Origin of the sequence: Janthinobacterium sp. PSPC1-1 (assembly GCF_049897625.1) — a bacterium.
Taxonomy (GTDB): domain Bacteria; phylum Pseudomonadota; class Gammaproteobacteria; order Burkholderiales; family Burkholderiaceae_D; genus Janthinobacterium; species Janthinobacterium tructae.
Genome location: NZ_JAFCWP010000003.1, coordinates 229464 through 454949, shown reverse-complemented (window position 1 = coordinate 454949; position 225486 = coordinate 229464). Strand labels below are relative to the sequence as shown.

The 225486-nt window shown below is 60.8% G+C and carries 213 protein-coding genes, 2 tRNA genes and 4 pseudogenes (2 of these 219 running past the window's edge); 117 read left to right on the top strand and 102 right to left on the bottom strand.

Annotated features, from left to right (window positions below; genetic code table 11):
- Window positions 1-1061 carry the 3' portion of a GDP-mannose 4,6-dehydratase gene (gmd, locus tag ACP7EG_RS13155; RefSeq protein ID WP_426087941.1) on the top strand. 58 nt of this gene lie to the left of the window's left edge, so the window shows 1061 of its 1119 coding nt (coding positions 59-1119); its start codon lies off the left edge, out of view; the stop codon is at window positions 1059-1061.
- A gap of 1 nt (window position 1062) precedes the next feature.
- Window positions 1063-2037: a GDP-L-fucose synthase gene (gene fcl / locus ACP7EG_RS13150; RefSeq protein ID WP_426087940.1), complete on the top strand. Its 975-nt coding sequence runs from the start codon at window positions 1063-1065 to the stop codon at window positions 2035-2037.
- A 389-nt stretch (window positions 2038-2426) separates the two neighbouring features.
- On the opposite strand, the gene ACP7EG_RS13145 is transcribed toward fcl, so the two are convergent.
- From ACP7EG_RS13145 to ACP7EG_RS13095, 11 genes are all read right to left on the bottom strand, one after another.
- On the bottom strand, window positions 2427-3305 hold the full coding sequence (locus ACP7EG_RS13145; RefSeq protein WP_426087939.1) for a glycosyltransferase: 879 nt from the start codon (window positions 3303-3305) through the stop codon (window positions 2427-2429).
- Entirely contained in the window at window positions 3295-4536 is a 1242-nt protein-coding gene (locus tag ACP7EG_RS13140; protein ID WP_426087938.1) for a hypothetical protein, read from the bottom strand. The genes ACP7EG_RS13145 and ACP7EG_RS13140 overlap by 11 nt, the downstream gene beginning before the upstream one ends.
- Window positions 4537-4576: 40 nt before the next feature.
- On the bottom strand, window positions 4577-5884 hold the full coding sequence (locus tag ACP7EG_RS13135; protein ID WP_426087937.1) for an IS66 family transposase: 1308 nt from the start codon (window positions 5882-5884) through the stop codon (window positions 4577-4579).
- A gap of 73 nt (window positions 5885-5957) precedes the next feature.
- On the bottom strand, window positions 5958-6830 hold the full coding sequence (rfbD, locus tag ACP7EG_RS13130) for a dTDP-4-dehydrorhamnose reductase (RefSeq protein ID WP_426087936.1): 873 nt from the start codon (window positions 6828-6830) through the stop codon (window positions 5958-5960).
- A gap of 40 nt (window positions 6831-6870) precedes the next feature.
- Window positions 6871-7416: a dTDP-4-dehydrorhamnose 3,5-epimerase gene (gene rfbC / locus ACP7EG_RS13125; protein WP_426087935.1), complete on the bottom strand. Its 546-nt coding sequence runs from the start codon at window positions 7414-7416 to the stop codon at window positions 6871-6873.
- Window positions 7417-7439: 23 nt separating this feature from the next.
- Complete coding sequence (gene rfbA, locus ACP7EG_RS13120) at window positions 7440-8333, bottom strand: glucose-1-phosphate thymidylyltransferase RfbA (RefSeq protein ID WP_426087934.1); 894 nt, start codon at window positions 8331-8333, stop codon at window positions 7440-7442.
- Entirely contained in the window at window positions 8333-9412 is a 1080-nt protein-coding gene (gene rfbB / locus ACP7EG_RS13115) for a dTDP-glucose 4,6-dehydratase (protein ID WP_426087933.1), read from the bottom strand. The genes rfbA and rfbB overlap by 1 nt, the downstream gene beginning before the upstream one ends.
- Before the next feature lie 54 nt (window positions 9413-9466).
- Entirely contained in the window at window positions 9467-10930 is a 1464-nt protein-coding gene (gene wbaP / locus ACP7EG_RS13110; protein ID WP_426087932.1) for an undecaprenyl-phosphate galactose phosphotransferase WbaP, read from the bottom strand.
- Between the two features lie 77 nt (window positions 10931-11007).
- A complete protein-coding gene (locus ACP7EG_RS13105) occupies window positions 11008-12426 on the bottom strand; it encodes a mannose-1-phosphate guanylyltransferase/mannose-6-phosphate isomerase (protein ID WP_426087931.1) in 1419 nt (472 codons plus the stop codon).
- Between the two features lie 272 nt (window positions 12427-12698).
- Window positions 12699-13055 (bottom strand): diacylglycerol kinase, encoded by a 357-nt coding sequence (locus tag ACP7EG_RS13100; protein ID WP_426087930.1) that lies wholly within the window; start codon window positions 13053-13055, stop codon window positions 12699-12701.
- 308 nt (window positions 13056-13363) lie between these two features.
- The gene (locus ACP7EG_RS13095; protein WP_282408321.1) at window positions 13364-13627 is read right to left on the bottom strand and encodes a hypothetical protein; all 264 of its coding nucleotides are present in this window, start codon (window positions 13625-13627) and stop codon (window positions 13364-13366) included.
- Window positions 13628-13782: 155 nt separating this feature from the next.
- Here ACP7EG_RS13095 and ACP7EG_RS13090 point away from each other — a divergent pair, with 155 nt between their 5' ends.
- The 4 genes from ACP7EG_RS13090 (at window position 13783) to galE (ending at window position 15938) form a co-directional block, all read left to right on the top strand.
- Window positions 13783-13935, top strand: coding sequence for a hypothetical protein (locus ACP7EG_RS13090; protein WP_426087929.1), 153 nt, complete (start codon window positions 13783-13785; stop codon window positions 13933-13935).
- Window positions 13926-13999 (top strand) — tRNA-Gly (locus tag ACP7EG_RS13085). The genes ACP7EG_RS13090 and ACP7EG_RS13085 overlap by 10 nt, the downstream gene beginning before the upstream one ends.
- Before the next feature lie 92 nt (window positions 14000-14091).
- Entirely contained in the window at window positions 14092-14772 is a 681-nt protein-coding gene (gene trmB / locus ACP7EG_RS13080; RefSeq protein ID WP_426088061.1) for a tRNA (guanosine(46)-N7)-methyltransferase TrmB, read from the top strand.
- A 146-nt stretch (window positions 14773-14918) separates the two neighbouring features.
- On the top strand, window positions 14919-15938 hold the full coding sequence (gene galE, locus ACP7EG_RS13075; protein ID WP_426087928.1) for a UDP-glucose 4-epimerase GalE: 1020 nt from the start codon (window positions 14919-14921) through the stop codon (window positions 15936-15938).
- Window positions 15939-16033: 95 nt separating this feature from the next.
- Here the strand turns inward: galE and ACP7EG_RS13070 are convergent, their stop codons facing one another.
- The 7 genes from ACP7EG_RS13070 to ACP7EG_RS13040 form a co-directional block, all read right to left on the bottom strand.
- On the bottom strand, window positions 16034-17320 hold the full coding sequence (locus ACP7EG_RS13070) for a Glu/Leu/Phe/Val family dehydrogenase (RefSeq protein WP_071075270.1): 1287 nt from the start codon (window positions 17318-17320) through the stop codon (window positions 16034-16036).
- Window positions 17321-17469: 149 nt separating this feature from the next.
- Window positions 17470-18450 (bottom strand): LysR family transcriptional regulator, encoded by a 981-nt coding sequence (locus ACP7EG_RS13065; RefSeq protein ID WP_426087927.1) that lies wholly within the window; start codon window positions 18448-18450, stop codon window positions 17470-17472.
- A gap of 44 nt (window positions 18451-18494) precedes the next feature.
- On the bottom strand, window positions 18495-18977 hold the full coding sequence (locus ACP7EG_RS13060) for a hypothetical protein (RefSeq protein WP_426087926.1): 483 nt from the start codon (window positions 18975-18977) through the stop codon (window positions 18495-18497).
- Window positions 18977-20800: a DNA helicase RecQ gene (gene recQ, locus ACP7EG_RS13055; RefSeq protein ID WP_426087925.1), complete on the bottom strand. Its 1824-nt coding sequence runs from the start codon at window positions 20798-20800 to the stop codon at window positions 18977-18979. Before recQ ends, ACP7EG_RS13060 begins: the two co-directional genes overlap by 1 nt.
- A 6-nt stretch (window positions 20801-20806) precedes the next feature.
- On the bottom strand, window positions 20807-21652 hold the full coding sequence (locus tag ACP7EG_RS13050) for an undecaprenyl-diphosphate phosphatase (RefSeq protein WP_426087924.1): 846 nt from the start codon (window positions 21650-21652) through the stop codon (window positions 20807-20809).
- Window positions 21653-21808: 156 nt separating this feature from the next.
- Window positions 21809-22957 (bottom strand): MFS transporter, encoded by a 1149-nt coding sequence (locus ACP7EG_RS13045; RefSeq protein WP_426087923.1) that lies wholly within the window; start codon window positions 22955-22957, stop codon window positions 21809-21811.
- Window positions 22958-22990: 33 nt separating this feature from the next.
- Window positions 22991-23761: a DeoR/GlpR family DNA-binding transcription regulator gene (locus ACP7EG_RS13040; RefSeq protein WP_426087922.1), complete on the bottom strand. Its 771-nt coding sequence runs from the start codon at window positions 23759-23761 to the stop codon at window positions 22991-22993.
- 125 nt (window positions 23762-23886) lie between these two features.
- Here ACP7EG_RS13040 and ACP7EG_RS13035 point away from each other — a divergent pair, with 125 nt between their 5' ends.
- Window positions 23887-24156, top strand: a complete 270-nt coding sequence (locus ACP7EG_RS13035) for a hypothetical protein (protein ID WP_426087921.1) — start codon at window positions 23887-23889, stop codon at window positions 24154-24156.
- A 14-nt stretch (window positions 24157-24170) separates the two neighbouring features.
- Here the strand turns inward: ACP7EG_RS13035 and ACP7EG_RS13030 are convergent, their stop codons facing one another.
- Both ACP7EG_RS13030 and ACP7EG_RS13025 read right to left on the bottom strand, forming a co-directional pair.
- Window positions 24171-24446, bottom strand: coding sequence for a YkgJ family cysteine cluster protein (locus tag ACP7EG_RS13030; protein WP_426087920.1), 276 nt, complete (start codon window positions 24444-24446; stop codon window positions 24171-24173).
- A 70-nt stretch (window positions 24447-24516) separates the two neighbouring features.
- Window positions 24517-25386 carry a head GIN domain-containing protein gene (locus tag ACP7EG_RS13025; RefSeq protein WP_426087919.1) on the bottom strand — a complete coding sequence of 290 codons (870 nt, stop codon included), beginning with the start codon at window positions 25384-25386 and terminating at the stop codon, window positions 24517-24519.
- Between the two features lie 574 nt (window positions 25387-25960).
- Between ACP7EG_RS13025 and ACP7EG_RS13020 the strand changes: the two genes are divergently transcribed.
- Together ACP7EG_RS13020 and ACP7EG_RS13015 are read left to right on the top strand one after the other, a co-directional pair.
- Entirely contained in the window at window positions 25961-26266 is a 306-nt protein-coding gene (locus ACP7EG_RS13020; protein WP_426087918.1) for a cyclic-phosphate processing receiver domain-containing protein, read from the top strand.
- Window positions 26267-26316: 50 nt separating this feature from the next.
- On the top strand, window positions 26317-26637 hold the full coding sequence (locus ACP7EG_RS13015) for a hypothetical protein (protein ID WP_426087917.1): 321 nt from the start codon (window positions 26317-26319) through the stop codon (window positions 26635-26637).
- 92 nt (window positions 26638-26729) lie between these two features.
- Here ACP7EG_RS13015 and ACP7EG_RS13010 read toward each other — a convergent pair whose 3' ends face one another.
- From ACP7EG_RS13010 to ACP7EG_RS12980, 7 genes and pseudogenes are all read right to left on the bottom strand, one after another.
- Window positions 26730-27218, bottom strand: a complete 489-nt coding sequence (locus tag ACP7EG_RS13010; RefSeq protein ID WP_426087916.1) for a hypothetical protein — start codon at window positions 27216-27218, stop codon at window positions 26730-26732.
- Window positions 27219-27370: 152 nt separating this feature from the next.
- A complete protein-coding gene (locus ACP7EG_RS13005; protein WP_426088068.1) occupies window positions 27371-28504 on the bottom strand; it encodes a hypothetical protein in 1134 nt (377 codons plus the stop codon).
- A 207-nt stretch (window positions 28505-28711) separates the two neighbouring features.
- Window positions 28712-29095: pseudogene (locus ACP7EG_RS13000) on the bottom strand (TniQ family protein); the annotation flags it as partial.
- 11 nt (window positions 29096-29106) lie between these two features.
- Window positions 29107-30063 (bottom strand): TniB family NTP-binding protein, encoded by a 957-nt coding sequence (locus ACP7EG_RS12995; protein WP_426087915.1) that lies wholly within the window; start codon window positions 30061-30063, stop codon window positions 29107-29109.
- A 3-nt stretch (window positions 30064-30066) separates the two neighbouring features.
- Window positions 30067-31974 carry a transposase gene (locus ACP7EG_RS12990; RefSeq protein ID WP_426087914.1) on the bottom strand — a complete coding sequence of 636 codons (1908 nt, stop codon included), beginning with the start codon at window positions 31972-31974 and terminating at the stop codon, window positions 30067-30069.
- The gene (locus ACP7EG_RS12985; RefSeq protein WP_426087913.1) at window positions 31965-32681 is read right to left on the bottom strand and encodes a hypothetical protein; all 717 of its coding nucleotides are present in this window, start codon (window positions 32679-32681) and stop codon (window positions 31965-31967) included. Before ACP7EG_RS12985 ends, ACP7EG_RS12990 begins: the two co-directional genes overlap by 10 nt.
- Window positions 32682-32877: 196 nt before the next feature.
- Window positions 32878-33123, bottom strand: a complete 246-nt coding sequence (locus tag ACP7EG_RS12980) for a DNA-binding protein (RefSeq protein WP_426087912.1) — start codon at window positions 33121-33123, stop codon at window positions 32878-32880.
- Window positions 33124-34077: 954 nt separating this feature from the next.
- Here ACP7EG_RS12980 and ACP7EG_RS12975 point away from each other — a divergent pair.
- The 19 genes and pseudogenes from ACP7EG_RS12975 to ACP7EG_RS12885 all read left to right on the top strand — a co-directional run.
- Window positions 34078-34377, top strand: a pseudogene (locus ACP7EG_RS12975) (sigma factor-like helix-turn-helix DNA-binding protein); the annotation flags it as partial.
- A gap of 1728 nt (window positions 34378-36105) precedes the next feature.
- Window positions 36106-38037, top strand: a complete 1932-nt coding sequence (locus ACP7EG_RS12970; protein ID WP_426087911.1) for a DEAD/DEAH box helicase family protein — start codon at window positions 36106-36108, stop codon at window positions 38035-38037.
- A gap of 3 nt (window positions 38038-38040) precedes the next feature.
- Entirely contained in the window at window positions 38041-38238 is a 198-nt protein-coding gene (locus ACP7EG_RS12965; protein ID WP_426087910.1) for a CxC ATPase DNA modification system associated small protein, read from the top strand.
- Between the two features lie 47 nt (window positions 38239-38285).
- A complete protein-coding gene (locus ACP7EG_RS12960) occupies window positions 38286-40205 on the top strand; it encodes a hypothetical protein (RefSeq protein WP_426087909.1) in 1920 nt (639 codons plus the stop codon).
- A gap of 9 nt (window positions 40206-40214) precedes the next feature.
- Window positions 40215-40706, top strand: coding sequence for a hypothetical protein (locus tag ACP7EG_RS12955; RefSeq protein WP_426087908.1), 492 nt, complete (start codon window positions 40215-40217; stop codon window positions 40704-40706).
- 488 nt (window positions 40707-41194) lie between these two features.
- A pseudogene (locus ACP7EG_RS12950) lies at window positions 41195-41753 on the top strand (IS66 family transposase); the annotation flags it as partial.
- 193 nt (window positions 41754-41946) lie between these two features.
- Entirely contained in the window at window positions 41947-43053 is a 1107-nt protein-coding gene (dndB, locus tag ACP7EG_RS12945) for a DNA sulfur modification protein DndB (RefSeq protein ID WP_426087907.1), read from the top strand.
- Between the two features lie 4 nt (window positions 43054-43057).
- Window positions 43058-44536 (top strand): DNA phosphorothioation system sulfurtransferase DndC, encoded by a 1479-nt coding sequence (dndC, locus tag ACP7EG_RS12940; RefSeq protein WP_426087906.1) that lies wholly within the window; start codon window positions 43058-43060, stop codon window positions 44534-44536.
- Complete coding sequence (gene dndD / locus ACP7EG_RS12935; RefSeq protein WP_426088060.1) at window positions 44526-46550, top strand: DNA sulfur modification protein DndD; 2025 nt, start codon at window positions 44526-44528, stop codon at window positions 46548-46550. The genes dndC and dndD overlap by 11 nt, the downstream gene beginning before the upstream one ends.
- The gene (locus ACP7EG_RS12930) at window positions 46540-46929 is read left to right on the top strand and encodes a DndE family protein (protein ID WP_426087905.1); all 390 of its coding nucleotides are present in this window, start codon (window positions 46540-46542) and stop codon (window positions 46927-46929) included. The genes dndD and ACP7EG_RS12930 overlap by 11 nt, the downstream gene beginning before the upstream one ends.
- Window positions 46930-47201: 272 nt before the next feature.
- Window positions 47202-47333 (top strand): annotated as a pseudogene (locus ACP7EG_RS12925) (hypothetical protein); the annotation flags it as partial.
- Between the two features lie 13 nt (window positions 47334-47346).
- Window positions 47347-47904, top strand: a complete 558-nt coding sequence (locus ACP7EG_RS12920; RefSeq protein WP_426088067.1) for a hypothetical protein — start codon at window positions 47347-47349, stop codon at window positions 47902-47904.
- A gap of 227 nt (window positions 47905-48131) precedes the next feature.
- Window positions 48132-48677, top strand: coding sequence for a hypothetical protein (locus ACP7EG_RS12915; RefSeq protein WP_426087904.1), 546 nt, complete (start codon window positions 48132-48134; stop codon window positions 48675-48677).
- Window positions 48678-48688: 11 nt separating this feature from the next.
- A complete protein-coding gene (locus ACP7EG_RS12910; RefSeq protein ID WP_426087903.1) occupies window positions 48689-49906 on the top strand; it encodes a DNA phosphorothioation-associated DGQHR protein 1 in 1218 nt (405 codons plus the stop codon).
- Window positions 49907-49936: 30 nt separating this feature from the next.
- On the top strand, window positions 49937-50845 hold the full coding sequence (locus ACP7EG_RS12905) for a phosphorothioated DNA-binding restriction endonuclease (RefSeq protein WP_426087902.1): 909 nt from the start codon (window positions 49937-49939) through the stop codon (window positions 50843-50845).
- 220 nt (window positions 50846-51065) lie between these two features.
- On the top strand, window positions 51066-51716 hold the full coding sequence (locus tag ACP7EG_RS12900) for a TetR/AcrR family transcriptional regulator (RefSeq protein WP_426087901.1): 651 nt from the start codon (window positions 51066-51068) through the stop codon (window positions 51714-51716).
- Window positions 51717-51885: 169 nt separating this feature from the next.
- The gene (locus tag ACP7EG_RS12895; RefSeq protein WP_096238041.1) at window positions 51886-52536 is read left to right on the top strand and encodes a protein-L-isoaspartate O-methyltransferase family protein; all 651 of its coding nucleotides are present in this window, start codon (window positions 51886-51888) and stop codon (window positions 52534-52536) included.
- 13 nt (window positions 52537-52549) lie between these two features.
- On the top strand, window positions 52550-52873 hold the full coding sequence (locus ACP7EG_RS12890; protein ID WP_034788759.1) for a rhodanese-like domain-containing protein: 324 nt from the start codon (window positions 52550-52552) through the stop codon (window positions 52871-52873).
- 141 nt (window positions 52874-53014) lie between these two features.
- Window positions 53015-54355 (top strand): TolC family outer membrane protein, encoded by a 1341-nt coding sequence (locus tag ACP7EG_RS12885; protein ID WP_426087900.1) that lies wholly within the window; start codon window positions 53015-53017, stop codon window positions 54353-54355.
- A 69-nt stretch (window positions 54356-54424) separates the two neighbouring features.
- Here the strand turns inward: ACP7EG_RS12885 and ACP7EG_RS12880 are convergent, their stop codons facing one another.
- Window positions 54425-54925 carry a DMT family transporter gene (locus tag ACP7EG_RS12880; RefSeq protein ID WP_426087899.1) on the bottom strand — a complete coding sequence of 167 codons (501 nt, stop codon included), beginning with the start codon at window positions 54923-54925 and terminating at the stop codon, window positions 54425-54427.
- 58 nt (window positions 54926-54983) lie between these two features.
- On the opposite strand from ACP7EG_RS12880, the gene ACP7EG_RS12875 reads away from it, so the two are divergent.
- Complete coding sequence (locus ACP7EG_RS12875) at window positions 54984-55889, top strand: LysR substrate-binding domain-containing protein (protein WP_426087898.1); 906 nt, start codon at window positions 54984-54986, stop codon at window positions 55887-55889.
- A 4-nt stretch (window positions 55890-55893) separates the two neighbouring features.
- On the opposite strand, the gene gloA is transcribed toward ACP7EG_RS12875, so the two are convergent.
- The 4 genes from gloA to ACP7EG_RS12855 form a co-directional block, all read right to left on the bottom strand.
- Window positions 55894-56301 carry a lactoylglutathione lyase gene (gene gloA, locus ACP7EG_RS12870; RefSeq protein ID WP_010401713.1) on the bottom strand — a complete coding sequence of 136 codons (408 nt, stop codon included), beginning with the start codon at window positions 56299-56301 and terminating at the stop codon, window positions 55894-55896.
- Window positions 56302-56425: 124 nt separating this feature from the next.
- Window positions 56426-56848 (bottom strand): OsmC family protein, encoded by a 423-nt coding sequence (locus tag ACP7EG_RS12865; protein ID WP_102121290.1) that lies wholly within the window; start codon window positions 56846-56848, stop codon window positions 56426-56428.
- 89 nt (window positions 56849-56937) lie between these two features.
- Window positions 56938-58248, bottom strand: coding sequence for a PQQ-dependent sugar dehydrogenase (locus tag ACP7EG_RS12860; RefSeq protein ID WP_426087897.1), 1311 nt, complete (start codon window positions 58246-58248; stop codon window positions 56938-56940).
- Between the two features lie 39 nt (window positions 58249-58287).
- A complete protein-coding gene (locus tag ACP7EG_RS12855) occupies window positions 58288-58554 on the bottom strand; it encodes a hypothetical protein (RefSeq protein ID WP_096238034.1) in 267 nt (88 codons plus the stop codon).
- Between the two features lie 256 nt (window positions 58555-58810).
- Here ACP7EG_RS12855 and ACP7EG_RS12850 point away from each other — a divergent pair, with 256 nt between their 5' ends.
- The 7 genes from ACP7EG_RS12850 to can all read left to right on the top strand — a co-directional run bounded on the left by ACP7EG_RS12850 (window position 58811) and on the right by can (window position 67803).
- Window positions 58811-59782, top strand: a complete 972-nt coding sequence (locus ACP7EG_RS12850) for an NAD kinase (protein WP_243420365.1) — start codon at window positions 58811-58813, stop codon at window positions 59780-59782.
- A 47-nt stretch (window positions 59783-59829) separates the two neighbouring features.
- On the top strand, window positions 59830-61497 hold the full coding sequence (gene recN / locus ACP7EG_RS12845; RefSeq protein ID WP_426087896.1) for a DNA repair protein RecN: 1668 nt from the start codon (window positions 59830-59832) through the stop codon (window positions 61495-61497).
- A 196-nt stretch (window positions 61498-61693) separates the two neighbouring features.
- The gene (gene hemH, locus ACP7EG_RS12840; RefSeq protein ID WP_426087895.1) at window positions 61694-62803 is read left to right on the top strand and encodes a ferrochelatase; all 1110 of its coding nucleotides are present in this window, start codon (window positions 61694-61696) and stop codon (window positions 62801-62803) included.
- Between the two features lie 343 nt (window positions 62804-63146).
- Window positions 63147-63668, top strand: a complete 522-nt coding sequence (grpE, locus tag ACP7EG_RS12835) for a nucleotide exchange factor GrpE (RefSeq protein ID WP_071075290.1) — start codon at window positions 63147-63149, stop codon at window positions 63666-63668.
- 91 nt (window positions 63669-63759) lie between these two features.
- The gene (gene dnaK / locus ACP7EG_RS12830) at window positions 63760-65703 is read left to right on the top strand and encodes a molecular chaperone DnaK (protein ID WP_071075291.1); all 1944 of its coding nucleotides are present in this window, start codon (window positions 63760-63762) and stop codon (window positions 65701-65703) included.
- 160 nt (window positions 65704-65863) lie between these two features.
- Window positions 65864-66997, top strand: a complete 1134-nt coding sequence (dnaJ, locus tag ACP7EG_RS12825) for a molecular chaperone DnaJ (RefSeq protein WP_071075292.1) — start codon at window positions 65864-65866, stop codon at window positions 66995-66997.
- A gap of 134 nt (window positions 66998-67131) precedes the next feature.
- Window positions 67132-67803 (top strand): carbonate dehydratase, encoded by a 672-nt coding sequence (gene can / locus ACP7EG_RS12820; protein WP_426087894.1) that lies wholly within the window; start codon window positions 67132-67134, stop codon window positions 67801-67803.
- A gap of 18 nt (window positions 67804-67821) precedes the next feature.
- Here the strand turns inward: can and ACP7EG_RS12815 are convergent, their stop codons facing one another.
- Window positions 67822-68307, bottom strand: a complete 486-nt coding sequence (locus ACP7EG_RS12815) for a tetratricopeptide repeat protein (RefSeq protein ID WP_426087893.1) — start codon at window positions 68305-68307, stop codon at window positions 67822-67824.
- A 211-nt stretch (window positions 68308-68518) separates the two neighbouring features.
- Between ACP7EG_RS12815 and ACP7EG_RS12810 the strand changes: the two genes are divergently transcribed.
- From ACP7EG_RS12810 to ACP7EG_RS12795, 4 genes are read left to right on the top strand one after another with little or no spacing between them, the layout of a single operon-like run.
- Window positions 68519-69403 (top strand): TauD/TfdA dioxygenase family protein, encoded by an 885-nt coding sequence (locus ACP7EG_RS12810; protein WP_426087892.1) that lies wholly within the window; start codon window positions 68519-68521, stop codon window positions 69401-69403.
- 33 nt (window positions 69404-69436) lie between these two features.
- On the top strand, window positions 69437-70450 hold the full coding sequence (locus ACP7EG_RS12805; RefSeq protein ID WP_426087891.1) for an ABC transporter substrate-binding protein: 1014 nt from the start codon (window positions 69437-69439) through the stop codon (window positions 70448-70450).
- 1 nt (window position 70451) lies between these two features.
- Window positions 70452-71297, top strand: coding sequence for an ABC transporter ATP-binding protein (locus ACP7EG_RS12800; RefSeq protein ID WP_426087890.1), 846 nt, complete (start codon window positions 70452-70454; stop codon window positions 71295-71297).
- A complete protein-coding gene (locus ACP7EG_RS12795) occupies window positions 71294-72166 on the top strand; it encodes an ABC transporter permease (RefSeq protein WP_426087889.1) in 873 nt (290 codons plus the stop codon). Before ACP7EG_RS12800 ends, ACP7EG_RS12795 begins: the two co-directional genes overlap by 4 nt.
- On the opposite strand, the gene ACP7EG_RS12790 is transcribed toward ACP7EG_RS12795, so the two are convergent.
- Window positions 72167-73054, bottom strand: a complete 888-nt coding sequence (locus ACP7EG_RS12790) for an HTH-type transcriptional regulator ArgP (RefSeq protein ID WP_046684421.1) — start codon at window positions 73052-73054, stop codon at window positions 72167-72169.
- Between the two features lie 144 nt (window positions 73055-73198).
- Between ACP7EG_RS12790 and ACP7EG_RS12785 the strand changes: the two genes are divergently transcribed.
- The 5 genes from ACP7EG_RS12785 to ACP7EG_RS12765 all read left to right on the top strand — a co-directional run bounded on the left by ACP7EG_RS12785 (window position 73199) and on the right by ACP7EG_RS12765 (window position 79673).
- Window positions 73199-75628 carry a penicillin-binding protein 1A gene (locus ACP7EG_RS12785; RefSeq protein WP_426087888.1) on the top strand — a complete coding sequence of 810 codons (2430 nt, stop codon included), beginning with the start codon at window positions 73199-73201 and terminating at the stop codon, window positions 75626-75628.
- 4 nt (window positions 75629-75632) lie between these two features.
- On the top strand, window positions 75633-76256 hold the full coding sequence (locus tag ACP7EG_RS12780) for a trimeric intracellular cation channel family protein (RefSeq protein WP_289946411.1): 624 nt from the start codon (window positions 75633-75635) through the stop codon (window positions 76254-76256).
- Window positions 76257-76352: 96 nt separating this feature from the next.
- Complete coding sequence (locus ACP7EG_RS12775) at window positions 76353-78263, top strand: beta-propeller domain-containing protein (RefSeq protein WP_426087887.1); 1911 nt, start codon at window positions 76353-76355, stop codon at window positions 78261-78263.
- A gap of 49 nt (window positions 78264-78312) precedes the next feature.
- Window positions 78313-78870, top strand: coding sequence for a sigma-70 family RNA polymerase sigma factor (locus tag ACP7EG_RS12770; RefSeq protein ID WP_426087886.1), 558 nt, complete (start codon window positions 78313-78315; stop codon window positions 78868-78870).
- Window positions 78867-79673 (top strand): hypothetical protein, encoded by an 807-nt coding sequence (locus ACP7EG_RS12765; protein WP_426087885.1) that lies wholly within the window; start codon window positions 78867-78869, stop codon window positions 79671-79673. Before ACP7EG_RS12770 ends, ACP7EG_RS12765 begins: the two co-directional genes overlap by 4 nt.
- Window positions 79674-79677: 4 nt before the next feature.
- Here ACP7EG_RS12765 and ACP7EG_RS12760 read toward each other — a convergent pair whose 3' ends face one another.
- Window positions 79678-80823, bottom strand: a complete 1146-nt coding sequence (locus ACP7EG_RS12760; RefSeq protein ID WP_426087884.1) for an MFS transporter — start codon at window positions 80821-80823, stop codon at window positions 79678-79680.
- A 285-nt stretch (window positions 80824-81108) separates the two neighbouring features.
- Between ACP7EG_RS12760 and ACP7EG_RS12755 the strand changes: the two genes are divergently transcribed.
- From ACP7EG_RS12755 to ACP7EG_RS12715, 9 genes are all read left to right on the top strand, one after another.
- Window positions 81109-81885 (top strand): gamma-glutamyl-gamma-aminobutyrate hydrolase family protein, encoded by a 777-nt coding sequence (locus ACP7EG_RS12755; RefSeq protein ID WP_426087883.1) that lies wholly within the window; start codon window positions 81109-81111, stop codon window positions 81883-81885.
- Window positions 81886-81946: 61 nt separating this feature from the next.
- Window positions 81947-83317 carry a glutamine synthetase family protein gene (locus ACP7EG_RS12750; protein ID WP_071075305.1) on the top strand — a complete coding sequence of 457 codons (1371 nt, stop codon included), beginning with the start codon at window positions 81947-81949 and terminating at the stop codon, window positions 83315-83317.
- Window positions 83318-83328: 11 nt separating this feature from the next.
- A complete protein-coding gene (locus tag ACP7EG_RS12745; RefSeq protein WP_426087882.1) occupies window positions 83329-84789 on the top strand; it encodes an aspartate aminotransferase family protein in 1461 nt (486 codons plus the stop codon).
- Window positions 84790-85001: 212 nt separating this feature from the next.
- Entirely contained in the window at window positions 85002-86150 is a 1149-nt protein-coding gene (locus tag ACP7EG_RS12740; protein WP_426087881.1) for an ABC transporter ATP-binding protein, read from the top strand.
- A 7-nt stretch (window positions 86151-86157) separates the two neighbouring features.
- Window positions 86158-87087 carry an ABC transporter permease subunit gene (locus tag ACP7EG_RS12735; RefSeq protein WP_426087880.1) on the top strand — a complete coding sequence of 310 codons (930 nt, stop codon included), beginning with the start codon at window positions 86158-86160 and terminating at the stop codon, window positions 87085-87087.
- Window positions 87084-87935, top strand: coding sequence for an ABC transporter permease subunit (locus ACP7EG_RS12730; RefSeq protein ID WP_426087879.1), 852 nt, complete (start codon window positions 87084-87086; stop codon window positions 87933-87935). Before ACP7EG_RS12735 ends, ACP7EG_RS12730 begins: the two co-directional genes overlap by 4 nt.
- A gap of 30 nt (window positions 87936-87965) precedes the next feature.
- A complete protein-coding gene (locus ACP7EG_RS12725; RefSeq protein ID WP_426087878.1) occupies window positions 87966-89456 on the top strand; it encodes an aldehyde dehydrogenase in 1491 nt (496 codons plus the stop codon).
- Between the two features lie 174 nt (window positions 89457-89630).
- The gene (locus ACP7EG_RS12720; protein ID WP_426087877.1) at window positions 89631-90923 is read left to right on the top strand and encodes a type II toxin-antitoxin system HipA family toxin; all 1293 of its coding nucleotides are present in this window, start codon (window positions 89631-89633) and stop codon (window positions 90921-90923) included.
- A gap of 1 nt (window position 90924) precedes the next feature.
- The gene (locus ACP7EG_RS12715) at window positions 90925-91257 is read left to right on the top strand and encodes a helix-turn-helix transcriptional regulator (protein WP_426087876.1); all 333 of its coding nucleotides are present in this window, start codon (window positions 90925-90927) and stop codon (window positions 91255-91257) included.
- 14 nt (window positions 91258-91271) lie between these two features.
- Here the strand turns inward: ACP7EG_RS12715 and panB are convergent, their stop codons facing one another.
- From panB to ACP7EG_RS12685, 6 genes are all read right to left on the bottom strand, one after another.
- A complete protein-coding gene (gene panB / locus ACP7EG_RS12710; protein ID WP_426087875.1) occupies window positions 91272-92147 on the bottom strand; it encodes a 3-methyl-2-oxobutanoate hydroxymethyltransferase in 876 nt (291 codons plus the stop codon).
- 108 nt (window positions 92148-92255) lie between these two features.
- Window positions 92256-92732 (bottom strand): 2-amino-4-hydroxy-6-hydroxymethyldihydropteridine diphosphokinase, encoded by a 477-nt coding sequence (folK, locus tag ACP7EG_RS12705; protein ID WP_426087874.1) that lies wholly within the window; start codon window positions 92730-92732, stop codon window positions 92256-92258.
- Window positions 92732-94105: a polynucleotide adenylyltransferase PcnB gene (gene pcnB / locus ACP7EG_RS12700; RefSeq protein WP_426087873.1), complete on the bottom strand. Its 1374-nt coding sequence runs from the start codon at window positions 94103-94105 to the stop codon at window positions 92732-92734. Before pcnB ends, folK begins: the two co-directional genes overlap by 1 nt.
- Window positions 94098-94769, bottom strand: coding sequence for an HAD family hydrolase (locus tag ACP7EG_RS12695; RefSeq protein ID WP_219891674.1), 672 nt, complete (start codon window positions 94767-94769; stop codon window positions 94098-94100). Before ACP7EG_RS12695 ends, pcnB begins: the two co-directional genes overlap by 8 nt.
- Window positions 94769-95437 carry a DnaA regulatory inactivator Hda gene (hda, locus tag ACP7EG_RS12690; protein ID WP_034788687.1) on the bottom strand — a complete coding sequence of 223 codons (669 nt, stop codon included), beginning with the start codon at window positions 95435-95437 and terminating at the stop codon, window positions 94769-94771. Before hda ends, ACP7EG_RS12695 begins: the two co-directional genes overlap by 1 nt.
- 76 nt (window positions 95438-95513) lie before the next feature.
- A complete protein-coding gene (locus ACP7EG_RS12685) occupies window positions 95514-96596 on the bottom strand; it encodes an AI-2E family transporter (protein WP_096238013.1) in 1083 nt (360 codons plus the stop codon).
- 188 nt (window positions 96597-96784) lie between these two features.
- On the opposite strand from ACP7EG_RS12685, the gene purM reads away from it, so the two are divergent.
- On the top strand, window positions 96785-97828 hold the full coding sequence (purM, locus tag ACP7EG_RS12680) for a phosphoribosylformylglycinamidine cyclo-ligase (protein WP_034788683.1): 1044 nt from the start codon (window positions 96785-96787) through the stop codon (window positions 97826-97828).
- 185 nt (window positions 97829-98013) lie between these two features.
- Here purM and ACP7EG_RS12675 read toward each other — a convergent pair whose 3' ends face one another.
- Together ACP7EG_RS12675 and ACP7EG_RS12670 are read right to left on the bottom strand one after the other, a co-directional pair.
- On the bottom strand, window positions 98014-99345 hold the full coding sequence (locus ACP7EG_RS12675) for an MFS transporter (protein ID WP_426087872.1): 1332 nt from the start codon (window positions 99343-99345) through the stop codon (window positions 98014-98016).
- 127 nt (window positions 99346-99472) lie between these two features.
- Entirely contained in the window at window positions 99473-101089 is a 1617-nt protein-coding gene (locus ACP7EG_RS12670) for a GMC family oxidoreductase (RefSeq protein WP_426087871.1), read from the bottom strand.
- 163 nt (window positions 101090-101252) lie between these two features.
- Here ACP7EG_RS12670 and ACP7EG_RS12665 point away from each other — a divergent pair, with 163 nt between their 5' ends.
- A complete protein-coding gene (locus ACP7EG_RS12665; protein WP_426087870.1) occupies window positions 101253-102098 on the top strand; it encodes an IclR family transcriptional regulator in 846 nt (281 codons plus the stop codon).
- Here the strand turns inward: ACP7EG_RS12665 and ACP7EG_RS12660 are convergent.
- The 6 genes from ACP7EG_RS12660 to ACP7EG_RS12635 form a co-directional block, all read right to left on the bottom strand.
- Window positions 102095-103321, bottom strand: coding sequence for a 6-phosphofructokinase (locus tag ACP7EG_RS12660; protein ID WP_426087869.1), 1227 nt, complete (start codon window positions 103319-103321; stop codon window positions 102095-102097). The genes ACP7EG_RS12665 and ACP7EG_RS12660 overlap by 4 nt on opposite strands.
- A 227-nt stretch (window positions 103322-103548) precedes the next feature.
- On the bottom strand, window positions 103549-105591 hold the full coding sequence (locus ACP7EG_RS12655) for a prolyl oligopeptidase family serine peptidase (RefSeq protein ID WP_426087868.1): 2043 nt from the start codon (window positions 105589-105591) through the stop codon (window positions 103549-103551).
- A 109-nt stretch (window positions 105592-105700) separates the two neighbouring features.
- A complete protein-coding gene (locus tag ACP7EG_RS12650; RefSeq protein ID WP_426087867.1) occupies window positions 105701-107749 on the bottom strand; it encodes a sodium:solute symporter family protein in 2049 nt (682 codons plus the stop codon).
- Window positions 107746-108060 carry a DUF4212 domain-containing protein gene (locus ACP7EG_RS12645; RefSeq protein ID WP_426087866.1) on the bottom strand — a complete coding sequence of 105 codons (315 nt, stop codon included), beginning with the start codon at window positions 108058-108060 and terminating at the stop codon, window positions 107746-107748. The genes ACP7EG_RS12650 and ACP7EG_RS12645 overlap by 4 nt, the downstream gene beginning before the upstream one ends.
- Window positions 108053-109591: a sensor histidine kinase N-terminal domain-containing protein gene (locus ACP7EG_RS12640; RefSeq protein ID WP_426087865.1), complete on the bottom strand. Its 1539-nt coding sequence runs from the start codon at window positions 109589-109591 to the stop codon at window positions 108053-108055. The genes ACP7EG_RS12645 and ACP7EG_RS12640 overlap by 8 nt, the downstream gene beginning before the upstream one ends.
- Window positions 109588-110322 (bottom strand): response regulator, encoded by a 735-nt coding sequence (locus ACP7EG_RS12635; RefSeq protein WP_071075323.1) that lies wholly within the window; start codon window positions 110320-110322, stop codon window positions 109588-109590. Before ACP7EG_RS12635 ends, ACP7EG_RS12640 begins: the two co-directional genes overlap by 4 nt.
- 249 nt (window positions 110323-110571) lie before the next feature.
- Between ACP7EG_RS12635 and recA the strand changes: the two genes are divergently transcribed.
- From recA to ACP7EG_RS12600, 7 genes are all read left to right on the top strand, one after another.
- Window positions 110572-111672, top strand: a complete 1101-nt coding sequence (gene recA, locus ACP7EG_RS12630; protein ID WP_096238005.1) for a recombinase RecA — start codon at window positions 110572-110574, stop codon at window positions 111670-111672.
- 227 nt (window positions 111673-111899) lie between these two features.
- Window positions 111900-112355, top strand: coding sequence for a recombination regulator RecX (gene recX / locus ACP7EG_RS12625; protein ID WP_099761990.1), 456 nt, complete (start codon window positions 111900-111902; stop codon window positions 112353-112355).
- Between the two features lie 95 nt (window positions 112356-112450).
- A complete protein-coding gene (locus ACP7EG_RS12620; protein WP_426087864.1) occupies window positions 112451-113989 on the top strand; it encodes a class I SAM-dependent methyltransferase in 1539 nt (512 codons plus the stop codon).
- A 139-nt stretch (window positions 113990-114128) separates the two neighbouring features.
- Window positions 114129-114839, top strand: a complete 711-nt coding sequence (locus ACP7EG_RS12615) for a DUF2889 domain-containing protein (RefSeq protein ID WP_426087863.1) — start codon at window positions 114129-114131, stop codon at window positions 114837-114839.
- A gap of 75 nt (window positions 114840-114914) precedes the next feature.
- Window positions 114915-116084, top strand: coding sequence for an ADP-forming succinate--CoA ligase subunit beta (sucC, locus tag ACP7EG_RS12610; protein WP_426087862.1), 1170 nt, complete (start codon window positions 114915-114917; stop codon window positions 116082-116084).
- 13 nt (window positions 116085-116097) lie between these two features.
- Window positions 116098-116979 (top strand): succinate--CoA ligase subunit alpha, encoded by an 882-nt coding sequence (sucD, locus tag ACP7EG_RS12605; RefSeq protein ID WP_065306949.1) that lies wholly within the window; start codon window positions 116098-116100, stop codon window positions 116977-116979.
- Between the two features lie 213 nt (window positions 116980-117192).
- Window positions 117193-117657, top strand: coding sequence for a pilin (locus tag ACP7EG_RS12600; RefSeq protein WP_426087861.1), 465 nt, complete (start codon window positions 117193-117195; stop codon window positions 117655-117657).
- A 21-nt stretch (window positions 117658-117678) separates the two neighbouring features.
- Here the strand turns inward: ACP7EG_RS12600 and ACP7EG_RS12595 are convergent, their stop codons facing one another.
- Window positions 117679-118401 carry a flagellar brake protein gene (locus tag ACP7EG_RS12595; RefSeq protein WP_071075331.1) on the bottom strand — a complete coding sequence of 241 codons (723 nt, stop codon included), beginning with the start codon at window positions 118399-118401 and terminating at the stop codon, window positions 117679-117681.
- 163 nt (window positions 118402-118564) lie between these two features.
- On the opposite strand from ACP7EG_RS12595, the gene ACP7EG_RS12590 reads away from it, so the two are divergent.
- Window positions 118565-118945 (top strand): DUF6713 family protein, encoded by a 381-nt coding sequence (locus ACP7EG_RS12590; protein ID WP_426087860.1) that lies wholly within the window; start codon window positions 118565-118567, stop codon window positions 118943-118945.
- On the opposite strand, the gene moaC is transcribed toward ACP7EG_RS12590, so the two are convergent.
- On the bottom strand, window positions 118946-119452 hold the full coding sequence (gene moaC, locus ACP7EG_RS12585) for a cyclic pyranopterin monophosphate synthase MoaC (RefSeq protein ID WP_035822511.1): 507 nt from the start codon (window positions 119450-119452) through the stop codon (window positions 118946-118948).
- A 152-nt stretch (window positions 119453-119604) separates the two neighbouring features.
- Between moaC and ACP7EG_RS12580 the strand changes: the two genes are divergently transcribed.
- Window positions 119605-121194, top strand: a complete 1590-nt coding sequence (locus ACP7EG_RS12580; protein ID WP_426087859.1) for a M48 family metalloprotease — start codon at window positions 119605-119607, stop codon at window positions 121192-121194.
- On the opposite strand, the gene ACP7EG_RS12575 is transcribed toward ACP7EG_RS12580, so the two are convergent.
- The 4 genes from ACP7EG_RS12575 to ACP7EG_RS12560 are packed head-to-tail and all read right to left on the bottom strand — an operon-like array spanning window position 121191 to window position 123483.
- Window positions 121191-121787 carry a DUF2946 family protein gene (locus tag ACP7EG_RS12575; RefSeq protein ID WP_426087858.1) on the bottom strand — a complete coding sequence of 199 codons (597 nt, stop codon included), beginning with the start codon at window positions 121785-121787 and terminating at the stop codon, window positions 121191-121193. The two genes, ACP7EG_RS12580 and ACP7EG_RS12575, sit on opposite strands and share 4 nt — an antisense overlap.
- Window positions 121780-122805, bottom strand: coding sequence for a YheT family hydrolase (locus tag ACP7EG_RS12570; RefSeq protein WP_426087857.1), 1026 nt, complete (start codon window positions 122803-122805; stop codon window positions 121780-121782). Before ACP7EG_RS12570 ends, ACP7EG_RS12575 begins: the two co-directional genes overlap by 8 nt.
- Window positions 122805-123230 carry a YybH family protein gene (locus tag ACP7EG_RS12565; protein WP_426087856.1) on the bottom strand — a complete coding sequence of 142 codons (426 nt, stop codon included), beginning with the start codon at window positions 123228-123230 and terminating at the stop codon, window positions 122805-122807. The genes ACP7EG_RS12570 and ACP7EG_RS12565 overlap by 1 nt, the downstream gene beginning before the upstream one ends.
- A gap of 58 nt (window positions 123231-123288) precedes the next feature.
- Window positions 123289-123483, bottom strand: a complete 195-nt coding sequence (locus ACP7EG_RS12560; protein WP_070220739.1) for a zinc-finger domain-containing protein — start codon at window positions 123481-123483, stop codon at window positions 123289-123291.
- 259 nt (window positions 123484-123742) lie between these two features.
- On the opposite strand from ACP7EG_RS12560, the gene ACP7EG_RS12555 reads away from it, so the two are divergent.
- The 11 genes from ACP7EG_RS12555 to ACP7EG_RS12505 all read left to right on the top strand — a co-directional run bounded on the left by ACP7EG_RS12555 (window position 123743) and on the right by ACP7EG_RS12505 (window position 135117).
- Window positions 123743-124489, top strand: a complete 747-nt coding sequence (locus tag ACP7EG_RS12555) for an AzlC family ABC transporter permease (RefSeq protein ID WP_426087855.1) — start codon at window positions 123743-123745, stop codon at window positions 124487-124489.
- Entirely contained in the window at window positions 124482-124832 is a 351-nt protein-coding gene (locus tag ACP7EG_RS12550; protein WP_141170850.1) for an AzlD domain-containing protein, read from the top strand. Before ACP7EG_RS12555 ends, ACP7EG_RS12550 begins: the two co-directional genes overlap by 8 nt.
- A 77-nt stretch (window positions 124833-124909) precedes the next feature.
- Window positions 124910-126121: a phosphoglycerate kinase gene (locus ACP7EG_RS12545; protein WP_096237992.1), complete on the top strand. Its 1212-nt coding sequence runs from the start codon at window positions 124910-124912 to the stop codon at window positions 126119-126121.
- A 113-nt stretch (window positions 126122-126234) separates the two neighbouring features.
- A complete protein-coding gene (gene pyk, locus ACP7EG_RS12540; protein WP_289946342.1) occupies window positions 126235-127683 on the top strand; it encodes a pyruvate kinase in 1449 nt (482 codons plus the stop codon).
- Window positions 127684-127870: 187 nt separating this feature from the next.
- On the top strand, window positions 127871-128935 hold the full coding sequence (fba, locus tag ACP7EG_RS12535; RefSeq protein WP_071075342.1) for a class II fructose-bisphosphate aldolase: 1065 nt from the start codon (window positions 127871-127873) through the stop codon (window positions 128933-128935).
- Window positions 128936-129043: 108 nt separating this feature from the next.
- A complete protein-coding gene (locus tag ACP7EG_RS12530) occupies window positions 129044-129937 on the top strand; it encodes a phosphoribosylaminoimidazolesuccinocarboxamide synthase (protein ID WP_426087854.1) in 894 nt (297 codons plus the stop codon).
- Window position 129938: 1 nt separating this feature from the next.
- Window positions 129939-130445: a 5-(carboxyamino)imidazole ribonucleotide mutase gene (purE, locus tag ACP7EG_RS12525; protein ID WP_099762004.1), complete on the top strand. Its 507-nt coding sequence runs from the start codon at window positions 129939-129941 to the stop codon at window positions 130443-130445.
- Between the two features lie 15 nt (window positions 130446-130460).
- Complete coding sequence (locus ACP7EG_RS12520) at window positions 130461-131657, top strand: 5-(carboxyamino)imidazole ribonucleotide synthase (RefSeq protein ID WP_426087853.1); 1197 nt, start codon at window positions 130461-130463, stop codon at window positions 131655-131657.
- Window positions 131654-132673: an L-threonylcarbamoyladenylate synthase gene (locus ACP7EG_RS12515; protein ID WP_426087852.1), complete on the top strand. Its 1020-nt coding sequence runs from the start codon at window positions 131654-131656 to the stop codon at window positions 132671-132673. Before ACP7EG_RS12520 ends, ACP7EG_RS12515 begins: the two co-directional genes overlap by 4 nt.
- 242 nt (window positions 132674-132915) lie before the next feature.
- The gene (locus ACP7EG_RS12510) at window positions 132916-134331 is read left to right on the top strand and encodes an SGNH/GDSL hydrolase family protein (protein WP_426087851.1); all 1416 of its coding nucleotides are present in this window, start codon (window positions 132916-132918) and stop codon (window positions 134329-134331) included.
- A 99-nt stretch (window positions 134332-134430) separates the two neighbouring features.
- A complete protein-coding gene (locus ACP7EG_RS12505) occupies window positions 134431-135117 on the top strand; it encodes an OmpW/AlkL family protein (protein WP_426087850.1) in 687 nt (228 codons plus the stop codon).
- 39 nt (window positions 135118-135156) lie between these two features.
- Here ACP7EG_RS12505 and ACP7EG_RS12500 read toward each other — a convergent pair whose 3' ends face one another.
- The gene (locus ACP7EG_RS12500; protein WP_096237985.1) at window positions 135157-135663 is read right to left on the bottom strand and encodes a flavin reductase family protein; all 507 of its coding nucleotides are present in this window, start codon (window positions 135661-135663) and stop codon (window positions 135157-135159) included.
- Between the two features lie 176 nt (window positions 135664-135839).
- Between ACP7EG_RS12500 and msrA the strand changes: the two genes are divergently transcribed.
- On the top strand, window positions 135840-136373 hold the full coding sequence (msrA, locus tag ACP7EG_RS12495) for a peptide-methionine (S)-S-oxide reductase MsrA (RefSeq protein ID WP_426087849.1): 534 nt from the start codon (window positions 135840-135842) through the stop codon (window positions 136371-136373).
- Window positions 136374-136400: 27 nt separating this feature from the next.
- Here the strand turns inward: msrA and ACP7EG_RS12490 are convergent, their stop codons facing one another.
- Both ACP7EG_RS12490 and pdxH read right to left on the bottom strand, forming a co-directional pair.
- Complete coding sequence (locus ACP7EG_RS12490) at window positions 136401-137636, bottom strand: class I SAM-dependent methyltransferase (RefSeq protein ID WP_426087848.1); 1236 nt, start codon at window positions 137634-137636, stop codon at window positions 136401-136403.
- 127 nt (window positions 137637-137763) lie between these two features.
- A complete protein-coding gene (gene pdxH, locus ACP7EG_RS12485) occupies window positions 137764-138972 on the bottom strand; it encodes a pyridoxamine 5'-phosphate oxidase (protein ID WP_426087847.1) in 1209 nt (402 codons plus the stop codon).
- Window positions 138973-139084: 112 nt separating this feature from the next.
- Here pdxH and ACP7EG_RS12480 point away from each other — a divergent pair, with 112 nt between their 5' ends.
- From ACP7EG_RS12480 to cysK, 3 genes are all read left to right on the top strand, one after another.
- Window positions 139085-139930 (top strand): tRNA threonylcarbamoyladenosine dehydratase, encoded by an 846-nt coding sequence (locus ACP7EG_RS12480; RefSeq protein WP_071075352.1) that lies wholly within the window; start codon window positions 139085-139087, stop codon window positions 139928-139930.
- Between the two features lie 172 nt (window positions 139931-140102).
- Window positions 140103-140567: an FKBP-type peptidyl-prolyl cis-trans isomerase gene (locus ACP7EG_RS12475; protein WP_426087846.1), complete on the top strand. Its 465-nt coding sequence runs from the start codon at window positions 140103-140105 to the stop codon at window positions 140565-140567.
- Between the two features lie 84 nt (window positions 140568-140651).
- On the top strand, window positions 140652-141584 hold the full coding sequence (cysK, locus tag ACP7EG_RS12470) for a cysteine synthase A (protein WP_096237982.1): 933 nt from the start codon (window positions 140652-140654) through the stop codon (window positions 141582-141584).
- Here cysK and ACP7EG_RS12465 read toward each other — a convergent pair.
- Window positions 141545-142837 (bottom strand): SGNH/GDSL hydrolase family protein, encoded by a 1293-nt coding sequence (locus ACP7EG_RS12465; RefSeq protein ID WP_426087845.1) that lies wholly within the window; start codon window positions 142835-142837, stop codon window positions 141545-141547. The genes cysK and ACP7EG_RS12465 overlap by 40 nt on opposite strands.
- 99 nt (window positions 142838-142936) lie before the next feature.
- Here ACP7EG_RS12465 and ACP7EG_RS12460 point away from each other — a divergent pair, with 99 nt between their 5' ends.
- Complete coding sequence (locus ACP7EG_RS12460; protein WP_426087844.1) at window positions 142937-143842, top strand: LysR family transcriptional regulator; 906 nt, start codon at window positions 142937-142939, stop codon at window positions 143840-143842.
- A gap of 100 nt (window positions 143843-143942) precedes the next feature.
- Window positions 143943-144344 carry a DUF2809 domain-containing protein gene (locus tag ACP7EG_RS12455; RefSeq protein WP_282408387.1) on the top strand — a complete coding sequence of 134 codons (402 nt, stop codon included), beginning with the start codon at window positions 143943-143945 and terminating at the stop codon, window positions 144342-144344.
- 2 nt (window positions 144345-144346) lie between these two features.
- Here the strand turns inward: ACP7EG_RS12455 and ACP7EG_RS12450 are convergent, their stop codons facing one another.
- The 3 genes from ACP7EG_RS12450 to ACP7EG_RS12440 all read right to left on the bottom strand — a co-directional run bounded on the left by ACP7EG_RS12450 (window position 144347) and on the right by ACP7EG_RS12440 (window position 148345).
- Entirely contained in the window at window positions 144347-147175 is a 2829-nt protein-coding gene (locus ACP7EG_RS12450; protein ID WP_426087843.1) for a M16 family metallopeptidase, read from the bottom strand.
- Window positions 147176-147253: 78 nt separating this feature from the next.
- On the bottom strand, window positions 147254-147616 hold the full coding sequence (locus ACP7EG_RS12445) for a hypothetical protein (RefSeq protein ID WP_426087842.1): 363 nt from the start codon (window positions 147614-147616) through the stop codon (window positions 147254-147256).
- Window positions 147617-148345, bottom strand: a complete 729-nt coding sequence (locus ACP7EG_RS12440; protein ID WP_071075359.1) for a hypothetical protein — start codon at window positions 148343-148345, stop codon at window positions 147617-147619.
- 213 nt (window positions 148346-148558) lie between these two features.
- On the opposite strand from ACP7EG_RS12440, the gene ACP7EG_RS12435 reads away from it, so the two are divergent.
- A complete protein-coding gene (locus ACP7EG_RS12435; RefSeq protein WP_426087841.1) occupies window positions 148559-150331 on the top strand; it encodes a diguanylate cyclase in 1773 nt (590 codons plus the stop codon).
- On the opposite strand, the gene ACP7EG_RS12430 is transcribed toward ACP7EG_RS12435, so the two are convergent.
- Entirely contained in the window at window positions 150321-150803 is a 483-nt protein-coding gene (locus tag ACP7EG_RS12430) for a CinA family protein (RefSeq protein ID WP_426087840.1), read from the bottom strand. The two genes, ACP7EG_RS12435 and ACP7EG_RS12430, sit on opposite strands and share 11 nt — an antisense overlap.
- Window positions 150804-151026: 223 nt before the next feature.
- Here ACP7EG_RS12430 and ACP7EG_RS12425 point away from each other — a divergent pair, with 223 nt between their 5' ends.
- The 3 genes from ACP7EG_RS12425 to ACP7EG_RS12415 are packed head-to-tail and all read left to right on the top strand — an operon-like array spanning window position 151027 to window position 156250.
- Window positions 151027-151644, top strand: coding sequence for a YfiR family protein (locus tag ACP7EG_RS12425; protein WP_157751294.1), 618 nt, complete (start codon window positions 151027-151029; stop codon window positions 151642-151644).
- Window positions 151645-151646: 2 nt separating this feature from the next.
- Complete coding sequence (locus ACP7EG_RS12420; protein WP_426087839.1) at window positions 151647-153677, top strand: ATP-binding protein; 2031 nt, start codon at window positions 151647-151649, stop codon at window positions 153675-153677.
- Window positions 153674-156250, top strand: coding sequence for an EAL domain-containing protein (locus ACP7EG_RS12415; RefSeq protein WP_426087838.1), 2577 nt, complete (start codon window positions 153674-153676; stop codon window positions 156248-156250). Before ACP7EG_RS12420 ends, ACP7EG_RS12415 begins: the two co-directional genes overlap by 4 nt.
- A gap of 7 nt (window positions 156251-156257) precedes the next feature.
- Here ACP7EG_RS12415 and thiL read toward each other — a convergent pair whose 3' ends face one another.
- A complete protein-coding gene (gene thiL / locus ACP7EG_RS12410; protein ID WP_426087837.1) occupies window positions 156258-157238 on the bottom strand; it encodes a thiamine-phosphate kinase in 981 nt (326 codons plus the stop codon).
- A gap of 89 nt (window positions 157239-157327) precedes the next feature.
- Here thiL and ACP7EG_RS12405 point away from each other — a divergent pair, with 89 nt between their 5' ends.
- Window positions 157328-157933, top strand: coding sequence for a hypothetical protein (locus ACP7EG_RS12405; RefSeq protein WP_426087836.1), 606 nt, complete (start codon window positions 157328-157330; stop codon window positions 157931-157933).
- 169 nt (window positions 157934-158102) lie between these two features.
- Here ACP7EG_RS12405 and ACP7EG_RS12400 read toward each other — a convergent pair whose 3' ends face one another.
- Complete coding sequence (locus ACP7EG_RS12400; protein WP_426087835.1) at window positions 158103-158624, bottom strand: MarR family winged helix-turn-helix transcriptional regulator; 522 nt, start codon at window positions 158622-158624, stop codon at window positions 158103-158105.
- Window positions 158625-158744: 120 nt separating this feature from the next.
- Here ACP7EG_RS12400 and ACP7EG_RS12395 point away from each other — a divergent pair, with 120 nt between their 5' ends.
- The 4 genes from ACP7EG_RS12395 to ACP7EG_RS12380 all read left to right on the top strand — a co-directional run bounded on the left by ACP7EG_RS12395 (window position 158745) and on the right by ACP7EG_RS12380 (window position 163435).
- Window positions 158745-159938 (top strand): MFS transporter, encoded by a 1194-nt coding sequence (locus ACP7EG_RS12395; RefSeq protein WP_426087834.1) that lies wholly within the window; start codon window positions 158745-158747, stop codon window positions 159936-159938.
- Between the two features lie 40 nt (window positions 159939-159978).
- Entirely contained in the window at window positions 159979-160572 is a 594-nt protein-coding gene (locus ACP7EG_RS12390) for an SMI1/KNR4 family protein (RefSeq protein WP_426087833.1), read from the top strand.
- Window positions 160556-160924 (top strand): hypothetical protein, encoded by a 369-nt coding sequence (locus tag ACP7EG_RS12385; RefSeq protein ID WP_426087832.1) that lies wholly within the window; start codon window positions 160556-160558, stop codon window positions 160922-160924. The genes ACP7EG_RS12390 and ACP7EG_RS12385 overlap by 17 nt, the downstream gene beginning before the upstream one ends.
- A 192-nt stretch (window positions 160925-161116) precedes the next feature.
- A complete protein-coding gene (locus ACP7EG_RS12380) occupies window positions 161117-163435 on the top strand; it encodes an NADP-dependent malic enzyme (RefSeq protein ID WP_096237968.1) in 2319 nt (772 codons plus the stop codon).
- Between the two features lie 60 nt (window positions 163436-163495).
- Here ACP7EG_RS12380 and ACP7EG_RS12375 read toward each other — a convergent pair whose 3' ends face one another.
- From ACP7EG_RS12375 to ACP7EG_RS12360, 4 genes are all read right to left on the bottom strand, one after another.
- Complete coding sequence (locus tag ACP7EG_RS12375; RefSeq protein WP_426087831.1) at window positions 163496-164332, bottom strand: universal stress protein; 837 nt, start codon at window positions 164330-164332, stop codon at window positions 163496-163498.
- Window positions 164333-164642: 310 nt separating this feature from the next.
- On the bottom strand, window positions 164643-165143 hold the full coding sequence (locus ACP7EG_RS12370; protein ID WP_426087830.1) for a hypothetical protein: 501 nt from the start codon (window positions 165141-165143) through the stop codon (window positions 164643-164645).
- A 63-nt stretch (window positions 165144-165206) separates the two neighbouring features.
- Complete coding sequence (locus ACP7EG_RS12365) at window positions 165207-165953, bottom strand: M56 family metallopeptidase (protein ID WP_426087829.1); 747 nt, start codon at window positions 165951-165953, stop codon at window positions 165207-165209.
- Window positions 165953-166369 (bottom strand): GNAT family N-acetyltransferase, encoded by a 417-nt coding sequence (locus tag ACP7EG_RS12360; protein WP_426087828.1) that lies wholly within the window; start codon window positions 166367-166369, stop codon window positions 165953-165955. Before ACP7EG_RS12360 ends, ACP7EG_RS12365 begins: the two co-directional genes overlap by 1 nt.
- Before the next feature lie 147 nt (window positions 166370-166516).
- On the opposite strand from ACP7EG_RS12360, the gene ACP7EG_RS12355 reads away from it, so the two are divergent.
- From ACP7EG_RS12355 to ACP7EG_RS12345, 3 genes are all read left to right on the top strand, one after another.
- Window positions 166517-166909 (top strand): Imm10 family immunity protein, encoded by a 393-nt coding sequence (locus ACP7EG_RS12355; protein WP_426087827.1) that lies wholly within the window; start codon window positions 166517-166519, stop codon window positions 166907-166909.
- 69 nt (window positions 166910-166978) lie between these two features.
- Complete coding sequence (locus ACP7EG_RS12350) at window positions 166979-167557, top strand: NnrU family protein (protein WP_426087826.1); 579 nt, start codon at window positions 166979-166981, stop codon at window positions 167555-167557.
- 376 nt (window positions 167558-167933) lie between these two features.
- Window positions 167934-168176, top strand: a complete 243-nt coding sequence (locus ACP7EG_RS12345) for a hypothetical protein (protein WP_426087825.1) — start codon at window positions 167934-167936, stop codon at window positions 168174-168176.
- Window positions 168177-168390: 214 nt separating this feature from the next.
- Here ACP7EG_RS12345 and ACP7EG_RS12340 read toward each other — a convergent pair.
- Window positions 168391-168477: transfer RNA gene (locus ACP7EG_RS12340), tRNA-Leu, on the bottom strand.
- Between the two features lie 172 nt (window positions 168478-168649).
- Here ACP7EG_RS12340 and ACP7EG_RS12335 point away from each other — a divergent pair.
- Window positions 168650-169414, top strand: a complete 765-nt coding sequence (locus tag ACP7EG_RS12335; RefSeq protein ID WP_426087824.1) for an SDR family oxidoreductase — start codon at window positions 168650-168652, stop codon at window positions 169412-169414.
- Window positions 169415-169493: 79 nt separating this feature from the next.
- Here the strand turns inward: ACP7EG_RS12335 and ACP7EG_RS12330 are convergent, their stop codons facing one another.
- The gene (locus ACP7EG_RS12330; RefSeq protein WP_426087823.1) at window positions 169494-170810 is read right to left on the bottom strand and encodes an enoyl ACP reductase FabMG family protein; all 1317 of its coding nucleotides are present in this window, start codon (window positions 170808-170810) and stop codon (window positions 169494-169496) included.
- 263 nt (window positions 170811-171073) lie between these two features.
- Window positions 171074-173437, bottom strand: coding sequence for a DNA polymerase II (locus tag ACP7EG_RS12325; protein ID WP_426087822.1), 2364 nt, complete (start codon window positions 173435-173437; stop codon window positions 171074-171076).
- A 133-nt stretch (window positions 173438-173570) separates the two neighbouring features.
- On the opposite strand from ACP7EG_RS12325, the gene ACP7EG_RS12320 reads away from it, so the two are divergent.
- Window positions 173571-175250 (top strand): AMP-binding protein, encoded by a 1680-nt coding sequence (locus tag ACP7EG_RS12320; RefSeq protein ID WP_426087821.1) that lies wholly within the window; start codon window positions 173571-173573, stop codon window positions 175248-175250.
- A gap of 77 nt (window positions 175251-175327) precedes the next feature.
- Here the strand turns inward: ACP7EG_RS12320 and ACP7EG_RS12315 are convergent, their stop codons facing one another.
- From ACP7EG_RS12315 to hutC, 8 genes are all read right to left on the bottom strand, one after another.
- Window positions 175328-176308: a choice-of-anchor A family protein gene (locus ACP7EG_RS12315; protein ID WP_426087820.1), complete on the bottom strand. Its 981-nt coding sequence runs from the start codon at window positions 176306-176308 to the stop codon at window positions 175328-175330.
- 194 nt (window positions 176309-176502) lie between these two features.
- Entirely contained in the window at window positions 176503-178227 is a 1725-nt protein-coding gene (locus tag ACP7EG_RS12310) for an ArnT family glycosyltransferase (protein ID WP_426087819.1), read from the bottom strand.
- 153 nt (window positions 178228-178380) lie between these two features.
- Window positions 178381-178650, bottom strand: coding sequence for a type B 50S ribosomal protein L31 (locus ACP7EG_RS12305; protein ID WP_010401544.1), 270 nt, complete (start codon window positions 178648-178650; stop codon window positions 178381-178383).
- A gap of 301 nt (window positions 178651-178951) precedes the next feature.
- On the bottom strand, window positions 178952-180214 hold the full coding sequence (gene rho / locus ACP7EG_RS12300; RefSeq protein WP_034746249.1) for a transcription termination factor Rho: 1263 nt from the start codon (window positions 180212-180214) through the stop codon (window positions 178952-178954).
- Window positions 180215-180369: 155 nt separating this feature from the next.
- Entirely contained in the window at window positions 180370-180696 is a 327-nt protein-coding gene (gene trxA / locus ACP7EG_RS12295) for a thioredoxin TrxA (protein WP_100874563.1), read from the bottom strand.
- Between the two features lie 302 nt (window positions 180697-180998).
- The gene (locus ACP7EG_RS12290; RefSeq protein ID WP_071075391.1) at window positions 180999-181457 is read right to left on the bottom strand and encodes a response regulator; all 459 of its coding nucleotides are present in this window, start codon (window positions 181455-181457) and stop codon (window positions 180999-181001) included.
- 73 nt (window positions 181458-181530) lie between these two features.
- The gene (locus tag ACP7EG_RS12285) at window positions 181531-184854 is read right to left on the bottom strand and encodes a PAS domain S-box protein (protein WP_426087818.1); all 3324 of its coding nucleotides are present in this window, start codon (window positions 184852-184854) and stop codon (window positions 181531-181533) included.
- A 330-nt stretch (window positions 184855-185184) separates the two neighbouring features.
- Window positions 185185-185904, bottom strand: coding sequence for a histidine utilization repressor (gene hutC, locus ACP7EG_RS12280; RefSeq protein WP_289946234.1), 720 nt, complete (start codon window positions 185902-185904; stop codon window positions 185185-185187).
- Window positions 185905-186245: 341 nt separating this feature from the next.
- Between hutC and ada the strand changes: the two genes are divergently transcribed.
- From ada to ACP7EG_RS12265, 3 genes are all read left to right on the top strand, one after another.
- Window positions 186246-187301 (top strand): bifunctional DNA-binding transcriptional regulator/O6-methylguanine-DNA methyltransferase Ada, encoded by a 1056-nt coding sequence (ada, locus tag ACP7EG_RS12275; RefSeq protein WP_426087817.1) that lies wholly within the window; start codon window positions 186246-186248, stop codon window positions 187299-187301.
- A complete protein-coding gene (locus ACP7EG_RS12270) occupies window positions 187298-187987 on the top strand; it encodes a 2OG-Fe(II) oxygenase (RefSeq protein ID WP_426087816.1) in 690 nt (229 codons plus the stop codon). The genes ada and ACP7EG_RS12270 overlap by 4 nt, the downstream gene beginning before the upstream one ends.
- A gap of 74 nt (window positions 187988-188061) precedes the next feature.
- The gene (locus ACP7EG_RS12265) at window positions 188062-189738 is read left to right on the top strand and encodes a mechanosensitive ion channel family protein (RefSeq protein ID WP_426087815.1); all 1677 of its coding nucleotides are present in this window, start codon (window positions 188062-188064) and stop codon (window positions 189736-189738) included.
- A gap of 42 nt (window positions 189739-189780) precedes the next feature.
- On the opposite strand, the gene ACP7EG_RS12260 is transcribed toward ACP7EG_RS12265, so the two are convergent.
- The 9 genes from ACP7EG_RS12260 to ACP7EG_RS12220 all read right to left on the bottom strand — a co-directional run bounded on the left by ACP7EG_RS12260 (window position 189781) and on the right by ACP7EG_RS12220 (window position 194378).
- Window positions 189781-190284 carry a hypothetical protein gene (locus tag ACP7EG_RS12260; RefSeq protein WP_426087814.1) on the bottom strand — a complete coding sequence of 168 codons (504 nt, stop codon included), beginning with the start codon at window positions 190282-190284 and terminating at the stop codon, window positions 189781-189783.
- 13 nt (window positions 190285-190297) lie between these two features.
- Complete coding sequence (locus ACP7EG_RS12255; RefSeq protein WP_426087813.1) at window positions 190298-190807, bottom strand: hypothetical protein; 510 nt, start codon at window positions 190805-190807, stop codon at window positions 190298-190300.
- Between the two features lie 7 nt (window positions 190808-190814).
- Entirely contained in the window at window positions 190815-191270 is a 456-nt protein-coding gene (locus tag ACP7EG_RS12250) for a hypothetical protein (protein ID WP_426087812.1), read from the bottom strand.
- Between the two features lie 47 nt (window positions 191271-191317).
- Complete coding sequence (locus ACP7EG_RS12245; protein ID WP_426087811.1) at window positions 191318-191833, bottom strand: hypothetical protein; 516 nt, start codon at window positions 191831-191833, stop codon at window positions 191318-191320.
- A 206-nt stretch (window positions 191834-192039) separates the two neighbouring features.
- Window positions 192040-192282, bottom strand: a complete 243-nt coding sequence (locus ACP7EG_RS12240; RefSeq protein ID WP_426087810.1) for a hypothetical protein — start codon at window positions 192280-192282, stop codon at window positions 192040-192042.
- Between the two features lie 64 nt (window positions 192283-192346).
- Complete coding sequence (locus ACP7EG_RS12235; protein ID WP_426087809.1) at window positions 192347-192844, bottom strand: hypothetical protein; 498 nt, start codon at window positions 192842-192844, stop codon at window positions 192347-192349.
- A 13-nt stretch (window positions 192845-192857) separates the two neighbouring features.
- Window positions 192858-193430, bottom strand: a complete 573-nt coding sequence (locus ACP7EG_RS12230; protein ID WP_426087808.1) for a hypothetical protein — start codon at window positions 193428-193430, stop codon at window positions 192858-192860.
- Window positions 193431-193469: 39 nt separating this feature from the next.
- Window positions 193470-194126 (bottom strand): hypothetical protein, encoded by a 657-nt coding sequence (locus tag ACP7EG_RS12225; RefSeq protein ID WP_426087807.1) that lies wholly within the window; start codon window positions 194124-194126, stop codon window positions 193470-193472.
- A 24-nt stretch (window positions 194127-194150) separates the two neighbouring features.
- Window positions 194151-194378 (bottom strand): hypothetical protein, encoded by a 228-nt coding sequence (locus tag ACP7EG_RS12220; protein WP_426087806.1) that lies wholly within the window; start codon window positions 194376-194378, stop codon window positions 194151-194153.
- A gap of 118 nt (window positions 194379-194496) precedes the next feature.
- Between ACP7EG_RS12220 and ACP7EG_RS12215 the strand changes: the two genes are divergently transcribed.
- The 9 genes from ACP7EG_RS12215 (at window position 194497) to ACP7EG_RS12175 (ending at window position 205794) form a co-directional block, all read left to right on the top strand.
- A complete protein-coding gene (locus ACP7EG_RS12215) occupies window positions 194497-195111 on the top strand; it encodes a GNAT family N-acetyltransferase (RefSeq protein ID WP_426087805.1) in 615 nt (204 codons plus the stop codon).
- Window positions 195112-195184: 73 nt separating this feature from the next.
- Window positions 195185-196858: an amidohydrolase gene (locus ACP7EG_RS12210; protein ID WP_426087804.1), complete on the top strand. Its 1674-nt coding sequence runs from the start codon at window positions 195185-195187 to the stop codon at window positions 196856-196858.
- Between the two features lie 126 nt (window positions 196859-196984).
- The gene (hutU, locus tag ACP7EG_RS12205) at window positions 196985-198688 is read left to right on the top strand and encodes a urocanate hydratase (RefSeq protein ID WP_426053671.1); all 1704 of its coding nucleotides are present in this window, start codon (window positions 196985-196987) and stop codon (window positions 198686-198688) included.
- Window positions 198689-198707: 19 nt separating this feature from the next.
- Window positions 198708-200267 (top strand): histidine ammonia-lyase, encoded by a 1560-nt coding sequence (gene hutH / locus ACP7EG_RS12200; RefSeq protein WP_426087803.1) that lies wholly within the window; start codon window positions 198708-198710, stop codon window positions 200265-200267.
- A gap of 20 nt (window positions 200268-200287) precedes the next feature.
- Entirely contained in the window at window positions 200288-201091 is an 804-nt protein-coding gene (gene hutG, locus ACP7EG_RS12195; RefSeq protein WP_426087802.1) for an N-formylglutamate deformylase, read from the top strand.
- Window positions 201076-202452, top strand: coding sequence for a formimidoylglutamate deiminase (locus tag ACP7EG_RS12190; RefSeq protein ID WP_426087801.1), 1377 nt, complete (start codon window positions 201076-201078; stop codon window positions 202450-202452). Before hutG ends, ACP7EG_RS12190 begins: the two co-directional genes overlap by 16 nt.
- Complete coding sequence (locus ACP7EG_RS12185) at window positions 202452-203027, top strand: HutD/Ves family protein (protein ID WP_426087800.1); 576 nt, start codon at window positions 202452-202454, stop codon at window positions 203025-203027. The genes ACP7EG_RS12190 and ACP7EG_RS12185 overlap by 1 nt, the downstream gene beginning before the upstream one ends.
- 13 nt (window positions 203028-203040) lie before the next feature.
- Complete coding sequence (hutI, locus tag ACP7EG_RS12180; protein ID WP_426087799.1) at window positions 203041-204267, top strand: imidazolonepropionase; 1227 nt, start codon at window positions 203041-203043, stop codon at window positions 204265-204267.
- An 81-nt stretch (window positions 204268-204348) separates the two neighbouring features.
- The gene (locus ACP7EG_RS12175; protein WP_426087798.1) at window positions 204349-205794 is read left to right on the top strand and encodes a glycine betaine ABC transporter substrate-binding protein; all 1446 of its coding nucleotides are present in this window, start codon (window positions 204349-204351) and stop codon (window positions 205792-205794) included.
- Window positions 205795-205799: 5 nt separating this feature from the next.
- On the opposite strand, the gene ACP7EG_RS12170 is transcribed toward ACP7EG_RS12175, so the two are convergent.
- On the bottom strand, window positions 205800-205979 hold the full coding sequence (locus ACP7EG_RS12170; protein ID WP_034746290.1) for a hypothetical protein: 180 nt from the start codon (window positions 205977-205979) through the stop codon (window positions 205800-205802).
- 226 nt (window positions 205980-206205) lie between these two features.
- On the opposite strand from ACP7EG_RS12170, the gene ACP7EG_RS12165 reads away from it, so the two are divergent.
- Window positions 206206-206343: a hypothetical protein gene (locus ACP7EG_RS12165; RefSeq protein ID WP_157751284.1), complete on the top strand. Its 138-nt coding sequence runs from the start codon at window positions 206206-206208 to the stop codon at window positions 206341-206343.
- Window positions 206344-206654: 311 nt separating this feature from the next.
- Here the strand turns inward: ACP7EG_RS12165 and ACP7EG_RS12160 are convergent, their stop codons facing one another.
- The 4 genes from ACP7EG_RS12160 to ACP7EG_RS12145 all read right to left on the bottom strand — a co-directional run bounded on the left by ACP7EG_RS12160 (window position 206655) and on the right by ACP7EG_RS12145 (window position 209452).
- Entirely contained in the window at window positions 206655-207161 is a 507-nt protein-coding gene (locus ACP7EG_RS12160; RefSeq protein ID WP_141170797.1) for a GNAT family N-acetyltransferase, read from the bottom strand.
- Window positions 207158-208102, bottom strand: coding sequence for a DMT family transporter (locus ACP7EG_RS12155; RefSeq protein ID WP_426087797.1), 945 nt, complete (start codon window positions 208100-208102; stop codon window positions 207158-207160). Before ACP7EG_RS12155 ends, ACP7EG_RS12160 begins: the two co-directional genes overlap by 4 nt.
- 321 nt (window positions 208103-208423) lie before the next feature.
- Window positions 208424-208873: a glycine zipper 2TM domain-containing protein gene (locus ACP7EG_RS12150; protein ID WP_282407835.1), complete on the bottom strand. Its 450-nt coding sequence runs from the start codon at window positions 208871-208873 to the stop codon at window positions 208424-208426.
- A gap of 150 nt (window positions 208874-209023) precedes the next feature.
- Entirely contained in the window at window positions 209024-209452 is a 429-nt protein-coding gene (locus tag ACP7EG_RS12145; RefSeq protein ID WP_426087796.1) for a DUF962 domain-containing protein, read from the bottom strand.
- A 95-nt stretch (window positions 209453-209547) separates the two neighbouring features.
- On the opposite strand from ACP7EG_RS12145, the gene ACP7EG_RS12140 reads away from it, so the two are divergent.
- Entirely contained in the window at window positions 209548-210069 is a 522-nt protein-coding gene (locus tag ACP7EG_RS12140; RefSeq protein WP_426087795.1) for a DNA-deoxyinosine glycosylase, read from the top strand.
- A gap of 9 nt (window positions 210070-210078) precedes the next feature.
- Here the strand turns inward: ACP7EG_RS12140 and ACP7EG_RS12135 are convergent, their stop codons facing one another.
- The 3 genes from ACP7EG_RS12135 to ACP7EG_RS12125 all read right to left on the bottom strand — a co-directional run bounded on the left by ACP7EG_RS12135 (window position 210079) and on the right by ACP7EG_RS12125 (window position 213021).
- The gene (locus ACP7EG_RS12135; protein WP_426087794.1) at window positions 210079-210741 is read right to left on the bottom strand and encodes a hypothetical protein; all 663 of its coding nucleotides are present in this window, start codon (window positions 210739-210741) and stop codon (window positions 210079-210081) included.
- Window positions 210742-210840: 99 nt separating this feature from the next.
- Window positions 210841-212049 carry a hypothetical protein gene (locus ACP7EG_RS12130; protein ID WP_426087793.1) on the bottom strand — a complete coding sequence of 403 codons (1209 nt, stop codon included), beginning with the start codon at window positions 212047-212049 and terminating at the stop codon, window positions 210841-210843.
- A gap of 105 nt (window positions 212050-212154) precedes the next feature.
- On the bottom strand, window positions 212155-213021 hold the full coding sequence (locus ACP7EG_RS12125) for an HDOD domain-containing protein (RefSeq protein WP_426087792.1): 867 nt from the start codon (window positions 213019-213021) through the stop codon (window positions 212155-212157).
- Between the two features lie 290 nt (window positions 213022-213311).
- Here ACP7EG_RS12125 and ACP7EG_RS12120 point away from each other — a divergent pair, with 290 nt between their 5' ends.
- The gene (locus tag ACP7EG_RS12120) at window positions 213312-213890 is read left to right on the top strand and encodes a DNA-3-methyladenine glycosylase (RefSeq protein WP_426087791.1); all 579 of its coding nucleotides are present in this window, start codon (window positions 213312-213314) and stop codon (window positions 213888-213890) included.
- On the opposite strand, the gene ACP7EG_RS12115 is transcribed toward ACP7EG_RS12120, so the two are convergent.
- Complete coding sequence (locus ACP7EG_RS12115) at window positions 213887-215581, bottom strand: methyl-accepting chemotaxis protein (protein WP_426087790.1); 1695 nt, start codon at window positions 215579-215581, stop codon at window positions 213887-213889. The genes ACP7EG_RS12120 and ACP7EG_RS12115 overlap by 4 nt on opposite strands.
- A gap of 68 nt (window positions 215582-215649) precedes the next feature.
- Entirely contained in the window at window positions 215650-216108 is a 459-nt protein-coding gene (locus ACP7EG_RS12110; RefSeq protein WP_071075415.1) for a cache domain-containing protein, read from the bottom strand.
- Between the two features lie 284 nt (window positions 216109-216392).
- Here ACP7EG_RS12110 and ACP7EG_RS12105 point away from each other — a divergent pair, with 284 nt between their 5' ends.
- From ACP7EG_RS12105 to ACP7EG_RS12085, 5 genes are all read left to right on the top strand, one after another.
- On the top strand, window positions 216393-217757 hold the full coding sequence (locus tag ACP7EG_RS12105; protein WP_426087789.1) for a KamA family radical SAM protein: 1365 nt from the start codon (window positions 216393-216395) through the stop codon (window positions 217755-217757).
- 2 nt (window positions 217758-217759) lie between these two features.
- Window positions 217760-219106, top strand: coding sequence for an MFS transporter (locus ACP7EG_RS12100; RefSeq protein WP_426087788.1), 1347 nt, complete (start codon window positions 217760-217762; stop codon window positions 219104-219106).
- A complete protein-coding gene (locus ACP7EG_RS12095; RefSeq protein ID WP_096237933.1) occupies window positions 219051-219899 on the top strand; it encodes a fumarylacetoacetate hydrolase family protein in 849 nt (282 codons plus the stop codon). The genes ACP7EG_RS12100 and ACP7EG_RS12095 overlap by 56 nt, the downstream gene beginning before the upstream one ends.
- Window positions 219899-220465, top strand: coding sequence for a carboxymuconolactone decarboxylase family protein (locus ACP7EG_RS12090; RefSeq protein WP_426087787.1), 567 nt, complete (start codon window positions 219899-219901; stop codon window positions 220463-220465). Before ACP7EG_RS12095 ends, ACP7EG_RS12090 begins: the two co-directional genes overlap by 1 nt.
- A 95-nt stretch (window positions 220466-220560) precedes the next feature.
- The gene (locus ACP7EG_RS12085) at window positions 220561-222120 is read left to right on the top strand and encodes a trypsin-like peptidase domain-containing protein (protein WP_426087786.1); all 1560 of its coding nucleotides are present in this window, start codon (window positions 220561-220563) and stop codon (window positions 222118-222120) included.
- Between the two features lie 56 nt (window positions 222121-222176).
- Here the strand turns inward: ACP7EG_RS12085 and ACP7EG_RS12080 are convergent, their stop codons facing one another.
- The 3 genes from ACP7EG_RS12080 to yjgA form a co-directional block, all read right to left on the bottom strand.
- Complete coding sequence (locus ACP7EG_RS12080; protein WP_426087785.1) at window positions 222177-222845, bottom strand: alpha/beta hydrolase; 669 nt, start codon at window positions 222843-222845, stop codon at window positions 222177-222179.
- Window positions 222842-223471 carry a molybdopterin adenylyltransferase gene (gene mog / locus ACP7EG_RS12075; RefSeq protein WP_282407823.1) on the bottom strand — a complete coding sequence of 210 codons (630 nt, stop codon included), beginning with the start codon at window positions 223469-223471 and terminating at the stop codon, window positions 222842-222844. The genes ACP7EG_RS12080 and mog overlap by 4 nt, the downstream gene beginning before the upstream one ends.
- A gap of 90 nt (window positions 223472-223561) precedes the next feature.
- A complete protein-coding gene (yjgA, locus tag ACP7EG_RS12070) occupies window positions 223562-224161 on the bottom strand; it encodes a ribosome biogenesis factor YjgA (RefSeq protein WP_116745632.1) in 600 nt (199 codons plus the stop codon).
- Between the two features lie 92 nt (window positions 224162-224253).
- Here yjgA and pmbA point away from each other — a divergent pair, with 92 nt between their 5' ends.
- Window positions 224254-225486: the 5' portion of a metalloprotease PmbA gene (gene pmbA, locus ACP7EG_RS12065; protein WP_116745631.1), read on the top strand. 120 nt of this gene lie beyond the right edge of the window; 1233 of the gene's 1353 nt are visible here — the first part of the coding sequence; the start codon lies at window positions 224254-224256; its stop codon lies off the right edge, out of view.

The following is a 225486-nucleotide window of genomic DNA, read 5'->3' as shown; positions in this document are numbered from 1 at the left end:
TCCTGCTTGAAAAAGGCTATGAAGTACATGGCATCAAGCGGCGTGCATCGCAATTCAATACGCAGCGTATTGATCATATTTATCAGGATCCGCATGTTGAAAATTCCCGCTTCAAGCTGCACTACGGCGACCTGTCGGATTCGTCCAACCTGACGCGCATCCTGCAGGAAGTTCAGCCCGATGAAGTCTATAACCTTGGTGCACAAAGCCATGTGGCGGTCAGCTTCGAGTCGCCTGAATATACGGCCGATGTCGACGGCATGGGCACCCTGCGTCTGTTGGAAGCCATTCGTTTGCTGGGCCTGGAAAAGAAAACGCGTTTCTATCAGGCTTCGACGTCGGAATTGTATGGTCTGGTGCAGGAAACACCGCAACGCGAAACCACGCCTTTTTATCCACGCAGTCCGTATGCCGTAGCAAAAATGTATGCATACTGGATCACCGTGAACTACCGTGAAGCGTACGGTATGTATGCTTGCAACGGCATCTTGTTCAATCATGAGTCGCCGCGTCGTGGCGAAACCTTCGTGACGCGCAAGATCACCCGCGGCATGAGCAATATCGCGCAAGGGTTGGAAAAAGTGTTATTCATGGGCAATATGGACGCGCTGCGTGATTGGGGTCATGCCAAGGATTATGTACGCATGCAATGGATGATGTTGCAACAAGACAAAGCGGAAGACTTCGTTATTGCCACCGGCGTTCAGTACAGCGTTCGTGAATTTATTCAATGGTCCGCCACCGAACTAGGTATCACCATTGAATTCAAGGGGCAGGGCGTTGACGAAATAGGGTTCGTCTCAAAAATTGAAGGAGACAATGCCCCGGCTGTCAAAGTGGGCGATGTGATCGTCAAAATTGATCCGCGTTATTTCCGTCCTACCGAAGTCGAAACCTTGTTGGGCGATCCGACCAAGGCCAAGGAGACACTGGGTTGGGTGCCGGAAATCACCGCGCAAGAAATGTGTGCCGAAATGGTCCAGCACGATCTGATTGCGGCCAAGCGCCATGCATTGCTGAAGACACACGGCCATGACGTGTCGATCTCGGTGGAGCGTTAATATGAGTGATATTCAGATCAAGAACATTTTCGTCGCCGGGCATCGCGGCATGGTCGGCGATGCTATCGTGCGTGGTTTGCAGAAGGACGCGAGCAATCGAATTTTTACAGCCACGCGCAGCGAACTTGATTTAACCAATCAATCGGCTGTAGCCAAATTCTTTGAGGAGAACAAGTTCGATCAGGTTTACCTGGCCGCCGCCAAGGTTGGAGGCATTCATGCCAATAATACCTATCCGGCCGACTTCATCTACGAAAACTTGATCATTCAATCGAATGTTATTAATGCTGCCCATGTGAATGGCGTACAGCAGTTACTGTTTTTAGGATCGTCTTGCATCTATCCCAAAAATGCCATTCAGCCCATGCCGGAAAGCGCTTTGCTATCCGGCGAATTGGAGCCGACGAATGAGCCGTATGCGATCGCGAAAATTGCTGGTATTAAATTGTGTGAAAGCTATAACCGCCAGTATGGTCGTGATTACCGCTCGATCATGCCGACCAATTTGTACGGTCAAAACGATAATTTCCACTCGGAAAATAGTCATGTTATTCCAGCGCTGTTGCGTCGTTTTCACGAAGCGACAGTCGCTGCCGATGAGGAGGTGGTGGTATGGGGAAGTGGTACGCCGATGCGGGAATTCCTCCATGTCGATGATATGGCTGCGGCCAGTATTCATGTCATGAATCTGGACGGCGCCGCGTTGAAAGCCCTGACGCTGCCCATGCAAAGTCATATCAATGTCGGCACCGGCATCGATTGCACAATCCGCGAACTGGCGGAAACCATTGCGCGCGTCACCGGTTATCAGGGCCGCGTAGTATTTGACGCAAGCAAGCCAGATGGCACGCCACGCAAACTGCTTGATGTCAGCCGCTTGAGCAGCTTGGGTTGGAAAGCATCGATCAGCCTGGAGGCGGGTTTGCGCGAGACGTACAAATGGTACGTCGCTAACATTTTACAAGCGCGAACCTGAGTTTGTTTTTACGTCAGAAAGCGCCAGGATCTTTCGTTTGGAACACGTACGTGTGCGCAGGCGACAACGACCAGTTTGGGCGCTCTACACATGCGAAACGGCTACCGGCAGGTGTTCAATATAGTTTGAATGACTAAACAACGATACCGGCAGTTCGGCAAACTGACCGATTCGGAAATGAATGGCGCCTCTTGATCGTCAGACTGATGATCAAGAGGCGCCGGCATGGCCCACTGGCAGTGTCGCAAGACATTGATGTAGCAACGCCCTGAAATCCATGCGGCCGATTCCGGTGCTCAATGCCGCCAGCACGATTCGTGTTGCCAGTATCTCTCGATCAGTGAGGACTCGCAGTTATCTGGCGGCGATCATACTGCAGGTGGGCCGATTTATTTCAATACTGCTTCTTTTTCTTCCGCGATCTTTTTCTCAAACTCCGAACGGATCTTATTATTGGCTTCTTTTACGCCATCGCCGGAAAGGTTGTTTTCCCATTCCCAGATTCGCAACCAGATGCCAATTTCCATATGCCAGCGATAAAATGAATGCAGGAAACCAAGCATGCCAAAACGCCAACTTCCAAACCGTATGTAGCTGTTCAGGAACTGCTTGTTTGAATGTATGATCATTTTCAGCCACGAAAAGCGCGTCCCGGCGTCGTATTTTTGCTTTGCCAGCACGTCATTGTAGTTGGCATGGGTGCGCTCGGTGCGGGCGCAATCGTAGTCCCTGAACTGATAAAAATGGCAGGTTTCTTCGGTCACCAAGTTCAATACTCTGTCCGGAGCACAGACCATGCGTCCGCGATCATGAACTTGATTGCCACTGTAGTCGACCGCTCCTTTTTTATAGAAGCGTAATTCTCCAGGAAAACCTTTGCGCGGTTGGCCGCTGATCGGAATCGGCTCTCCTGCGGTAATGCTGACTCGGAACGCACGTACCACGTCATGGGTGTTGCTTTTGGCGACGTCCGCATACCGGTGTAGGAGTGCCAACGGGATGAATTCACTGACGGATGCGATCAACAAGTAATCGGTGTCAATGGCCGCCTCTACCTTGTCCATCACCTCCGGAGTTTCAATGAACCCAGGATTCTTGATGCTTTTGTAGCGATGTCCAGCCGTCGTCAAACGCTCGCGCATGTCATCGGTACTGCAATTATCAATGACTATGATCGGAAATAAATCTTTGAAATTTTCGATGCATCGTAAAATACGCGCCGATTCATTGAACGCGAAAATACATACTGTAATGTTATTATTTAACACAAAGCCGCCTTTTGATGAAAATATTATGAGAGGCTATGATGCTCAGGATAGTGAGCTGGCCGGAAATTAATGCCGCAGCAATGAGCACTGGCAGCGATGCCGCTGGCACGGGACAGATCAGGATCAGCGCCGTAATAATGATGCCGCCTAAGGTGGCAATTGGTATGATCCAGAGCGGCTGGCCGGTGGCATTGCGATGATTGGTATGAATCCCGATCAGAGTATTACCACCTTCGACCAATACTCCGACTGGTACCAAAAATACGTAGGGCATCAAATCGAGATGATTCGTGAAATGAAGAAAGACCCAACCGGCAGGCAGCGATGCCAGCGCCAGACCGATGATGCTGGCCACCGCAATCTTGAAATAGCGCGACGTTGCAGCGCCACGACTTGCATACTGTTTTGGGATCCATATCTGGCCTAGAATCGCCAGGCATGCGTTTGCGGCGGTACTGCCCAATGAACTCAGGAAGGAAACGGCGCCGATCAAGTCGGGGCGCTGGAAGGCATAATTGACATATGGACGATATCCCTGTAACTGCATCCAGTTCATCAGGCCGGAAGAACCGATAGGAATGATGTTCTTTATCAGCTTTTTATAGCCGAAGAAATAGATACGGTTATCGCGTGTCATGTATCGATAAATCAGCCCGATGCCCATTGTCGCGGCCAGCAGCGCACCGATTGCATTGGCGGCAATGATGCTTTCGCCATTGTGAAAGCCGGCTTTGACCACGGCGATTGTTATCGACAGTCGCATTAGCTGTTCAAATAAATTCACCAGCGCCGATTTTGTGGCCATGCCTGAGAGTTGCAACAGGTTGCGCATCAGCGCGGACAGGAACGTCATGCTGGCAAGCGATGCGCAAGCGATGCCGACGATGAGGCCGGTACCGCTGGTCGCATACATATACACCGTGCCAAATGCTAATACCAGCAAAAACCCCGGTATCAGTATCAAGGAGAAATATTTAAAAAGCTCCGGCAGATTGATTGATTTTTTTTCCGATAAATCATGCAATACTCTTTGCAGATGGTAATCCGCTCCGACGAAAATCAGCGCATTGGCCAGATAAGATAACGTGACGTAAAGATAGTACAGTCCAACCTGCTCGAGTGGTAGTTCACGCACCACAACAATGCTGATGGTGAGAGCCAGACCGGTGGCCACCATACGCATCAGTATTAATTTAAGCAGCTTGGTTTTTGCAAGAAGTTTATTGATCACTCGATTTGTCGCTTTTGTTTTAAAGATTATTTTTGACTGTTCAGAGGCTAAGTGGCGGTCTGGATAGGATTGCCGGCAAAGGCGCGTTGCAGGACGGCGAGCATGCTGTGTCCTTGCTTGCGCAGCGTGTCGAGACAGGAGCGGATGACGCAGAAGTGCTTGGCGCCGGCGACGGTGCGGAAACCTCCCGAGATCTTTTGCTTGACCTGGGGTATGCGTGCGGCGCGCTCGCCAACGTTGTTGGTGAACGGCACGGCCGGGGCGCTGATGAAGCGCTGGCCCGGCGATTGCGTGGTTTCAGGATGCAGCGCTTCGCCTTTCCGCACCAACGCGTCGTACACGGCGCGGAAGGCGGCCAGATCGTCGGCATCGAGCGTGCGTTGTTGGCGCCGAGCAGCAATTGCATCATCGACGCGGGCCATTGCTGACTGGTAAGTTCTTTCACATAGCCCAGTTCGCGCAACCGGTGGGCGTTGCACAAGACGTGGATGGAATCGCCGGGCCGCCAGTACGGTGCCCAGCAATCGTGCACGCCGTACCATGTGAGCGTGTCGCTGGCGGTGATGTGCAGCCAGTGCAGTTTGCCGACCACCCGCAGGCCCGACTCGTCGGCGTTGAGCACCGGCGCGGCGCACAGTTGCTTGGCGATCTGGTCCGCCGTCGTTTGCAGGGCCTCGCTCGCCTCGGTCACCCACACCAGCAATGTGGCAGGCGAAACCTTGAGGCCGTACACATCAACGATCAGCTCGGCGGCGCGGGTGTGCGGCAGCATTTGACCCTGGGTCAAATGCACCACCAGCGCGCGCACGTTGCGGCCGTATTGCACCAGTTCTGTCACGCCGCTGGGAACGCTGCTCACGTGGATCTGGCCGCAGCCGCAGCCCCAGGTCACGGCCAGCGTGCGGTGTTCGACGACATCGAACGCGTTCGCCGGCACGTCGATGACTTGGTGCCGCTCGGCTACTTCGGCCTGTGCCAGCTGCAGAATGCTGTGGCAGAGCGTGCACTGGTGCGGCAACGGATGGTCGATTGTTTCGGTCGATTCGTCCGCCCGCTGGAGCGTGTTACCCTTGTGCCCAGACTGGGTACCGGGCTTGTTGCCGGACGGCTCGCGCAGCGAATTGGTCTTGTGCAAGCCATCGGATGACGGCGGCTGGCTAGAGTTGCGGCTGCTCTTTGTGACCTTCGATTCCAGCGCTTCCAGCTGTTGCAATAGTATCAACACAACGCCCTCAAGCTCGCCGCGCGTGAGGGCGGAGAGTTCGGGAAGGGGGCGTTTTTTTTGCCATAGCCAGCATGATGAGCCAGCCTGAAAAAGTTGACAACTGTTTTTATGAAAAACGCTCATGCTGAACAGTTACAATTATTAATTTATTGATAGAAAAAATGGCCGTCACATGAGTGACAGCCATTGTTGTTGCTTAACCCATACAAAGTTTTAAGGCTTCGTGCCATTGCGGTAAACTGCAGAATGTGTTGATGAGGCGTTGTGACGACATCACGGAATTAGTCGGCCGTTTGGCTGGCACCGGGTAATCCTGCGCCAATATCGGTTTGAGCTTTGGCTTCTTCGTGACCGATGGATCAGCCATGATGGCCTCGGTGAATCCAAGCCAGGTGGTGTTGCTCTGTGCCGTCAAATGATACAGGCCAGCCCGCTCGGCCCACCATGCTTGCTGATCTGCCGCCACCAGGCTTTGCGCCACGATATGCGCTGTGGTATCGGCAATGGTACGGCTCCACGTCGGTGCGCCGAACTGATCGGATACGATACTTAGTTCTTCGCGCTCCTTTGCCAGGCGCAGCATGGTCAACAGAAAGTTCTTGCCATGCGTGCTATAGACCCAGCTGGTGCGCAAGATCAGGTGGGGAATGCCGGCGGCCTGGATCGCCTGTTCGCCGGCCAGCTTGCTGCTACCGTACACATTGATCGGGCAGGTTGGATCGGTTTCGACGTAGGGACCATCTTTCGAGCCATCAAACACGTAGTCGGTGCTGTAATGGATCATCGCTGCACCCAGTTTTTTGGCTTCTTCCGCCATCACGCCCGGTGCTTCGCCGTTGATGCGCAGTGCCAGTTCAGGCTCGCTCTCTGCCTTGTCAACAGCGGTGTAGGCGGCCGGATTAACGATCAGCGTCGGCTTGATGCGGCGAATTACATCGCGTACCTGGTCCAGGTCGGCCAGGTCCATCTGGCTGCGGTCTAGCGCGATGATCTCTCCCAGACCTTGCAGGCTGCGTTCCAGTTCGTAGCCGACCTGGCCGTTTTTTCCTGTAATTAAGATACGGCTCATATTTGTTTCCATGAAGGGTGGATCGGCGGTGTTGCAGTGCTCAGGCGAAGACGTCGGCATTGGCCAGCAATGTGCCGACTTTGTCCTTGCCCGACAGTAGTGGTTCGCCGTCCAGCGGCCAGTCGATGCCGATCGCCGGGTCATTCCACAGGATGCTGCGCTCGAATTCCGGCGCCCAGTAGTCGGTGGTCTTGTACAGGAACTCTGCGCTGTCGCTGGTTACCACGAAGCCGTGGGCGAAACCTTCAGGTATCCATAACTGGCGTTTGTTGGCAGCCGACAGTACTATGCCAACCCAGTGGCCGAAGGTTGGCGCGCTTTTGCGCAGGTCGACGACGACGTCGAATACTTCCCCAGCGGTGACGCGCACCAGCTTGCCTTGTGGCTGCTGGATCTGATAATGTAAGCCGCGCAACACGCCCTTGGCGGACTTGGAGTGGTTGTCCTGCACGAAGTCGCGCGTGACGCCAGTCAGTTCGGCAAAGCGTTTCTGGTTAAAACTCTCATAGAAAAAACCGCGATCATCGCCAAAGACCGTAGGCTCGATGATCAGGACGTCCGGAATTGCTGTGGTTTGAATTTGCATGGTATGGATGAGCCGATCAGGCCTTAATATATTTTTTCTTCGAGCAGGCGCAGCAGGTATTGGCCATACGCGTTTTTCTTCAACGGCTGGGCTAGTTGTTCCAGTTTGGCGGCATCGATATACCCTTTACGGTAGGCGATTTCCTCCGGGCAGGCAACTTTCAAACCCTGGCGTTTTTCGATGGTGGCGATGAATTGGCCCGCTTCCAGCAAGGACTCATGCGTGCCGGTATCGAGCCAGGCCATGCCGCGGCCCATCAGTTCGACGTTCAGCTGGCCTCGTTCCAGATAAATGCGGTTGACGTCGGTGATTTCCAGTTCGCCGCGCGGTGATGGTGCGATGCCGGTGGCGATGTCGCATACCTGGCTATCGTAGAAATACAGACCGGTGACGGCGTAGTTCGATTTTGGCTTGAGCGGTTTTTCTTCGATGCTGACGGCGCGCCGTTGCGCATCGAAATCGACGACGCCATAGCGTTCCGGATCGGTGACATGGTAGGCGAAGACGGTGGAGCCGCTAGTGCGTGCAGATGCTTCCCGCAGTTGCGATTCGAAGTCGTTGCCGTAATAGATGTTGTCACCCAGGATCAGCGCCGATGGCGCGTCGCCGACGAATTCGCGGCCAATGATGAAGGCTTGCGCCAGGCCGTCGGGCGTGGGCTGCACGGCGTAGCTGAGCTTGATGCCCCATTGGCTGCCATCACCGAGCAACTCCTGGAAACGCGGCGTGTCTTGTGGCGTGGAGATGATCAGGATGTCGCGTATGCCGGCCAGCATCAGGGTGGTCAGCGGATAGTAAATCATCGGCTTGTCATACACCGGCAGCAGCTGCTTCGATACGGCCATGGTGACAGGATACAGGCGCGTGCCTGAACCACCGGCCAGGATGATGCCTTTGCGTTCGATCACTGCGCTCATCAGATTGCTTCCTTTGCCGTATCGCGTGCCGCATAGTTTTGTTCTACCCACTTCAAGTAGTCACCCGACTGCACGTCGCGTACCCAGGCCTGGTTGTCCAGGTACCACTGGACGGTCTTGCGTATGCCCGTGGCGAAGGTTTCTGCCGGCTTCCAGCCCAGTTCGCGCTCGATCTTGCGCGCGTCGATGGCATAGCGGCGGTCATGGCCGGGGCGATCCTGCACATACGTGATTTGTTCGCGATAGCTGCCAGAAGCCTTCGGATCGAGCGTATCGAGGATGTCGCACAGGGTATGCACAACTTCCAGATTGGCCATTTCATTCCAGCCGCCTACGTTGTAGACCTCGCCCAGACGTCCCGCTTCCAGCACGCGACGAATCGCCGAGCAATGGTCGCCCACATACAGCCAGTCGCGCACTTGCATGCCGTCGCCATAGATAGGCAATGGCTTGCCGGCACGGGCGTTGCTGATGATGAGGGGAATCAGTTTTTCCGGGAAATGGAAAGAGCCATAGTTGTTTGAGCAGTTTGTCGTCAGCACCGGCATGCCATACGTATGGAAATAGGCGCGTACCAGATGGTCGGAGGCTGCTTTCGATGCCGAATAGGGGCTGTTCGGCGCATACGGCGTCGTTTCCGTGAATGGCGGATCTTGCGGACCCAGGGTGCCATAGACTTCATCGGTCGAGACGTGCAGGAAACGGAAACCATCCTTGGCCTCGCCCGTCAGGCCGGACCAATAGGCACGCGCGGCTTCGAGCAAGCTGAAAGTGCCATTGACGTTGGTCGAAATGAATTCACCTGGGCTATGAATCGAGCGGTCGACATGGCTTTCCGCCGCAAAATGCACGATGGCGCGCGGCTGGTGTTCTGCCAACAGGCGGGAGACGTGAGCGGTATCGCAAATATCGCCGCGTACAAAGATATGCCGTGGATCTTGTTCCAGACTGGCCAGATTACTGAGATTGCCTGCGTAAGTCAGTTTATCGAGGTTGATGACGGGCTCATCATTGAGCGCTAGCCAATCGCGTACAAAATTTGAACCGATGAAGCCGGCGCCGCCGGTCACTAAAATCATGCACTTATCCTTTTCTTGCCTGGGAAATTATTTAACTTTTAGACTGCATTTTTGTTAATACGCGCCATCTTTTTTGAAGATGACTTTGACCGTTTTCAGCAAAATGACGATGTCATTGAACAGCGACCAGTTCTTGACATACCAGGCGTCGAGATAGACGCGCGTATCGTAGCTGACATCGTTCCTGCCGCTCACTTGCCAGAGTCCCGTCACCCCCGGTTTCGCTTCCAGATAGTAGTCTAGCTGTGTGCCATAGCGTTCCAGTTCGGCATCGACCACCGGGCGTGGGCCTACCAGGCTCATTTCGCCTTTCAGCACGTTCCATAGCTGTGGCAGTTCATCCAGGCTGGTCTTGCGCAAGAAGTGGCCGATCGAGGTAATGCGCGGGTCGTTTTTCAGTTTGAAATCCCGGTCCCATTCGGCACGGGCGACCGGGTCGCGTTCCAGTAACTCTTTCAACAACACATCGGCATTCACGGCCATGGTGCGAAATTTATAGCAGAGGAAATGCTTGCCATTCTGGCCGACGCGTTTGTGGCCATAGAAGATGGGGCGGCCAGAGGCCATGACCTTGGCGACGATCCACAGCAGGATGGGAGCGCCGACGATCATCACGGCGATCGACATCGTCAGGTCAAAGCAGCGCTTGATCAGTTGTAAACCTGGCCGTGCCAGGTTGTTGCGCATGGTCAGCAGCAACACCTCATGTGTAAAGAAATGGTTGACCTCCATGCCATACAGGGGCAGGCCGCGTACGGCAGGTACCACTTGCATATTGGCAACGCAACGGCTGACTTGCTGGATCATGCCCTGATAGGCGTCAATGCCACCTTGCTCCAGGGCGACAACCGTATGCGGATTGCCCAGCAGCTTGAGCGTTTGCTCCGGGTGCTCGCCCAGCGGGATGCAGGGTACCGCTTGCTTGCTGCGGTTCACATAATGCTGTTCCAGGCGGCCCTGGCCTTCCGGTATCAGGAAGGCAATCAGGCGATAGCCCATCAACGCTTCCTCATCGAAGGCACGCGCTGTTTGCAAGGCATTGTCGCCCCATCCGATGATGACCATGGGGCGTATCCAGCCGCCCGCTTTCATCAGCAGGTACTTGACGATGCCGCGCAGCAGCAAGACAAAGCATGGCACCAGCAGCCAGGTGGCCAATAGTGCCTCGCGCGAGGAGTCACGCTTGTCGAGGAAGACCAGGGCTGCGTCGATCAGACCCATGACCATGGCGACCTTCAGCAGTTCCTTGATTTCATTCGAGTATGGACGACGTTTGGCATGGTGGCCCTTCAGCTTGAAGATCGCCAGAGTGACCAGGCATAGCAGGCTGTAGCTGAGTAGGCGCGAATTATCCAGCCCGAAGCTGTTCAAGTCGCTGGTATTGAGGGTCCATTTGCCAGCGAGCCAGAATGCCATGAGCAGGGCAAGTGTATCGGCAAAGGTGAGAAAGTATTTTTCTGCCCTGCTGCCGCAATACCATTTCACTTCTTGTACAAAGATGCCTTCGATTGGTTTCATGATGACTGGCTAAACCTTATAAACTTCAGTGTGAATTTTTGCGACGCCGCATGTACGGAGATTGTGTATGTGTTCGATCAGGCGCGGCCGTAGCGGTCCTCAAAGCGGACGATATCGTCTTCCCCAAGGTAGCTACCAGATTGAATTTCAATCAATTCCAGCGGTAGCTTGCCTGGGTTGGCCAGCGAATGCACCACGCCCAGGGGAATATAGGTGGATTGATTCTCCGTCAGCAGATATTCCTTGTCGCCATTGGTGATCTGGGCGGTACCGGATACCACAATCCAGTGTTCGGCGCGGTGGTGATGCATTTGCAACGATAGTTTGGCGCCAGGCTTGACTGTGATCCGCTTGACCTGGAAGCGCTCGCCGTTGCCGATGGAATCGTACGATCCCCATGGCCGGAATACTTCGCGGTGCATGGTGGCTTCAGCGCGGTCCTTGGCAATCAACTGCGCCACCAGGGTCTTGGTATGTTGCGCCTGATCCGCATCCATGACCAGCACGGCATCCGCCGTTTCCACGATGACGGTATTGCGCATGCCGATGGCGGTCACCAGGCGGCTATTCCCATGCACCAGGCAATCATTGCAATCTTGCATCAACACATCGCCTTGGGCGCTATTGTTGTTGGCGTCTTTTTTTGCCACGTCGAAGACGGCGGCCCATGAGCCGATATCGTTCCAGCCGGCATCGAGCGCGATGGTGGCCGCATGGCTGGTGCGCTCCATGACCGCGTAATCGACGGCGATATCGGGACTGGCGGCGTAGGCATCGTGGTCCAGGCGGACGAAATCGAGGTCGCTTTTCGCCTTGGCCAGCGCTTCCCGGCACGCCGCGACGACGGCAGGCTGAAAGCGTTCAAGTTCTTCCAGGTAACGGCTGGCGCGGAATACAAACATTCCACTGTTCCAGAAATAGTCGCCGCTGGCAATATATTGTTCAGCCAGCGCCAGGGCAGGCTTCTCGACGAATTCGACAATACGCTGGACCTGGCCAGCTGCGCCACCCTCGGCGCGGATATAGCCGTAACCTGTCTCCGGTCCTGTCGGGGTAATGCCGAAGGTGAGCAAGTTGCCTTGTTCTGCAGCATCGCGCGCCAGGTTGATGGCGCGGTGGAACGCAGGGGTATCCAGGATGACATGGTCGGAAGGCAATACGAGCAGGATGGGGTCGTCGCCGTTTTGCATGGCTTGCAGCGCTGCTGTGGCAATGGCCGGCGCCGTATTGCGGCGCATCGGTTCGAGCACCATGCGGGCATTGTTCAGGCCTATCTCACGCAACTGTTCCGCGACAATGAAACGCGATGATTCATTGCATACAAGCAAAGCCGGCGCCAAGGCCTCAATACCAGTCAGCCGTTGCAGCGTCTGCTGCAACATGCTGGTCTCGCCGGACAAACGCAAGAACTGTTTAGGATAGCCTTCGCGCGACAGGGGCCACAAGCGTGTGCCGGAACCACCGCAAAGAATCACTGGTACAAGGGGAATGTTCATCTACGCATCAATTCAAAATTAAAACAGCTTCGCTAAAGGGGAGCTGAGTCGTTAGCCGCTCGAAAATAAGCGATTATTGTTTTACGCACTGTCATGCAAGCCACAAGGCGTGCTGAAAATCAGTATTGGTAAAGATTAAATATTTCAAAAAGGCATTATTTTAATGAATTATAGGAATCTATGTATTTATTCTCGCCGCCTCGAATGTTGACGTGAACAGGGAGGTGCCTTGGCGACCCATGCATTGTAATTTGCTTGGCAGCTATAGCTACTCAACTGGAAAGCGTTTCCAGCAAAAAAGCAACAAAAATGCAGGCGGCACTGATACTGAGAATGAACACAGCCCCTGCGGCACAGTCCTTGGCGATCTTGATGCTGGGGTGCAGGCCAGGATGCAGGTGGTCAATCAAGTGTTCAAGCGCCGTATTGAACAGTTCAGCTGCCAGCACCAAGCCACAGTTGAGTAGCAGCAGCGCCCACCAGATCATTGCGGGCTTGCTCCAGGCGAGCACGATCACGACCATGAGGGCGGCAAGGCATTGCAGCCGGAAGCTCGATTCCATGCGGAAGGCGGCGCTCAAGCCTTGCAGGGCAAATCCCATGCGTTTATGGAAAGGCTGGTTTTTCATTAACTTTATAGGATAACCGGGGAATCTCATGTTCCTGACGGCCAGGTGCTTTTTCTGAAAACAGATGCGTATCGCTCGCACATGGAGAGAACTAGGCATCAGGTATAGGAAAAGCTGGCGTAAACAGCGTGCGCGTCATTGCAGAAAAATAAAAAGCCCGTTTTCAAGAAAATGAAAAAGGGCTTTTATCGAGGAAGTGGCGCTTCGTATGGCAAGGCCAGCTTCTCGTGAGACCAAGCCAGCGTTGTTCGGCTTGACGTCAGCCCGCTGGCTTGGCCTTGTCTGTCTCAGCCAAAGGCATCAACAGATTACTTGGCGTGGCTTGATGGGGTGTGCGCGGTGGTCGAATCCGAGCTTGCTGCACCGGCCACAACGGCAACTGCTGCGCCGATGGCGATCAGGGCGCTCGTGCTCAGGCCGGCAACGGTGCCGCCAACAGCAGCGCCGGTAGCACCAGCAGCTGGTGCCGCTGCTGCTGGAACAGGTGCGCCACCAACTGGTGCCGTCGTTTGAGCCATGGCTTGTGCGGAAGCGAAGCACAGGATTGCCGAAGCGATCAGAATTTTCTTCATGGGATATCCTTTTAGGTTGAACAGCGGGAATGCTAAACTGTCACGCGATTGTAGCAACATTTCTCTTGCGAGTCTGTGTCGCACCGCTCACGGCGACAATATTTTATTTTATTTTAGCCGTATACCACGCCATTTACCGTGCAAGGCTAGCCTTGATGTTGTTCTATATCAACAAAAATACTGACATGCCGATGCGGATGAATTATTTTTTATTAGTTGCGGCAAGAATTCCTGATGAGTTCGAAAGCGATCCACAAGTTTGCCAAGTCCTTGCCATCCCGCGTAAAATGCAGGCTTCGCGGGTGTAGCTCAATGGTAGAGCAGAAGCTTCCCAAGCTTACGACGAGGGTTCGATTCCCTTCACCCGCTCCATTTTTCGCTGGCGCCTGGTTTTATGCGGCGCGGCCACTTATTTCTTCATTCCCATGTCTTCTGATACCCCAGCAAACGGCCCGGCGCGGCCGATGATGTACGATCCGACCGAACACCGCATCCGCAGCTTCGTGACCCGCGCGGGACGGCTGTCTGTCGCGCAGGCGCGCGCGCTTGAGACCTTGGGGCCGCAGTTCTTGTTGCCTTTCGCCAAGGAACCGCTGGACTTCGAACAGGTGTTCGGTCGCAAGGCGCCGCTCATCCTGGAAATCGGTTTTGGCATGGGGGCGACGACCGCGCATATTGCCAAGGCCATGCCGGAGAAGGATTTTATCGGCGTCGAAGTGCATACGCCTGGTGTCGGCAGTCTGTTGAAACTGATCGGCGAAGAGTCGCTGACGAATCTGCGCCTGTTGCAGCACGATGCCGTGGAAGTGCTGACGCACATGATTCCTGCCAATTCGCTGGCCGGCATCCACGTTTTCTTCCCCGATCCATGGCACAAGGCGCGCCACAACAAGCGCCGCCTGATCCAGTCGCCGTTCGTCAAGCAGCTGACCGATCGCCTGGCACCGGGCGGCTATCTGCATTGCGCCACCGATTGGGAAGATTACGCGGTGCAAATGCTGGAAGTGCTGGGCGCCGAGCCGCAGTTGCACAATAGTGCCGATGGCTATGCGCCGCAGCCGGCGTATCGTCCTCTGACCAAGTTTGAAAACCGTGGCTTGAAGCTGGGCCATGGCGTGTGGGATCTGGTCTTCATCAAGAACTAAACCTGGCGGTTTGCCCACCGGTACCGTTTGCACGAGAACAAGCCTGCTGCGGCGACGCCGCAGGCTTTTTTCATGCGCGCCAGCGTGCGCTCTAGGCACGGTGGGGGAATTACGTTAGCCTTATCTTTTTTGTATTGATTGATATTATGTCCAAGAAAATACTCGTCACCGGCGCATCCGGTTTCATCGGCTCGCATACGTGCGTCGAATTGCTCGCTGCCGGCTTTGATGTGGTCGCGGTGGATAATCTGTGCAATAGCGCGCGTGAAGCCATGGCGCGCGTGGAGCGCATCTCTGGCAAAAGCGTGCCCTTCTATGTAGCGGACGTGCGCGACCGCGTGGCCATGAGCGCCGTCTTGCGCGAGCATGCCATCGATGCGGTGATCCATTTCGCGGGCTTGAAGGCGGTGGGCGAATCCGTGGCGCAGCCGCTGATGTATATGGATAACAATGTGACGGGCACCGTGGCGCTGCTGGAAGTGTTGGCGGCGGCGAACGTGAAGCGTTTTGTGTTCAGCTCGTCGGCCACCGTGTACGGCGACCCGGAAGCCTTGCCGATCCTGGAATCGTCGCGCCTGTCCGTGACCAATCCCTACGGCCGCTCCAAGCTGATGGTCGAGCAGATCCTGGCCGATGTCGTGCATGCCGACGCTGAATGGCAAGTCGGTGTGCTGCGCTATTTCAACCCTGTGGGCGCGCATGCCAGCGGCTTGATCGGTGAAGATCCGGCCGGCATTCCGAACAATCTGATGCCCTTCATCGCCCAGGTGGCAGTGGGTCGCCGCGAGCGCCTGGCCGTCTTCGGCAACGACTACGCTACGCCCGATGGCACGGGCGTGCGCGACTACATCCACGTGGTCGACCTGGCGCTGGGCCATGTGGCGGCGTTGCACCGCCTGTTTTCCAGCGAGGGCGGCTTTACCGTCAACCTGGGCACGGGCCACGGCTACAGCGTGCTCGATACCGTACGTGCCTTCGAAGCGGCCAGCGGCCGCTCTGTGCCGTACGACATCGTGCCGCGCCGCCCCGGCGACATCGCCAGCTGCTACGCCTCGGCCGACAAGGCGAAGCAATTGCTGGGCTGGCAGGCGCAGAAAAACATCGACGACATGTGCACCGACCACTGGCGCTGGCAGCACCAGAATCCGCAAGGTTATTCAGCCTGACGCAAGGCCGGCGCGCATAAAAAATCCCGCTCACACGCAAGTGTGGCGGGATTTTTTTTAGAGCGCCATCAACCCAATGGCGTCAAAAGCAGCTATTAAGGATACAAGCCGCGCACTTCACGCGCTTGTAGGACGCGCGTGCATGCCAGGATGAAGGTGGCGGTACGCATCGACACTTTCTTCTCTTGCGACACTTGCCATACCGCGTCGAACGCTTCGCGCATGATGCGGGTCAGGCGGCTGTTGATTTCTTCTTCGGTCCAGAAGAAGCTCGAGAAGTTCTGTGCCCACTCGAAGTAGCTGACGGTCACGCCGCCGGCGTTGGCCAGCACGTCCGGCACGATCAATACGCCGCGGTCGGTCAGGATGTCGTCCGCTGCCGGCAGGGTCGGGCCATTGGCGCCTTCCAGGATGATCTTGGCGCGGATGACTTGTGCGCGCTCAGCCGTGATCTGCTGTTCCAGCGCGGCCGGGATCAGGATGTCGCAATCGATGCCCCAGAAATCTTCGCGTGGCACGAATGCCTCGGCGCCCGGGAAGCCTTCGACGCTGCCCACTTCGGCCACGTGTGCCAGCAATTGCGGGATGTTCAAGCCGCCGGCATGCACCACGGTGGTCTTGTGGTCTTGTACCGCGACGATTTTCGAACCGGCTTCCGCGAACATGCGTGCGGCGACGCCGCCCACGTTGCCGAAACCTTGCACGATGACTTTCGCGCCTTCGAGCGACATGCCGACCTTGGCGGCCGCATCGCAACCGACGACGAACACGCCGCGGCCCGTCGCATCGCGGCGACCCAGGCTGCCACCCAGCGAGATTGGTTTGCCCGTCACCACGCCGGTCGACATATTGCCGCCGATCATGGCATAGCTGTCCATCATCCAAGCCATGACTTGTTCATTCGTGTTGACGTCCGGCGCCGGGATATCCTTGTTCGGTCCGATGATCATGCTGATCTCGCTCGTGTAGCGGCGCGTCAGGCGTTGCAGTTCATTGCGCGACAGGGTCTTCGGATCGACACGGATACCGCCTTTGGCGCCGCCGTATGGCACGTTGACGGCTGCATTCTTGACCGTCATCCAGGCCGACAGCGCCATCACTTCCGACAGGGTCACGTCCTGGTGGAAGCGCACGCCGCCCTTGCCTGGGCCGCGCGACAGATTGTGCTGCACGCGGTAGCCTTCGTAGTGGGCAATGCTGCCGTCATCGCGCTCGATAGGCACGTCGACCGTCAGGATGCGCTTAGGACGCTTCAGCGTTTCCACCCAGCGCGACAGGTTGCCCAGGTACGGCGTAACGCGGTCGATCTGCTCGAGGTAGACGCCCCATGGGCCCAAGTCTTCAGGATTGAGGTAGGAAGGAAGTGCGTGCTTGCTGGTCATGCTTGATAAGCTCCTGGACAATACGAATACGTTAGAGGCACAGCCGAGATGCAGCTGCGCGCAGCGGAACCGCATCGTAGGCGATAGCCTCATGCCCCGGCCAATGCTTTGTGCGCATCCGGTTATGCATTTATTGCATAGTTAGGAGGTCAGGATGGAATTGCGGTGACAGCTGCGCGCCGGCGTTTTTTTCCGCCGCGCGCGGCGTTTTCCTGCGCCTGCACCAGGTACTGCCACAGGCTTTCGACGATCTGCTTGCCGGGACGCAGGCTTGACGGGCGTTCGCGGTACAAACGGATTTCCAGCTCGATTTCCCAGCCTGGCGCACCGCCGTCGGCGCGCGCCAGGTGCTTGTATTTGACGTCGCGCATGACGGCCGATTCGGGCAGGAAGGCGATGCCGCGCCCTTCCAGCGCCATCATTTTGAGGCCTTCTGCCATGTCCGTTTCGTAGCAGGTTTCCAGGAACAGGGGCGCCTTGGCGTCGGCCACCAGCAGTTCCACCATGCGTCCCAGGTAGGCATTGCTGGTGTAGGAGAGGAAGGGCAGCGGCTCTTTGGCGCTGCCGGGCAGGACGAAGTCCGGTACCTTGTCCTGGCCGCAGCGCGCATACGCGCGCACGGTTTCGCGGCCCATCACCAGCATGTCGTAGCGGCCCGGGTCCAGCTGCACCGGCTGGCGCGGATGGTGATAGCACAGCAGCAGGTCGCAGCCGCCATCGACCAGCTGCAGCACGGCGTCGTGCACGTTCAGGGCCATCAAACGGCTGTTGATCGGTGCAAAACCCTCTTCCAGCGCCGTCAGCCACTTCGGCATGAAGGTCAGCGACAGGGTATGCGGCACGGCGAAGTCGACGCTCGTTTGCGTGGCCGCCCGCTTGCCGCGCAACAGGGCGCGCACGCCGTTGATCTGCCCCAGCATTTCCAGCGCCTGCTCGTAAAACACGGCGCCGGCCGGCGTCAGGCGCGTAGGGTAGGAGGTGCGGTCGACGAGGTCGATGCCGAGCCAGTTTTCCAGCGACTGGATGCGCCGCGAGAAGGCCGGCTGGGTGACGTGGCGCAGGGCCGCGGAACGGCTGAAATTATGCGTTTCAGCGAGCGAGATGAAGTCTTCCAGCCATTTGGTTTCCATCGCGGCAGCATTCCGTTATCAAGGGCAGGGGCAAAGTAAAGTGGTCAGGGCGTATCGGGCGATGCCGCCGGCTGGTACAGCGCAGCCGGCAGGCCGAAGAAGGACGGCGGGCCAAGCGTCGTGCCATCGAGCGAGCCGCCCGCGTTCAGGCCCTTGTTGATGGCCGACAGCAGGGAGCTGCGGTCGGCCAGGTTTTGCATCAGCGCGCGCGGGCCGTTGTGGAAGGTGTGCTGGGCAATGTCCAGGGCGACGACAAAGATCGGTTCGCGGCGCAAGGGGAACTCCACCCACTCGCCATCCTCGTCCTGGGCGCAGAAGGTGTCGGGCAAGGTCATGTTTTCGGCGCCGGGAAGGTGCGACGCCAGCACCAGGCCGAAGGCTTCCGGCACCACGTCGGCCAGGCGGCGCACGGTGAGGTCATCCTGCACCAGGGCACGTACTTGCGCCTCCACCGCGTCGTCGGCATCGGGCTGGGCGCCAAGGATTTTCACGGCCTGATAGATCAGGTCGGACGGGAGTGCTTCCATCAAATCATCTCCAGGATCATGGCGACGATTTCGTCGCCGTACGAGGCCAGTTTTTTCTCGCCCACGCCGCTCACGCCGCGCATCTGTTCCAGCGAGGTAGGCTTGGCCTTGGCGATTTCGCGCAGGGTGGCGTCGACGAAGATGACGTAGGCCGGCACATTGTGCGTGCGCGCCGTCTCCACGCGCCACCAGCGCAGCTTGTCGAAGATCGCCTGCTCGCTGGTGGACAGATCCGTTTCGACATAGCCTTTCGCCACGCTGGTGCCGCGCTTGCTGGTTTTCACCGGTTTCTGGTACTGGCGCAGCTGCACCTTCTGGCCGCCCTTGAGCACGGGACGCGAGGCGTCCGTCAGTTTCAGCGAGCTGTATTGTTCATGGTCGACCGAGACGAGGCCCAGTGCGATGGCCTGGCGCAGGATCGACTTCCATTCCGCCTCGCCCAGGTCCGAGCCGATGCCGAAGACGGATAGCGAGTCGTGGTGCCAGGTCTTGATGCGTTCGGACTCCACGCCGCGCAGCACGTCGATCACGTGGCCGCCGGCGAAGCGCTGGTCGACGCGGTAGATGGCCGACAGCAGTTTTTGCACGGGCACGGTGCCATCGAACGACACGGGCGGCACCAGGCAAGTGTCGCAATTGCCGCACGGCGAAGCCGGTTCGCCGAAGTATTCGAGCAAGCGCATGCGGCGGCAGCTGAGCGTTTCGCACAGGCCCAGCATGGCGTCGAGTTTCACGCCCAGCACGCGCTTGAAGGTGTCGTCCGCTTCCGATTCGTCGATCATGCGCCGCTGCAGCACCACGTCCTGCAAGCCGTACGCCATCCAGGCATTGGCGGCCATGCCGTCGCGGCCCGCGCGCCCCGTTTCCTGGTAATAGCCCTCGATGCTTTTTGGCAGATCCAGATGCGCCACGAAGCGCACGTCGGGCTTGTCGATGCCCATGCCGAAGGCGATGGTGGCGACCATGACGATGTTTTCCTCGCGCAGAAAACGGGCCTGGTTGGCGCTGCGCTTGGCGTATTCCATGCCGGCGTGATACGGCAGGGCGCGGATGCCGCTCTGGTTCAAAAATTCCGCCGTCTCTTCTACCTTCTTGCGCGACAGGCAGTAAACGATGCCGCAGTCGCCCGTGTGTTCCGTGTTGATGAAGTCGAGCAGCTGCTTGCGGCCATTCGCCTTTTCCACGATCTGGTAGCGGATGTTGGGGCGGTCGAAGGACGAGACGAACTGGCGCGCGTCATCGAGCTGCAAACGCATGGCGATTTCGGCGCGCGTCTGCGGGTCGGCCGTGGCGGTGAGCGCGATACGCGGCACGTCCGGGAACTGCTCGTGCAGCACCGACAGCTTGATGTATTCGGGACGGAAGTCGTGGCCCCACTGGGCCACGCAATGCGCCTCGTCGATGGCGAACAGGGAGATCTTCGAGGCCTGGAACAGGTCCAGGCAACGCTGCGTCATCAGGCGCTCGGGCGCCACGTAGACGACGTCGATGCCGCCCGTGCGCACCAGGCGCTCGATGCGGCTCGCCTCTTCGTAGGTTTGCGTGGAATTGAGGAAGGCGGCGCGCACGCCGACTTCCTCCAGCGCGTCCACCTGGTCCTGCATCAGCGCGATCAGCGGCGAAACGACGACGCCCACGCCATCGCGCAGCAGCGCGGGAATTTGATAACACAGAGATTTGCCGCCGCCCGTGGGCATCAGCACCAGCGCATCGCCGCCATGGCTGACGTGGTCGACGATATCGGCTTGCTGGCCGCGGAAGGCCGGATAGCCGAAAACGGTCTGCAGCAGGTGCAGCGCGCGCTGGTTAAGATCTTGATTCATAGTGCCTTATTCTGCCCAAACAACCCAGCCGTAGTGGGCGCTGGCCAGGACCAGCAAGCCAAACACAATGCGGTACCAGGCAAAAAACGTGAAGTCGTGCGAGCTGATGTAACGCAGCAGCCAGCGCACGCACAGGAAGGCGGAAATGAAGGCGGCCACGGTGCCCAGGCCGAACAGGGGCACGTCGGTGGCCGACAGGATGTCGCGCGCTTTGTACAGAGAATAGGCGGTGGCGGCCAGCAGCGTGGGGATGGCCAGGAAGAACGAGAATTCGGTAGCCGTCTTGCGCGACAGGCCCAGCAGCATGCCGCCGATGATGGTCGAGCCGGAACGGCTGGTGCCGGGAATCAGTGCAAACGCCTGCGCGCAGCCCACTTTCAAGGCGTCGAGCGCGGTCATTTCATCGACCGAGTTGACGCGCACGGTGACAGGATTGGTGCGCGCGCGGCGCTCCACCAGCAGGATGATGATGCCGCCGATGATGAAGGCCATGGCCACGGGCACGGGCTTGAACAGCGCATGCTTGATCATCTTGCCAATCGCCAGTCCGATGACGGCCAGCGGGATGAAGGCGATGGCCACGTTCAGCACGAACTTGCGCGATTTGACCTCGGTGCTGAAGGTGGACAGCACACTGCCGATGCGCTGGCGGTATTCCCAGCACACGGCCAGGATGGCGCCGGCCTGGATGGCGATCTCAAAGACATCCATGACTTCTTTCGAGACATCCTTGGTAAAGTCGAGCAGGCTGCCGGCCAGGATCAGATGTCCCGTGGACGAAATCGGCAAGAATTCGGTAAAACCTTCGACCAGCCCCATGATGATGGCTTTTAACGCAAGAATGAGATCCATAGATATATAAACGGGTATAAGTGACAGGATGGGGGGAGTGCGTGGCGCCAGCAATGCGCGCGGGGTCGAAGCTTACCACGACCGAGGCTTGCGGACCTTATTTGGGCGCTGGCGGGCAGTGCTTTTTTAGCGCCGTCCGCCAGGCAAGAGGGAGGATCAGGATGCCTGTTTTCCCGGCGCCACCAGGCGCGCGCTGGCCGCCACCAGCAGCAGGGCGGCGCCCAGCATGGCGAAGGCGATATTCAGGCTGGTGGCGTGGGCGACAAAACCGATGACGGCCGGACCGGCCAGGATGCCGGCATAGCCGATGGTGGTGATGGCCGCCACCGCCAGGCTGGCCGGCATGGCGCGCTGGTTGCCGGCCGCCGTAAACAGGATGGGCACGATGTTCGCCGCACCCAGGCCGATCAGCACGAAGCCGGCCATGGCCAGGCTCGCGTGCGGCGCCAGCACGGCCAGGAAGAAGCCGGCCGCCGCGCACAAGCCGCCAAAAGTAAGCACCCGCTTGCCGCCAAAGCGGCTGACCACCTTGTCACCGGTGAAGCGGCCCAAGGTCATGGCGATGGCGAAGGCGGCGTAGCCGAGGCCACCCTTGGCTTCTTCCACGCCGCGCGTGGTGGTGAGGAACAGGGCGCTCCAGTCGAGAATCGCGCCTTCGGCCAGGAAGACGATAAAGCACAGCAAGCCGATGAAAATGACGGCGCCATGCGGCATGACGAACAGCGGCGTCTTTTCGCCCGAGGCGGACGCCGTCGGCAGCAGATGGCCTTGCGCCGCGCCCAGCACGCCACACAGCAGCAGCATCACCACCACGCAGGACCAGGCCGGCGTCAGGCCCAGCCACAGCAGCAGGGCCATGCAGGCCGCACCGGCAAAGCCGCCCACGCTGAACAGCGCATGAAAGCCCGACATCATGGCGCCGCCGTTGGCTTTTTCGATGATCACGGCCTGGATGTTGATGGCCACGTCGAAGGTGCCCATGGCCGCGCCGAACACCAGCAGCACCAGGCCCAGTTGCAGCGGCGTGGCGGCCAGCGCCAGGCCGGGCAGGATGGCGATCAACAACAGGCCGGCGCCGACGATGACCTTGCGGCAGCCGAAGCGGCTTGACAGCATGCCCGTAAATGGCATGGCGCACAGCGAGCCGGCGCCCAGGCACAGCAGCAAGATGCCGAGGGTGGCCTCATCGAGGCCCAGACGCGACTTGGCGTAGGGAACCAGCGGTGCCCAGGCGGCCATGCCGAGGCCGGCGGCGAAGAAAACCAGGCGCGTGGCGCGTTGTTGCAGGGTGCCGGTGAGATGCATGGGAAAGCTTTTCAAGAGTCGGGATGGATAAAATCAGGCGCGGGCGCGCAGCACTTGCACGCCCAGCCGTTGAAAGGCGGCCACATGGGCCGCATCGGCATCGGCTTCCAGCACCAGGTGCTGCAGCAAGCCCGTGGCCAGCACGCCGAAGGGGGCGGCCGTGCCCAGCTTGTCGCTGGTGACGGCGACCACGACGGCCTTGCTGGCGCCGGCGATGCTGCGCTTGAATTCGGCCTCGTCATAATTAAAGGCCGTTACGCCCGCGTCCGCATCGGCGCCGCAGGCACCGAGGAAGCACAGGTCGGGATGCATGCGTTCGACGGTGCGCAGCGCCTGCGGGCCCAGGCTGGCACCCGCGCGGCGGTCGACCCTGCCGCCAGCCATGATCAGCTCGATTTCCGGGCGTTCCATCAGGGCCATGGCAATCGAGGGGGCGTTGGTGATGACAGTGAGCGCCAACTCTGGCAAGGCGCTGGCGATGGCCAGGTTGGTCGATCCCGCATCGAGGAACAGCACCTGGCCCGCGCGCACGAGCGATACGGCGGCCTGCGCCAGGCGCGCCTTGCGTTCCGGCGCTTCCTGCTTGCGCTGCGTCAGGGTGCCGCCATCGGGCGCCAGCGGCAGGGCGCCGCCATACACGCGCTGGCACAGGCCGGCCGCCGCCATCTCGCGCAGGTCGCGCCGTATCGTATCTTCCGACACGTCGAGCTGGCGCGCCAGGTCCAGCGCCAGCACGCGGCCGTCGGCGTGCAATTGTTGCTGGATCAGCGCATGGCGTTGTTTGAGAAGCAGGGTGGCGGACATGGGTATATTTCTAAAACGTGCATGAATGCGCATAAATATACGCAAACGTGCAAATTGAGTCAAGGTGACTTTTGTGCGCGTGCTGGTATTGCCGTAGGGATATGAAGTGCGTACAGTTGGGAAAAATGGAACAAACAAAGGAAACCATGTTCTCCCGTAAATTGTTAATGGCAACCTTGCTGGGCCGAGTGATGCGCCGCAGTGGGTGGGGTGTCCTGGGCATGCTGATCGTTTTTAATGCACTGCATTGGAAGCGCCACGGCACGCTGGACTGGAGCGATGCGCGCGCTTCCCTGCTCGTGCTGCTGGCCTATCTGGTGGTTTTCCTGCTGATGGAATACAAGCGCCTGCGTGACGAAGAGCGGGCCGCGGTGCGGACAAGCGCTGCAGACTAAAGCGTTGCTGGTGTTCAGGGCGCCGTCAGCCGTTCCAGCTCGGCCAGCCAGCGCACGGCATGTTCGCGGCTGCTGCCGCACATGTCTTCGGACGGCTGCAAGCCGCCGCAAAAGGCGGGCCGCTCCGGCTGGCCAAAGATCTTGCAGCGGTTGTCGTCGGCCAGCTGCACGCAGCGCACGCCCGCAGGTTTGCCGTCCGGCATGCCGGGAATCGGGCTGGTGATGGACGGTGCGGTGCAGCAGGCGCCGCAGGATGGGCGGCATGCCAGGGAAACGGCGGGGGACGGCATGGCGGTGAATGAAAAGGGACAGGGGCCGACAGTATAGCAAGCCGGCCCGCGTGCTTCGCCAGGAGCGCGTTTAGCGCACGATGCTGACGCGCTTGCCCGACAGGGTGCGGCGGGCCGGATCGCCATGCACGGTGATGCGGCCGGAACCGCTGGCGCGGGCATTGACTTCATTCTGGACGGTGACGTCGATGTCGCCGGAACCGTTGCTCGCCAGATAGGCAACGTCGCTGCGCAGGGCGGCCAGGTTGATATCGCCCGAGCCATTCACTTTGGCGTCGAGGCGCTGCACGGTGCCGCTGGCGCTGATGCTGCCCGAGCCGTTGACGGCAATGTTGATGCGTTCGCCGCGCAAGTTGCCCAGCTGGATGCTGCCCGAATTGTTCTGCACCGCGTCCGTGTTGCCGCTGGCGAGGGCCGCCGCGTTGATGCTGCCCGAGCCATTGTTGGCCACGTCGAAGCGTCCCACCGTGCCCGACAGTTCGCTTTTCATCGAACCGCGCTGCTCCAGGCTGAAATCGTCGCCATTGAGGCCGTTGACCACCAGGCGGCCCGAGCCGGAAATGTTGATCTTCTTCAATTGCGGCGTCGTATAGATGACGTGGATGCCATTGCTGCTGCGAATGTTCGCATCGCTCCAGATGCGCAGGGTATTGCCGCTCACTTCACTATGGATGCGCGGCTGCAAATTGCTGTCCGCCTCGATCACCAGCGATGTTGCCGGGCCGACGCGCACGTCAATTTTCATATCGATGCGCTTCATGCTGTCGATGTCGAGCGTGTTGATATTGCTGACCTGGCGCACGTCGCGGCTCACTTGCTCGTTGCCCTGGATGGTATTGCCACCCGTGTCGGCATAGCGCACTTCGCCATCGTTGGGGTTGATGACGATGGCGCAACCGCCGAGGGCAACGGCACAGCACAGGGCCAGCAAGGTACGCATGGTGTTTCCTTTATGATTGTTGTAGTTCAGGACAAGAAAAAAGCCGGCTGCCGCGCTGCGGCTGCCGTGCTGTCGATGACAAGATAGCAAAGCGCCTATCTTTACTGAACGCAAATGCGATGAACTGCGCAAAACGGGGGCTGAAACGCATTCTGGTTCACCCGGCGCCGTAGGTCCGGCGCCAGAGGAGGTGTCGCCAGCGCCGGCACGGAGCGTACAATACCCGTGTTCGGTGTGCCCGGCGTCGCGTTGGACGACACATCCCTTTGCACCAGCGAATCATGCAAATCAACTACTTAGAACTCTAAACGACACATCGCTTTGCACGGGACGACACAACAGCTTGCACTATGCACGGCAAGCGACATATCCCCTTGCACTGACGTAATCTGGGGCCTGATTGGCCTGCATCCGACGCGATCTCGAGCCGAGCCGAGCCGAGCCGAGCCGGTGACTGGCGCATAGATTTCTGGCGCAAATGGTGGAGACAGTTCGCCGCTTCGGCGCCAACAAATGGGGCTCATCAGGTATCATCACCACGGGTGCGCGTGCCACTATCTCCGGAGTATAAGAAATGAGGGTCTACCTCGACGATGAGCGAAATACGCCTGAAGGGTGGACGCGAGTGTACTGGCCTGATGAGGCAGTATCACTATTGACCTCCGGTGCGGTTGTCGAGATCAGCCTCGACCATGATCTTGGCGATGACGAACGAGGCACGGGGTATGACGTTATCTTGTGGATTGAGGAAGCGGTCGCGTTGCGCGGCCTTAATCCTCCAATTATCTTCATTCATTCGGCCAACAGTTCAGCACGTCAGAAGATGGAAGCTGGAATCGCTGCGATCCAGCGGATGGTTATAGAGCGAAAAGTCAGTTGACTGTCAGAAACGGCCCTTAAGGCGGTCGCGGTAGGACGAAAGGAGCGAGGATGGCAATCGATCAAAAGATACGTTCACTGTTCTGCGGCATACCCGCTGGCATACAGTTTCAAGAGGTTGGCGAAATGACTGTGCTGCCTCTTTCTGCTGTTCCCTACGAGTTTGAACGCACTATCGAAAATTGGATACTTGCCTTGCCTGCGGAGTTGTATGCTGATGTGCTGTATGTCGTGGATGGTGTGCCAGAGGCGCTAACACATGCTGGCTGGTGCGCTTTCGTATCGTGGATATTGCAAAGTCTCAATGAGGCGCAATCCGCAAGTAACTTCAGACACACAGTAACTCAATGTAGTCTCAAATCGTTTCGTTAAGCTTTTTTGACGGAGTCTTTAATGCTTCATTAAAGACAAGGTACGCTCAGCTTTACTCTACACATTGAAGATGAAGCTGTGCTCCTCAGACATTAGGCGTACTGACTCTTTCTGCCGTCTTGCCAAGCAAGCCACCCATGGCGGTGCGCACGCGCATCGTGTAAAGCATGGTGCCATGGACCGTAGCGTTCATGGTATCTGACTACGGCATGATGAAATTCCGATGAGTCGATATGCCCACGTAAATCGTAACGGCCGGTCAGGTTCGACGGACGTAGTCCATCCATCGCGGCAACGAGTAGCTTCCAGTCCGTGATGCTGTCGCACGCAATAGTAACGCTACGAGGCAGCGTTAAAAACCATGATGCCACCTGTGTGCCTAGCTTGGATCGTTCCATAGCCTGGCCAGTCTTGCCAAGCAGCGGCAGCACGGTGGAGTGGACAAACGGATTACACCACTCCACCCGAAAATCTGAGCGCTCCAGATACAACTCATTCTGGCCGTCCTCGCCCACCATGCCAATGCTGATGAGGTCGCAGTTCACTGGATCGGTATATTCAGTGTCAAGGAAAATTAGCATTTAGTCCTCACATGTAATATGCAGCATGTCGCACTTTTCTTTGCCACTCGTCATCATTGTGCAGTATTCGGTACATCACGGACGCCATAGTTTGACACGCTCCGCTTACGGGAGCGCTCTAGTCGTCCGCCTGTGTATTACATGCGGATGCACTAGCCCCACCCCTGGTCATCGGGTAAATTTATTCCCATTTCCCGCACGAGCTTCGAGACTCCATCTTTCCCGTAGTCACGGGTAAGTTGCCGCACTGCGGTTCGTTCGTATACGACGCATCCCGGTCGCGCTACGACTGGAATCGCTTTAATGATTTTCAGGCTAACTGCTGTCTGAACGTGTTCGAAGCGAATCCCGAGTGCTACGGCTGTTTGAGCCGTGCTCATCCAGTTGGTTCTGAGCCTTTCAACGAGCTCAAGGTCCGCCATGGACACAAACTGCCACAGATGAAGGTGGTTAATGCGAACGATACCGCAGCGTGCCCAACTTCCCTTCAGCCAGGTCGCGCTCCGCCCCAGCAAGTTTGCTGCGGCCGCAAGGGGCAACTGGTCGGGGCGTTGGAGCTCCAGTTGAAGAGCCGCTAGCGATTTTTTGCTGACACATGGTTCGCTGCCGCGATGCTCAACCTGGCGTAACCAGCCATGCTTAACGAGTTTTGAGATCTCTCTTTCACTTACCGCTAGTAGCTCGGCCGTCGACGCAAACGAAATTCCATTTCCGGGGAGGGGCGGGTCGGATTGTCGGCCCCGATTTCCCCCGCCTTCACGCAAGGACCGTCTAGCACCAGCACGTACACTCAAAGAGGATTTCTGCACTTTAAGTTTGGCTTTTGGCCCCTGTTTGTCAGTGCGCATTTTTGCGATTTGGAACTTCTCATCTCCCCAGAAAAGTGCTGCTTCGATCTTTTCTGTGGCAATCCTCTGCATCCGCCCGCCTACCGATGGCCAGGGGATCACCCCGAGCTTGATGGCCTGCGCAAGATGGGACATGCTTATGTTAAGGATTTTTGCGACTGCATTTTTGCTGAGGAACTGAAAGTGCGCGTCTCCTGTGCCGCGTACTGAGCTAGGGACTATTTTTTCAAGTACTTGCTTCGCGAAATCGACCAAGTAGGGTGCTCCGAGCAAGAATGGCACAAGCTGTATTCGTGGGTTAACGCGTGCGCGCCGGAATTCTACCTTACGAACCACGCTCTCGACTGCTGCTGCGTTATTCGTCACGAAAAGTACAGCGAGTTCGAGCCGACCATGTTCGTCCCACGGATTATCCCCAGATCCGTCAAACTCGACCAAGGCCGTCCAAAAATTCAGTACTATTCTGACGTTATTATCGTTTTTTTCATTTAGCCAACTTTCTACTAGCCTTTGCGCGCTAACGTCTATGGCGGGTGCTTGGAGCGAAGACAACGCGGTTCGACAATTATCGCATCGGGTTAGCTGCGGTCTACCAATATGGAGTCTTCCCCCGCACCTGCTGCATCCCCTTAGCAAAAGACATTGGTGCCGAGTGCAAGCTGACAAGGGGCGTAAAAGCCAATGTTGACGCCAGTATTCCGACTCCCCCAGGCATGCAGGGCAAAAGGTGTTCAGCGGTTCTCGACGGTAGCAAATATCTGGCATCTCGATGCTCTGATGATACCGCGCCGCCCGACGTGACGTTCCCACCCGTGGTGGCGATAGAGCGGCGGCTGCTTCGTCAAGCCCTAGCGCCAAGACTAGACGTTTAAAGCGCTCGCTATCAAGCAAGCATGCGATGAGCGTAAGCTCGTTCACGTCTATATTAGATCCCTTCAGAAGCTGGTAGACGTTGGCGCATCGATTTGCGGCTGCTGCCCGTAAAAGAATGCTGCCCGCGCTTTCGTCCACAAATGGGATCGGGCGCATCAGCATTTGCGTTACCACGAGGCACTCCTGAGTGAGCCTTCCAGCGCAGCGGGTGACATCCGGAACGGATTGTCTTTAGTAATAGATGCTTCGAACGTAATACCTGCGTCCCATGCATCGGCAAAGTCTTCCAACTCCAAACAGCTTTTTCCACTGCTCAGTCCTTGCAAAGCCGCCTCTTTGAGGAGAGACATGATGAACGCCGGAATTCCCCCAGTGGCAGCGTAGATCTGCTTCGTCGCTAGCAAATTATTCATCGCCGGAACACTTTTTAGCTCAAGACGAGATGCTGTCTGTTTTAAGACCTCAGCCAAGAACGGGACGAGCGTGCCTGGAAAGCTTTGATCTCCTGGCATTAAAGGCCGTAGATGGAAGTGCATTGGAAAACGTCGGGTTAGTTGACTGTCGGCAGATAAATACGGCGCAAAATCTGGAAGCCCAACCAAGCAAAATGAGATTTTCGTTTTATTGATCATCCATTTTACCCAATTGCACACGTCTAAGTTGACCTTTGTAGAGCGTGTACCAATTTTGAACAAGTTCTGCGTTTCGTCGAGAAAAACTAGAGTGGTCTCTGCATCGGATAGAAGCATACATAGACGTTCTGTCATGTGTGCAGCAGATGATCCATTATTAGGAGAGGCCGCGCCCATATCTCGCAACATGCTCGCAGCGACGCTTTTGACGGTGGCTGGGGAAGGAATCTCCGAATAGAATGCAGGCACTATGGTTTTCTCGATTTTCCCTACGATTTTTTTCGTTGTCTTCATATGCTTCATAATTGCATGGCAGACAGTTGATTTTCCCATTCCTCCATTGGCGAGGAGCAGACTCCCGACGGGTTCGCTGTAGGCTGCCGACTTGAGTACGCATTCGGAGATACCTCTGACTGCTTCGCTAAAACCAGTGTGGGGAATGACCAGCTTATCTAAAATGGATACGCGTTCGATTAATTGTGTTCTATTCATCGATTACTCCAGGTCAAACGCGTCTAGTGGTATAGGATTTTCCCAGGTTCCTTGGTCACGGTCGCCCGGACGTTTGGCGGTGTATTTCGGTGGGAACGGTCCGCAAGGTGGCGTGTCCTTGTCAGGAATTTCGTCAGCCTCCAACGGTTTATCTTTAGGGCGTTTGCGGGTGCCGCTGGCCTTCAACCGTCGTGGTTCAGTTTTGCTAAGTTGGTCCGCCTTTATTTGCTCCAATAGGCGCCAGCGCGCTTCGATATTTGCGTTAGGTCCCAGCTTTTCGCGATCGGCATTTGACATCTGTTTCTTCATCTCGATGCACTTTTGATGTTCGTAAAAAGTTAGATCAAGTGTGTAGGCTGGCTCTGTAGAGTCAGCTTGTATGTAAGTGCCGCGTTTTTCAGGGTGCTCAACGAAGATATAATGAAAATTCAATTCATCCACTAATATTCTTACAGCGGTCTTTCCCTGGGCCTCAAGCGTTGCAAGCGCATGCGAGTAGAAAAAAAGGTGCTGAAACTGCACTCGACCACGTTGAATGGTACGGTGGTATGGCCGTCTTGCAAGCACATTGGCATCTGCATCTGATAACGATGCGGGCATCATTACCGCCGCTTGCTCTTCCCACGCAAGGATGGGTGCGCGGCCCGACTGTGAATGCGGCTTTTGGTGGTACACGGTGTTGACCCAGGTGTGGATATAGAGCGTCACGTTTTCCAAGGTGTAGCAAGCGTTCTTGCTTGAGTCATAATCCCCTTTCTTCTGTGGATTCGAGAAAGTAGTTCCCTCCAATAGTTGAATTAATCCATAGGTTAGTGTTCGAAAAAATGACTCAATGTGAGCCTTCCCATTTGGGTCGCGTGACTGGGCTGGCGAAATCGTAATTGCTAGCGCCTCACAAACTTGGATAAACGCCGAATTCGCAAATTCGACTCCATTGTCTGGGATGATCATCACACATATGCCGCCTGGAAGGCCTTTGCCAGGCCTTGTTAACATGTCTTTCAACGCTGCCAATGCCGTCGTAGCGCTGGGCGGCAGAAAACTGATGTAAATGCCTATTATTGCCCGAGAGTTGATGTCTTGAATGCAAGTAAGATACGGCCGACCGCGTCGCTTCCCGGTTTTTGGGTCGATCACGATCAGATCAAGAAGATGTGTATCCATCTGTACCAACATCAGTATCCTCTCCACACTTAGCGATCGTCCTGCTGCCCTAGCTAATTTGTTTGCAGCAAGTGCACCGTTTTGTGCCTTCGCTACAATGTACGGATCGAGCTTGCGGAGACGGCGTTGAATCGTGCGTATAGTCGGGATCCGCATGCAATGCGATGTGCCAAGTAATTCTAAACCCACCGCCTTCCCGACTACCTGACAGTGCACAACGTCACCCCCTCGCCGCTCACGAGTGAGGTACTGCTCACGTATCGCGTCGCCTACCAACTGTTCGATCTCAACTCCAAACCGTTCCGTTGAATTCCCGCTCGGTGGTTGCGGTATTAGGCCGTTAAAGCCTGCTTTTCTAAAATTGCATATCCAATAGGCTACCGTCCTCGTCGAAGGTGGCGCCGGATCTGAAATTTCCTTGGCCACTAAACCGATGATCTCGGCGAGCGGGCCGCGTGCTGTGGGTCGTATCAGTGTTCGTAACGCCGCTTCCACATATCTGTGCTTCCGCATGACGCCGGGGCCGCCGTACTCGGAAAGGCCGGTAGAAGTACCGTCAGTCGAAGTAATCTTGCCGGACTTTTGTAAATCGATAAAACGATCAAAATTTATTTGGTGTACATGTCCACCAGCGGTAGCTGCATAGCGCACACTGCCGTGGGCAACGAAACTGACCTCAAAACGAGCGCCGTGCAATTCGAAGCGCATTCCGACTGTGGGGTTAAATACTTTCGCCATCACATCCATGTTGGCCTCCCTAGCTCAGCGATGCCTGGTGTCCATCGACCATGGAATTGCAGATAGCTGACTAGGTCCATAGGAAGCTCGTTTGCGTGGAGCCAAGCCCTAGCGCGCACGGGGTCACTCGTTCTCTGCTCTTTCAAAAGCGTGTGCGCAAGATCGATTTGACCAACGGAATATTGTTGACGATGCCCCTGAGAGTACAGGTACAGCAGTGCGGCCACTTCGGACTCGCTCGGTAAATCCAGCGCATCGACAACGGCAAACTCAATTTCCATGTCCCAAAGCTGAAGCTTCGCGCTGCTGAATCTGTCATGGTCGCGCTGCTGCAGGTGAAGTTTCGAGGGCTTCACTTCATGAATCAGATATCTGCCATGGACAGTCTTGATTAAAAAATCAGGAATTGTCGCCTGACCGCTCGCAAGAATGATTTCCACGGCTTGCGTTCGGTACTGGCTAACTAATGGGTTAGCCTCAAGGACAAGGCCATAGGCTAGTTCAAGCCTGCTTTCCATCGGAATCGAGCCGTTGTTTTTCCGACTGGGAAAGAGGGAAGTGCGTCGTCCGCGACCGCCTTGATGTATGCGGCGCTGACCGTGCCGAACGTTAGCAACGTCCGGCGGTTTTGCAAAAGCAGCTTCTATTTGATCTAACAGATGCCACAAATCGACCGGCGCTTCCGGCATTGGTAAAGGCTTCAATATTTTGCTCATACGTCTCCGAAGTACATGTTTTGTCTCGTACGCGCTCGTTTGCCAATTTAGGCTAAACATTTCGTAGGCGCGACTTGACTCCAGGCTGCATTCGGAAGACACTACAGGTTCCAACCTTGTTGACGTGTCTTCTGATACTGCAACCGCTGACGGCTCCCGAGAGGGGGCCGTTTGCGTATTTAATTGTGTTTGACTGCTACGGGTCGTTTTCCTCCTCTGTCGCCAACGTACGGTTCATCAGTACCAGCTCCTGCTCCATCAACCCCTTCTTCAGTCCAAGCGCAACTGCGATCCTGTGACTTTGCCCACGGGTTGGCACGCCCTTAGCTTGCAATACCCGATACACCAACGTTGGGTTGAAGCCGTTGAAGCGCGACCACGCCGCGACCGATATCCCGCGATCTTGGAATTCCTTCAACACTTCGAGAGGGGTGCGGATCATTGAGCACAGTCGCCTACTAATCAAAACAATCACCTTACCTGAACAACTATATCCGCGCAACAGATTGATTTTATTCAGTTTTTATCGTTATGCGTTTCTTTCGATTTGTCAGAAAAATGATTTTTTGATCCCAATTTTCATCAGATAGGGTACCTTGAGTCCGATCACTTCGCTCGCGCTAGGCCTGCGCCGTAGGCGACCGACAACGCCGCCCGATACTTGAGACTGCACGCCGAGGCGATAAGACGCGCGGCCTCCTCTCGACTGCGTATTCCGATCAAAACCAACCAGTCATTCCGGTTCAAAACCATCCAGGCATTCTCGTGCAATGCCGGCCGGTGATTCCGATCCCATTAGGCCATTGGTTTGGTTTGGATCCGGAACACCAAACGTTATCAAGTGAATTGGGGATGATGGTTTTTAAATGACCGGTTGAGTCCGGACCCCGTTGCGGGCGTTCGCTCCGCGCCGCCCAGGCAGATATCGGTGCCGAGCACAGAAGGTTGAACTGGTTGCGTTACCGTTCGGGCAGAAGTTCACATCTTTGGGAAGTTTGGCTGCAGCGGAGCGACATAAATTTTTTTAAACCAATACTCAATGTCTTGAATTGGAGGTAAAGTGATGGTCGCAGCCAGCGGGACATCGCACTCCTTTGTCAGGAAGTTCCAGCAGCGGAGCCATTAACTTACGAGTCATATAATCGGATTGAACGGAGCATCGGTGCAAGAGCTAGATTTTCAATGCACACCAAGCCGTCCTTCAGGACAGTCGTCACCTCAACATGAGCTCGTCCAGCTCGCTTTTTCTCATGGTGCATCCACGCGCCTTCGGAACTCACTGCTCGCGGGGCAAAACGAGGGCGCATTAGACGATATCACCGTCGAGGCGGTATTAAAAGGAGCCCCCACTGCGATTGCCACTTTAAAGCGACTGTCAAACTTTGGTGCAAAATCGATGCATGAGCTGGCTTTGCTTGTTCGCATTGCTTCTCGGTCGCCCTCCCGCGTTGAGAGTGTCAATGATGCGGCAATACCGGATCTTTCTCCATCGCGTAATAGTGGCCAGGGTGAAATAGCTATCGCTTCTGCGCTCGACGCGCTCGAACATGTGGATGCGAGATCGAGACAAGTTATAGAAGAGAGATTGGGGCTTCGCGGCGACGAGCAGCAAACCTTAGCTGAAGTCGGCATCACCTTAGACCTCACCCGCGAACGTGTTCGCCAGATTGAGGCGAAGGTTCTAAAACGACTTCGCAGAATGTTTGAACATACTTTTTCCAGGATGCTCAAAGATGCGCAGTCCTCCACGCTCGCCAGGTTGGCAACAAATTCGGTCATACCGGACACGGATGAGGGGGGGCTCTTCACGTCACTGTCGCCGGAGGTCCGCCTTATGGTACGAACTTTGTACAAGAATTCAAGAACATGGCTTGACACGGTTGCGACCAGGATTGAAAACGGGTGGCTGTTAGATGGACTTCCGATAGAGTCGTATGTGGAAGCAAAAGCGTTTTTAGCAAACAGATTAAACGAAATAAAGTTGCCCTGCCAACTGACCAATGTACTCCGTGCGGAGTGTAATTTTGCTAACGCAATGGTGGAGGTTATCCGACTGGAACGGAGCCTTAAGGTTGTAGATGGATATGTGGTACCTCGCAGATCAACGAGACGACCTCGACGAGCCGTTCGCATTCATAAAATAATGCTGAGGCGAGAATTTGCCGATCCAATCAGCCTTATTGAACTTAGAGACGCTTATCTAAAGGCACATCTGGACGATCAATGCGGAGCGCGAGATTTGACGATCGTTTTGTCGACGAACCCGCAGTTGTTCTTGAACCAGTACGAGATGGGATGGCTGCCGTTCGGAGCCCTGCAAGCGAGTTCATTATCGACAATGTTACCAGTAGGTCAGGAGGAATCAGCATCTGATGAAATTGCAGCGGATGAAAACGAAACCGCCGAAGACGATGTCGACACGCTCCGCAGCACGCTTTCTCAAATCTTACTGACTCACGGCCCACAGAGCTTTAATGATCTACGTCGCATTTTTGTCGCACAAGTTGGAGGAAAGTATTCGAAGGCTAGTGTCGGCCCCATCTTAATTTTTCACGATGAATTCGTTCGCATTGGGCCTGGAATCTACGCGCACCGAAGACATCTCCAAGACTCGAAATTGCTAAGTGATGCTACTTCTAGGCTCCTGCTCAACAAGTCACAGTGTGAAGTATTCTGCCGCTCGATCTGGGCTGGTGAATCTCCGCTATCCTACTTGTTGTGGACGCCACTCGTTCAAGTTAAGTGGGCGGAATGGTGCTACGACTCAAACGACGAGAAATTGCTAGCATCGTTGCTGGCTGTCTGCGTGATTGATGATTGGCCGGTTAAGGCGGGCGATAAATCTAGGTGGTTGCGTCTTCAAGAGCGCCTTGCTTTCTATACGTTAGAGGAACCGCCTCTCACCCTAACGGAGCGCCTGCCGAGTTTTCGAGAGTTTCTTGCTGTGGCAGCTCATGCGGTCAGGACGGGGCGCGTAAGCTGGCTGAGTGCAAATCGAGTCAACGGTTACAGAGTTGAAGATCGACATGCGGTATCACTGTTAGCCCTGCTGGTGGCCGCAAGAATAATTGAGCCAGCCATGCATTGGCAGCATCAACACCAGGCGAAAGAGAATGCCGAGATCGTTCTCCGTCCCTTTTTGACTTCCGCTGAACACCAGCCCCCCACTAAGTGGCCGATGACATTGGTTCGTTCGATGCGAACTGGATACGACTCGATGTTAGAACCGGGTTGGACCTCGGGTGAATCCACGTGTGAACTGCTCGATGCCATCCAACAGGATGCGTTGCGTGATGAAGAAGTCGATACAGTTGTTCTAACTGAAAGTGGGAAGTACGAACAACTGAAGAGGCAACTTAAGAATGAAATAATTTTCGACAATCTGCGTCTGCGGTTGGCAATGAGACACAAGGAGTAAGGAATCGTGAACGCTGAACTTAAGGATCGTATCCAGGGCCTGAGGAATATATATCGCACGGGAACCAGCAATCTAGCACACGATTTTTTCGAGCCTTGCTTGGCAACGTGCTCACAATATCGACGTGCTGCAGGTTTTTTCTCGAGCTCTGCACTTAAGACTTGGGCACAAGGTTTGCCACGGCTCTTAAGGGACGATGTATCGGTCAAGCTGCTCATCTCGCCGAAACTAAGCGAGCAGGATGCACGAGCTATGGAAAGCGCTGTCGCCGATGAAACTCGTCTCCGTATCTTGCAACGAGCTGCTGATGGCCTTATTTCTGAGGCGGTTCGATTTGCTAATGATCCCGAGGATCAACAACTCCAGCTTAAGTTGTTTTGTTGGATGATCGCGACTGGGCACTTGGAAATCCGCTTTGGAATTCCCAAGCACATAGAAGACCCAGGAATGTTCCATGATAAATGTGGAGTCTTCGATTTTCCGGACGGCCGTCGTGTGGGCTTCACAGGTTCTGCAAACGAAACAATCTCGGGCCATCACAGAAATTTCGAGAGAGTCCACGTCTTTCGCAGCTGGATCGATTCCGATGCAGAACGATTGGAGGCTACCATTGAAGACTTCGAAATAATGTGGAACCAGCGTGATGACGACCTCCTTGTCATCCCACTCTCGAAGGACTCGTTGGCGTTGATCAAGGCAAATGCGGCAACTGAACGCAGTCCTCCGCCAAGCGGCGTCCCTGCCGAAGCGGACCCTCACCAATGGCGTCATCAGGATGAAGCGCTTACTGCATTCGTGACCCACGGATCAGGTGTTCTGGAGATGGCAACCGGCACTGGGAAAACACGGACGGCTCTGAAGATCCTATCCCACCTGATCGACACCAAGGCCGTTGATTGTGCAATCGTGTGCACTGTTGGAAATGATCTGTTGGGTCAATGGCATAAGGAGATTTTGGCTTGGCGGAGAGCGCGAGGAATGCGTTGGCGCCTATACAGACATTTCCATAGTTTCCACGACATTGAGCTTTTTGGGGCTGATCCCAAAGAAAGCTTGATTGTCGTTTCACGCCAGCAGTTAGCAAGCCTTTTCAGGCGCCTCTCGCCCGCAGTGCGTGCACGGTGCATGATCATCCATGACGAAGTACATGGTCTCGGCTCTCAATCGAATTTGGCGGCGTTGCGCGGTGAACATGCGAATTTCCCGCATAGGCTTGGACTAAGTGCGACGCCTGAGCGTGAATACGATGGCGAGGGAACAAATTTCATTCTCGACGAATTGGGCCCCGTCATTTTTCGCTTCGGATTGGAGGACGCAATTGACCGAGGGATTCTCTGTGAGATGGACTACGTACCATTGCCGTACGAGTTGTCGGATGAGGATCGGAAGCGGTTGCAAGGTGTTCATGCCCGTAAGGCGGCAGCGTCGCAGAACGGAACGCCTATGTCTGACGAGGAATTCTACAATGCCTTGGCGACCGTCTACAAGACAGCGGAATATAAGCCACTTGTGTTCCAGCATTACTTGGCAGACAATCCACGGACATTGGAACGGTCTATTATTTTTGTCGATAACAAAGAGTACGGCGACAGAGTCTTGCAAATAATTGCACCGCACACCCATTTATATCGAACGTACTATGCGGCGGACGATCCAACAGATTTAAAAAAGTTTGCCCTTGGGAGTATAGACTGCCTGCTAACTTGTCACAGAATCTCGCAGGGGATAGACATTCGCAGTTTGACTACGGTGGTTTTGTTCGCGTCGTCTAGGTCGAGACTGGAAACGATCCAGCGTATTGGCCGCTGCCTAAGGTCGGATCCGAGCGAACCCGGCAAGCGAGCACTAGTCATAGATTTTGTGTTGGAAGGGTATCGTGCTGACGCTGAACGGAGTGCTTGGCTAACGTCGTTAGGACAGATAAGAAAGGGTGAATAAGAAATGGCCGCAGATCTTGAAGTTGTAAACGCATTGAAACAAGCTGTAGAAGAGCAGAATCAGCCGGCCGGTCTCGAAAAGGCGTTAGTCGCTTGGCTTAATGAGATGAGCCAGAACGAGCTAGACCAAGGAGATCACCGACGGCACCTTGAATCCGTAAAACATGCCGTGCAGTTGCAGCCCGGAGACAGCGAAAAATGAAACTAACCATGTTGGGATGGGAAAGCATTGGATTGCGGTGCCCGGACATGTCTATCGATCTTACAAAGAATGGTAAGGTACCGAAGGTATCGCTCGTGCAGATGCCTAATGGCACAGGGAAAACGACAACGCTCGATTTGATCATGGCTTCCTTGACTGGCAAGGCGGAAGAGTGGCTGAGCTCACAAGTGCGTCGTTTTCGTCGCGCTGGTGAGTTGAACGACAGTGGGAAGTTCATCTTACGATTGTTGATCGATGACGACCCGCTGACGTTTGAAATGTCGTTCGACTTTTTAGACGATCAAGTCACTTACCGAACCACTTTCAGGTCGAGTGGCGGCATCAAATCCGGGTGGGCACCTCCTCCTGACGTCAAGCGATTTCTAAAGGATAAGTTCGTTAGATTGTTCATATTTGATGGTGAACTTGCCCAAAGCCTGTTGGATGGTAGCAAAAGCAAAGCGGCAGATGCCATTGATACACTCTGCCAGCTGGAGCATCTTGACGAAATTCTAAAAGTTACGGAAGCGGACTGGCAGCAGGCGACTCGGAATACGGGCGCGAAGACTGCGTTAGGGCTGACACTTTGGCAGTCGAAAGAGAAGCGTCTAGCCACGCGGCTTGGCGAAGTTAAGGAGACCAGGAATACTTTCTTGAATGATTCAGAGCGGCTTTCCTCGTTGATCGAGAATCTGAACGCTCAGCTCAGTGACAACCTTAAGTACAACAAGACGACTCAAGCCCGTAAAGACGAGCTTGAAGAGCTCGTGCGAACTGCTGAGGCAGCGATTACTTCAAAGACTAAGAGTCTTCTACTGTTGATTCGTCAGCCCCATTTCCTTTCGCCGCAGTTCGCCGGTGGACTGGCCACACTGAAAGATCAATTTGATCGTGTACGGCTTCCCGAGAGCACTTCGAAGCAATTCTTTGTAGAGCTCGCTGATGAACCAATTTGTATCTGCGGGCGCCCGATCGGCACGCACGAGCAGGCATCCATCCTGGAGAAGGCGAAGCACTATTTGGCGAATGAGTTGTATAGTTTTATCAATAATCTAAAAAGCGATATAAAGCAGTTTGTGGTCGACGAACCTTCCGGGCACGAGGCGTGCGTTGATGTGGCGATTGAGGAACTTCGCGAATTTCGACGGGAACTAAGTGACTTGAAAACTGAATATGAAGAGATACTTCTAGATTCCATCGCGAGTTCAGGTGACGCATCAAAGCAGCTGGCAATAGAGTTGGAAGCGCGCAAACGTGAATTGGCCGACATCGTACAATTCTTGGAGAAAATTGACGAGCATCCGGAAGGCGACATCTATGAAGAGAGTTGGTCGATCCGTGGTCTGGAGAGTGAGCTAAAAAAGATACGTAGCCAAATTGCTCAAATCACTGGCACAGTGGAACTTAAGGCTCGGCGAGATTGTATATTTGCGATTGTTGAGAAGACCAAGGGCCTAGCTCGGCAAAGGCTGCGCGACGCTGTGCGCGATGACTGCAACGTCCGTTTGGGTAAGGTACTTTCTGGAGATCCACTTCGTATCGAAAGCATTCGAAATTCCTTATCGCTACACGACCAAGATGGGGCCAGCGTCGGTCAGACGCTTGCTGTTGGTTACACCTTCTTGAGCACGTTACTCCATCGAGGCGCACATAAATTCCCATTGGTTGTTGATAGCCCTTCAGGGCCTCTCGACGATCACGTGCGTAAGCAAGTTGGGAAGATGATCCCCAGCTTATGCGAACAGTTCGTTGCGTTCACGATTTCGACAGAGAGAGAGCATTTTTTGCCGGCGCTTGAGACAGCCGTAGGCGATTCGATTGTGTATCTAACAGTATTCCGGGCCGGCGCGGGAACGCAGCAAATGTTGGACGTCTTGCCTGGTGACGCCATACGAAGCTCCGACGGTGTTGTAGTGCCTGGACGAGATTACTTCACGAAGTTTGTGATCCCTGAAGAACAAGAATAGGAGACCTAGATGACGTTTCATCGTAGACCTGAGATGGATGTGTGGTTTGCTTACCTGCAGAGGGATGCTTCGTTGGAGATCTTGTTCGACAACTACTATTTGTGCCTGATGATTGGTTTTGCTAGCCTGAGAGACGATCCGTTGACGGGAGGCGTCGAAATGGTGCGTCGATTCCCTTCCCAATATTTTACTGTGGGGAAACTCGTTGTGGGTTTGTTGCTTATTGCGGAGACCGAGAAGCTGGGTAAAAAGCTAACCAATAAAGGGGATGTCGAGTTTTTGGTCAATCAATATCTTGACCCCAGTGATGCTAACAGCCTGAACGAAGACGGTTTCGATAGGTTAAATCGATACGCCAATGGCGGATTCAACTATTTGGTAGAGACCCACAATGACAGGCCGCATCATGCCGACGCGTTTTTGGCGTGGTACTCCAAAGAGCTTCGTTCATTGACGAGCACTAACGAGCTTTGGGCTGCACAGTCGACGAAGATTCTGTAAAAGCATTCCTTCAGCCCGGTGCTATTTTTGTTCGCAGAGCGCCGGGTGCATCACCCACAAAATTGCTTAAGTTTCTGATTTTATTGAGTTACCTGGTTTTAGGTAAAATTAGGTAATAGGCCGTTTTTCCCTGCGCCTGTCCTGTTATCAACGCCATGCTGGTCCAGCTGACCGTCAAAAGCTCTCTCACAGTCGCTGCCCCAGCACCTTCAGGGTAAGCGTAAAGCCAGCGCCGTCTTGAGCCGGGTGTTGATTTGCTAGATGATGGCTTCACACCGCTGGGAAGCGGCGTGTTGTTTAGGCTGATGGGAGCTGCGCGGCGCAGTTCTAGGGCAGGAAGTCGTCAACTCGGTTGAGTATGGGCCGAGTTTCCACGACACCGGCGACGTTTACAATGTCATCGCGGGTTGCCATGCGATACCAGCGTGTCGTTGCCGCGTCTGTTCGATCATTTCCGCTGCGCTGGTCTTGTCCTGATGGTTGGCGATGCCTGCTGGGCGCACGCCCGACGTAAGTTCTACGATCTGAGTGCGGCGCAACCGACGGCGCTGACCACCGAAGCCCTGCGACGTATTGCTGAACTGTACGTGATCGAAGCCGAGCTCCGTGGCAAGCCTCCAGACGAACTAAGGCAGGCTCGGCAAGCACATGCGGGCCTTTGCTTGATGAGCTGGAACACTGGCTGCGCACCACGCGCGATACGTTGTCCCGGAAGTCCGATACGGTGGCCGGATCCTGTCCGCGATTAAGCTGTGGTCGGCGCTGCTGCGTTACTGCGACGAGGGCATCATCGAGATCGACAACTCGGCCGCCGAGCGGGCGCTGCGCGGTGTCTCCATCGGTCGGCGCAACTACCTGTTCGCCGGTGCCGACAGCGGCGGCGAGCGTGCCGCCGCGATCTACTCGCTGATCGGCGCGGCCAAGCTCAACGGTGTTGACCCCGAGGCCTGGCTGCGCCATGCGCTGACCCACATCGCCGATCACCCGGTCAACCGGGTCAACGACTTCTTGCCTTGGAACTGCGCCGCGCCGATTCCCTCGGCTTAAAACCCGCCGCTTCCCAGCGGTGTGATGCCATCATCTAGCAATTCCAAGCAGGGTTCAAGACGGTGCTGGATTTACGCTTACGATACACTCGTTGATCGGAACGGCCAAGCTGATGGAAGAGCGTTTATGGAAAGTATTGGCAGAGATAATTTGGAAGTGATAAAATGACTTCCATTTGTCATGGAAGTCAAAATTGGACATCCCAGAGCTCTTCCACAGTTTTCCAGCTGTTCAGGGCACGCAGGCGGGGAAGACTTTCTTCATCGCAATGTGTCCACTTAAGCTGATCCCACGACTTTTTGTCTTTGACGAGGAAGAAGTGCCGCCTGAAATGAGGGCACAGCGTACCTTAAATCTTGCTCGCGTCCCGGTGATCGCCAAGTATCTGGTTAGCAACCCGAACGCTTACATTCTCTCTGCTCTCACGGCTTCAGTCGGTTCGAAGGTGAATTTTCTCCCTTATGGGACGACACAATCGACACTCGGGCTCCTGCAGATTCCAATGGGTGCCCAGATTTTGATCAACGACGGCCAACATCGTAGAGCTGCTATAGAGGCAGCCATTAAGGCGGCTCCTGAGCTTGGCCAAGACAACGTCCCGGTCCTCTTTTTCGTAGATGAAGGTTTAGTTCGCAGCCAGCAGATGTTTGCCGATCTGAATCAGTACGCGGTTCGTCCGGATACATCTCTGGCGATACTCTACGATCATCGGAGTCCAGAGTACGAGCTTGCCCGATATCTGGCGCGCGAGTGCAACGCTTTCAAGTCTCTTACCGAATTAGAACAATCGAAGATCTCGAATCGCTCCACCAAACTTTTCACTCTTAGCGGCATCAAGCACGCAAACAGAGCACTCCTAGGGAAAAAGCCGAAAGAAGGTTTCTCGGCAGAAGAGCGAATCCTTGCAAAGGAGTTTTGGGATGCGATCGCGGATCAAATTCCGGACTGGACGAGAGCCAGGACTAAAGACGTTGTGACTTCGGATTTGCGGTTGAAGTACGTGCATGCCCATGGTGTCGCCCTCCATGCGCTGGGTATTGCAGGGGCAGCGTTGCTAGCATCGCGTCCAAAGACCTGGAAGACCTCAGTTAGAGCGTTGCGCCAACTTGACTGGGCCCGATCCAACGCGGAGCTGTGGGAAGGGCGTGCAATGCTACACGGGCGCATAAGTAAGGCTACTAGCAATATTCGGCTAACTGCCAATTTGCTGAAACTGCATTTTGGCCTAAAGCTCAATGCAGAGGAGCAGCTGCTCGAAACAAATAGTGGGCTTAAGTCCCCGCAACAAGTCGGAGAATAAAGGAATGGAACATCTGCAACTTTCGCGCGAAGATATTTTAGAGATTTATCAAGCAGACGCGCGTCCTTGGGTAATCGGGTACAGCGGCGGTAAGGATTCAACCGCTGTCGTCCGCTTAGTATTTGAAGCACTATCATCGCTTCCATCAGAAAAGCGAACAAAGCCAGTTTTTGTTGTGTCTTCCGATACGCTTGTGGAGACGCCAATGGTCGTCACCATCATCGGTGACTCCCTCGACAAGATGGGCAGAGCCGCATTAGAGCTTGGTTTGCCGATAAACGTGGCACCTCCGGTAACACCAAAGTCTGACGACACCTTTTGGGTCAATTTGATTGGCCGTGGGTATCCTGCGCCGACGCGGCAGTTCCGCTGGTGTACGGAGCGGATGAAAATCGACCCAGTGAGTGAATTCATTCGAACAAAAGTAGAAGCATATGGTGAAGTAGTAGTCGTTCTCGGCTCGCGCTCTGAGGAAAGTGCATCGCGTGCTCAAGTGATGAAGAAACACCGCATCGAAAATTCTCGGCTGTCGCGTCACACTAGCTTGCTGAACGCCTATGTGTTCACTCCGATTGATCTGTGGAGTGCTGATGACGTTTGGGAGTACTTATTTTCCGGCCCAGCACCTTGGGGCGGCGATCATCAAGCCTTGTTCGACCTATACAAAGGATCTAACGCCGGCGAATGTCCTCTGGTAATTGATACAACAACGCCGTCGTGTGGTAACTCTCGATTTGGCTGCTGGGTGTGCACAGTGGTGACGCAAGATCGCGCGATGGACGGGCTAATCGAAACCGGGCATACGTGGATGATTCCGCTAAAGCAGCTTAGGGATCAGCTCTACGAGACGACCAAACCTGAAAACAAGGCCCAATTCCGAAACATACGCAGACGCGATGGCAGTATTACCGTTATGACCAACAAAACGAGTGGCGAAGACAAGCACGTGCTCGGGCCGTACAAGCTCGACTATCGGAAGCAGCTACTTCAACAGCTCTTAGAAAGCCAACGACGCATAGATGCGGAGAATCCGGGGGTGCCGTTCGCACTGATCACGAAGCCTGAGCTGGAAGCGATCCGAGTGCAGTGGAGAACAGACCCTAACGAGCCTGACTGGGAGGATAGCATCCCTCGGTTATATCAAGAGATCATGGGCGTTGCGCTGGACTGGGAAATTAATGATGACTTCATTTTTTCCGGTGAGGAGGCAACGTTAGTTGCAGAGCTATGTGCAAAACATGGGCTAGCAAAAGAGCTCTTCATGAAGTTGATCGAGTTAGAACTTTCGTTTGAAGGATTTACCCGCCGCTCGAAACTCCAAGATAAATTGCGAGACTTAATTTCTCGTGATTGGGGTCCCGAAATGGAAGCAATTTCTCGGCAGCAGGGGCGACGTTCTGTGTCACGCAACCTCGAAGAGCAGGAGTGCGCTTTGCACAAACGATACGCAGACTTGGGAAAGGTAATTGCAGATGCAGCTTGAAAGATTAACGATATCTGATTTCGGGTTATTTAGCGGTCGACAGGTGTTCGATTTGACACCGAGAGTGCGCGACGGCGTAAAGTGCCCAATCGTCCTATTTGGTGGCCTTAATGGTTCCGGTAAGACGACTTTTCTCACAGCTGTTAGGTTTGCGCTTTATGGTCGCGGTTCGGTCGAAGCGGGGGCAACTCAAAAACAGTATGAAGCGTTATTGGATGATCTAATTCATCGGCCGCGTAACTCATTGGTTCGGGCCACAAACGCTTCCATTTCGCTTGAATTTACGTACGCTCGACTGGGAAAACGTGTTTCTTATCGCGTGCTGCGCAGTTGGGAGGCGCGGGCTCAGGGCGTTGAAGAGAGTCTGAGTGTTTTTCAGGGCAACGAGGTAGATGAAGTGCTTGGAGGCGAGCAAGCGCAGGCTTTTCTTAATCAGCTTATTCCTGCTGGCATATCGCAGTTTTTCTTCTTCGACGGTGAGAAGATTGCCGCCCTCGCACGTGACGATTCGGATGTGGTCCTCGCGGACGCCATCCGGCGCCTTCTTGGGCTTGATCTGGCTGACAGGTTGGGTGGCGACTTAAATGTATTCCTTCGTCAAAAGCGCGCCAACAATGCAAATCAAGATGCGCAGGCGAAAGTCGCGGCAATTGAAGTGCAGTTGTCGTCCTTGGAGGCCGAGTCTCAAGTCGACATGAAACACCTCGAATTTGAACTGGAGCCTGCACTTGATAAAGCGAAGCAGGACTACGAACAGCGCAAGGCCGAGCTTATGGATAGGGGCGGTGCGTGGGCAGTAAATCGCGGGGAGCTTGAGGCTCGGGTTGATCGTTTGCGTTTGGATCGGCTAGAACTAGAGGATCAGTTGCGCGACCAACTTTCCGGTATCGCAATTTTCACGTTGGCACCAAAGCTTTGTTCCAAGGTCGTCGTAGCACTTAAAGAGTCGCAAGTCCTTTCTGAACAGCGGACACTTGCAAAGGTTGTGCTGAAGGAAGCCAGCGTATTGAAAGCGCGGCTCGCCACAATGGAAAAGCTCAAAGGTGAGCAACGCATAATCGCTACCTGCATTGATTCCTGGGCGGCGGAGCTTACTACTGTGCCAGAAGTTAGTTCTGAGATTGACTACAGACTGTCGGATGCCGAAGCGCGTAACGCGATCGTCTCGCTTTCCATCACTGCGCCATCCGCGCAGCGCGAACTTGCAGGTACATTTGCTGTTTTGAGGAACGTCGTGCGTGATGAGGATGCAATCCTAGAGCAGCTGGCACATGCACCCTCAGAGGAATCAATTCGAGATGCGTTTGATTCCTTGACCTTGGCCGCATCTGAGGTGGCGCTGTATCAAGAAACGCGTAAGAACTTCATTACGGAAATGCGCCGAAAAATTTGGATGCAAATTGATCTTACTCGGCAATTGAAAAAGCTTATTTCTCAAGTGGACAACATCAGTGTTAATAGCAGGAGCGAGGATATTGCGGAATCACTGCAAGATATGATTTCCGAATACAAAGGAGCTTCTTCAGAGGAGAAGTGCAAAAGCCTTCGCAAGCACTTCCTTACTGCCTTTTCACGTCTCGCTCGGAAGGGCGACGTGGTCCATGATGCGCAAATCAACTCAACCGACTATAAGGTTACATTGCTCGACCGCGACGGTCGTGAAATTCCGAAAAAGCGACTGTCAGCAGGAGAGAAACAGATTTACGCGATCGCCATGTTAGAGGCTCTTGCCAAGGCCTCCGGGCGCCATTTGCCGATTATCATCGACACGCCCTTGGGGCGCCTGGATAGCAAGCATCGACAAAAGTTAGTGGAGTCTTATTTCCCAGTGGCAAGCCATCAGGTGATCATTCTCTCGACGGATACCGAAATCGACAGGTCTTTTTATGATGGCCTTCAACCTCATCTCTCCCATGGGTATCACCTTTCGTTCGATGAAGCGGTAGGTGCAACCACGGCACGCGAGGGATATTTCTGGAAACGTTCAAACGATGGGAGTGCATATGCTGCCTAAGCGACTTCGAATTTCTCAGCAAGCCACTGAGACTCTAAAGCTTCTCAAAGCTCGTACTGGTTTGACGCCAAATATTGTTTGCAGAATCTCTCTGATTCTCTCGTTGGAGAACGGACCTGCAGGTGGCTTACGTTCTACCGAACAAGTTGGAAGCGAGTTCAATTCCTCAACACTCTTTGGCGAGTATGAAGTCATGTTCGATACGTTGATACTCGATGTACACGGCTTCTTGGGTATGAAAGAGAAGACCGATGTAATCGTCAGCCATATCGATGACGGACTCGCGCAGTTGAGGAAGTCAAAAAATTTGAAGGAGCTGATTGAGCACTGCGGATCGGGGCAAAGCATTGTTACCGAAACCGAGGAGCTGTACGCATAGGCATGGGCTCGTGGGGCTGGACAAGGAAAATCCTGAATGGCAGTCCACCGTCGGCTACAATCTACACAAATTACCGAAGGACGGTCACTGGACACTTGCGCAGCTGTCGACGCTACAGGTGGGTTAAATCGTTTACACAAATAAGAGGTACAGACTTGGCTAAACTCGATTCCATTGGCCGTGAGTTCATGGCCATAGCTATTCAATAGATGTAACTTTCATCTGGCCGAGGGCCAAAGGTCGGAGCGGTTTTCGTTAAGGATGGACGTGTGATGGCGAAAGGACATCGTCAAATAAATCTCCACGCTGAGCGGGATGCCATCCAGAAGGGAATTTCGTCTAACCATGGCATAAAACGCTCGACGATCTACAGCACTCTTGAGCCCTGCGTGAACCTGGGAGGTCAGCGACATTCATGTGCTGACCTTATTCTCGAAATTGGAATCACATCAACCGTCATCGGTCGATACGACATCAATCCACGCATTTATCGCGAGGGATGGAAAAAAACTCCGAGATGGCGGTGTGAGACTCAGAGACTTTGACGCTGATCTCCGCGAGCAAATTGCCCTGATAAACATGGAGTTTACCGACCATTTTGTATCCGGTGTCGGACCCACCGGCGGTGCCGAATTTGATTACTTATTGAACGGAGGAAACTTCGAGATCCAGTTCTCTGAGGAGGACGAGAGAAGTATTGTCATGCGCTGGTCGTCACGCAGCGAAAGTTCAGTTCACGCGTATGCCAATCGACCGGCCATCGTTGCCTTGGTTAAGCATGCCGCAGAGTTCTCGGAAATCGATGATCTCACTGCGTTTGACTTTAACTACAACGCTCCGATCAAGATTGGCGAGATTGCAGTCTTCACGAACAAGTCCTGTGCCGTTTTAGTGAAAGTGATAGAAGTCCATGGTGGCCCAGAGCGCGGCGCTAATCACACATCGGTCAAGATCAAGTTCGAGGTACGATCGTAGCGTGAGACTTAACGCGTTGAAAATTGCATGCAACGCGCTGCAATCGTGGCGAAGTTTCTGTCCGCAAAAAGTATGGTCCGCTCGGTTTGTAGCAGTTCGAGCATATTTTTTTCCATTTCGGGATTTGCACTTGGCGCACTTCAGAGTCGAAGAAATTTACAATGTAAACCCCTCGCCCTATAAAAGAGCCTGTAGTATGTGGGAAATCAAAAAAATTGGGGGCGAGAGTGGACGAAGCAGAGCGAATATCATTACGATTGCACTGGCCGGCATTAATGAGAGAACTGGGAGCTCGAACGGCACGGCCCATCTATCACCCAAGTTTTGTAATTTTCTTCTTAGTGGTGATTGTTGGCGTCGTTCCAACGGGATTTTGGATCGAGCTGTATTCGTATTGCACATCAGCCAAATCGGACTCTAAACTGCTGCGTGCGTCGATTATCTCAGTCGTTCCTGCCTTCGTGGCAGCGACATCGATGCAGTTAATTTGGGCTGAAAGTGCGCGGAAACTGAGGGCCGTAGCAATATTAGTCCTGTCAGTCTGTATGTTGGGCCTAGTATTCTGCGGCAGCGCAGGGATAGTGCCAGAAGCTGGTATTTCCCTCGGTATTGTTTCAGCAGTTCTCGCATTTTGGCTATGGTGGGTAGCCAATGCCAATCAAGTGGAGTTTCTGGATGAACCTTCTCCCACCTCATTCAACAATCCCGTTGGCGGAGATGTCGATAGTTCCATTCCCTTAGCGGGTAATCTTGATGGGTTCGTAACTGAATGAGGGTCGACCAGATGTTAAAGTTCCCTGTCAAAGTACCTGCTTTAAGAGTTGAGCAGCCACTTGGCGTCTATTATGTTGCCGTATTATCAGCAAATATCTTACTGGAGGTTGCCTACAGCGATGCGTTGAGCGCAAGCTTGCGCCCCAGTGGATCAAGCTATGAGCTTACGGGAACTCAGCGGCTGCCTCAACCAAAGCGAATTCAGCCTATAACGGATTACATAAACCGCATCGACTCAGCATTTCCTAATTCGATTATTTTAGCGGCCAATTTTCGGAAGGAAGACGGCCTTATCGAAGATGAAGATTGGGCGGAAGATGAGTCCACGACTGCGTCTGCCAGCCATCAAAGGTGGACTATAGATGAAGACGACAACGGCGGTTGTCATACTCTGACAATTCCGAGCTCTGAAAAGCTCGCGGCCATCATTGATGGGCAACACAGGTTATTCGCCTTTGCGCATGCAGATACTGATCGCCTAAAAATGGACTTGATCTGTTCAGTGTTTCTGGATTTACCTAAGCCGTTTCAAGCGCAGTTGTTTGCCACCATAAACTCTACTCAGAAACCCGTTGACAAAAGCCTGACATACGAGTTGTTTGGTTACAACTTGGAAGAAGAGTCTGAGATGTACTGGAGTCCCGATAAGTTGGCGGTATTTCTGACGCGTAAGCTGGGGACAGACGAAGGTTCGCCACTGAAAGGTAGAATCGTTATCGCTCCTAAACGAGATCGGGCACTCGAAAAACTAAGCGAAGGCAAAGGCTGGAAAGTCTCAACCGCAGTAATTGTTGAGGGAATAATGCGCTTATTTACGAGTAATCCAAAAAAGGACAGCACCAACCTGCTTGCAGTTGAACGGAAAAAGAGGATCCAGATCGCTGAGTATCGGAAGGACAAATCCCCGCTGAGAAGTGCCTATCTCAATAGCGAGGACGCTGTTATCTACCAGATGACGTTGAACTACTTGAAGGCTTGTCAGAGCACCTTTTGGAACAATCTGCAACCGGGTTCGTTTATTGCCAAGACAGTTGGTGTTCAAGCGCTGTTTGATATCTTGCGTCTCAACTCCACAAGGATTTACAAGGGCCGTGATATACGCGTCGTATACTTTGAGGAGATGTTGAAGCCAGCCGGCGGGATAAATTTCTCATCAGATGAATTTCGCAATGCATCCGGCTCAGGTCGAACAAAGATACGGCAGGCAATTGAGGCAGCCATCGCGTAATGATCGCTTGCGAATTTTAAGAAGTCATATATGCTCTCGACGCTACCTGTTGCCCTAACCCGGACGGCCTTTGTCGAACTGGTGAGAAACCTGAACGTTTACGAAAAATCTGGTAACCGTGCTGTACATAAACCTCTCCTGACGCTGTTAGCCTTAGCTCATGTTCAAGCAGGGAAGGGGCCGAAGCTACTTTTTCCTGAAATCGAATCAAAGTTGCATGACCTTATTAAGGAGTTTGGAAACACATCGGTTACCAGCGCAGGCACGGCACACTATCCGTTCTGGTACCTTCAGAATGATGGGTATTGGGAGGTTGAGCGCGCAGACGTGTTACCATCCCGGAAAGGAAAGGGCGAACCGGGGTTGAAAACAATGCGAGTGAGTGGGGCTCGCGCCGGGTTCACTCGACAGGCCTATGCGTTGCTGATTGAGCAGCCGGACCTTATTCAAGATCTCGCGAACGTGTTGCTTGATGCGTTCCCTGACACTCTCCGTCTTGATGTGATCCTCGCGGTTGGACTCGACGGCGATTTTATTGTCCCTGCTTCCAAGCGGTGCGGGAAATTTCGCGACAAGGTTTTGCGGGCTTACTCGTACGCTTGCGTGGTGTGTGGCTTTGACGGACGCATGTGGAAGAATTCGGTTGGCCTGGAAGCTGCACACATACGATGGGTGCATTTTGGAGGGCCCAACCACGTCTCAAATGGGCTTTGCCTTTGTTCCCTTCACCATAAAATCTTTGACCTTGGAGTTTTGACGATTGATTCACAGTCGTGGCAGCTTGTGATCAGTGGCGCTCTAAACGGTCTGGGGCCAGGTGTTAAAGCACTCCACGACCTCCATGGATCCAAGATCCGCACGCCTCCGATGGAAGGAGACTTGCCTTTGGCGGCTCATCTCGAATGGCACAGGAAGCAAGTGTTTCGATCGGGGGCGTAGCGGCGCGAGCTGCGGTCTACACTTCGACCGGGGGCATCGTCGCTATCGCGCTGCCCACGCGGCGGCTCGTGCAAGCTGTTGTGTCGTTGCGTGCAAGCGGATGTGTCGCCCGTGCAAAGGGATGTGTCGTCCAACGCGTCGTGCCAGTGGCCTGCGCTTGACCTTGGCGGTAGACAGGTCTACTATTAATGACTCAAAAGTAAGTTACTTGGAAAGATACATGCAAGCCCCGATTGATACCAAGCCCCGCTGGGAGCGGCGCAAGGATGCCCGCCCGCAGGAATTGCTCGCCGCCGCCCTCGACCTGTTTGTCGAACGGGGGTTCGCATCGACGCGCCTGGAGGATGTGGCCAAGCGGGCCGGCGTGTCGAAAGGCACCCTGTACCTGTACTTTGAGAATAAACAAGAGCTGTTCAAGGCCGTGGTGCGCGACAATATCGTGCAGTCGATCGGCGAGGCGGAAGACAGCATGGCCGCCTCGGACAGCAGCAGCGCCGAGTTGTTGCGCAAGGTGATGATGCAGTGGTGGGAAGAATTCGGCGCCACCAAACTGGCCGGTTTGACCAAGCTGATGCTGGCCGAAGCGAACAATTTCCCGGAACTGGCGCAGTTTTACAACGAAGAAGTCGTCACGCGCGGCAATGGGCTGATCGTCAGCCTGCTGGAACGGGGCATGCAGCGCGGCGAATTCCGCCAGGTCGATGCCGTGCTGGTCAGCACCATCCTCAGCGCACCCGTCACCATGCTCATGATGTGGACGCACTCCTTCCTGCCATGCGAGGTCAAGAATATCGATCCGCTCGCCTACATGGATGCGTTTATCGACATGAGCTTGCGCAGCCTGCAGGTGGAGGCGCCCGGAAAAAGCTGATGCGCCGGGCCTGGCTACAACCGTTCAGTTGCCCCTATCCAAGGTTCGCCCCCCCAAATCTGCAGATCGTCGCAAATTTCCTCCATTCCCCGCCTTTATGGTTAACATGTGCTTTCAGCCAGTTCAACGATAAAATGGCGGATTATTACTTCACTTACCGAGTCCAAAGATGAATATCGAACAAGCCCGCTTCAATATGATCGAACAGCAGATCCGTCCATGGGACGTACTGGATCTCGACGTGCTGGAGCTGTTGAACGTGGTCAAGCGTGAAGATTTCGTGCCGGCCGCCTATAAAAACCTGGCCTTCGTCGATACGGAAATTCCACTGGGCGGAGGCGAATGCATGTTGACGCCAAAGCTGGAAGCGCGCATTTTGCAAGACGTAGCCGTCAAAAAGCATGAAAATGTGCTGGAAATCGGCACCGGTAGCGGCTATATGGCTGCTTTGCTGGCACACAAGGCGCGTCATGTGACGAGCGTGGAAATCGTTCCCCAATTGAAAACCTTGGCCGAGCAGAACCTGGCCGCCAACGGCGTGACGAACGTGACCGTGGAACTGGGCGACGGCGCCCAGGGCTGGAGCAAGGGCGCACCGTACGACGTGATCGTCGTCTCCGGCGCCCTGGCCGTGTTGCCGGAAGCACTGTTGCAACAAGTCAAAGTCGGCGGCCGCATCCTGGCCATCATCGGCGAAGCGCCGATCATGTCGGCGCACCTGATCACGCGCAGCTCGGACAAGGCTTACGACACGCGCAAGCTGTTTGAAACCAATGTCACGCCGCTGCAAGCGGTGGCACCGTCGCATTTCCAGTTCTGAGGCGACCGATTCGATGGAGCATTTGAGTGCACCGCAGCTGGCCGCCTGGCTGGCTGACCCTTCCCGCCCGCGCCCGTTTTTGCTGGACGTACGGGAGCAGTGGGAGTTCGACCTGTGCCACCTCGACGGTGCCACCCTGATGCAGATGAACTCGATTCCTGCGCGCATCGATGACCTCGATGAAGATGCCGAGATCGTCTGCATCTGTCATCACGGCATGCGCAGCATGCAGGTGGCGGCCTTCCTGGAGCGCAATGGTTTTGGCAAGATCAGTAATTTGACGGGCGGCGTGCATGCCTGGGCGCTGCAAGTCGACAGCGCAATGCCTAAATACTAAGTCATTTTGTAGTAGATGCACCCAGGCATGTTTTCCTGCATGCCTGCGGAGGCCTGTACCCCGCTCATCCGGCGGGTGCAAGGCAAGCGGTAGCAGATTTTTGATTCCATCAACTTTTGACGACTCCAACGGAGAAATGCAATGCGGAAACCCCTTATCGCCGTGCTGATGACCAGCGCCTTTGTCTCGATGACATGCTCGCTGCAAGCGCAGGCGGCCGATCTCATCCAGGTGTACCAGCAGGCGCTGGCCAATGACGCGCAGTACGCCAGCGCGCGCGCGGCCCTGTCGGCCGGGATGGAGCGGGTTCCGCAAGGGCTGGCAGGCTTGCTGCCGCAAATTTCCGCCTCGGGTAGCAATACGCGCGGCAATCAGGAGCAAATCGTCCAGAACAATGGCGGCAACAAGATCACTTCGCCATCCGTGAACGTGCGCACGAACAGCTACAACCTGACCCTGGCACAGCCGCTGTTCCGCTGGGACCGTTGGGAAACCTATCAGCAAAGCAAGCTGGCGCAAGCGATTGCCGAAGCGCAATTTGCACAAGTGCAGCAAGACCTGATCACGCGCGTGGCGCAGGCGTATTTCGATGTGCTCAGCGCGCAGGACAACCTGGGCGCCACGCAGGCGCAAAAGGTCGCCACGACGGAGCAGCTGGCATCGGCCAAGCGCAATTTCGAAGTCGGCACGCAAACGATCACCGACACGCACGAAGCGCAAGCGGCCTACGACCTGGTGGTGGCGCAGGAATTTGCCGCCATCAATGACCTGGCCAACAAACGCAGCGCCTTGCAAACCATCATCGGCGAAGCGCCGACCACCTTGGCGCCGATGCGCACGGGCGTGGTCATCAGCGCGCCGGAACCGGCTGCCGTCGAACCGTGGGTGTCATCCGCCGAAGAGCAGAACTATGGCGTCGTCACGGCCCAGTTCAATGTGGAATCGGCCAAACGCGACATCGGCCGCAACCGCGCCGGCCACTACCCGACGCTGGACCTGATCGCCAACGCTGGCCATACCTATTCCTCGGGTGGCGGCAATGGCAACGGCAACAACAATAATGCCATCGGCGTGCAGTGGAGCATCCCGATCTTCAGCGGCTTTGCCGTCACCAGCAAGGTGCGCGAATCGATCGCGCTGGAAAACAAGGCCCGCAACGACCTGGAAACGGCACGCCGCACGGCATCGCAGGGCGCGCGCCAGGCTTTCCTTGGCGTCAACAGCGGCCTGGCGCAAGTCAAGGCGCTGGAAGCGGCGGAAGTGTCGAGCAAATCGGCGCTGGAGTCGAACCAGCTCGGTTATCAAGTGGGCGTACGCATCAATATCGACGTCTTGAATGCACAGAAACAATTGTTCTCCACGCAAAAAGACCTGTCGAAAGCCCGTTACGACACCATCATGAACGGCTTGCGCCTGAAGGCGGCGGCCGGCACCCTGAAGGAAACGGATTTGATGCCCGTCAACGCCTTGCTGGACAAGTAAGCGGGATCTTGCTCTGAATGAAAACCAGCACCGGCAACGGCGCTGGTTTTTTTTCGCCCTGGCACCCGCTTATACAGCGCGGCTGTTGGCGACTTGGGTGAGGATGACGCCCGCTACCACCAGGCCCGCGCCGGCCCAGTGCAGCGGAGAAATATGCTTGACGGCAAAGCCCAGCAAGCCGTAGCGGTCGATGGCCAGCGCGGCCAGCATTTGCCCGCCGATGACGGCCGCCATGAAGGGGCCGGACCCCATGCGCGGCGCCAGCATCAGCGCGGCCGTAATATAAAACACGCCGGCCGCGCCGCCCAGCCAGGACCAGCCGGGTCCCCGCATGGCGAGCTGGACATCGGGCGCCGGCACCCGCCAGAGCAGCATCACCAGCGAGGCGAGTACGGCGCTGACGGCCAGCGAGGCGAGGGTGGCCCACAGCGGGTGGCCCAGGTTGCGGCCCAGTGCGGCATTCGCGCCCGCCTGAAAGGGGACGACGGCGCCGGCCAGCATGGCCAGCGGGGCAAGTACGGTAATCCATCCATGCATGTGCGACTCCCACAGTTGAGTTGATGGCGTCATCGTATTATGCTGTGATGATTAAATCCAATTCGTAATTTGCCATTCAACTATGCATCAAATGAATAATCTGCGCGCCGTCGATTTGAACTTGCTGGTCATCCTGGAAGCGCTGCTCAGCGAGCGCCATCTGTCGCGCGCGGCCGAACGCTTGCATATGAGTCAGCCTGCCGTCAGCCATGCGCTGGCCCGCCTGCGCCATCTGCTCGACGATCCACTGCTGTTGCGCGGCAAGGGCTGCTTTCAGCCGACGGCGCGCGCACTGGAATTGGCACGGCCGCTGGCCGAAGCGCTGCAAAGCGTGCGTTCCGTGCTGGGCGGCGCCGTTTTCGAGGCTGCCACGGCGCAGCGCGTGTTTCGCCTGGCCATGTCGGATTACGGCGCGGCGTTGCTCTTGCCCGCTTTGCTGCGCCGCTTGCGCGTGGAAGCGCCCGGCATCGATCTGGCCATCAGCTACGCCAGCCGCCCGGCCGTGATCGCTGGCGTGCAGGATGGCGAGATCGACCTGGCGCTGGGCGTGTTCCCGCAACTGCCTGAGCAATTACACAGGGAAACCTTATTCGAGGAAACGTTCGCGTGCGCGCTGGACCCGGCCAGCCTGGCGCCGGGCGAAACATTGAGTTTGGACACCTATCTGGCGCGCCCGCACGTGCTGGTGGCATCCGGCGAGGGCGGCATGGCGGCCGAAGTCGACGCAGCGCTGGCCCAGCTGGGCCAGACGCGCCGCATCGCCGTGCGCGTGCCGTACTGGACGGTCGCAGCGGATGTTGTGATGGGGACGGACATGATTTTGACGGTGGCGCGGCGCGCCTTGCGCGGCAGCGCGGCGCAAGGGCTGGCGCAGCATTCTGCGCCGTTTGCCATCGCGCCGTTTGCGTTTGAAACGATACGGCACCGCCGCACGGACGGTGATGCGGGCATCGCCTGGCTGCGCGCGGCCGTTGCACAGGCCGCCGGGCCAGGTTGAGCAATTACAGGCCGCCGCCCTGGCCGTCGAACTTGCGCTCGATCAATTCGATCTTGTAGCCATCCGGATCGGTGATGAAGGCGATGACCGTGTTGCCGCCTTTCACGGGGCCCGGTTCGCGCGTGACGTTGCCGCCATTCGCGCGTGCCGCATCGCAGGCGGCGACGATGTCGTCGGCCGAGATGGCGATGTGGCCATACGCCGTGCCCAGCTCGTAGCTGGTGGTGCCATAGTTATACGTCAGTTCGAGTTCCGCGTGGTCGGGGTTCGAGCCATAGCCGACGAAGGCCAGCGTGTACTGGTATTCGGGATTGTCGCTGGTGCGCAGCAACTTCATGCCCAGGACCTTGGTGTAAAAATCGATGGAGCGCTGCAGGTCGCCGACCCGTAACATGGTGTGCAAAATACGCATCGTAAATCCTTGATGGTGATAGGGGAATGGCAGGATTTTATGCGTTTTATGGCTTTCTTGCCGAAACCGCCCCGGCCGCCCTGGTGCAGGACAGCCGCAGACGGTGACCTTGGTGCCTCTGGATTTACTCCAGACGGGCGTCCAGCGTGATTTCCGTGGCCAGCAATTTGGACACGGGGCAGCCGAGCTTGGCGCGCAGGGCCGCATCCTGGAACGCTGCGTCGGTGGCGCCGGGAATGCTGGCCACCAGGGTCAGGTGGACGGCCGTGATGGCATAGCTGCCATCGATTTTTTCCAGGCTGACATCGGCCGTGGTTTTCAGGGCCGTGGCACGCAAGCCCGCCTCGCCCAGCTGGCCGGACAGGGCCATGGTGAAGCAGGCGGCATGGGCGGCGCCGATCAATTCTTCCGGATTGCTGCCGGGACCGTCTTCGAAGCGCGTGTTGAAGCCATATGCCACATTATCGAGCGCGCCGCTTTGGGTCGAAATAAACCCTTTGCCATCTTTAAGGCCGCCACTCCAGACGGCTGATCCTGTTTTTTTCATGATGTACTCCTTGCGTGGTTCGAAGGTCCATCATGCGCGCCCTGCCTTTGCGCTTCCGTTCGTTGCGTCACACTGTGGCAGATGGAGGTTCAACGGGCCGGCGTCACGCGCCAGATGACATTGCCCACGTCGTCCGCCACCAGCAGCGCGCCCGCCTTGTCGACGGCCACGCCGACGGGGCGCCCCTGCGCCTTGCCGTTCTCGTCCAGGAAGCCGCTGACGACATCCTGTGGCGGGCCGCTGGGCACGCCATTCGCGAAGGGCACATGGATGACTTTGTAGCCGCTGAAGGGCTTGCGGTTCCATGAGCCGTGCTGGCCGATGAAGGCGCCGCCCCGGTAGCGTTCGGGTAGCAATGTGCCGTCATAGAATGCCAGTCCCAGCGAGGCCGTGTGCGCGCCCAGCGCATAGTCGGGCGCAATGGCTGTGGCCACCAGTTCGGGGCGCGGCGGCTTGACCCGCGCATCGACGTGCTGGCCGAAATAACTGTAGGGCCAGCCATAGAAGGCACCTTCCTTGACCGAGGTCATGTAGTCCGGCACCAGGTCGTTGCCCAGCTCGTCGCGCTCATTGACGGCTGTCCACAAGGCGCCCGTTTTGGGTTGCCAGGCCATGCCATTCGGATTGCGCAAGCCGGTGGCATACACGCGTGCCTTGCCCGTGGCGCGCGTGAATTGCCAGATGGCGGCGCGGCCATCTTCGGCCGCCATGCCGTTCTCGCCCACATTGCTGTTCGAGCCGACGGAAACATATAAAAATTTGCCGTCGGCGCTGGCGATGACGTTCTTGGTCCAGTGGTGATTGATGGGCCCGCCCGGCAAATCCATTACCTTCACGCCCGGCGCCGTGATGGCCGTCTGGCCTTCCTTGTAGGGAAAGCGCAGCAGCGCATCCGAGTTGGCGATGTACAGCTCCTTGCCCACCAGGGCCATGCCGAATGGCGAGTTCAGCCCTTGCAGGAACACGCTGCGCGATTGCGCCACGCCATTCGCGTCAAAGCCGCGCAGCAGGGTGATGCGGTTGGCGCTGGGCGTGGCGGCACCCGCCTTTTTCATTTGCATCTGCATGATGGCACCCTTGATGCCTTTGCTGTCATCGGGCTTGGGCGGGGCATTCGTTTCCGCCACCAGCACGTCGCCATTTGGCAGCACGTACAACCAGCGCGGATGGTCGAGGTCGCGCGCATACGCCTGGATGGCCAGGCCGGACGCGACCACGGGGCGCTGCGCGGCCGTCCAGCGCTGCACGGGCGCCACGTTGACGGTGGGAATGAATTGCTTGTCTGGCGCGGGCAGGGCGGGTTGCGGGCCAAAGCCCACGGGCATGGCGGGCGCCTGGGCATGGGCGAACGTAGTGCTGCAGGCGGCGGCCAGCAGGAATGAACAGACGTAGCGGTGCATGGCGTACTCCGGAACAATAGCATTGCGTGAGGATGCGATTCAGCGCGCCTTCTTTGGTTCCAGTTGCGCATCGGGGCGGGCTTGCTGCGGCGCAGCCGGCTTGACCTTTTCCACGCCGGGCTGGGCGTGGCGGTCCGTGTCGACCAGGCCGCGTTCCAGGTCACTGGCCGCCTGTTGCATGATTTTGCGCGGGCGCACGTCTTGCGCATCGGGCGATTCGTCACGCTCGTGCGGCAGGCGGTCGACGCCGTCATTCTGGACCTTTTCATCGGTATTGATCTTGCGTTCGCTATGCTGGCTAACCATATGGCCTCCTGACAGTAAAGTACCACCAGTGTCCTGCCGCGCCAGGCCGCCTGCAAGCGGATTTGTCCGTGCTGGGAGCGCTGGCGCACGCATGGGCGATTCTTTTTCTGCGCTACACTGCGTGCAACACCAAGAACGCCCCTTGCAGGCACACGACAGGCACACTATACTGTGCATATATACAGTATCATGCGATGACGGCGTGCGACGCGACAGCCTGGGGCAGTTTGCCACCGAATTCACTACCGAGATTCTTATGCCCGTCGATACACACGCCGAACAACGTGCCGAACAGCCAGCCGCGACCTTGCCAGCCCCGGGCGAGCGCTTCAACCTGGGCGCCAAGACCATCGCCCTGGTCGTGCGCCAGAATACGGATGGCATTGCCGAACCCGTCAAAAGCATCGTCGATTTCCTGCAAGTGCTGGGCCACACGGTGGTCTTCGAGGCGGAGACGGCCGTGCATCTGAACCTGGCGTTTCCCGGTGTGCGCGCCATGTCGCCGGCCGAGATCGGCGCCGCCGCCGATTGCGCCATCGTCATGGGTGGCGACGGCACCATGCTGGGCATTGCGCGCCAACTGGCGCCATTCGACGTTCCCTTGATCGGTATCAATCAGGGGCGCCTGGGCTTCATGACGGATATCCCGCTCGAGCGCATGCTGCCCGTGCTGGCGCAAATTCTCGGTGGCCGCTTCAAGGCCGAACGCCGCACCTTGCTCGAAGGCAGTGTGCTGCGCGACGGCGAGTCGATTCACGTGGGCATGGCGGTCAATGATGTCGTCGTCTCGCGCGGCGCCGGCGCCGGCATGGCCGAATTGCGCGTCGAAGTCGACGGCCACTTCATGTACAACCAGCGCTCAGACGGCTTGATCATTTCCACGCCCACGGGCTCGACCGCGTACTCGCTGTCGGCCGGCGGCCCCTTGCTGCATCCGACTCTGGGCGGCATCGTGCTCGTGCCGATTGCCCCGCATGCGCTGTCGAACCGCCCCATCGTCTTGCCCGACTCCAGCCAGATCGTGGTGGAAATCGTGCGCGGGCGCGATATCAGCGTCAATTTCGACATGCAGACCTTTGCCAGCCTGGTGCAGCAAGACCGCATCCTCATCCGCCGTTCGCCGCACACGATTACCTTCCTGCATCCGGAAGGGTGGAGTTACTACAACACCCTGCGTGAAAAATTGCACTGGAATGAGTACCCGTCGGGCGAGGGCAAACTCAGCTAACATTTTCTCCACGCTAACCCGCGGTGCGCCGCCTAACCACAGAAGCCATGCTCCATACACTGTCCATTCGCGATTTTGTCATTGTCGATACCATTGAACTGGAATTTTCCGCCGGCTTCAGCGTGCTGACGGGTGAGACGGGCGCCGGCAAGTCCATCCTCATCGATGCGCTGACTCTGGCGCTGGGCGGGCGCGGCGATGCCAGCGTGGTGCGCGAAGGCGCGGCCAAGGCCGACATCACGGCTGATTTTTCCGTCAGCGAGGTGGCGCAGGCCTGGCTGGTGGCGCATGAGTTTGACAACGACGATGGCGGCGCCCTGCTGCGCCGCGTGATCGACAATGCGGGCCGCTCGAAGGCGTATATCAACGGCATTCCCGCCACGGCCGCGCAGTTGCGCGAACTGGGCGACATGCTGGTCGATATCCACGGCCAGCACGCGCACCAGTCGCTGCTGAAAAGCGAGGCGCAGCGCGCCCTGCTCGACGGCCAGGCGACGGCGCGCGAAGCGGGCGTGGAGCAGGATGCGCGGCAGGTGGCGGCGCTGCACAAGCGCTGGCGCGCCCTCGTGCGCCAGCGCGAAGAATTCGAAACGAATGCTGCCAACGTGCTGTACGAGCGCGAACGCCTGGAATGGCAAGTGGGCGAACTGGAAAAACTGGCCGCCAAGCCCGGCGAGTGGACGGACATCACGAACGAGCACAGCCGCCTGTCGCACGCAGCCAGCCTGCTGGAAGGGGCGCAGGAAGCCCTGTCCCTCATTTCCGAGTCGGAAGACCATCCGATCGTGTCGCAACTGTCGGCCCTGAATCAGAAGCTGGGCAAGCTGGTGTCCGTCGACGCGGAATTGCAGCCGATCGTCGACCTGATCGAATCGTCGCGCATCCAGCTGCAGGAATCCGTGTACGCGCTGAACAATTATCTGGACCGCGTGGAACTGGACCCGGAGCGCCTGCACCAGCTCGACGCGCGCATGGAAGCCATGCATAGCACGGCCCGCAAATTTCGCGTCACACCAGAAGAACTACCCGAGGAACACGCCAAGCTGTCGGAAAAGCTGCAGCACCTGGCGGACGCTTCCGATATCGACGGCTTGCTGCGCCAGGAAGCGAAGATTGAGGCCGAATACCGCAGCGTTGCCGAGCGCTTGTCCGACACGCGCCGCGCCGCCGCCCTGGAGCTGGGGCACGCCGTCACGCGCGCCATGCAGGAACTGAGCATGACGGGCGGCAGCTTCGAGATCGCCCTGCACCCGTGCGCACCGGCCGCCCACGGGCTCGAGCAAGTGGAATTTCTCGTTGCCGGCCATGCGGGCACGGCGCCCCGTTCGCTGGCCAAAGTGGCGTCCGGCGGCGAACTGGCGCGCATCGCGCTGGCCATTTCCGTCATTACCTCGCACGCTACCACCACGCCGACCCTGATCTTCGACGAAGTCGACAGCGGCATCGGCGGCGCCGTCGCCGAAGTCGTGGGTCGCCTGCTGAAACGCCTGGGACAGGGACGGCAAGTACTGTGCGTGACCCATTTGCCGCAAGTGGCCAGCCAGGCGAACCAGCATTTTCAGGTGGCAAAAAGTACCCTGGACAATGGCAAGACGGCGTCGCGCATCGACATGCTCGATGCCAAGGCCCGCGTGGAAGAAGTGGCGCGCATGCTGGGCGGCCTGGAAATCACGGCCACCACGCGCAAGCACGCACGCGAATTGCTGGCGATTTGATTCGTGGCTGGGGGCAGACCGGGGTCAGACCCGCCGGGTCTGACCCCAGCCTTTGCTTGTGGGCTAATTGTCGAGAGCCATCATTCCCCCCAGCCTTTGCTATGGGTGAATTGCATCAACATCCATCTTTCCCGATGTTGACGCAATGTAACTATAATGGTTGGGCTAATCCATCCAACGCCTTCGAAGAGCTTTCATGTCATTTCAAACAGAACCGCCGTACACGCATGGCAGTATCGACCGCAGCGCCGTGGTGCTGGTCAACCTGGGCACGCCCGATGCGCCGACCTCGTCGGCCGTGCGGCGCTACCTGAAGCAATTTTTGTCCGACCCGCGCGTGGTGGAGATTCCCCGCCTGGTCTGGTGGTTCATTTTGAACCTGATCATCTTGCCGTTCCGTTCCGGCCAATCGGCCAAGAAATATGCGTCGATCTGGACGCGCGAGGGCTCGCCCCTGAAAGTGCATACGCAAAAGCAAGCCAAGTTGCTGGCCGGCGCGCTGGCCGAGCGTGGCCACGATGGCGTGACGGTGGCCATGGCCATGCGTTACGGCTCGCCCTCCCTGCCCGAAGTGCTGGCAAAGCTGAAAAGCGAAGGCTGCGAGCGCATCGCCATCTTGCCTGCGTATCCGCAATACTCGGGCACGACGACGGGTTCCATCTACGACGCCGTGTTTGCCCATTACGCCACGGTGCGCAATGTGCCGGAATTGCGTTTTATTAAGCAGTATCACGAGCACGACACGTATATCGACGCCCTGCGCGATTCCGTACTGAACCATTGGGAAGCGCATGGTCGTCCGGAAAAACTGGTGATGAGTTTTCATGGCGTACCCAAGCGTACCTTGCTGCTGGGCGACCCCTACCACTGCCAATGCCTGAAAACGGCGCGCTTGCTGGCGGAAAAGTTAAAGTTAAGTAAAGAGCAATACGTGGTGACCTTCCAGTCGCGCTTTGGCAAGGCCGAATGGCTGCAGCCGTACACGGCACCTACCCTGGTGGCGCTGGCGCAACAGGGCGTCAAGCGCGTCGACCTGCTGTGTCCGGGCTTTACCAGCGATTGCCTGGAAACGCTGGAAGAGATCGCCATGGAAGCCAAGCATGATTTCGAAACGGCCGGCGGCCAGCAGTTTCATTACATCGCTTGCCTGAACGAAACGCCAGCCTGGATCGCGGGCATGGCGGAAATTGCCGAACAACACATGATCGGCTGGCCGACGATGAAGACGGCGCCGCAGCGCGAGGCGGACAGGAAAGCGGGCGAGCAGGCGCGCGAGGCGGCGCTGGCGCTGGGCGCGGCGAATTAAGGATAGTAAATTTTTGACAATCAAGGGCCGCGCTTGCGCGGCTTTGTCATGTCTGGCGCGACAAAAGTACTATCCAGATAGCAACGTCGCCAGTGGCGACGGCGGCGGCGCGGCTGGTAGAATGCCCGCTTTACGGTGGGAAGCCTGGAAAATCAAGGGGGCGCGCACGGATCGCTGGCCGAAATGGGTCGCGTTTTGTAAATAGCTGTAACATGGATCGATGTAAATCTGGTTTTGCCATGCATACCCCTTGAAACAATAGGATATAGCCCCATCTGCCCGTTAGTGTTGTAAAGATAGTTAGACTAACTCATTTAAGTCATTGATTGTAGGAGCTTTTCAGATGCAAGATCAGGAAAACCAAGCTGTACCTAATCCGCAAGCGGACGCCGCGGCTCCCGCAGAGCCTACTTTGGAAGAGCAGCTGGCGAGTACCGAAGCGCGTCTTGCAGAGATGCACGATGCCTTCATGCGCGCCAAGGCTGATGGTGAAAATATTCGCCGCCGTGCGCAGGAAGATGTTGCTAAAGCGCATAAATTCGCAGTGGAAAGCTTTGCCGAAGCCATGGTGCCGGTGAAAGACAGCCTGGAAACGGCGCTGACGGTGGAAGCACCGACCATCGAATCGCTGAAAGAAGGCGTCGAGATGACCCTGAAGCAATTGAATGCCGCGTTCGAGCGCAACCGCCTGGTGGAAGTGTTGCCGGTGCAGGGTGAAAAGCTCGATCCGATGAAACACCAGGCCGTTGCCGTGGTGCCAGCGGAGCAGGAAGCCAATACCATCGTGTCAGTCCTGCAAAAGGGCTATATGATTGCGGACCGCCTGCTGCGTCCAGCCATTGTAACGACCGCGCAAGCAAAATAATCAGAGTGCGGCATCAAGCAAGCCTTGAAACCATGCCGCTTTGCCACATATAAGAACCATCTGAAATCTAGCAAATAAAAGGAAAAAAATCATGGGTAGAATTATCGGTATCGATCTGGGAACCACGAATTCCTGCGTTTCCATCATGGAAAACGGTCAACCAAAGGTAATCGAAAACGCTGAAGGCGCACGCACGACGCCGTCGATTATTGCTTATCAAGAAGATGGCGAAATTCTCGTCGGCGCGCCGGCGAAACGCCAGGCCGTGACCAATCCGAAAAACACGCTGTACGCAGTCAAGCGTCTGATCGGTCGCAAGTTCGACGAAAAAGAAGTACAAAAAGACATCGCGCTGATGCCGTATCAAATCATGAAAGCCGACAACGGCGATGCATGGATCGGCGTACGCGACAAAAAACTGGCGCCGCCGCAAATTTCCGCTGAAGTGCTGCGCAAGATGAAGAAAACGGCAGAAGACTACCTCGGTGAAGAAGTTACCGAAGCCGTCATCACCGTGCCTGCTTATTTCAACGACTCGCAGCGTCAAGCCACCAAGGATGCCGGCCGTATCGCTGGTCTGGACGTCAAGCGCATCATCAACGAGCCAACCGCGGCAGCGCTGGCGTTCGGCTTGGACAAGACCGAAAAAGGCGACCGTAAAATCGCCGTGTATGACTTGGGTGGCGGTACGTTCGACGTGTCGATCATCGAAATCGCAGATGTTGATGGCGAAAAGCAATTTGAAGTGCTGTCGACCAACGGCGACACCTTCCTGGGTGGCGAAGACTTCGACCAGCGCATCATCGATTACATCATCGACGAGTTCAAGAAGATCAACGGCATCGATCTGAAAAAAGATCCGATCGCTCTGCAGCGCATCAAGGCTTCGGCCGAGCGCGCGAAGATCGAATTGTCGTCGTCGCAACAAACCGAGATCAACGAGCCGTACATCGCCATGGCCAATGGCGCACCGGTCCACCTGAACCTGAAGATGACCCGCGCCAAGCTGGAGTCGCTGGTGGAAGAACTGATCATCGCGACGATGGAACCATGCCGCATCGCCATCAAAGATGCTGGCGTGAAAGTGTCGGACATCGATGACATCATCCTGGTCGGCGGCATGACGCGTATGCCGAAGGTACAGGAAAAAGTGAAGGAATTCTTCGGCAAAGATCCACGCAAAGACGTGAATCCGGACGAAGCCGTGGCAGTGGGCGCAGCGATTCAAGGTTCGGTCCTGTCGGGCGAACGCAAAGACTTGCTGTTGCTGGACGTCACCCCTCTGTCCCTGGGTATCGAAACCCTGGGCGGCGTGATGACCAAGATGATCCACAAAAACACGACGATTCCGACCAAGTTCAGCCAGGTATTCTCGACGGCCGACGACAATCAGCCTGCGGTGACCATCAAGGTCTTCCAGGGTGAGCGCGAAATCGCCGCCGGCAACAAAGGCCTGGGTGAATTCAATCTGGAAGGCATCCCGCCATCGTCGCGCGGTACGCCACAGATCGAAGTGACCTTCGACATCGACGCCAACGGCATCTTGCATGTCGGCGCGAAAGACAAGGCCACCGGCAAGGAAAACAAGATCACGATCAAGGCCAATTCCGGCTTGACCGAGGCTGAAATCCAGAAGATGGTGAAAGACGCCGAGTTGAACGCGGAAGAAGACAAGAAGGTCAAAGAATTGGCCGAGTCGCGCAACCAGGCCGATGCTCTGGTACACTCGACCCGGAAATCCTTGACCGAATACGGCGACAAGCTCGATGCGGGCGAGAAAGAGAAGATCGAAGCGGCGATCACCGACCTGGAAGCAAGCATCAAGGCGGGCGACAAGGCTGAGATCGACACCAAGGTGGCTGCACTGTCGAGCGCATCGCAGAAACTGGGCGAAAAAATGTATGCCGACATGCAAGCGCAGCAAGCTGCCGGCGGCGCGGAAGGTGCACAGCAAGCTGCTGGCGCATCGGACGCAGGCGCCAAGCAAGACGACGTTGTTGACGCTGACTTCAAAGAAGTCAAAGACAGCAAGTAATGTCTTGCGCTCCCATGAACTGGGGGCAGCCGGGCTGAACGCTACATCGCGGGATTAGCCGCGAAGACCGGCCGAGCCGAGTCGTTGCCCAGTGCAGCACTCGACTCGGCTTTTTCGTGTAATTTTTACATCAGTAGATAGACTGCAAGGTGCCGACAACATGGCAAAGCGTGATTTTTACGAGACACTCGGTGTCGCAAAAAATGCTTCGGAAGAAGAGATCAAAAAGTCTTACCGTAAACTGGCGATGAAATACCATCCGGACCGCAATCCGGACAGTAAGGAATCGGAAGAAAAGTTTAAGGAAGTCAAAGAAGCCTACGAGATGCTGACCAATCCGGAAAAGCGCGAAGCGTATGACCGTTATGGTCACGCTGGCGTGGATCCGAATATGGGCGGCGGTGGCGGCTTCGGTGGCGGTGCTGGCGGCTTTGCCGACAGCTTCGGCGATATCTTCGGCGACATCTTTGGCGGTGGCGGAGGACGCAGCCGCAATGCGGGGCCACAGGTGTACCGTGGCGCCGACTTGCGCTACAACCTGGAAATTACACTGGAGCAAGCTGCGCACGGCTTCGACACGACCATCCGCGTGCCGAGCTGGGACAAATGCGACACGTGCCACGGCAGCGGCGCCAAGCCGGGCACGTCGCCAACCACCTGCGGTACTTGCGGTGGCCACGGCCAGGTGCGCATGCAGCAAGGTTTCTTCAGCATCCAGCAAACGTGCCCGAAATGTCATGGCAGCGGCAAGGTCATCACCGACCCCTGCACGCCATGCGGCGGCGCTGGTCGCATCAAGCGCAACAAGACGCTGGAAGTCAAGATACCAGTCGGTATCGACAACGGCATGCGTATCCGTTCGTCCGGCAACGGCGAACCGGGCACGAATGGCGGTCCGTCGGGCGACCTGTATGTGGAAATCCACATCAAGCCGCACGCCGTGTTCCAGCGCGAAGGCGACGACCTGCATTGCGAAATGCCGATCTCGTTCACCAAGGCGGCCCTGGGCGGCGAAATCGAAGTGCCAACCCTGAACGGCAAAGTGTCGTTCACGATTCCTGAGGGCACCCAGTCGGGCAAGACCTTCCGCCTGAAAGGCAAGGGAATCAAGGGCGTGCGCTCCGGTTACGCGGGCGACCTGTTCTGCCACGTGGCGATCGAAACACCGGTGAAACTGACGGAAAAACAGAAAGACCTGCTGCGCGACTTTGAAAAGTCGACCACCGAGGGCGGTGCCAAGCACAGTCCGCAAAGCAAGACCTGGAAAGACAAGGTCAAGGACTTTTTTGAGTAAGCACACGTAATACCATGCGCCGGGATGCTCACACATCCCGGCGTTTTTTTCACTACGACTGAGCAATGTGCGCACATCGCCGGCCTATGGGCGCGATCTGCCGCCCTCAGTCGTACTTACACAATGGGAGCGATATGACCGAACCGAAAAATGGCATGGCCCTGGCGGAACTGCTGCAGCGTAACCGCCGCTGGGCCGACTCGATGGTGGCGAAAGACCCGAACTTCTTCAAGAACCTGGAAGCGCAAACGTCGCCCGAATACCTGTGGATCGGCTGTTCCGACAGCCGCGTGCCCGCCAACGAACTGCTGGGCATGGCGCCTGGCGACGTGTTTGTGCACCGCAATATTGCCAACGTGGTCGTGCATTCCGACCTGAACTGCCTGTCCGTCCTGCAATTTGCCGTGGACGTGCTGAAAGTCAAACATGTCATCATCGTCGGCCATTACGGCTGCAAAGGCGTGCATGCGGCCATGACGGGCACGCGCATCGGCCTGGTCGACAACTGGTTGCGCCACGTGCAGGACGTGGGCCAGAAGCATGAACGCTACCTGGGCGACGTGCTGACCAGTCGCCAGCGCGGCGACCGCCTGTGCGAACTGAACGTGGTGGAACAGGTCCTGAACGTCTGCCAGACCACCATCGTGCAAGATGCGTGGGAACGGGGCCAGGAACTCAGCGTCCATGGCTGGGTCTACGGCTTGAAGGATGGCTTGCTGAACGATCTGGAAGTGACGGTCACGGCCGGCCACGAGCTGGCGCCGCGCATGGCGACCCGCCTGGCCCGCTACGAAGCAATAGCGTAAGCAGCGCTGGCGCCGCGCCTATGGCGTGGCGCCTTCCAGGCGGCTCAGGTAATCGGCCGCCTCCCGCACGCCCTCCTGCGCCGCCTGGCGCAGCCAGGTCTTGGCCTGGGGAATGTCCTGCGGCGTGCCCCGGCCTTCGGCCAGCGCCACGCCATAGTGATAGCGCGCCAGCCGCGCGTAGGCCGCATCATCGTTCGTATGCGCACCGCGCCGCATCAGCGCCGTTGCCTGCACCAGGTCCTTCGGCACGCCGATGCCCGTTTCATACAACTGGGCCAGCCAAATCATCGAATACACATCGTTCCAGCGCCGGATGCAGTCTTCAAAGATGGCGACGGCGGCCGCATGGTCGCCCGTCTTGTCGGCCGCATAGCCATACAAACATTTGATGCGCTTGTCGCTGTGCACATAGGCTTTGTAGCTGAGATCGCCTTCATCCTGGCTCTCCTGGGCATGGACGGCAACAGGGAGCAGCAAGGCGAGCAGCAGGGCGTAGGTGGGCATGGCTTTCCTGGGCAATGATTGAAGATTGGTAGATAAGCAAGTTGCGTGCTAGCGCCATTCCCGGGCAAAGCCGGTGCTGCTGCGCCATTGCGTGACAGCGCCTGTTGCAGCGTGGCGCAACGCGCCGCGCATATTCATATAGTAAATGCTTCGTTTGCAAGCAAGGCTGACCGGCATACAGTGGACTTCCCCTGACTCTTGGCGAATTCCCATGTCGGCCGTCCTGAAACCCGCGCAGTCCACCAGCCATTTCCGTATCGAGACGTTCGATGCACCGCTCGGCGCGCAAGTGCTGGGGCTGGACCTGGCGCAGCCACTGTCGCTGGGCGACTTCCAGCGCCTGCACCACGCCCACCTCGACCATCACGTGCTGGTGTTCCGCGACCAGCGCATCACGCCGCAGCAGCAAGTCGATTTCAGCCGCCGCTTCGGTCCGTTGCAAATCCACGTGCTGCGCCAGTTCCAGCTACCCACGCAGCCGGAAGTGCTGATCATCTCGAACATCGTCGAGGATGGCCAGCCCATCGGCCTGGGCGATGCGGGCCATTTCTGGCATTCCGATTTGTCGTACAAGGAAGTGCCCAGCCTCGGTTCCATGTTGCACGCGCAAGAGTTGCCGGACGAGGGCGGCGATACCGTGTTTGCGAACATGCACCTGGCCTGGGAAAGCTTGCCGGCCGCGCTGCGCCACGCCGTGCGCGGCGCCCGTGCCGAACACAGTTACCTGAGCCAGTATGAGGAATTACGCCGCCGCAATCCCTGGCGCCCCGCACTGACGCAGGCGCAGATCGATGAAGTCAAACCTGTCACCCATCCTGTCGTGCGCGTGCATCCGGAAACGGGACGGCGCGCCCTGTTTGTCAGCGAACATTTCACCACGCGTATCGTCGGCTTGCCCGAGGATGAAAGCCGCGCCCTGCTCGACGAATTGTTCGTGCACAGCGTGCGCCCCGAGCATTTATATGTGCACCGCTGGCAGCCGCACGACCTGGTGTTCTGGGACAACCGCTCCCTGATGCACCTGGCGACGGGTTGCCCTCCCGACCAGCGCCGCAAACTCTATCGCACCACGATTGAAGGCGATGCGCCGTACTGATTTTTTCCTGTAAGCCTGACCCAAGGAGTGTCCATGTTGCCGATCTTTACCTTTTCCCGCCGCCTGCTCGCCACCATTGCCGTGCTGTGCATGGCCATGCCCATGGCCCGGGCCGAAGGCCAGATCCGCATCGCGGGCCAGCATGGCATCACCTTCTTGCTGCTCAATATTGCGCAAGAACAAAAGCTGATCGAAAAGCATGCCAAGCAGCAGGGCGTCGATGTGAAAGTCGAGTGGATCACCCTGTCCGGCGGCCCTGCCATCAATGACGCCTTGTTGTCGGGCAATATCGACATTGCCGGCGCCGGCCTGGGGCCGCTGTTGACCATCTGGGACCGCACGAAAGGTCGGCAGAATGTGCGCGGCGTGGCTTCGCTCGGCAATTTCCCCTACTATTTGATCAGCAATAATCCGAAGGTGAAAACCCTGGCGGACTTGACGGACAAGGACCGTATCGCCTTGCCGGCTGTGTCCGTCTCCGTGCAGGCGCGCATCCTGCAAATGGCCGTGGCAAAACAGTGGGGCGACAAGGAATTTGCCCGCCTGGATAAAATCACGCAAACCCTGCCGCACCCGGATGCGGCCGCCGCCATCATCGCCGGCGGCACGGAGTTGAGCGGCCACTTCGGCAATTCACCGTTCCAGGAACAGGAACTGGCGCAAAACCCGAACGCCCACATCCTCCTCAATTCCTACGATGTACAAGGCGGGCCCAGCTCGTCGACCCTGCTGTATGCGACAGAAAAATACCGCAAGGACAATCCCAAGACTTACCGCGCCTTCATCGCCGCCCTGGCGGAAGCGGCGCAGTATGCGAGCAGCAACCCGCAAGGCGCGGCCGACATCTATATCAAGGTCAACAAGAGCAAGGTGGACCGCAATCTGCTGCTGAAAATCTTTGCCAACCCGCAAGTGCAATTCAAGATCGCGCCGCAAAACACCTATGGCCTGGCGCAATTCCTGCACCGCGTGAGCGCCATCCGCAATCTGCCCGACAGCTGGCGCGATTATTTTTTTGACGACCCTGCCATCACGCAAGGAGGCTGACATGCACGCACCCGCCTTTCACCTGGTACGTCCTCCGGTTGCGCTACAGCCCTTGCTCAGCGTCAAGAATGTCAGCCTGGAATACCGCACGGAGCAGCGCACCGTGCGCGCCACGCACGACGTCAGTTTCGACGTGTTCCGCGGCGACCGTTTCGTCTTGCTGGGGCCATCGGGCTGCGGCAAGTCGTCATTGCTGAAAGCCGTGGCCGGCTTCATCGCGCCGCGCACTGGCAGCATCGCCATGCAGGGCCAGCCGATTCATCAACCCGGGCCGGACCGTGTCGTCGTGTTCCAGGAATTCGACCAGTTGCCGCCGTGGAAAACGGTGCTGGAAAACGTCATGTTCCCCTTGCTGGCCAGCAAGCGTCTCGACAAGCAGGCGGCCCGCGAGCGCGCCCATCACTGGATCGCCAAGGTGGGCCTGGCCGGCTTCGAGGATGCCCACCCGCATACCTTGTCGGGCGGCATGAAGCAGCGCGTGGCCATCGCGCGCGCCCTGGCCATGCAGCCGGAAGTGCTGCTGATGGACGAGCCGTTCGCCGCGCTCGACGCCTTGACGCGGCGCAAGATGCAGGAAGAGCTGAGCCGATTGTGGGAAGAGTTGCGCTTTACCCTCGTCTTTGTCACGCATTCGATCGAGGAAGCCTTGGTCGTGGGCAACCGCATCCTGCTGCTGTCGCCCCATCCGGGCAGGGTGCGCGCCGAACTCAACAGCCACCAATTCGGCTTGCACAGCGCGGGCAGTGCGGAATTCCAGGCCGCCAGCAGCCGCATCCACGGCTTGCTGTTCGATGAAGAAACGACGGCTGCCCCGCAGGCAGCCAGCGCGCAGCGGGAGGCCGTATGAACGTGTTGCTGGAGCCGCCCATTCGCCAGGAATTCGTGTATGCGGCACCGCCGCCGGCCGGCGTCACCGTCGAGCAGCCACTGTCGCGCTGGCAGCGCTGGAGCCAGCACGCGCTGTGGCGCAAGGCCTTGATTTTGCTCAGCCTGGCCCTGCTGTGGGAAGGCGCGGCGCGCTGGACAAACAACGATTTACTCTTGCCCAGTTTTCTGCAGACGGCGCAGGCGTTTATCGGCGGCATCGCCAGCGGAGAATTGCTGACGCGCACGGCCGCCTCCCTGATCGTCTTGCTGCAAGGCTATGCGGTGGGCGTGCTGGCCGCCTTCGTGCTGACCTTGCTTGCCGTGTCCAGCCGCATCGGACGCGACCTGCTGGAAACCCTGACGGCCATGTTGAATCCCTTGCCGGCGATTGCCCTGCTGCCGCTGGCCCTGCTGTGGTTCGGCCTGGGCCGCGCCAGTTTGATCTTTGTCATCGTCCATTCCGTGATGTGGCCGCTGGCCCTGAACACCTATGCGGGCTTCCAGGGCGTGCCGGAAACCCTGCGCATGGCGGGCCGCAATTACGGGCTGAACGGCTTGCGCCTGGTGCTGCACATCCTCGTGCCGGGCGCCTTGCCGTCCATCGTCTCGGGCTTGAAAATCGGCTGGGCGTTTGCCTGGCGCACGCTGATCGCGGCCGAACTGGTCTTCGGCACGACATCGGGACAGGGCGGCCTGGGCTGGTACATTTTCCAGAACCGCAATGAGCTGTACACGGACAAGGTGTTCGCCGGCCTGGCGGCCGTCATCGTGATTGGCTTGCTGGTGGAAAACATCGGCTTTCGCACCCTGGAACGGGTGACACTCAAGCGCTGGGGCATGCAGCGATAATCATTTCAACATGCTGCGCGCCGCCGCGATGATTTGCCGCGACAGCTGCTCCATGCGCGGCGACTGCACCTTCCACGTGTGCCAGTACAGGGCCACGTCGGCCGGGGTCTTGGGCGTGAGCATTTCCACCAGCTCGCCATCCGTATTCGCCTTGAGCAGCAACTCCGGCACCATGCCGTAGCCGAGGCCATAGCGGATGGCGTTGAAGTGCGAGGTGGCACCGGGTACGTAATGGCAGGGGTAGGCGCCTTCCGGCAGTCCCAGCGCCTCTTGCAGGAACGATGACTGCAGGGTGTCCTTGCGCGTGTAGGCGACCACGGGCGCCGTGCGCGCCGCCTTGCGCGTCAGGCCGTGCGCGAACCACTGCTGGCGGAACGCGGGTGTGGCCACCAGCCAGTAGCGCATCACGCCCAGCGGCTCGGCCGTGCAGCCGCGCATGGGCTTGGCTTCCGTGCTGATGCAGCCAATCGCCATGCCCGTTTCCAGCAAGGTGTAGGTATGGTCCTGGTCTTCCACCGTCAGGTCCAGCAGCACGCGCTCGCGTATCAGCACTTCCGACAGGGCGGGGAAGAACCAGGTACCCATCGAATCGGCGTTCAGCGCCAGCACCAGGGTCAGCGGGGCGTCCTGCTGCACCGCCAGCTCCGCCTGCAAGTCCGCTTCCAGCAGCTTGGCGCGTTTCAGGTACTGCATCAGGCGCTGGCCCATGCGCGTGGCGCGCGCGGGACGGCTGCGCACGATCAAGGCATTGCCCAGCTGGCTTTCCAGTGCCCGCACCCTCTGGGAAATGGCCGGGGATGTCAGGTGCAGCCGCAGCGCCGCCTGCTCGAAGCTGCCCGTTTCGACGACGGCGCGGAACGCTTCCGTGTGTTTGGGATTCAGATCCATGGTGCGCGCCTAACATAAGAAAAATTTATCAATACTAAATAATACTTACTTTTCATAAGGATAGGTGTGTTGCAGTGCACAATGTCTCTTTGATGGAGTGCCGCGCGCCAGCGCGCGGCCTCCTGGCAGCAAGGAAATACCACCATGGAAGCACAAGCGAACGACAGCACCACCCGCAAGCCGCCATCAAAGCTGGCGCGCAATCTGAAATTCGGCCTGGGACTGACCCTGGGTCTGGGCTTGTCTGCAGCCCTGGCGGGCGGCTGGTGGCTGCGCCAGGCCTGGCAGGACTTGCCGGCCGTCGAGCACCTGGCCCAGTACAAGCCCGCGCTGCCGCTGCGCATTTTCTCCAGCGAAGGCGAGCTGCTGGCCGAATACGGCGAAGAGCGCCGCGAATTCCTGCCGCTGAAGGAGATCCCGCTGCGCATGCGCCAGGCTTTGCTGGCCATCGAGGATGCGCGCTTTTATGAACACGGCGCCGTCGACTTTTATGGCTTGACGCGCGCCACCCTGGCCAACATCGTCACGGGCCACCACGTACAGGGCGCCAGCACCATCACCATGCAGGTGGCGCGCGACTTTTTCCTGTCGCGCGAAAAGACCGTGCAGCGCAAGCTGACGGAGATGCTGCTCGCCTACAAGCTGGAACAGCATTACGGCAAGGACAAGCTGCTGGAACTGTACATGAACCAGATTTACCTGGGCGAGCGCTCCTACGGCTTTTCCGCCGCCTCGAACATTTATTTCGACAAACCGCTGGCGGAAGTGAGCATCGCCGAAGCGGCCATGCTGGCCGGCTTGCCGAAAGCGCCGTCGGCCTACAATCCCGTCGCCAATCCGCAGCGCGCCACCGTGCGCCAGCATTACATCCTGCAGCGCATGCGCGAGCTGGGCTACATCACGCCAGCCGAATACGATGCGGCCGTGGCGGAAAAACTGGCCCTGAACAAGGACCGCAACAGCTCCGTGCACGCGGCCGCGTATGCGGTCGAGGAAGCGCGTCAATTGATCTTGCAAAGCTATCCAGAAGGCGCCTACAGCATGGGTCTGGACGTGACGACCACCATCCGCATGGCGCCGCAAATCGCGGCCGACAAGTCGCTGCGCGATGGGCTATTAAACGCGCAGGCGCGGCGCGGCTACCGTGGCCCGGAAGCGCGCCTGGCCCCCTCCGCAGATAGCGTGGCGCGCCAGCTGGCCGCCTATCCGGATAGCGGTGAATTGCGCGCCGCGCTGGTGCGCAAGGTCGAGACGGGCGGCAAGCGCCAGCTGACGGCGCAGCTGCGCAATGGCGACGACATCGTGTTGACGGCATCGGATGCGCGCCTGGGCGGCAAGCTGCAGTGGGATGGCAAGCGCGCCATCGTCGAGGGCAGCGTGATCCGCGTGGTGCACGACGCGGCGAAAAAGCGCTGGCTGGTGAGCCAGCTGCCCGAGATGGAAGGTGCGCTCATTTCCGTCGAGGCGCACAGCGGCGAAATCGTCGCCATGGCCGGCGGCTTCGATTTTTACCGCAACCACTACAACCACGCCATGCAGGCCTACCGCCAGCCTGGCTCCAGTTTCAAGCCCTTCGTGTATTCGGCGGCGCTGGAAAAGGGATATTTTCCCGGTACGGCCGTGGACGATACGCAGCGTTTGCTGCTGCCGCAGGAAACGGGCGCACGGCAGTGGCGTCCGCGCAATTACGGCAACAACTATGAAGGTTTCATCAGCGTGCGGCGTGGCCTCGTGCGCTCGAAAAACCTGGTGGCCGTGAGCCTGATGCAGGCGGCCGGTCCCGGCTACGTGCAGCACTACGCCACGCGCTTCGGCTTCGAGGGCGCGCGCAATCCCGTCTCCCTGCCGCTGGCGCTGGGCGCGGGCGCCGTCACGCCGCTGCAGCTGGCGCAATCGTATGCGGTGTTCGCCAACGGCGGCATGCAGATGCCGCCGAAACTGATCAAGGAAGTGCGCAGCCGCAGCGGCGCGGTGCTGTTCAGCGATGCGGCGCCACGCGCCAAGGGCGAGCCGGCACGCGGCACGCAAGTCATCTCCACGCGCAATGCCTACGTCATGGACAGCATGCTGCGCGACGTCGTCAAGAGCGGCACGGGACGCGGCGCGCTGGCGCTGGGGCGCGGTGACGCGGCCGGCAAGACGGGCACGTCGAACAACGCCTATGACGCCTGGTTCGCCGGCTACTCCTCGGGCCTGGTGTCCGTCGTCTGGCTCGGCTACGACCAGCCCAAGAGCCTGGGCAATGCCACGGGGGGGACTTTGGCGCTGCCCGTCTGGCGCGACTACATGCAGGTGGCCGTGCAGGGCCGGCGCGAGCAGGTGCTGGCCGAGCCGCCCGGCTTGGCGCTGCTTGATGGCGATTACGTGTATGCCGAATACCTGGCCGGCGACTGTCTGAAAAATAACTTTGCCTTTATCCACAGCAGCGTCAGCTGCGGCAGCGGTGGTGCGGACACGCGCATGGCACACGGTGACGCTGGCAATGGCGGCTCCAGCACGGGCACGAATGAAGCGCGCGCCCTGAGCGAAGCGCGCGAACGCGAACAAATTCTCAAATCATTTTCGGAAGAGTAAGAGCATGCTGCTATATACGATTTACCTGGTGGCGATTGTCGCCGAAGCGATGTCCGGCGCCATCATGGGCATGCGGCGCGGCATGGATTTGTTCGGCATCTGCATGATCGGCACCGTCACGGCGCTCGGCGGCGGCACCGTGCGCGACGTGCTGCTGGGGCACTATCCGCTGGGCTGGATCGCGCATCCCGAGTACCTGCTGTTTACCATCGGCGCGGCCGTCGTCACGGCCTTTGTCGCGCGCTACCTGCACCATCTGCGCGCCATCTTTTTGCTGGTCGACGGCCTGGGCCTGGTGGCGTTTTGCGTGATCGGCTGCGACATCGCCATGTCGGCCAAGATGCACCCGGCCATCGTCGTGCTGGCGGGGATGATCACGGGCGTCTTCGGCGGCCTGTTGCGCGATATCCTGTGCAACCAGATTCCCCTCGTGCTGCAGCGCGAAGTGTATGCCACCGTGGCCCTGTTTACGGGCGCCCTGTATGTCGGCTTGCTGCACTTCAAGGTCGACAGCTCCGTGGCGCAGCTGTCGTCCATCGGTGCCGGTTTCCTGTTCCGTTTCCTGGCCCTGCACTTCGAGTGGCGCCTGCCGAATTTCAACGGCGACCGCATACGCGGGTTTGAGTAGGTCAGCCGCCGCGTGAATATTTTCACGCGCCTTTAACCCCTTTTTCTGCGCCGCTGCGTTTCATGTTGGACACCCCAGCCAACCGGAGAAGAAGCGATGCCCAGCGTCCTCAAGATCACATTGATACTGTCCCTGCTGCTGTCGGCAGGCAGCCATGCCGCCGACACGGCGCCAAGGAAAACCCTGGCGCCGTTCGCCAGTGAGCAGGCCTTGAGCAGCTACCTGCAGCAGTTGCAGGCGCGCCAGGCGGCACTGCTAAGGGAGCAGCAAATACAGCAGCAGAAACTGCAGCGCGCCACGGCGCAGTATTCGGCGCAGTCCATGTCGGCGGCGCCGGCCCCTCCCGCGCCGGTGCTGGCCAGGGCTGCCCCCGCGCCATCAGCAGAAGCTGCGGAATCCGTCACCAATGTGCAGACGGCGGGCGTGGACGAAGGCGGCATCGTCAAGCTGCATGGCAAGCACCTGGTGATGCTCAGGCGCGGCAAGCTGTTCACCGTGCAGGTGGGAGGCAATGCCTTGCAGCCGGTGTCCTCGCTCGATGCGTACGCGCCGGGCAGCGACCCATCGGGCAGCTGGTATGACGAGATGCTGATCGATGGCGATACGCTGGTGGTGATCGGCTACAGCTACAGCCGTGGCGGCACGGAGATCGGCCTGTTCGATATCGATGCGGACGGCAAGCTGGCCTACCGCGCCACGTATCATTTGCGCTCCAACGATTATTATTCCTCGCGCAATTACGCCAGCCGCCTGATCGGCAGCAAACTGGTGTTCTATTCGCCCTTGTCGCTGAACTTGCGCCGGGGCGACCCGTTTGGCGGCTTTCCCGCGCTGCGCCGCTGGCGCCCTGACGCCGTGCCATCCGACTTCAAGCGCATCGCCCCGGCCACGCGCATCTACCGTACCGATGAAGAGCTCGACCCGGGCTTTGGTCTGACCCTGCACACGGTTACCGTGTGCGACCTGGCGCAGCGCGACATGCGTTGCGAAGCGACCGCCGTGATGGGGCCGCAGGGCCGCGTATTTTATGTGTCGGGCGAATCCGTTTTCGTGTGGACCACGCGCCGGGGCAGCGACTCGGGCGTGTTCCGCATTCCCCTCGATGGTTCGGCGCCCAGCGCCCTGAAGGTGGCGGGCGCTCCCGTCGACCAATTCTCGTTCCTGGAAAGCCTTGACGGCCACTTGAACGTGCTGCTGCGCGCCGAGGGCCAGGGCGACGCCATGTGGGATGGCACGCGCGGGCGCGGCGACATGGCCCTGCTGCGCGTGCCATTGACGTCGTTTTCCGATGGCCGCGACAGTGCGCCCGCCAGCAGCTACAAGCCGCTGCCCGGTGGTGGCGGTTACGGTCTGCAGAACCGCTATGTGGGGCCGTATCTGTTGTACGGCCATCCCGGCAATGGCGGCCGGCGGCAGGCGGACCAGGCCTGGCCGCGCCAGCCCCTGTATGCCGTGCGCTGGGCCGATGCGGGCAGCGTGCAAGCCTTGTCCCTGCCGCACGGCGTGGAGCGCATCGAGGCGCTGGGCAATGATGCCGTGGTGATCGGCGCGCAGGGCAAGGATCTGCACTTCAGCAGCATCCGCCTGGGGGCGCAGGCGGCGATTGCCACGCGCTACATCCGCGCCGATGCGGCGCAGGGCGAGTCGCGCAGCCACGGCTTTTTCTACAAGCCGCACACGGCCAGCGATGGTGTGATCGGCCTGCCCATCCTGGGCGCGGACGAGCGGCCAGGATCAAGCCGGCCGGCCGCTTCCGTCCTGTACCTGCGCAACAGTGGTTTGACATTGACGGAACTCGGTGCGCTGGCGGCGCGTCCCGGTCCAGCAAAGGACGATGGCTGCCGCGCGTCCTGCGTGGACTGGTATGGCAATGCGCGCCCCTTGTTCCTGCAGGGACGGGTCTTCGCCCTGCTCGGCTATGAAGTGGTGGAAGGGGTGCTCAAGGAGGGACAGATCCGTGAAGTACGCCGCATCAGCTATGCGCCCATTGCGTCCACTGTACGCTGAAGGCGTAGGGAAATTGTCGCTGCCGCGCAGTTCGGCTACACTGCTTCGCATGCCTGACACATTAATCACTGCCACGGATGAAGAACTGATGCTGCGCTACAGCGCCGGCGACCTGCCGTCGTTTCGCGAATTGTACCGGCGCCATAGCCAGGGCCTGTACCGCTTCGTGGCATGGCGTTCGCCGCGCCGCGCGTGGGTCGACGAGATCGTGCAGGATGCGTGGGCCAGCCTGCATGCGGCGCGCACGGGCTACCAGCCGCAGGCGGCGTTTCGCACCTATCTGTACCAGATCGCGCGCAACCGCCTGATCGATATCCTGCGCCAGCGGGAAGGGCAGGAGCAGGGGGAAGCAGGCGAGCTGGCCGACGAGGGTGCATCGCCGCCGCAGTCGTTGGAGCAGAAACAGCAGCATGCGCTGCTGCATGCTGCCATCGCGGCGCTGCCCGTGGAACAAAAGGAAGCACTGGTGCTGCAGCAGTTCAGCGGCATGAGCATCCAGGATATCGCCGTGGTGACGGGGGCGGAAGCGGAAACCGTCAAGAGCCGGCTGCGCTACGCCATGCAGAAGTTGCGCGCGGGCTTGGACAGCGCGGGAGGACAGGCATGAATACGCACGATCAAGATCACGACGAACCGAATGACGAGGAATTGAAGGCGCTGCTGGCCAGTCTGCCGCAGCCCGCGCCTTCCAGCGCGCTCGATGCCGCCATTCTGGCCGACGCGGAAAAAGCCTTGCACCAGCCGGCGGCGGCCAACGACAGCGCCGATGGCGTGCTGCGCACCTTGCCCGTCAAGAAGGCGCCCGACTACCTGCAGCGCTGGCGCATTCCGCTGGGACTGGCGGCGGCCGTGCTGCTGACGGTCAACTTGATCGGCGTCGACTGGTTCGGCTCGAAGCCGGCGCAATTTCCCGTGGTCGGGGAACCGGTCACGCAGGAGGTGATGCAGGCAGCCGCACCGGTCATTGCACCGGCCGCTGCACCTGCGACTGAGTTTGCGCCACTACCGCCAGCACCGCGCGCCATGGCCAAGGCGGCACCGAGGCCGCTGGCGCAAGCCGAGCCGGCGCCAGCATCCGTGTCCGTACCCGCGCCAGCGCCACCGGCCCCGCCACCTCCTCCGGCAATGCGGGAGGCGATGGAGCAGCAAGCGGCCATGCAGGCCGAATTTAGCCTGCAGCGCCAGGCACCGGTGCAGCGCGCGCTGGCCATGCCCGCTCCCATCGCGGCAAAGTCGGCGCCGCTGCCGCCGCCGGCAAAGCTTGACGCTTCCGTGTGGCTGGTGAAGATCGACGCCTTGTTAAAAGCGGGCGAAGCGGCGCTGGCGCAGGAGGAATGGGCCGCGTTCCGGCAGGCGTATCCCGACTATCCGGTGGCCGAGGAGCTGCGGCAGCGGCTGGAAAAAAAGTAGCGCGTTACACAATCCCCTTCCTGCGTTCCCACACGGCGCTGCCCACGAAAATGGCGCAGCACACCCACATCACGGCCGGCAGGGCATTCACGCCGACCGATTGCATCAGCACGCCCGTCAGCAGGGGACCACCGCCACTGGTCACGCCCCAGGTGGCGTTGACGATGGCGCTGGCGCTGGTCAGCGACAGGCCCGTGAAGCGCTCGCCGCAGGCCACCAGCGCCAGCATGTAGATGCCGCCCGCCGCAGCGCCCAGCAACAGCAGCAAGGTCCACCACAGCCACGGCGTGCCGACGGCGAACGGCAGCAGCGGCAGCAGCAGGCACACGGCCACGCCGCAGGCCGCGTGCACTTTGGCACGGCCGAAGCGGTCGGCCATCCATCCGAGCGCGAATTGCAAGCCCGTGTCGCCCACCAGCACCACGGTGGCCGACAGCAGGGCCAGGTCCGTGCTGATGCCGTGCTCCATCGCATACAGCGGCAGGAGGCTCAAGGCCAGGGTGTCGAACAGGGCAAAGAAGGCGGCGCCCAGCACGATCATCGGCATGCGCGGCAGGATCAAGGTCCACTTCACGCCCTGTTCTTCCGGTTCGCGTGCTGGACCACTGTTCGAGATCAGCATCAGCCCCGGTACGGCCAGCAAAAACAGCAGGCCGCAGGCGGCGAAGCTCCAGCTGATTTTGTCGTTGAACAGGGCCACGAGGGCTGGGCCGATCAGCTGGAAGAAGGTAAAGCTGGTGGTGTACATGGCCACCACGCGTCCGCGCGAATTGTCGGGCGCCAGGCGGTTGACCCACGCCTCGCCGATGGTAAACAGTACGCCCATGGCGCCGCCGAACAGGAAGCGCAGCACGCTCCACGCCAGCAGGTGGTCGGTGAACTGCATGGCGATCGTCGCCAGCGACGCCACCCACACGGCGCCCAGCATGGTGGCGCGCGCGCCGAAGCGCCCCACCCAGCGCGAGACGAATGGCGAGGCGGCCAGGATGCCGAGCGCGCTGACGGCCGTGATCATGCCGATGATGTCCGTGCCCACGCCGCGCTGGTGCAGGGTCAAGGCGGTGAGCGGCATGGTGGCGCCCAGGCCAAGGCCGACCACGCCGATGCTGACCACGAGGGCGAAGAAGTCACGCCATGGCATGTGCTTCATGATTGCCCCCGCAGGGTGAAAAAGGAATGTCGGCAGGCTGGAAAACGGTATGGGTGCATGGGAAAGTAAGGGGACTTTGCCGGTGGCGCTGGTGTTTGGCGCTGGACGGGCATATGATGATTTTAATAAAAGCTGTATCGCAAAGTCGTAGTGTAGGCGATGTGTGCCGCCGCTGGCCACGCCCATCAGTGTGGTCGCCTCCACCGGCTCTGCTGTACAGTGTAGCGAGCGGCAGCGCTGTCATGGCGCTGTCATTGGATCGTCACGCCAGCGAGGTAGCACTCTATGCGCCGTCCCATCGTTCTCGTTCCCGCCTGCCAGCGCCAGCTTGGCAGCCACGTTTGGCACATGGCGCAGGACAAATACCTGCACGCCGTGCTGCACGGCGCCGGCTGCATGCCGCTGCTGTTGCCCGCGCTGGGCCTGGACGCCGACCTGGAAGCGGCGCTGCGGATCGCCGATGGCGTCATGCTGACCGGTTCCGCCTCGAACGTCGACGCTCGCCTGTATGGCGAAGCAATTCTCCACCCCGACCTGCCGCAAGACCCCGCGCGCGACGCCACTACCTTGCCCCTGATCCGCGCCGCGCTGGCGCGCCAACTGCCTTTGCTCGCCATCTGCCGCGGCTTCCAGGAAGTCAATGTGGCCCTGGGCGGCAGCCTGCACCAGGCTGTGCATGCGCTGCCGGGCATGATGGAGCATCGGGAGAACGTGCTCGATCCCCTGGCGCGCCAGTACGCGCCCGCGCACCGCATCAAGTTGATGCCGGACGGCCTGCTGTCACGGCTGCTGGGCGGCGAGAGCGAAATGATGGTCAATTCCCTGCATGGCCAGGGCATCGCCCGGCTGGCCGATGGCTTGCTGGTGGATGCCCTGGCCGACGACGGCCTGGTGGAAGCCTATACGGTGGCCAGCGCCGCCGGTTTTACGCTGGCCGTGCAATGGCACCCGGAATGGCAGGTGGAAGACAATCCGCAGTCGATGCGCCTGTTCGGCGCCTTTGGCCAGGCGTGCCGCGATTACCAGGAACAGCAGCACAGAAAGAATGACAGGACAGGATGACAGCACGGGTGCGCCGCACCAGCAGCATGCGGCGCCTGATCAAGACCAGCGAGAGGGAAACATGGCAATACGCGAAAATTTCACCTATACGGATATGGATTTGTGGCTTAATGAAAAGCGCGTCACGGAAATCGAATGCCTGGTACCCGACTTGACGGGTGTGGCGCGCGGGAAGATCCTGCCGCGTGGGAAATTCACCCAGGAGCGCGGCATGCGCATCCCGGAAGCGGTGCTGGGCATGACCGTGACGGGCAATTACCCGGTCGACGATGGCGGCTATGACCGCGCCATTTCCAGCACCGACCGCGACATGATCTTGAAGGCCGATCCCACCACCATCACCATGGTGCCGTGGGCTACCGATCCCACCGCGCAAGTCATCCACGACTGCTATTTTTCCGATGGCGCGCTGGTCGATTTTGCTCCAAGATCTGTGCTGCGGCGCGTGCTGAAACTGTATGCGGACAAGGGCTGGAAGCCCGTGGTGGCGCCGGAGCTGGAGTTCTACCTGACGGCGAAAAACACGGATCCCGACTTGCCGCTGAAGCCGCCCATCGGCCGCAGCGGCCGGGCCGAGACCAGCCGCCAGGTGTACAGCATCGACGCCGTCAACGAGTTCGATCCCCTGTTCGAGGATATCTACGATTACTGCGAACTGATGAACCTGGACGTCGACACTTTGATCCATGAGATCGGCGCGGGGCAGATGGAAATCAACTTCCTGCACGGCGACCCGCTGGGCCTGGCCGACAAGGTCTTCTTCTTCAAGCGCACCCTGCGTGAAGCGGCTTTGAAGCACGATATGTACGCCACCTTCATGGCCAAACCCATGGCCGGCGAACCAGGGTCCGCCATGCATGTGCACCAGAGCGTCGTCGACGCGAAGACGGGCTTGAATATCTTCAGCAACGACGACGGTTCGGCCGCGCCCATCTTCAAGCATTACATCGCGGGGCTGCAGCGCTACATGCCGTCGGCCATGGCCATCGTCGCGCCCTACGTGAATTCCTACCGCCGCATCGTGCGCCATACGGCCGCGCCCATCAACATCCAGTGGGGACTGGACAACCGCACCGTGGGTTTCCGCGTGCCCGAATCGGGCGTGCAGGACCGCCGCGTGGAAAACCGCATCATCGGCGCCGACGCGAACCCGTACCTGGCGCTGGCCGTCACCCTGGCCTGCGGCTATCTGGGCATGACGGAGCAGCTGGAAGCGACGCCGATGATGGTGGGCAGCGCCTACGACATGAAGTTCGAGCTGCCGCAAGGCTTGCCCGAAGCCCTGCAGCTGTTGCGTGCGGAAGACAAGCTGCGCACGGTGCTGGGCGAGCGCTTCATCGACGTGTATGCGGCCATCAAGGACCTGGAGCACCAGGAATTCATGACGGTCATCAGTCCGTGGGAGCGCGAACACCTGTTATTACACGTTTAAAAGGAACACGCATGAGCACAACCAACAATCCGCTGGCGCCGAGCGCCGCTTTTGTCTCCTCCTTGGCGCAGAAAAACGCGGCGCCGCAGGTGTACGATACAAACGCCATCCAGAAAATGGATACGGCCCATTACCTGCACCCGTTCACCGATTTCCAGGACCTGGCATCGAAAGGCGCCAGGGTGATCGCGCGCGGCGATGGCGTCTACCTGTGGGATAGCCAGGGCAAGAAAATCGTCGACGGCATGTCGGGCCTGTGGTGCGTCAACGTGGGCTATGGACGCACTTCGATCTCGCAAGCCGTGTACCGGCAAATGGAGACGCTGCCGTTCTATAACAGCTTCTTTGGCACGACCAACGTGCCGGCCGCGCAACTGGCCGCCAAGCTGGCGCAAATATCGCCGCCGCAGTTCCAGCACGTGTTCTTCACCAGCTCCGGCTCGGAAGGCAACGACACGAACCTGCGCATGGTGCGCCGCTACTGGGACATCCTCGGCTACCAGGAGCGCCACACCATCATCAGCCGCCACAATGCGTATCACGGCAGCACGGTGGCGGGAGCGTCCCTGGGCGGAATGGATGGCATGCATGCGCAGGGCGGCTTGCCGATACCCGGTATCGCGCATATCGGCCAGCCGAATTACCTGGAATCGGGCCACGGCTTGAGTCCCGAGGAATTCGGTATCAAAGCGGCCGGCTGGCTGGAAGACAAAATCCTCGAGATCGGCGCCGACAAGGTGGCCGCCTTCATCGGCGAGCCGGTGCAGGGCGCGGGCGGCGTCATCATCCCTCCAAGTACCTACTGGCCCGAGATCCAGCGCATCTGCGACAAGTACGGCATTTTGCTGATCGCCGATGAAGTCATCTGCGGCTTCGGCCGCCTGGGGCGCTGGTTCGGCTCCGAACTGTTCGGCATCAAGCCCGACCTGATCACGTTTGCCAAGGGCGTCACCTCGGGCTACGTGCCGTTGGGCGGTGTGCTGGTGGGGGACAGGGTGGCCAAGGTGCTGATCGAGCAGGGCGGCGAATTCACGCACGGCTTTACCTATTCCGGCCATCCCGTGGCTTGTGCGGCGGCACTGGAAAACATCCGCATCATCGAGGAAGAGCAGCTGGTGGCGAAGGTGGCCGACGATACAGGGCCGTACCTGAAACAGTGCTTCGCCAGCCTGGGCGAACATCCGCTGGTCGGCTACGCGGACAGCTGCGGCCTGGTGGCGGGCCTGAACCTGGTGCGCAAGAAGGGCGCCACCGTGCACGAGAACGAGCTGTTCGACGAGGACCAGGGCGTGGGCATGCTCTGCCGTGGCCACATGTTCGACAATGGCGTCATCATGCGCGCCGTGGGCGAGCGCATGATCGTCGCCCCGCCGCTGGTCATGACGCGCGCGCAGATCGATGAGATGGTGGGCCTGATACGCGTGTGCCTGGACAAGACGTATGACGAGGTGAAGGCGAAGGGCTGGGTGTAGGTTCTGGCTGAACCCAAACGCAAGGGCTGGGGTCGTACCCTCAGGGTACGACCCCGGGGTTTGCTCTGGGGTTGGTGTCAGTTTTTCACCCAAATAGACGCTAACGCAAGTTTTTTTGGACCAGAATCGCGGCAGTTCCGCTAAACTTCCATCTTGGCCGCTACTACAGCGGCCAGTTTTTCATTTGACACCCTCTTACCCAAAGCACCCACATGACGATAGCAACACCAGCCGCGTCGGCCAGCGACGCCCCAGCGCCTTTCTTGCTGATTGATCAGCTGGTCAAGGAATTCGATGGCGTGCGCGCCGTCAATGATATTTCCGTGACGATCAACCAGGGCGAGATTTTCGCCTTGCTCGGTAGTTCAGGTTGCGGCAAGTCGACCCTGCTGCGCATGCTGGCTGGCTTCGAGACGCCGACCTCGGGCAGAATCGCCTTGGCGGGCAACAGCATCGTCAATGTGCCGCCGCACCAGCGGCCCATCAACATGATGTTCCAGTCGTACGCGCTGTTCCCGCACCTGTCCGTGTGGGACAACATCGCCTTCGGCCTGCGCCGCGACGGCTTGCCGAAAGCGGAAGTGGCGGCGCGGGTCGAACAGATGCTGGCGCTGGTGCAGCTGGGGCAGTATGCGAAGCGCAAGCCGCACCAGCTGTCGGGCGGGCAGCAGCAGCGCGTGGCGCTGGCGCGCAGCCTGGCCAAGCGGCCGCAGTTGCTGCTGCTCGACGAGCCGCTGGGTGCGCTGGATAAAAAACTGCGCGAACGCACGCAGATGGAACTGGTCAACATCATCGAGCAGGTGGGCGTCACCTGCGTGATGGTCACGCACGACCAGGATGAAGCGATGAGCATGGCCACGCGCATCGCCGTCATGAGCGAAGGGCGCATCCTGCAGGTGGGTGCACCCGGCGAAATCTACGAGACGCCGAACTGCCGTTTCGTCGCCGACTTTATCGGCAGCGTGAACCTGTTCGACGGCCGTATCACGGAAGATGAACCCGATCACGTGGTGATCGCCACGCCCGATGGCGAGCACTATGTTTCGCACGGCATCACGGGCAATCTGGGCATGGATGTTTCGGTGGCCGTGCGCCCCGAAAAAATCGGCATCCAGATCGCGCCACCCGCTCTGGAGGAGCGCGCGTCGCCGGCCGAACACGGCTACAACTGTGCCCAGGGCGTGATCGTCGCCATGGCGTATTTTGGCAATGAAACCAGCTACCATGTGCGCCTCGACAGCGGCACGGTGGTGAAAGTCTCGCGTACCAACGCGGCCCGCCACGACGCCGCGCGCCTCGAACGCGAACAGCGCGTGTGGGTCTGGTGGGATGGCGCCGATATCGTCGTGCTGACCAGCTGAGGCCATCATGACTTTCCTCCTGCAATCGCTGCGCAGCCTGCTCACCTTGCGCTGGCTCACCGGGCGCAACGCCGTCATCGCCGTGCCGGCGCTGTTCCTCACGGCGGCTTTTTTGGTGCCTTTCCTGATCGTGCTGCGCATCAGCCTGTCCGACATGGACACGGCGGGCAGCCCGTTCGGCGGCTTGCTGTCGTACGTCGATGGCATCGTCGTGCTGAAGGTGAAAATTGCCAACTACCTGTTCATCGCCGCCGATGAACTGTACCTGCTCACCTACCTCAGTTCCATCAAGTACGCGGCCATCACCACGGCCATCTGTCTGTTCATCGGCTACCCGTTCGCCTACTTCATGGCGCGCGCCAAACCGTCGATCCGGCCCGTGCTGATGCTGCTGGTGATGCTGCCGTTCTGGACCTCCTTCCTGCTGCGCGTGTATGCGTGGAAGGGCATCCTGGCCAACCACGGCTTGCTCAACGATCTGCTGATCGCCCTGGGCGTCGTGCAGGAACCGCTGCACATGATGAATACCTCATTCTCGCTGGTGGTCGGCATGGTGTACGCCTACCTGCCGTTCATGATCCTGCCCCTGTATGCGAATCTGGTGAAAATGGACGTGCGCTACCTGGAAGCGGCGGCCGACCTGGGCGCCACGCCCTTGCAGGCGTTCTGGCGCATCACGGTGCCGCTGTCGAAATCGGGCATCATCGCCGGCGCCATGCTGGTGTTCATCCCGTCCGTGGGCGAATACGTGATTCCCGAACTGCTGGGCGGCCCGGAAACGCTGATGATTGGCCGCGTGCTGTGGGATGAGTATTTCACGAATAACGACTGGGCCATGGCTTCGTCGGTGACGGTGCTGGTGGTCTTGCTGATCCTCGTGCCGATGGCCATTTTTAACAAATACAAGACGGACCAGGACGCGGAGGAGCGCACATGAACGGACGTACCTTTTTACAGCGCTGGTTCGGGCGCGGCTGGCTCGGGCTCGGCTATCTGTTCCTCTACCTGCCCATCTTCGTGCTGATTGTCTTTTCGTTCAACAGCTCGCGCCAGGACATGGTGTGGAGCGGCTTTTCGCTGCGCTGGTACAGCGAGTTGATGAGCGATACGCAGATCATCTCGGGTTTCGGTTTGTCGCTGAAGATCGCCTTCATGTCGGCCACCTCTTCCGTCATTCTCGGTACCTTCGCCGCCTTTGCGCTGACCAATTACCAGCGCTTCCGCGGCCGCACCTTGTTCTCGTCCATGGTCAGCGCGCCTTTGGTGATGCCGGAAGTGATCATCGGCCTGTCCTTGCTGCTGATGCTGGTGTCCATGCAAAAGGTCTTTGGCTTTCCCGAGCGGGGCGTGCTGACGATGTGGTTCGGTCACACCCTGTTGGGCATGGCGTATGCGGCCGTGGTGGTGCAGTCGCGCCTGCAGGAGATGAGTAAATCGTTGGCCGAGGCGGCGATGGACTTGGGCTGCCGCGCGCACCAGGTATTCTTCCTCGTGACCCTGCCGAACATCACGCAGGCGCTGGCGTCGGCCTGGCTGCTGACGTTCACCCTGTCGCTGGACGACGTGGTGTTGTCAGCCTTTTTGTCCGGCCCCGGTTCGACGACGATGCCGCTGGTGATCTTCTCGCGCGCGCGCCTGGGGCTCGATCCGCGTGTGAATGCCATCGCCGCGCTGACGATTCTGGTGGTGACGCTCGCCGTGATCGTGTACGCCGTGATGCTGGCGCGCGCCGACCGGCAGCGCCGCAAGCAACTGTCTGCGGCCTATTTGGCAGACCAGGAGTAAGCTGCTCTTACACTGACACAGGAGATGACCATGACGGAAAACACCAGCTGGCATGCACGGGCCGCAGCGCTCGCGATCGATGGACGCGCCTTCATCAACGGCGAGCGGGTCCCGGCCAGGTCCGGCCAGACTTTCGACAATCTGTCGCCCATCGACGGGCGCCTGCTGGGGCAGGTGGCCCGCTGCGATGGCGCCGACGTGGACGCGGCCGTGCAGGCCTCCCGCGCCGCCTTCGATGAGCGCCGCTGGGCAGGCAAGTCGCCCGCGCAGCGCAAGCGGATATTGATCAAGTTCGCCGACCTGGTGCAGCAATACGGTCCCGAACTGGCCCTGCTGGAAACGCTGGACATGGGCAAACCGATCAAGTACAGCCAGAGCGTGGACGTGGGCGCCACGGCCAATTGCCTGCGCTGGTATGGCGAGGCGATCGACAAGGTCTACGATGAAATCGCCCCGACCCCTGCCAACAGCCTGGCCCTGATCACGCGCGAACCGGTCGGTGTCGTCGCCGCCATCGTGCCGTGGAATTACCCGATGATCATGGCGGCCTGGAAGATCGCGCCGGCCCTCGCGGCCGGCAACAGCGTGATATTGAAACCGTCTGAAAAATCGCCGCTGACGGCGCTGCGCCTGGCCGACATCGCGCTCGAAGCGGGCGTGCCGGCCGGTGTCTTCAACGTGCTGCCAGGTTACGGTAATGAGGCCGGCGCCGCGCTGGCGCTGCACATGGATGTCGATTGCATCGGCTTTACGGGTTCCACGCGCACGGGCAAGTTGATCGTGCAGATGGCGGGCCAGTCGAACCTGAAGCGGGCGTGGACGGAACTGGGCGGCAAGTCCGCCAACATCGTCTGCGCCGATTGCCCGGACCTGGACAAGGCCGTGGCAGCGGCCGTCGGTTCCATCTTCTTCAACCAGGGCGAAAGCTGCAATGCACCCTCGCGCCTGTTCGTGGAAGAATCGATCAAGGAAGAATTTATCGCCAAGGCGCTGGCCATGCTGCCCCGCTTCCAGCCTGGCGATCCGCTCGACGACGCCACCGTCATGGGCGCGATTGTCGACGCCACGCAAATGCAAACGGTGATGGGCTATATCGCGGCGGGCAAGAACGAAGGCGCACAACTGCTCGGTGGCGGCGAGGCCGTGCGCCTTGATACGGGGGGCTATTACGTGCAGCCGACCGTGTTTGGCGGCGTGGAGGCCGGCATGACGATCGCGCGCGAAGAGATCTTCGGCCCCGTGCTGTCCGTGCTGGGCTTTACGGATATCGCCGAAGCCATCAAACAGGCCAACGCCACGCCGTACGGCTTGCAGGCGGCCGTGTGGACCTCCGACATCACCAAGGCGATCCAGACGGCGCGTGCCCTGCGTGCGGGCACCGTGCACGTCAACCAGTACGACGGCGACGACATCACCGTGCCGTTCGGCGGCTACAAGCAGTCGGGCAACGGGCGCGACAAGTCATTGCACGCCCTGGACAAGTACACGGAGCTGAAGACGACGTGGATACAAGTGGGGTAATTACTATAAGGGTACTTAAAAGGGCTAATTAAGGGTGTTGCCGGCTTAAAATAGTTCTTTTAGGGCCTATTGAATTTTTCATGGCGCTGCACTTGCTAAAATTTGGATCGTATAAGTGCTAATTTAAGGATAAACTGAACACAATTAGCTACTATAAGATCCAGTGGAGCCGCCATGCAATGCCATTTTCAAATTTTTCATGATGATGCGTGGCACGATTGCGCATCGCTGACTTTGCTTGAGCCTGCAGGCGGCAATCCACGCACCGCTGCCCTGTTCGAGTATGACCTCGATTATGCCTTCTTCAAGCTTGAGAGTGGACCTGTCTCGCTGCGTTTTCCCGTCACGGCAGAGATGCAGAAGCTGGCGCAATGGCCAGCCTTTATCTTTGACCTGATTCCCCAGGGGAGCGGACGGACATATCTGCTTGGGCAGCTGCAACTGGCCGATGGTCCGGCTGCCGATTTTCCGCTGATGTGCGCCGGCGCATTCAATCCCGTCGGGCGCGTGCGCATCGCCGAGGCCGTGCAGTACTACGCACAACATATGAATCGCCACGACAAGGGCAAGCCGCTGAGCGGCTTTTCACTGGACGAGATCATAGGTCGCGGCGATGCCTTCAATGAGCGCATGCTGATGCATGGCATGCTGGCCGCCGGCAGTCTGGGGGTGCAAGGAGCGGCGCCGAAATATCTGCTGACCACCGACCATGCCGGTCTCTGGCATGCCGATGGCGCCCTGGCGGACGAGTACGCGGCTGCCCATTTCATCGTCAAGCGTCCGCGCGGAAAGACCGCCAGCGACGCCAAGGTATTGCGGAATGAAGCCGCATACATGACTGTGGCACGCGCGGTGGGCTTGCGCACCGAAGGCCGGCTGCGCTACCAGGACGATACCTTGTTCATTCCCCGTTTTGACCGCTGCATCCGGGATGGAAAAGTGCTGCGGCTGCATCAGGAAAGTGCCGCTTCGCTGGCAGGTATTGTTGGCTTTGAAGCCACGCCCAGCCAGTTCGACCTATTGCAGGCGCTGCGCGCCGTCGTCAGCGACAAGACTGCGGAAACCATCGAATTTCTCAAACGCGATATCTTGAACCTGGCCATGCGCAATACCGATAATCACGCACGCAATACGGCGGTGCAGCAAGTTGGTGCCGAGGTGCGCCTCACGCCGCTGTTCGATTTTGCGCCGATGTACCTGGATCCGGATGGCATACCACGCGCGGCGCGCTGGTATCACCCGGATACCAAAAACGAGCTGCATGACTGGACGACGATACTGGCTACGATCGGCATGCCGGACGTGGAGCGCCAGCAGATCCGCCTCGCGCTATACGGATTTTCCCGGCACCTGGTTGCGCTGGAACAGCATATGCAGGAGGCAGGCGTGGATGATGACATCATTGCTTTCATCCGGCCACATATCGCCGGGCAGATCGAACAGCTCAAGGCATTGGGAGAGCACTGACATGGCGCGTACGAAAAAGACCGTTGACAAGGAAGAGTTGCGGCAGCGCAGGGCAGTGCTTTACGAAGCCATTGAAGCAGGCGCCGTCACGCTACAGCACGCCGTCAAGGAAATGCGCGCCATCTCGCGCATGACGCAGGCAGAGTTTGCGACGCACCGGGGCGTGAGCACCAAGGTCATCAAGGAGATCGAGAGCGGCAAGGGCAATCCGACCATCCAGACACTGAACCGTATCGGGCAATTCTTTGGCCTGGAGGTGGCGTTTGTACGCACAGAAACGCTGCGCGAAAAAAAAATCGCCCCGACGAGTGCCGGGGCGATATCGCCTCAATAGGCTAGATCAGAAGATCAGAAGCAGTGTTCCAGCGCCGGGAAGCTGCCATCCTTGACGGCTTTGACGTAGCCGGTGACGGCGTCGTCGATGCTGGCCGCGCCTTCCATGAAGTTGCGCACGAAGCGCGCCTTGCGGCCTGGGAACACGCCCAGCATGTCGTGCATGACGAGCACCTGGCCCGAGCAGTCGGGACCGGCGCCGATGCCGATGGTGGGGATCGTCAGCATGTCGGTCACTTCCTTGCCCAGCTGCGACGGCATGGCTTCCATCAGCACGATGGCGGCGCCCGCGTTTTGCAGCGCCAGCGCGTCGTTCTTCAGCTCTGCGGCGCTTTCCGTGCTCTTGCCCTGCACCTTGTAGCCGCCCAGCTGGTGCACCGATTGCGGCGTCAGGCCGATGTGGGCGCAGATGGGGATGCCGCGCTGCGTGAGGAAACGGACGGTCTCGGCCAGCCAGGCGCCGCCTTCGATCTTGATCATGTGCGCGCCAGCCTGCATCAGGATGACGGCGTTGGCATACGCTGTTTCGGGCGTGCCGTACGCGCCGAACGGCAGGTCGGACATGATCATGGCCGACTTGGCGCCGCGCGCCACGGAAGCCGTGTGGTAAGCCAGTTCGGCCACGGTGACGGGCAGGGTGGAGTTGTGGCCGTTGCAGACCATGCCGAGCGAATCGCCGATCAGCAGGATCTCTACGCCGCAGCGGTCCATCAGCGACGCGAAGCTGGCGTCATAGCAGGTCAGCATGGTGATCTTTTCGCGGGCGGCGCGCAGCGTGGCCAGGGTGTGGATGGTCACGGCCTTGTTGGCGACAGGCTTGGATGGCGCCGGCGCCGGTGTGGCGGCCTTGTCTTTTGCGGCCAGATCTGTTCCTTGCAAATAAGCGGACATAGGTATTCTCTAGAGTGAAAGGGGGGTGATGCTATTGCGACGCCGCTAGTGTAGTACTTTATATGGCGGCGTGCAGGGGCGGCATTGTAGAGCAATGCCGCGTGGCGCTCAGAGCTGGCTGATGGCCTGGTCAGCGACGCTTGCCAGGTAGTCCTGCGCCGCCCCGAGGCCGGGCACGACGACGGCGGGCGCCAGTTCGAGCAGCGGCACCAGCACGAAGGCGCGCTCGGTGATGCGTGGATGCGGCACCGTCAGGCTCGCGCTGGTGATCTGTTCATCGCCGTACAGCAGCAAGTCCAGGTCCAGCGTGCGCGGGGCGTTGCGGTAAGGCCGTTCGCGCCCGTGCGCCGCCTCGATGGCGTGCAACGCCAGCAGCAGCTCTTCGGCCGGCAGGGTGGTCGTGATGCGCGCCACGGCGTTGATGTAGTCGTCACCGCTGGAATCGATGGGCGCCGTGCGGTAGCTGGACGAGGCGTCCAGCAAGCTGGCGCCGGGCAGGCGCGCCAGGCGCGCAATCGCATCCTGTACATTCGCGCGCGCGTCGCCCAGGTTGGCACCGATGCCGATGTAAGCAATGACGACCATTATTCGTCGCTGCTGCTGCCGGTGGTCGAGCCGCCTGTACTCGTCTTGCTGCGCGTGCTGCGGCGTGGCGGACGCTTCTTCTTGACGGCGCCCGGCGCGGCATTCGCGCTGACGAGCAGCGCTTCGCGCGTTTCCTCGTCGCCCTCATAAAAGGCGGTCCACCACTCGCCGATCTCCATGTCGATCTCGCCCGAGGCGCAGCGCAGCAGCAGGAAGTCGTAGCCGGCGCGGAAGCGCAGGTGTTCCAGCAGTTTATGCGGCGCCTTGCCGACGCGGCGCTCGAAACGGGGCTGCATCGACCAGATGTCGCGCATGTCCGAGCCGATCTTGCGCTGCAGGGCCAGTTTTTCCGTTTGCGAGTCGAGCACGTCGTCGGCCGCCAGGTGCAGCGCGGGAATCGTCGACTCGCCGGCGGCGCGGTAGGCCGTCCATTTTTCCAGCACCTGGTGCCACAGCAGCGAGGCAAACAGGAAGCCTGGCGAGACGGTCTTGCCGGCGGCGATGCGTTGATCCGTGGCGTCCAGTGCCAGGGTGACGAATTTCGCGCCCAGCGGCTGCTCCAGCACCACGTCGAGCAGCGGCAGCAAGCCATGATGCAAGCCTTCCTTACGCAGTTGCTGCAGGCAGGCCAGCGCGTGGCCGCTCATCAGGAGTTTCAGCATCTCGTCGAACACGCGCGGCGCGGGCACATTGTTGATCAGCGGCGCCATGATGGGAATCGGCGCGGCCGTATGCGGCTCGATGGTGAATTTCAGCTTGGCGGCGAAGCGCACCACGCGCAGCATGCGCACCGGGTCTTCGCGGTAGCGTTCTTCGGGCTTGCCGATCATGCGCAAGGTCTTGGCGCGGATATCTTCCACGCCGCCGTGGTAATCGAGCACTTCCTGCGTTGCCGGGTTGTAGTACATGGCGTTGATGGTGAAGTCGCGGCGCAGCGCATCTTCGTGCTGCAAGCCGAAGGTATTGTCGCGCAGGACGCGGCCATGTTCATCCTTGGGTGCGGAGTCGGCGCCGGCGCCGCGGAAGGTCGTCACTTCCAGCAAATCCTGGCCGAACATCACGTGCACGATCTGGAAGCGCTTGCCGATGATGAAGGCGCGGCGGAACAATCGCTTGACCTGTTCCGGCGTGGCGTTGGTGGCAATGTCGAAGTCCTTGGGTTTGACGCCCAGCAGCAGGTCGCGCACGGCGCCGCCGACGACAAAGGCCTCAAAACCGGCTTCCTGCAGGCTGCTGGTGACGCGGATGGCATTCGACGACACCAGTTTCGGGTCGATTCCGTGTTGCGCGGGACCGAGCACGATGGGTGCTGTGGTGTCGCGCGCTGCCTCTTTTTTAACGCCGAGGATCTTGCGGATGAATTTTTTAATCATTGAATAAGTGGAGTGATGGCCAGCCGTGGAGGGATGCGTGTGCGCTCAAAGCGGTGTTGGGATTGGTCGCGACAGGGTGGGTCACGACCGATAGCAAGGGGATGTCATTGTGTGAATCGCTGTAAAAATAGCTGCGCTCGAACTGGCCCAGTTCCTTGCCCATCTTTTCCAGCCAGGCGTGGGTGTGGGTCAGCTTGCCCGCGCCCAGGGTCGGCGTGCCCAGCAGCTTGCCCGTGACGTTGCCTGCAGCGTCATATTCGGGCATGGCGGCCAGCAGATGCTCGACGCCCAGCGCATCGGCGATGGGCTTGGTGATGAAATGGTTGGTGGCCGTGACGATGGCCAGCAAATCGCCCGCATCCTGGTGCTGCTTGAGCAGGGCCACGACTTCGGGGCGGATGGACGGCAAGACCACTTCGGCCATGAATTGCCGGTGCAGCGCTTCCAGGCGTTCGCGCGGAAACTGCGCCAGGGTGCCCAGCGAGAATTCCAGGTATTCCACCGGATCCAGGGTGCCGGCCTGGTACTGCGCGAAAAATTCGTCATTGCGACGGGTGAATTCGGCGGCGTCCACGGCACCGATGCGTACCAGGAATTCGCCCCACTCGTGATCCGAGTCGATGGGCAGCAGGGTGTGGTCGAGGTCAAACAGGGCCAGATTCATCATTCTTTCGCTTCCGCCTGCAGCAACTCGCGCAACAATGGCAAGGTGATCGGGCGTTGGGTTTCAAGGGAGTAGAGGTCGAGAGAGTCCAGCATCGTCGACAGCGAACGCATGTCGCGCCGGAAATGGGACAGCAGATAGGGTAACACGCCCGGCGACAAGGTCAAGCCGCGGGTGGTGGCCGCCTGGGTCAGGGCGGCGATTTTTTCATCGTCGGTCAAGCCGTGGATCTGATAGATCAGGCCCCAGCCCATGCGCGTGCGCAAGTCTTCGCGCACGGGCAGCACGGCTGGCGGCACGGCGCCGCTGCACACCATGTAGGCCTTGTTGGCGCGGATTTCATTGAACAGGGCAAAGGCGTCGATCTGCGCCAGCGGCGACAGCTTTTCGCAGTCGTCGAGCAGGTACAGGTCGACGTCGGGCGAATACACGAATTCGGACTCGATCGAGAACGGCGAAATGTAGCGCGCGCGCTCGGTGCTGGCCAGGGCCTTGAGCAGATGGCTCTTGCCGGCGGCCAGTTCGCCCCACAGGTAGGCAAAATGTTCGCGCGACGTGCGCGCGGCGAACTGGCGCATCAGCTGCGCCACTTCGGCATTCTGTCCCACCTCGAAGGTATCGAGGCTGTGCGCCTGGTCTGTGCCTAAATCGAGCACCAGTTGTTTCATGGCGTACGCCTTGTCCTGTTTTTCATTACTGCATGTGCATCGTGGTATTGCCAGGTTGATATGATATCCGCTTTTACTAGGTATTATAGAAGCTGCTGGAGAGGTAGTGGCGTCTTAGATGCTTAAAAGCGACCATCAGGACGGCAGAAGCGGGTAAAGCGAGCAAAACGCCGACGAAACCGAACAGTTGTCCGAAAGCCAATAAAGCGAAAATGACGGCCAGCGGGTTCAGGCCGATGCGCTCGCCCACCAGGCGTGGCGTGAGGAAAAAGCCTTCGATGACCTGGCCGCAGCCGTAGATGACGGCGACGGCGATCACGCCGCTCCAGTCGGCAAACTGCAGCAGGGCGGCGATCAGGGCCAGCATCAGTCCCAGGCCGAAGCCCAGGTAGGGGATGAACACCAGCAAGCCCGTAATGATGCCGACAGGCAATGCGACTTCAAAACCGGCGATGGCCAGCGCCACCGAGTAATACGTGGCCAGCACCAGCATGACGAGCAACTGGCCGCGCAGGTATTGCGCCAGCAGGGTATCGACTTCCTGCGCCATGCCCACCGTGCGCCCGACCCAGCGGCGCGGCACGGCGCCGGCGATACGTGCCAGCATCGGATGCCAGTCCAGCAACAGGTAGAACAACACGACGGGAATCAGCACCACGGTGGCCAGCCAGCCCAGCACGGCCGTGCCACCGATGCGCGCCGAGGCCAGCACGGTGCTCCAGATTTCATCGCCACTGGTGGCCATCTGCTGGCCCAGCATGCGTTTGATGCCCGTGCCGTCCAGGCGTACCCGGATGCCCAGGTCGCGCAGTTTTGGCGCCAGGAAATCATTCGCCTTGTTCAGGAACTGCGGGATCTGCGCTTGCAGCAAGGGGATTTCCTTTTGCAACACGGGCACGACGATCAGCACCAGCGCCGTGATCGCGAGGAAAAACAACACCACGACGACCAGCACGGCCAGCGGTCGGGGCACGTAAAAGCGCTTGTAATGCAGGCGTTGCAAGCGGTCCACGCCAGGATTGAGCACGTAGGCGAGGATGGCGGCGGCCAGGAAGGGCGTCAGGATGGGGCCCAGGCTGACGAGCAGCAGCAAGAATGCCAGCCAGACCGCGATCCAAAATGCTGTTTGCTTCTGCTCGGCGGTGATGGCGAATGGCATGTAGTTTGTGCTGTTGCGTTAAAAAAAGGCAGTTAATTACGAAATGGCGAGGCAGTTTGATAAAATAGCGTCTTGATCGACCGAATTCACCCGCTGGCAGCCTGCCGCACGATGTTGAAAAACATGCTTGCGCGCGCGTACCGGCGGGTATCCGCCTTCTATTTTACCGCCTCCGCTGCCACCACACCATGAACCAGACTTCTAATGTTTCCCTTTCCTACCGTGACGCTGGCGTCGATATCGACGCAGGCGACGCTTTAGTCGAAGCAATCAAGCCGTTTGCCAAGCGCACCCTGCGCGAAGGCGTGATGGGCGGCCTGGGCGGTTTTGGCGCCATGTTCGAAATCAGCAAGAAGTATAAGGAACCGGTGCTGGTCTCGGGCACCGACGGCGTCGGCACCAAATTGCGCCTGGCGTTCGAACTGAACCGCCATGACACGGTCGGCATCGACCTGGTCGCCATGAGCGTCAACGACATCCTGGTGCAAGGCGCCGAACCGCTGTTCTTCCTCGACTATTTCGCTTGCGGCAAGCTGGACGTGGCGATTGCCACCGACGTCATCAAGGGCATCGCCCAGGGTTGCGAACAAGCGGGCTGCGCGCTGATCGGCGGCGAAACGGCGGAAATGCCGAGCATGTACCCTGCCGGCGAATACGACCTGGCAGGTTTTGCCGTCGGCGCCGTGGAAAAATCGAAAATCATCGACGGCACCAAGATCGCTCCGGGCGACGTGGTGCTGGGCCTGGCCTCGTCGGGCGTGCACTCGAACGGTTATTCGCTGGTGCGCAAGATCATCGAAGTGGCAAAACCGGACTTGGAAGGCGATTTCCATGGCCGTAAACTGGCCGACGTGCTGATGCAGCCGACGCGCATCTACGTCAAGCCGCTGCTGGCGCTGATGGATGCCATGGAAGTCAAAGGCATGGTGCACATCACCGGTGGCGGCCTGGTGGAAAACATCCCGCGCGTGCTGCAGCCTGGCCTGGTGGCCGAACTGGACTCGAAGGCATGGACCATGCCACCGCTGTTCACGTGGCTGCAACAGCATGGCGGCGTGGCTGACGCCGAAATGCACCGCGTCTTCAACTGCGGCATCGGCATGACCGTCATCGTTTCGCAGGAAAACGCGGACGCTGCCATCGCCCAGCTGCAAGCGGCCGGCGAAACTGTCTCGCGCATCGGTACCATCCGCGCCCGCGTGGGTGATGAGCATCAAACCATCGTGATCTGATCGCACCTGACCAAACCTACTGCGCGCCGCGCTTTGCGGCCTGCGATGCTCACCGTACTAGAGTACGGTTGCGCTTCTTAGCCACAAATCACTGGCGCTCGCTACGGTTTTGTCAGGCGCCGTGGCGTACGTAAGAAAAAAGCAGGCCTCTTTGAGAGCCTGCTTTTTTTACGCCTGTTGCCAGCTTACCTTGCGTGCGCCGTCTTCATGTGGCCATCCGGCTGCGCGCCGCCTTTGCCGATCATGGCCACGCTGACGGCCGAGACGAGGGAGGCGAACAGGATGTAGCCGACGATGTGCCATGGCTCGCCATTGCCCGTTTTCAGCAGGTAGGTGGCGATGATGGGCGTCAGGCCGCTGGCGAAGATGCCGGAGAACTGGTACACGAAGGAGATGCCCGTGTAGCGCACCTTGGCATCGAACAGGTCGCAGAACAGGGCCGCTTCCGGGCCATACACGGCCGAATACAGCACGCCCAGCGGGATGATCACGGAACACCACAGCAGCAGCGGATTGTCGGCGTGATGCAGCATGATCCAGAAGGCGGGAATCGATGACACGCCAGTGATCAATGCACCCCAGAAGAACACCTTGCTGCGCCCGATGCGGTCCGACAGGCGGCCGAAGAAGGGGATGCAAAAGCACATCACGACGGCCGACGCCATCACGCCCATCAGCGCTTCCGTGCGATCTATCTTGATGGTGTTGGTCAGATAGGTGATGGAAAACACGCCGAAGATGTTGAAGAACACGCCGTCGATATAGCGTGCACCCATGCCTTTCAATACATTGCCCGGATAGCGCTTCAGCAGGTCGAAGAACGGAATCTGCGTCTCCGCGTTCTTCTCTTTCACCACCTGGAATTCCGGCGTTTCCATCACGTTCAGGCGTATCCACATGCCGATGAAGACCAGGGCCGCCGACAGAATGAAGGCGACGCGCCAGCCCCACGCGAGGAACTGCGCATCCGTCAAAGTGTACGAGAGGATCGCCACCACGCCGGAAGCGAGGCACAGGCCGATGGCCAGGCCAATCTGCGGCAGGCTGGCATAGAAGCCGCGCTCTTTCGGCGGCGCGTATTCGTACGCCATCAGCACGGCGCCGCCCCATTCGCCCCCGAGGCCGATACCCTGCAGCACGCGCAGGAACAGCAGCAGGCCGGGCGCCCAGTAGCCGATATGGTCGTAGGTCGGCAGCACGCCGATCAGGAAGGTGGAGATTCCCATGATCATCAGGGTCATCACCAGCATGCTCTTGCGGCCGATCTTGTCGCCGAAATGGCCGAAGATCACGCCGCCGATGGGACGCGACAAAAAGCCCACGGCGAAGGTGCCGTAGGCCAGCATGGTCGAGACGAGCGGATCGCCGCCCGGAAAATACAGCTTGCTGAACACGATGCCGGCGACGACGCCGTATAAAAAGAAGTCGTACCACTCGATGGTGGCGCCGATCACGCTGGCCATCACGACTTTCCGTAGCTCTTTGGCTTTTTTCGGATGGTTCGGATTGTTATCCATAATATCTAGTCTCCAATCGATATCGATTATGTGTTTTTTTCTGATGCTAGGCTTGTCGCCGAGTCATTGGGAGCGGGGCCGTCTGCCCGCCGCTGGCATCCTCCTTGCAGGGATTGGAGTGGGTGGGTCAGGCCGCTTGCGGCAGGCGTACGGCGTCCGCCAGGATCATGTCGGCGGCCTTTTCGGCGATCATGATGGTGGGTGCATTCGTGTTGCCCGAGACGATTTCCGGCATGATCGACGCGTCGACCACGCGCAGGTTCTGCATGCCGTGCACGCGCAGGCGGTCATCGACGACGGCCATGGCGTCATGCCCCATCTTGCAGGTGCCGCTGGGGTGGTAGATCGACTGGCTGAAACGGCGCGCCGCGTCCAGTAATTCCGCGTCCGTCTCGAATTGCGGGCCGGGCACGAACTCGGAAATGATGTGCGGCGCCAGCGACGGGGCGGCGGCGATTTTTCGGGCCACGCGCAGGGCGGCGATTGCCGTCTGCTGGTCGCGCGGGTCGGACAGGTAGTTCGGATGAATGCCCGGGTAGACAAGGGGATCGCTGGACTTGATCGACACGTGGCCGCGGCTGTGCGGGCGCAGCTGGCACACGGACGAGGTAAACGCGGAAAACGGATGCGCGCCTTCGCCTGGTTTGTCGGCGCTCAGCGGCTGCATGTGGAACTGGATATCAGGCCGCTCCACCTCGGGCGAGGACTTGGTAAACACCGTCACCTGGCTGGCCGCCAGTGTCAACGGTCCGGAGCGGGAAAACACATATTGCATGCCCACCCACAGCTTGCCCCACAGGCTGTTGACTTCATCGTTCAGGGTTTTCAGGCGTGTCTTGAAGACCAGACGGATTTGCAAATGGTCTTGCAGGTTCTGCCCCACGCCGGGCAAGTCGTGCACCAGCGGCACGCCCACCTCTTCCAACAGGGCACGCGGCCCCACGCCCGAGCATTGCAGGATGTGCGGCGAGCCGATGGCGCCCGCGCATAAAATCACTTCACCGCTGGTGTGCGCCTGGCGCAGCTGGCCATCCTGCCGGTACTCGATGCCGACGGCGCGCTTGCCCTCGAACAGCACGCGCATGATGTGCGCGCGCACTTCCACGCGCAGGTTGGCGCGCTTGCGGGCGGGACGCAAAAAGGCTTTCGCCGTGCTGCAGCGCAAGCCCTTGCTGGCCGTTTGCTGGAAGTAGCCCACGCCTTCCTGCGTGGCGCCGTTGTAATCGGCATTGAAGGGGATGCCGCTTTCCGTGGCGCCGGCAATAAAATGTTCGGCGATGGGGCGGCGCAGGCGCAGGTCCGACACTTTCAGCGGGCCACCGACACCGTGGTAGTCGCTGGCGCCGCGTTCCTGGTCTTCCGATTTTTTAAAATAGGGCAGCACCTCGGCATAGCTCCAGCCTGCATTGCCCAGCTCGGCCCAGCGGTCGTAATCTTCCTTCTGGCCGCGTACATACAGCAAGCCGTTGAGCGAGCTGGAGCCGCCCAGGACCTTGCCGCGCGGCCATTGCAGCTGGCGCCCGGCGATCCCGGCGTCCGCTTCCGTGCGGTAGCACCAGTCCAGCTTCGGGTCGTGCATGGTCTTGAAATAGCCGACCGGCACGTGTATCCATGGATTGTTGTCCTTGCCGCCCGCTTCCAGCAGCAATACCTGATTGTTGCTGTCGTGCGACAGGCGGTTGGCCAGCACGCAGCCGGCCGAACCGGCGCCGACGACGATGTAATCGTAGTGTGTTTGTGACATTGCCCTGGTCTCCTGCGTTTGCGGTATCGCTTGCCTTTGCGGGCGATTTTTGCGATACACTGGTCTTTTATTTGATGTTTTGGAACGTCTGGTTCCATTTATAAAAGACGAGCAGCGCCGGGACAAGCGGAAACAGCCGCATACGCGAGAGGTGAAACAGAACATGCAGGATACGTTTCAAAAACGGCAGGCCGAGGCCGAAGAAGACAGCTCGGCGGGCGGCGTGGTGGCTGTCCATGCGGCGGCCCACGGCGACGAGGCGCGCGGCTTGCGCGTGCTGCGCCTGATCGAGCACCTGGCCAGCGCCAGCCAGCCCTTGACCTTGTCGCAGCTGGCGGCGCGCATGCAGGTGCCGAAAGCCAGCATGATGCGCCTGCTCGATACGCTGGAGCAACATGGCTATGTGCTGCGCACGCCCGTGGGGCGCGGCTATGTACCCGGTGCCGCTTCGACTAACCTGGCGCTGGCGACCTTGCGCAACAATGCCCTGATCCGCGTGAGCCGCAGCATCCTGGGCAGTCTGGTGGCGGCCACGGGCGAGACCTGCAATCTCGCCATTCCCGAAGGCAATGCGATTGTGTACGTGGACCGCGTGGAAACGCAGGAACCGCTGCGCCTGCACCTGGTGCTCGGCACGCGCGCGCCCATGCATTGCACGGCGAGCGGGAAATTATTCCTGGCACACATGACCTTGCTGGAGCGGCGCGCATTGCTGGCCATGCTGAGCCTGCAGGCGCGCACGCCGAAAAGCATTACCGACCCCGTGCTGCTGGAACGCGAGATCGTGCGCATCGCCCGCCTGGGCATCGGCATCGACGACGAGGAATTCGTGCACGGCATGGTGGCAGTGGCCGTGCCCATCTGCGCGGCCGACGGGCGCATCGTGGCGGCCGTCGCCTGCCACGCGCCCGTGGCGCGCAAATCCGTGGAGCAACTGCTGCAGCACGTGCCGCAGTTGAAGGAAGCGGCCGTGAAACTGCGGCCGCTGCTGCTGGCGGAGTCCAGCTAGGGTTTCAGCACCTTCGCTACTTTCGCCGCGCGCAGGCGGAACGCATCGGGCATGCCCGAGCCCAGCAGCGGGCGCAGATACAGCCTGAACGCATCCGTCACGTCGGTGCCGCTGGCGCTGATGAATTCGTCTTCCATGGTGCGCGTCTTGCCTGCCACCTCGGTCAGTGGCAGCAGCTCGTAGTCGACGGAATAAAAGCCCGTGCGCTTGATGGCGACGGAGCCGTCACGGTCGCCCCACATGGCGAACTGCACCGCCTTTTCTCCCACTTCGCGCGCTTCGCGTTGATCGACGTCGGAGACGCAGCCGATGAAGGAACGCTGCAGATAGCCGAAGGTATCGCCGCGCACGCGCTTGATGCCGAGCTTGGCCTTGATTTCGTCGCACAGCAGGTCGGCCAGCGCGCCCGTGCCCGACAATTGCACATTGCCGTGCGCATCGCGTTCCACCTCATTGCCCACCTGTTTGGCCAGCAGGCTGGCGATCGGCTCGCCCGAGGCATCGTGGATGCCTTCCGAGACGGCGATCACGCAGCGGCCGTATTTTTCATACGTGGCTTTCACGTCGGCCAGGAATTTGTCCAGCACGAAGACGCGCTCGGGCAGGTAGATCAGGTGCGGGCCATCGTCGGGGAACTTCTTGCCCAGCGCCGAGGCGGCCGTCAAAAAGCCCGCATGGCGGCCCATCACCACGCCCACGTACACGCCGGGCAAGGCCGCGTTGTCGAGGTTGGCGCCGGCGAACGCTTGCGCGACGAAGCGCGCGGCCGAGGGAAAACCGGGCGTGTGGTCGCTGCCCACCAGGTCGTTGTCGATGGTTTTCGGGATGTGGATGCAGCGCAGCGGATAGCCGGCCTTGTGCGCTTCCTCGCTGACGATGCGCACGGTGTCGGACGAATCATTGCCGCCGATGTAGAAGAAATGTTCGATTTCGTGCGCGCGCAAGACTTCAAAGATTTGCTGGCAGTAGGCAATATCGGGCTTGTCGCGCGTGGAGCCGAGGGCCGACGAGGGCGTGGCGGCCACCAGTTCCAGGTTGTGGCTGGTTTCCTGCGTCAGATCAACGAATTCTTCATTGACGATGCCGCGCACGCCGTGCAGCGCGCCATACACGCGCGTGACATGTTGAAAACGCCGCGATTCGAGCACCACGCCCACCAGCGACTGGTTGATGACGGCGGTGGGGCCGCCTCCCTGGGCAACAAGAATTTTTCCAGACGGCATGGGATTTCCTCGTAAATGGAGCGGCCTTCCAGCCTACTCCTTTTTTGCCGGGGCGCTGTCTTTTCCGATAGTTCTGTCGAGGAATTTTTCCACCCGGCCCCAGAAGTCGATGCGGTTCTTCGGCAGCGTTCAGCCATGGCCTTCGTCGTCGTAGACCACCCATTCGACATCGCGGTTGTGCTGCTTGACGGCCGCATGCCAGGTGCAGGCGGCGCCCGGCATGCGGTTCAGGGCCTGGCGGCGGGAGCGGCTGTGGCGGCACCGGCGGCGCTGGCCGGGCCAATGCTGCGCGCCAGCAGTTTTTCGGCGCGGCTCCAGAAATCGACATTGTTTTTTTGCAGCGCCCAGCCATGGCCTTCCTCGTTATACAGCACCCATTCCACGTTGGGATTGGTTTTGCTGACGGCCTGGTAGAACAGGCGGCCCTGGCTTGCCGGCACGCGGTGGTCCGCGCCGCCATAGCCGAGCAGCAACGGCTGCCTGATGCGGGCCGCCTGCTGCAGCGGCGAAGTCGCTTGCAGTTGCGCTGCATCAAGCACGGCATCGCCGACCATGTCTTTCATGCCGCTCTTCTTGTAAGAGTCGGCCAGGTCGGAATCACCCGTCCAGTGCCCGTCGCGCATCATGTTGATGTCGGTCACGCCCACCCAGTTGATGCCGCACTTGAACAGATCGGGATCGTTCAGCAAGCCCATCAGTGTGGAATAGCCGCCGTAGCTGGCGCCGGCGATGCAGATGCGCTGCGGGTCGGCATAGCCCTTGGCGATGGCCCAGCGGGCGCCATCGGCGATATCGTCCTGCATCTTCAAGCCCCATTGCTTCCAGCCTGCCTTGTAGTGCGCATCGCCATAGCCGGTGCTGCCGCGGTAGTCCGGCTCCAGCACGGCGTAGCCGCGCGACGCGAGGAACTGGGTTTCGCGGTTCCAGTTCCAGTGGCCGCCGCGCACCCAGGGGCCGCCGTGCACCATGACCACCATGGGCAGGTTCTTGCCGGCATGCCCATTGGGCAGGGTCAGGTAGGCCGGGATGTCGAGGCCATCGCGGGCATGGTAGCGCACCAGGGTCTTGCGCGACATTTGCAGGGGATCGATGGCCGGGTGGCTGCTGCCGACTGGCACGAGCTGGCCCGTTTCGGTATTAAAGATGAGTACGCTGGCCGGCTGCACATCGGAACTGGCCGTCACCAGCACGAACGGTGTCTCCGCCCGCTTGGCCACGGACAGGACATTCACCGTGGCCGGCAACAGCGCGTCGATCTTGGCCTGGACGGCGTCGAGCGTCTTGTCGAACCAGACCGTGCCGGCGGCATCCGTTTCAAAGCGCATGCCCAGCAAGGCCTCGCTGCCCTGGACGGGGATGCCGGCAAAATCGTAGCCGGGCGTGTTCGCCAGCGGCGCGCCCTGGATGGCGCCGGCGGCCAGGTCGTAGCGGTATACGGCGGCCGCGCCCTTGTAGGCCGCATGCACATAGAAGTTGCCCTTGGCATCGAAGAAGGCGGGCGAGAAATCGCCCGCCTTCGCCTGGTACACGTCGCTCTCGCGCAGCTTGCTCCAGGGCGCGGCGGCATTCTCGCGGTAATACAGGGTGCGCTTGTTGTCCTTCACCGTCAGGGCGATGCGCACTTCGCCCTGCTGGTCCAGCAGCCATCCCTGGGCATCGGCCATGCTGGCGGCCAGCTTGCTGATGCCGGTCACGGTATTGAGGCGCAGCAACGATTGCGAGAGGGTACCGGTGGCGCTGAACTGGGCTTCCGTGACGTACACGTCGTCCGTGCCGCGGTCGCCGCTGGCGCTGAGCAGCCGCGTATTCCAGCTCAGCATCTCGCGCGCGCCGCGCGTCGCTTTGCGCGAATAGGTGTTACTGGCCAGCTGGCGGTAGCCGCTGCCGTCAATATTGATCGCATACAGGCCCGGTCCGTATTGCACGTCGCCCTGCGCGATATTGCGATCCATCACGCTGTATACGATGCGCCGCTCGTTGACCCAGGCGATGCTGCTGATATCGGCGTCTTCGAACGAGGTCAGGCCCGCGACCTTCATGCTGGGCAAGTCCACCGTGTAGAGCTGGACCCTGCCGTCCTTGGCGCTGACCAGCACGGCCACGTGGCGCCCGTCCGGCGACAGCATGGCGCCGCTGAGCGTGGCATTGGCAAAGAAATCGGCGGCGGGAATCGCCGCTGCCGGCGTAACTGATGCCGCGGCATGGGCCGGCATGCTGATGGTGCTCGATAACAGGGCAGTAAGGGTGAGGCAGGCAAGGCTGGACCGCATGGACACTCCGCATCAAGTTGTAAGATATAGTATTTATTTTGAATACTATTTCCGCTAGGCTATCATTTGCGGCAATTTTTGGCGAGTCCCGCCAGGTATTTTCATGCCATTATTCCGGCGCCCGGATATGCTCGACCAGCCCCATGCTGCGCCGCCCCGGCGCCGGTGTCAGCCAGCTGACCAGCACGGCGGCGGCCAGGCCGGCCGGCACGCCGAAGATGCCGGCGGAAATGGGCGCGATATGCAGCCATTGGCCATCCGGGGTGCCGCCCAGCATGGCGCTCGTATGCAGCATGTAATACAGGCATACGCCAAAGCCGGCCAGCATGCCGGCCAGCGCCCCCTGGTAATTGGCGCGCTGCCAGAAGACGCCCAGCACCAGTGGCGGGAACAGGGTCGAGGCAGCCAGCGAAAAGGCCACGCCCACCAGCGACAGGATATCGGCCGGCTTTTGCGAAGCCGCATAGGCGGCGATGAAGGCCACGGCCAGCAGCAGCAATTTTGAAATCGTCACGCGCTTTTGCGTCGAGGCGCTGGGATCGACCACCTTGTAATAGATGTCGTGCGACAGGGCATTTGAAATGGCCAGCAGCAAGCCGTCCGCCGTCGACAGGGCGGCGGCCAGGCCGCCGGCCGCCACCAGGCCGGAAATCACGTAGGGCAGGCCGGCGATCTCGGGCGTGGCCAGCACCAGCACGTCGGCATCGATGGAAATTTCCGCCAGTTGCACGATGCCGTCGCGATTGACGTCGACGATGCTGATCAGGGGACTGAGCTTGTCCACATTGGCCCAGTACGACACCCAGGTGGGCAGGTTCGTGTATTGCGTGCCTACCAGTGCCGAGTAAATATCGTACTTGACCAGTACGGCCAGCGCGGGAATCGTGAGATAGATCAACAAGATGAAAAACAGGGCCCAGAAGACGGACACACGCGTTTCGTGCACGGAGGGCGTGGTATAGGATCGCATCAGGATATGCGGCAGGGCGGCCGTGCCCAGCATCATGCAAAACACGAGTGCCAGGAAATTGTTGCGCTTGATGTCGGACTGCTCGCGGTCGGCGGCGGGAAACGGCTGCGCGTGCGGAATGATGGGTTCGGCGCGTTTCTGATTTTGTACCTGCGCCGCCTGCCACAACACGCGTGCCTCGTCCGGGCTTTTCGGATAGGCGACCAGGTAGCGCTCCGCGTTGCGGATATCGAACAGCGAGGTATTGCGCTGGCGCAAATGATCGAGTTGGCGCTGGGCCGCCAGCCGGCCTTGCTCCCAGGAACCGGGCAAGCCGGCGATGCGCTCCTGGTAGCTTTGCGCGCGCTGGCGGAAGATGGCCCGCACTTCGTTTTCTTTCGGGTCCGTTTCCAGCACGTGTTCGCGCGCGCTCAGTTGCGGCAGCACCTTGCCGTAGGCGATCTGCGGCACGGGATTGTCTGCATGCTTGACCGACAGCCACATGGCGGGAATCAGAAAGGCGACCAGGATGATGATGTACTGCGCTACCTGCGTCCAGGTGATGGCGCGCATGCCGCCAAGAAAGGAGCAAACGAGGATGCTGGCCAGTCCCAGGAAGATACCGACGGAAAAATCCACGCCCGTAAAGCGCGAAGCGATCAGGCCGACGGCGTAGATCTGCGCCACCACATACGTAAACGAGACGATGATGGTGGCGGCCACGGCCACCACGCGCACGCTGGCGCCCCGTTTGTCGGTGCCGCTGCCGTAGCGGGCGGCGAGGAAGTCGGGAATCGTGTACTGGCTGAATTTGCGCAGGTAGGGCGCGATCAATAGCGCCACCAGGCAATAGCCACCCGTCCAGCCCATGATGAAGGCCAGACCGTCGAAGCCGTTCAGATACAGGCCGCCGGCCAGGCTGATGAAGCTGGCGGCCGAAATCCAGTCGGCGGCCGTGGCCATGCCGTTGAACATGGCCGGCACCCTGCGCCCCGCCACATAGTATTCGGTGACGTTCGAGGTGCGGCTGATGACGCCGATGGTGGCGTACAGGGTGATGGTGACCAGCATGAACAGGTAGCCGATCCAGGCGCGCGGCATGCCTTCCTGTTCCAGCACCGACAGGGCCAGCAGGAAGGCGGCGAAACCGGCGGTAAACAGCAGGTAGTAGCGGCACAGCCGCGCAAAGAAGCTGCGCTGGCCGCTCATGTTTTCTCCTCGGCATGAAAATCCCGATCCAGGCGTCGCATGCGCCAGGCATAGAAGGCGATGATGGCCAGATACACCAGCGAGGCGCCCTGGGCCGCCATATAGAAGGGCAGCGGCCAGCCGAACAGATTCAGGTGCAGCAGTTCGCGCGCATAAAACACGGTCAGGAAGCCCGTCAGCAGCCAGATCAGCAGCAGGATGGCCGTCAGGCGCCGCGTCTTGTGCCAGTGCACGTCGAGGCGCGCCTGCAGCTCGGGGCTGGGTGTGCGCGCCGGCCGCAGCGGCGCTGCGGGAAGGCTGGGCTTATCCATACGTGATGTCATCCTCTTCTGGCGCGTCCGGCAACAGCAGGGCAATGCTCAGGCGCAGCAGGGTGCCCGGCAGTTTCGGCGCCTGCGCGCGCGGATTGTTAAAAATATCGACTTCGGCGCCATGCTGCTGGGCGATCTCGCGCACGATGGCCAGGCCCAGGCCGCTGCCATCGACATTGCTGCCGAGAATGCGGTAAAAGCGTTCAAACACGTGCGCCCGCTCGGCCTGCGGTATGCCGGGGCCCGTATCTTCCACTTCCAGGATGGCCAGTTCCAGGGTGCTGCGCACGCGTACCGTGACGCTGCCGCCGGCCGGCGTGTAGCGCAGGGCATTGTCGATCAGGTTACTCAGCAGTTCACGCAGCATCATGGGATTGCCGGAAATCATGATCGAATACGCGGGCTGTTCGAAGCCCAGGTCGATATGCTGGGCAAACGACGCTTGCACCCAGTCCTGCACCACGCCGCGCGCCAGTTCGCTCAGCTCGATCGGTTCGAACGCCGTGCCCGCCTGCGGCTGGTTTTCCGCGCGCGCCAGGGCCAGCAGCTGGTTGACCAGGCGCGTGGCCGCTTCCGAACTTTTCGCCAGTTGCAGCAGCGAGCGGTGAATCTCGTCGTGGTCGGTCTGGCGCAAGGCCAGCTCGGATTGCATGCGCATGCCGGCCAGCGGCGTTTTCATCTGGTGCGCGGCATCGGCGATGAAGCGTTTCTGCATGTCGATCGACAGCGACAGCCGCGCCAGCATCTCGTTGAGCGAACCGACCAATGGCGTGATTTCCTCGGGCACCTGGCCCGATTCGATGGGGCTCAAATCGTCGGGTGGCCGGGCACGTATGCGCTCCTGCAATTGCGCCAGCGGCGACAGGCCGCGCGCCAGGGCAAACCAGACCAGGGCCAGGATCACGGGCAGGATGATGAACTGCGGCAAGATCACGCCCTTGATGATTTCGTTGGCCAGCTGGGCCCGTTTTTCCAGCGTCTCGGCCACTTGCACCAGCGTGCGGCGCGGTTCGTCGTCGCTGCCGGACGGCATGTCGAGATAGCTGAACGCCACGCGCACGGGCGTGCCATGGATGGTGTCGTTGCGAAACAGCACCATGCCGCTGCGGTATTTGTCGGGCTCTTGCGGCGGCGGCAAGTCGCGGTCGCCGTCGAGGTATTCGCCGCGCCCGCCCACCACCAGGTAATACAGGGTGTCGACATCGTCGCCGCGCAGGAAGTCGCGGCCCTTGTTATTGCTGTTTTTGTCCGGCATGCGGCGCAGCATCGCGCCATCGGCTTGCTTGACCTGCTGCGTCAGCACGGTCACGCTGTCTTCCAGCGCATGGTCGAACGGTTGATTGGCGATGCCCTTGGCCACCAGGTAGGTGATGGCGATGCTCATCGGCCACAGCAGCAGCAAGGGCGCCAGCATCCAGTCGAGGATTTCGCCAAACAGCGAATGCTCGATGGTGTCATCCTGCTCCGTGGTGGGCGGCTCGAACCAGTCGTCGTCGTCCACCTCGTCCGCTGGCGCTTCGCGCGCCTTCACTTGCTGGCGGGTCCGCTGGCCGGGCCTGCCGCCTCGCCCGCTTCGGCGTTCAGGCGCGCCGCTTCCGAGTATTTTTCCAGGCAATAGCCGAGACCGCGCACGGTGGCGATGCGCACGCCGCCCACCTCGATCTTCTTGCGCAGGCGGTGCACATACACCTCGATGGCGTTGTTCGACACTTCTTCGCCCCATTCGCACAGGTGGTCGACCAGCTGCTCTTTCGAGACGAGGCGGCCGGTGCGGCCCAGCAGGATTTCCAGCAAGCCCAGTTCGCGCGCCGACAGGTCGAGCATCTGGTCGTTGATGTAGGCGCTGCGCCCCACCTGGTCGTAGCTGAGGGGGCCGTGCTTGATGACGGTGGCGCCGCCACCGGCGCCGCGGCGCGTCAGGGCGCGCACTCTTGCCTCCAGTTCCGACAGGGCGAACGGCTTGGCCATATAATCATCGGCACCCAGGTCGAGTCCATTCACGCGTTGTTCGATGGAATCGGCAGCCGTCAGGATCAGCACCGGCAGCAGCGAGGCGCGCGCGCGCAGGCGGCGCAGCACCTCCAGGCCGGACATCTTCGGCAGGCCCAGGTCGAGGATCAGCAGATCGAATTCCTGGGTGGACAGGGCCGTATCGGCCTCCTGGCCGGTCTTGACGTAGTCGATGGCATAACCGGACTGGCGCAGCGAGCGGGTCAGGCCATCGGCCAGCACGCTGTCATCTTCGGCAAGTAAAATACGCATGGTGCACTTCCTATGCTTGCAACATCAGGACATCTGAAGTCTGTATTGTGTTTCATTTCCCGCAAGGTGGATAGTTTTTGTGAAAAACCAGGGTTGTATTGATCTGTTTCAAAACAAATCCACGTTCCGCTTGCATTGATCACTGTTTTTTTATACAGTACTGTCTGTGTAAAGAATTTAACCCACTGGCGCTATCGCAGGCTGCCGGATTCCACTGAGTCCGCAACTGTAGAACGGCTGAAAGAACATATGGACGATAAAAAAGCTGTAGTACCCGCATCGGAAAAAGCCAAGGCGCTCGCCGCCGCACTGGCGCAGATCGAGAAGCAGTTTGGCAAAGGTTCGGTCATGCGCATGGATGCCAGCGCGGTGATCGAAGAAGTGCAAGTCGTGTCGACCGGTTCGCTCGGCCTCGATATCGCGCTGGGCGTGGGCGGCTTGCCGCGCGGCCGCGTGGTGGAAATCTACGGTCCTGAATCGTCGGGTAAAACCACGCTGACCCTGCAAACCATTGCTGAAATGCAAAAGCTGGGCGGCACGTGCGCCTTTATCGATGCCGAGCACGCGCTCGACGTCGGTTACGCGCAAAAACTGGGCGTGAACCTGCACGAATTGCTGATCTCGCAACCGGACACGGGCGAGCAGGCGCTGGAAATCTGCGACGCCCTCGTGCGTTCGGGCAGCGTCGACCTGGTCGTCATCGACTCCGTGGCCGCACTGACGCCACGCGCCGAGATCGAAGGCGACATGGGCGATTCCCTGCCAGGCTTGCAAGCGCGTCTGATGTCGCAAGCCCTGCGTAAATTGACCGGTTCCATCAACCGCACGAATACCCTGGTCATCTTCATCAACCAGATCCGCATGAAGATCGGCGTGATGTTCGGCAGTCCTGAAACCACCACGGGCGGCAATGCGCTGAAATTCTACGCCTCCGTGCGCCTCGATATCCGCCGCACCGGCTCGATCAAGTCCGGCGATGAAGTGATCGGCAACGAAACCAAGGTCAAGGTCGTCAAGAACAAGATTGCGCCACCGTTCAAGGAAGCGCACTTCGACATCCTGTACGGCGCCGGTACTTCGCGCGAAGGTGAAATCCTGGACCTGGGCTCGGATGCCAAGATCGTGGAAAAATCCGGTTCGTGGTACAGCTACAACGGCGAACGCATCGGCCAGGGCAAGGACAACGCCCGCGCCTTCCTGCAAGAGCGTCCGGCGCTGGCCCGCGAAATCGAAAACAAGGTCCGCGCGTCGCTGGGCGTGCGTGAACTGCCCCCGCTGGCTGCTGAAAAGCCGGAAAAAGCGGATAAAGCCGCTGACAAGGCTGCCAAGGCGGAAGCCAAGGCAGAGTAGGTCGGATGAGCGCGGCAAAGCCGCGCGTAATCCGACAACACCACAGACGTCAACAATGTTGTCGGATCAGACGCCAACAATGTTGTCGGATTACGGCCCAAGGGGCCTGATCCGACCTACGCATGGCTTGCCGCAAGGTAGGATCCTGATCGCCGTCCCGCGCTGTTGCGCCGGGCGGCGATTGTGTTTGGGTGCTGTGATCGTGGAATGAAAGACAAGGTGGGTGTATGGCTGCAGTACAACTAAGCTTGAAGGGCAGGGCGCTCCGCTTTCTGTCGATGCGCGAGCATAGCCGCATGGAATTGCGGCGCAAGCTGCAGCGGCATGCGCAGGAAGGCGATGATGTGGAAGCCTTGCTCGACAGCCTGGAGCAGGCCAACTGGCTGTCGCAGGAGCGCTTTTCCGAATCGCTGATCCACCGCCGCTCGGCCCGTTTCGGCAATAGCCGCATCATGGCGGAATTGCAAAGCCATGGCATCGGCGGTGAAGCGCTGCAGGAACTCAAGGCGGGCCTGGCCGAAGGCGAGACCGCGCGCGCCTGCGAAGTGTGGCGCCGCAAATTCGGTGAAGTGGCGCAGGATGCCGAGCAGCGCAACAAGCAGGTGCGCTTCCTGATGCAGCGCGGTTTTTCGCAGCGCGCCGTGCAGGTGGCCTTGAAAGGCCTGGAGCCCGACGACGAGTAATATTTGTTAACTTGACAGCAAGGATCAGTTATTCTGCCCAATTGCTGCTGCGCATGTTGCGTCCCAGCTTTTTTACTTGATATACGGGACACCTGATGAGCGCTTGGCATGCCGGCTACACGGCCGAAACCGCATACACCTACGGCTATTACACGGAATTGAACCCCTTGCGCATACAGTTGTTGCTGCTGAGCTGGGGCATACAGCCGCCGAAGGTCAGCACCGCATGCGAACTCGGCTTTGGCCAGGGCGTGACCGTCAATATCCATGCCGCAGCGTCCTGCACACGCTGGTATGGCACTGATTTCAATCCGGCCCAGACCGCCTTTGCGCAGGAACTGGCCGAGGTCTCCGGCAATGGCGCCGTGCTGTCGGAGCAATCGTTCCAGGATTTTTGCGCCCGTACCGACCTGCCTGACTTCGATTTCATCGCCCTGCACGGTATCTGGAGCTGGATCTCGCCGGAAAACCAGGCGCATATCGCCGATTTCCTTGCGCGCAAGCTCAAGCCGGGTGGCGTGCTGTACATCAGTTACAACACGCAGGCGGGCTGGGCGGCGATGGCGCCGATCCGCGACCTGATGGAGCAGCACAGCCGCGTGCTGAGCGCGCCGGGGCAGGATTCCCTGACGCGCGTGGGCAGCGCGCTATCCTTTGTCAACCGCATGATGGAGACCAAGCCGCGCTACCTGCTGGCCAATCCCAGCATCGCCCTGCGGCTGCAACAGCTCGGTGAGCAGGATCCGAATTATCTGTCCCACGAATATTTCAATCATTACTGGCAACCGGTATCGTTTTCGGCCATCAAGCCGGTGCTGGCCGGGGTCAAGCTCGAGTTTGCCGGTTCGGCCGCCTACCCCGATCATGTTGCCCCGCTCAATTTCTCGCCCGAACACCTGGCTTTCCTGGCGCAGATTCCGGATGCCACTTTCCGCGAGAACACCGCCGATTTTCTGCTGAACCGGCAGTTTCGCCAGGATTACTGGGTCAAGGGCAGCCGCAAGCTGACCGCGCATGAACAGGCTGCCGCACTGCGCGCTGTACGCATCCTGCTGGTGGCGCCGGTCGAGCAGATCTCCATGAAGGTGACGGGTGCCTTGGGCGAGGCCGATCTGGACCAGGCCGTGTATGGCCCCCTGCTGGAGCTGCTCGGTGACGGCAAGCCGCATACCATAGCCGAGCTGCAACAGCGTTTGCCCGCCAATCTGGCTGACCTGGGCAGCCTGCTGCAGATGCTGCTGGTGCTGGCCCATAAAGCCTGCATATCGCCGGTGCAGGATGACGCTGCGATCGCACAGGCGCGGCCGGCCACGGCCAGGCTGAACCGGCATCTGCTGGGAAAGGCCCTGGGCCGCACCGACCTGGCCGCATTGGCCAGCCCGGTGACGGGCGGTGGCGTGGGTGTGTTGCATCTGCAACAGTTGTTCCTGCTGGCCAGGCTGGAAGGGCATCAGGAGGCCGACGCCTGGGCGGCATTTGCCTGGCAGGCTTTCCGCGCACTGCAGCAAACCATGGTGCGCAATGGCACGGTGCTGACGACGGAAGAAGACAACCTGGCCGAACTGGCCGTGCAGGCGGAAAGCTTCCGCGTCACCGTGCTGCCCATCCTGCAGGCGCTGGGCGTGGCTGATTGATGCGGATGCCGAAGCACCTCGCTGCATGACAATGGTAGTGATTTTTATGATATCAATCATTCGTTTCGCGAATGACTTCATGAAAATCACTGTTTTCTATTTATAATTTGAAATGTTTTTAACGAAGCAATGAAAAATTATGTTGCGGCGCAACCTGCGCCCAATGTGCTACACTTTTAGGGTTTTTGCGGCGCCGCAGGTGCGGTTGCTGTTCGTAGAAGCTGCGAACGGCGTGCTTTATGCACATGGCTGCTTACTAAATTTTGGCCGCGCAAGCGGCATCGGTCTTATGCCCCTGTCAACTCCCGTATCCCGGCGCGCCCTACGGCACTCCCGCGTTATCGACGTCCAAGCGTATGTGCGCGACGACGGCCTGTGGGATATTGACGCCCGTATCACTGATATCAAAAGCTATGACGCGACCCTGGCCTCCGGCCCCCGTCCCGCCGGCACTCCCCTGCATGACCTCCATTTACGCATCACCGTCGATCGCGAACTGACCATCGTCGAGGCCGAAGCCGCCTCCGATGCCGTGCCCTATCCCGGTTTTTGCGATACCATCGGCCCCGCTTACAGTGCGCTGATCGGTTTGAATTTATTGAAGAATTTCCGCCGCGACTTGAAACAGCGCCTGGCGGGAATCGCTGGCTGTACCCATTTGACCGAACTGGCGCAAGTCTTGCCGACTGCGACGGTTCAGGCATTTGCCGGCGATGTCTGGTCGACCCGTGACGGTGAGAATGCTGATTTGTCGCATGAAAAGCCGTTTCAACTCGACAAGTGTCACGCCTTGCGCACCGATGGTGGGGCAGTTGCACAGTACTACCCGCGCTGGGTAGCCAAAGCGTGACCCCGGCGCTGTATTTCCTGTTTTTTTGCACCACTAACCGTATTTTTACAAATCAGTATCAGAAGGGAAGCCAGCATGAAAATCCATGAGTATCAAGCCAAAGAAATCCTCCGGCAATTCGGAGTGACGGTACCACGCGGCATTCCGTGCATGTCCGTCGACGAGGCAGTCAAGGCCGCGGAAACCCTGGGCGGCCCGGTATGGGTCGTCAAGGCGCAGATCCACGCAGGTGGCCGCGGCAAGGGCGGCGGCGTGAAAGTGGCAAAATCGATCGAACAGGTCAAAGAATACGCTGACCAGATCATGGGCATGCAGCTGATCACGCACCAGACCAGCGCCGAAGGCCAGAAAGTCAACCGCCTGCTGGTGGAAGAAGGCGCCGACATCAAACAAGAACTGTACGTTTCGCTGGTCACCGACCGCGTCACCCAGAAAATCGTCCTGATGGCTTCGTCCGAAGGCGGCATGGACATCGAAGAAGTGGCCGAGAGCCACCCTGAGAAGATCCACCACGTCACCATCGAGCCTAGCGTCGGCCTGACCGATGCCCAGGCAGACGACATCGCCGCCAAAATCGGCGTGCCTGCCGGTTCGATCGTCGACGCCCGCGTCAACCTGCAAGGCCTGTACAAAGCGTACTGGGAAACCGACTGCTCGCTGGCCGAAATCAATCCGCTGATCGTCACCGGCAGCGGCAAAGTCATCGCTCTGGACGCCAAGTTCAACTTTGACCCGAACGCCCTGTTCCGTCACCCGGAAATCATCGCCCTGCGCGATCTGGACGAAGAAGATCCAGCTGAAATCGAAGCGTCGAAATTCGACCTGGCCTACATTTCGCTCGACGGCAACATCGGCTGCCTGGTGAACGGCGCCGGCCTGGCCATGGCCACCATGGACACGATTAAACTGTTCGGCGGCGAGCCAGCCAACTTCCTCGACGTCGGCGGCGGTGCCACGGCAGAAAAAGTGACCGAAGCGTTCAAGATCATGCTGAAAAACCCAGGCCTGAAAGCCATCCTGGTGAACATTTTCGGCGGCATCATGCGTTGCGACGTGATCGCCGAAGGCGTCATCGCCGCGGTGAAAGCCGTTTCGCTGAACGTACCGCTGGTGGTGCGCATGAAGGGCACCAACGAAGATCTGGGCAAAAAGATGCTGGCCGATTCCGGTCTGCCTATCATCGCAGCCGACACCATGGAAGATGCAGCCAAGAGCGTCGTTGCCGCTGCTGCCGGTCAAGCTTAATTAAGGAATCAACATGTCCATTCTGATCAATAAAGATACCAAAGTCGTAACCCAAGGGATCACCGGCAAGACCGGCCAGTTCCACACCCGCGGTTGCCGCGACTACGCGAACGGCAAAGCTGCCTTCGTGGCAGGCGTGAACCCGAAGAAAGCCGGCGAAGACTTCGAAGGCATTCCTATTTTCGCTAGCGTCACCGAAGCGAAAAAAGAAACCGGCGCCAACGTTTCCGTGATCTACGTGCCGCCAGCAGGCGCGGCAGCGGCGATCTGGGAAGCTGTCGAAGCTGAAATGGATCTGGCCATTTGCATCACCGAAGGCATTCCTGTACGTGACATGATGGCCTTGAAAGACCGTATGGCCAAGTCGGGCAGCAAAACCTTGCTGCTGGGCCCTAACTGCCCAGGCTTGATCACGCCAGACGAAATCAAGATCGGCATCATGCCAGGTCACATCCATAAAAAGGGCCGCATCGGCGTGGTTTCGCGTTCGGGCACCCTGACCTATGAAGCAGTGGGTCAGCTGACCGCACTGGGCCTGGGCCAATCGTCGGCAGTCGGTATCGGCGGCGACCCGATCAACGGTCTGAAGCACATCGACATCATGAAGATGTTCAATGATGATCCAGATACCGACGCGGTCATCATGATCGGCGAAATCGGCGGTCCGGACGAAGCCAACGCGGCGTATTGGATCAAAGACAACATGAAAAAACCGGTCGTCGGCTTCATCGCTGGCGTCACCGCTCCTCCAGGCAAGCGCATGGGCCACGCCGGCGCGCTGATCTCGGGCGGTGCCGATACGGCACAAGCCAAGCTGGAAATCATGGAAGCTTGCGGCATCACCGTGACCAAAAACCCGTCGGAAATGGCGCGTCTGCTGAAAGCCATGCTGTAATTTCAGCCTGGTTCACGCAGTACCAAAAAGGAGCTTCGGCTCCTTTTTTTTGTCCGTAAGACAGGCCGTTGCCCGGCCTGGGCCGACGCAGTTGGTCCGAACCTGCCCAAATGTGTCGCTTTTCTTTCCACGTGTACCGCCGCTGCCCGGGCGCGCTGCTGGCATGGCGCTTGCACCGTCCCAGCCGTGAGCAATGCACCATGGGAGGAGACGATGCGCGCGCAGAGCGGATTTACCCTGATAGAACTGATGATCGTGGTGGCCATCGCTGGCATCCTGGCGGCCGTGGCCATTCCCCAGTACGGCGACTATACGATGCGGGCCAAGGTCAGCAACGTGCTGGCGGCCGCCGCGCCGCTGAAGACAGCCGTGGCCCTGTGCGTGCAGGAAAACGGCGGACTGGCAGATGTCTGCAGTACACCTACCCCGGCCGCGCCCAGCGCCATCCCCGTGTTCAGTGCCACGCGCGAAGTGGCCAGCGCCAAGGTCGACAAGGGCAATATCGAGCTGACCCTGGCGGGCGACATGGGCAGTGGCATGAGTGGCCAGACGGTGAACATGGAGCTGCAGCTCGGCACCAGCAGCCTGAGCTGGTTTAACAGCACCAGCGTGACGAATGCGGCGGCCAGGGAAGCCATTACCAAGAACAATATTCCCAAGGTGGTGGCGACGCAGTGAGCGGCGCATGCCGCGCCCGTGTCAGACGATTTTTTGCCGGTCTGCGATCAGCGCTTCATAGGTGAGGTTTTGCAGCAGGGTGTAGTGGGTCGGTTCGAGGTCGATGAATTGCACGCCATACGTATAGATTTCGGCGACCTCGGCTGCATTGCCATTCGACGGCTTGCCCACGCTGACGTTCTGGATGCGCGCGCGCGTATTGACGCGCATCTGATGCTTGTTCGGCTGCACCAGCAGGGTAAAGCTGAGCGCGACGCCCTCGTCGTCCGGCGTAAGCATGCTGGGCGCCTCGATCAGCGCCCCCGAGACGCTGAGGTTGACGATGAACACGGGCACGGCCGCCACGTCGCGGTAGCTCAGCTGCGCCGGAATGTCCACTTTCACGCGCATGGCCGTGCGCAGGCTGGTGCCCTGGATGGCGTCGGGAAAGCTCAGGTGCACGTAATTGAGGGGGCGGCCAAAGATGCGCAGCACGCTGCAGGCAAACGAACACACGGTGACGCCGGAAAACACGCGGATGGTCAGCTTGTCGCCCTCGTTGAGCACGATGGACGCACCGTTTTCCATGGGAATCTTGACGATCAGGTACTCGTCTTTTACATAGCCGATCAGGGTCGAGAAATGCTGGATCGGTTTGATGGTGCGATGCGTGATGAACTGGATGCGTCCGCCCACCTGCAGATTCATCGCCTCGAATTCGAAGTCCTGGAGCTTGTTTTCCGCGGCGGGCTTGTTGCTTGTCATGCGATGCTCATCTCGATATGGACGACTCGCAGTATGCATGATTTCTTGATGAAAAAGCACCTATATCAATGAAATTCATATTCGCATAGAAAAATGCCCTGTGCGCGTGCCGGTGCGCGGCTCTGGCTTTACAATTGCGTCAATATTGACGAATGTAAATCTTATGCCACGCAGCTATTTCTGGACGATGTTGTTGTTGATCCTGCATCAGGTCGATGCGGCGTACTGGCGCGAATGGGAAATGTTTCATGTGCCGGGCGGCATCCAGGGTTTCCTGGTGTTTAACCTGGCAGCGATTGCCCTGGTGCTGGTCGGTTACCGGCACGTGCTGCTGGCAACCCCGCAGGCGACCCTGTATGCGGGTGTGTGCGCCGCGCTGGGCGTAGGAACGTGTCTTATCCACGCCGGCTTTGCGCTGGCAGGGCTGGAACAATTCCACTTGCCCCTGTCCGTGGCCATCATCGTGCTGTGCCTGGCCAGTGCCGTCTGGCTGCTGTGCGACGTGCGCCGCGTCCTGGGCCAGCCGGCGCGCCAGGCAGCATAGTTACAGCTCGGCGTGCCAATCGCCCGACTTGCCGCCATGCTTTTCCAGCACGCGCACGTTGGTCATGACCATGCCCCGGTCGACGGCCTTGCACATATCGTAGATGGTCAATAAACCGATCTGCACGGAAGTGAGCGCTTCCATTTCCACGCCCGTCTTGCCCGTGGTATCGACCTGGGCGCGGCAGTGCACGCTGTTGGCTGCTTCATCTACTTCGAAGTCGACGGTGACACGCGTGAGGGCCAGCGGGTGGCACAGCGGAATCAGGTCGCTGGTGCGCTTGGCGCCCATGATGGCGGCGATGCGGGCGATGCCCAGCACGTCGCCCTTTTTCGCATTGCCGGAAATGATCAATGCCAGCGTGGCGGGCTGCATGCGGATGGTGCCGGCGGCCACGGCGCTGCGGCGCGTGTCTTCCTTGCTGCCCACATCGACCATATGGGCCTGGCCCGTGGCGTCGAAATGGGTCAGTTCTCCGGCGGGGGCTTGCTTGTCTGCTGTTGTCATGGCGTCAAAATAGGTGAGGAGTGGGGCGCGGCACGCGTGGGAATAGGCGCCGCTAACAAGGTATGATAGCACCCGTGAATTCAAAAACTCCCCTTCCGATCATCCTTGAAAACGCCGGTCCGGCATGGCTGCGCCGCTCCCGGCGCGCATCCATGCTGGCTGCATTCTGGCTGGCGGCGCCGTTTGCGCTGGCGCAAACCTATACGTCTGCGCCGGTGGCGGCGGCCCCCAGCACGGCGGCCAAGCCGGCCGGCAGCTGGACGCCGCTGGCCGTGCCGCCGGCGCCGAACCTGCCGAATCTGGGCGATACCTCGCGCGAAGACCTGTCGCCGGCGATGGAGCGCAAGATCGGCGAGGAAATCATGCGCGGCATCCGCGGCGACCGCGATTACCTCGATGACGCCCCGCTGCTGGAATACCTGAACACTTTCGGCAACGCCCTCGTGGCGGCGCGCCCCAGCGTGCGCGGCGAAACGAATTACGACTATTTCTTCTTTGCCGTGCGCGATCCCCAGTTGAACGCGTTTGCCTTGCCCGGCGGCTTCATCGGCGTCCATTCGGCGCTCGTGCTGGCGGCGCAAACGGAGGCGGAACTGGCGTCGGTGCTGTCGCACGAGATCGGCCACGTGGCGCAGCGCCATATCGCGCGCATGCTGGGCCAGCAGCGCCAGGATGCCCTGATGCCGCTGGCGGCCATGCTGCTGGCGGCGCTCGCGTCGCGCGCGGGCGGCGACGTGGCGCTGGGCGTGTTTGCCGCCGGCCAGGGCCTGGCCATCCAGCGCCAGCTCAATTTTGGCCGCGATGCCGAACGCGAGGCCGACCGCATCGGCTTCCAGATCATGGGCGAAGCCGGTTTCGACACCACCGGCATGGTGGCCTTCTTCGGCCGCATGCAGGCGGCCAGCCGCTCGTACAGCGACCTGATGCCCGCCTATCTGCAGACCCACCCGCTGACGACGGAACGCATCGCCGACATCCAGGCGCGCATCCGCGAGCAGCCCTACAAGCAGCGTCCGGACAGCCTGAGTTTCCACCTGGCCCGCGCGCGTGCCCGCGTGCTGCAGGATGAAAGCGTGCAAGGCCTGTTGAATGCCAAGGCCGTCTTCAAGACGCAGCTGGAACAGCAAAGCCGCTTCCAGGTGGTGGCAGCCCATTACGGCTTGTCCTTTGTCGCCGTCAAGCAGGGCAAGCCGGCGGAGGCGCAGAAGGAGCTCGATGCCGCCAATGCCGCCCTGCACAAGCCGGCCGGGCCGAATGTGTTTACCTCGGGCGGCACGCAGGATCCCAATTCGCTGCTGGCGGCGATGGGGCTGGAAGTGCTGCTGATGCCGGCGCAGAAGAAGGAAGTGGCGCAGCAAGCGTTGAAGGCGGCCGATGCGGCGCGCCAGCAGTTTCCCCTCTCGCGCGGCATTGCGCATCAGTATGCGGAAGCGCTGATGGCTGCCGGCAAGCTGGAGCAGGCTACCTTGTATCTGCGCGACCAGGTGCAGCTCTACAAGGAAGAGCCGGAACTGTATGATTTATTGGCGAAAGCCTATGCGGACCAGGGCAAGATGACCTTGCAGCACATGGCGTTGGCCGAATCCTACGTGCTGCAGGGCGCCACCATGGCCGCGCTGGACCAGCTGACCATCGCCCGCAAGTCGACGGACGCGACCTTTTATGACCAGGCCGTGATCGATGCGCGCGAGCGCGAATTGCAGGAAAAGCGCCGCGAACAGATCAAGGACCAGAAGGGCTAGTCTTGATCGGCTTGCGGCACCGGCTGGAAGCCGAAAGTGAGCGGTACGCTGGCATAGGCCAGCGGCTGCACGGCAATCTCCTTGCCGTCATGCAATAACATCAAGTTGCCTTGCCCATTTTCCAGCCAGGCCAGCAGGGCCTCGTCGCTGGCCGCCAGGCCGTCGAGCCGCAGCGATGGCAGCACTTGCGCCATGTCGCGGTCGTCGACCTGCGCCACGATATCGCCCTGGCGCAAGATGAGCGCGCCGTTGTCGCATAGATACGCTGCCTCGATGGCCGCCAGCGGCGCGCCCGTCTGCAAGACAAAACCGTGCTGCGGATCGCTGCGGGCGATATACGGCGTCGCTTCCAGGTTCAGGTAGACGCGCTGCGGGCCATTCTGAAAAAACCAGCAGCCCCGGTCGTCATGGTCGTAATTGCGGTTGATAAATCCCAGCAGCGCTGTATGGGCGATCTTGTCGCCGGGCAGTTGTTGCTGTTGCGCCTGCTGGTCGCGCATGCGCCAGTGGCCGCGCGCATCCAGGCCCAGCCAGCCGTAGCAGTGCGGCACGTTCGGCCATTTGGCCAGCGCCTGTTTGACGAGTTCATCCATGTGTAGCGTTTTCCGTGTGCGTTTGCGAGCTAGCAGCGTGACAGCTTTGTGGTGCCGATGGCGCCGTGTTGCCGCCTTCAAAAAAATGGATCAGGCGCTGTGGCAGCCAGCGTGTGCTTCCTGGTAACTTGCCAGCGGCAAAGCCGACATGGCCGCCGTGGCGCGGATACTCGAGTGTGACCTGCGGCGCGGCGCTGCGCGGCAGGAAGCGCCCGGGCAGGAAAGGATCGTTCTGGGCATTGAGCACCAGGGTCGGTACGGTGATGTCCTGCAAGACATGCTTGGCGCTGGCGCGGTGCCAGTAATCGTCGGCGTCGCGGTAGCCGTGCAGGGGCGCCGTGACGACATTGTCGAAGGCGTGCAAGTCGCGCGCGGCCAGCATGGCGTCGCGCGGGAACAGGCCGGGAAACTGTTCCAGCTTGGCCAGGCATTTCGGTTTCAAGGTGTTCAAAAACATGCGCGTGTAGAGCCGGTTGGCTCCCGAAGACAGGGCCTTGCCCCCTTGCGCCAGGTCCAGCGGGGCCGACACGGCCGCCGCCGCATCGATGAAATCGGCCTGGTGCTGCGACTGGCCCAGCCAGCACAGCAGGGCGTTGCCGCCCAGCGACACGCCGGCCGCGTAAAACTTGCCCGTGGCACGCGGGCGCAGGCGCTGCACGATCCAGTCGACTTCTTGCGCATCGCCCGAATGGTAGAAACGCGGCGCCAGGTTGGCTTCGCCCGAGCAGCCGCGAAAGTGCGGCACGGCGCCCGACCAGCCGCGCGCCGCTACTTCGCTCATCAGGGCGCGCGCGTAATGGCTGTTCGACGAGCCTTCCAGGCCGTGGAACAGCACCACGAAGGGCTGGCCCGGCTGGCCGTCGACCAGGTCGACGTCGACGAAGTCGCCATCGGGAGCTTGCCAGCGTTCGCGGCGGAAGGCCACGGCCGGCTTGGCGAGGCACACGGCCGGATAAATTGTCTGCGCGTGGCCGCCAGGCAGCCAGAGCGGGGCGGTATAGGAAAGAAGCAACGACATCAGTGCAGGATCTGCGTTCCCGTGGCGTCGGCCGGCGCGCCGCCGGGGGCGACAGAGGCGTGGTGCAGCACGATGCGCCAGCCGCGCGGCGTCTTGACGTACACATTTGTCGCCAGCAGATGCGCCGGAGCGCCTTCTTCGGCGGTGATGCCTTCGATGACCGTGTGCACCGAGCTCATCAAATTGTGCGTTTCATGCAGCTGCGCCGGCACGATGTGCAGGCCGCCGGCCGTCAAAATGGTTTCCCACGAGGCGCGGATGGCGGCATGGCCGATCAGGCGTGCGCCGCCCGGGTGGATGCAGACGATTTCTTCATCGTCGGCCCACAGCGCCATCAGCGCTTCGAGATCGGCGCGGTGCAAGGCATCGTAGAAAGCCGCTTCGACTTCGGCGGCGCTGCCATTGAGTTCTTTCAGACGTTTCATGACGACTCCGGGCTGGTGCAAATAAAAACGGCGCGCTGGGGGCGCGCCGCTGGGCAGTTTAATGATGGCCGGCGCTGGCGCCTTCCTTCAGGGTATACGCCGTGCCGCAGTAGGGGCACTTGGCGATACCGTCTTTGTTGAATTCCAGAAACACGCGCGGATGCGACGACCACAGCGGCATGGCCGGGTTAGGGCAGTGGGCTGGCAAGTCTTTACCGTCGAGTTCGACCGCTGGCTGGGTGGTTTTTGTCATCTTGTCATGCTCCGTGAGGCTGTATGGAAGGAAGTCGGCTGCTGCCAAAAGTACGATTTTAACGGATTCAGGCAGACAGCAAAAATCATGGCTAAAATGGCGGCTCGATCATCTGCGGCTGCGGCGCGGGTTTTTTGCGGAAATATGGCAGCTGCAGCGCCACACTGACTGGATTCGCCTTGCCGGTATCACCGTTGCGTAGCGCTACTGCGCGCACCATTGTTGTGCAGTTACCACACTCCGCTTGCCGGGGGCGCGTATGAACACCCGCGTGAGCGCCGTCCCGGCCGCCAGCGACGACGCCCTGCTGAAAGATGCCTGGCGCGCCGGCCTGAACCTGGGCGCGCCGACCCTGCTGGGCATCGCCGCCTGGGGCATGGTGGTGGGCGTGGCCATGGTGAAAAGCGGCCTGACCGTGGCGCAGGCGGGGGCGATGACCCTGTTTGTCTTTGCCGGTTCGGCCCAGTTGGCCTCGCTGCCGCTGCTGGCCGCGCAGGCGCCCGTGTGGGTGATCTTCGCCACGGCGCTCGTCGTCAATTTGCGTTTTGTCATCTTTTCCGTGCTGCTGGCTCCGCATTTTTCCCATCTGCCGTGGCGCCAGCGCTTTGCGCTCGGCTATGTGGCGGGCGACATCACGGTGGGCCTGTTCCTGCAGCGCTACCCCCATGAAACGCCGGACCCGGCCAAGCTGCCCTTCCTCAAAGGGCTGATTTACCCCAACTGGCTGGCCTGGCAAATCGGTTCCTTCATCGGCATCGTGCTGGGCGCCATCGTGCCGGCCGAATGGGGGCTGGGGTTTGCCGGCACCCTGGCGATCCTGTGCGTGACGGTGCCGCTGATCCTCAGCCGCGCCGCCCTGTGCGGCGTGCTGGTGGCGGGCACGGTGGCCGTGCTGGCGTTTGGCTTGCCATACAAGCTGGGTTTGCTGGTGGCCGTGGTGGTGGGCATGGTCAGCGCCATGGCCGTGGAAGAATTGACCGAGAAATGGAACAAACGCCATGTTTGACGGCATCGATTGGGGCAGGGCCGACGTGTGGATCGCCATCGCCGTGCTGGTGGTGGCCACGGCCGCCACGCGCAGCACCTTCTGGCTGGTCGGCCATCACATCAGTATTCCGCGCAGGATCAACGAGATGCTGCGCTTTGCTCCGGCCTGCGCGCTGGCGGCCATCATCGCGCCCGACATGCTGATGGAGGGGCAGCAAGTGTACTTCGAATTGTCTAACTTGAAACTCTTGTCGGGTATTGCCGCCACGCTCTTTTTCGTGATCCGCCGCAATATGCTGCAAACCATCGTGTTTGGCATGCTGGTTTTCACGGGCTTGCGACTGTTGCATGTTTTTCAGTAAAGCAGGACAAATCGGGGATTTGCTCTGGTCATTGCGGTAAAATAGCGCACTTCCTTCCACTCGTCATCTGGATCGCCATGTCAGCTGTTCTCAACTTCATCCGTCTGCAAGATTTGATCGCCCAAAATGCACTGCAAGGCAAGCGCGTGTTTATCCGCGCCGACCTGAATGTCCCGCAAGATGATAGTGGCAAGATCACTGAAGATACGCGCATCCGCGCCTCGGTGCCGGCCATCCGCGCCGCCCTCGACGCTGGCGCCGCCGTCATGGTGACGTCGCACCTGGGCCGTCCGACGGAAGGCGAGTTCAAGCCTGCCGACAGCCTGGCGCCCGTGGCCGCCCGCTTGTCCGAGTTGCTGGGCCAGGAAGTGGCATTGAAACAAAACTGGATCGATGGCGCCGGCCTGGAAAACCTGGCCGCCGGCCAGGTCGTCTTGCTGGAAAACGTGCGCGTCAACAAGGGCGAAAAGAAAAACAGCGATGAACTGGCGCAAAAAATGGCCAAGCTGTGCGATATTTACGTCAATGACGCGTTCGGTACGGCCCACCGCGCCGAGGCATCCACGCACGGCATCGCCAAGTTCGCGCCCGTCGCCTGTGCCGGCCCGCTGCTGGCCGCCGAACTCGATGCGCTGGGGAAAGCTTTGCACGCGCCAGCCCGTCCATTGCTGGCCATCGTCGCCGGTTCGAAAGTATCGAGCAAGCTGACCATTTTGAAAGCCCTGTCCGACAAGGTCGATAACCTGATCGTCGGCGGCGGCATCGCCAACACCTTCATGAAGGCCGTTGGCTTGAACGTCGGCAAGTCGCTGGTGGAAGCGGAACTCGTCGAAGAAGCCAAGGCCATCATCGAGATCATGGCCAAGCGCGGCGCGCAAGTGCCGATTCCCGTCGATGTCGTGTGCGCCAAGGAGTTTTCGCCCACGGCCGCCGCCACCGTCAAGGACGTGGCCGACGTGGCGGACGACGACATGATCCTCGATATCGGCCCGAAAACGGCGGCCCTGCTGGCGCAGCAGATCGCCGCTGCCGGTACCATCGTGTGGAACGGCCCGGTCGGCGTGTTCGAGTTCGACCAATTCGGCCACGGCACCAAGACCCTGGCGCTGGCCATTGCCGAATCGAAAGCATTTTCCATCGCCGGTGGTGGCGACACCCTGGCGGCGATTGCCAAATACGACATTACGGATAAAATCAGCTATATCTCGACGGGCGGCGGCGCTTTCCTGGAATTCCTGGAAGGCAAGACCCTCCCGGCAGTGGAAATCCTGATGCAACGCGCCGGCTAAGACGGAGCGTTCAGCAGTTCAATACCAAGCGCAGCCTGACCGCTGCGCTTTTACCTTGCCGGCTGCTGTCTCAAACCGGCCTTGCTCACCTTCGCTCGCGCACAAGGATTCTTATGCCACGTGGTACAAAAATCGTAGCAACAATCGGCCCCGCCTCCACTGACTTCGATATCCTGGTCAAAATGATACGTGCGGGCGTCGACGTGGTGCGCTTGAATTTTTCCCACGGCAAGGCGCAAGACCATATCGACCGCGCCGCGCTGGTACGCCTGGCGGCAGCTGAATGCGGCCGCGAAGTGGCCATCATGGCCGACATGCAAGGCCCGAAGATTCGCGTCGGCAAGTTTGAAAACACCCGCATTCAGCTGGAAGCGGGCGAGCGCTTCATCCTCGACGCCAAGTGGGGAGAAAACGGCGAACTGGGCAACCAGGAGCGGGTCGGCCTCGACTACAAGGCCCTGCCGCGCGACTTGCACAAGGGCGACGTGCTGCTGCTGAACGACGGCCTCATCGTGCTGATCGTCGAGCGCATCCACGGCAGCGAAATCCACACCACCGTCAAGATCGGCGGCGAGTTGTCGAACAACAAGGGCATCAACCGCCAGGGTGGCGGCCTGTCCGCGCCGGCCCTGACGGCCAAGGATATGGAAGATATCAAGACGGCCATGAGTTTCCAGGCCGACTATCTGGCTATTTCCTTCCCGAAATGCGCGACCGACATGGAAATGGCGCGCCAACTGGCCAATATCGCCGGAGAGCCCTACCACCACAAGCCGATGATGATCGCCAAGATCGAGCGCGCGGAAGCCATTCCTGCCTTGCAAGAAATCCTCGACGCCTCCGACGGCATCATGGTGGCGCGCGGCGACTTGGCCGTGGAAGTGGGCAATGCGGCCGTGCCGGCCTTGCAGAAGCGCATGATCAAGATGGCGCGCGCGTCGAACAAGCTGGCCATTACTGCCACGCAGATGATGGAATCGATGATCGTCAACGCCGTGCCGACCCGCGCGGAAGTGTCCGATGTGGCCAATGCCGTGCTCGATGGCACGGATGCCGTCATGACGTCGGCCGAAACGGCCTCGGGCAAGTACCCGATCGAGACGGTGGAAATGATGGCCGCCATCTGCGTCGAAGCGGAACAGTCCGAATACAACAAGCTCGATGCCGATTTCCTCAACGTCACATTTACCCGCATCGACCAGTCGATCGCGTATGGCGCGTTGTTTACCGCCCATCATTTGCGCGTGAAAGCCATCGTGGCGCTGACGGAATCCGGTTCCACCGCCTTGTGGATGAGCCGCCACAGCATCGACACGCCGATCTACGCGCTCACGCCCAGTGTGACCACTTTGCGCAAAGCCGCGCTGTACCGCAATGTTCGGGCGTATCATCTGATGCAGAACGCCCCCAGCGCGCAAGTGCTGAAGCAGGCGGAAGAGCTGTTGGTGGCGCAGGGCATCGTCAAGAAGGGTGACATGATCGTCGTTACCTGGGGCGAGCCGATGGGCCAGGTGGGCGGTACTAACGCCCTGAAAATTGTCAAAGTAGGCGAATTCGACTAAGAACGCCCACAAACAGTCCAGGGCGTTGTTGCATTGCCTCGTCGTACTAGTCGTACTGCCTTCGGCAACGCGCCTAGCCCTGAACAGTTTGGTGGACGTTCTAGTTTAGTTGGAATAATTCAGGCGCTGGCGCGGCGATGAGCCGCGAAGCGCCGCAACGGTTTCTATTGTTCTCTGGAGTATTACCATGTCTCTCGTATCCATGCGTCAACTGCTGGACCATGCCGCCGAAAACGGTTATGGCATTCCTGCTTTCAACGTCAATAACCTGGAGCAAGTGCAAGCCATCATGGCTGCCGCCGATGCGCTCAACAGCCCGGTGATCATGCAAGCGTCCGCTGGCGCGCGCAAGTACGCCGGTGAAGCCTTCCTGCGTCACCTGATCGACGCCGCCGTCGAAGCGTATCCGCACATTCCCGTCGTCATGCACCAGGATCACGGCCAGTCGCCGGCCGTCTGCATGGCCGCCATCCGCTCGGGTTTTACTTCCGTGATGATGGACGGTTCGCTGGAAGCGGACGGCAAGTCGGTCGCTTCCTACGAATACAACGTGGAAGTGTCGCGTGAAGTGGTGAAATTCTCGCACGCCATCGGCGTGACGGTGGAAGCGGAACTGGGCGTGCTCGGTTCGCTGGAAACCATGAAGGGCGACAAGGAAGACGGCCACGGCGCCGATGGCACCATGACGCGCGAGCAACTGCTGACGGACGTGGCGCAAGCTGCCGACTTCGTGCAGCGCACCCAGTGCGACGCCCTGGCGATTGCCATCGGCACCTCGCACGGCGCGTATAAATTCACGCGCAAGCCGACGGGCGACATCCTGGCCATCGACCGCATCAAGGAAATCCACGCGCGCATCCCGAACACCCATCTGGTGATGCACGGTTCCTCGTCGGTACCGCAGGAATTGCTGGCCATCATCCGCGAATTCGGCGGTGACATGAAGGAAACCTACGGCGTGCCAGTCGAGGAAATCCAGGAAGGCATCCGTCACGGCGTGCGCAAGATCAACATCGACACCGACATCCGCCTGGCGATGACGGCCGCGATCCGCAAGTACCTGTTTGAAAACCCGTCGAAATTCGACCCGCGCGACTACCTGAAGCCAGCGCGTCTTGCTGCAGAGCAAATCGTGCGCGCGCGCATGCAGGCATTCGGCTGCGAAGGCCAGGCGTCGAAAATCAAGGTCATCACGATGGAAAAAATGGCCGAGCGCTACAAGGCCGGCGAGCTGTCGCAAATTGTGAAGTAAAATTCTGTCTGGAACGGGCCGGAAGCTGCATCTCCGTGCCCGATTTTCTCGACCGGCGGGCGCCTTCCCTGCCTGCCGGTTTCGTTTCATCCAACTATTCCCCCCGCTATGAACAGCCTCTATCAGACTTCCATCCACTCCCTGCCATTGCTGGGCCACGGCAAGGTCCGCGACAATTACGCCGTCGGCGACGACAAGATCCTGATCGTCACCACGGACCGCCTGTCGGCCTTCGATGTCGTCATGAACGAGCCTATCCCCGGCAAGGGCAAGGTCCTCAACCAGATGAGCGACTTCTGGTTCGAGAAACTGGGCCACATCGTGCCGAATCACCTGACCGGCGTGGCGCCGGAATCCGTGGTGGCGCCCGAGGAAGTGGAGCAAGTCAAGGGCCGCGCCGTGGTGGCCAAGCGCTTGAAGCCCATCATGGTCGAGGCGGTCGTGCGCGGCTACATCATCGGTTCGGGCTGGAAAGACTATCAAGAGACAGGCAGCATCTGCGGCATCCAGTTGCCAGCCGGTCTGCAACAGGCGGAAAAGCTGCCGGAACCGATCTTCACCCCGGCGGCCAAGGCCGAGCTGGGCGAGCATGATGAAAACATCAGCTTTGCTGAAATGGAAGAGCGCATCGGCGCGGAACTGGCCGCCAAGATGCGCGACGTGGCCATTGCCCTGTACAAGACGGCCGCCGAATACGCGGCCACGCGCGGCATCATCATCGCCGACACCAAGTTCGAATTCGGCCTCGATGACAACGGCGTCATGCATTTGATGGATGAAGTGCTGACGGCCGACTCGTCGCGCTTCTGGCCCGCCGATTCCTACCAGCCGGGCATCTCGCCGCCGTCGTTCGACAAGCAATTCGTGCGCGACTACCTGGAAACGTTGACCTGGGGCAAGACTGCACCGGCGCCTGCGCTGCCAGCCGACGTCATCGAAAAAACCCAGGCCAAGTACTTTGAAGCCATCGAACGCCTGACGGGCGAGAAGCTGAAGGCCTGAAATGAGTGAGCACAAGTTGAACCCCAAGCCGCTGGTCGGCGTCATCATGGGGTCGTCCTCGGACTGGGAAGTGATGCAGAACGCGGTTGCCATCCTGAAACAGTTTGGCGTGCCATACGAAGCGCAAGTCATTTCCGCGCACCGCATGCCCGACGAGATGTATGCGTACGCGAAAAGCGCGCGCGCGCGCGGCTTGCGCGCCATCATCGCCGGCGCCGGCGGCGCGGCCCACCTGCCTGGCATGGTGGCCGCGATGACCATCGTGCCCGTGCTGGGCGTGCCCGTGCCGTCGAAATACTTGCGCGGCGAAGATTCCATGCTGTCCATCCTGCAAATGCCCAAGGGCGTGCCGGTGGCCACCTTCGCCATCGGCGAAGCGGGCGCGGCGAATGCGGCGCTGACGGCGGTGGCAATGCTTGCCGCCAATGACGACGCCCTGGCCGACCAGCTGGAAGCCTTCCGTACCACGCAAACGGCCGCCGCCAAGGCCATGGTCTTGCCTGAATAATGTGTTTGAAAAATAATGAATAGTAAATCGACTTCCCCATTGCTGCCTGCCGCCAACCCACCGGCGTGGCTGGGCGTGATGGGTGGCGGCCAGCTCGGCCGCATGTTTGCCCAGGCCGCCCAGAGCATGGGCTATCAGGTGGCCGTACTGGAACCGTCCGATGCCTGCCCTGCGGGGCAGGTGGCGCAGCGCCTGATCAATGCCGGCTACAGCGATGCAGCCGGGCTTGACGCCCTGGCCGCGCAATGCCTGGCCGTCACCACCGAATTCGAAAACGTGCCGGCCGACAGCCTGTCGCGTCTTGCCGGCCACGTCTTCGTGGCGCCCGATGCGCACGGCGTGTCGGTGGCGCAAGACCGTATCGCGGAAAAGCGTTTCTTTGTCGCCTGCGCCTCGACATCGGGCGTGCTGCCGGCGCCGCACATGGTCATCGCCACGCAGGGCGATATCGACAGCATAGCCGACGACTTGCTGCCGGGCATTTTGAAAACCGTGCGCATGGGCTATGACGGCAAGGGCCAGTTCCGCGTGCGCACGCGCGACGAGGTACGCGCCGCGTTCGCGGAAATGGGACAAGTAACTTGTCTGCTGGAAAAGATGCTGCCGCTGGCGTATGAAGTGTCGGTGCTGACGGCGCGCGGCGTAGACGGCGAATCGGTCGTGTATCCGATCGCCGAAAACGTGCACCGCGACGGCGTGTTGTTTACCACCACCGTGCCGGGCCCGAACGTGTCGGACGACTGCGCCGCCAGGGCGCAGCGCGCGGCGCAAGCGATGGTTGCCGAACTCGGCTATGTCGGCGTGCTGTGCATCGAATTTTTCGTTCTTGAAGATGGCAGCCTGGTGGTCAATGAAATGGCGCCGCGTCCGCACAACAGCGGCCATTACACGATGGATGCCTGCGTCACCAGCCAGTTCGCGCAGCAGGTGCGCGCCATGGCGCGCTTGCCGCTGGGCGACGTACGCCAGCATTCGCCGGCCGTGATGCTCAACATCCTCGGTGACGCCTGGTTTGCCGACGGCAGCGATGCTGCCATCGAACCGGCCTGGGACCAGGTGCTGGCGCTGCCGGGCGCCTGCCTGCATTTGTATGGCAAGGACGATCCGCGCCGTGGCCGCAAGATGGGTCACCTGACCTTCATCGCGGCCACCTTGCCAGAGGCGCAGCAGCGCCTGCGCGACGCTTGCCTGATCCTGGGAATCGCGCCGTGAGCGTGCCCGCACAAGACCTGGCGGCGGCCGCGGCCGTGCTGGAAGCGGGCGGCCTCGTCGCATTTCCGACAGAAACAGTGTACGGCCTGGGCGCCGATGCGGAAAATCCGGCCGCCGTGGCGCGCATCTATGAAGCCAAGGGGCGGCCCTCGGACCACCCCGTGATCGTGCACGTGGCACCCGATGCCGACCTGGCGCACTGGTCCGATGATATTCCCGCCGAGGCGCAGCAATTGGTGGCCGCCTTCTGGCCCGGCCCGCTGACCCTGATCGTCAAGCGTGCCGCGCATATTCCCGACGCCGTTTCCGGCGGCCAGGACACGGTGGGCCTGCGTTGCCCGTCGCATCCGGTGGCTATCGCATTGCTGCGCACCTTCAAGGGTGGCAAGGGCGGCCTGGCGGCGCCGTCGGCGAACAAATTTGGCAACGTCAGCCCCACCACGGCGCAGCATGTGCGCGATGAATTCGCGGCGGAACTGGACAGTGGCTTGCTGGGCCAGATCCTCGATGGCGGCCAGAGCGAGGTCGGTATCGAGTCGACCATCGTCGACCTGTCGCGCCTGGCCACGCACGGTCCCGTGCTGTTGCGTCCTGGCCATATCAGCAGCGAACAGATCGCCGCAGTGATTGGCCGCGCACCGGCCGTGGCGGACGCGGCCGCGCCGCGCGCCTCGGGCACGCTGGAATCGCATTACGCGCCGCATACGCCTGTTGCGATGCAGCACAGCGACGACGTGCGCGCCACCTTGAACCGCCTGCTCAATGACGGGCGCCGCGTAGCCCTGATCCATTACTCGGATTTGCCACCGGCCAGCGCCAGCGTGCGCCTGGCAGCCACCCCGGAAAATTACGCACATGCGCTGTATGCCTCGCTGCGCACAATGGACCAGGTCGGCGCCGAGCTGATCCTCGTCGAAGCACCGCCCACCGGCCCAGCGTGGCTGGGCGTGAATGACCGTTTGCGGCGCGCCGCGTTCGGCTCAAGTGGTATCTTGCAGCAGTTTCTATCCGCATAATGAAAAGCCCCGCAAGGGGCTTTTTCTTGATGCAGCGCAATAGCGATGCTTGCCACGAAACATCTTATATCCTCCATAATTCAGCTGATCGCCCGGTCATGACAGGGCGCTGGCGGTGTTGTTATTTCGTTGATTTTTAAAACATATTTTCTATACAAGCCTGAGGAACGATGGCATATTAGTTGGGTAGCGAATAGCACGCCCGTTCGTTTAGAAACCAGAAAAAAGACCGAGGAGACAAAATGCATCAAACAAAATTCGCGCTGGCCGTGCTGGCTGCGGCTGTCCTGGCAGGTTGCGGCGGCGCCAGTGGCGGTGATCAAACCTTGAAAGTCAAATACACGGCGCAGGTGTCGTTCGGCGACAGCCTGTCCGATGTCGGTTCGTATGCCGTCGGCACGGTGGCGGCGAAAGGTGGCGGCAAGTTCACCATCAATGGCGACAATACCAAGATCAATCCTGAACTGACGGGCAAGAACTGGACCGAGCACCTGGCCGCGCAATTCGGCCTGGCCGCGCCATGCGCCGCCGAGACTGGCCTGGAAGGCAATGCCTTGAAGGGCTTGGCCGTGCCGCGCGTCAAGCATGCTGGTTGCTACGGCTACGCCATGGGCGGCTCGCGCGTGACCAATCCGGTTGGCCCGAACAACAAGGCGACCGGCAGCGAGCTGGGTGCCCTGACCGTGCCCGTGGTGACGCAGATCGCGAACCACCTGGCCGTGTCCGGCGGCAAGTTCAGCGGCACGGAAGCCGTGTTCGTGATGGCTGGCGGTAATGATGTGCTGTTCTTGCTGGGTGATTTGCAAGCGAAGGCCACCGCTGCTGGTCAGGCGGCTGGCGCTACTGCTGGTGCCGCTGCCGGCGCGAAAGCCTTTGCCACCAATTTGGTCGCGGCCTTCGCTGCTCACGCGGCCAATCCTGCCACGGCGGCGCAAGCCATCGGCGCCGCCGTGGCGGCTGCCGCCGCAGCGCCAGGCGCCACCTCCGCATCGATCGTGGGTGCTGCCGTGCAAGCTGCCGTTATTGCCGGTGATTCGGGAATATCTTCGCAAACCGTGTATGGCCCGCTGGTGGCCAAGGCGCAAGCCGATGCCACCGTTACCGGTAACGCCGCCGGCGCCGCTGCCGGCGCCAAGGCCGGCGCCGATTACGCCGCAGCGAATGGACCTGCATTGGTTGCTGCCATGAAACAAGCGGGCACCGAACTGGTAGCGCTGGTCAAGGATCAGATCATTGCCAAAGGCGCCAATTATGTGGTGGTCAACAACCTGCCTGACGTGGCCGGTACGCCATCGGGTTTGAGCAAGGATGCCAATACCAAGGCGCTCATCAATGCCATGGTCAGCGCCTTCAATGGTGAACTGAGCGGTGGCCTGAGCGGCAATGCGAAAGTCTTGCTGGTCGACGTGTTTGCCGTCAGCCATGACCAGGGCGTCAATCCTGGTCCGTATGGCTTGACCAATGTCAGCGAGACGGCGTGCGACCTGAGCGCGCCAGGCAATATCCTGGGCAGCTCGCTGGTGTGCAATGGCACGAACCTGAAAGCGGGCGACGTCAGCCATTACGCGTATGCCGACGATGTGCATCCTACGCCGTTCAACAACCTGTTGCTGGCCCGTTATGTGGCCAAGGACATGGTCGTGCGGGGCTGGCTGTAAGGAATGGCCGCGCCGGCTGCGTCCCCGGGACGTGGCTGGCGCTGGCAGTGACAAGACTGGATAGCCTGAGCTATCCGCACATAATGATCAGGAGACAAGATGAAGAATCATTTGAATACCGCCGTGCGCTTACTGGCCGCAGTTGCCGCGATGACCGTGGCGACAGGCGCCTCGGCGCAAAGCGCAGGCACCTGGATGGCCAAGGTCGGCCTCAACAAGATCACGCCGCACGTGGACAGTGGCGACATTTCCGCACCGGCACTGCCGGGTACGAAAGCCGACGTCAAGGCCGATACCAAGCCCATCCTGACCTTTGCCTACATGATTACGGACAATATTTCCGCTGAAATGATCCTGGGTGTGCCGTACAAGCATGACCTGATGGGTGATGGTTCGATCAAGGGCACGGGCAAGCTGGGGACGGCCGAAGCCTTGCCGCCAACGGCCTTCATCCAGTACCGTTTCTTCCAGCCCAATGCGATGATCCGCCCTTACGTGGGCGCAGGCTTGACGTATGCCTATTTCCAGAAAGAAAAAGGCTCGGGCCAGATGACGGCCTTGCTGGATCCGGGTGGAAAACCAGTGACCTACCGCATGGACAACAAGCTGACAGGCAGCCTGGTGGTCGGCAGCACCGTGGCCATCAACGAGCGCTGGTTTGCTGACGTGGCCGTGGTCAAGACCTACCTGAAAACCAAGGCGAAATTCTCGACGGGGCAGACGCAGGACATCAAGCTCGACCCGGTTGCCGTGAGTATCAGCATCGGGTACAACTTTACGCTGTAAAACAAAAAATCCGCCTCGGCGGATTTTTTTTTGTCCCGCTCAGGCTGGCGGTGTATTGAACTTTCCATTGTGGAAGATCAAGGGCGGTTGCGCGGCAAATGCGCATTGTTCCACTTCGCCCACGAAAATGACGTGGTCGCCTTCCGGATAGCGGCTGCGGTTATGGCATTCGAACCAGGCCGACGCGCCTTTCAGGATGGGCTGGCCCGTGCGCGACAGTTCGTATTCGACGTCGTCGAAGGGATTCGGCGTGCGGCGTGCAAAGCGCTGCGCCAGTTCCGCCTGCTCGGCGCCCAGCACATTGATGACGTAATGCGAGTTGCCGCTGAAAATGGGCATGCTGTTCGCCACGGAACCGAGGCTCCACAGCACCAGGGGCGGCGACAGCGAAACGGAATTGAAGGAACTGGCCGTCAAGCCGCGGAAACTGCCGTCGGCCAGGCGCGTCGTAATGACCGTCACGCCGGTGGCAAACTGCGACAATGCCTGACGGAAATGTGTCGTATCGAATTCTTGCGCTGGCGCGCGGGGAGAGCGTGTGTTCATGGGTGACCTGTCTATTTGCTGACATTATGCCAAAAATCGGCCGTGCCAGCGCAATCGTGGCCGGCGTACGCTGATGTGCGGTGCGCCACGCGCCGTTTCAAGCGGCACTGCAGACCATGGCGCTTTGCGTTACAGTAATGAAATGATACGTCGCACAGGCGTTGCGGGAGGACATCATGCATCAACAGACGGAAGTGGCGGTATTCGGCGGCGGCTGTTTCTGGTGCCTCGCTGCCGTGTATGGGGAAGTGCGCGGCGTGACGCGCGTCGCGTCCGGCTACACGGGGGGCGGCGTGCCCGATCCTACGTATGAACAGGTATGCGCGGGCGATACGGGCCACGCGGAAGTGGTGCGCCTGGAATTCGATCCCGCCGTCATCGCTTACCACGACTTGCTGGAAATCTTTTTCACGCTGCACGACCCCACCACCCTGAACCGGCAGGGCAACGATGTCGGCACGCAATTTCGCTCCGTCATCTATTACCAGTCGGCCGAACAGGAAAGCGTGGCGCGCAAGGTGCTCGCCGAGATGGCCGGCGTGTGGGATGCGCCCATCGTCACGCAGCTGGCGCCGGCAGTCACCTTTTACGCGGCCGAGGATTACCACCAGAATTACGTGGCGCAGCATCCCTTGCAGGGCTATTGCGCGCTGGTCGTCGCACCCAAGGTGGAGAAGTTCCGCGCCATGTATGCGGGGCGTCTGAAGTGAGGCAGTCCCCGGCGCGGCGCGCGCCTGTCAGGGCGTGAGCGCGGGGGCCGGTCTGGCATCCTGCGCATACATGTAGTTGCGCGACCAGGGCAGGGTGGCGGAGCGCCGGCCCGCCTTTACACAGACGATCTGGTACAGGCTGATCAAATCTTGCTCGAAGGCATAGGCGCAGCCGGCCAGGTAGACGTGCCAGATGCGGAAGCGCCGTTCGCCCGCCAGCGGCCGGATCAGCTCGGCGTTGGCTTCGAAATTTTCCGTCCACAGTGCGCAGGTGCGCGCATAGTGGCGCCGCAGGTTTTCCACGTCGAGCACTTCCAGCCCCCCTTGCTGCATGGTTTTCAGGACATTGCCGATGTGCGCCAGCTCGCCGTGCGGAAACACATATTTCTCGATGAATTCCCCGCCCCCATACGGTGTTTCGCCATTCTCCGGGTCGGTGGAGGTGATGCCGTGGTTCATCGCCATGCCGTCCGGCGCCAGCAGCTTGTTGAGGATGGCAAAGTACTCGGGTAAATGTTTCAAACCCACGTGCTCGAACATGCCCACACTGGTGATGCGGTCGAACTGGCCCGTCACGTCGCGGTAGTCTTGCAGGCGGATCTCGATCAAGTGCGCCAGGCCGGCTGCCGCCACGCGCTGGCGCGCCAGCGCGTACTGGTTTTCCGACAGGGTCACGCCCACGCAGCGGGCACCATATTGCTGCGCGGCCCGGATGACGAGTGCGCCCCAGCCGCAGCCGATGTCGAGCAAGGTCTGGCCTGGCTGCAGCTGGATTTTCTTCAGGATATGGTCGATCTTCTTGACCTGCGCTTGCGCCAGGGTTTCATCGCCATGTTCGAAATAGGCACAGGAATACACGAGAGCGGGGTCGAGAAATTGTTCATAAAACGCGTTCGACACGTCGTAGTGGTAGCGGATGGCTTCGGCATCCTTGCTCTTGTCGTGCGTAAAGCTGCGCACGATGCGCGCCAGCTTGCCTTCCGGTTTCAGGGTATTGCGCGCCAGCGCATTGCAGATGGAAATCATGTCCTGGGCCGTGCCCCTGACTTCAATATTGCCTTCCACATAGGCCGAGCCCAGATTGGCCAGCGAGGGGTTCAGCAGATAGCGCGCCGAGGCGACGGTCGGCAGGCGGATGGTGACGCGCGGCGTTTCGCTGGACAGGTCGACGTGCTGGCCGTTCCATAATTCGATGCGCAGCGGCAAGGCGGTCTTGCTGCGGATACCGGCGATCCAGGACTTGAGTTGGTTTTGTACAAACAAAATGGCCTCCAATGCAGCGACCTCAGCTGGGGCCGCAAATTGAGAAACAATGTCATTTAGTAACTTCTACCCTCATAGCCTACACCTATATTGACCAGCTTGCTTTGCGCCGCCTTGATTAGCCTGCTTATGGTTGCAAGCGCTGCATGCTCCATTGCCCGTCGGCACCGCGAGTAAACACGATGCGGTCGTGGAAGCGCGAACGGCGTCCCTGCCAGAATTCGATGCGCTCCGGCTGCAGACGGTAGCCGCCCCAGTGGGCCGGGCGCGGTGGCTGCGCGTCGCCGAGGGCGGTGGCCACGGCTTCGTAATGGCTTTCCAGCGTGGCACGGCTATCGATGGGGGCGCTTTGCTGCGAGGCAATCGCCGACAAGCGGCTTTGCAGGGGACGCATATTGAAATACTCGTCGCTCTCGGCCGCCGTGGTTTTCACCACCGTGCCTTCGATGCGCACTTGCCGTTCCAGCTCGCGCCAGAAGAACAGCAGGGCGGCGTGCGGGTTGTGTTCCAGCTGCTGGCCCTTGTCGCTGTTGTAATTCGTGTACCAGGTAAAGCCGCGCTCGTCGAACTGCTTGATCAGCACGATGCGCGAGCTGGGCTTGCCTTCGGGACTGACGGTGGACAAGTCCATCGCGTTTGGCTCCATCACCTGGGCCTTGACGGCTTCGGCAAACCATTTCTGGAACATGGCGATGGGATCGGCCAGCACATCCGTCTCGCTCAGGCTCGATTGCACGTAGTCGGTGCGCATGGCTGCCAGCACGGCGGCCGCGTCCGGCACTGCAGGCGCTTCCGGCGCATCGGGCGCGATGCCGCGGCGGCGCTGCATGGCCGTGCCCAGCTGCTCCATCTGCTGCGCGCTGAACAGGCGCTTGGCCATCGGTGCCAGCTGACCCTCTTCCTTGGCCATGTGGGCCTGGTAGGCGGCGACATAGTCGCGCACGCCATCGTGCGACAGCTGCGAGTCCGTGCCGGCGGCAATGGCGTCCAGTTCCGGGCGCAGGGTCAGCCAGGCCTGGTCCATGCGCTGATGGTCGGCCAGGATTTCCGGCACCAGGGTGGCCAGCAGGGCCGCGTCCTCGCCCGTGGCCGTCGCCTGCAACATGGGCATCAGGTCTTGCTCTTCATCATCATGGTGCAGATGGGCGGCTTTATTGAAATATTGCAACACCGCCTTGGCCGCCTGCTGCGCTTCCGGCGTGTTGCCGTTCTGTCCCAGGTGGCCCAGCAGATTTTGCAGGGTCGTCAGTTGCTTGCGGATCTTGTCGTGGCAATGCTTGAGCACGGCGATGGGCTGGTCAAAGCCGGGAACGGAGTCGAACAGGGGAGCGGTCATGGCGAGTTCTCGAGGTGGGCGGTGTGGGGGCGCGGCGACAATGCGGCTTGTCGCTGTGTCAATTCGGCTATTTTAGAATATCTGCCAGCGCAGTGTCCGTTAAAATGGCGCCATGCATACCTCCACCAATGAACTAATTTCCATGGACTTGACCGAGATCGATTTTGAACGGCGTTTCGGCGGCATTGCCCGCCTGTACGGCGCCCCCGCGTTGGCACGCTTCCGCGCCGCCCACGTCTGTGTGATCGGCGTGGGCGGCGTCGGTTCCTGGATCGTCGAAGCGCTGGCGCGCAGCGCCATCGGCCGCCTGACCCTGATCGACCTGGATAATGTTGCCGAATCGAATATCAATCGCCAGATCCAGGCCATGAGCGACACCATCGGCAAGGCCAAGATCACGGCCCTGGCCGAACGTATCGAACTGATCAACCCCTTGTGCCAGGTCACGCAGATCGAGGATTTTATTACCCCCGATAATCTGGAGCAATTGCTGGGCGGGCGCGATTTCGACTATCTGGTCGACGCCATCGACAATGCCAAGGCGAAGGCGGCCGTGATCGCGTATTGCCGCGCGCGCAATGTCCCCATGCTGACCATCGGCAGCGCGGGCGGGCAGACGGACCCGACCCTGATCGCCGTGCGCGATTTGTCGAAAACGGAGCAGGAACCGCTGCTCAAGCGTGTACGCAAACTGTTACGCACCGAATATGGTTTTCCCCGTGGCGTGAAAAACAAATTCAATGTCGACGCCGTGTTTTCCATGGAACCGTTGAGCACGCCCGAGAGCGCGGAAGCATGCGCCATCGATGGCAGCGCGCCCGCCGGCGTCACGGGCCTCAATTGCGCCGGCTTCGGTTCCAGCGTGGTGGTGACGGCCAGCTTCGGCATGGTGGCGGCCGCCCATGCGCTGAAAAGCTTGCGCCAGCCTGGTGCCTCAGCCTTGCCGGACCTTGTCTAAGGCTCTAAGTCCACTCTGGCAGCACCAGTTCTTTTTGCGCGCCGGCAGCGGGCGTGGAAAGTGTAAGTCTTGTGACAGGGTTTTCAACTTCGGGCAGCGGTTTGCTATTATTGTTGTCCCTGCGCTATCTGGACTGCAGGGATCTCACCGAAACTCACTGAAAGAATACATCATGACGCGTAGCTCCGTTTTGTTTGCCCTGATCTGCTCCGTCGCCGCGTCGCTGGCGCAGGCACAGGCGCCAGCGCCTGTTCCCGCCTCCGCCGTCTCGCTGAGTCCCGGCCCTGTCGCCGATAAACTGATCGTGATCGACAACAAGGTCGGCACTGGCAAGGAAGCGTCCGCCGGCAGCAACGTCACCGTGCACTACACGGGCTGGCTGTACCGTCCCCTGGCGAAAGATTCGCGCGGCAAGAAGTTCGACAGCTCCGTGGGCCGTGGCCCGTTTGACTTCCCGCTCGGCAAGGGCATGGTCATCAAGGGCTGGGACCAGGGCGTGGCCGGCATGAAAGTGGGCGGCAAGCGCACCCTGATCATTCCAGGCGAACTGGCCTATGGTCCGCGCGGCGCCGGCAATGGCGACATTCCGCCGAACTCGGCATTGATCTTCGACGTGGAATTGCTGGACGTGAAGTAATTGTTCAGTTTCGGCAGCGCACCACGTGCGCTGCCGTGAAAAAGCGGTAGACTGGATTCTTCTGTAATTGCTGTGGAGACTCCCATGAACATCGCCAACGACGTCACTGAACTGATCGGCAACACCCCCCTGGTGCGCATCAACCGCATCGCCGCCGGCAGTGTGGCCACCATCCTGGCCAAACTCGAATTCTACAATCCCGCGCACAGCGTCAAGGACCGCATCGGCCTGTCCATGATCGTTGCGGCCGAAGCAGCGGGCAAGATCCATGCCGATACCGTCATCGTCGAGCCCACCAGCGGCAACACGGGCATCGCGCTGGCGATGGTGTGCGCCGCGCGCGGCTACCGTTGCACCCTTGTCATGCCCGACACCATGAGCCGCGAACGGCGCATCCTGCTGCGCGCCTACGGCGCCGAGCTGGTGCTCACGCCTGGCAGCGAAGGCATGCTGGGCGCCATCCGCAAGGCCGAGGAAATGGTGGCGGCCGAGCCGCGCTACCTGATGCTGCAGCAATTTAACAATCCGGCCAATCCCGCCATCCACCGCGCCACGACAGCCGAGGAAATCTGGCGCGATACGGATGGGCAAGTCGATATCGTCATCGCTGGCGTGGGCACGGGCGGCACGATCACCGGCATCGGTGAAGTGTTGAAGGAACGTAAGCCCGGTCTGCAAGTGATTGCCGTGGAACCGGAAGCGTCGCCGATGCTGTCGAAAGGTACCAAGGGGCCGCACCCGATCCAGGGCATCGGCGCCGGTTTCGTGCCGCAGATCTTGAACACGGCCATCTACGACGAAATCATCTGCGTGAAGAACGACGACGCGTTCGCTACGGCGCGCCTGGCCGCCAGCGATGAAGGTTTATTGGTCGGCATCTCGTCGGGCGCCGCCCTGTGGGCATCCCTGCAGGTGGCACGCCGTCCGGAAAACGCAGGCAAGACCATCGTTACCATCATCCCGTCGTTTGGCGAGCGCTACTTGAGCACGGCCTTGTACGCGGGCCTGGGCGATTGATCTTTACTATTATTAAGCAGTAGCGACAGATCGATTCCTTCCGCCAGCGCCCGGTTGCCTGCGTCGCCCGGGTGCAGGTGGTCGCCCGAGTCGTAGGCGGGTAGCAGGCGCAGCGGATTCGCCGGGTCGCGCATCCAGGCGTCGAAGTCGAGCACGGCGTCAAAATGGCCGCTGCCGCGTATCCACGCGTTCAGCTGCAGGCGCAGCGCATCTTTATCAAGCTGATAATAGTCGCTCAACGGCGTGCCGGGCAGGGCGCCCGCGAACGGCGTCAAGGTGGCGCCGACCACGCGCACGCCGCGGCTGCGGGCCTGGGCGATCAGTTGGGCGTAGCCGCTTGTCAGTTCCTCCAGCGTGGGGCGTGGTCCCCGTGGCGCAAATGCCGTGCCGGGCCAGCTGATGTCATTGATCCCCAACAACACGACCACCGTGCGCACGCCCGGTTGCGCCAGCACGTCGCGCTCGAAGCGCGCCAGGGCATTGACTCCCATGCCATCGGATAATAGCCGCCCGCCGGAAATGCCCGCATTGATCACGGCCACGCCCTGTGGAGCCAGGCGCGCGGCCAGGAAATCGGGCCAGCGCGTGTCCTTCCCCAGGCTGGCGCTGGCGCCATCGGTAATCGAATCGCCGAGGATGGCCACCGCTTGCGCAGCCGGCGCCGCTTCCACCTCGATGGAACTGAGCAAGAGACGCGCCGTGGTGGTTTGCGCGTCATCGATGCGGATAACGCGCGTCTGGTCATGCGGGGCGATCCACGCCGTCTCGCGTCCATCCCAGTGAAACGTGGAGACGGGACTGGCTTGCGGCAAATGGATGCTCACCGTCAGCCGCGCCAGGTCGGGTACGAACAGTTCGACGGGGTCGCTGATGAGCGGCGCGCCGGGGGACATCATGGCCGATGGCTGGCCGGCAAAAGTCAGCGTGCGCAGGCTGTCCGGGCGGATCGCCGACGCGGCGTCCGCCAGCGCCACGGTAGCCGTGCCGATGCGCAGCGGCACCTTGCCGTACGCATTCGACAGCACGATGCGTATGCGCGGGCCGCCCACGCTGAGGCGCGCCACCTGGCGCACGGTGTGTCCTTGCAGCACGGCCGGTACGTTGCTGGGGAACAGGAAATCGCTGCCCCACACGGCTTGCGGGCTGGCCGTCCAGCTGGCCAGCCAGGCGTGCCCAGGTTCGGCTCCATGGGCGGGGGAAACACTTAGTGCCAGGCTCAGCATGGCGGCGGGGAGGAGGGAAAGTCGTTGCATGGCGGCTCGCTTCATCAAGGGGAATATCCGCATGATGAAAGCAAAGCCATTTATGCACTAGACTATCTCATTGAAGAACATTTATGAGTTGAATTCACAATGGCCAGACTGGATGTGAATCGTTCCGGCGAGCTGGAAGTGTTTGTGCGCGTGGTCGAGCTGGGCGGCTTTTCCGCCGCCGCGCGCGCCTGCGGCATGACGCCCTCGGCCGTCAGCAAGCTCGTCTCGCGGCTGGAAGAGCGCCTGGGCGCGCGCCTGCTGAACCGCTCCACACGCCAGCTGCAACTGACGGCCGAAGGCTGCGGCCTGTACGAACGGGGCATGCACGTGCTGGCGGCCCTGGACGAGGCCGAGCGCTGCGCCGGCGTACAGGATGTGCCGCGCGGCAAGATCAGGGTGAATGCGAACGTGCCGTTCGGCCAGCATTTTTTGCTGCCGCTGGCGCCGCTGTTCCTGGAACGCTATCCCGAGGTGACGCTCGACATCGTGCTCACGGATGCCGTCGTCGATATCCTCGGGCAGCGCACGGACGTGGCCGTGCGGGCCGGTCCCCTGAAAAGTTCCAGCCTGCTGGCGCGCAAGCTGGGCCAGACGCGCATGCTGATCGTGGCGGCACCAGCCTACCTGGCGCGGCGCGGCACGCCGCTGCTGGCGGCCGAGCTGGCATCGCACAACCTGCTTGACGCCAACTATGCGCGCGCCCGCTCCGGCTGGCCGCTGCGCTTGCCCGAGGGCGACGTCGTCGTGCCAGTGACGGGCAATGCGCAAGCCAGCGATGGCGAAGCCTTGCGGCAATTGGCGCTGGCGGGACTGGGACTGGCGCGCCTGGCCGCCTTCCAGGTGCGTGCCGATATCGCCGCCGGCCGTTTGCTGGCGCTGCTGGAAGACTGCAATCCCGGCGACAGCGAGGAAGTGCATGCCGTCTTCGTGGGGCAAGGCGGACATGTGCCGCTGCGCGTGCGCGTTTTCCTTGATTTCCTGGCGGAGAGTGTCGACCTGGGCTGAGCGGGTCCAGGCGCATTAGGCTACAGGCGGACACGGCCGCGCAGTACAATATCGGATGGGCCGCAATGGTTCGGTCCGAATTGTGTCTTTGAATGGAAATATGTTCCTGGTAAAACCTGAACGCCGCCGCCTGCTGCAGGTGGGCGCAACCGTGGCTGTCATCGCGCTGGGCCTGGCCTCGCGCGCTTATCCCCAATTCCTTCCCGCCGCACTCGGCAAGTATCCGGGCGACGCCCTGTGGGCCATGATGATCGTCTTTGCGCTGGGCATCATCGCCACGCGCATGCGCACGTGGCAACTGGCCTTGTGGTCCTTGCTGATCTGCTTTGCCGTGGAATTCGGCCAGCTGGTCCAGGCGCCCTGGCTCGTCGAGTTGCGTGCGCATCCGCTGGGGCACCTGGTGCTCGGTTCCACCTTCGGCTGGGCCGACTTGATCGCCTACACGGCCGGTGTGGCGATCGCGGCGCTGGTTGATAAAGCGGCGCTGTTCAAGCGCCGCTAGTCTTACTTGGCGCTACCCTCCTTGAGGTTACCCTCGGCATCGCGCAATTCCACGGGCGCCAGTTTCAGCTTCGACAATTGCGGGGCGATCTTCGCCTTGTCGCCCACGCCGATGACGATCAGCTTTTCCGGCTGCAGGTATTTTTTTGCCACCTGCTGCACCTGCTTGTCCGTCACGCCCGCAAAGCGCTGCGGCAGGGTCGCGTAGTAGTCGAGGCCCAGGCCGTAGATATATACGTTGGCCATGCTGGCGCTGATGCTGGCATTCGTCTCGAACTGGCCCGGCAGCGACAGCACCTGCGAATTGCGCGCATTCGACAATTCCCTGACCGTTAACGGCTTGGCGATCATGGCGCGGATTTCCTTGAAGGTTTCCGACACGGCCGGACCCGTCACGTCGGTGCGCACGCCGGCGGCGATCGAGAATGGGCCCGGCTGGCTGCGGTACTGGAATTGCGAGCGCACGCCATACGTGTAGCCCTTCTCTTCGCGCAAATTATTGCTCAGCCGACTCGTAAACAAGCCACCCAGCGCCGCATTCATCACTTGCAGCGGCGCATAGTCGGGCGTCGTGCGGGCCACGGCGATGGTCGACAGGCGCACGGCCGTCTGCGGCGCGCCCGGTTTGTCGACGAGGATCAGCCTGGCTTTCGTCGTGGCCGGCGCCGCCGTCACGGAAGGCGCCACCGTACCCGCCTTCCAGCTACCGAACTTGGCTTCGGCCAGGCTCTTCAATTGCGCTGCGTCGATATCGCCCGAGACGATCAGGGCCGCATTGTTGGGCACATAATGCTGCTGCCAGAACGCCTGCAGGTCGGCGCGGCTGGTGGCTTTCAGGGCCGCTTCCGTGCCCAGCTGGATAGTGCCGTACGGATGTTGCGGGCCATACAGGGCCGCCGCTTCCACGCGGGCCGCCACGGCCCCCGCGTTTTCGCGCTGCTGCGCCAGTTCGCCGATACGGCTGGCGCGCTGGCGCTCCACTTCCGCCGCGGGGAATTGTGGGTGCTGCACCACGTCGGCCAGCACGTCTAGCGCTTGCGGGAAGGTGGTTTTCAGCGACGTCAGCTGGGCGAACGAGGCATCCGCGCCGGAACCCGTGCCGAGGAAAGCGCCCAGCTGCGCCACGTCGTCGGCGATTTGCGACGCGCTGCGCGTGGCCGTGCCTTCCTGCAACAACTGCGCCGTAAAGCTAGATAAGCCCGGCTGCGCCAGCGGATTGGCACCCGAACCGCTTTTTACCACCAGCTGGCTGGAGACGAGCGGCACGGCCGGGTTGTAATTGTGGATCACCGTCAAGCCATTGCTCAAGGTGAAGGACGTCGCTTGCGGCAGCACGATCTTCGGCGCGGGACCGGCGGCCGGCACCTTGTTACGCCACGGCTCGTCCGCATTGATGGCCGTGCCCGGCGCCGCCTTGACCTTGCCCGGCGCCGGCGTCGCCACTTCCGGACCCAGGTCCGGCGTGCCCGGCACGCCATACACGACCACGCGCGCCTGGTTTTTCAGGTAGGTGTCGACGGCGCGCTGCACGCCAGCCGCCGTCACCTGGCGGTAGCGTTCGATATCCTTGCCCAGGTAGCCGGGGTCGCCCAGGTACTGGTTGTACTGGTTCATCATGTTGGCGTTGCCGCCCACTTTTTCCACCTGGCTCAGCATGCTCGTCTCGATGCTGTTGCGGGCCCGTTCGAGTTCCTTCTCGCTGGGCCCCTTGGCGCGCAATTGCTCCAGCTCCGCCTGCATGGCTTGCTCGATTTCCTCGGGCTGGTGGCCGGGGCGTGCCGTCACGTCGATGGTAAACACGGAGGTGAGGGCGTTCGAGCTCTGGTTGGCGCCCACGTCCTGAGCGATTTGCTTGTCGTACACCAGGGACTTGTACAGGCGGCTGGACTTGCCGCCGGCCAGGATTTGCGCCGCCATCGACAATTCCGCGTCATCCTTGGCGTAGGCGGACGGCGTCAGCCAGGCCATGAAGACGCGCGGCAACTCGACCCGGTCCTGCACCACGATGCGGCGCTCCTGCGTGATGGGCGGCGTCACCACATCGGGCTTGGCCACGGCGGGGCCGCTCTTGAAGCTGCCGAAGTATTTGTTGACCAGTTGCTTGGTCTTCGCCTTGTCGATGTCGCCGGCGATCACCAGGCTGGCATTGTTGGGACCATAGTATTTGGTAAAGAATTCCTTGATGTCGGCCAGCTTCGCATTCTGGATGTCCGCATGCGAACCGATGACGCTGGCGTAATACGGGTGGGTCTTCGGGAACAGCTGGTGGTACAGGGCTTCCTGCACGATGCCATACGGTGCGTTTTCCACGCTCTGGCGGCGTTCGTTGCGCACCACGTCCTGCTGGTTCGTCAGCGCCGTCTGGTCGAGTACGTCGAGCAGATAGCCCATGCGGTCGGAATGGGCCCACAAGGCCAGTTCCAGCTGGTTCGACGGCACCGTGTCGAAATAATTGGTGCGGTCGAAATCTGTGCTGCCGTTCGAATCGGTGGCGCCCGCCCCTTCCAGCAACTGGTCGGCCATGCCGCGCGGCACGTGCTTGGTGGCGGCAAACATCATGTGCTCGAACAAGTGCGCAAAGCCCGTCAGGCCCGGCGCTTCATTCGCGGGACCCACGTGATACCAGACATTGACGGCCGTGACGGGCAATTTATGGTCTTCCACGAGGATCACGTCGAGACCGTTCGGCAGCGTGTATTTTTCGTAGGCAACATTTGGCACGCTCGTGGCTGCCGTCGCGACGGCGGCACCGGCGGCGTGGGCGAGGCTCAGGGGGGCGCCGTACAGCGACAGCAACAGGGCGGGTATGGCCAGCAATTTGATCGGTTTCATGCATGCTTCCAGGCTAGGGTGGGGAAGACGCTGCGCTTCGCTCGTGGCTGGCGCAGCGCGACAGTGCTACGCTCGGTGCTACAGTTTATACAGCAGGGCCGCGCCGCCCAGCACCAGCAGCGCGCAGGCGACGGAGACGATGGCGGCCGCGCCCAGCAAACGCCATTCGCGCGGCGTAAAGCCGGCCGCTGGCATCGCCGCCTTATCGGCAGGGCTGGCCAGGCTGGCCAAGGACGCGGGCGGCAGCTCAGGCAAGCCGCCCGCCGCGCGCGCCTGGGCCGCCAGCGCCTGCGTGGCGGCGTCCAGCAGGGCCAGTTGGCGCTCGACGGTTTCCGCCAGCACCGCTTCGTTCAGCGCCACCAGGGCGAATATCGGGTCATCGACGTCGATCTTGATGCCCGTCTTGTCGAACACATGGCTGCGCAGTTTGTGCTGGTCCATCTACCATTGCACCTTGTCGAGTTGTTCGAAGATGTCGCGGTAGACGACCTTGATGCGCTGTTTTTCCATGATGTTGAATTTGTCGTTCTGCATTACTTCCTGCATCGTCAGGCGTGCCGTATTCATTTTCTTGACATCCGCGCCGAAGGTGTCGGGATTGCGCTGGCTCAAGGTGATGCTGCCCTTGACGCGCGCGCGGTTGTCGGCATACGACTGCGATTCGATAAACTGCTTGCCGGACGCCGATTGCAGCAGGCCGAAGTGTTCGTTTTGCCACAGCACCAGCGGCACTTTCGTCGCTTGCGCCGTGGCGACAAAACCCGTGGCCGTATCGTGCAAGGTGTCGCCGCCGCCGACGATGGTGTGGATGTACACCTTGCGGCCCGATTCTTCCAGCAGCGAGAAACAATCGTTTTCCAGCAGATAGCCCATCAGCGGCGAAAAGGTATTCGCGCCATTGTCGATCACGCAGTTGCCGTCTGTGTCGAGGATGTCGATCATCAGCGCGTCAAAGCGTTTCGGGTCGATGTTGCGCGCATCCGTCATCACGGGCACGTGCTTGACCTGCATCGCCTTGTAGCGCGAGAACGTGGCGTTTTCCTGATCGGTGTCATAGCAGCGCAAGGGCGTGTCGTCCTTGCCGCCTATCCATTGGGCCAGCAGGGTCGATACCAGGGTCTTGCCGATGCCGCCCTTGCCCTGCAGGATGAAATGTACCGTGTTTTGCATTGCGACTACTCCAAGTTGTTGCGTCAGTGACAATCAAAGATTCGTGACAGCGGCGCGGGCGCCAGGCCAGGCCACGACTGGCATTTTTACCACAATCGTTTGCGAATATGCCATGCGGAACAGCGAATCTGGTTATGATGTTAATCAGGATACCATTGATATAGAGCAAGTTTTGTGTGAAAAATCCACCCCCAGAGTGTGAACGAGGACGCAGTGCCGATCTCCAGTCTCGATAAAGCCGACATTGACCGTTTGAATCAGCAAGCCCTGTCTTGCCTGGTCGGCAACCGCCGCCAGGCACGCCGGCTGGCGCAGATGGCGCTGGCGGCGGCGCAACGACAACAGTATGCGCGCGGTGGCGCGTATGCGGAACTGAATCATTGCTGGCTGGCGTATTACGCGGGCGAGGCTGAACCGTCGTGCGAGCGCCTGCACGTGTATTTCCAGCATAGCGGCGACCTGGAAGGGGGCATGGAAGTGGCCGCCCTGCAGGGCGCGTATGCGAGCCGGCGCGGCGACTTTGCCGACGCCGAGCAGCATTTCCTGCAGGCGCGCAGCCAGGCCGCGCAGATCCCCGACTCGCTGCACAAATTCATGCTGTATGCGCGCCTGGGCGTCGATGCTCTGAACCGTGGCGATACGCAGGACGGCCCGCGCAATTTTTTGCTGGCGCTGGACATCGCCGAACGTTTCGGCAGCCCCGCGCACCGGGTCAACAGCCTGTCGAACCTGGCGTCGTCGCAGCATGACCTGGGCAACGATGAAGATGCGATTCCCCTGCTGGTCGAGGCGCTCGAGATCATCGGCACGCAAAAATTAAAATACCAGCAAACCATCGTCTCGGCCAACCTGGCCATGTGTTTATTAGCCACGGGCAAGCCGGCCGAGGCGCTGGCGCTGGTGGAACCGTTTTACGAGTGGCCGGAAGAAGACCTGGCCGTCCGCGCCTTTTTGTTCTGCATTGCCGCCCATGCGGCCATCCTGCTGCGGCAGCCCGATAGCGCCTTGCAATTGCTGTTGCGCGCCGAAGAGTATGCGCGCCGCGGCCAGGACCTGGAAGAGCAGATGCATGCGTGGCTGGTGCGCGGCAAACTGGACCTGCACGCGGGCCAGACGGCGCAGGCGCTGGCCTCGCTGACGCAGGCGCACAGCCTGCTGAGCTGGACGCGCAATCCGTTTCACCAGCAGCAGATTTTGCGGGGATTGGCCGAGATCAATGCCCAGCTGGGCGAATGGCAGGCGGCGTACGGCTTCCTGCAGCAATACCAGGCCGTGTTCGAGGCCAGCAGCAAGTCGGCGCGCGCCTCGCGCAGCCTGATGCGCAACCTGGAAAAGGAAATGCACAGCCTGAAGGCCGAGCGCGACAAGGCGCTGGAGCTGCAGGCGGCGCGCGAGACGGAAAACGTCAAGCTGGAGCACCTGAACCGCGAACTGGCGCACCAGATCCTGCACGTCAATTCGCTGCAGGACAGCCTGAAGGAACAGGCCATGCGCGACCACCTGACGGGCTTGTACAACCGCCGCCATTTTGAAACCTGCCTCAATGCCATTCTGCACGCGGCCGATGCGGATGCGCCCGTGGCCATCGCCATCATCGACCTGGATTTCTTCAAGCGCGTCAACGACACGTATGGGCACAACTTTGGCGATGAAGTGCTGATCCAGTTCGCGCGCCTGGTGGAGAGCCAGCTGCGCGGCAGCGACATGGTGTGCCGCTATGGCGGCGAGGAATTCTGCCTGCTGTTGCGCGAAGCTGACAGCGTCATCGCCGCGCACAAGATCGACGATATCGCCGCGCGCTACCGCCAGTTGCTGATCCGGCAGGTGCCGCACAGCTTGACGGGCTGCACCTTTTCGGCGGGCATCGCCGAGTATCCGCGCCATGGCGCCGGCCGCCACGAGCTGCTGCTGCGCGCCGACAGCGCCCTGTATGCGGCCAAGCAGGCGGGCCGCGACCGCGCCTGCATCGCCGACGCTACTGGATAAAGCGCAAGAGCCCCTGCAGCGCATGGAGGACGGCCTGTTCGCGCACGGCTTGCCGGTCGCCGGCGAATACCCGGCGTTCTGTTTGTGCGCGACCGTCCATGGCCCAGCCGAAGCAGACGGTGCCGACGGGCTTGCCGGGCACGCCGCCCGTGGGGCCGGCGATGCCCGTGGTCGAGACGGCCACCTGGGCATCGCTGTGCGCCAGCGTTCCCTGCGCCATGGCGGCGGCCACTTCCTCGCTGACGGCGCCGTGTGCGGCGATCAGCCCGGCGGGCACGCCCAGCATGCTGCTTTTGGCCCCGTTGGAATAGGTGACGAAGCCCCGTTCGAACCAGGCGCTCGACCCGCTGATGTCGGTGACGGCCTGGGCCACGCCGCCGCCCGTGCACGATTCGGCCGTGGCCAGCAGCAGGCCCTTCGCCTGCAAGGCCAGGCCGACGGCGGTGGAGAGGGGGGCGAGTGTGTTGCTCATGGCGGACTCCTGCATGCGGTGGTAAGGGTGGCGAGACTGTAGCATGGTCGACGGTAAAAGAAACTTTCCCCGGTAACAGCGAAAATGCGTACACTCTTTTATACATTTGCTACCACTTTGGGCTGGCAGGCGCTCTGTCGCTGCGCCACCCTGGTGTGCATCGCCCGAACCGGCAAGCGGCATGGTGCCGCGCCTTCGTATGCATTCTCTTTACTCGGTAGTCATGGCAATTTTGAACTGGTCCTGGTGGCGTCATCCTGGCCCCCTGCGCCGCCCCGTGCGCGGCGCCGGCCGCCGCCCTCTTCGCTGGGGCTGGCTATTGCTGCTCTTGGGCGTGCTGTGCGCCGAGGCGCGGGCGCAGGTGCCGGGTGAACTGGAACGCCAGGTCAAGGCCGCGTATTTGTACAAGTTTGCCGGTTATGTCGAGTGGCCAGACGGCAGTTTTGTCCGGCCCGACTCTCCGCTGGTGATCGGCGTGGCGGGCGCCGATGCGCTGGCCGAGCAGCTCGAACAGAGCGTGGCCGGGCACAGCGTCAACGGCCGCGCCGTGCAGGTGAAAAAAGTGCGCCGCGGCGAAGCGCTGGCCGGGCTGCACGTGCTGTACCTGGGCGCGCTGGAAAAAACGGCGCTGCAGGAGATGCTGGCCGCCAGCCGTGGCCTGGCGTTGTTGACGGTGTCCGATTCGGATGAGGTCTACGCGATGGGCAGCATGATCAATTTTGTGATGGCCGAAGACAAGGTGCGCTTCGACGTGGCCTTGAAACCCGTGGCGCAGGCGCATATCCGCATCAGCGCGCGCATGCTGCTGGCCGCCTATCGCGTGCAGACGGGGGGCGCCTGACCATGCTGCGACTGCGTTCCATCCGCCACAAGCTGATGTCGGTGGTCTTGCTGACCACCCTGGTGGCGCTCGTCATTTCGCTGGGCACCATCGTCGTCTACGACTTGCGCGCCTATCACCGCAACCTGGTGGCCGACATCAGTACCCAGGCCGAGCTGCTGGGGCACATGAGTTCGGCCGCGCTGGCCTTCGACGACGAGCGCCTGGCACTGGAAAACCTCAACCTGATGCGCATCCGCCCGCGCGTGACGGCCGGCGCCCTGTACAAGGCCGACGGCAGCCTGTTTGCCAGCTACCGCGCGAACGAGCGCGTGGGCGCGCTGCCGGCGAAGGTGGGCAAGGAAGGTGTCAGCATCGCCGGCAGCTCGGTGGAATTGTTCAAGCCCATCGTCGACAATGGCGAGCTGCTGGGCACCGTGTATCTGCGCGCCGATTATGAGCTGGCCGGCCGCACGGCCGACTACCTGGCCATCGCGCTGGGCGTGACGGTGCTGGCGCTGCTGGTGGCCTTGCTGCTGCTGCGCCGCCTCGATTTCGTCATCACGCAGCCCATCCTCGATATCGCCGACGTGGCGCGCGAAGTGATCGAGACGGGCGACTACTCGCGCCGCGCGCGCAAGCTCAGCGACGACGAAGTGGCGCAGCTGGTCGATTCCTTCAACAAGATGCTGGCCGAGATCGAGCTGCGCACGCACGCGCTGGAACGCTCGAACGGCGAACTGGCGCGCGAAGGCGAGCAGCGCACCCAGGCGCAGCAGGAAGTCATGCGCCTGAACCAGGAACTGGAAGTGCGCGTGCACGAGCGCACGATGCAGCTGGAAATGACGAATGGCGAACTGGCCATGGCGATGGAAGAGGCGCGCAGCGCCAACTATGCCAAGTCGGCGTTCCTGTCGTCGATGAGCCATGAATTGCGCACGCCGCTGAACGCCATCCTGGGCTTCGCGCAAATCCTCAGTTCCGACCGCCTGCCGTCGACCCTGGAGCAAAAGAAGGAATTCGCCGGCCATATCCTCAAATCGGGGCGCCATTTGTTGACCTTGATCAATGAAATCCTCGACCTGGCAAAGGTCGAGTCGGGCACGGTCAGCCTGTCGCTGGAACCGGTGGGCCTGGACGCCATCTTGCAGGAATGCCGCGACATGATCGCACCGCTGGCCAGCCAGCGCGGCATCGGCATGGCCTTCCCGGACGCCTGCCCCCTCAACGTGCTGGCCGACCGCACGCGCCTCAAGCAAATTCTGTTGAACCTGCTGTCGAATGCGCTCAAGTACAACCGCGCGCAGGGGCAGGTGGCCATCGATTGCGCACCGCACGCGGGCGGACGGGTGCGCATCAGCGTGCGCGACACGGGCGTGGGTCTCGATGCCGAACAGCTGGCGCTGCTGTTCCAGCCCTTCAACCGGCTGGGGCAGGAGGGCGGCACGGAAGAAGGCAGCGGCATCGGCCTGGTGGTTACCAAGCGCCTGGTGGAATTGATGGATGGCAACATCGGCGTCTCCAGCGCACCCGGCGAGGGCAGCACCTTCTGGATCGAGCTGCGCCTGGTCGACGCCGTGCCCATTCCCGTGGTCCCGGCCTTGCCGCGGCCGGACCTGGCCGGCGCGCTGCTCGAGCACAGCGCCCCCGTGACCTTGCTGTATGTGGAAGACAATCCCGCCAACCTGACCCTGGTCGAGGAAATCGTGCGCTACTGCCCGCAATTGCAGCTGCTGACGGCAACGGATGGCCGCCTGGGCGTGGCGATGGCGCGCACGCATTTGCCGCAGCTGATCCTGATGGACATCAATTTGCCGCATGTGAACGGCACGGATGCGCTGAAACTGTTGCGCGCCGATCCGCGCACGGCGCACATCCCCGTCATCGCCCTGACGGCCAACGCCATGCCGGGCGACGTGGAGCGCAGCATGGCGCTGGGCTTTTATCGGTATCTGACCAAGCCGATCAACCTCGATGAATTTACCGAGGCGATCAACAGCACCCTGGCCTATGTGGCGCAGCAGCGCCGGCAAAAGGGAGCAGGCGCGCCATGATCAGCCAGGCCGATATCTATGCGGCGAAAATTCTCATCGTCGACGACCAGGAAGTCAATTTGCGCCTGCTCGAGCATTTGCTGGGCAGCGGCGGCTACACGGCCATCTCCAGCACCCTCGATGCGCGCGCCGTGGCCGGCCTGCACCAGCGCCACCAGTTTGACCTGATCATCCTCGACCTGGTGATGCCGGGCATGAGCGGCTATGCGGTGATGGATGCGCTGCGACCGCTGGAGCTGGAAGGCTATCTGCCCGTGCTGGTGATCGCCGCCGACCCGGACGCCAAGCTGGCGGCGCTGGAGGCGGGCGCGCGCGACTTCATCAGCAAGCCCTTCGACGCGCTCGAGGTGCTCACGCGCATCCGCAACATGCTCGAAGTGCGGTTGCTGCACCGCGCCGCGCGCCACTACAACACCTTGCTCGAACGCACGGTGGGCCAGCGCACGGCCGAACTGCAGCGCTTTCGCGGCGCCATGGACGCCGCCACCGACGCCATCTTCCTCGTCGACGTGCTGGGCATGACCCTGGTCGACGTCAACGACGGTGCGTGCCGCCTGCTCGGCTATGCGCGCGCCGAACTGCTGGCGCTGGCGCCCGGCACCCTGCTGCCGTCGCCGCCGGCCCCGCCCCTGGCCGCGTTGCAGGGCGGCGCGGCCCACCTGGCCACGGAAGTGATGGAATGCGAACTGCTGCGGCGCGACCTGAGCCTGGTGCCCGTGGAACTGGGCTGGCACTGGTATGCGCAGGCGCCCGTGGCCGGCACCCCTGGCACGGGAGGCCTGCTGCTGATCGCCGTGGCGCGCGACATCAGCGAGCGGCGCCAGGCGCAGGAGCGCCTGAAGCACCTGGCCCATTACGATGGCTTGACGGGGCTGCCGAACCGCAGCCTGTTCTACCAGACCCTGGCCCAGGCCGTCGAACTGGCGCAAGAGAAAAGCTGGCGCATCGTGGTGCTGTTCATCGCCCTGGACCGCTTCAAAAGCATCAACGACACCCTGGGCGCGGCACTGGGCGACGAGCTGCTGCGCCAGTTCAGCAACCGCCTGGTCGAATGCGTGCGCCTGCGCGACACGGTGGGGCGCCTGGGCAATGACGAATTCGCGCTCATATTGAGCATGAGCCGCAACCAGCAGGAAGCCGTGGCCGTGGCCAACCAGGTGCGCGAAGCCTTGCGCGCGCCGTTCGACTTGCGCGGCCACGCGGCCACCCTGACGGCCAGCATCGGCATCGCCATGTATCCGGACGATGCCACCGACCCGGAAACGCTGATCAAATATGCGAATACGGCCATGGGCGGCGCCAAGCAGGCGGGCCGCGACGGCTACCGCTTTTTCACGGCCGGCATGAATGTGCAGGTGCTGGCGCGCCTGGATCTGGAACTGGCGCTGCGCCATGCGCTCGAACACGAGCAATTCATCCTGTACTACCAGCCGAAGGTGGATTTGCGTACGGGCCGCATCAGCGGCGTGGAAGCGCTGCTGCGCTGGCGCCGTCCCGGCTACGGTCTGGTGGCGCCGGCCGAATTCGTGCCGGTGCTGGAAGACACGGGCCTGATCGTGCGCGTGGGCTCCTGGGTGATCCAGGCCGCCTGCCGCCAGATCGCCGAGTGGCGCGACAGCGAAGTGGGGCCCGTGCGCGTGGCCGTGAATGTGTCGAGCCGCCAGTTTGCCGAAGGCGACTTGGAAGGCGAAGTGACGCGCGCGCTGGCGCAGTACGGCGTGGCGCCGGAACTGCTGGAGCTGGAACTGACGGAAACGGCGCTGATGTCGAACGCCGAGCGCACCATCGTCGTGCTGGGGAAATTGAAAAAAATCGGCGTGAAGGTGGCCATCGACGATTTCGGCACCGGCTACTCGAGCCTCGCGTATTTGCAGCGCTTCCCCATCGACAAGCTGAAAATCGACATCGCCTTCGTGCGCAACATCACCAGCAACCCGAACGACGCGGCCATCGCGCTGGCTATCGTCAGCATGGCGCACAGCCTGAAACTGAGCGTGGTGGCCGAGGGCGTGGAATCGCGCCCGCAACTCGAATACCTGCGGCGCAACCGCTGCGACGAGATCCAGGGCTTCTATTTCAGCCGCGCCCTGCCGGCGCTGGAACTGGGGCAGATGATCGCCGCCGGCGCCGGCCTGCCGCCCGGCCACGATCCCGCTGCCCAGCCGGCGCAAACCCTGCTTATCGTCGACGACGACGTCAACGTGCTGTCCTCGCTGCACCGCCTGTTCCGTCCCGAGGGCTACCAGATCCTCACGGCCAGCACGCCGGCCGAAGGGTTTGAAATGCTGGCCCTGCACCGCGTGCACGTGATCGTCTGCGACCAGCGCATGCCCAGCATGAGCGGCACGGAGTTCTTGAGCAAAGTGAAAGAGCTGTACCCGGAAACCATCCGCATCATCCTGTCCGGCTACACGGGCCTCGAAGCGGTGCTCGACTCGATCAACCGGGGCGCCATCTACCGGTTTTATACGAAACCGTGGGATGACACCCAGCTGCGCGACAACATCCGCCTGGCCTTCCAGCACTACTGGATGGTGAACCAGCCGGGGCTGGCGCGGGCGGCGGCGCGCTAGCGCTTGTTTATTCGCTGAAGTGGTCGAAAGAACTCAAGGCCAAATCCAGCGGCAAGCCCTTGGCATCCACCAGCCGCAGGCCTGTTCGCGCCTCGATGCGACCCACGCGCGTGACGGGCGTGCCGCAGCTGGCCGCCAGCGCGGCGATGGCCTCGCGCGAGGAAGCGCTCGCCGTGAAGCACAGCTCATAATCGTCGCCGCCGGCGGCCGTGTAGCGGCGGCGCAGGCTGGTTTCCTGCCGCGCTAGCACGGGGCCGGCCGGCAGGGCGTCGACGTCGAGGGTGGCGCCCACTTGCGACGCTTTCAAGATGTGACCGAGGTCTCCCACCAGGCCATCGGAAATGTCGATGGCCGCATGCGCCAGGCCCGCTTCGGCCAGCGCGCAGCCCAGTGCCACGCGTGGCGTGGGCGTGTGCATGCGCGCACCAGCCATCAGCAGGTCGTCTGGCGCCAGTTCCTGTTCCATGCGGTAGCCTGCCAGCGCCAGGCGCGCGTCGCCCAGGGTGCCACTGACCCAGATATCGTCGCCCGCCACGGCCGCGCTGCGGCGCAAGGCCTGGCCCGGTGCCAGTTCGCCGAATACGGTGATGCAGATATTCAAAGGCCCCTTGGTGGTGTCGCCGCCGATGAGTTCGCAATTAAACGCGTCGGCCAGCGCAAACAGGCCTTCGGCAAAGCCGGCCAGCCAGGCGCGCTCGGCTTGCGGCAGCGCCAGCGCCAAAGTAAACGCCACGGGACGCGCGCCCATGGCGGCCAGGTCGGACAGGTTCACGGCCAGGCTTTTATGCCCCAGCATGCGGGCGTCGGCGCCGGCAAAGAAGTGCCGGTCCTCGACCAGCATGTCCGAGGAGATGGCGATCTGTTTGCCCGCCGCTGGCGTAATCAGCGCGCAATCGTCGCCGATGCCCAGGGTGGCGCGGCCGGGGCGCTGGCGCACGAAATAGTGTTTGATCAGGTCGAATTCGGAAAGCGCGTCGTGTGGGGCCATGGCGTAGTCTGTGCGTTGAATGATGGTGTGGCCCGGCTATTATAGGCTGGCCTACAATACGGGTCTTTTCCACTGCCGAGCAACCTGCCATGCCCATTCTCGATATTCACGACCTGCTGCAATCCTGGCTCGACCACGGCTGGCTGCGCGACCCGCAGGCCGTCGGCCTGGCCTCCTTCGAGGCGCAGGAACTGGTGGCGTGGGGCTTCGACGCCATCAGCGACGGCGGCCAGCTGTGCCTGTACGAGGACGAGCGCCTGTTCCGCAGGGGCAAGCGGCAGGTGCAGGCGTCATTCAAGGCGTATCTGCAGCGCGGTCAGCTGGGCGCGAATGGTCTTGACCTCGGTTATCAGGTACACCTTGCCGGTTTCCTGCGCGCGGCGCGGCAGCCCTTGCCGGCGTTTCGCGTGCTGCTGGAACAGGGTGGCCGCAGCGGCGCCCTGCTGTTCGACAGTGGCCTGGTGCTGCAGTTTGCCGCCAATTTGCGCGGCAAGCCCCGCCATTACTATCTGACCCTGGTCGAGGGCCACGTGGCCGACGCCCAGCTTCCCGACCGCGACAGCGATATCGACTTGCGCGCGGCCAGCGTGGGCCATGTCCAGGCCCTGTACGACAGCCACGACCCTGCCGCATTGCAGCGCCTGGCCCGGCGCGGCAATGCGGCGCTGCGCGAACTGGCGCAGCTGCTCGCCTAAGTAATCCTCAGGAAATTATTGTGAATTTATGACGAACAGAACCGGATGCTATGCAAGGCGCCCACTGCGACGCAGTGCGAGCACTGCTAGCAGCGGGCAAGCCTCGTCGGCCACCTTGCAGAGCGCTGGTTATGGAAGTCAGAAATCACAATAATTTATTGGGGGTTACTTAGCCTTTCTTCGCCTGCGCCATGCCCTGCAGCAGCTTGGCCAGCAATTCGTCGAGCTGGCGCTGCTCGTCCGCGCTCAGGGGCGAGAGCATGGCGCGCTCGTTCTCCACGTGCAGCAGCACCAGCTTTTCAATCAGTGCCAATCCCTTCGGCGTCAGTGCCACCAGCACGCCGCGCCGGTCCGTCGGGTGCTTCTGGCGTTCGATCAGGCCGGCCGCTTCCAGCCGGTCGATGCGGTTGGTCATGCCGCCCGAGGACAACATGGCCGCCTCGTACAAGGCCGTCGGCGTCAGCGCATAGGGCGCGCCCGAGCGGCGCAAGGTGGCCAGCACGTCGAATTCGCCCGGTTGCAAGCCGTATTCGGCGAACAGCGGGTTGAGCCAGTCGCGCGCCATCAGCTGCGCCACCGTGCCCAGCTGGCCCACCAGTTGCATGGCATGCGTATCCATCTGCGGCAATTCGCGCTGCCATTGTGCGGCGGCAAATTGCGCGCGCGTGTGTTCTTGCGGGGTAGTTGTCATGGGTTCCATCTATCTCGACATCAAGAGAAATTTCTATCTTTATGTTAAGATACTTTTCATCGAGTCATATTTTGATGACGCATTAAACCATGTGCCTCCCAGCGAGGCAAGGACTATCCCATGCCTTCCGCACGACCTGCCGCTTCCCCTTCGTCTTCCGCTTCCTCGGCCCTGCTGGTGGCCGCCATCATCCTGCTGGGCTTGAACTTGCGGCCCATCCTGGCCGCCATCGGCCCCTTGCTCGACAGCATCCAGGCCAGCACGGGCATCAGCAATGCCGACGCGGGCTTGCTGACCACCGTGCCCGTGTTCGCCATGGGCGTGTGCGCGCTGGCGGGCGCCCAGCTGCAGCGCCGCCTGGGCGTGGCGCGTGGCATCTCGCTGGGCATCGCCATCATCGCTGCCGCCTGCGCGCTGCGCTGGCCCTTGCATGGCAGCGGCGGCCTGATCGCCACGGCAGCCCTGGGCGGCCTGGGCATCGCACTGGTGCAAGCCTTGCTGCCAGCCTTCATCAAACGCCATTTCCCAGCGCGGGCGGGCCAGTTGATGGGGTTTTATACGACGGGCATCATGGGCGGCGCGGCCATTGCCGCCGCGTCCGCTTCACCGCTGGCGCAAAGCTGGGGCTGGAACGCGCTGCTGGCCTTGTGGGCGCTGCCTGCCGTGGCCGCCGCCCTGCTGTGGCGCCGCGCTGCCGCTACGCGCGTGGACGTGGCCAGTGGCGCGGGCGCCAGCCTGCCCATGGGCAGTGGCCGCGCCTGGCTGCTGATGGTATTTTTCGGCATCGGCACGGGCGCCTACACGCTGGTGCTGGCCTGGCTGCCGCCGTTTTACACGGAACTGGGCTGGAGCGCGGCCGACAGTGGCTTGCTGCTCGGTGCCCTGACCCTGGTGGAAGTGCTGGCGGGACTGGTGATTTCCAGCATCATCCACCGCTTTCCCGACCGCCGCATCCTGCTGCTGGCCGTCTTGTTGTCCGTGCTGGGCGGCCTGGCCTGTCTGATCGTGGCGCCGGCGCAACTGGCGCTGCCCGCCGTGATCCTGCTGGGCTGCGGCATCGGTTCCCTGTTCCCCCTGTCGCTGATCGTCAGCATGGACCACGTGACGGACCCGGCCGGCGCCGGCGCGCTGCTGGGCTTTGTGCAGGGCGGCGGCTACATCATCGCCAGCAGCATGCCCTTCATTGCCGGGCTGATCCGTCAGCATTCGTCCAGCCTGGCCCAGGCCTGGATGGTGATGGCGGGCGGCGTGGTACTGTTATTGCTGATCGCCGTGCGCTTCGCGCCGGGGGCGCGGCTGGCCCAGTCGCGCTAGCGTGCGCATGGCGTATCCGGCCAGCTGATATATTTCGGCCATGAACCTCGTCGACCACTATTTAGAAGGATTGCGCCAGGCAATGCCGCCGGAGCCGCTGGCGGAGCTGGCGCTGGCCAGCGGCGCCAGCGCGGCGCAACTGGACAGCTTGCGCCAGGCCTATCCGCTGTGCCCGGACAGCCTGCTGCGTCTGCTGGGTCAGTATAACGGCACCTATTATCAGGACTATGCGGGCGGCAGAGTGCTGGTGTACATGCTGGGTTCGGACGTGTTCGAATATCCGTATTACCTGAGTTCGGTCGAACGCATCCTCAAGGATGGACAGGCGAACCAGCGCAGCATCGCCGATATCTATGGTCATTACCTGGAAGAAGACCCCGGCATTGTCGACGCCCGTATCGACGCGGGTATCAAGCAGGGCCAGCGCCTGTGTTTTTCGCATTGCATGAACAATGGCGGCTCCTCGCGGCTGTATATCGATTTCACGCCCGCAGCGTCGGGCACGGTCGGGCAGGTGGTGCGCTTCCTGCACGACCCCGACAACTACCAGGTCATTGCCGACAGCTTCGACGCCTATCTGCAAATGCTGATCGATGACGGCTATGCATTCCTCAGCGATGACAATTTCGAATAAGCGGGCTACGCCACCCTCCCTGCTGCCCGCCAATCGCCGCATCGTGCTGTCCGGCGAGGATGCGCTGCGCATCCTGCGCGAGATCGAATTCCTGCTGCAGTCGCTGCATCACATCGGTCGCCACTACTATCCCGACGGCGACGATGACGGCGCCGATGCCCTGCGGCGCGCGCAGTATTGCGCGGAGACGACGCGCTTCATCGACGAGGAGCAAGCCACGACGCGCCTGGCGCTGATGCGCAGCATCCTGTCCGCAGCGTTCGACACCACCCTGGGCGCGGATGAGATGGACGATCTTGAGCGCGCCGTCGAGGCCTTGCCGCTGTGGCGTGCCCCTGGTCGTCTATCATAAAAACTAATTGAAATATAAAATTTGATAGTTTTTCCTGTTCAGCACGTTTGTGCCGCCGGACGGCCTTACAATGCTAGGTTATGCGTTTTCGTGATATCAGACTGTGGCTAGCGGAAAATACCTAGCTAATTGAAAGAATCGGTCTGATAAAATCCGGAACACCCGATCGACCAAACAGGAAGGCTGCACAGCATGGATTCGTCATCTGATAAAAAAGAAGAATTGCGTCAACAATTGCGCTTGGCCGCACTCGAATATCACGAGTGCCCGCGCCCCGGCAAAATCAGCGTGACGCCGACCAAACAACTGACCAACCAGCGCGACCTGGCGCTGGCCTACTCGCCAGGCGTGGCGGCACCGTGCGAAGAAATCGTCATCGATCCGGCGAATGCCTATAAATATACGGCGCGCGGCAACCTGGTGGCCGTCATCACCAACGGCACGGCCGTGCTGGGACTGGGCAATATTGGCCCGCTGGCCGCCAAGCCGGTGATGGAAGGCAAGGGCGTGCTGTTCAAGAAATTCGCCGGCATCGACGTCTTCGACATCGAAATCAACGAGATGGACCCCGATAAACTGGTGGACATCATCGCTTCGCTGGAACCGACCTTCGGCGGCGTGAACCTGGAAGACATCAAGGCGCCCGAGTGCTTCTACATCGAGCGCCAGCTGCGCGACCGCATGAAGATTCCCGTCTTCCATGACGACCAGCACGGCACCGCCATCATCGTCGGCGCGGCCATCCTGAACGGCCTGAAAGCCGTCGGCAAGAAAATCGAGGACTGCAAACTGGTCGTGTCGGGCGCGGGCGCCGCGGCGCTGGCCTGCCTGGACCTGATCGTCGACCTGGGCTTCCCGCTCAAAAACATCTACGTCACCGACCTGGCCGGCGTCGTCTACAAGGGCCGCACGGAACTGATGGACCCGGACAAGGAACGCTTCGCGCAAGACACGCCGCTGCGCACCCTGGGCGAAGTCATCCCGGACGCCGACATTTTCCTTGGCGTGTCCGCCGGCGGCGTGCTGAAACAGGACATGGTGCGCAAGATGGCGCCGAACCCGCTGATCCTGGCGCTGGCCAATCCGAATCCGGAAATCCTGCCGGAAGAAGTCAAGGCCGTGCGCAGCGACGCCATCATCGCCACGGGCCGTTCGGACTATCCGAACCAGGTCAACAACGTGCTGTGCTTCCCGTACATCTTCCGCGGCGCCCTCGATTGCGGCGCGACGACGATCACGCGCGAGATGGAAATCGCCGTTGTGCACGCGATCGCCGACCTGGCGCATGCCGAGCAGTCCGACATCGTCGCCACCACCTACGGCATCAGCAATCTGTCGTTTGGTCCTGAATACCTGATCCCGATGCCGTTCGACCCGCGCCTCTTGATCAAGATCGCCCCGGCCGTCGCCAAGGCGGCCGAGGAATCGGGCGTCGCCACGCGTCCGATCAAGGATCTGCAAGCGTATGCGGACAGCCTGCAGCAATTCGTCTACCGCAGCGGCACCTTCATGAAGCCGCTGTTCCTGATGGCCAAGTCCACGCCGGCCGAACTCAAACGCATCGTCTACGCCGAAGGCGAAGAAGAGCGCGTGCTGCGCGCCGTGCAAGTGGTGGTCGATGAAAAACTGGCGCGTCCTATCCTGGTGGGCCGTCCACCCGTGCTTGAAGCGCGCATCCAGAAGTTCGGCCTGCGCCTCAAGCAAGGCGTCGATTTCGACGTCATCAACCCGGACTTCGACGAGCGCTATCGCGATTACTGGAACACGTATTACGCGATGACCAGCCGCAAAGGCGTTACCGAGGAATACGCGAAGCTGGAAATGCGCCGCCGCCATACCCTGATCGGTTCGATGATGATCCACAAGGGCGACGCCGACGGCATGATCTGCGGTACCTTCGGCACCACCCAGCTGCACCTGAAATACATCGACCAGGTGCTGGGCAAGCGCGCCGGCAGCAATGTCTATGCGGCCATGAACGTCTTGATCATGCCGGAGCGCCAGCTGGTGATGGTTGACACGCACGTCAACGAAAACCCGGACGCCGAGCAATTGGCCGAGATCACCATCATGGCCGCCGAGGAAATGACGCGCTTCGGCCTGTCGCCGCGCGCAGCCCTGCTGTCGCATTCGAACTTCGGTTCCAGCGACAGCGCCTCGGCGCAAAAGATGCGCGCCGCGCTGGCCATCATCAAGGAGCGCGCGCCGGACCTGGAAATCGACGGCGAAATGCATGGCGATACGGCCCTCGACAGCAAGCTGCGTCAAAAAATCATGCCAAACTCGGCACTGAAGCACGATGCCAACCTGCTGGTCATGCCGAATATCGAGTCGGCCAACATCGCCTACAACCTGGTGAAAACGGCCGCCGGCAACGGCATCGCCGTGGGTCCGATCCTGCTCGGCTGCGCCAAACCCGTGCACATTTTGACGCCATCGGCCACCGTGCGCCGCATCGTCAACATGACGGCACTCTGTGTCGTTGATGCCGTCGCGCAACGCAAGGTCTAAGGCTGTCGCTGTCAATTGAAAGCCGCGCCATCCGCAAGGGTGGCGCGGCTTTTTTTTACGTCAGTGCGCCATCAGTACGGGCAATGTCATCTGGCGCAGCACGGTTTCCGTCACGCCGCCCAGCAGGATTTCGCGGAAGCGCGCGTGGCCGTAGCCGCCCATCACCAGCAAGTCCGCATGCGCTTCGGCGGCCATGGCCAGCAGCGCCGTGCCGATGTCGCCCGTAGTGATGGCTTGGCGTACCTCCACGGGCACGCCATGGCGGCTCAGGTAGGCGGCGATGTCGGCGCCCGGATGGCGGGCCGGCTGCGCATGGCCAGCGGGCGGGTGCAGCAGCGCCAGCACCACCAGGCGCGCCGCGCGCAAGAGCGGCAGGGCGTGGCCGATGGCGCGCGTCGCTTCCATGCTGCCATCCCAGGCCACCACCACGGTGTTGTTGACCTCCGAAAATTGGCCGCTGCGCGGCACGATCAGCACGGGACGGGCCGCGTTCAGCATCACATACGGCACCAGGTCGCTCATGGCGCCGGGCAGTGCTTCGCTGTCGTCGTGCTGGCTGAGCACTGTCAAGTCGCTGTAGCGGGCGCTGACGGCCATGCCGCCATCTTCATCGTCTTCGATCAGGCGCCGTTCGAGCGAGACGGCGCCGGCCTGGCGCGCCAGCGTTTCGAACTGGTCCAGCGCTTGTTCCGCCTGCCCGTGCAGGGCGTTGATCTGCGCCGCCACGGCGCCGCCGCGCATGCCGCGGTTGTTTTCCAGGGTAAAGCGCGACAGGCCCGTCATCGCCGCGCCGATCAGGTGCGCCTGGTGCGCGTGCGCCAGGCGCGCCGCGATGGCGATGCGCTGCGGCGCATGGCGCGACAGGTCGGCGTGGACGAGGATGGATTTGTAAGCCATGTTGTCACTCGGTAGTCAGGATGGCAACAAGGCTAGAACGACAACGCGGGCAAGTCCAGCATTGCCGTAGTGGCTGGGGATTTTCTTATGCTGGGCTTGACTTGGGTCAAGAAAACACGGACCGTGGCCTTCCGCAAGGCCACGGCCAGGAAATTGCGAGCTGTTTGATGTGCATCAAAATGCCGACCCCGTCGCCAGTCATAATGGCATCGAACTCCTTGCCACTTCCAGTGGTCTGCATCGGCGCCGGCGCCATCTGTCCGGCACTTCTTTGTGTGACGCAACAACGCTGGCCGTGGCGGGAGTTCACTTAATTGTAGGGCTGCAAGTCCAGCCAGACGGCATACGACAGGCGCTTGCCGTTCCACAGGCCGCCGCCACGGATGACGGCGTCACACGAGGTCAGCTGGCCGACCAGGTCCATGCGGCCCAGGTTGCGGCGCAGGCGCAGGGCGTCGTTGTGCGACAGGTAACCGACCAACTGGCCATCGATGAAGACGGCGATGGCCTTGTCCTGGAACGGATTGGCATCGTCGCAGACGAGCAGGGCCAGGCATTTTTCTTCCGCGTTACCGGGACCGTGTTCGCCGGCCAGTGTGGCGATGGCGCTCTGGTACATCGATTCGTTTTCCACTTCCGACGCAAAGCGCCCCTCGTCGTTCCAGTGGTGCGCCGGTGCGCCTGCGGGAATCGCCGGCACATACTGGCGCACCGAGACGAGCGGCTTGTGCAGCGGTTTGACGGGCGTGCGGCCGCTGAAAACGTAGTACAGCAGGGCGATGACGATCACGATGGCAAGCAGGTAAAGCATGGTATCTCTCTGATTTCTAAGGGGGAGCCGGGAACGCGGGCGCGCCGCGCGGCGTTGCCGCTACTATAGCAAGTTCGCTGCCTGCTTCCCGGTAAATCTGGCCATCAGATGGCGGCGCCGGCGCAGCGCGCGCGGATCGCCCAGCACGATGGGCGCGGCGCCCGTCAAGCCTGAATAATACTGGCCGTGCCGGCGCAGCGCCGTGGCATAGTCGCGCAGCGCGTGGCCGTGCGCCAGCATGCGCGCGTCGCAATCGACTTCGATGGCAAAGCGCAGCCGGTGCAACTGCCACCACAGTGGCAGGTTCCACGGCATGAGAATAATCAATGCGTAGGCCAGGGCCAGCAACAGCGGGTCGCGCGCGGCCAGCCGGCATTGTGCGTGCGCCAGCAGCAGCGCCTGCTGCCGGGGTGGAATCAGTTGCAGCCAGACGGGCATCACGATGCGCGGCCGCAGCAGCCCCGCCACGCAAGGGCCGATCCCGCCGCTCAAGTACACGGGCGTACCCAGCAAGGTGGTTTTTTGCCAGCGGCGCTGGTGCGACAGCAGCCAGACGCTGCGCAGCACCAACAGCATCAGCATGCCGCTTGATAAGACAAACCAGCCCAGTTTCAGCTGCGATTGTGTCGCAGGCATGGCCGCCAGCACGCCTGGCAGCCACGCCAGCGGCACGATGACGGAGGCTGCGATGGCCGCCAGCCACAGCCAGCGCGTCGTGCGCCCGCGCCGCTGCAGCAGGCGCTCGGCGCGCCAGGCGGCGGCGCTCAACAGCAGCGCCAGCGCCATGCTGGCAGCCAGCCAGGCCGGCACTAGCGTACCAGCGCCATGCCGACGGAGACGGGCGCCGTATGCTTGAAACCGAATTGTGCATACAGCTCTTGCGCCTGGCCATCGGCGATCAGGCTGACATACGCGCTTTGCGGGACGTCCGTCTCGATGAATTGCATGATCTCGCCCATGATGCGCTTGCCCAGGCCCTTGCCCTGGTGCGCGGGCAGCACGGCGATATCGGTCACCTGGAAGAAGCAGCCGCCATCGCCGATGATGCGGCCCATGCCCACCACCTCGTTGCCCAGCAGCACTTGCACGGCAAACAGGGAGTTGGGCAAGCCCTTGGCCGCCGCCTCCGTGCTTTTCGCGCTCATGCCGGCGGCAACGCGCAGGTGCTGGTAGGTGGCGATGGTGGGAATGGCCAGGCGGATGGTGTAGGGCGATGTTGCGGTCAAGGCTGTCTCCTGTGGAAATAGTTTGGAGCGGCAATTATAGGCGGCGCAGCTGCTCCGGGGCGGCACGCTTTATTCGCCCGCGCCTATGTCGTCCGGGTCGCTTTTGCGCTATGGTGGCGTCATCCCCCTATTTGTTGAAAGCACGCCATGTCCGCAGGATTTACCGCCACCGAGTTGTCCGTTATGAATGAAGACGACGCCCTGATTACCACCCTGGCCGCGCCGGCCGGCAAAGGCGAACCCGTCTACCTGATGCTGCAGCGCGCCGACGAGTATGACGAGCAGGACGTCGCCATGGGCATGGACGAACCCTATATTGAATATTGTGGCCAGGAATTTGCCTGGTATGGCCACATGCATGCCGTGATCCTGCATCCGAACCGCTTGTCCGTGCAGATGGATGCCGAGGCGGCCATGCAGATGGATGACGACGGCCAGATCGACGTGCGTTTCAATTTGACGCCGGAGCGCTACACCCAGCTGCAGCAGGCGCTGCGCACCACGTTCGAGGGCTGCGACTACTATCGCGAGGAACGTTGATCTGCGCGGACGACGCCGGCCATGGCGTCGTCTATGCTCCTTAGCTGCTATTGACTGGGAGGGAAGACGATGACGGTGCTGATACTCGGTTTGCTGCTGTTCCTGGGCTTGCACTCGGTGCGCATCGTCGCCGACGGCTGGCGCAGCGCCCAGCTGGCGCGCCTCGGCGAAAAGCGCTGGAAGGGGCTGTATTCGCTCGTGGCGTTTGCCGGCTTGGGCCTGATCATCTGGGGCTACGCCCTGGCGCGCCAGCACGCGCTGGTGCTGTGGACGCCGCCCATGGGCTTGCGCCACGCCAGCGCCCTGCTGATGCTGTTCTCGCTGATTTTATTGGCAGCGGCCAATGTGCCGCGCAACCGCATCAAGACCTGGGTGCACCACCCCATGCTGCTGGGCACGCAACTCTGGGCCGTGGCGCATCTGCTGGCCAACGGCAGCGTGGCCGATGTGCTGCTGTTCGGCGGCTTCCTCGTCTGGTCGTCAGTGGATCTGTATGCCGCCGTGCGGCGCGACCGCGCGGCCGGCGTGGCGTACCCTGGCGGCACCATGCAAGGCACCTTGATCGCCATCGGCGCCGGGGTCGCGCTGTGGCTGTTGCTGGCGTTCTGGCTGCATGGCGTGCTGTTTGGCGTGCGGCCGTTTGGCTAGTCGAAGGCGGCAGCTTCCCTGCTGTTGTGCCTGCTCCCTTGTTCCCGGCCACTCACGGCAAGCAGATAGCTAAATGATCATCTTGCATGGTTTTCAACTGGGACATTTTGTCTCAATGTATGGAAATTGTTTTGAAGTAGTATGCTTCAGAACGTACAGCAGCATCCTTGCATGGCAGTCGCTGACGTTTTCTCCTCTCTCATCCGCATTCGGCCAATCACTGCGCCCGATGCCATTGTTATTTCATAGGTGGATATAATGAAAGAGTCAAACAGGATGTCTGGAGGATGGTTTGAACAGAAGCTGCTGAAGCAGCATTTTGAGGTAGTGCTCCTCACGATAGATAGTGTCAAGTAATAGACTGGAAAGACTCAAAATGATCGATTGGACCCCCATAGTCTTAGTTACCTTCAAGGCTCTCGTGCTCGGCACGGGCATGTTCTTCGCCATCAAGTGGCATTACGATCAAGGGAAGAAGGATCAGGATAAGGCGAAGCAGAATCGCGCGGTGCTGCGCGCCAGCGGCAAGGTGGTCGCAGTCTTCATGCTATCGCTCCTGGCCTTGGGGATCGTCACCTTCTTCGTTGTCAGGATGACCGGTCTGGAAATGAGCTACTGATGATGGCAAGGAATCGTCGGCCGCTATTCAGTGATGCGGCCGCAATTCCCTGCTGCGGCTAGGGCAGCATCGGCAGGCGGGTCATGGCGCGCCTCGCTGTAGCGCTATCGGGAATAATCGCTGGTGTTCGGAATGAACGGACAAGAAAAAAGCCACTAAATCCTTGATTTTATTGGATTTAATGGCTTTATCGGTACTTCTTTGATGTGTTCTGTGGTGCCGGGAGCCGGAATCGAACCGGCACGCTGTTTCCAGCGCGGGATTTTGAGTCCCGTGCGTCTACCTATTCCGCCATCCCGGCAACGCGAGACGCATTATCACTGATTTGTCACAATCTGGCAAGTTTTATGCTTGGCGTGTGTTTTGCACCAGCATTGAGCATCCTTGAAGACACCGATTCCAGCGCAAGAAGCGGAGTGCCGCGGCTGGCCAGCCGTCCTATCGTATCCCTTCACTACCTGGAGGGATACCCCATGCAACAACTGGAAAACAAGGTCGCCATCATCACGGGCGCCAGCTCGGGCATTGGCCATGCGGCGGCGCGGCTGTTTGCCCGCCATGGCGCGCAACTGGTGCTGGTGGCGCGGCGGCGCAAGGAACTCGATGCGCTGGTGGCGCAGCTGGCGGACGGCGGCGCGCAAGCCGTGGCCTGCGCCGGCGATGTGGGCGATGCGGCCTGCGCGCAAGGGGCCGTGGCGCTGGCGCTGCAACGCTTTGGCGGCCTCGATATCGCCTTCAATAATGCGGGCACCCTGGGCCCCATGGGGCCCACACCGGAGGTTGCGCTGGAAGACTGGCAAGCGGCGGTCGATACCAATCTCACCAGTGCCTTCCTGGCGGCCAAGTACCAGCTGCCTGCGATGGTGGCGCGCGGCGGCGGCTCGCTGATCTTCACCTCCACGTTTGTCGGCCATACGCTGGGCATGGCCGGCATGGCGGCGTATGCGGCCAGCAAGGCGGGCGTGATCGGTTTGACGAAGGCCCTGGCGGCCGAGTATGGCGCGGCGGGCATCCGCGTGAATGCCCTGCTGCCGGGCGGCACCGATACGCCCTTGGGACGGGCAGTGGCGAATACGCCCGAAGCGCAGGCCTTCGTGGCGGGCTTGCATGCATTGAAACGCCTGGCCACGCCGGACGAGATCGCCCGCTCGGCGCTGTACCTGGCTTCCGATGCATCGAGCTTCACCACCGGCACGGCGCTGCTGGCCGATGGCGGCGTGTCGATCCTGCGCGCGTAAAGCATGCGCAGAAACGCCAGCGGCCCGGGGATGAGCCGGGCCGTCGGTGTCTTGCAGCTTACCTTACGCTACATCAAACTCAGTTGTGAACCGAGTTCAGCTGGCGCGCGATGATGTCGTGGTTGAGCCAGATGACGGGCGCTGGCGGTTCCGACATGGTGTGGAACATCAGCGGGCCCGTGCCTTCCAGCACCAGCGAGCTCAGGTGGTCGGTGATCAGTTCCTTGCGGTCCTTGTGCAGCTTGGTGATGTCGTCCGAGGTACCGATCATGACGTCGGCCAGTTCTGGCGTGTTGTCCATCGGCCAGGCGGCGAAGTTGCGGAACTGCACGCTGGTGGCGTCGCCGTTGTAGGTGGCGATACGGTCGAGCAAGTCTTGCAGCGAGACGCCGTCTTCCAGCAAGCCCTGGCAGATTTTCCATTGCTCTTCGGCCCAGGCGCCGCCGCCTTCTTTTTTCAGCGCGTCGAGCAGGGGGAACAAGGACAGTTCCACGCCGACAAAAATGTCGGACGAATTCGTGCGGATTTCCGGGCAGTTGAAGACGGTGGCCTTGATGCCTTTTTCCCACGCGGCCTTGGCCACGTTTTCCAGGCGCTTCTTGGCCAGGCCTTGCGTGTAGTTACTGTAGGTTTGCCACTGGTATTTGCCGTCGATCAAGATCTCGGTGCCGTGGTAACCGTAGGCGCTGTAGCGCACCTGGCCGCCTGTTTGCTCGATGCGCGCGCGGATGGCAGCGCTGCCGTCGATCAGGTGCTGCAGGGTGTTGGCCGTGACTTCGTCGAAGTTCATCAGGATCAATTTGCCCAGGTCGCTGTCGAGCAGGGCGCGCGAGGACATGAAGCGCTCGCCGCGGCCTTTGTAGATGCGGTTGGCAATCGCCAGGAAGACCTTGACCTTTGGAATGCCGCCCGCCATGGTGTGGGCGAAATACACATTGCTGCCGTCAGGAATCAGGCTGTCCAGCTCGGCCATGGCTTTCGCCACGGAAGCGCTGAAGCGAGCGATGCCGGCTTCGCGGCAGCGTTCGATCTGCGCCCAGTCCAGCTTGTCTTCTTGCCAGCTTTTCAGGGTCATGTCGGCCAGCAGGGCCGTCGGCGTCGGTTCGCCGGCAGGCGCATCGAGGTCGAAACCGGCCATCAGCGGCACATTGATGATGCGGCCGCCCAGGTTGGCTTCGGCTTCCGCCAGCTCTTCCGCGTTCAGCGGGCGCAGCGCCATGTTTTCATCGCGGCGGCCGACCGTCATGCCGACGATATTCATGCCCGCCTTGCGCGCTTCGTCCAGCAAGCCATTCACATAGCCGCGGCCGAACAGCTCGCCGAACAGCACAAAGGTGTCGCCCTTGCGGAAGATATTTTTTTGCGGGATGTCTCTTAAGGACGTAATCTCGGTCATGGTATCAATTCATTCAAAAATTAGCAGGCAGATGGCTAATCCTACTGCCCGCTGGTTCAACATAGTTGTAAATTATGCGCCATTTCAGCCGGGAAAATCATGTTGCGAACGATTCTCGTCTGGAGCGGCATCTTCTTCTGCGGTGGAGCTCTTATTCTTTCGCCATGGCGTATTTTACGCTGCCCCGGCGCACAGCGCCCGCGGACTGGCCTGGCAGGCGCCGATATTACCCCAGCTTGGCCATGCCGGTCAGTAAAATTGACCTAAAACAAATCCTGCTGCCCGGACACGAGGCGCGAAAAATCGTCGCCCAGGAAGGGCAGGATCGCGTCGGCCACCGGCTGCAGCTGGCGCGTCAGGTAGTGGTGGTAGTCGATGGGCGAGCGCTGCGTTTCCAGCGGTTCCGGCCCAGCCACCGTGATGACATAGCTGATCCAGCCGCCGTTCTGGTATTGCAGCGGCCGGCCCTGCGCCAGGTTGTAGGCGTCGGCCGTGCGCGCCGCGCGCACATGGGGCGGCACATTGCGCTGGTAATCGCCGAGGGGGCGGCGCAAGCGCTTGCGGTAGACCAATAAAGCGTCGCATTCGCCGCGCACGGTGCGCGCCACGTAGTCGCGCACATAATCCTGGTAGGCGGCGCGCTGGAAGATGCGCCGGTATAACTCTTGCTGAAATTGCTGCGCCAGCGGCGTCCAGTCGCTGCGCACCGTTTCCAGGCCCTTGTAGACCATCTGTTCGCTGCCATCGGGCTTGCCCACCAGGCCCGCATAGCGCTTCTTGCTGCCTTCTTCCGAGCCGCGGATGGTGGGCATCAGGAAGCGCCGGTAATGCGTCTCGAATTCCAGCTCCAGCGCATTCTCCAGGCCGAATTCCTCGCGCAGATGTGCATCCCACCAAGCGTTGACGTGCGTCACCAGGGCGCGGCCGATCTTGCCCGCCTCTTCATCCGTATGCGCCGTTTTCAGCCACACGAAGGTGGAATCCGTGTCGCCATAGATCACTTGATACCCCTGTTCGGTGATCAGTTCGCGCGTGCGGTGCATGATGTCGTGGCCACGCAGGGTGATCGACGAGGCCAGGCGCGGGTCGAAGAAGCGGCAGCCACTCGATCCCAGCACGCCATAAAACGCATTCATGATGATTTTTAACGCTTGCGACAGGGGCGCGTTACGCTCGCGCTTGGCCGTCTCGCGCCCTTGCCACACCTGTTCCACGATGGTGGGCAGGCAGTGTTTGACGCGCGAAAACTGCGCGCCCCGGTAGCCGGGCACGGTATCGGCTTCGTCGCCGCTGGTGCCCACCACCAGTCCCACGGGATCGATCAGGAAGGTGCGGATGATGGACGGGTACAGGCTTTTGTAGTCGAGCACCAGCACGGAGTCGTACAGGCCCGACTGGGAATCCATGACGAAGCCGCCGGGGCTGTTTTCGCCGGAGATATCGCCCAGGTTGGGCGCCACATAACCCTGCCGGTGCATCAGCGGCAAGTACAAGTGTTCGAAGGCGGCCACGGAGCCGCCGCTGCGGTCGGCCGCCAGGCCCGTCACGCTGGCCCGTTCCAGCAAGAACGTCAGCAACTCGGTTTTCGCGAAGATGCGCGTGACCAGTTCGCAATCCTTGAGGTTGTAGCGCGCCAGTGCCGGTTTATCCTCGCGGAAACGCCGGTCGATTTCGGCCATGCGCTGGTAGGGATTGTCGATGGACTTGCCTTCGCCCAACAGCGTTTGCGCCACGTTTTCCAGGCTGAACGAGGAAAAATTCCACGTCGCCGATTTTAATGCTTCGATGCCGTCGATGATCAGCCGTCCTGCGGCGGCGGCAAAATAGTGTTCTTGCTTGCCGCCATGTTCGCGCCATTCCATCACGGCGCCGCCGCGTCCCAGCCGCAAGGGAATTTGATAGCGCTCGGCATGTTCCTTGAGCACGCGCAAGTCGAACTGCACCAGGTTCCAGCCGATGATGGCGTCCGGATCGTGCTCTTCCATCCACGTGTTCAGGCGTTCGAGGATCTGTGCGCGCGTGTCACAGTATTCAAGGTCGAAATCGAGGATTTCGTCGCCGCCGTTTGGCGGCCCCAGCATGTAGACCTGGCGCTGGCCGCAGCCTTCCAGCGCCAGCGAATACAGCTCGCCATGCGCCGTCGTCTCGATATCGAGCGATGCCAGTTTTAATGTGGGGCGGTAGCCGGGCGACGGCCTCAGCTGCACTTCCTGTCCTGTTTCTCCTTTGACGCTTACCGGCGCCGTAATGAAACGCTCCATCAGGTAGCGCTCGGGAGGGCGGATGTCGGCTTCGTACACGTCGACGCCGTGGGCGCGCAGCTGCTTTTCCAGCTTCAGCAAATGCCGGTATTGCTTGCAATATAAGCCCAGCACGGGGCGCTGGTGAAAATCGCACAGCGACAGGGGCCGCAACTCGGCGTGGCGCTCGCCGCGCAGCAACAGTTCCGCCTGCTCGCGCTGCTCCATGGGAAGGAAGGCGACGGCCGTCTGCACGGGCAGGCGCACGTGGCGTGGCCCGGCGTCTGTTGCCAGCCAGAAATCGACTTCCGTGCCGTCGCGCGTGTCGTGCCAGTGGCGGGTCAAAATAAAGCCCTGTTCGGGCGGGTGCTGCGCGTTGCCTGTCATGGTGCCGTGAATGTCTGGTGTGCTGGCCTGCACATTACAGCAAGCCGGAGCAGGGCGGGGGCGGTTGCGGCTATAATTTTCAGCATCGAAGACGATAACAAGAGCGCGTCGCGCCACACACCCTGGAGACAGCATGCAAGCAATGAGTTATGTACATGGCGCCCACGAGACGCCGTTGATCGGCGAAACCATAGGCGCTTACCTGGACGGCGTCGCCGCCCGCTACGGCCAGCACGATGCCCTGATCGTGGCGCATCAGAACGTGCGCTGGACGTATGCCGAATTCCAGCAGCGCGTGCACCGGCTGGCCGCCGGCTTGCTGAAGCTGGGCTTGCAGCCGGGCGACCGGGTCGGCATCTGGTCGCAAAACTGCGCCGAATGGGTACTGACCCAGTTCGCCACGGCGCAAGCCGGATTGATCATGGTCAACATCAACCCCGCCTACCGGCGTTCGGAACTCGAGTACGTGCTCGACAAGGTGCAATGCAGCGCGCTGATCCTGTCGCCCAGCTTCAAGTCCAGCGACTACCTGGCCATCGTGCAAGACGTGGTGCCGGAGATCGCCCGTTCGCGCGCGGGCGCCCTGCAGTCGCCGCGCCTGCCGCAATTGCGCCACGTCATCCGCCTGGGCACGGCCGCCACGCCAGGCATGCATAACTTCGACGCGGTGATGGAGGGCATCACGGACGCCGACCTGGCGCACCTGGCAGACGTCAGCGCCACCTTGCAGTTTGACGACGCCGTCAACATTCAGTTCACGTCCGGCACCACGGGCGCGCCGAAGGGCGCCACCTTGACGCACCACAATATCCTGAACAACGGCTTTTTCATCGGCGAAGCCATGCGCCTGACGCAGCAGGACCGCTTGTGCATACCCGTGCCCCTGTACCACTGTTTCGGCATGGTGCTGGGCAACCTGGCTTGCGTCACGCATGGCGCGGCCATGGTGTTCCCGGGCGAAGGTTTCGATCCGAAGGCCGTGCTGGAAACGGTGCAGGCCGAGCGCTGCACGGGGCTGCATGGCGTGCCCACCATGTTCATCGCCATCCTCGACCATCCTGATTTCAAACAATACGATCTGTCGAACTTGCGCACCGGCATCATGGCCGGCTCGCCGTGTCCGATGGAAGTCATGACGAGGGTCATCGAATTGATGCACATGGCGGAAATCACCATCGCGTATGGCATGACGGAAACGTCGCCCGTCAGCTTCCAGACGGCGATCGAAGACCCGCGCGAAATGCGCGTCTCGTCCATCGGCCGCGTCCACCCGCACCTGGAAGTGAAAATCGTCGATGCGGAAGGGCGGATCGTGCCGCGCGGCGAGAAGGGCGAATTGCTCACGCGCGGTTATTCCGTGATGCAGGGCTACTGGGGCGACCCGGAAAAAACAGCCGAAGCTATCGACACGGCGCGCTGGATGCACACGGGCGACCTGGCCGTCATCGATGAGAACGGCTTTTGCAGCATCGTCGGCCGCTCGAAAGACATGGTCATCCGTGGCGGTGAAAACATCTATCCGCGCGAGGTGGAGGAATTCCTGTACCGCCACCCGAGCGTGCTCGACGTGCAATGCGTGGGCGTGCCCGATGCCAAGTATGGCGAGGAGTTGTGCGCCTGCATCATTCTGCGGCCGGGCACGCAGGCCACCAGCGAGGATATCCGCGCCTTTTGCGACGGGCAGATCGCCTATTACAAGATTCCCCGCTATGTGCGTTTCGTCGAGGAATTTCCCATGACGGTGACGGGCAAGATCCAGAAATATTTGTTGCGCCAGCAAGTTGCCACGGATCTGGGGCTGAGCGCTGAGTAATCCTTTCGCCAGCACATAAAAAAAACACCGGGACGCTCGCGCGGCCCGGTGTTTTTTTTATGGCTGCAGCGTGAAGTTCAGGCCAGTTGCGCTTGCGGTGCGCGCGCTGGCGTGCGGCGGCGTACGAAGGCGAGCAAGCCCAGGCCAGCCAGCAGCATGGCGTAGGTGCCTGGCTCTGGTACGGCCGAGACGCTCACCGTGTTGAAGCCGGAGCCGTTCATCGAGACGTGGCCATAATTGATCGAGCTGACCGAATTGGCGATCAGGGTGCCGTTCATGCTGCCCGAACCGGAAAACGCGCTGTTCGGCGCCAGGATGCTGCCGTTGATGCCGACGTTCTGCAGGTTGGTGGTGGTGGCATTGGCGAAGTTCAGCAGCGTACGGTCGGCGAAACTGGCGAAATTGTCGAAGCCGCCGCTCATGGTGATTTTGGTGGCCGTGCCGTTGATGATGATGCTGGCCGTGCTTTTCAGCGACGATACGTCCAGGATCAGGTTATGCAGGTTGTCCGCATCGATCGTGAAGACATTCACGTCGGCGTTGACGTCGCCCACCAGCTTGAAGCCGCCGTATTGGGAGATCACGGTGCCGTTCGATTGCAGCTTGGCCACATCGCCCGACAGGGTCGTCAGTTGCTGCTGGGCCGCTGCAAAGTCCAGGGTGGAGGCATTGCCCTTGCTGAAGGTGCCCGTTGGGTACCACGATGGCGCAGTCACGCTGCCGTTGGCATTGCTCACGCCGTAGACGCCCGTGCCGTTGATGCTGCCGCCGCCGATGTTCAGGTTGCTACCGGCAACCAGCGTGTTGGCGGCGCTGCCCGGCTTCTTGTTCGTGCCGACGCTGTAGCCGTCCAGGTAGATACTGCCGCCAGCGGCCAGGCTGCCGCCGACACTGGTAAAGCCGCTGGCGTTGCTGCTGCCGATGTTGCCGAAGATGAAGGCCGAGTAGCCGTTGGCGACACCGAGGTCAATCACGGTCGCCTGGGCCGAGGCGCTGAAGGAAAAAGCGAACAGGGCGGCGCTGATGAGCGGCAAGGTGCGTGAGGCAAAAAATGTCATAAATATTCTCTAGTAATAGGGACGGAAGGGCGGGAAAGCAAGTACACCGCCATCGCGCTGGCCGACATTATAATGTAAAAAGCAATTGTCGTTCATTTTAGCTAATTGACTATACTTAAAAGCAACATTTTATCTATTCTCGAGGCTAGCCTGGCGGGCAAGAAAAAACCGGGACATACCCGGTTTTTCGTGTATTACCTGACGCGCTGGTACAGGCGGAAGCGCTCCACGTTGTCGGTGGGACGGCGGCCCTCCCATAGCTTGATCCAGTCCGCGCCGTGATGCTCGGGCAGCTGTTCCTTACTGTCGGGAACCTTGATGCTGTCTTGCAACAAGAACACATCGCATTGCTGCTGCTCCACGCTGGCAAACGGCAGGTGGCCGTAGTAGGCGAACGAGGCGCGCTGGGCGGCGCCGACGTTGCTGTTGATGCACTTGCTGCCTGGCGGCAGATGGATGGAAATCTGGTGCGCCACGCTGGCGTAGCTCTTGCTGTAGTTCAGCGGTGGCAGGAACAGCGTCATGATCAGGACCCAGATCAGGATCAGGCCGCCGGACGACAGCACCACGGCGCGCCACAGCACGGCAGGCTGGCGCGAGATGCGCCAGTGCACCAGGGCGATCCAGCCGGCCGTGACGCCAGCGGCCACGAAGAAGGCCACCAGTTCCAGCTCGGGCTTGAATCCTGGCACGAGTTTCAGTGCATTGTGGGCCTGTTGCGGCGGCCAGCCCGTCAGGATGGCGAACCAGAACAGCCACAGTACGATGGCGCAGATGGTCAGCACCATGACGGAGAACCAGTCGATGGCGTTGATGGCGCCCCGTTTCATGGTCAGCAGGCCGAACGCGGCCATCACGGCCAGCGGCGGCAGCAGGGGCAACAGCTGGCTCGGTTCGGGATCGGGGTGGCACAGACCCAGGATGGCCAGCATGGCGACAAAGGTCAGCGGCACGACGATGTGCAACACGTGGCGCTGGCGGCGCCAGGCATACACGGCCCAGGCGGCGAACGGCCACGCGGGCCAGAAGAACCAGATGCCGACACGCAAGAAATATTGCAGGCTTTTCAGGCTCGGGGCGCTGAACTGGCGGCAATTCCACTCCATCCATGCCTGCAGCGGCGAATGGCCGTATGGCTGCAGCAGTTCGCCCGGCAACAGCCAGACCAGGGTCAGTGCGATGGCCACGAGCACGGCCAGCGCCAGGTGGCGCATGCTGCGCAGCAGCGGCAGGCGCAGGAAGACGGTGCATAGCAGCAGGGCGATGCTCAGCGCCGCCGGCGTGATCCAGCCGCGCGTGAGGGTCAGGCCGCCCAGCGCCAGGCCCAGCAGGGCTGCATTGCGCATGGACGGGCCTTCCACATAGCGCACGGCGCGATACAGCAAATAGGCCATCAGGGACACGTACAGCGCTTCGGCCGTGATGTCGTGGCTGTGCTGCAGCAAACCCAGGCAGCCCAGATAGATGAGCACGGCGGCATCGGCCAAGGTGCGGCCGAAATCGTCCGGCTCGGGCTGGCCGCCGAAGGCCAGGCGCAGGGGCTGGGCGTCATTGCGGCGGCCCAGGTTGAAGGCGGTGTACCAGACGGACAGGGTGCTGACGACGAAGATGCCGATGGTCGACATGCGCGCGCCGAAGACGTCGCCGTCGATCCAGCCGAACAGCTTGATGAAAATGGCGCCCAGCCAGAAGGCCAGCGGGCCTTCCTCGGGCCAGGACAGGCCGGCTACGTTGGGCCACAGCCAGTCGTTCAGGCCGCCATGCGCCATGGTCCACATGATGCCGAAACTGGCGGCGTCATCGTTCTTCCACGGTTCGCGGCCGATCAGGCCAGGCAGGATGTACAGCAGGCCAAGCGCAAACAAGGCCCATCGTGGCAGCGCGAGTGTGGCAGCGGCAGGAAGGCGGACTGGCTTCATCGATAATCGGTATCAGAATAGTGGCAAGACGCGACGAATGGCGTCGGGTATGCGCGAGTATAAAGTAAAGCGGCCAAAGACAAAAAAGGCAGCCGTAGCTGCCTTTTCTCTGGTAGCCGAAGCTGCCCTTTTTTTGCCGCAGAGCGGCAAAAATCAGCCTGCTGCGACTGCGGTTTTCGAACCAACGGTACCGAACTTCTGACGGAACTTCTCGACGCGACCAGCGGTATCGACGATTTTGTGCTTGCCCGTGAAGAATGGGTGCGATTCAGCCGAAACCTCGATCTTCACCAGTGGGTATTCTTTACCGTCGTGGGTGATTTTTTCGCGGGTTTGGATGGTCGAGCGGGTAACGAATTTGAAATCGCACGACAGATCGTGGAAAACAACTTCGCGGTATTCTGGATGGGTATCGACTTTCATGGTCTTCTCTCTAGTTTGGTAGCCAAACAGCACTTCGTCGGTCGTCTTGCTTCTTGACCCGATTGCCGATCACTTGCCAGGGTTAAAATAATGCAACCGCAGATTATATAGCGCTTTCGGGCCGGCGGCAATAAAAAAGCCGCTCGAAAGCGGCTTTGCATGATCGCGAATGGTCGGCGTGGCGCAATGTAGGTCGGATTAGCGCGCAAGCGCGTAATCCGACAACATTGTTGGCGCGGCGGCCAGTGGTGGTGTCGGATTACGGCCTGCGGCCTAATCCGACCTACGCTGCTGGCCGGTATTAGCCGCCGCGGCGCATCATGTCGAAGAATTCGGCGTTGTTCTTCGTTGCTTTCATCTTGTCCAAGATGAACTCCATCGCCTCGATCTCGTCCATCGAGTACAGCAACTTGCGCAGGATCCAGATTTTTTGCAGTTCGTTCGGCTTGATCAGCAGTTCTTCGCGGCGGGTACCCGATTTGTTCAGGTTAATTGCCGGATAGACACGTTTCTCGGCCAGGCGGCGTTCCAGATGCACTTCCATGTTGCCGGTACCCTTGAATTCTTCAAAGATCACGTCATCCATGCGCGAACCCGTTTCGATCAGCGCCGTGGCGATGATGGTCAGCGAACCGCCTTCTTCGATATTGCGCGCGGCGCCGAAGAAGCGTTTTGGACGTTGCAGCGCGTTGGCGTCGACACCACCGGTCAGGACCTTGCCCGAGGCAGGGATGACGGTGTTGTAGGCACGGGCCAGACGGGTGATCGAGTCGAGCAGGATGACCACGTCTTTTTTCATTTCGACCAGGCGCTTGGCTTTTTCCAACACCATCTCGGCTACTTGCACGTGGCGCGTGGCCGGCTCGTCGAAGGTCGAGGCGACGACTTCGCCGCGCACGGAGCGTTGCATTTCGGTAACTTCTTCCGGACGTTCGTCGATCAGCAGCACGATCAGCGTGATATCCGGGTGATTGGCCGTGATCGCATGCGCGATGTGCTGCAGGATCACGGATTTACCGGATTTCGGCGATGCCACCAGCAAGCCGCGCTGGCCTTTGCCGATCGGGGCGATCAGGTCGATGATACGGCCGGTGATGTTTTCCTGGCCATTCATTTCACGTTCCAGGCGCAGCGGCTCGTTCGGGTGCAGCGGCGTCAGGTTTTCAAACAGGATGCGGTGTTTCGACATCTCCGGCGATTCGCCGTTGACCTTGTCGACTTTGACCAATGCGAAATAGCGTTCGCCATCTTTCGGGGTCCGAACCTCGCCCTCGATCGAATCACCGGTGTGCAGATTGAAGCGGCGGATTTGCGAAGGGGAGATGTAAATGTCGTCGGTGGACGCCATGTAGCTGGCGTCAGGCGAGCGCAGGAAGCCGAAGCCGTCTGGCAGCACTTCCAGGGCGCCGTCGCCAAAAATCTGTTCGCCGGACTTGGCGCGTTTTTTCAGGATAGCGAACATCAGCTCCTGTTTGCGCAAGCGGGCTGCGTTGTCAATGTCAAGACCGATCGCCATCTCAAGCAGGGCGGATACGTGTAGGGCCTTTAGTTCGGATAAATGCATATGTGTTGAGTGTCCCGAGACGGGATGTAAAGGTAGGGGAGGGGACTGCGTGGCGTTGATTATTTATGGGGCAGGCTGTGCACGAATGATGGCAAAGCCGCTTCCCGGTGGTTCCAGTCAGGCGGCGCTGCGGGCGCAGCGCTGCCTATCATACATTAAATGTTGCTGTCGACGAAAGCGGTCAACTGGCCCTTGGCCATGGCGCCCACTTTTTGCGCAGCTGCGACACCATCCTTGAACAGGATCAGGGTCGGGATGCCGCGGATGCCGAACTTGGCAGGCACTGCCTGGTTGGCGTCCACGTCCATCTTGGCGATCAGGATGCGGCCGGCGTATTCCTTGGCCACTTCTTCCAGGATCGGGGCGATGGCCTTGCAGGGACCGCACCATTCAGCCCAGAAGTCCACCAGGACGGGCAAGTCGGATTTCAGGACGTCTGCTTCAAAAGATGCATCGCTAATGTGTTTGATATTTTCGCTCATATTTTCCTCAAATGAGGGTGGGATCAATAATGCCTGGGATTAACCATACGCTGGTTCGCCATCCATGCTTCCTGGAATGCAGCTAGCAGATGGGGACAATGGGCACAAATTCAATATTCTTGGAAGGTGCGACCAGAGGTATGCAGGCGGGGATGGCTGAAATAATAACCCATTTTTTCAAAGCGTGGCGATTATTGCAGAAAAACTTGAGGCATATCGCCACCGCGCCTGCCGGCAGGGCGGCAAAGCCGCATGCCTGCTGGCCCGCAGCGCCGTACCCGCCCTCCGGCCATCCTCCGCGCTCAGGCATGTACGCTGGCCAGACGCGCCGTGTGCTGCAGTTGCAAGTTCACCATGAGCTGCAATTCCGCGCTTTCCATCGGCTTGCGGAAGGTGCCTAATATATGCAGGCCATTGGCCACGGCCAGGCGTTCGGCTGCCAGGCGCACGGCCGAATGCAGACCCGACAGCAACACTACGCCGCCGCGGAAGCCATTCTCCGCCGCCATGCGCAGAAATTCGATGCCGTCGATGTCGGGCATGGACAGGTCGCAGATCAGCAGGTCGGGCTGGTGCTGCTTCAGGGTCGCCAGCGCCTGTTCGCTGTGCGATTCGCAGCGAATGTCGAACGGGCCCATTTGCTCGAGCATGTCGCTCAGCACGTCGAGCATGAAAACGTCGTCGTCCAGCAGCAGCACGCGCAACGGCGCCAGGCCTGCTTCGTTGTGTTCCCGGCTTGCTTGGTTTGATACAGTATTCATCGTTCTGTCTTCCTATTGATATGCTGCATCGTTGTCGATGCCGATACCTTGCCGTAAGGTGATTTGGCGGTAGCTAATCGTCATTGGCAAAGCTGGTGTTATTCATGATTTGTTCGGTAATCAGTTCCAGCAGGGGCCACAGGCGCGCCACAATGTGTTGTGCCCGCTCAGCCTCGTCGGCCGGTTCGCCCGGCGCCAGGGTTTCCAGGTTCTGGCACAGTTCGGCCAGCCCCAGGGCCCCCACGGTGCGCGCCGAGGACTTGATGCGGTGCCCCAGTTCGCGTACCTGGTGCACGTCGCCGCGTGCCAGGGCCGCATTGATGTCGCCAAAGCCATCCTGCGTTGTCTGCAGGAACTTGAAAGCAAATTTGCGCACTTTTTCCGGGTTGTAGCCCAGCAACTTGGCCAGGATGGACAGGTCGATCACTTGCGGATCGCCGGCCAGCGTGGTCTTGAAGGCGGGCGCGGCGCGGCTGCGCGCGGGCGGCGGCGGTGTCTCGCGCGCCGGCAGCCAGCTGGCGATGGTCTGGTACATCATGGCCGGCTGGATCGGTTTGGAAATGAAATCGTCCATGCCCGCCTCCAGGCAGCGCACGCGGTCTTCACTGGTGGCCGTGGCCGTCATGGCCAGCACGCGCAGATGCGCCAGCTGCGGGTCGGCGCGGATGTGGCGCGTCGCTTGCAAGCCATCCATCAGCGGCATCTGCACGTCCATCAGTACGCAGTCGAACTGCGTCTGGCGCAGCAGGTCGAGCGCCTCTTCGCCATTGTTGGCCAGGCAGACGGAGGCGCCCGCTTCTTCCAGCAATTCCAGCGCCACTTGCTGGTTGAAGGTGTTGTCTTCCACCAGCAGGATGCGCGCATGCTTGAGCGTGCGCATGACCAGGGCGGCGTCGGCGCTGGCGCGCATGGCCGCTGCCGTCTGCGCCATGCTGTCGAGCATGGCCGGCGCCGCCTGGTCGGAAATACCCAGATTGGCCGTGAACCAGAAGGTGCTGCCGGCGCCGGGACGGCTGTCGACGCCCACGTCGCCACCCATCAGCTGGGCCAGCTGCTTGCAGATGGCCAGGCCCAGGCCCGTGCCGCCATATTCGCGCGTGGTGGAGGTGTCGGCTTGCTGGAAGGACTGGAACAGTTTACTCATTTCATCCTGCGACAGGCCGATGCCGTGGTCGCACACTTCGAAGCGCACCAGGCAGTGCCTGGCGTCCGCCACCACTTTGCGCACTTTTACGGTAATGCAGCCCTGTTCGCTGAACTTGATGGCGTTATTGGCGTAGTTGATCAGCACTTGCCCCAGGCGCAGCGGGTCGCCCACCAGCACGGCCGGCAATTGCGGGTCGATCTCGAACAGCAGTTCCAGGTTCTTGCTGGCGGCGCGCGGCGCCACCACCGTCATCAGGGTTTGCACCACGTGGTCGAAGCTGAAGTTGACGCGCTCGATTTCCAGCTTGCCCGCCTCGATTTTCGAGATGTCGAGGATATCGTCGATGATGCCCAGCAAGTGTTCTCCGGCAAAGCGGATTTTTTCCAGGTAGTCGCGCTGGCGCGGTTCCAGGTCTGTTTTGAGGGCCAGATACGCCATGCCGATCACGCCATTCATCGGCGTGCGGATTTCATGGCTCATGTTGGCCAGGAATTGTCCTTTCGCCAGGCTGGCCTCTTCGGCCACTTGCTTGGCCTGGTCCAGTTGCTCCGTGCGCTGCGCCACGCGCTCTTCCAAGTGTTCATTGAGTTCGCGCAAGGCGCTCTCGCTGCGCTTGTGATACGTGATGTCCGTCAGGCTGGCCACCACCATGCCCACCTTGCCGTACTCATCGCGGATGGCCTCGGTATTTACGGACAGCCACGACAGGCTGCCGTCAGGCTGCTGCACACCCATCAGCACGTCGCGCATGGCGACACCCGTCGACAGGGTGATGTGCACGGGATGGCTGCGCTGGTCGAAGGCGGAACCATCTTCGCGGATGGCTTGCCACAGGCTATTGCCGGCCGGACTGGCCGCCAGCATGCGCTCGGCGGCGGCGTTGCTTTCCAGGATGTGGCCCTGGCTGTCCTGCACCACCAGGCCATTCGTCACGGCGCCGAATACGGAGGCCATGCGCTGGCTGGAATTCGACAGGGCGATGGACGCCTGGCGCCGTTCCGTGATGTCGGTAATCATCGCCAGCGTGCCGCCCGGCTCGCCATTGTCCGACTGGATACTGGTGCTCGACAGCAAGCCCCACAGGCTGGACAAGTCCTTGCGGAAGAAGCGGAAGTCGACCTGGTCCGGCTGGCTGGCCAAGCTGCCGTGGCTGGCCAGGCGCCGCTGCATCAGCAACTGGCTGTCGCGGTCCATGAAGTCGAGCATGGGACGGCCCAGCATTTCCTGCACCGTATAGCCCAGCATGTGCGCCATCTTCGGGTTGACGAAGGTGGTTTTGCCGTCCGCATCCGTCATCCAGATGCCTTCGGCCGCCGTCTGCACGATCAGGCGGTAGCGTTCCGAACTGGCGTGCAAGGCTTCTTCGGCGCGCTGGCGCTGCGTCATGTCGCGCAGCGAGACGATGGAAAACACTTGCCCGGCCATGCGCAGCGGCGACAGGCTGACCTTGGCGGGGAAGTGCGTGCCGTCGCGGCGGCGCGCCATCATCACCCGGCCCGGCAGGCTGTGCCGCGCTTGCGGGTCGCCCACGGAGTGGTTGGCCGTGCTTTCCGGCACCAGTTGCTCCAGCGACATGCCCGTCAATTCGGCCAGCGGATAGCCGAAACAGCGCGCGCCGATCTGATTCGCGTAATGCACCTTGCCCTCGACGTCGGCCACCAGCATGGCTTCGGGCGCCGCTTCCAGCATCGAACGCATGCGCGATTGCTCGTCCTGCTTGCGTTCGCTGATATCGCAGACGATGCCGCTGGCGTGGGTGGCAGCCCCATCCGAGGCGCGTGCCAGCACGGCGCCGCGCGCCAGCAGCCAGCGCCAGTGGCCGTCGCTGTGGCGCAAACGGAATTCGCAATTGAAGGTGCCGTGCGCCTGGCCATCCAGGTGTTGTCGAAATGTAAGACTCAGGCGCGCGCGGTCGTCGCGGTGCACTTCGGCCAGCCAGTCGGCCAGTGTATGGTCGAGCCTGGCGCTCTTGTCGCCCAGCACGTCCTGGTACTGGGGCGCAAACTGCAAGCGGTCGGACTGGCGCCGCCAGGTCCAGCCAGTCAGGGCCGCGCCGCGCAAGGCTTGCCCTGCATCCTGTTCGCTCAGGGCATGGGCGGGCAGGAGCAGGCGGCGCAGTTGTTGCCGCAGCCGCCAGGCTTGCCAGCAAGCCAGTCCCGCCAGGGCGGTGGCGCTGGCGGCAGCGTACGGCCACAGCAGTGTCGGCGCCATACCGTGTACCGCCGCCTGCACCGGCAGCGAGAGTGCCATGCCTGCCGCCAGCATCGTACGAGCGAGCCGATGCAGCGCAGGGCGCCGTCGGCCTGGTGCGCTGAAACTCGTGTGGCTGCAATACGACAAATGCATCCCTTTCTGGGGCATGATTGAACTGGGCTGACAGGGCATGATGCGCGCTCAAATAAACGCCTGCGGCGCTTTCTGGCGGCAACTATAGCATCGAATATTTAGTCGCAGTAGTTAAGTTCTGAAACGGCCAAAACGGGATTTTTTTTGCCCCGGAATGGCTGTTTTTTTTGCGATTTGGTGAGAATTCGTTAGAAAGTTGGCGCGAAATCGTGCTACTCAATCGCGGCGATAGCCTTAAGTGAAACTTCCTGCAAACTGATAGCGGTGTCCGGGATGCCACATGGTGGCGATCGAGGCGATCTTGCCGCCCGAGCGCGTCTGGCGGCGCAGCACCAGGCATGGCTGTTTGGTGTCGATGGCCAGCATTTCGGCGATGTCGCGCGGCGCCGACAGCGCCTCGATGCTGTAGGTGGCGCCTTGCAGGGGGGCGGCGGCCATCAGGTATTCGTTCGGCGTGATGCTGGAAAAATCCTGCGTCATGTAATCGGGCGCGCATTCGGGATTGACCCAGCGGTCTTCCACCTGGATCGGCACGCCGTTTTCAAAATGCACGATCAGCGAATGAAATAGCGGGTGTTCCGGCGGCAAGCCGAATTGTTTGGCCAGCAAATCCGAGGCCTTGGTGCGTTCGAGTAATTGCAAGCTGCTGCGGTGGATATGCCCGCGCGCGCGCACTTCATCGGCGATACTTTTGATTTCCAACAAGGTCGCCTGGTACTTTTGCTGCGCCACGTAGGTGCCGGAACCCTGGCGCCGCGTCAGTATTTGCTCGCTGGTCAGTTCGCGCACGGCGCGGTTGACCGTCATGCGCGAGACGCCGAATTGTTTTACCAGGGCTTGTTCGGAGGGAATCACGTCGCCTTCCTTCCAGCGTCCGGCGGCGATGCCGGCCAGCAGAAAATCCTTGATGCGCTGGAAAATGGGCGTATTTTCTTGTGTATTGTGATCGTCCAATGCGGTTTCTCCGGGGCGCAGGCAGGGCGCGCCGCCGGCTGGAGGCGCGATGGCCGATTTTAGCACCGAGCACGCCGCCTGCCGCCAGCCTTTTTTGAATTCAAAAGCAAGCGCCGGAGTGTGGCGCGCATTGGCGCTGGCTATGCTGGTGACTTGGAGGCTATCCCAGTAGGGAGCGTCTTCTGCTGGCAGTTCATCAGGAGCGCGGACAAGGCGTGAGGAGGACGCGTGGCGAGCCACGCGACGACGAGCAACGCCGTCCCCGCTTCTGAGGGGCGCCAGCAGGGGATGTATTCATCTACTGGGATAGGCTCTTACTATTGACTTGTACGGAGTTCGCCATGGAACACGCTTACCTGACTGACGATGAACGCTGGGATGCCCTGCAACGGCGCGCGCCCGACGCCGACGGCGTCTTTTATTACTCGGTGCGCACGACGGGCGTGTATTGCCGTCCTTCCTGCGCCGCGCGTCCCGCCTTGCGCCGCAACGTGGCTTTCCACGCCAGCTGCGAGCAGGCGGAGGCGGCCGGTTTTCGCCCCTGCCTGCGCTGCAAACCGAACTTGCCGCCGCTGGCCCAGCGCCAGGCGGCCATCGTGGCCGACATCTGCCGTTTGATCGATGCCAGCGACGAGTTGCCTGACCTGGACAGCCTTGCCAGTGCCGCCGGCATGAGCCGCTTTCACTTTCACCGCGTCTTCAAGGCGCACACGGGCATCACGCCAAAAGCCTATGCGGCGGCGCGGCGCGGCGAGCGCCTGAAGGCCGGCTTGCAGGGCGCGGCGAATGTCACGGAAACGTTATATGCGGCCGGCTTCAATTCCAGCGGTCGCCTGTACGCCGCTACGCCGGGCTTGCTGGGCATGACGCCGGGCGCGTTTCGCGCTGGCGGCAGCGGCGCCGTGATCCGCTTCGCCATCGGCGCCTGTTCGCTGGGCGCCATCCTGGTGGCCAGCACGGAGAAGGGTATTTGCGCCATTTTGATCGATGACGACCCGGAAGTGCTGCTGCGCGACTTGCAGGACCGCTTTCCGCAAGCCGAGCTGCGCGGCGCGGAAGCGGACTATGAACAGACGGTGGCACAGGTGGTCGGCCTGGTCGAGGCGCCGGGCCTGGGACTGGACTTGCCGCTCGACGTGCGCGGCACCGTGTTCCAGCAGCGCGTGTGGCAAGCCTTGCGCGAGATTCCCGCCGGCAGCACGGTCAGCTATGCCGAGCTGGCGCGGCGCATCGGCGCCCCGAACGGCGCGCGGGCCGTGGCGGGCGCCTGCGCCGCGAATGCCCTGGCCGTCGCCATCCCTTGTCACCGCGTGGTGCGCAACGATGGCGCCTTGTCCGGCTACCGCTGGGGCGTGGAACGCAAGCAGGCGCTGCTCGAGCGCGAGGGCGAACGGTGAGGGCGCTGGACTGGCGTCAGATCGAGGATCAGCTGAATGCGCATGGCTATGCCGTCGTGCCGGGCTTGCTGGCTGCGGATACCTGCTCCGCGCTGGCGGCGCAGTATGACGAGGCGTCGCGCTTTCGCAGCCGTGTGGTGATGCAGCGCCACGGCTTTGGCCAGGGTGAGTACCAGTACTGGGCGTATCCGCTGCCGGATGTAGTCGCCGATCTGCGCACGCGCTTGTATTCGCCCCTGGCGGCGATCGCCAACCGCTGGCATGCCAGCATGGGTCTCGAGAGCCGCTTTCCTGTGGCACACGGGGATTTCCTGGCGCGCTGCCATGCGGCCGGGCAGACGCGGCCCACGCCCTTGCTCTTGCGCTACCGCGAAGGCGATTACAACTGCCTGCACCAGGACCTGTATGGCGAGCACGTGTTTCCGCTGCAACTGGCCGTGCTGCTGTCGCGCCCGCAAGACGATTTCACGGGCGGCGAATTCGTGCTGACGGAGCAGCGCCCGCGCATGCAGTCGCGTGCCGAGGTGGTACCGTTAATGCAGGGCGACGCCGTCCTCTTTCCCGTGGCGCAGCGCCCCGTGAATGGCACGCGCGGCAGTTACCGCGTCAACATGCGCCATGGCGTGTCGCGCCTGCGTTCTGGCTTGCGCCACACCCTGGGCATCATTTTTCACGATGCGAGCTGAAGAGTAGCTACGACGCTTGAGTTTCCAGGATTACATGGCATGATGGCTCTTCTTGTCACTCTTTCATTTCTGCCATGTCCGCGTTGCTCCGCCTGCTGTGCCTGTTGACCATTTTCCTGCTGCCCGCAGCCCACGCGGACGATGGCGTGCCCGCGCTCGTTGTGGAGGCCGCATCCGTCGTGGCGCCGTCGCAGCTTGCTGCGGCCAGGACGGCGCCGCTGATGTTTGCCAACCGCAAGGTATTCGTCTTCCGCGCCGCGCTGGCCGGTTATCCTCCCGATGAACGCGCCATCGGCGCGCAGCGCCGCCTGGAAGGCGTGCTGGCGAAAAACGGTCCCTTGCAGACGAGCACGCGCATGATTCCCGAAGGCACGCAGGTGCTGCTCGATGGCGTGCAACTGTTCGTCGTCGTGCCAGGCGACGTCAACCAGCTGGCCGGCGACACGACGGAAAGCGTGGCCAAGCTGGCCGCCGAGGAATTGCGCAAGGCCGTGCTCGACTATCGCGAACAGAGCAGCTGGCGCTACCTGGCGATCGCCGCCGCCGTGTGCGCGGCCGCCACCCTCGTGTTCTGGCTGGTGTGGATGGGCTTGACGCGCTTTTACCGCTGGGCCAAGCGCCGCAGCGGCATCCTGCTGGCCTCGCGCCTGCGCGACGTACGCCTGAAAAACGTGCGCGTGCTCGACGCTGAACACTACATCGCCTTCGCGTATCAACTACTGAGCGCCGTGTTGTGGGGCTTGCGCCTGATGGCTACCTATCTGTGGGCCGCCTTCGTGCTGGGTCGCCTGCCCTACACGCGTTCCTGGGGCGAAAGCCTGAGCGGCTACCTGTTCGACGTGGCCGCCGACGTCTTCCACGCCATCATCGGCGCCTTGCCGGGGCTGGTGCTGGTGTGCGTGATCTTCGCCATTGCGCGCCTGATCGCCGCCACGGCCGCCTCGCTGTTCAAGCGCGTGGAAAGCGGCGAATTGCAGATCGGCTGGCTCGACAAGGATACGGCCCTGCCGACGCGCCGCATCGCCAGCGTGGTGATCTGGCTGTTCGCACTGGCCATGGCGTATCCGTATCTGCCCGGTTCGCACACGGCCGCCTTCCAGGGCCTGTCCGTGCTGGTGGGTCTGATGGTGTCGATCGGCGCGTCGAGTATCGTCGGCCAGGGCGCCAGCGGCCTGATCCTGATGTACACGCGCGCCCTGCGCAAGGGAGAATATGTGCGCGTGGGCGACAGCGAGGGCACGGTAGTCGACGTGGGCATGTTCGAGACGCGCCTGCGCACGGGCCTGGGTGAAGAGGTGGCCTTGCCGAACGCCTGGGTGATGTCGCAAACGACAAAGAATTACTCGCGCGCCCAGCCCGGCGGCGGCTTCGTGCTCGATTCCACCGTCACCATCGGCTACGCCACCCCATGGCGCCAGGTGCACGCCATGCTGGAGCTGGCTGCATCCCGCACGACGGAACTGTCCACCACGCCAAAACCGTACGTGATGCAACTGGCGCTGCAGGATTACTACGTGCAATACCGCCTGGTCGCCTACGCCAGCGCCGAAGTCCCCCGCCAGCGCGCCGAAGTGCTGAACCGCTTGCACCAGAACATCATCGACGTCTTCAACGAATTCGACGTGCAGATCACCTCGCCGCATTACATCGATGACCCGAAAGAGTCGCACGTGGTGCCGCCCGGTGAATGGTTCAGGGCGCCGGCGCAGCGGGGGGCGGAGTCGATTGAGGTGGTTCCGCCCAAGTCTTGAACGCGAGGCGTGGTCTGTACGTGACGGATGCAATGGCACGCGCTATCTTGGTTTTTCCTCGGGCGCGCAAGTGTTTTTGCTATTTTTCAGTTGAATCACCTGGAAGCCTCCGGAGGCTGCCGTGAGCAGGCAGAAGTCTGCGGAGTAGCGCGAAGTGGGATCGGACGCGGATGGCGGCCGTCCGAGGAAGGATACGCCATACACTTTTCCCGCCACCAGCGGCACGGCATCGCTGCTCTCGGCCCCCTCGGGAGCCTTGCCGTAGCGCACGCATCCCCTGTTTGGCAGACGATAGCTGGGGTCGCCAAATGAGGCATTGGGAAACATGACCGTCCATACATTGTTCCAGCCATTCGGCCCAGGTGTGCTGATCGTCAGCATCTTCAGGCGGACTGGCCCCCTTGAGCGTTCCTCTTCGCTGGCAATCTTGAAGCAGGGAAGGCCAGCCTCAGTCATGACGGCGGCTGTGCCCATGCGCGACCATGCAGAGGCATTGACGTTCGTCAAGGCGGCAAGCAGGAATAACAGTGTGTGACGATATTGCATGGCGATCCTTGCACTATCTGATGAGCGAATGCTCCGGGCAACTATCCTGTTTCCACGCTGGCGTGTCGCTGCCAATGGCGATGATTTTTCGTTCACCAGTGGCCGTGGCTACTATGCAAAATTTTCCCATGTAGCCATAGGTGGGGTCGGAAGGATCATTTGGTCTTCCATTGAGGAAAATGCTGTAGACCCGTCCTGTTTGCAGTTCAGGGGCGGGCATGCCGTTCGCTCCCTGAGGAAGATCACCATACCGAAGGCAGCTTTTTGACGAGAGCGGTACTTTTTTTCCACCAGTCATATAAAAACTCCACACACCAACGACGGGCTTTTCTGACAGATCTGAAATGCTGAGTGCTCCTAGAAGTGGCTGGCCGTTACGCTTTTCTTCCTTCTGCGAGATGGTGAAGCAGGGTGTGCCATTCACTGAACTGATGTCAGCATCGGCGATGCGTGATGTCGCACAGGCATGCAAGCCGAGGAACATGAGCAGTATGAACAGGGCATTCTGCTGCAAGGACATCATGTTTTTCCTATTTCTGAACGGGGCAGATTTCATCTATCCAGGCTTGGCTATCGCTGTTGATACGAAGAATCGTGCGCTCCCCGGAGATGCCTGTCATTAAGCAAAACTTGCCTACGTAGCCGCGAGTAGGATCTGAAGGATCGGCTGGCCTACCGTTCAGGAAGACGTCATACATGCACCCCGTTTTCAGCGGCGGGGCTTTGGGTGGTTTGACCTCTGCTGTTGCTGGTGCAACTCCATACAGAAGACAGGACTTGGCATGAACAGGAATAGTCGCTGCGCCCGGTAAAAGAAAAGACCATACTTCGACTGCAGGTTTGACGGATACATCTGTCAGTACGATCGCACTAATCTGCGGAACCCCGTTGCGCGCTTCTTCTTTTTGCGAAATGGTGAAACAGGGAGTGCCATTTTTTAGCCTTACTTCCGCGTATGCCATGCGGGAGGTGGCCGAGGCACTCATGCAGGTCATCAAGGCGAGTACCAATAGGCTCTTGTGGCAGATGGGCATTATTGGCCCTTTTGTGCTGGGGTGTTTGCCGGGCAAATTTCGTCTATCCAGGCCTGCATGTCGCGCTTGATGGGAATGACCTGTTGACCGCTGTTAGCTGTCGCGATGAGACAGAATTTCACTTTATAGCCACGGGTCGAGTCAGATGGGTCATCCGGCTTGCCATTCAAAAAGACGCTGTACATCCTGTCTGTTTTCAGCATCGTCGCGGCAGTCGATTCGGCTCCTGCCGGTACTTGGCCATACAAATAGCAGGTTTTCGCATGCATGGGGAGGGTCGTCGCTCCAGGGAGAATGAAGGACCAGACCTCCACAGGCGGTTTTATGGCTAAATCGTAAACCATGAGTGCGCCCAGCATTGGCGTTCCATTGCGGCGTTCTTCTTTTTTTGAAATGGTAAAGCATGGCATGCCTTTGAATGAGCTAATCTCGGCTTCAGCCATGCGGGACCACGCCGAGGCATCCATGCTCGTCAAGGTCGCCAGCAGACAAAGACTAAGGTGGCGATGATTCATGGCATGCCTTGCGTTATCTGGAAGAATTTCTGGCTGGGCACGTATCATCCATCCAGGCCTGTGTATCTCTTTTGATGACGACGAGGCGTGGCTTGGCAGAGACCTGCTGTACGAGACAAAACTTTGCCACATATCCATAGGTTGAATCGGCAGGATCGGCTGGCCTGCCATTCAGAAATACCTCGTACACCCTGCCGGTCTTCAATTCAGGCGCGGGGCGCAGCGTCGGCATGCGCTGGAATATTTCCATAAGGAATGCAACTTGTTGAAGACAGCGGAATTTTCTTACCGTCCGACATGAGAAACCCCCATATTTCCGTCGTTGGCTTGACCGTCACGTCGGACACGCTCAAGGCGCCGAGGAAGGGCTGGCCGTTGCGCCTCTCTTCCTGTTTGGAAATGCTAAAGCAGGGCACGCCATTGACCGAGGTAACCTCGGCATCGGCCATGCGTGATCGCGCGTAACTGTTCATGTTTGAGAGCGCGAGCAGTATGAACAGCGTTGGATTGATGCTAGCGGGGCGTTGGGCAGACTTCATCGATCCAGGCCTGCATGTCGCTGTTGATGGGAATGATTTGCTGGCCGCCAGCAGCCGTAGTTCTCACGCAGAATTTTCCTTGATAGCCATAGGTTGGATCGGACGGATCTTTGGGGCTGCCATTCAGGAACACATGATAAAAATGCCCGGGTATCAGTTTTTCAGCACGTATGCCCGTCGCGCCGGTAGGCAGGTTTCCATAGCGGATGCATGTGCTGGCACGGATGGGTAACGCCATGTCTGGCGGTAGGGAGAATCCCCATACTTCTTTTACTGGTTGCACGGACATGTCTGAAACCATGAGTGCGCCAAGAAATGGTAGGCCATTGCGCGCCTCTTCCTTTTTTGTAATCGAGAAGCAGGGCATGCCGTTGACAGAGTGAATGTGGGCATCAGCGATGCGCGACCACGCCGAGACATTGATAGTCGTCAGCGTGGCAAGCAGGAATAACAGTGTGTGACGATATGGCATGGCGATCCTTGCACTATCTGATGAGCGAATGCTCCGGGCAACTATCCTGTTTCCACGCTGGCGTGTCGCTGCCAATGGCGATGATTTCTCGTTCACTAGCGGGCGTGGCAACGATACAGAATTTCCCTCTATAGCCATAAGTCGGGTCGGAAGGATCATCTGGACGCCCATTCAAGAAGATGCTGTAAACCCGTCCTGTTTGCAGTTCAGGGGCTGACATGCCATTTGCGCCCTGTGGAATGTCGCCATAGAGAAGACAGATTTTTGATGAAAGCGGAACTTTTCTTCCTCCGCTCATTACAAAGCTCCACACTTTTGTAGCGGGTTTTACTGACAGGTCTGAAATACTGAGTGCTCCCAGAAGTGGCTGACCGTTACGTTTTTCTTCCGTCTGCGAGATGGTGAAGCAGGGTGTGCCATTCACTGAACTGATTTCAGCATCGGCGATGCGTGATGTTGCACCCGCATCAAGGTATATCGACGAGAGGAGTGCGCTCGATGTTGCCGCCAGGTAAATTCTTTTCACTTTTTCTGTCGGTGAAAAAATCAATGAGTACCTGTTCATAAAGTGCTTGGTCATTGGCATATTTTTCCTGACGCATTGCGGAGGAATCCTTTAAGTATTTCAATGCGTAGAGTCGGCTACCAAGTCTCCTTGTGCCTCCATGTTGTAGTCGGCTAACTTTCTTTTGGATAACAATACGTACTTGTAGTCCAGTCCTATTCTGAATGCTCCACGCATTGCGACCGGATATTTGAGTTGATATTGCCAAACATGGACCATTTCATGAATGAACCAATGACGCTCGGTGTTATCTGCACTGGAAAAATCGTCCAGAAATCTCGACTCATGAAAATACATTTCCCCATTGGGCGTCATGGCAGTGTTTTTTGGTTGGAACAGCCACAGATAAGGCTTCTTGTGAATTTTGACTTTACTATAGTCGATGGCATCTTCAAAGATCATCCATGCCATGTCTATTTCACCCTGGGTGAGTGGGCGAGCCATACTGTCGATTTTTACCCGTTTTACTGATGTATCGATATCCTTATCGGTCGTTTTTACGTCTTGTAGCTCCACTATGATCGCCGTCGAAGCCACTGGGTCTGGTGCAGCAGAGCAGCAGGGAAGGCTGTCTTCTTGTGGGAAAAATTCCACCGTCGTGATTTGCGCTTCCTGCTTGCTGGCCACGCGCCCCGTGCGCCCCTTTGCATCCGTCGTCCCCGTCCACGTTTCCCCATTGCTCAAGGTGAGGCGGTAGTCGGCGTGCGCCAGCGGCACATTGGCGGGGGAGACGAATTCCAGCTACTCGTCATAGCCGCAGCACCAGCATTCGTCGGGCTGGCCGGCCAGGCGGTGCAGTTCGCAGCCGCTAGTCGCGTTGCGCAGGGTGGCGCCCAGCACGGGCTGGCCGTCGGCGCTGAAGGTGACGATCATGCTGTCGAAGTGCGCGCCCAGGTTCTTCTTCTGGTGGCTCACGAGCTTGAAGAACACGTCGCATGCGGTGGTGCTGATGACATGGTGCCTGGCCATGGGAGCTCCCCGTTAAAACGCCAGCGTAGGACAGCGGCGGCGGGGAAGTATTGACCAGGCGCAAGGCCTGCGCGCTTGCGCTAAGATGCCGGGCGTTTTAACACAAAGAAAGAGAACCATGTCCCGCCCATCCCACACCGAAGCCTCCCGCACCGCTCGCAGCCTGGCCGCCGCCCTGATCCGCGACCCGTTTTACCGCACTGTCACGGTGGCGTGCGGCGAGGACGAGGCGGCGCGGCTGGAGATGCTGATGGCGTACTTTGCGCTGGCGCTGGCCGAGGGCGAGCAGGCGGGGCGCGTCGACCTGGCCGATGCGGCGGGCAATGGCGCCGCCATCTGGACGACGGATACGCCGGCGGCCCTGCGCCAGGCCGCGTATGCGCAGCGCGAAGCCGCCTTGCGCGCGTTGCTGGGGGAGCGCGGCTTTGCGCATTTCACGGCCATCGTCGCGAACATGGAGCACGCGCTGGCGCCGCACGACTTGGGTGCGGCCTGGTATCTGTCGATCGCAGGTATCGCGCCGGACGCACAGGGGCGGGGATTGGGTGCGTCCGTGCTGGCGCCGGGACTGGCGGCCGTCGATGCGGCGGGCGCCGCGTGCTTCCTGGAGACCTACAACGAGCGCAGCCTGCCGTTTTATGCCCGCCTGGGCTTCGTGGTGGCGGGACGCTATGCGCAAGCCCTCACGGGCTTCGATTACTGGCTGATGGTAAGGCCGCCCCGCGCTGCCTGATTGACCATTTTGCCAATTTCTATACACTCGTCTTTTCGTTCATTGACTTCAATTAAAAGACCTGGAGATGGAAATGCCGACCCTGCCACTGCGCCGCACCCTGCTCACGCTAGCCTGCCTGGGCGCCCTGGCCCACGCCCGCGCCGATACCGTCATCGACAATGCCAACGGCTACACGCTCGACGCAAATGGCAAGGTAGTGCGTTTTACGACGCTGGCCTTTGACGACGCTGGCAAGCTGCTGGCCGTCGGCAGCGCTGCGCAGGTGAAACGCAAGGCGGCCAAGGGCGCCACGCATGTCGACGTGCAGGGCAAGACCGTGCTGCCGGGCCTGATCGACGCGCATGGCCACGTGTTCGGCCTGGGGACGATTGCCAGCGGCGTGATGTTGTACGGTTCGTCCTCGCTGCCGGCCGCCGTGCAGGCCGTGGGCGACTTCGCCCGCGCGCATCCGGAACGCAGCTGGATCATCGGCAGTGGCTGGAACCAGGAAATCTGGAAGCTGGGGCGCTTTCCCACGGCGTTGGAGCTCGATGCGGCGGAAAGCGCGCGGCCCGTGTGGTTGCGCCGCGTCGATGGCCACGCGGGCTGGGCCAACAGCCGCGCGCTGGCGCTGGCCGGCATCACGCGCGCCACGCCGGATCCGGCGGGCGGCAAGATAGTCCGCGATGCGGACGGCAATGCCACCGGTGTGCTGGTCGATAACGCCATGGACTTGATGGACGCCGTGCTGCCTAAACCGGGCGACGTGGAAAACCGCGCTGCCCTCGATGGCGCGCTGGCGCAGCTGTCGCAAGTGGGCCTGACCAGCGTGCACGATGCGGGCATCGGCCAGATGCAGGACCGATTGTTCCGCGACTATGCGGACCACGGCAAGCTGACGGTGCGCGTGTACGGCATGATCGCCGACACGACGGAAGACTTCGACGCGCTGTCAAAAAATGGTCCCCTGAATAGCTACGCGCGCGACATGTACGCCTTGCGCGCCGTCAAACTGTTGTCCGACGGCGCCCTGGGCAGCCGCGGCGCGGCCCTGCTGGCGCCGTACAGCGACGATCCTTCTACCAGCGGCCTGCTGTTCTACCCGGACGCTGCCATGCGCGCGAAGATGGCAAAAGCCATGCGTGCCGGCTACCAGGTGAATGTGCACGCCATCGGCGACGCGGGCAACCATCAAATCCTCGATGGCTATGCAGCCTTGATCGCGCAATACCGCAGCGTGGGCCTGCGCCACCGCATGGAGCATGCGCAGGTGGTGCAATTGAGCGACATCCCCCGTTTCAAGACCTTGGGCATCGTGCCGTCGATGCAGCCCACGCACGCCACGTCCGACCAGAACATGGCGGAGCAGCGCGTGGGCCACGAGCGCATCAAGGGCGCGTATGCGTGGCGTACCTTCCTTGCGCAGGGTTCGCGCATCGCCTGCGGATCGGACTTCCCCATCGAGTCGCCGAATCCGTTCGAAGGCATCCACGCTGCCGTCACGCGGCAAAACAGCGACGGTTTCCCGGCCGGCGGCTGGTATCCGCAGCAAGCCATGACGGTGACGCAGGCGCTGCGCTGCTTCACCCTGGACGCGGCCTGGGCGGCGCACCAGGAAAAGGTCATCGGCACCCTGGAAGCGGGCAAATGGGCGGATTTCATCGTCGTCGACCAGGACCTGTTCAAGGTCTCACCAGCGGCCATCGGCAAGACGCAGGTGCTGCAGACGTGGGTGGCGGGCAAGCGCGTGTTTGAGAAAAAATAAAGGCTGGGGTCAGACCCGCCGGGTCTGACCCCAAAGAAAACCTGTTGACTTGGTTGTATAGACAACCTATGCTGGGAGCACCAGAGCGGACCACGCATGTCCGCTCGCACCCTACGAGGAGACAGCATGAACAGCACAATGGACACCGATCCACGCTTTGATGCCAGCCGTACCATCCGCGCCCCGCGCGGCACGGTCATGGCTTGCAAGAGTTGGCAGGCCGAGGCGGCCTACCGCATGTTGCAAAATAATCTGGACCCGGAAGTGGCGGAAAATCCGCAGCATCTGGTGGTCTACGGCGGCATCGGCCGCGCCGCCCGCAACTGGGCCTGTTTCGACCAGATCCTCGCCTCGCTGCGCGAACTGGAAGACGACCAGACCTTGCTGATCCAGTCCGGCAAGCCGGTGGGCGTGTTCCAGACCCACGCGGACGCGCCGCGCGTACTGATCGCCAACTCCAACCTGGTGCCGAAATGGGCCAACTGGGAACACTTCAACGAACTCGATCGGCAAGGCCTGTTCATGTACGGCCAGATGACGGCCGGCAGCTGGATTTATATAGGCACGCAGGGCATCGTGCAGGGCACGTATGAAACCTTCGCCGAAGCGGGCCGGCAGCATTTTGGCGGCGACTGGGGCGGGCGCTGGATCCTGACGGCGGGCCTGGGCGGCATGGGCGGCGCGCAGCCGCTGGCCGCCACCATGGCGGGCGCCGTCTCGCTCAATATCGAATGCCAGCAAAGCAGCATCGACTTCCGTTTGCGCACGCGCTACCTGGACAAGCAGGCGGCCAGCCTGGACGAAGCCCTGGAACTGGTCAAATACCATACCGAACGCAAGGAAGCCATTTCCATTGGCCTCCTGGGCAACGCGGCCGAAGTGCTGCCGGAGCTGGTGCGCCGCGCGAAGGCGGGCGGCCTGCTGCCGGATCTGGTGACGGACCAGACTTCCGCGCATGACCTGGTCAACGGCTATCTGCCGCGCGGCTGGAGCGTGTCGGACTGGAAGGCGGCGCAGCAGGACCCGCAGCGCCACGCGCGCCTGACGGTGGCCGCCGCCGATTCCTGCGCCGCCCATGTGCAAGCCATGCTCGATTTCCACGCCATGGGCGTGCACACCGTCGATTACGGCAACAACATCCGCCAGGTGGCGTTCGACCAGGGCGTGCAGAACGCCTTCGACTTCCCCGGTTTCGTACCCGCCTACATCCGCCCGCAATTTTGCGAAGGACGGGGTCCGTTCCGCTGGGTGGCCCTGTCGGGCGACCCGGAAGACATCTATAAAACGGATGCGAAGATCAAGGAGCTTTTCCCGCACCACACGCAGGTGCACCACTGGCTGGACATGGCGCGCGAGCGCATCGCCTTCCAGGGCCTGCCGGCGCGCATCTGCTGGCTGGGACTGGGCGAGCGCCATATCGCGGGCCTGGCTTTCAACGAGATGGTGCGCACGGGTGAACTGAAGGCGCCCATCGTCATCGGCCGTGACCACCTCGATACGGGTTCCGTCGCCAGCCCGAACCGCGAGACGGAAAGCATGAAGGATGGCACCGACGCCGTTTCCGACTGGCCGCTGCTGAACGCCATGCTGAACACGGCCGGCGGCGCCACCTGGGTTTCGCTGCACCATGGCGGCGGCGTGGGAATGGGGTATTCTCAGCACGCGGGCATGGTCATCGTGGCCGATGGCACGGACAGCGCGGCGAAACGCCTGGCCAGGGTGCTGGTCAACGACAGCGGCTCAGGTGTGATGCGTCATGCCGATGCCGGCTATGAAACAGCGGCCGCTTGCGCCAAGCGCAACGGTCTGATTCTTCCCATGCTTCCTTGAGACTTAGACTCGAATGACTATGACACAGCACGCCAAAAGTTGGACCCTGAAACCGGGCGCGATGACCTTGGGCGATCTGCGCGCCGTCTGGGCCGCACCCGCCAAACTGATACTCGCCGCCGAGGCGTATCCCGTCATCGAGGCGTCGGCCGCGGCCGTGCAAGCCATCGTCGCCAAGGGTGATGCGGCCTACGGCATCAACACGGGCTTCGGCCTGCTCGCCAAGACGCGTATCCCCGATGAAAAGCTGGAGCAATTGCAGCGCAACCTGATCCTGTCGCATTCCGTCGGCACGGGTGAACTGCTGTCGGACGCCGTCGTGCGCCTGATCATGCTGATGAAGATCGGCAGCCTGGCGCGCGGCTATTCCGGCGTGCGCCCGCTGATCGTCGACACCCTGATCGCCCTGTACAACGCGGGCATCATGCCGGCCATTCCCGCCAAGGGTTCCGTGGGCGCCTCGGGCGACCTGGCGCCCCTGTCGCACATGACCCTGGCCATGCTGGGCGTGGGCGACGTGCGCGTCAATGGCGAATTGATGCCGGCCCCCGAGGCGCTGGCGCAGGCGGGCATCGCGCCGGTCGTGCTGGCGGCGAAAGAGGGCCTGGCGCTGATCAACGGCACGCAGGTGTCGAACGCGCTGACGCTGCATGGCCTGTTCATGGCCGAACGCCTGCTGGAAGCGGCCATGGTCACGGGCGCGCTGTCGCTCGATGCGGCCAAGGGCAGCGATGCGCCGTTCGATGCGCGCGTGCATGCCGTGCGCGGACAGCCGGGGCAGATCCTGGCCGCGCAGATGTACCGCCAACTGGTGGCCAACAGCGCCATCCGCGCTTCGCACCTGGAAGGCGACGAGCGCGTGCAAGACCCGTACAGCCTGCGCTGCCAGCCGCAAGTCATGGGCGCCTGCCTCGATTTGATCGGCAATGTGGGCCGTACTCTGCTGATCGAAGCCAATGCCGTCACGGACAATCCGCTGATTTTCCAGGATGGTCCCGGCGGACAGGCGGAAATCGTCTCGGGCGGGAACTTCCACGCCGAACCTGTCGCCTTTGCGGCCGACACCCTGGCGCTGGCGATCGCCGAAATTGGCGCGCTGGCCGAGCGTCGCATCGCGCTGCTGATCGACGCCACCTTGTCCGGCTTGCCACCGTTCCTGGTACGCGATCCGGGCGTCAATTCCGGTTTCATGATCGCCCACGTGACGGCCGCCGCGCTGGCGTCGGAAAACAAGTCACTCGCGCATCCGGCCAGCGTCGATAGCCTGCCCACGTCCGCCAACCAGGAAGACCATGTGAGCATGGCCACGTTCGCGGGGCGCCGCCTGGACGACATGGCGCACAACACGGCCGTCATCGTCGGCATCGAGCTGCTGGCTGCTGCGCAGGGCATCGATTTCCACCGTCCGCTGAAAACCTCGCCGCACTTGGAACACGTGCATCACCAGTTGCGCCAGAAGGTACCGTTCTTCGACGCCGACCGCTTTTTCGCGCCCGATATCGAAGCGGCCAAGCAGATGGTGCTGCATGGTGAATTGAGCAGCAAGTGCAAGAATTTGTTCGCCCCGCTGTACGCCTGAGCGGGCGCAAGGAGACAAGCATGGATTTCCGCTTCAACGAAGGCAGCATCCCGCTGCTGGTGTCGATGCCCCACGTGGGCACCGACATACCCGATGATATCGCCGCGCGCATGACGCCGCAGGCCTTGATCAAGGCCGATACGGACTGGCATTTGCGCGAGCTGTATGGTTTTTTGCAGGAGATGGATGCATCCGTGCTGTCGGCGCGCTGGTCGCGCTACACAATCGACTTGAACCGCCCGCAGGAAGACACGAATCTGTATCCGGGCCAGGATACGACGGGCTTGCTGCCCAACGATACCTTTCATCGCGAGCCGCTGTACCTGGCCGGCTGCGAACCCGATGCGGCCGACGTACAGCGCCGGTTGCAGCGCTACTGGGCGCCGTATCATGCGCAACTGCGCGGGGAACTGGACCGCTTGCTGCGCGTGCATGGCGCCGTGGTGCTGTGGGATGCCCATTCCATCGCCTCGCACGTGCCGCGTTTTTTTGAGGGCAAGCTGCCCGACCTGAACTTCGGCACGGCCGATGGAGTCAGCTGCGATAGCGGCCTGACGTCCGCCGTGGTCGATATCGCGCGCGCGCAGGAGCAATTTACGGTTGCCCTGAATGGCCGCTTCAAGGGCGGTCATATCACGCGCCATTACGGCCAGCCGGCAGGCCGCGTGCATGCGATCCAGCTGGAGATGTGCCAGTGCCTGTACATGAATGAACCTGGCATGGATGAAGCGGCGCCGTTTGGCTACCGTCCCGACCTGGCCGCGCAAGTGCAGCCGCTGCTGCGCCAGATGATGGAAGCGGCCGTGGCGTGGGTGGCGCGTTGAGCGGCTGTCTGTTCGCGCGCCATGCGCTGCTGCCGCAAGGCTGGCGCCGAGACGTGCTGCTGGAATGGGACGCGGCCGGCGATTTGACGGCGGCGACGGACAACGCCGCGTTGCCGAACGGCGTGGAAGTGGCCGAATATATCTTGCCCGGCATGGTCAACCTGCATTCGCATGCGTTCCAGCGGGCGCTGGGGGGCATGACGGAAGTCGCTGGCGATGGGGTGGAAAGTTTCTGGACCTGGCGCGACCTGATGTACCGCTTTGCGCGCCACATCACGCCGGAGCAGATGCAAAGCATCGCCGCGCAGCTGTTCGCGGAATGCCTGCGCCATGGTTACACGGCCGTGTGCGAATTCCACTACCTGCAGCGCGATGCGGCCGGCGCGCTGTATGCGCGTCCCGCAGAAACGGCGGAACGGGTGCTGGCCGCGGCGCACATCAGCGGCATCGGCATGACCATGCTGCCCGTGCTGTACAGCCATGCGGGCTTCGGCGAACAACCCCTCAAACCCGAGCAGGCGCGCTTCCGCACCGATGCGGATGATGTCTTGCGCATCATCGAGGCGCTGGCGCCGCAGCGCGGCGGGCAGGTGGAGGTGGGTTTCGCGCCGCACTCGCTGCGCGCGGCCAGTGTGGCGCAGATCCGCGCAGTGGCGCAAGCGCTGCCGGCAGGGCGCCCCATTCACATTCACATCGCCGAGCAGCAGGGCGAGGTGCGCCAATGTGTTGACTACAGCGGCCGGCGCCCGGTGCAGTATCTGTATGATCAGGTCGATGTCGACGCGCGCTGGTGCCTCGTGCATGCCACGCATGTGCAGCCAGACGAGGTGGCGCTGATGGCCGCCAGCGGCGCCGTGGCTGGCCTGTGTCCGACGACGGAAGCGAACCTGGGCGACGGCCTGTTCCCGCTGGCCGAATTCATCGCCGCCGGCGGGCGCTTCGGCGTCGGCAGCGACAGCCATGTATCGCAGTCGCCGGTGGAAGAATTGCGCTGGCTTGAATATGGCCAGCGTTTGCAGCGCCAGCAGCGCAATGTCGCCGCTACACCCGATGAGCGGCATGTGGGCGACTACCTGTGGCAGGCCGCCTTGCGCGGTGGCGCGCAGGCGTCCGGACGCAAGCTCGGTGCCCTGGCGCCGGGCTGCCGCGCCGACTTGCTGGTGCTCGACGAGGCACATGTGAATCTGTGCGGCGTGGCCATCGCCGATGTGCTGGGCAGTTTTATCTTCTGCGGCAACGACAAGCTGGTGCGCGACGTGCTGTGCGGCGGCCAGTGGCAGGTGCGCGGCGGGCGCCACGTGGCGCAGGACGCCATCGCGGCTGCCTACAAGCGCACCCTGGCGCAACTGAGAGCGCTCTGATGGCGACCTTCATTCCGCACGAATGCCTGCGCGCAGCGCCGTGGAAAAATGGCGGCGGCAGTACGACGGAAATCGCCATTGCTCCCCTGGGCGCCGGCTTCGACGACTTCGACTGGCGTATCAGCCTGGCGACGATCACGGCCGGTGGGCCGTTTTCCAGCTTTCCTGGCATCGACCGCAGTCTGATGCTGGTCGATGGCGACAGCGTGCAGCTGACGTTTGAGGGCACGCGCAAGGTGACCTTGAGCGCGGCGCAACCGATGCTGTGGTTTCCAGGCGAGGCGGCCGTGTCCGCGCAAGTGAAAGGCGTCACGACGGATTTCAACGTGATGACGCGGCGTGACCGCTGCCGCCACCAGCTGGAAAAAATCACGGCGCCGGGCAAGCTGGCGCGGCGCAGCGCAGCCACCTTGCTGTTCGTCGCCGGCGAGGGGCCCGTGCTGGCGCGCGCAAGCGACCAGCAGTTCGCGCTGGCCCGCCATGACGCGCTGCTGCTCGATGCCGACGATGCGCAGGAATGGCGGCTGGAAGCTCTGCAGCGTACGGCCGTGTTCCGCGTCGATCTGTTCATCTAGGAAGGAAAACACCATGCAAGACTGGGACCTGGTCATCCACAACGTCCACCTGGCCACCATGGAGCACGGCTATGGCGAGCTGCTGGACGCGGCCATCGCCGTCAAGGATGGCCGCATCGCCTGGTTCGGTCCCGGCGACGAGCTACCGGCCAGCGGCGCGGTGCTGCTCGATGGGCAGGGCTGCTGGCTGACGCCCGGCCTGATCGACTGTCATACGCACATCGTCCACGCGGGCAACCGCAGCGACGAATTCGAGGCGCGCCTGAATGGCGCCAGCTATGAAGACATCAGCCGCGCCGGCGGCGGCATCATGTCCACCGTGCGCGCCACGCGCGCGGCCAGCGACGACGAGTTGCTGCGGCAAAGCCTGCCCCGCGTGCTGGCGCTGCTGGCCGAGGGCGTGACCACCCTGGAGATCAAGTCCGGCTACGGGCTGGCTGCGGACAGCGAAGCGAAGATGCTGCGCGTGGCGCGCAGGATAGGCGAACAGCTGCCCGTATCCGTGCGCACCACCTTCCTCGGCGCGCACGCGCTGCCGCCCGAATATGCGGGCCAGCCCGATGCGTATATCGACCTGCTGTGCGCGCAGATGTTGCCCCGGCTGGCCAGCGATGGCCTGGTTGACGCCGTCGACGCGTTTTGCGAGCGCATCGGCTTTACGCTGGCACAAACGCAGCGGGTGTTCGAGGCGGCGCGGGCGCTGGGCTTACCCGTCAAATTGCATGCGGAGCAGCTGTCGGACCTGGGCGGCGCGGCCCTGGTGGCCAGTTACGGCGGCCTGTCGGCTGACCATCTGGAGTTCTTGTCGGACGAGGGCGTCGCCGCCATGGCGCGCCACGGCACGGTGGCCGTGCTGCTGCCGGGTGCGTATTATTTTTTGCGCGAGACGCAGCCGCCGCCTGTCGCGGCCTTGCGCGCGGCCGGCGTGCCGATGGCCGTGTCCACCGATTGCAATCCGGGCACCTCGCCCATGACGTCCTTGCTGCTGGCGATGAATATGGCGTGCACGCTGTGGCGGCTGACGCCGCAGGAAGCGCTGGCCGGTGCTACCTGCCATGCGGCGCGCGCGCTGGGCCTGCAGCATGAAACGGGCAGCCTGGTAGTGGGCAAGCGCGCCGATTTCGCCCTGTGGCGCATCGCGCGCCCGGCCGACCTGGCGTATGCGCTGGGCCTGAACCCGTGCGCGGGCGTGGTGCACGGCGGTGTCTGGCGCGCGCCGGTGGTAAGCTTGCCGGACTGATCATTCGTCCTGGAGCGCCGCGTGCGTGCTGCTTATTTGCCGTTTTACTTGCTGTTCTTGCTAGTTTTCGCCGCCGTGCCCATGTCCTCCCTTGCCATGGACGGTGGCACCTTGAAGGTGGGCTCGAAGCGTTTTACGGAATCGTATATTCTCGGTGAAATCGTCAAGCAGAGCGCCGCGCCGCACGTCAGGACGGAGCACCGCCAGGGACTGGGCAATACGGCCATCGTGCTCGCCGCGCTGCAGGCGGGCAGCATCGACGTGTATGCCGAATACATGGGCACGATCGCCAGCGAAATCCTCAAGCACGACAAAGCCATTGATCTGGAACAGATGCGGCGCGAGCTGGCGGCGCTGGGGCTGGGCGTGGCCGTGCCGCTGGGCTTTAATAATACCTATGCGCTGGCCATGCGCGGTGATGAAAAATCCATCGCCAGCCTGGGACAGCTGGCGCAGCACCCGGCCCTGAAGTTTGGGCTGTCGCATGAATTCATCGGCCGCGTCGATGGCTGGCCGGGCCTGGCCGCGCGCTATGGCTTGCCGCAGCGCCCGCGCGGGCTCGATCACGGTATCGCCTATGAAGCGCTGGCGCAGCGCCAGGTGGACGTGATCGACATTTATTCAACGGACGCGAAGATTCGCCAGTACGGCTTGCGCGTGCTGACCGACACGCAGCAGTATTTTCCCCGCTACGACGCCATGCTCTTGTACCGGCTCGACTTGCCGCCGCGTTTTCCCGCCGCCTGGCAAGCCTTGCAAGGGCTGCAGGGGCGCATCAGCGAGGGCGACATGATCGCCATGAATGCGGCAGTGGAAATCGATGGCAAGAGTTTTTCTGACGTGGCGCACCAGTGGCTGGCCTCCGGCACGCAGGCCAGCAAACCGAGCGCCGCGCGCAGCAAGCTGCTCGATAAAATCATCGGCGATGATCTGTGGACACTGACGCGCCAGCATGTGACTCTGGTGCTGCTGTCGGTGGCGCTGGCCTGCCTGATCGGCATTCCGCTGGGCGTGCTGGCGGCGTTTTCGGCGCCGCTGCGGCAAACGGTGCTGGCCTTCGTCGGTGTGCTGCAGACGGTGCCCTCCCTGGCCCTGCTGGCGATCCTGATTCCTGTGCTGGGCATGATCGGCACCGTGCCGGCGCTGGTGGCCCTATTCGTGTACGCCTTGCTGCCCATCGTGCGCAACACGTGCACGGGCATCTTGCAGGTGCCGCACGGCTTGCGCATGGCGGCGCTGGCGCTGGGCTTGAGCCGGCGCGACCGCCTGCTGCACGTGGACTTGCCGCTGGCCCTGCCCGTGATGCTGGCGGGCGTGAAAACGGCCGCCGTGATGAGCGTGGGCACGGCCACCATCGCCGCCTTCATCGGCGCGGGCGGCTATGGTGAACGCATCACCATCGGCCTGGCGCTGAACGACAACGACATGCTGCTGGCCGGCGCGATCCCCGCAGCCGTGCTGGCCCTGCTGACGCAAGGCTTGTTCGAGCTGGTGGAGCGCTGGGCGGTGGCCGGCCGGCAGCACTGAGGGCATCACAGCGAATGCAGTTTGGAGCGCACCGAGACGACGGCCTGGTGCAGGATGCGTTCAGCCTGGAAGTCGTTTTCGCGCTGTTCGGCGATGGCTTGCAAGTCGCGCGTGTAGCGTTCCAGGCGGGAACGCAGGTAGGCGCGGTAGATTTTCATGACGAGCGGTTTGGCAGAGACATTCATGATGTGGCTCCCGTATGCGATTCGTTCATTGATTCGTTCATTGTGTGTGAGCGCATTGCCGCCATTTTGCGTCGCATCAAACGCCAGCGCGCCGTCACGTTGACGCGTTTGATATTGCGCAATGCCCCACCAGCAGAAGATGCCACACTGAATCTTCCCTGCCTGGCCATCATCGGCCGCAGGCTCTGTTTTCCCTGATACCTACAAAAAACTCAAGGAGCGTCGCATGGTCATTTTTGCCGTGGTTGCTGGCTGCATCGCCTGCCTGACAGTGTACCAAATCTATAAAAATGCGCAGGGTGGCAGTGGGGTTGCGCAACAACATATCGGCTTGCATGGCACGTTGATTGAACCACGGAAATAATCAGTGTCCTCCGAGCGACACTTGGTTCGCGGACTTAAGTCAAATGTAAGGCCCGGTAAGCAAATGTAAAGGTCGACGCGTTGGCGAGTCGTAGCGTTTATATTGATAACCGTTGATTGCATTCTCCCCCTCCCACTTGACAATGGGTTCACCCCGCGGTGCCGCTAGCCCGCGGGGATTTTTTTGGGAACTTACTGCGCGGCGCGCCTTGCGGCCTGCGATGCTCACTGTACCTAGCGTACAGTTCCGCTTCTCGGCCACAAATCGCATCCGCTCGCTACAGTTCCCTCTCCTTATCGTTTCCCCTCTAATCAGGCCGCTTTCGGCGTTCCTGCCGACAATTGCGTCAAGGCATCGCCAGCGACCCGGCAGATGCGCCAGTCCGGCATCACGTCCGCGCCCATGCCCTTGTAGAAGTTGATCGCGTTTTCATTCCAGTCCAGCACCGACCATTCGAAGCGGCCGCAATCGCGTTCGACGGCCAGTTGCGCCAGGGCCACCAGCATCTGCTTGCCATAGCCCTTGCCGCGCACCGATTGCTTCACATACAGGTCTTCCAGGTACAGTCCCTTGCGGCACAGGAAAGTGGAAAAATTATGGAAGAACAGGGCGAACGTCACCACCTCGCCATCTTCCTCGCCGACCAGCGCTTCGCACGCGGGGTGCTTGCCGAACAGACTGTCGTGCAACATGGATTCTTTGGCGATCATCATGTGTTCAAGTTTTTCAAACACGGCCAGTTCATGGATCATGCCGAAGATGGCGGCCACGTCGGTTTCCTGGGCGGGACGGATGGCGAGGGAGGAAGAGGTGCTCATGTTGCCTTTGCTGATGGAGTGGTGGAAATGGAGGCGACGGCAGCTGTCTTGCGCGCGCCCGAGGTCAGGGCCCAGGCCACGCTGGACAGGCATAGCAGCATGCCCACCCATTCGATGGGGGCGGGCCGGTAATGTTCGAATTGCACCGACAGCAGTACGGAAATGACGGGCGTGACGACGCCGATGTACACGGTCTTTTGCGTGCCGATGCGGGCGATTAACGTGAAATACGCGCTGAAGGCGATCACCGAGCCGAAGATGGCCAGATATACCAATCCCATCCAGTAGCTGGGGCGCGTGGGCAACTGCCAGGACTGGCCCGTGGCGATGGCCCAGGCGGCCACCATCAAGGTGCCCCACAACATGGTCCAGGCCATGGTCAGCATCACGTTACCCGAATGTTCGCGCACTTTCATGACGAGCGCATTGCCGGCCGTGCTGGAAATGGTGGCCACCAGCGCCAGGATAAAGCCGAGCAGGAAGTGCCCCTTGCCGCCGCCGAGAATATCGTGCAGCGCCGCGCCGATGGACTGGTAAAACAGCAGCACGATGCCGCAGATGGCGACAAACGCCGCGCAGCAGGTGCTCCAGGTAATCGGCGTGCCGAAGGCGATGCGGTTGAGCAAGGGCGTCCAGAACACCATCAGCGCGAACAGCACGCTGACGAGGGCCGAAACCAGGTATTGCTCCGAGCTGTAGGTGCACACATAGCTGAGGGCAAACGAGGCCAAGCCTTGCAACAGCATCCATTTTTGCGCGCGCCAGGGCAGGCGCAGGGTGTCGCCGCGCAGGGCGCACCAGGCAAACAGGGTGGCCGAAGCCAGGCCGAAGCGGTAGACCACGGAAACGGCGGGGGCGACATCGCCCAGCTGCAAGGTGATGGCCCAGAAGGTGGAGCCCCAGATCAGGCAGGCAATGATGAACAGGATAGGAGAGGACATCGCGCAAGTATACGGGCATCGCGCGGGGATGGCGAGTCTTGGTCGAGCTTGCTCAAAGAGCGGTCAGGAGACACCCGGGCATTGAGCCAGCGCAGTGCTTCTGGAAAATGTTGAATTTATGAAAATATTTACTTTATTATCAAGTAAATATTTTCTGAATTGCCTCTTTGAAAGGGAGCCGCCATGCCAGCCTCACTGCAGATCAAAGTCTGGAGCCTGCTTGTGTATGTCGTTGTGACCGCTGTGATTGCCATCTGGCTGCACCCGTCTGCCTTGCTCGCTGCCGGCGCATTCGGCTGAGCGCATGCGCCGGCAAGCAGATCAATGCGTGACGCGGGTCTTGCGGCCATCGGACAGCAGGCGCACGCGTTCGCCCGGGCGGAACAGTTCGTCCGCGTCCTGCACGATGGCGCGCATGTCGCCATTGTCCAGGCGCACGGTGATTTCCAGGCCGGCCTTGTTCGAGGCATTCGCTTCGATGCTCTTGCCGGCCATGCCGCCGGCAACCGCGCCGAGGATGGTGGCCGCGATGGCGCCCTTGCCACCGCCGACTGCGGAACCGGCCACGCCGCCCAGTGCCGCGCCAGCCAGCACGCCCGTGCCCGTTTCGCCCTTGTCGATGGTTACCTGGCGCACGGATTCAACCGTACCCATGCGAACCGATTGTTCGTTCTGCGCCTGGCGCGCATTGTAGACATTCGCCGAGTTCGGTTGTACGGCGCAGCCGGCCAGGGTGGCGAGCAATGCCACTGCAATAATTGGTGCTTTCATGTAGGACTCCCTTGGACAAAAGTTAGTTGCCGATTGCGTCGACCGGCAGTAAAGATGCTGACTTATCATAAGGACACTCGCCTCAGATAACTAGTTGCGAATAGTAAAAATCTGTTACCGGTTCCGCGTGACCAAGGGGCCACCTGCCGCTCAATACGCCAGCCGCAGGCGCCGATACAAGAATCCCAGCACGAACAGCGGACCCACGAGTAAAAAGCGCACATCGTCGAGGAACGACGGTTTCTTGCCTTCGATCTGGTGACCGATGAACTGGCCTATCCAGGCCAGCACGAACAGCGCCAGCGACACGGGCAGGATGGTCAGCGCCGGCATCATCAGTAGCAGGCTCAGCATGATGGACAGGATCGCCAGCATGCCCGCCGCAAACGGACGCGACAGCTTGTAATAATAGTATAAGGCGAGAATACTGCCGAGCAGCGCCACGCTGGGATGCGCACTCCACAGCAGCCCCAGCAGACTGAAAACGATCAGCGGCACGCACACGATGTGCACCCATTCATTGACGTGGTTGCGGTGGCTTTCGCCATACTGGGCCAGCAGGGTGTCGATGGTGCGCATGGGCGGTCTCTTGTGGGGGGATGGTTGTCCGGGAATTCTACACCGTCGCGTGGCCGGGTAAAATGGCCCTTCATTTTCCCTTCTGGACATCTCATTTGAATAGCCCTGCCTTCTTGCCAGACGCTGCTGCCGACCCGCGCAAGCGCTGTTTCGATCCCGTCGTCGACGCCAATACGCGCTTGCTGATACTGGGCAGCCTGCCTGGCGAAAAATCGCTGGCGCACAGTCAGTATTATGCACATCCGCAAAACAAGTTCTGGCTGCTGCTGGGCGAAGTGCTGGGCGTGGAGTTGAAGAGCTTGCCCTATGAAGAGCGTCTGGCAACCTTGCTGGCGCACGGCGTGGGCTTGTGGGACGTGGTGGCGCAGGCGCAGCGCGCGGGCAGCCTGGACAGTAATATCCGCGCCCGCGACGATAACGACCTGGTGGCCCTGGCCGCCAGCCTGCCACGGCTGCAGACGATCGCTTTCAACGGCGGCACGGCCGCGAAGCTGGGCATCAAGGTGCTGGGCGAGCACGCGCAGCGCTACCGCATCGTCAGTTTGCCGTCGAGCAGTCCCGCCTACACCTTGGCGTATGCGCAGAAATTGCAGGCTTGGCTGGCCTTGCGTAACTGATAGGGGATGTCAGACAGCGGCCCTGTGCATGAGGCGGCGTGCCTGTTCCTGACGGTACTGGTGGCGCCAGAACCAGGCGATGCAGATCAAGCCCAGCAGGGATGGCGCCAGCTGCGTCCAGGGTTGGCCCATGCGCAGCAGGTTGCCCGCGGCGGCCGAGAGCATGGCGAACAGCGAGGCGAGCAGCTTGTAGATGTGTTCATAGCGCCACAACACGCCATGCCAGCGGCGGGGAAAGGCCCAGCGCGCGCCGTCATAGACGAGGATGGTGGCCAGGCCGCCCAGCGAGGACAGCACGACGATGGCTTGCTGTCCGGAAGTATCGTGCAGCAGGCGCAACAGGATCAGCCCGCCCGCCACCAGCGCCGCTGCCGTCATCGCGCCATCGACGGCTTGCGGACCGGCCTCGCGCGTGTAGACGGCGCGCCAGCCGCTCAGCAACTGGTACAGCACCAGTACGGTCAGCACGGCAAAGACGGGGCGATAGTCAAACAGCAGATTGCCGATGGCAGCCGTGACGCAGACCAGCAAGGTCAGCCAGGCGAACAGCCTGCCGCGGCGGCGGTGCTGCGGCGTGCCCTTGGCGGTCGCCACCAGGAATAGCCCCAAGCCGATGGCGGCACTGCCGGCCAGCACATGGGTGGTGATATTGATCAGTTGCGGCTGGGGCATGCGCATCTCCGGAAGGTGCGCCAGGCTGGTCGCACGCTAACGGGAGATGGTATCTTGATAACTTCCGCTTGTCGAGGTGACGGACGGCGAGGGGGGACTTTACACCGGCGCGTACGGCTGCGCTTCCAGCGGCTGTCCCTTGGCGTCGAATTTCAACGCCACTGACAATTGCGTCACGCCGATGGTGGCCAGCGCATCGCAGATATCGTCGACTTCGTCCTGCAGGTCGGCGGCCAGATCCAGCGGCTTGTCGGCGCTGTGCAGCAATGCGCCGCCCGCCGTGCTGACATTGACGCGCAACAGCATTTCGCCGTGCTCATCGGCCGGGCCGACGACCACCGACACCTCTGCGGCATCCACGTTGTTTTCCGCCAGCGCGTGGTTGATGCCGGACATCATCTGCAGCATCGCGTACTCGCTCATGCCTTGTTCCTTGCCGCCGTGGAACAGATCCTGGTAGAGGAAGCTCACTTCCAGGGCGCTGCCGGCCGGTGCCAGGCAGCGTTTCACCAGGTCGCCCACTTCCGTCGTCCACTGCTGGTAGCGGGCCAGGCGCGCGTCGAACCAGGCGTCGAGCGCCGCTTCATCCTTTGGTTCCGCATAGAACGGGTCGTCCACGCGCTTCAATGCAAAGCCCAGCAGGAAGCGCAGTTCGATGGCCGTGTCTTGCGGGCCGAAGGCCGTTTCGTTCCAGCCGACGATGCTGCTTTCCAGGCCCGGCGTGGCGACGATTTTCTTGTCTGTCATCGACGAGTACGCATCGCGCACCATCTCGTGCAGATGGCTATAGGTGATGCGGTCGATTTCATCGAGGTCGTAGGCATGGCTCATCAAGACCACCTTGGCCTTGGGGCTTTCCAGTTCTGCCTGTTGAAAACTTTTTACCAACGCCTCGAACGCGTCCTGGTCCTGGAAGCTATCCGCTTCCTGCAGGCCGCCCGTGCTTTGCACCAGCAGGGGCACGACGAAGGCGTTGATTTCCATGGCCGGGGCATTGTCGCGGCGGATCACGGAAATCGAGGCCGCTTCCTCGATATGGCTGCGCAGGTACTGGTAGGCGCCCACGTCTTCGTACTTGGCGCGCTCGATAGCGTCGTACAGGATTTCATCCTTCTTTTGATTCAAGGCCTTGCGGATCAGGCGGCCGAACTCGACGGCTTGCTCGGCCAGCACCGTACCCTGCGATTCGCTGTCTTCCTGCTCCGCCAGGTTCAGGGCCATCGTGCACAGCATGCGCGTGACGGACTCATCCTTGTCTTCAGGCGTGTTGGCGGATTTACGGGGGACAGGGCGCTTATTTTTGGGCATGGCGATCAACAGGTTAAGAAATACGGTCAGGCAAACGGAAACGGGCGCCAGGGCTCTGCCAGGCGCCGGGACGGATCATACAGGCGGACGCGGCCGCCTGATACCTCAATGGTCGGTATCGAACATCTCGTGCAGCTCGTCGAGCAGGTCGGCGGCTTCTTCCTGCGACAGGCCGAGATGCTGGCAGGCAAGTTCGCCGCCCTTGTCCCATTCCAGCGAGGTACTGTTGCCATGGTAGCGCTGAATGCCCTTTTCGGCCAGCAGCGACAGGGCGACGAGCGAGCGGATGGCGTCGTCCGTGGACGGGTCCGCCAGCACCGTGTAGTCGTGGTGGTGCAAAATCGCCCAGGAGACATCGGAAGACAGGCCCCAGTTGCGCGCCAGCAAGCAGCCGATGGCCGCGTGGTTGGTCTGGTGGCGCGCGTCTTCCAGGCGGGTAAAGCAATTGTGTGCATCGTTGGCCGCTGCCGCGTACGTCTTGACGTAGTCGGGAAAGCGGTTCATCAGCAGGGGCACGCCGATATCGCAGAACAGGCCGAAGGTGTGGGCAATGTCGGGCGGGGCGATGCGCAACTTGCGCGAGGTAAACACCAGCGCGCGCGCGCGCTTGGCCGACACATCCCAGAAGTTGGTCAGTTCCACGCCTTCCGCTTCCAGCGCCTGGCGCGCCAGCAAGCCCGTCATCATGGCGCTGCACTGGTTGATGCCGAGAAAGTTGATGCCTTGCTCGACGGATTTGGCCTTGCGCGCGGCGCCATAGAACGGTGAATTCGCCAGTTTCAGCAGGGCGCCGGACATGCCGACATCGTCGGCGATGATGCGCGCGATGCGCCGCGGCGACGGGTCGGCTTCGGCCAGTTCGCGCTGCAAGTCGACCAGCAGGCTGGGGCGTGGCGGAATGCGGATGGAACGCATCAAGGCGTCGACCGGATCTTCCTGCACTACCTGCTTTGGCGCTGCCGCTCTCATCATCACGCTTTCATCATCATTTTTGTGCCCGGTGCTTATTCTGTCGCGCGCTGCCGCTGCCCGCTTCATGAGCGTCTGGCGCAGTGCCCAACGATTATCGCTGTTTATGCGTGGCAATAGTTCATCTCGACAATATATTCTGGAAAAAATCCCCGTTTTGACCTTGTCCATACGCTATTTTCGTCATTTTACGACGCTGTCCTGCCCGTATTTGGTGAGCAAAAGATTAAGCTTTACTTGTTTTTAAGGTAGGGCAAGGCGTGCGCCGGGAAGCGCGGCAGTACAATTACCGCATGAAAAAACTCCTGGCCGGTATCGATTTTGCGGACGATTCTTGCAGCGTGGCGCGCCAGCTGATCGGCGTGAGCGTGCTGGTCGACGGCGTAGGTGGGCGCATCGTGGAAACGGAAGCGTATGACCGGCTGGACCCCGCTTCGCACACGTATGCCGGCATGACGCCGCGCAACGCCGCCATGTTCGGCCAGCCCGCGCGCGCCTATGTCTACCGTTCCTACGGCATTCACTGGTGTTTGAACTTTGTCTGCCGCGAAGCGGGGCATGGGGCGGGCGTGCTGATCCGCGCTATCGAGCCGCTGGCGGGCCTTGACCGCATGCGCGAGCGTCGCGGCGTCGAGGAACTGCGGCAGTTGTGTTCGGGCCCGGGCAAGGTGTGCCAGGCGCTAGGTGTCACGCAGATGCATAACCGGCTGGCGCTCGATGCGCCGCCGTTCATGCTGCTGGCGCGCGAGGATGACGTGACGGTGCAAGCGGGGCCGCGCATCGGCATTTCCAAGGCGATGGAAACGCCGTGGCGCTTCGTGCTGGCCGGCTCGCGCTATCTGAGCAAACCGATGCGCGCACCAGCCGCCTAGCTGCGGCGGCGCTGTGGCGCCGTGCTTGCGCCGCGCTGGGCAGACTTGCCGCGCAGCGGGCTGTGCAGTGCGCGCCGCTCCTGTTGCGCACTGGCCGGATGCCGGAACGCTTCTGCTTCGGTATGGCCGCTCGGCGCTGCCGGGCGCTCGTCCAGGGTAAACACGCTGACTGCCGCCGACAGTTTGACGGCCTGGTCCTGCAAACTGGCCGCTGCCGCTGCCGCCTGTTCCACCAGGGCCGCATTTTGCTGGGTGACGTCATCCATTTGCGTGACGGCCTGGTTCACTTCCGTGATGCCCGAGGCCTGCTCGGCGCTGGCCTCTTTGACGCGCTGGATGATGGCATTGACTTGCTGCACCGAGGCCACGATGGCGCCCATGCTGTCGCCCGCTTGCTGCACGGCCACGCTGCCGCCATCGATGGTAGTGACGGAGGTGGCGATCAGGGTCTTGATTTCCCTGGCCGCCTGCGCCGAGCGTTGCGCCAGGGTGCGTACTTCGGACGCCACCACGGCAAAGCCGCGGCCTTGCTCGCCCGCGCGCGCCGCTTCCACTGCGGCGTTCAGCGCGAGGATATTGGTCTGGAAGGAAATACCATCGATCACGCCGATAATATCCACGATCTGGCGCGAATTGGCGCGTATCGTCGCCATCGTCGTCACCGCTTGCTGCATCGACTCTCCCCCTTGCACGGCCAGGGTGGAGGCTTGCCCCGCCAGCTCGCAGGCCAGCTGGGCGTTGTCGGCGTTGTCATTGACGGCTTGCGTCAGCGCTTCCATGGCGCTCGACGTTTCTTCCAGCGAACTGGCTTGCATTTCCGTGCGCGCCGACAGATCCAGATTGCCGGTGGCAATTTCGCGCGACGCCGTGTCGATCGATTGCACGGCGCCCATGATGGTGCGCAAGGTCTGGTTCAGGTGGGCGATGGTCTGATCCAGCACGCGCGAGGTGGCGGCGATCTCGTCATTGCCTTGCTTGGGCGCACCGGCGATCAGCTTGCCCGCCGCCAGGTCTTGCACGGCGTCGGCGATGCCGCGGATTTCCAGCAGCATGGCGCGCCGCACCAGCATGGTCACCACGATGGAGGCCAGGATGGAGAGCATGACGGTCAGCAGCAGGCTCCAGCCCAGGTTGCGAAACTCGGCGCTGGCCGTCGCATGGGCCTGGCTGCTGAGCGTCGTTTCCAGGGCCGACAGCTGCGCCAGCTGCGTATTGAACTGGCCGAATTGCGTTTCCGCCTTGAGCATGGAATTGGTGGCGATCGACTGATCCATCTGCGCCATTTCCATGGTTTCCAGCACGGCCTTGCGATAGCCGGCCAGGGCCGTGATGGCGGCATCGACCAAGGTGCGTTCGGCTCCCGTGGCTGTGGAACGCAGTGTGGCCAGCTGGGTGCCGATGGCCGCGTGACGCACCTTGATCTGTTGTTCCAGCGCGTCGATGCGGGCCTTGGCGAAACTGCCATTCGTCCACGACAGCAATTGGTACATATTGCCATGCACATGTTTGGCCTCGCCGACGACGTCGGCGGCCGCTTTCAGATGCGCGATGCGCACCAGCACCATGTTTTCCAGCGAGGTATTTTGCCGCACCATGCCATACCAGGCGCCGCTCGAGCTGAGTATCAGCAGCAGCAAGACCAGGGCGGGCGCCAGCAATAATTTTGGTCCGATGCGTAATTGATTGAGCATGCTTGACTCCTGGCTATGGCTGTTCCAACCGCAGGCGGCGCACGGCGTTCGTGTGCGCCGCCCCTGCCTTATTTTTTGTAGATCCCCGCTTCCAGCACCACGTCGTTGACGCGCAGGATGTACGTGGTCTTCGGCTCGATCTTGCCGCTGGTGGGATTCTTGTACTGGTAGTCGACCCAGCCCTTGCCCTGCTTTTGCGCCAGCTCGATGATTTCACGGCGATATTTCTTGCCATTCGCATCAGGCACATCCGTCAAATCCTTGCCCACGATGGAAGGATTGATGGGGTGGGCCAGCACGATGCCCGTCTTGATGTCACGCATGTCCACATACAGCGAGCCCTGCACGAAGTCGGGGTCTTTCGCCGTGATTTTCTTCATCATTTCTTCCTTGCCATGCGCCTTCATGAAGGCGGCGCCCCGTTCAGCCATGGCGATGGCGTCTTTTTCCGTTGGTTCGACGGCGGCATTGACGCTGCCGCCGGCAAATGCCAGACACAGCAGGCTACCCGTGAATAAGCGTTTCATGACAGCTCCTTGTGAGAATCGAGGGATGTATTGCCAAGCCGTAATTTACGTCGTCGACGGTCCCATCAAATTGCGATGGAACAAACTAAGGTGTTGCTTGTAGGCAGCGAACAACGTATCGGAATGCTTGTTGATGTGTAGCAATTTGGTTCCAGATGGCAAGAATTATGATGACTTTCACAGCATGCCGAGCTGGCATGGCCTGTGGGAGAAAGAGGCTGGAATTGGTCAATATAGGGTCAATTTCATGAAAGTTATCGCTATTTATTGGCAAGGAGCCGATCGTGTCCGCACTCATTACCGAGCCGTTTTCACCCAAGTTCAAGCCGTATACGCGGCAAACCATTCATCAGGCGCGGCAGTGGGAATGGCTGCCGGAAGAGCAGCGCGAAGCCGTGCAAGTGGTGTCGCACGTCTTGCCGTTTCGCACCAATGCCTATGTGCTTGACCAGCTGATCGACTGGAACAACATTCCTGACGACCCCATCTACCGCCTCGTTTTTCCCCACCGCGACATGCTGCCGCCCGAGCAGTACGCGCACTTGCGCGACCTGGTGCTGGTGCAGCGGGACAAGGCTGCCATCGATGCCTATGTGCATGGCTTGCGCTTGGGCATGAATCCCCATCCGGCCGGACAGATGACGCATAACGTGCCGAAAGTCAACGATGCACCCGTGCGCGGTTTGCAGCATAAATATGTGCAGACGGTGCTGTTTTTCCCCAGCGCGGGCCAGACATGCCACGCGTATTGCACCTTCTGCTTCCGCTGGCCCCAGTTCGTCGGCATGGATGACATGAAATTCGATGCGCGCGAGTCGCATGAGTTGGCCGCCTACTTGAAACTGCATCCGGAGGTGACGGATGTGCTGATCACGGGCGGCGACCCGATGATCATGAACACGCGGCAACTGGCCGCCTACCTGGAGCCGCTGCTGGCGCCGGGCCTGGAACACATCCAGAACATCCGCATCGGTACCAAGGCGGTGGCGTATTGGCCGCAGCGTTTTGTCTCTGACCGCGATGCGGACGATTTGCTGCGCCTGTTCGAGCGCATCGTCAAGGCGGGCAAGAACCTGGCCGTGATGGGCCATTACAGCCACGCCGTCGAGTTGCGCCAGGATATCGCCCAGCAAGCGGTGAAACGCATCGTCTCCACGGGCGCCACCTTGCGCATGCAGGGGCCGCTGATCCGCCACATCAATGAAGACCCGGCTAGCTGGGCCGAGCTGTGGCAGACGGGCACGCGCCTGGGGGCGATTCCGTATTACATGTTTGTCGAACGGGACACGGGACCGCGCGGCTATTTCGAATTGCCGCTGGCGAAGGCACATGAAATCTTCCAGGCCGCCTACCAGATGGTGTCCGGCCTGTCGCGCACGGTGCGCGGGCCCTCCATGAGCGCGTTCCCCGGCAAGATCGTCATCGATGGCATCGTCAGCATCAATGGCGAAAAACTGTTTGCCCTGCAATTTTTGCAGGCGCGCAACCCGGACTGGGTGCGCCGGCCGTTTTATGCGAAGTTCGATGCGGAAGCGACGTGGATGGACGATTTAAAGCCCGCATTCGGCCACGACAAGTTTTTCTTTGAAACGGATGAACCTGTGCCGCAGGTGCCGCACAAAATCATCCGCCTGGCACAGGCCGCCTGAGCATGCACGCCGCCGGTGCGCCTGCCCGTTGCGGGGTGGCCGTGTTTTTCCTGGTGTTCCTGCCGTTCGCGCTGGGGCATTACCTGTCGTGCCTGCTGCGTGGCGTGAATGCCGTGCTGACGGCGGAGTTGCTGGGCGCTATCGCCCTGACGCCAGCGCAGCTGGGCTTGCTGACCAGCGCCTTTTTTCTCGCCTTTGCGCTGGTGCAACTGCCGATCGGCATGGCGCTCGACCGTTACGGCCCCCGCACGGTGCAACTGTGGCTGCTGGCGCTGGCGGCCCTGGGTGTGTGGCTGTTCAGCCGGGGCCACAGCTTTGCCGAGCTGATGTGGGCGCGCGCGCTGATGGGGGCAGGCCTGGGCGGCTGTTTCATGGCCGCCGTGAAAGCGATCTCGTGCGCCATTGTGCCCGCGCGCCTGCCTTCCGTGCATGGCTACCTGATCGCCGTGGGCGGCCTGGGCGCGGCCACGGCCACCATGCCCGTCAAGCTGGCCCTGCACTACACGGACTGGCGCGGCGTGTTTCTGGGCCTGGCGCTGGCGGCGCTGGCCATCGGCGTGCTGATCCGCCTGCTGTCGCCGGCCATGCCCAGGCCTGCCACCGTGCACTCGGTGAGCAAGGTCAACGTCTGGAGCGTGTATCGCGATCCCGGCTTTCGCCGCACCATCGCGCTGATCTTGCTGCCGCACACGGTGTTCTTTGGCGTGCAGGGCTTGTGGGTGGGGCGCTGGCTGGCCGACGTGGGTGGCATGTCCGACGATAGCGTGGCATATTTGTTGTACCTGGGCATGGCGGCCGTCATCTTCGGCGCCATCGGCATGGGCATGCTGACGGAGTGGGCTGGGCGGCATGCAATTGAACCCATGCAAGTGGCGGCCGCCGGCATCGTCCTGTTTGTCGCCGTGCAAGTGGCGATGGCGTGTAACGTCGTGCCCAGCCTGCCCGTGCTGTCCGTGCTGTTTACCTTGCTGGGCACGGTAACGGGCCTCGAATATGCGATCGTCGCGCAAAGCATGCCGGCCAGCCTGACGGGCAGGGCGGCCACCTGCCTCAATTTGCTCATTTTTACGGGCGCCTTCCTGGTGCAGGCGGGCTTTGGCCTGATCCTCGGCTGCTGGCCCCTGAACAGCTTGCAGCAGTACCCGCCGCAAGCGTACCAGGTGGCGTTTGGCGTGCTGGCGGCCATCCAACTGCCGGGACTTGCGATGTTTTTCATTCGCCGCTACAGGCGTGCCGGGCCATCCGGTAAAATGGCAGCCTGCACAGCGGCAATGATCAACTCCAAGGAAGACTATGAAACTCGTTCGTTATGGACGTCCAGGCAAGGAAAAACCGGGCCTGATCGATGAAGAAGGCAAACTGCGCGACCTGTCCGGCGTGATTGCCGATATTGACGGTGCACAACTGTCCGACAAGGCCCTGCGCAAGCTGGCCAAGCTGGACGAAAAGACGCTGCCCCTGGTGCGCGGCAATCCACGCTTCGGCGTGCCGCTGGCGAAAGTCGGCAAGTTCATCGGCATCGGCCTCAATTACGCGGACCACGCGGCCGAGTCCGGCATGCCGATTCCCGCCGAACCCATCGTCTTCATGAAGGCGATCACTTGCCTGAATGGTCCGGACGACAATGTCGTGTTGCCGAAAGGCTCGAAAAAGACGGATTGGGAAGTGGAGCTGGGCGTCGTCATCGGCACGCGCGCGCAATACGTGAGCGAAGAGGATGCGCTGAAATACGTGGCCGGCTATTGCGTCGTCAACGATATCTCCGAGCGTTCGTTCCAGCTGGAGCGGGGCGGTCAATGGGATAAGGGCAAGGGTTGCGACACCTTCGGCCCCATCGGCCCGTGGCTGGTGACGCGCGATGAAGTCATCGACGAGCAAGACCTGGACCTGTACCTGGAAGTCAATGGCAAGCGCATGCAGACCGGCAATACGCAAACCATGATTTTCACGGTGGCGCAGATCGTCAGCTACCTGTCGCAATTCATGACCCTGGAACCGGGCGACGTCATCGCCACAGGCACGCCACCGGGCGTGGGCCAGGGCCGCAAGCCGCAGCGTTTCCTCAAAAAAGGCGACAGCATGCGCCTGGGCATCCCCGGCCTCGGTGAACAGCAGCAGGACGTGGTCGCCTGGACTGCCTGATGGCCGGTAGCGATATCGACCGTTTGCCCGCGCTGCCGCTGGACCGGCTCGACGTCCAGCAGCGCGCGGCTGCGCAAGCCATCATCGACGGTCCGCGCGGGGCCCTGTACGGCCCCTTCGTGCCGCTGATCCGCAGCCCCGAGCTGATGGAAACGGCGCAGCGCATGGGAGAATATTTGCGCTACCGCAGTGCCATCGGCACGCGGCTGTCGGAGCTGGCGATCCTGGTGACGGCGCGCCAGTGGGACCAGCAAGTCGAGTGGGCCATCCACGCGCCGCTGGCCGTGCAGAACGGCATCGCGCAGGCGGCCGTGGACGCCATTGCCGCGCGGCGCGCGCCGCTTGCCCTGAAAGAAGACGAGCAAGCCGTGCACGACTTTTGCATCGAGTTGCAGCAGAACAAGCGCGTCAGCGATGCCACGTATGCGCGCGCGCTGGCCCTGTTCGGCGAGCACGGCGTGGTCGACTTGATGGGTATCAATGGCTACTACACTTTCCTGGCCATGGTCATGAATGGGGCGCAGACGGCCGTGCCCGCCTTGGGCGTGGCACCGTTGCCTGCCTGATTAGAGGACTTCTTCGGGCAAAGATGGACAAAGTGTAATGAAGTTGCAATTATTCAATATATAATTTTGCTTCCCTTCCATTGCCAACAAGCTCAATGAAAACTCGTCCGTGCTTCACCCTGATGGGCCGCGCCTTCCTGGCGTTGGCCCTTTCTTTTTCCCCCTTGATGACGGTACGGGCGCTGGCCGCCGAGACCGCCGCTAGCGCTAGCCCCAGCGCTTCCGCCCTGGAAAATTCCGTCGTCAAGGTGTTTTCCACCCTGCGCGGGCCGGACCCCTATAAACCCTGGAGCAAGGCCGCGCCGCAAGAGGTGACGGGCTCCGGCGTCGTCATCGAAGGCCGCCGCATCCTCACCAATGCGCACGTGGTCGGCTATGCCAGCCAGGTGCAGATTCAGGCGAATGGCGCGGGCGACAAGATACCGGCGACCGTGCTGGCCATCTCGCGCGGCATGGACCTGGCCTTGCTGAAGATCGACGACGACAGTTTTTTCGCCAGCCACAAAGCCGTGCCGCGTGCCAATGTCTTGCCGGACGTGCGCGATGCCGTGCTGGCGTATGGCTATCCGACGGGCGGCACCTCGCTGTCGATCACCAAGGGCATCGTCTCGCGCATCGAATTCGTGCGCTACAACTTCCCCGTCTCCGGCTTGCGCATCCAGATCGATGCGGCCATCAACCCGGGCAATAGCGGTGGCCCTGTGATTGCGGGCGAGAAGATGATCGGCCTGGCCTTTGCCGGCATGCTCAATGCGCAAAACATCGGCTACATCATCCCCAACGAGGAAATCGAGCTGTTCCTGCGCGACCAGGAAAGTGGTGCGCCCCAGGGCAAGCCGGCCATGCGTGACGTGACGCAAACGCTGGAAAATCCCGCGCTGCGCACCTACCTGAAGCTGGCCAAGGGTGTCGAGGGCGCCGTCGTGATGACGCCGGCCAGCAAGGACGCCGCCTATCCGCTCAAGGAGTGGGATGTCATCACGCATATCGGCGAATTTCCCATCGACAACCAGGGCATGGTCAAGCTGAATGCCAACAGCCGCGTGCGCTTCCAGTACCGGGTGCAGCAGCTGGCGAAAGACGGCGAATTGCCGTTGACGGTGGTGCGCCAGGGCGCCCCCCTGAAAATCAAGGTACCCGTCTCGGCGGCGCACCCGATGCTCATTGCCAGCCTGCAGGGCAATTACCCATCCTATTTCATTTTCGGCCCGATGGTGTTTTCGCGCGCCAGCACGGAATTCATGGCCGCGCCAAATGGCAACCCGGCAATGTTGGGCGGCATGAGTTTTGCCGGCAACCCACTGGTCACGCGGCGCGGCGATGCGCCCGATAGCGAGCGCGAAGAGCTGGTGGTGATCGCCGCGCCGTTCTTCCCGCACAAGCTGATGAATGGCTACAGTACCCGTTTCTTTTCGGTCGTCGATTCCGTCAATGGCGTGCGCGTGCGCAGCCTGGCGCACCTGGTGGCCTTGCTGCGCGACCAGACGGATGAATTGCTGACGTTCCGCTTCCAGCAGCGCGATGCGGAAATGGTGGTCGTGCCGCGCAAGGACATGCTGGCGGCGACGGAATCGGTGCTGACGGACAACGGCATCCGCTCGGAAGCATCGCCCGATATGTTGAAGATATGGAATGAAAAAACGCCGGCGAACTGATCGTTCCCGGCGTTCCGTACGACAGCAGGCGCGGCACACACCGCGCCTGTTTTACTTTAAGCCAGTACTTTTTTCAGCCACGCGCCGATGGCGTCGATCTCTTCCTGGCACAGCGAGTGCTGCATCATGTACTCGTGCCATTCCACCTTGTAACCCATGCTTGTGAGCAAGTCGCGCGACTGCTGGGCGCGAGCGATCGGCACCACGGGGTCGGCCGTGCCATGCGCCATGAAGATCGGTGTGTCCAGGCTGGCCGGCGTGCGTTCAAGCGCCGTCTTGTCGGCCAGCGGCAGGTAGCCGGACAGGCACATCAGGCCGGCCAGCGGTTCCGCGTGGCGCAAGCCCGTTTGCAGGGTCATGGCGCAGCCTTGCGAGAAGCCGGCCAGGATGATGCGGCTGGCGGGAATGCCGCGCGCCTTTTCGCGCGCGATCAGCGCTTCAATTTGGGCTTGCGAGGCGCGCAGTCCACCCTCATCTTCGCGGCGCACCAGGTCATTTTCGCGGATGTCGTACCAGGCGCGCATCACATAGCCGTTGTTGATGGTGACGGGCATGGTGCCGGCGCTGGGGAAAATGAAGCGGATGGCGGGGCAGCCGCGCAAATCGAGTTCCTTCACCAGGGGCACGAAGTCATTGCCGTCGGCGCCCAGGCCGTGCATCCAGATGATGGAAACGGTGGGGTTCGGTGCGCTGTCGAGTTGTATGGTTTCCAGCAAGGTGCTCATGTATTTTCCTCAGGTAGGGGTTGCGCCGGACGCAGCGCCGATTTGGGACGGAAGGCCTTGCAGATGGCCGGGTCGGTTTCCATGTAGGGACCGCCGATGAGATCGATGCAATATGGCACGGCGGCAAAGATGCCGTTGACCAGTTGCACGCCCTCGGCATCTTTCAAGCCTTCCAGGGTTTCCTTGATGGCTTTCGGCTGGCCCGGCAAGTTCATGATCAGGCAAGCGCGCTCGGGCGTCTCGCGGATCACGGCCACCTGGCGCGACAGAATCGCCGTCGGCACGAATTGCAGGCTGATCTGGCGCATCTGTTCGCCGAAACCGGGCATTTCCTTGGTCCCGACGCTGAGCGTGGCGTCCGGCGTCACATCGCGCCGCGCCGGGCCCGTGCCGCCCGTCGTCAGGATCAAATGGCAGTGGCTCAGGTCGACCATGTCGATGAGGGTGTTTTCAATCTGCGAGCGCTCGTCCGGGATCAGGCGTTTTTCCAGGCGAAACGGCGTGCGGATGGCGGCGGACAGCCAGCTTTCCAGCGCGGGGATGCCCAGGTCTTCATACACGCCGCCGCTGGCGCGGTCCGAGATCGACACGAGGCCGATAATCAATTCGTCTTCTATCGTGGTCATGGGGCACCTGTCTATGTCGTAAAAAAACCGGGCTGATCCCGGTTTTTAGCTACTTTCGGGGTCAGACCCGCCGGGTCAGACCCCAGTTTTTTACTCGTCGTCTTCGCCTTCAACGTCATCTTCGTCGGCATCTTTCTTGCCGCCGTTTTTCTTCTTGGCGATCTCTTTCAAGATCTGGAAGATTTCACGGTAGGCTTTTGGCGGCTTGTTCTCAGCCTGCTCCTTGCGGGCATTGCGGATCAGGGTGCGCAGGTGCTGCACGTCCAGTTCCGGGTTTTCCGACAGCAAGACGGTCAGTGCCTTGTCGTCCGTCAAGAGTTTGTCGCGGCGGCGTTCCATCGCGTGCATATTGGCCGTGTCGGCTTTCGACAAGCCTTTCCAGCTATCGATGGTGCGTTGGATGGCGGCAACTTCTTCTTCATCCAGGGTGCGCATTTTCTTGCCCACGTACTGCAGCTGGCGGCGGCGGCCTTCGTGATCCCTGATTTGCTGGCATTCGAGAATGGCGTCGCGCACGTCTTCCGGCATCGGGACGCGCTTGACGCGGTCGCGTGCTTCATTGACGAGTTCTTCGCCCAGCTTTTGCAGGACGGTCATCTGGCGCTTGAGTTCCGACTTCGACGGACGTTCATATTCCTGTTCGAATTCGGTGGATTGGAAGCCGCAAGCTCCCCGGTTTGGATTTGGCATGATAAGGCGGGATTGGCCGCGTAGGCCGCACCTGTAAACTGTAAACGACTGCTATGATACCCTTTTTAGCGGCTTTCCGAAGAAAACAGCGCATGAACGACTCCGTATTTACCCATAGTCAAGAGCAATTGCAGCAACTGGCCCGTGATGTGTTGTCTTTTGCGCGGGAAGCGGGCGGCACCGACGCTGCCGTCGAAGTCAGCGAAGGCGGCGGCTTGTCCGTGTCTGTCCGAAAAGGCAAGATCGAGACGATCGAGCAAAACAAGGACAAGGGCATGGGCGTGACCGTGTTTGTCGGCAAGAAACGCGGCAATGCCAGCACCTCCGACTTTTCGCCATCGGCCCTGCGCGCCACAGTGGACGCCGCCTACAACATCGCCCGTTTCACGGCCGAAGACGATTGCGCGGGCCTGGCCGACGCCGACATGCTGGAAATGTCCCCCCGCGACTTGCAACTGTTCTATCCCTGGCTGATTTCCGCCGAGGAAGCCGTCGTGCTGGCCCAGCGGGCTGAAGCGGCCGCGTTTGCCGTCGACCCGCGCATCACGAACAGCGAAGGCGCGGGCGTGCACGTGCAGCAATCGCATTTTGTCTCCGCCAATTCGCGCGGCTTCATCGGCGGCTACCCATTCTCTCGCCACACCCTGTCCGTGGCGCCCATCGCTGGCAAGGGCGCGAAGATGCAGCGCGACGACTGGTATTCGTCCGTGCGCGACGCCGCCAAAATGTCGAGCCCGGAAGCCATTGGCCGCTACGCCGCCGAACGCGCTCTGTCGCGCCTGAACGCGCGCAAGCTGGGCACGCGCACCTGTCCCGTACTGTTCGAGGCGCCGCTGGCGGCCGGTTTGCTGGGTACCTATGTGCAAGCGACCTCGGGTGGCGCTCTGTACCGCAAGTCCACTTTCCTGAACGATTCCCTGGGCACGCAAGTGCTGCCGTCGCACGTGCAGATCTTTGAAGATCCGCACGTGATCGGCGGCGTCGGTTCCGCACCGTTCGACGAAGAAGGCGTGAAAACCGTCAGCCGCGACGTCGTCAAGGATGGCGTGGTGCAAGGCTATTTCCTGTCGACTTACACGGCCCGCAAGCTGGGCATGCAGACGACGGGCAACGCGGGCGGCTCGCACAATCTGTACCTGACGTCCAGCCAGACGGCCGCCACCGATGATTTCGTTGCCATGCTGAAAAAACTGGGCACGGGCTTGCTGGTGACGGAACTGATGGGGCAAGGAACCAATTACGTGACGGGCGATTATTCGCGCGGCGCCTCCGGTTTCTGGGTGGAAAATGGCGTGATTCAGTATCCGGTGGAAGAAATCACCATC

Bases quoted from the DNA above. Each gene is read 5' to 3' on its own strand.
- ACP7EG_RS12815 (WP_426087893.1), bottom strand. From the start codon at position 68,307: ATGCCCACCTACGCCCTGCTGCTCGCCTTGCTGCTCCCTGTTGCCGTC.
- ACP7EG_RS12330 (WP_426087823.1), bottom strand. From the start codon at position 170,810: ATGACCGAGATTACGTCCTTAAGAGACATCCCGCAAAAAAATATCTTC.
- moaC (WP_035822511.1), bottom strand. From the start codon at position 119,452: ATGACAACAGCAGACAAGCAAGCCCCCGCCGGAGAACTGACCCATTTC.
- ACP7EG_RS12120 (WP_426087791.1), top strand. From the start codon at position 213,312: ATGAAAAAACTCCTGGCCGGTATCGATTTTGCGGACGATTCTTGCAGC.
- ACP7EG_RS12555 (WP_426087855.1), top strand. From the start codon at position 123,743: ATGAACACCCGCGTGAGCGCCGTCCCGGCCGCCAGCGACGACGCCCTG.
- trmB (WP_426088061.1), top strand. From the start codon at position 14,092: ATGATGTACGATCCGACCGAACACCGCATCCGCAGCTTCGTGACCCGC.
- ACP7EG_RS12775 (WP_426087887.1), top strand. From the start codon at position 76,353: ATGCCCAGCGTCCTCAAGATCACATTGATACTGTCCCTGCTGCTGTCG.
- ada (WP_426087817.1), top strand. From the start codon at position 186,246: ATGGAACACGCTTACCTGACTGACGATGAACGCTGGGATGCCCTGCAA.
- ACP7EG_RS12995 (WP_426087915.1), bottom strand. From the start codon at position 30,063: ATGAATAGAACACAATTAATCGAACGCGTATCCATTTTAGATAAGCTG.
- ACP7EG_RS13025 (WP_426087919.1), bottom strand. From the start codon at position 25,386: ATGCGTACCTTGCTGGCCCTGTGCTGTGCCGTTGCCCTCGGCGGTTGC.
- ACP7EG_RS12735 (WP_426087880.1), top strand. From the start codon at position 86,158: ATGACTTTCCTCCTGCAATCGCTGCGCAGCCTGCTCACCTTGCGCTGG.
- ACP7EG_RS12420 (WP_426087839.1), top strand. From the start codon at position 151,647: ATGCTGCGACTGCGTTCCATCCGCCACAAGCTGATGTCGGTGGTCTTG.
- ACP7EG_RS12620 (WP_426087864.1), top strand. From the start codon at position 112,451: ATGAGCGCTTGGCATGCCGGCTACACGGCCGAAACCGCATACACCTAC.
- ACP7EG_RS12210 (WP_426087804.1), top strand. From the start codon at position 195,185: ATGCCGACCCTGCCACTGCGCCGCACCCTGCTCACGCTAGCCTGCCTG.
- ACP7EG_RS12595 (WP_071075331.1), bottom strand. From the start codon at position 118,401: ATGACAAGCAACAAGCCCGCCGCGGAAAACAAGCTCCAGGACTTCGAA.
- ACP7EG_RS12530 (WP_426087854.1), top strand. From the start codon at position 129,044: ATGAACAGCCTCTATCAGACTTCCATCCACTCCCTGCCATTGCTGGGC.
- ACP7EG_RS12170 (WP_034746290.1), bottom strand. From the start codon at position 205,979: ATGAATGTCTCTGCCAAACCGCTCGTCATGAAAATCTACCGCGCCTAC.
- ACP7EG_RS12265 (WP_426087815.1), top strand. From the start codon at position 188,062: ATGTCCGCGTTGCTCCGCCTGCTGTGCCTGTTGACCATTTTCCTGCTG.
- ACP7EG_RS12740 (WP_426087881.1), top strand. From the start codon at position 85,002: ATGACGATAGCAACACCAGCCGCGTCGGCCAGCGACGCCCCAGCGCCT.
- ACP7EG_RS12095 (WP_096237933.1), top strand. From the start codon at position 219,051: ATGAAACTCGTTCGTTATGGACGTCCAGGCAAGGAAAAACCGGGCCTG.
- ACP7EG_RS12520 (WP_426087853.1), top strand. From the start codon at position 130,461: ATGAATAGTAAATCGACTTCCCCATTGCTGCCTGCCGCCAACCCACCG.
- ACP7EG_RS13020 (WP_426087918.1), top strand. From the start codon at position 25,961: ATGAGGGTCTACCTCGACGATGAGCGAAATACGCCTGAAGGGTGGACG.
- ACP7EG_RS12805 (WP_426087891.1), top strand. From the start codon at position 69,437: ATGTTGCCGATCTTTACCTTTTCCCGCCGCCTGCTCGCCACCATTGCC.
- pcnB (WP_426087873.1), bottom strand. From the start codon at position 94,105: ATGATTAAAAAATTCATCCGCAAGATCCTCGGCGTTAAAAAAGAGGCA.
- ACP7EG_RS12725 (WP_426087878.1), top strand. From the start codon at position 87,966: ATGACGGAAAACACCAGCTGGCATGCACGGGCCGCAGCGCTCGCGATC.
- thiL (WP_426087837.1), bottom strand. From the start codon at position 157,238: ATGGCCCCACACGACGCGCTTTCCGAATTCGACCTGATCAAACACTAT.
- ACP7EG_RS12345 (WP_426087825.1), top strand. From the start codon at position 167,934: ATGATCGATTGGACCCCCATAGTCTTAGTTACCTTCAAGGCTCTCGTG.
- ACP7EG_RS12895 (WP_096238041.1), top strand. From the start codon at position 51,886: ATGAATATCGAACAAGCCCGCTTCAATATGATCGAACAGCAGATCCGT.
- panB (WP_426087875.1), bottom strand. From the start codon at position 92,147: ATGTCCGCTTATTTGCAAGGAACAGATCTGGCCGCAAAAGACAAGGCC.
- ACP7EG_RS12475 (WP_426087846.1), top strand. From the start codon at position 140,103: ATGACGCGTAGCTCCGTTTTGTTTGCCCTGATCTGCTCCGTCGCCGCG.
- ACP7EG_RS12780 (WP_289946411.1), top strand. From the start codon at position 75,633: ATGCTGCTATATACGATTTACCTGGTGGCGATTGTCGCCGAAGCGATG.
- ACP7EG_RS12305 (WP_010401544.1), bottom strand. From the start codon at position 178,650: ATGAAAGTCGATACCCATCCAGAATACCGCGAAGTTGTTTTCCACGAT.
- rfbD (WP_426087936.1), bottom strand. From the start codon at position 6,830: ATGAGCCGTATCTTAATTACAGGAAAAAACGGCCAGGTCGGCTACGAA.
- ACP7EG_RS13045 (WP_426087923.1), bottom strand. From the start codon at position 22,957: ATGCATCTCACCGGCACCCTGCAACAACGCGCCACGCGCCTGGTTTTC.
- ACP7EG_RS12560 (WP_070220739.1), bottom strand. From the start codon at position 123,483: ATGACAAAAACCACCCAGCCAGCGGTCGAACTCGACGGTAAAGACTTG.
- ACP7EG_RS12965 (WP_426087910.1), top strand. From the start codon at position 38,041: ATGGCCGCAGATCTTGAAGTTGTAAACGCATTGAAACAAGCTGTAGAA.
- ACP7EG_RS12215 (WP_426087805.1), top strand. From the start codon at position 194,497: ATGTCCCGCCCATCCCACACCGAAGCCTCCCGCACCGCTCGCAGCCTG.
- ACP7EG_RS13065 (WP_426087927.1), bottom strand. From the start codon at position 18,450: ATGGAAACCAAATGGCTGGAAGACTTCATCTCGCTCGCTGAAACGCAT.
- ACP7EG_RS12670 (WP_426087871.1), bottom strand. From the start codon at position 101,089: ATGTCACAAACACACTACGATTACATCGTCGTCGGCGCCGGTTCGGCC.
- recA (WP_096238005.1), top strand. From the start codon at position 110,572: ATGGACGATAAAAAAGCTGTAGTACCCGCATCGGAAAAAGCCAAGGCG.
- mog (WP_282407823.1), bottom strand. From the start codon at position 223,471: ATGACCACGATAGAAGACGAATTGATTATCGGCCTCGTGTCGATCTCG.
- ACP7EG_RS12235 (WP_426087809.1), bottom strand. From the start codon at position 192,844: ATGCCATATCGTCACACACTGTTATTCCTGCTTGCCACGCTGACGACT.
- ACP7EG_RS12930 (WP_426087905.1), top strand. From the start codon at position 46,540: ATGCTGCCTAAGCGACTTCGAATTTCTCAGCAAGCCACTGAGACTCTA.
- ACP7EG_RS12720 (WP_426087877.1), top strand. From the start codon at position 89,631: ATGCAATGCCATTTTCAAATTTTTCATGATGATGCGTGGCACGATTGC.
- ACP7EG_RS12750 (WP_071075305.1), top strand. From the start codon at position 81,947: ATGGCAATACGCGAAAATTTCACCTATACGGATATGGATTTGTGGCTT.
- ACP7EG_RS12795 (WP_426087889.1), top strand. From the start codon at position 71,294: ATGAACGTGTTGCTGGAGCCGCCCATTCGCCAGGAATTCGTGTATGCG.
- fcl (WP_426087940.1), top strand. From the start codon at position 1,063: ATGAGTGATATTCAGATCAAGAACATTTTCGTCGCCGGGCATCGCGGC.
- purM (WP_034788683.1), top strand. From the start codon at position 96,785: ATGAACCAGACTTCTAATGTTTCCCTTTCCTACCGTGACGCTGGCGTC.
- ACP7EG_RS12135 (WP_426087794.1), bottom strand. From the start codon at position 210,741: ATGCCCCAGCCGCAACTGATCAATATCACCACCCATGTGCTGGCCGGC.
- ACP7EG_RS12635 (WP_071075323.1), bottom strand. From the start codon at position 110,322: ATGCGTATTTTACTTGCCGAAGATGACAGCGTGCTGGCCGATGGCCTG.
- ACP7EG_RS12855 (WP_096238034.1), bottom strand. From the start codon at position 58,554: ATGGTTAGCCAGCATAGCGAACGCAAGATCAATACCGATGAAAAGGTC.
- ACP7EG_RS13050 (WP_426087924.1), bottom strand. From the start codon at position 21,652: ATGGATCTCATTCTTGCGTTAAAAGCCATCATCATGGGGCTGGTCGAA.
- wbaP (WP_426087932.1), bottom strand. From the start codon at position 10,930: ATGAAACCAATCGAAGGCATCTTTGTACAAGAAGTGAAATGGTATTGC.
- ACP7EG_RS12335 (WP_426087824.1), top strand. From the start codon at position 168,650: ATGCAACAACTGGAAAACAAGGTCGCCATCATCACGGGCGCCAGCTCG.
- ACP7EG_RS12880 (WP_426087899.1), bottom strand. From the start codon at position 54,925: ATGACGCCATCAACTCAACTGTGGGAGTCGCACATGCATGGATGGATT.
- ACP7EG_RS12755 (WP_426087883.1), top strand. From the start codon at position 81,109: ATGCGCCGTCCCATCGTTCTCGTTCCCGCCTGCCAGCGCCAGCTTGGC.
- ACP7EG_RS12450 (WP_426087843.1), bottom strand. From the start codon at position 147,175: ATGAAACCGATCAAATTGCTGGCCATACCCGCCCTGTTGCTGTCGCTG.
- fba (WP_071075342.1), top strand. From the start codon at position 127,871: ATGTCTCTCGTATCCATGCGTCAACTGCTGGACCATGCCGCCGAAAAC.
- trxA (WP_100874563.1), bottom strand. From the start codon at position 180,696: ATGAGCGAAAATATCAAACACATTAGCGATGCATCTTTTGAAGCAGAC.
- recN (WP_426087896.1), top strand. From the start codon at position 59,830: ATGCTCCATACACTGTCCATTCGCGATTTTGTCATTGTCGATACCATT.
- ACP7EG_RS12765 (WP_426087885.1), top strand. From the start codon at position 78,867: ATGAATACGCACGATCAAGATCACGACGAACCGAATGACGAGGAATTG.
- ACP7EG_RS12885 (WP_426087900.1), top strand. From the start codon at position 53,015: ATGCGGAAACCCCTTATCGCCGTGCTGATGACCAGCGCCTTTGTCTCG.
- ACP7EG_RS12675 (WP_426087872.1), bottom strand. From the start codon at position 99,345: ATGGATAACAATCCGAACCATCCGAAAAAAGCCAAAGAGCTACGGAAA.
- ACP7EG_RS12165 (WP_157751284.1), top strand. From the start codon at position 206,206: ATGGTCATTTTTGCCGTGGTTGCTGGCTGCATCGCCTGCCTGACAGTG.
- ACP7EG_RS12400 (WP_426087835.1), bottom strand. From the start codon at position 158,624: ATGACAACTACCCCGCAAGAACACACGCGCGCGCAATTTGCCGCCGCA.
- rfbA (WP_426087934.1), bottom strand. From the start codon at position 8,333: ATGAGCGCAGTGATCGAACGCAAAGGCATCATCCTGGCCGGTGGTTCA.
- ACP7EG_RS12260 (WP_426087814.1), bottom strand. From the start codon at position 190,284: ATGCAATATCGTCACACACTGTTATTCCTGCTTGCCGCCTTGACGAAC.
- dndC (WP_426087906.1), top strand. From the start codon at position 43,058: ATGGAACATCTGCAACTTTCGCGCGAAGATATTTTAGAGATTTATCAA.
- can (WP_426087894.1), top strand. From the start codon at position 67,132: ATGACCGAACCGAAAAATGGCATGGCCCTGGCGGAACTGCTGCAGCGT.
- ACP7EG_RS13135 (WP_426087937.1), bottom strand. From the start codon at position 5,884: ATGAGCGTTTTTCATAAAAACAGTTGTCAACTTTTTCAGGCTGGCTCA.
- ACP7EG_RS12130 (WP_426087793.1), bottom strand. From the start codon at position 212,049: ATGCCCAAAAATAAGCGCCCTGTCCCCCGTAAATCCGCCAACACGCCT.
- ACP7EG_RS13010 (WP_426087916.1), bottom strand. From the start codon at position 27,218: ATGCTAATTTTCCTTGACACTGAATATACCGATCCAGTGAACTGCGAC.
- folK (WP_426087874.1), bottom strand. From the start codon at position 92,732: ATGGTCGTCATTGCTTACATCGGCATCGGTGCCAACCTGGGCGACGCG.
- ACP7EG_RS12370 (WP_426087830.1), bottom strand. From the start codon at position 165,143: ATGCTTTACCTGCTTGCCATCGTGATCGTCATCGCCCTGCTGTACTAC.
- ACP7EG_RS12425 (WP_157751294.1), top strand. From the start codon at position 151,027: ATGGCAATTTTGAACTGGTCCTGGTGGCGTCATCCTGGCCCCCTGCGC.
- ACP7EG_RS12240 (WP_426087810.1), bottom strand. From the start codon at position 192,282: ATGGCCGATGCCGAGGTTACCTCGGTCAATGGCGTGCCCTGCTTTAGC.
- purE (WP_099762004.1), top strand. From the start codon at position 129,939: ATGAGTGAGCACAAGTTGAACCCCAAGCCGCTGGTCGGCGTCATCATG.
- ACP7EG_RS12250 (WP_426087812.1), bottom strand. From the start codon at position 191,270: ATGAGTGCCTCGGCCACCTCCCGCATGGCATACGCGGAAGTAAGGCTA.
- ACP7EG_RS12790 (WP_046684421.1), bottom strand. From the start codon at position 73,054: ATGGATCTGAATCCCAAACACACGGAAGCGTTCCGCGCCGTCGTCGAA.
- ACP7EG_RS12220 (WP_426087806.1), bottom strand. From the start codon at position 194,378: ATGGCCAGGCACCATGTCATCAGCACCACCGCATGCGACGTGTTCTTC.
- ACP7EG_RS12570 (WP_426087857.1), bottom strand. From the start codon at position 122,805: ATGTCGTTGCTTCTTTCCTATACCGCCCCGCTCTGGCTGCCTGGCGGC.
- ACP7EG_RS12590 (WP_426087860.1), top strand. From the start codon at position 118,565: ATGCCACGCAGCTATTTCTGGACGATGTTGTTGTTGATCCTGCATCAG.
- ACP7EG_RS12285 (WP_426087818.1), bottom strand. From the start codon at position 184,854: ATGGCACTCTCGCTGCCGGTGCAGGCGGCGGTACACGGTATGGCGCCG.
- ACP7EG_RS12575 (WP_426087858.1), bottom strand. From the start codon at position 121,787: ATGGATGAACTCGTCAAACAGGCGCTGGCCAAATGGCCGAACGTGCCG.
- ACP7EG_RS13040 (WP_426087922.1), bottom strand. From the start codon at position 23,761: ATGTCCGCCACCCTGCTTCTCAAACAACGCCATGCGCTGATCCAGCAA.
- ACP7EG_RS12390 (WP_426087833.1), top strand. From the start codon at position 159,979: ATGAACCTCGTCGACCACTATTTAGAAGGATTGCGCCAGGCAATGCCG.
- ACP7EG_RS12320 (WP_426087821.1), top strand. From the start codon at position 173,571: ATGCAAGCAATGAGTTATGTACATGGCGCCCACGAGACGCCGTTGATC.
- ACP7EG_RS13030 (WP_426087920.1), bottom strand. From the start codon at position 24,446: ATGCCGTCCCCCGCCGTTTCCCTGGCATGCCGCCCATCCTGCGGCGCC.
- ACP7EG_RS12355 (WP_426087827.1), top strand. From the start codon at position 166,517: ATGTCCGCAGGATTTACCGCCACCGAGTTGTCCGTTATGAATGAAGAC.
- hutI (WP_426087799.1), top strand. From the start codon at position 203,041: ATGCAAGACTGGGACCTGGTCATCCACAACGTCCACCTGGCCACCATG.
- ACP7EG_RS13095 (WP_282408321.1), bottom strand. From the start codon at position 13,627: ATGAAGAAAATTCTGATCGCTTCGGCAATCCTGTGCTTCGCTTCCGCA.
- ACP7EG_RS12715 (WP_426087876.1), top strand. From the start codon at position 90,925: ATGGCGCGTACGAAAAAGACCGTTGACAAGGAAGAGTTGCGGCAGCGC.
- rfbB (WP_426087933.1), bottom strand. From the start codon at position 9,412: ATGATTTTAGTGACCGGCGGCGCCGGCTTCATCGGTTCAAATTTTGTA.
- pdxH (WP_426087847.1), bottom strand. From the start codon at position 138,972: ATGACCGCTCCCCTGTTCGACTCCGTTCCCGGCTTTGACCAGCCCATC.
- ACP7EG_RS13035 (WP_426087921.1), top strand. From the start codon at position 23,887: ATGGAACAAACAAAGGAAACCATGTTCTCCCGTAAATTGTTAATGGCA.
- dnaK (WP_071075291.1), top strand. From the start codon at position 63,760: ATGGGTAGAATTATCGGTATCGATCTGGGAACCACGAATTCCTGCGTT.
- ACP7EG_RS12990 (WP_426087914.1), bottom strand. From the start codon at position 31,974: ATGGATGTGATGGCGAAAGTATTTAACCCCACAGTCGGAATGCGCTTC.
- ACP7EG_RS12730 (WP_426087879.1), top strand. From the start codon at position 87,084: ATGAACGGACGTACCTTTTTACAGCGCTGGTTCGGGCGCGGCTGGCTC.
- ACP7EG_RS12385 (WP_426087832.1), top strand. From the start codon at position 160,556: ATGACAATTTCGAATAAGCGGGCTACGCCACCCTCCCTGCTGCCCGCC.
- ACP7EG_RS12115 (WP_426087790.1), bottom strand. From the start codon at position 215,581: ATGCTCAATCAATTACGCATCGGACCAAAATTATTGCTGGCGCCCGCC.
- ACP7EG_RS12175 (WP_426087798.1), top strand. From the start codon at position 204,349: ATGTCCTCCCTTGCCATGGACGGTGGCACCTTGAAGGTGGGCTCGAAG.
- ACP7EG_RS12150 (WP_282407835.1), bottom strand. From the start codon at position 208,873: ATGAAAGCACCAATTATTGCAGTGGCATTGCTCGCCACCCTGGCCGGC.
- ACP7EG_RS13070 (WP_071075270.1), bottom strand. From the start codon at position 17,320: ATGACCAGCAAGCACGCACTTCCTTCCTACCTCAATCCTGAAGACTTG.
- ACP7EG_RS12110 (WP_071075415.1), bottom strand. From the start codon at position 216,108: ATGAAACGCTTATTCACGGGTAGCCTGCTGTGTCTGGCATTTGCCGGC.
- ACP7EG_RS12380 (WP_096237968.1), top strand. From the start codon at position 161,117: ATGGATTCGTCATCTGATAAAAAAGAAGAATTGCGTCAACAATTGCGC.
- ACP7EG_RS12905 (WP_426087902.1), top strand. From the start codon at position 49,937: ATGCTCTCGACGCTACCTGTTGCCCTAACCCGGACGGCCTTTGTCGAA.
- ACP7EG_RS12685 (WP_096238013.1), bottom strand. From the start codon at position 96,596: ATGCCATTCGCCATCACCGCCGAGCAGAAGCAAACAGCATTTTGGATC.
- galE (WP_426087928.1), top strand. From the start codon at position 14,919: ATGTCCAAGAAAATACTCGTCACCGGCGCATCCGGTTTCATCGGCTCG.
- hda (WP_034788687.1), bottom strand. From the start codon at position 95,437: ATGAAACAACTGGTGCTCGATTTAGGCACAGACCAGGCGCACAGCCTC.
- ACP7EG_RS12325 (WP_426087822.1), bottom strand. From the start codon at position 173,437: ATGACAGGCAACGCGCAGCACCCGCCCGAACAGGGCTTTATTTTGACC.
- ACP7EG_RS12565 (WP_426087856.1), bottom strand. From the start codon at position 123,230: ATGAAACGTCTGAAAGAACTCAATGGCAGCGCCGCCGAAGTCGAAGCG.
- ACP7EG_RS12910 (WP_426087903.1), top strand. From the start codon at position 48,689: ATGTTAAAGTTCCCTGTCAAAGTACCTGCTTTAAGAGTTGAGCAGCCA.
- ACP7EG_RS12545 (WP_096237992.1), top strand. From the start codon at position 124,910: ATGTCAGCTGTTCTCAACTTCATCCGTCTGCAAGATTTGATCGCCCAA.
- ACP7EG_RS12865 (WP_102121290.1), bottom strand. From the start codon at position 56,848: ATGAAAAAAACAGGATCAGCCGTCTGGAGTGGCGGCCTTAAAGATGGC.
- ACP7EG_RS13090 (WP_426087929.1), top strand. From the start codon at position 13,783: ATGTTGTTCTATATCAACAAAAATACTGACATGCCGATGCGGATGAAT.
- ACP7EG_RS12480 (WP_071075352.1), top strand. From the start codon at position 139,085: ATGCATACCTCCACCAATGAACTAATTTCCATGGACTTGACCGAGATC.
- hutH (WP_426087803.1), top strand. From the start codon at position 198,708: ATGACACAGCACGCCAAAAGTTGGACCCTGAAACCGGGCGCGATGACC.
- ACP7EG_RS12430 (WP_426087840.1), bottom strand. From the start codon at position 150,803: ATGAGCAACACACTCGCCCCCCTCTCCACCGCCGTCGGCCTGGCCTTG.
- cysK (WP_096237982.1), top strand. From the start codon at position 140,652: ATGAACATCGCCAACGACGTCACTGAACTGATCGGCAACACCCCCCTG.
- ACP7EG_RS12655 (WP_426087868.1), bottom strand. From the start codon at position 105,591: ATGCGGTCCAGCCTTGCCTGCCTCACCCTTACTGCCCTGTTATCGAGC.
- rho (WP_034746249.1), bottom strand. From the start codon at position 180,214: ATGCATTTATCCGAACTAAAGGCCCTACACGTATCCGCCCTGCTTGAG.
- ACP7EG_RS12145 (WP_426087796.1), bottom strand. From the start codon at position 209,452: ATGCGCACCATCGACACCCTGCTGGCCCAGTATGGCGAAAGCCACCGC.
- grpE (WP_071075290.1), top strand. From the start codon at position 63,147: ATGCAAGATCAGGAAAACCAAGCTGTACCTAATCCGCAAGCGGACGCC.
- ACP7EG_RS12900 (WP_426087901.1), top strand. From the start codon at position 51,066: ATGCAAGCCCCGATTGATACCAAGCCCCGCTGGGAGCGGCGCAAGGAT.
- sucD (WP_065306949.1), top strand. From the start codon at position 116,098: ATGTCCATTCTGATCAATAAAGATACCAAAGTCGTAACCCAAGGGATC.
- ACP7EG_RS12155 (WP_426087797.1), bottom strand. From the start codon at position 208,102: ATGTCCTCTCCTATCCTGTTCATCATTGCCTGCCTGATCTGGGGCTCC.
- ACP7EG_RS12255 (WP_426087813.1), bottom strand. From the start codon at position 190,807: ATGATGTCCTTGCAGCAGAATGCCCTGTTCATACTGCTCATGTTCCTC.
- hutG (WP_426087802.1), top strand. From the start codon at position 200,288: ATGGATTTCCGCTTCAACGAAGGCAGCATCCCGCTGCTGGTGTCGATG.
- ACP7EG_RS12665 (WP_426087870.1), top strand. From the start codon at position 101,253: ATGCAGGATACGTTTCAAAAACGGCAGGCCGAGGCCGAAGAAGACAGC.
- ACP7EG_RS12760 (WP_426087884.1), bottom strand. From the start codon at position 80,823: ATGAAGCACATGCCATGGCGTGACTTCTTCGCCCTCGTGGTCAGCATC.
- ACP7EG_RS12510 (WP_426087851.1), top strand. From the start codon at position 132,916: ATGCATCAAACAAAATTCGCGCTGGCCGTGCTGGCTGCGGCTGTCCTG.
- ACP7EG_RS12160 (WP_141170797.1), bottom strand. From the start codon at position 207,161: ATGAGCACCTCTTCCTCCCTCGCCATCCGTCCCGCCCAGGAAACCGAC.
- sucC (WP_426087862.1), top strand. From the start codon at position 114,915: ATGAAAATCCATGAGTATCAAGCCAAAGAAATCCTCCGGCAATTCGGA.
- ACP7EG_RS12785 (WP_426087888.1), top strand. From the start codon at position 73,199: ATGGAAGCACAAGCGAACGACAGCACCACCCGCAAGCCGCCATCAAAG.
- ACP7EG_RS12500 (WP_096237985.1), bottom strand. From the start codon at position 135,663: ATGAACACACGCTCTCCCCGCGCGCCAGCGCAAGAATTCGATACGACA.
- hutU (WP_426053671.1), top strand. From the start codon at position 196,985: ATGAACAGCACAATGGACACCGATCCACGCTTTGATGCCAGCCGTACC.
- ACP7EG_RS13100 (WP_426087930.1), bottom strand. From the start codon at position 13,055: ATGAAAAACCAGCCTTTCCATAAACGCATGGGATTTGCCCTGCAAGGC.
- pyk (WP_289946342.1), top strand. From the start codon at position 126,235: ATGCCACGTGGTACAAAAATCGTAGCAACAATCGGCCCCGCCTCCACT.
- dndD (WP_426088060.1), top strand. From the start codon at position 44,526: ATGCAGCTTGAAAGATTAACGATATCTGATTTCGGGTTATTTAGCGGT.
- ACP7EG_RS12745 (WP_426087882.1), top strand. From the start codon at position 83,329: ATGAGCACAACCAACAATCCGCTGGCGCCGAGCGCCGCTTTTGTCTCC.
- ACP7EG_RS12100 (WP_426087788.1), top strand. From the start codon at position 217,760: ATGCACGCCGCCGGTGCGCCTGCCCGTTGCGGGGTGGCCGTGTTTTTC.
- ACP7EG_RS12980 (WP_426087912.1), bottom strand. From the start codon at position 33,123: ATGATCCGCACCCCTCTCGAAGTGTTGAAGGAATTCCAAGATCGCGGG.
- ACP7EG_RS12395 (WP_426087834.1), top strand. From the start codon at position 158,745: ATGCCTTCCGCACGACCTGCCGCTTCCCCTTCGTCTTCCGCTTCCTCG.
- dnaJ (WP_071075292.1), top strand. From the start codon at position 65,864: ATGGCAAAGCGTGATTTTTACGAGACACTCGGTGTCGCAAAAAATGCT.
- ACP7EG_RS12660 (WP_426087869.1), bottom strand. From the start codon at position 103,321: ATGCCGTCTGGAAAAATTCTTGTTGCCCAGGGAGGCGGCCCCACCGCC.
- ACP7EG_RS12955 (WP_426087908.1), top strand. From the start codon at position 40,215: ATGACGTTTCATCGTAGACCTGAGATGGATGTGTGGTTTGCTTACCTG.
- ACP7EG_RS12455 (WP_282408387.1), top strand. From the start codon at position 143,943: ATGTTCCTGGTAAAACCTGAACGCCGCCGCCTGCTGCAGGTGGGCGCA.
- ACP7EG_RS12650 (WP_426087867.1), bottom strand. From the start codon at position 107,749: ATGAGCGGCCAGCGCAGCTTCTTTGCGCGGCTGTGCCGCTACTACCTG.
- ACP7EG_RS12290 (WP_071075391.1), bottom strand. From the start codon at position 181,457: ATGAATACTGTATCAAACCAAGCAAGCCGGGAACACAACGAAGCAGGC.
- ACP7EG_RS12445 (WP_426087842.1), bottom strand. From the start codon at position 147,616: ATGGACCAGCACAAACTGCGCAGCCATGTGTTCGACAAGACGGGCATC.
- ACP7EG_RS12615 (WP_426087863.1), top strand. From the start codon at position 114,129: ATGTTGCGGCGCAACCTGCGCCCAATGTGCTACACTTTTAGGGTTTTT.
- ACP7EG_RS12875 (WP_426087898.1), top strand. From the start codon at position 54,984: ATGAATAATCTGCGCGCCGTCGATTTGAACTTGCTGGTCATCCTGGAA.
- ACP7EG_RS12810 (WP_426087892.1), top strand. From the start codon at position 68,519: ATGTCGGCCGTCCTGAAACCCGCGCAGTCCACCAGCCATTTCCGTATC.
- ACP7EG_RS12415 (WP_426087838.1), top strand. From the start codon at position 153,674: ATGATCAGCCAGGCCGATATCTATGCGGCGAAAATTCTCATCGTCGAC.
- ACP7EG_RS12310 (WP_426087819.1), bottom strand. From the start codon at position 178,227: ATGAAGCCAGTCCGCCTTCCTGCCGCTGCCACACTCGCGCTGCCACGA.
- ACP7EG_RS12645 (WP_426087866.1), bottom strand. From the start codon at position 108,060: ATGGATAAGCCCAGCCTTCCCGCAGCGCCGCTGCGGCCGGCGCGCACA.
- ACP7EG_RS12460 (WP_426087844.1), top strand. From the start codon at position 142,937: ATGGCCAGACTGGATGTGAATCGTTCCGGCGAGCTGGAAGTGTTTGTG.
- yjgA (WP_116745632.1), bottom strand. From the start codon at position 224,161: ATGCCAAATCCAAACCGGGGAGCTTGCGGCTTCCAATCCACCGAATTC.
- ACP7EG_RS12080 (WP_426087785.1), bottom strand. From the start codon at position 222,845: ATGAGCACCTTGCTGGAAACCATACAACTCGACAGCGCACCGAACCCC.
- ACP7EG_RS12085 (WP_426087786.1), top strand. From the start codon at position 220,561: ATGAAAACTCGTCCGTGCTTCACCCTGATGGGCCGCGCCTTCCTGGCG.
- ACP7EG_RS12230 (WP_426087808.1), bottom strand. From the start codon at position 193,430: ATGCCAATGACCAAGCACTTTATGAACAGGTACTCATTGATTTTTTCA.
- ACP7EG_RS12985 (WP_426087913.1), bottom strand. From the start codon at position 32,681: ATGAGCAAAATATTGAAGCCTTTACCAATGCCGGAAGCGCCGGTCGAT.
- rfbC (WP_426087935.1), bottom strand. From the start codon at position 7,416: ATGCAAATTCAAACCACAGCAATTCCGGACGTCCTGATCATCGAGCCT.
- ACP7EG_RS12350 (WP_426087826.1), top strand. From the start codon at position 166,979: ATGACGGTGCTGATACTCGGTTTGCTGCTGTTCCTGGGCTTGCACTCG.
- ACP7EG_RS13060 (WP_426087926.1), bottom strand. From the start codon at position 18,977: ATGGAAGCACTCCCGTCCGACCTGATCTATCAGGCCGTGAAAATCCTT.
- ACP7EG_RS12505 (WP_426087850.1), top strand. From the start codon at position 134,431: ATGAAGAATCATTTGAATACCGCCGTGCGCTTACTGGCCGCAGTTGCC.
- ACP7EG_RS12800 (WP_426087890.1), top strand. From the start codon at position 70,452: ATGCACGCACCCGCCTTTCACCTGGTACGTCCTCCGGTTGCGCTACAG.
- recX (WP_099761990.1), top strand. From the start codon at position 111,900: ATGGCTGCAGTACAACTAAGCTTGAAGGGCAGGGCGCTCCGCTTTCTG.
- ACP7EG_RS12580 (WP_426087859.1), top strand. From the start codon at position 119,605: ATGCTGGCTGCATTCTGGCTGGCGGCGCCGTTTGCGCTGGCGCAAACC.
- gloA (WP_010401713.1), bottom strand. From the start codon at position 56,301: ATGCGTATTTTGCACACCATGTTACGGGTCGGCGACCTGCAGCGCTCC.
- ACP7EG_RS12550 (WP_141170850.1), top strand. From the start codon at position 124,482: ATGTTTGACGGCATCGATTGGGGCAGGGCCGACGTGTGGATCGCCATC.
- ACP7EG_RS12850 (WP_243420365.1), top strand. From the start codon at position 58,811: ATGCCCGTCGATACACACGCCGAACAACGTGCCGAACAGCCAGCCGCG.
- ACP7EG_RS12600 (WP_426087861.1), top strand. From the start codon at position 117,193: ATGCGCGCGCAGAGCGGATTTACCCTGATAGAACTGATGATCGTGGTG.
- ACP7EG_RS12440 (WP_071075359.1), bottom strand. From the start codon at position 148,345: ATGCAAAACACGGTACATTTCATCCTGCAGGGCAAGGGCGGCATCGGC.
- ACP7EG_RS12185 (WP_426087800.1), top strand. From the start codon at position 202,452: ATGGCGACCTTCATTCCGCACGAATGCCTGCGCGCAGCGCCGTGGAAA.
- ACP7EG_RS12960 (WP_426087909.1), top strand. From the start codon at position 38,286: ATGTCTATCGATCTTACAAAGAATGGTAAGGTACCGAAGGTATCGCTC.
- ACP7EG_RS12860 (WP_426087897.1), bottom strand. From the start codon at position 58,248: ATGCACCGCTACGTCTGTTCATTCCTGCTGGCCGCCGCCTGCAGCACT.
- hemH (WP_426087895.1), top strand. From the start codon at position 61,694: ATGTCATTTCAAACAGAACCGCCGTACACGCATGGCAGTATCGACCGC.
- ACP7EG_RS12465 (WP_426087845.1), bottom strand. From the start codon at position 142,837: ATGCAACGACTTTCCCTCCTCCCCGCCGCCATGCTGAGCCTGGCACTA.
- ACP7EG_RS12405 (WP_426087836.1), top strand. From the start codon at position 157,328: ATGCCCATTCTCGATATTCACGACCTGCTGCAATCCTGGCTCGACCAC.
- msrA (WP_426087849.1), top strand. From the start codon at position 135,840: ATGCATCAACAGACGGAAGTGGCGGTATTCGGCGGCGGCTGTTTCTGG.
- ACP7EG_RS12375 (WP_426087831.1), bottom strand. From the start codon at position 164,332: ATGGCTTACAAATCCATCCTCGTCCACGCCGACCTGTCGCGCCATGCG.
- ACP7EG_RS12890 (WP_034788759.1), top strand. From the start codon at position 52,550: ATGGAGCATTTGAGTGCACCGCAGCTGGCCGCCTGGCTGGCTGACCCT.
- ACP7EG_RS12245 (WP_426087811.1), bottom strand. From the start codon at position 191,833: ATGAATCATCGCCACCTTAGTCTTTGTCTGCTGGCGACCTTGACGAGC.
- ACP7EG_RS13015 (WP_426087917.1), top strand. From the start codon at position 26,317: ATGGCAATCGATCAAAAGATACGTTCACTGTTCTGCGGCATACCCGCT.
- ACP7EG_RS12090 (WP_426087787.1), top strand. From the start codon at position 219,899: ATGGCCGGTAGCGATATCGACCGTTTGCCCGCGCTGCCGCTGGACCGG.
- ACP7EG_RS12125 (WP_426087792.1), bottom strand. From the start codon at position 213,021: ATGATGAGAGCGGCAGCGCCAAAGCAGGTAGTGCAGGAAGATCCGGTC.
- ACP7EG_RS12695 (WP_219891674.1), bottom strand. From the start codon at position 94,769: ATGAATCTGGCCCTGTTTGACCTCGACCACACCCTGCTGCCCATCGAC.
- ACP7EG_RS13105 (WP_426087931.1), bottom strand. From the start codon at position 12,426: ATGAACATTCCCCTTGTACCAGTGATTCTTTGCGGTGGTTCCGGCACA.
- ACP7EG_RS12770 (WP_426087886.1), top strand. From the start codon at position 78,313: ATGCCTGACACATTAATCACTGCCACGGATGAAGAACTGATGCTGCGC.
- ACP7EG_RS12315 (WP_426087820.1), bottom strand. From the start codon at position 176,308: ATGACATTTTTTGCCTCACGCACCTTGCCGCTCATCAGCGCCGCCCTG.
- recQ (WP_426087925.1), bottom strand. From the start codon at position 20,800: ATGAATCAAGATCTTAACCAGCGCGCGCTGCACCTGCTGCAGACCGTT.